This is a genomic window from Neobacillus drentensis, from assembly GCF_021560175.1.
GTDB classification, from domain to species: domain Bacteria; phylum Bacillota; class Bacilli; order Bacillales; family Cytobacillaceae; genus Neobacillus; species Neobacillus drentensis_A.
Map to the genome: position 1 here is coordinate 1,359,728 of NZ_CP091110.1, position 230,686 is coordinate 1,590,413.

Here is a 230,686-nt window from a genome sequence, read left to right on the forward strand (position 1 = left end):
AAGGCATAAATCCAATGTAAGAGTTTGTTTACACAAGCAATAATGGCTACTCTAAAGGGTTTTCCTTCTTCTCGTTTCTTGTCATAAAACTCTCGTAGTCTTTTATTACGTGGAATAATCTCATCAGTTGTTTTCTTTTTTCGACTATCCCGAATACCACTTTGAACAGCCAAATATAAGGCGTGTCGAAGTCTACAAGATCCACGTTTAGTTATTCGGTTTACTGATGCAGTAAACTTCCCAGAAGAGTATACACTAGGATCTATTCCAGCGAACGCAACTAACTTCTTGGCATCATTAAATCGATCTATCTCTCCAATTTCAGAAATAATCGTGGCAGCGATTTTTTCTCCGATTCCAGGGATAGATTGAAGGATTTCATATTCTTCAATTTCACTAGCGAGGGCATCTATTTCATCCGCAATATTGGATAGATGCTCTTGGTATTGAAGAACAATCTTAACCAAGATTTCAAGGTTAAAAATATGACTATCGTAGAGATTGTTTTGAAAAGGATCACAAAGGGCTGCTTCTCTTAACTTCTGTGCCTTTTCCTTTGCCCAAGACTCCGAACGACTCGTACATAATGAAGCTATTTTATCCGTTAACTCTTTTTCACTCACACTTAATACAGCCTTAGAAGTAGGGAATTCTAGTAAAGTAAGCAGTGATACTTTCGAATATAGGCTTCCAAATACACCCCGATACTCGGGAAAAACCTGATCAATTAAAGAATGTAACTGTATCTTTGTTTTAGCCGATATTTCAGCAATACTCTCCTGTTGTCTTGTCAGATTACGTAGGTTTAATAGTTGAACTCCACGCTTTTTGTAAGGCTCTAGCTCCTCTTTATAAAACAGTTCACAAAGGTGATAAGCATCAATTGCATCAGTTTTTACCTTTCGGAGGCTTGAGCTCTTAGCTCTATGAGAGATAAGGGGATTGACGATAATATAAACATAATTTTGTTCCTCTAGAAACTGAATAACGGGAATATGATAATGACCAGTTGATTCTAAAACAACCGAAGGTTGATGACCACCAGCAGCCTTTTCAACATCTTTAAGGAACTCTAATAAACATCCTAATCCCTTAAGATCGTGAGTAATACTAAAACTTTTACGATAGGGTTTACCTTTATCTAAAAACGCTTGAACCTGACTTTCTCCTTTTGATACATCCAGACCAATCACTGGATTCATTAATTTTCTCCTCCTCCTAGAAATACAAATTAGTCGGTAACCCCTAATGCTCCTTGTAATGTCATAGGTTCGCTTGTTAAACGGGATCGTGGTCCCAACCAGCCTGAAACATGTTTATACAAGTAGGGGGTGAACAGTTTAGTTGACGGGAACGAGTCCCACGGGTGCGACGTTCTACCCCGACTACCGATATAATAAGACCATATAGAAAAAGGTCAACCAGAAATATCTGGCTAACCTTATATTACGAACGGGTGCTAGAGTTTAAGAAGGTAAGCTGTTCCAACCCGCATTTTTCTAACTGTTCTACGGTGGGGACAATTGGGGACACTTTGGGGACAAATTTAAGCTAACTATTTCCAATAGCAAAAATTCAATCATATTAAGCCTTATCGAAATCCTTGTTATAACAATACTTTCTTAATTAAACTGTTATAATCATAAAGTATATCTATCATTGACAGGGGTGAGGTCGGGGGTTCGAACCCCTCACAGGTCATAACTAGTCCTAACATCTAAAAGATGTTAGGGCTTTTTTGTGTTTTTATTAATATAGGCAAACTAAAGAGACAATGCTATTTAATGACAAAGCTTACAAATAATAGTGCATAGATACTTATACTTCTTCAAAGGATATATTTAAGCTGATAATAGTAGAGGTGAATGGACGATGGCATTATCAATCATTGTATATCTATCGTGGTTATGTATATCAGTTTTTTATGCTATGAAGAAACCATATACGAAATTGGAAAATTCTGCGCTGATCTTCTGCCTATTTCTTATTGATCTTAACCGTGGATGGATAACCAATGACGAACTAAAGTATGCTACCTATTCTACAGCACCACTAAATTATACAGGGTATATTCTTTATCGAACTTTTATTGCACCATTCCTTTTATTAATTGGCATAAATTGCATACCTAGAAACTCATCAGTATTAAAGAAATTTATTGCCAGTCTTATTTCTTCCTTTGTTTTAGTTCTCATCAATATTGTTTTACTGAAATTTGATGTTGTCGATTTTCATCAATGGAATTTGCTTTATGTTTTTGTAAACTACGTCTTATTACATTTAATAGGATATTTTATTCTATATTGCTACAAGTCATTTGTGTTAAAAGGAGAGACTAATAAATGATTTGGATTGGGCATTTTGATTTAAACGAAATATCATTAATTATCTTTAATGTAATCGCCTACTCATTAATGTTTTTCTTACCTAAAAGACTAAGTAGAGAAGTAACTTGTATAAGTGTCCTATCAGGTTTAACAACAGGTATGTTGTTTGATTTTACGATTGGTGGAGGTATCCTAGATTTTTACAGGCAGAATGATACGAATCACTATGAATTATTTGACTTGTTTTATTATTCATTATTTGCACCGTTTGGATATTTTTTTATGTATTACTACAACGTGTTACGAATTAATAAAATAACGTTCATAGTTTATATTACGGCCTGGTCTATTATTGGAATTACATTTCAATGGATTGCTACACTTCTAAATATCCTTACATATCAAAATCATTATCGATTACCGTATTCTTTTCCAATATTTTTAATTATTCAAACACTGACAGGGATCTATTACGTGTTCATTACTAGTAATAGTAGTAGAAAGCAAACGTAAGATTTCAAATGAAAAAATACCTCTCTTCAAGGTATATTTTTCATGAAATTAAGGCTTTAAAAGTTGAAAACAGTAAAATAAAACTAATAGAGAACCCTCCATAAATAAAAGGTAGCATAGGCCTGCCAATCGGACCATTTTAATGAGAGTTCTTTTAATTCAGCCTTTGTTGGTTTTTTATCGTAACCCTTTAAGAACTTTATGGCATTATGTAAGCCGACATCATCAATCGGAAAAGCTGTCGGAAATCGCAAGCAGCGCATTAAGACGTAATTTGCTGTCCATGGACCGATTCCGCGAATCTTAATCAAACTTTTTTCAGCCTCATTAAAATCCATCGCCAATAGTTTTTCCTTAGAAAGCTCACCATTGTTCATTAACTGTGCAATGCCAATAATATATTCACTTTTCTTTACAGTCATTTTAATTTCCGCCAAATCAGCAGGTGATAATTGAGCAATTTGTGAATAGGTCGGAAATGTCCAATATTTTTTTCCATTCCATTCAATTGAATCTCCGAATTTTTCAACAAACTGCTTTTTTAACCTGTAGGCAAATGTAAGATTAATTTGCTGTCCTAAAATTCCCCAACATAGGGCTTCGAATAAATCAGGCACTCCGATTAGCCTTAATCCGTAGAAACTTTGCAATGGCTTCTCCAATAGCGTGTCTTCTTTCGCCATTTCATAAAAAGGGGATAAATCTCGGTCCAGGTCGAACCATTCCCGAATAAATCGAATCACTTCCTCCTGCTGCGCTGGCTCTACTGGTGAAGAGTCGATAAACTGAACGATTAGTTGGTTTTGCTGATTGGCATGAATTTGGATAAGTCTGTATTTGGAACCTGTAGAAATAACTCTTGTGATCGTTCCATACTCAATCTCGAACATACATTCATTCGTACTTCGTCCTAAATATCCTAGATTTGCATCCATATCAAAGTCATTCGGTAAATCAATAACAAACTCACAATTGTCATTTATATTTTTCAATTTAATCCCTCGCATTCATTTTCTATTATTATCACAAAAAACAATTTCGTAATCTTGCTCTTCTATTTGGAAAGCAGCAATTTTATGAAGCCGTGCGTTATAATAAGAGAGAGGTGGGAAAATGGGTGTTCAAAAAGAGTTTTCTATGGACTTTGATATGGGAATGATTACAGATGAAAATTGGCAGGCAATTATCGAGAACGACCCAGCATATAATGATTTATTTTTCTATGCTGTAAAGTCCACCGGGATATTCTGTAAACCATCTTGCAAGTCACGTGTTCCCAAAAAAGAGAATGTTATAATCTTTCAAAGTTCTGAACAAGCCATGTCAGCCAATTTCCGTCCGTGCAAACGCTGCAAGCCCACTGAACCAAACCTGCCCGACCAGGAATGGATTCATTCGATTACTAATTTTATAAAAGAAAATTATCATTGCAAATTGACGCTTGAAACGCTGGCGGAGATTAGTCATGGAAGTCCCTACCATTTACAGAGAACCTTTAAAAAAGTAAAAGGGATGACACCTGTTGAATATATTCATGATGTCAGAATAGTCAAGGCTAAAGAACTCTTAATAAAGTCTGACAGAGCAGTTACTGAAATATCTAGAATGGTAGGTATCCCTAATACACCTTATTTTATTACACTTTTTAAAAAGAAGACGGGAGAAACACCTTCACAATACCGTCAGTCAAAATGCAACATGGAGGAATCGAAAAGTGAAATCACAGACTAAGCCGACTATTTATTGGTCATTCTTAGATTATAATAATTGGAAGATATACCTTGCAGCATCCTCAAAAGGACTTTGTTTTGTAGGTTCTCAGAATATGCCGTTTGAAGAATTAACTGAATGGGCAAAGAAACGCTTTCCCGGAAGTCCTATTGTTGAAAGTCGGGAAGAACTCAAGCAATATGAGATTGAACTTGCTGAATACCTAGATGGCAAACGAAAGTTCTTTACCATTCCGTTTGATTTCAATGGAACAAACTTTCAACTATCGGTGTGGACCGCTTTGAGTGAGATCCCCTACGGAGAAACTAGATCTTATTCTGAAATAGCCAATGCTATAAACAAACCCGCTGCCGTTCGGGCTGTTGGTACTGCAATTGGCGCTAACCCCATCTTAATAACAGTTCCTTGCCATCGGGTTGTAGGAAAGAACGGAGCGTTGACAGGCTATCGAGGTGGTTTAGAGATGAAAACCCGGCTTCTAGAATTGGAACGAAAAGGGTTATCACAATAAAAAAGGTGTCAAACAACTTATAATCATCAGTTGTTTGGCACCTTTTACACGTTTAAATTCTTTTTCAGTTAATGATTTGCTTTCCGCAAATTGAAACATCTATCAGCAAGTGGGAGTAGACTATCCGCAAGTAAGAGTAGCTTAACCGCAAGTTGAGACACTCTATCCGCAAATTGGCTTATTTATTCTCTACTTTTTCTAACATATCAATCATTTCTTGTGCATCATGGCTTAGGTTTAACTTTGCATTGGATGATAGATCATTTTGAATTGTTTTCTTGGCTAATTCAAAAGCAAACTTTTCCATAAAAGTCAGTGCCGTTTCAACTGATCCTTTTTCCAAGTGGAATTGCGCTTGTTTCAGTGAATTTTCTAACTGTGGAACAATAGGTCCAGATACTTCTCCATTTGCTTTGTAATCGGTAATCTTTTTCTCGATTGCTGATAACACACCAGGTGTCCAGTATACTTTGAGCGGGACATTTGCCCAGTTCATATCACTTCCAAAATAAAAGCTTGTGTAGGAAGGCTGATTATAGGCTGTGTTCTGTCTAGCAACTTCCGCGCGATATTGAGGATCATGCATTAATGTATACAATTTGTGATTTGTTACTTCCGTGCTGAGATAAACCCGGATGGCAGAGCTATCGGCAGTTCGGACAAGAAGCTCCTCACGCCAGTCACCAAATATATCCGCAACTAACCCAGGATTGCCCTTTGTATCATTGTTTGTTAATGTACCTTCAGCAGTAAGGACAGTACCCTTCCGCCAATCTTTAATAGTAGGAGTAACCTCTCGTGCCCCGTCCACAATTTGAGTGGTCATATCTGCAGCCCACTTAATGTTCATGTTAGTTCCAGGTGTAGTATTGCTTATTTTTTGTCCATCCGCTGTCCATAAACCAACGGCCCATGTTTCTAAACCTGGGTGCGATGGATCCACATCTCCAACCATACCTCGACCCGTATCCTTACCGGTATAACCCCCATAAATAGTTTGACCTGTTTTAGCATCGCGGAGGGAATACCCATATGGGGCTCCTGTTGCTCCCTCATGAACCATAAAGATTTCCATTCCAGGTCTATTTGGGTCAATGTCTGTTACATGAAGGGCATCCCCATGTCCCAATCTGGCAAGGGTTCCTGGTGATGAGCTTTGTGGCGGCAAAATATCCTTTGAACTGTATAACAGAGAACCATCATCGTCGATGGTTGCACCTCCATATACGATTTCTTGCTTTCCATCCCCGTCAACATCTGCAGCACTTAGTGAATGGGCTCCTTGTGTTGTAATCGAACCAAATACAGGGTCTGTACCATCTCTGCCATGAGGCCCATCGTTAAATGGATTAGTCATTGGTGTCCATCCGCTGTCAACCGCCCAGTTTTCCTTCAGTTTTTTCCCATCCCAGCTATATGTAACCAGATTGGTTCTTGTATAATAACCGCGGCCAAAAACAGCATATGGCTTTTCTCCATCGAGGTAAGCTACACTTGCTAAAAAGCGGTCTACGCGGTTCCCAGGCTCAATTCTCGCCATGGCATAGTCTCCCCACATTAAACCATCGTCGTGCCGTCCAGGTTTATAGTCAATGGTATCCATCTCAGCACCTGTTTCTCCGTTAAATACTGATAAATACTCCGGACCGTCAACAATAAAGCCTTCAAAGTTTCTTAGTTTGTTATTGCTGCTTCTTTTAGGGGCATATACATCCATAAAATAATCGGTTAAGCTTTTAGCATCTTCTTTTGAAAGAGGGTAACTGTATTTCTTTTCGATTCCAAAACATTCTTCAAGTGTTTTCGGCCAATGACCGTTCACTACCTCTTCCTGCTTGTCCCAGTTCATAAACATATTAACCACGTGATTATAATAGTCTTCTTTACTCATCCGATAATCATCCGTATTGCTGTATCCTGCCTCAATGTCTTTTTGCTGCATTGTGATATATTTTTCTGAGGTGACGTTTCCTGCATGGTCGTATTTAATCACTTTTGTTCCTGGGGCCGTTTTGAACATGATTTCCGATTTTCCGTCCCCATCAAAATCATAGACAAGAAACTGGGTATAATGGGCACCGGAACGAATATTCACACCTAAATCCATCCGATAGAGGAGAGTGCCGTCAAACTTATAGCAATCAATATACGTATTACCGGTATAGCCTACTTGTGACACATCCTTGGCATTGGAAGGATACCATTTGACAAAAAATTCGTATTTTCCGTCTCCGTCAACATCCCCCACACTCATATCATTTGCCGAGTAAGTATACGTTTCACCTGATGGAGTTACTCCATCTGCTGGTTTTTTTAGGGCTAAATCGAAATACGATTTTCCCCATGCTGTGACAGAAGCACTCTGGTCTAATTCTTTACCGTCCAAAACGGAACCCACATAGTACTTGGAATTAGTACTGCCATCTTTATCTAAGAAGTTGGTACTGTCCGAAACCGTTGCGATCTTTTTACCGTCGCGATAGACATTAAAATCTACACTTGTTAAACCAGTTTCAGAGGATCCTTTTGCCTCATTTGCCAGCAGGCGCCAGCTTAAAAAGACCCCTTCAGATGTAGAGGCTGCTACTAAACCTCTGTCAAGGTACTCTAACTGGACACCTTTTCCCTGGAACTTGCTTGAAGGTTGGTTGTTTTGGACTCCGCTGGCAGTGGCGGTTGAAACACTTGTTAATAGCAGGGGTAATGCGATTGTGGTAGATAAAAGCTTTTTAGTAATAGAACGTTTCTTCAAATTTTTATCCTCCTAAAAACAGTATTTTATAAAGCAGATATAAATGATTGCGCTTACAGTAATGAGTGCCAACACCTCTCTCTTTTAAAAGTACAAAGCCAAAGTGGATTTCAGGATGAAAAAATCCTCTTTATTATATTTTAATTATTCTGAACATTTAATTTAAAATTCCGTTATTTTTAGTGAAAATACAGTGTGTTCCTATCACTAAAAAGACGATTTGTACCTATTTTCACAGTACAAAAGGACCGGTTTCCTGCTGTTTCAAAAAGGTGCTAACGAGGCAAAAAAGTACAATTAAGTATTTGGCAGGTGCAAAAATGTCTAATGGTAAGCAGGTCTAGGTTATGTTATTTATTAAAAGAACGACAGTAAGCTAGTGGAAGTGAGAGGGGGTTCATTCTTGACGATAAACAAAATAACTATTTTTCTAGCGGCGGATTCGACTGTCCAATCCTATGATCTAGACGAAAAAAATCAAGGTGGCTGGGGAGAGTTTCTTCAAGACTATCTAACAGATGATGTTCAGGTAATCAATCATGCCATCGGTGGGAGAAGCTCTAAAACCTTTGTAGAGGAAGGGCGATTACATAAAATCGTAGAGGAAATGAAGGAAGGCGACTATTTGTTAATCCAAATGGGGCATAATGACGCCACTGCAAACAAACCTGAACGCTATACGGATCCCTCAACTAATTATAAAGACTATTTAAAGATGTATGTGGAGGGTGCTCGGAAATGCCAGGCAGAACCGGTATTCATTACACCTGTTGCCAGGCTGCATTGTGAAAAGGACCAGTTTATTAATGATTTCCCAGAATACTGCCAAGCGATGAAAGAAATAGCCAAAGAAGAAAACGTGGTGTTAATTGATTTAATGGAAAAAAGTTTAGCTGCTTTTGAAACCCTTGGTTATGAAGAAGTTTTTACTTATTTTATGGCATCTGTCAATGAAACGGATTTTACCCATTTTACAAAAAAAGGGGCCAAACAAATGGCTAGGCTTGTTGCGGAAGGCATGGGCGCGGCAAAGCTGCCTATTTCAAAGTTTGTAAATTTGCTTGAAAATCAATCTTAAGAAAACACTGTTTTTTAATAAAAGAAAACGGAATTTTAAATTTATTTTAAAAAAGGGAGTCCATATAATAAAAGGTGAATGCTTAACACTAAATTCCATTTTATACGCATGCTCTTGCCATAACATTAGTGGAGGTAATCAAATTGCACAGACATGAAATTGAAAAGAAAATTGAATTACTGATTGATAACCTAGTTAACCTAAATGATCCAGACGGGAAGTATGCGATTCCGCTTGCCGATGGTAGAAAAATTGATAATAAGAGCTTTAACTATTGGGAATGGACAGCAGGTGTCGGCCTGTACGGAATGATGAAGTATTACAAACTGACAAAAAATGAAAACGTATTAACTATCATCGTAAATTGGTTCGACGATCAGTTTAAAGAACCGCCAGTCGAAAAGAACGTTAACACAATGGTGCAAATGCTAACACTCGCCTATTTGTATGAAGAAACCAACAATCCTACTTATCTTCCCTACTTAGAAACATGGGGAGATTGGCTTTATCACGATATGCCAAGAACAAAGGATGGCGGAATTCAGCATGTCGTGTTTGGATCTGAGAATTATCAACAACTATGGGATGATACCTTAATGATGAGTGTTTTACCATTAACCAAAATTGGTTTGTTACTTAACAAGCCGGAGTATATTGAAGAGGCCAAAAAACAATTCTTGGTACATATTAAATATTTGTTCGATAAGAAAACCGGTTTATGGTTCCATGGCTGGACATTTGAAGGAAATCACAACTTTGCAGAAGCATTAAGGGGACGAGGCAATTCCTGGGTAACGATTGCAATTCCAGAGTTTTTAGATTTAGTAGATTTCCCGGATAACGATCCTGTCCGTCAAGTACTCATTGACACGCTGAATAGACAAATTGAAGCACTTGAAACATACCAAAATGAAAGCGGTTTATGGCATACGGTACTAAACGACCCATCCTCATATGTGGAGGCATCATGTACAGCAGGCTTCGCTTTCGGGACCTTAAAGGCTGTACGGAAGCGTTATACCGATAAAAAGTATTTAAATATGGGACTAAAAGCGATTCAGGCAGTGGTTGAGAATATCGACGAAAAAGGTGAATTACAGCATGTCTCAGCAGGAACAGCAATGGGAGAGACGCAGGAATTTTACAAGGAAATCCCCGTTACAGGCATGCCATATGGACAATCCATGGCAATTCTTTCTTTAGTAGAGTACTTGTATTACAGAATTTAAGTGAAAAGATCCGGTGTTTTTGTTGGGAAGTATGCTGAGGAAACAGGAAGAAATATCCGCTAAGCGCTAGATTAAAATGAAAAATAGAATAGGAGAATGAAGAATGGAAACTCGTTATGCACATCATCCGGAGGATATGAAGAAATATAATACTGAGGAGCTAAGAAGAGAATTTTTAGTAGAGACACTCTTCGAAGCGGACCAAGTCCATCTAACTTATACCCATGTGGACCGAATGATTTTCGGAGGCGTTACACCGGCTGAAAAGGAATTGACCATTAAGCTTGATAAAGAGCTAGGGGTAAGTTATTTCTTAGAGCGCCGTGAGATGGGGATTATCAATATTGGCGGAGACGGCTTAGTCATTCTTGACGGTGAAGAATATGATATGCAGCGCTATGACGGTTTATATGTAGGAAAAGGGACCAAGGAGGTTTTATTTAGATCCAATGATCCTAAAAATCCAGCTAAGTTTTATATCAATTCCACTCCAGCACACCATAAATATCCTACAGTAAAAATTGATATTAATGAAATTAAACCGCTTGAAGCAGGCAGCCCTGGAACCCTAAATGAACGAAAAATCCACCAATATATTCATCCGAATGTGTGTGAGTCCTGCCAGCTTCAAATGGGATTAACCATGTTATCACCTGGAAGTGTGTGGAATACCATGCCTTGTCATACACATGAACGCCGTATGGAAGTTTATTTATATTTTGATATGGAACCGGAAACTCGTGTCTTCCACTTCATGGGTAAACCGGAAGAAACAAGACATTTGGTTATGAAAAACGAACAAGCGGCTATCTCCCCAAGCTGGTCCATTCATACCGGAACTGCTACCAGCAATTACACCTTCATTTGGGGGATGTGCGGCGAAAACATCACTTATGATGACATGGATCATGTCAAAATGGAAGATTTAAGGTAGTCGCTTCCAGGGATCATTTAACTCTGGGATGCCGGTTTTTTAAAAAAATTGAATGTAGGTGATGGAGTTGAACATTGGCATACGAGCACATGATCTGGAAAATCGCCCCTTAGAAGAGTTAGTAGAAGAGATAGCAGGGAAAGGGCTCACATCTGTTCAATTAGCCTTAGGTAAATCCTTTGATTATATGAAGCTCGAACCAGGAACATTAAGTCCTGGTTTGGCCCATCATATTGGGACAGCGTTCGCGCGAAAAAATGTTCAAATAGCAGTATTAGGCTGTTACTTCAACATGATTCACCCCGACAAGAAAGAACGAAGAAAAGGGATCGAGCGTTTTAAAGAGCATATCCGCTTTGCAAGGGATTTTGGCTGCAGTATCGTGGCGACCGAAACGGGTAACGTCAATCCCGAAATTGTTTATACAGTTGAAAATTTTAAGGAAGAGCCGTTTCTGGAAGTGGTTGAAAGTGTCCGGGAACTCGTGCGGGAAGCGGAGAAGTTTGGAGTCATTGTAGGGATTGAAGCGGGTGTGAATCATCCGATTTATTCTTCGAAAGTGATGAAACGGCTATTGGACATGGTCGATTCTAATAATCTTCAAGTAATTCTTGATCCAGTCAATCTATTAACGATTGATACTTATCAAGATCAAGAAAAAGTTATCCAAGAAGCGTTTGACCTGCTAGGTGGCAGAATGGTCATTCTCCATGCCAAAGATTTTGTTGTAGAGGATAACCAATTGAAGACAGTGGCAGTTGGCCAGGGACTATTAAATTATAATGTTGTTTTAAAGCAGACAAAACTGAAAAAGCCGTATCTTAATATTTTAATGGAAGAAACGACAGAACCTTTTATTAATGAAAGTCTCTTGTTTTTAAAAAATAAGTACGAGCAAGCCTAAAAGACTTGGAAGGAGGAAGTAACATGAAATCTTTATTTTCATTAGAAGGGAAAGTGGCCCTTATCACTGGTGCAAGCCGTGGACTTGGCCAGGGCATGGCAATTGGTCTTGCCGAAGCGGGGGCAGACCTCATTGGTGCAGGCATGAGCGATATGTCTGCAACTCGTGAGCAGATTGAAGCAATCGGCGGAACTTTTTATGACATTAAAATAGATTTGTCCAAGCAAGGGGCGCCAAGTGAGCTTGTTGTAGAAGCTTTATCCATTGCCAGCCAAATTGATATTTTAGTAAATAATGCCGGCATCATTCGTCGTGCACAAGCGGAGAATTTCTCAGATGAGGATTGGTATGAAGTCATTAATGTCAATCAACATGCTGTTTTCCAATTATGCCGTGAAGTGGGCAAACATATGATTGAAAAAGGCTCAGGAAAAATCATTAATATTGCTTCTATGTTATCTTTCCAAGGTGGATTACGTGTTCCTGCCTATACAGCCAGCAAACATGCGGTGGCAGGTTTGACAAAGTCATTTGCAAATGAGTGGGCAGGTAAAGGTGTAAATGTAAATGCGATAGCACCTGGCTATATGGTGACGGATAATACGGCTCCCATCCGTGGAGATGAAAGCCGGAATGCCTCCATTACCTCAAGGATCCCACAAGGACGTTGGGGGACTCCAGAAGATTTAAAAGGAGCGGTCATTTTCCTAGCTTCTGATGCCTCTAATTACGTTAACGGTCACATCTTACCGGTAGACGGCGGCTGGTTAAGCTCTTAATTGAAAATTAAATCGTCATACCCATTATAATTTTGCTTTCAACAGAATTACAATGGGGTTTTTTATAAGTAATAAAGAATAAGCAAAACATAGCATGGGGCAATGGAGGTAACGAAAATGAATAGAATCGTAGTTTGCGGGCTTAGCAATCGTGCACTTGGAATGTTTATTCAGCCAGTCTTAACACAATTCTCGCAACAAAATGAAATTGTCGGGTTACTCGATCCAGATGAACGCAGACTTGAAATCGCCAAGGAAAGTTTTCCATCCTTAAGTTCGATCCCTGTTTATCATCCGCATCAATTTCAACAAATGATTAAAGAAACGAATGCAGATACGGTTGTGGTGACGAGCCGGGATGACACTCATATTGATTATATTTTACAAGGTTTAGAGAATGACTTAACGGTTATCACGGAAAAGCCGATGGTGACTAATGCCAACGATGCCAAAAGAGTCATGGAGGCGGAGACAAGAAGTAATGGAAAAGTCATTGTAGCTTTCAATTACCGCTATAATCCTTTCCATCGAAAAATTAAGGAGATGATTTTAGAAGGGAAAGTTGGCAGAGTTACTTCTGTTGATTTGAACTGGTATATCGACACCTATCATGGTGCCAGCTATTTCAAAAGATGGAATCGTGATCGAAATCGTTCAGGAGGATTGTCAATTCATAAATCAACTCACCATTTCGATTTGGTAAATTGGTGGATCGATCAAAAGCCGGAGCAGGTCTTTGCTTATGGGGCCTTAAATTATTACGGTAAAGACGGAGAATTAAATCCAAGTCCAACTGATCACCGTTACTGCAGTACTTGTCAGGAAAAACAAAATTGCCAATATTATATGCGCTGGTCCAATCGCCGAAATAACTTGGCGGTAAAAGACGATCATATCAAATCCGAAGGTATTGAAAAGTCGGCACAAAATTATACGAATTATCGTCCGGATTCTTGTATTTTCGATCATGAAATTGAAATTGAAGATACGTATGCGGTGACAGTTAAGTATGACAAAGGCGCTTTTTTAAGCTACTCCGTTAATTTTTCCCTTCCATATGAAGGTTATCGCCTAGCTATAAATGGGACAAAAGGGAGAATTGAAACAACGGAATTTCATGAACCAAGCAGAATTCCTTTCCCATTCCCAGAACAGACGATTGAATATTATCCGCTATTTGGTTCAAAAGAAATCATTCATGTCTTGCTAAATGAAGGGGGACATGGCGGAGGCGACCCATTGCTTCAGGAAGATCTCTTCATGGGAGTTGACCCAAGCTGTCCTTATCCAATTTTAGCAGGTGCCGAAGCGGGGGCCTTTTCGATTGCAGTTGGTGAAGGGGTTTGGCGGTCAAGTAAGGAAAATCGTCCATTTAGTATAAAAGAATTATTAAAGCAGACGAGTGATTCTTCTCAATTAGTCTAGTGAACTATTAGGGGACAAACGGTGTTTTTTGAATTCCGCCGATAAAATGGGAAAAAGCGCCGATAAGTTATTAAAAAGCGCCGATAAAATTCCAAAAACCGCCGATATGACTCAAAAAACCGCCGATAAAGTTTCATTTCAAGCTCAATTGAATCAAAAAGTTATGCCAACTATCTATATTTATTAATTTTGGGTGGGATAAAGATGCCTCAACTTGTATTTGATGAAGAAAAAGTAAAAGAAGCTATTGGACTCGTCGTCGATAAGACCTCAAAAATGGATTTCAGCTGGGACTGGCCGGGCGGAGTTGCCTTTTACGGTGTAGCTGAAGCATATGAAGCAACAGGTGAGAAAAAATATTTGCAATTTATTAAGGATTGGGTCGATGAGGAATTAGAGGATGGACTTCCTAAGTTAACGGTAAATGCCTCCTCCATCGGTCATACCCTCATCACTTTATATAAAGCAACGGACGAGGAAAAGTATTTAGAATATGCCATTCAAATGGCAGACTTCTTATTAAATGATGCAGAGAAATTTGCAGATGGTGTTTTGCAGCATACTGTAAACGGTGTCAAGAACGTGTTCCCTGAGCAGGCATGGGTCGATACGATGTTTATGGCGGGCTATTTCCTCTTACGAATGGGACATATGCTCGATCGGAAGGATTACATTGATTTCGGCCTAAAGCAATATCATGGTCATGAGCAGTTTCTCCAGGATGACTTGACCAACCTATACTATCATGGCTGGGACAACATCGCTCAAAACCATATGTCCGGGATTTTTTGGGCCCGTGGAAACAGCTGGGCTTCCTACACCATGGCTAGAGCTTTGGAGCTTGTGAAGGTGCAGCATCCATCTTTTATGATTATTGAAGGGTCACTCCGTGATCAGCTTAGTTCATTGGTGCGCTTACAAGATGAATCCGGACTTTGGCATACGATTGTAACAGATCCTGAATCCTATTTAGAAACGTCAGGATCGGCAGGGATTGCAGCAGCGTTACTAACAAAAGGGAAACTGTATAACAAATATGTTCAAAAATCAATTGATGCAATCCTGAAGCAAGTCAAAGCGGACGGGTCCATCTTGAATGTTTCAGCCGGAACCGCGGTCATGGATGACGCCGAAGGGTATAAAGGGGTTTCTTATAAAAGAGTACAGGGCTGGGGTCAAGGCTTAGTTCTTGCCTTTTTATCCTTATTATTAAAACGCACAAAAAAAGATTAGAGTAAACAGATCGAACCTGCGGAGGGGCATTCCTTCCACAGGTATTTTTACATAATCAAAAGTTAGGGGAGAAATATGTTCAATTACTCTTATGTTCTAATCGATAAAAGTACAGTTGTTTTTCCGCCAGTAAACATAACAACCCCAGTTCAATATGCCCTAGATATGATCGTCAGGGATCATAAAAGGATATTTGGTAAGCCTCCTAAATTAACCTCCTCACTTGAAGAGGCCCCTGATCTGGTCATTCGATATGCTTCAAAGGAGGATGATTGTCCCGAGTGGCCGGAAGGTTATTGTTTCCGGTTCCATCTTCAAAATGGGAAACCGGTCATGCACATCATTGGAAACGATGATCTTGGGATTATATATGGACTTCTCCATTACAGTAAGGATTATTTAGGCATTGATCCTTTTTGGTTTTGGGCTGATTTACCAATTCAACAAAAGACGGAAATAAAGATCCCTTTTAAAAATTTTAATTCGCACAAATCCAAGGTTAAGTATCGTGGCTGGTTTGTGAATGATGAGGTTTGTTTAATAGGTTGGAAGGAAGAGTATCCTCCTACAAAAGAGGTATGGTATCCCGTATTTGAAGCGCTATTACGCTGTGGCGGCAATATGGTGATCCCTGGAACAGATCTTCCAAGACATGGGATTCATGCCGAATTGGCTTCAGAGATGGGCCTATGGTTGACCCATCACCATGCGGAACCGCTGGGGGCAGAAATGTTTTTACGAGCCTATCCTGGGAAACAGCCAAACTATCAAGATAATCCAGAGCTTTTCGAGAATCTGTGGAAGGAAGCCGTTGAAAAACAAAAACATCAAAAAATCATTTGGGTCCTCTCATTCCGCGGACAAGGAGATGCACCCTTTTGGCAGTATGCCCCGGAATTTGACACACCAGAAAAACGGGGTGACATGATATCAAAGGTAGTAGCAAGGCAATATGAATTGATTCAGCAGTCTGTCGAACAGCCGGTTTGTTCTATGGCCCTATATGGTGAAATTGCAGAATTGTATAAAGAAGGGCATATCAATGTGCCAGAGGGTGTCATCTACATTTGGGCTGATAATGGATACGGGAAAATGGTCTCACGCAGACAAGGGAATGAAAACCTTAGAATCCCTTCCTTGCCGACTGCTGACGATCCAGATGAACACGGGATTTACTATCATATTACCTTTCATGATTTGCAAGCATCCAATCATTTAACAATGTTCCCATCACCGCCAGGAATGATTATTGAAGAAGTGGAAAAGGCCTTTGAAGCAGGAGCTGATTCGTATCTTTTATTGAACAGCGGAAATATTCGTCCCCATCTCTATCCTTTAGATTTAATAAGTGAATTATGGAGCAAAGGAACGGTCAATCAAGAAAAACACTTAGAGCGTTTTATAAAACGTTTGTATCAAACGGGCAACAAACAAATCGAACAGCTATATCAAAGCTATTTCAACCAATCCATCCTATATGGTGAAAATAAAGATGATAGAGCGGGAGAGGAATTTTACCATCATCCCGCTAGGAAGATTATCGGCCACTGGCTTCAGGGAAAAGTCGATATTCCTTTATCCAAACTTTTTTGGGCAACAGGTGAAATTCCTTTTGAGGAACAGGTCCTTTGGTTTAAGAACAAATGCAAAGATGGCCTCAGGGGCTGGGAGGAGTTACTACAGCAATGCCGGAACTTGAGTGCCGAAATTGGTGTAGAGGACCAGCAGCGTTTCTATGATCAGTTTACATTGCACGTTGAATTACATGTTTCTGGATGTAAAGGTTTTATAGCCTTATGTAATGCATATTTCCATTATAAAAAGCAAGAATACGCTGTTGCATTTGTTCGGGTGTCACAATCGATACGTCATTATAACGATAGTATTCTCGCATTAAAACGGGCGGAACAAGGGAAATGGGAAAATTTTTATCGTGCTGATTGGTTAACCAATGTAAAAAGTACCCAGTATTCACTCGATGCCTTACGCAAATTTATCAGAATGCGGGGAGATAGCCCTGATTTCTTCTTATGGTATAAGGATTTTTTAATGCCGGAAACAGAGAAATATATTTATTTGGAAAATACTCATCGTAATCCTTTATCCGATGATGAACTTTCTAATAGACTGGAAGAATTGTTTATTCGGAGTAATAACAAATAATTGTTTTAATTATTTTGAGAAATATAACAAAAAAGTACAAAAAAACAAGAAAGTCCAAATCTTAAAACCGTCTTAAAACGTTACTATCCAAAAAAATATAATTGAAGGATTAATACTATTTCCATTACCCTTATGGTGTCCAACGATTAAACAATTCAGGAGGATGAAATGGATGTCAGAAAATAGTAATAAACAATCCGTACATTTACGTCAAATGGAAAGCCTAAATCGTGGTCTAATCGCAGTTAAGGTTAAGAATGGTGTTTATGTGGGGTGGCGCTTGTTTGGAACCGACCCAGAAGATATTTCTTTCAATCTCTACCGCGATGGGGTGAGAGTGAACCCTTCCCCTATTACCACAAGTACAAATTACTTGGACCCAACCGGTGAAAGCAGTGCAATCTATACTGTTTGTCCCGTAATTAATGGTGTGGAACAGCCGCTTTCAGAGAAAGCAGAGGTGTGGGATACAAATTATTTGACCATTCCACTAAATAAACCCGAAGGAGGTATCTCCCCTGATGGTGTCTCCTATACGTACAATGCAAATGACGCAAGTGTGGGGGATGTAGACGGAGATGGGGAATATGAAATCATCTTAAAATGGGACCCAACGAATTCTCATGACAACGCCCATAAGGGGTATACAGGAAACGTCTACCTAGATGCTTATAAATTAAATGGTTCCCATTTATGGAGAATAGATTTAGGGAAAAACATCCGTGCCGGAGCCCATTATACGCAATTTCTCGTCTATGACCTCGATGGTGATGGGAAAGCGGAAATCGCCTGTAAAACAGCTGATGGAACGATAGATGGATTAGGAAAGGTAATTGGAGATATAGACGCCGATTATCGGAATAATGATGGCTTCATTCTGGAAGGCCCAGAGTATTTAACGATATTTGAGGGAACCACAGGAAAAGAGTTAGTAACAACAGATTATGACCCGCCAAGAGGAAGAGGTTCTGATTGGGGTGATGATGAAGGGAACCGTGTCGACCGGTTTCTTGCTTGCATTGCCTATCTTGATGGGCAAAGACCTAGTTTAGTGATGTGCCGTGGCTATTACACCAGAGCCGTTTTAGTCGCTTATAATTGGCGCGACGGTGAACTGACGAAGATATGGAAGTTTGATAGTCTTGAACCTGGCAATGAGGGTTATTCCGGCCAAGGAAATCATAGTGTAAGCGTTGCAGATGTAGATGATGATGGCAAGGATGAAATTATCTATGGCTCCTGTGTGATTGATCATAACGGAACAGGGCTCTATACCACTGGTCTAGGACATGGCGATGCCATCCATGTGGGTAATCTTATCCCTAGAAGACCAGGTTTAGAAATTTTCCAAGTCCATGAGACCCCGCAGGATAATGGCACCGAAATTCATGATGCAAAAACGGGAGAAATATTATGGGGAATTCCATCAGTTGAGGATGTTGGCAGAGGAATGGCTGCTGATATTGATCCAAGGTACGAGGGAGTCGAGGTTTGGTCTTCCACCCATTGGAAGACCGGTGGTGCAGGACTATATAGCAGCTCAGGGGAAAAGATATCGGATGTGAACCCTCAGTCTTTTAATTTTGCGATCTGGTGGGATGGAGATTTGTTAAGGGAACTTCTCGACCATGATTATGATATCGAAACTGGTATTGGAGTAGGAAAAATTGATAAATGGGACTATGAAAATGGCAGGCTAGTGAATTTACTAACTGTGGGCGGAACTAGATCAAATAACGGAACAAAGGGGAATCCTTGTTTACAGGCCGATATTCTCGGGGACTGGCGTGAGGAAGTCATTTGGCGGACTGATGATAGTACAGCACTTAGAATCTATACAACAACTGATATAACAGATCATCGAATTTACACGCTTATGCACGACCCCAATTATCGATTAGCGATTGCCTGGCAAAATGTTGCTTATAATCAGCCGCCCCATCCTGGGTTCTTTCTCGGACACAATATGGAAAAGCCGCCGGTACCAAATATTTATGAAGTAAAACCTGTACAAAAATCAAAGGTGAAAAAGTAAATAGGAGGGGTCCAAAATGGGTTCAAAAAGGCCAGTCCAAATATTTTTAGCAGGAGATTCAACAGTGGCCAACTGCCCGCCTCATGAAGCACCCATGGCGGGATGGGGGCAGGTCATTCAATCCTTTTTCACGGATGAGGTAAAAGTCCATAATCATGCAAAAGGTGGAGCTAGTACAAACAGTTTTATTGAAGAAGGACGGTTAGAAACGATCCTGGAATCGATTCAACCGGGAGATTATTTGTTTATTCAATTTGGACATAATGACCAAAAAACATACGGGACAGAAGCCTTTACAACGTATCAGTCATACCTGACAGAATATATTAATGGTGCTAGGGAAAAAGGAGCTACCCCAATCTTAATTACATCCGTAAATCGCAGACAGTTTGATGAGAAGAATAATTTAATCCACTCACTAGGAGATTATCCCCAATCAATGATTCAGTTAGCTGAAAGGCTGGAGGTAAAGCTAATCGATTTACTAACAAAGACAAGAAAGCTATATGAATCATTAGGCGTAGAAGGTTCAAAGCAATTATTTACATGGTTTGAACCCAATGCACATCCAAATTATCCGGAGGGGATAAAGGATACCACTCATTTTTGTGAACACGGAGCAAGGGAGGTGGCAAAATTAGTCATCGAGGGAATACAGGAATTACAATTACCCATCACTGATTTTATTAAAGAATAGATTGATAGATTCATTAAGCCTAAATATAAATACTGAGGTGAAGTCAATTGGGCAAAAAGTTATATCACGGGGCAGCGTATTATCCTGAGCTATGGGATGAAAATGTAATGAATGAAGACATTGAAATGATGAAACAAACGGGGATTAATGCAGTAAGAATAGGTGAGTTTGCTTGGTCCAGCATGGAGCCGAACGAAGGCCAGTTTGATTTATCTTTTTTTATGAATGTAATTACTAAACTCTATGAAAATGGAATTGAGACCATCATGTGCACACCGACTCCGACACCGCCAATCTGGTTTACGGACGGCCATCCGGAACGAATGTATGTCGAGCGGGACGGTCGAGTGATGGGACATGGCTCAAGACAGCATGCCTGCACCAACCATCCCTATTTTCGCGAAAGAGCAGCTCTGATTACCGAACATATTGCAAAAACAGTGGGAAGTCTGCCAGGTGTGATTGGCTGGCAGATTGATAATGAATTTAAATGCCATGTTAGTGAATGTATGTGCACTGCATGTAAAGAATTGTGGCATCATTGGTTAAAAGAGCGTTATGGGACAGTCGAAGAGCTAAATGAAACATGGGGTACACAAATATGGAGTGAATATTACCACAGCTTTGAACAAGTACCGCAGCCAGGGAATGCACCATTTTTACATAATTCATCATTGAGTACCATGTACCAATTATTCTCAATGGAAAAAATTGCGGAGTTCTGCGATGAGCAGGCAGCGATTATTAGAAAATATTCAGCTGCACCGATTACCCATAACAGTTCCGTTATGTTTAGTGTAGATAATGAGAGACTCTTTAAAAACCTTGACTTTGCCTCTTTTGATACCTATGCAACCATTGATAATTTCCCTGCTTATCTCATTAACAGCGATTTGTGGCGGAACTTTAAAAAAGGCAAAGATTTTTGGGTAATGGAGACCAGTACTTCCTATGCAGCATCGCTCGAAAGCTATGCAAGCCCGCATCCCAATGGATATTTAAAGGCCGAGGCAGCAGCAGCTTATGCATTAGGGGCCGAAGGATTTTCGTATTGGTTGTGGAGACAACAGCGTGCGGGCTGTGAACAGCCGCATGGTTCTGTTATAAGTGCGTGGGGAAAACCAACAGTCGGCTATGCCAATGTGCTGGAAGTTGAGAAGATGAGAAAGGAAATCGAACCGATTATCCTAGCGACTAGACCGAGTCAAGCTGAATTGGCCATCACCTATTCTGACCGGGCAAAGGCATTTTTGAAAACGGAACCACATCGTGGGTTAAATCATCGCTCTTTAGTAACAGATTTTTATGAAAAAGTATTATCCATGGGGATACACCGCGACCTTATTCCTGAAGGGGCAAGCCTTGAGGGATATAAAATATTATTGACACCGTTTATCCCTTATGTGTCAACAAAGTTTCTAGTTCGTGCGACGCAATTTGTTGAAAATGGCGGGGTCTGGATCGCAGGTCCATTAACGGGAGGAAGGACTGAGTCACATACGGTCCATACCGATCGAGCTTTGGGGGAACTTGAGAATACCGCTGGTGTGGAGGTTTTATTTACTTACCCTATGGATAACAGCGGAACCATCGGCCGTGCCTTCGATGTATCTGCACCGCTTGGAATGTGGAGTTCAGTATTCGAATACAACCAAGAAACGTCGGTTGGCTTGATTGAAGAAGGACTTTCCGAAGGAAAATCCTTTATTACCGAGCATCGTCTTGGGGCGGGCAAAATGGTCATGCTTGGTTCCATGCCACAAGGGGCGGAAGGATCCTTAATGTTACAGAAACTCGTGGATCATTATTCACGAGAAGCGAATTTATCACTTAGAACAGATGTAACAAAAGGAACCATTGTGGCTCCGAGACAAGGTGAAGGATATTCTGTTTGGTTTGTGATAAACATGGACGGTAATGGTGGAAGCGTTACCTTGCCAATAGAAGGAATTGATTTACAGACAAATCGCAAAGTTAGCCCGGGAAAACTTGAAATTGGCAAATTTGAATATAGAGTGATTCGTATGAATGATAAGGGGTGTGTTAAATGATTCGGAAAGCAACAGTCATGAAAGTGTTTGAAGGATTTCACGAAGAATACAAGAAACGCCATGATGAAATATGGCCTGAGCTGGCACAAGAATTAAAAAATCACGGAGCCCATCATTACTCAATTTTTCTTGATGAAAAAACAAATAATCTGTTTGCCTATGTTGAAATCGAAAGTGAAGAAAAATGGAATGCGATGGCACAGACCGAAGTTTGCCAGAAATGGTGGGCCTATATGAAAGATATTATGGAAACCACCCCAGATAATAGTCCAGTAGCAATTGAATTAAGGCAGGTATTTTATTTAGATTAGTAGAAACGAGGTATGGAGTATGGGAAAGGGAACAAAATGGCCATCTGAAATGAAGGAATTTCAAGATCCGATTACGGGAGCATGTATTACACAATTAACAGATTACTTGGCTCATAGTTATCATCTGTATTTTACCAATAATGGCTGGTATGATAACGGTTCTAAACTTTTAATTTGTTCGGACCGTGGTAACGGCACTAACCTTTTTAGTTTGGACCTGAAGAACGGAGAATTAACACAAATTACCGACCTAGATAAAAACGTTTCCAAGGGAATACAAGGAACCTATATCAATCCTGTCAAAAATGAAGCGTACTTTACCTATGGGAAATCGATTATCGCGATCGATCTAGATTCATTTGAAGAAAAAGTGATCTTTACGTTGCTACAAGGATATCACTTTAGTAATCTAAGCTGTACTTCTGATGGGAAGCACCTATGTTTTGGACTCTCTGAAGACTTATCCAAAACCATTAATAGTAATTTATCAGGCGGATATGTTGGTTTTGAAGAAACCGAAGCAGCACGACCGCACTGTCAAATCTGTTTACTCTCTTTTGAAACAGGAGAAACAAAAGTAATTCATGAAGAAAAACGGTGGATTGGCCATGTCAATGCTTCACCAACACAGCCGCATCTAATTACCTTCTGTCATGAAGGACCATGGGAAAAAGTGGACCATCGGATATGGGTATTGAATATTAATACCGGTGATGTCTGGAAAATAAGAGAGGGAGAACCAAACCAATATGCGGGACATGAGTATTGGCATGCGGACGGTCTGCATATTGGATACCATGGCTTCACCGAATCATTGGACCGAAAAGATGGAAAATTCCTTGGGTATGCTAAATATGATAATTCTGTTTTTGAAGAATTTGAATTTCCCTATCAAAACATGCATATCCATTCCAATGATTCCACCTACATTGTAGGGGATGGACAACAATCAAGTGCCTACCATGGTGAAAGGTATCAGGATTGTATTTTCTTATGGAAAAAAACAAATGAGGGAATGGAAGGACCGCGGATTTTATGTAAGCATCGAGGAAGCTTTCAAATACAACAAGTCCATGTCCATCCTCGGTATACTCCCGATGGAACAAAAATATTATTTACAAGTGATCGCACCGGATACGGGAATATCTATCTAGTGGACGTTCCTGATTTTGAAAACCTCCCTAAGCATATAGAAGGACAATTGATAAAAAAATAATAAAACTTGAAAAAACAGGCAAAATAAATGCCTGTTTTTTATTTTTGTTAATAGGCAAAAATGTCTTAGAAGAGAAAAAAGGGCTAAATGGGTGTACGCAAAAATTGAACGTTGAAGGAAAGTGAAAGACTGACAATAATAGGATTGTAGAACATAAAACCAGCCAGTGGGAGAGTGGGACTGTGAAATTACATTGGTTAAACAAAAGGCCGAAGAATCCTACAGGAATTTCTTGGGGAATTCCTTGGGAAAGAGGGGCATTAAAAAGGGAAGAAACCATCTGTCTCCAGAGCAGCAGCGGTAAAAAAAGTCCGTTGCAAACTTGGCCAATGGCTTTTTGGCCAGATGGGAGTGTGAAGTGGACAGGGCATGCCGCTGTACTTCGGGGTGATGAAGATATATATGAAGTGTCGCTTAGTGAACATGTAAATTCTGACAGTATCTTGCAGGTTAGGGAAAATAAACATACTATTGAAATCGATACTTGTAAACTATTATTCTCTATTAATAAACAGGGGAACAAGATTATTAATTTTGTAAAAAGAGGCACAAAAACAGTTGCGTTTGAAGGTAAGTTAAACTCGACTAAAGAGACTCGCACTAAGGAAAACGGGATTAATGTCATCCGCGAAGAACCATTTGAAGGCATTATCAACCATGTGGAAATTGAGCAAAAGGGTCCTTTAAGAGCTGTTATTAAAATGGAAGGAACCCATCAGGCAAAATCGGGAACAGGTACATTACTTCCGTTTGAATTAAGGCTTTACTTTTATGCAAACACTGAATCCGTGCGTATGGTCCATACCCTGTTCTACGATGGCGATCCCGAAAAGGATTTTATCAAAGGTGTAGGCTTAGAATTATCAGTTCCACTAGCAGGGCAAGCGTGGAATCGTAATGTCCGTTTTTTAGGAGATGAGGGGATCTATTCGGAAGCATCCCAGCTTCTACTAACGAGAAGACACAGAAATGTGGATGGCTTGTTTCAAAAACAAATAGCGGGTGAAATTGTTAGACTAACAGAAGAAAAACACGCTCAATTAGTAGACCATGCCAAACAAAATGCCATTTGGAATGATTTCAAACTTCAGCAGGATTCAGCAGACCATTATCGAATCATCAAACGGACAAAAGAGTCCTCTGCCTGGGTGGAATCCACTCACGGTACTAGAGCAAAGGGTTTGCTTTATATTGGTGGAGAGGATCATGGAATCGCTGTCGGGATAAAGAATTTTTGGCAAAAGTTCCCCTCAGCATTGGAAGTTAATGACTTAAATAAGTCCGAAGCAAAGCTGAAAGCCTGGTTTTGGTCACCAGATGCCGGGGCAATGGACCTGCGGCATTATAATAATGAAACACATGTGGTCAGTGCTTATGAGGGTTTTGATGAAATGCGTTCCACTCCGGTTGGAATTGCTAATACCAGTGATATCTTTTTACAATTTTATTCTGATTCACCTTCAAATGAAGAGTTAGTAAGTCAAATAGAAGAATGGCAAGCACCTATGTTATTAGTATGTGAACCAGAATACTACCATCATACAAAAGCATCAGGTGTATGGAGCCTAGAGGATCGAAGCACCCCAATGAAAGCCCATTTAGAAGAACAGCTTGATAGGGCCTTTGATTTTTATAAGAAGGAAATCGAACAGCGAAGATGGTATGGTTATTGGAATTATGGTGACGTCATGCATACCTACGATCCCGTCCGTCACCAATGGATGTATGATATCGGAGGCTTTGCTTGGCAAAATACCGAGCTCGTGCCAAATATTTGGCTCTGGTATTCCTTTTTACGGTCAGGACGAGAAGACGTGTTTATTATGGCAGAGGCAATGACAAGACATACCAGTGAAGTGGATTGCTACCACTTTGGTGAATATGCCGGGTTAGGTTCCCGCCATAACGTCGTCCATTGGGGCTGTGGCTGTAAAGAAGCGCGAGTTAGTATGGCGGGATTACATAAATACTATTATTTCTTAACAACTGATGAAAGAGTAAGAGATTTACTCACAGAAGTAAAAGATGCTGACCAAGCATTAGCCAATCTTGATCCTATGAGAGAATTTTATTCAACCGAACAATTCCCGACACACGCCCGTGTTGGTCCAGATTGGGCTGCCTTTTGTTCCAATTGGTTATCAGAATGGGAACGAACAGAAAATCAAACGTACAAAGAAAAAATTATGACTGGCATGAATACATTAAAAAATTTGCCGTTCCGGTTGTTATCGGGTCCGACTTTCGGATATGACCCAAAAACAAGCAATCTTCTTCATATGGGTGATGGAAATGAAGGAGGCTATCACATGGTGATTGCTTTCGGGGGTCCTCAGGCGTGGATGGAACTCGCACAGGTCCTCGGCGATTCAGAGTGGCAGGATATGTTGGCCGAATTTGGCGAATTTTACGTTCAAAGTAATGAAGAAAAATTAGCTAGAAGTAATGGGATCCTTCACAATAAATTATTTAGTCTGCCAATGCTTGCTTCTGGAATGGTTGCTTACGCTGCGGCAAGGAAAAAAGATAAAAACCTAGCCAAAAAAGCTTGGAATCTACTATTAAATGAAGAAATCAGTCAAATGGTGCTGCCAATCATAGAGGAAGAGGTCCAAAGTTGGAGGAAGATTACTGAAGTTCCAAGTATAACGACGAATACTACATCTCAATGGTGTCTAAATACGATTGTAGCTTTGGAGTTAATTGGTGAATACCTGCCAAATGATAAATCCAAGAAAGTATTAGTCCAACAAGAAAGTGTTTAAAGGTGAAAAAACCTTATTAGATCAAGGTTTTTATTAAGACAAAAAAATGTAGTTGTCTGAAAAATGAAAGCGGTTTAAATTCAATGTATAGCACGACACAATTATTGGACTACTGATCAAAATAGTATGAACGGTAATTGGAAAAGGCAAATGAGGAAAACTAATAAATTTATTATTGGGGGTACCAAAATGAAAAAAGGTAAAAAGCTTAGTAAAAAGGTAGCAATTCCAGCACTTTCAGCCATGCTGCTTTCTTCGCTTGTAGCATGCAGTAATACTGATAAGACATCGAGTGAAGCTAGTAATAATAAAGACGGTAAATTAAATATTTCGATTATGACGACAGCGTTTTCGGCTACGCCGCCTACTAGTAACAGTCCGGCCCTTAAGGCGCTTGAAAAGTATACGAAATCTAATATTACTATAAATTATGTTCTGAATTCGGTTTATTCAGATAAGTTAAATGTAACTTTAGCCTCTGGCAAGCTTCCGACGATCATGATGATTCCTGATAAAATCCCAAGTTTTGTTAGCGCTGTCCGTAATGGAGCATTTTGGGACCTAACCCCTTATTTAAAAGATTATCCAAATTTAAGTAAGGCCAATGAAGTTACCTTACAAAATAGTGAAATTGATGGGAAGGTATATGGGGTTTATCGGGCCCGCCCACTTGGAAGAAACGGAATCTATTTCCGCCAGGATTGGTTGAAAAAGTTGGGATTACAAGAGCCTAAAACAATAGACGATTTTTATAATGTTTTAAAAGGATTCACAAACAATGACCCAGATGGGGATGGTAAAAAAGATACGTACGGAATGGTTATTTCAAAATTTTCCGGTCCGTTCGATGTAATGCAAACATGGTTTGGTGCTCCAAATAAATTTGGCTTGACAGATGATGGCAAGCTTCAACCAGATTTTATGACACCAGAATATATGAATGCATTAAAATTCTTTAAGAAATTGTATGATGAAAAATTGATCAACCAGGATTTTGCGGTAATGGATTCTGGACAATGGGATGTTCCATTCCAGAAAGGACAAGCCGGAGCCATTGTTAACGTATTAGACCAAGCTCATCGTAATCAGACTGCTATGGAAAAAATTGATCCAAATTTAAAAGATGCTGTTGGTGTAATGGGAGCAGTCTCAGGACCGGAAGGACTTCATAATCTGCCAACTGCGGGTTATAGCGGCATGCTGGCAATTCCAAAATCAAGTGTAAAAACGGAAGCACAATTAAAACAAGTATTATCTTTTATTGATAAGCTGAATAATGAACCGGCTCAAACAATCGCCTATGCAGGTGTTGAGGGACGTCATTATAAGATGGAAAATAACAATATCGTTCCTCTTTTTACAGCGCAAGACCCAGAGGCTACTGAATATACAGACTTAAACCAATTCATACCAGGGATTCCTGTAAGTAATTTCAAACATCCAGAGTATACACCGCTCCAAGTAAAAGAAAATGAAATCATGAAACAGAATGAAGAAATTGTTGTTCCAAATCCTGCGGCTTCCTTGATCTCTGATGTATACGCGCAAAAAGGACAACAGTTAGACAACATCATCAATGACGCTCGTATAAAATATATTGTTGGCCAAATTGATGATAAAGGATTTAAAGATGCCATTAAATTATGGCGCACTTCTGGCGGAGACGATTATGTTGCAGAAATAAATAAATTATACAAAGAAAACAAGTAATCATTGAGTTAAAAACAGGCAGTTTTCGAACTGCCTGTTCTAGCAAATGAAATAAAAACATAGAAGGAAAGGAGAAAATCAATAATGGAAAAAATAGGTGTGCAAGTTGCTGAAACGGACATATCACAACCGGCAATCGGATCAAAAACGAAAATAAAGTCAGAGCTTTCTCCGATTCAACGAATTATTAGAGATAAATGGCTCTATATCCTGCTGCTTCCGGGGTTGATATATTTTATTGTATTTAAGTACCTTCCGATGTGGGGCATTGTGATAGCCTTCCAAGATTATTCGCCTTTTACGGGAGTGCTTGGAAGTAAATGGGTTGGATTTGATAACTTTATAGACTTCTTTAAAAATCCGGATTTCTTTCGACTATTAAAAAATACGGCGATCTTTGCAGTGTTAAACTTGGTATTTTTCTTTCCGGCACCGATTATTTTATCAATCCTGTTGAATGAATTACGGGTTGATTCGTATAAGAGAGTTATGCAAACGTTTATTTATGTACCTCACTTTATGTCATGGGTAATCATTGCGAGTATAACGTATATCTTTTTTACGACAAGCGGTGGCATTGTAAATGAAATTGTCTCCCATATTTACGGGAAACCGATTGATTTTCTATCATCACCTAGTTGGTTCCGCCCATTAATGATGCTGCAAATTATTTGGAAAGAGACGGGCTGGGGAACGGTTATCTTCTTAGCTGCACTTACATCTGTTGATAAAGAACAGTATGAAGCGGCAATTGTTGACGGTGCAGGAAGATTTAGACGATTATGGCATGTCACTCTGCCTGCCATTAGAAGTACCATCATCGTTATGCTTATCCTGCAACTTGGCCGTTTTCTGGACACTGGCTTCCAACAAATTTATTTGATGTCCAATTCATTAAACCGTGGGGTTGCTGATGTATTTGATACGTATGTTTATTTTGTTGGGATTACACAGGGGGCGTATAGCTATAGTACGGCTGTTGGGCTCTTTAAGTCTGTTATTGGAATCATTCTTGTTTTAGGCTCAAACAAATTAGCCAAGAAAATGGGAGAGGAAGGAATCTTTTAATGTTCAATGTTCAAGGAGGTGCAGAATATGGCAAATCTTAAAATGCATAATACACGTGGCGGGCGCATATTTGATGGCTTTAACGTTGTTATTTTAGCCATCATCGGGATTATTATGATTCTGCCATTTCTTTATATAATCGCAGGATCGTTTGCTACAGAGGCTGAGTTAACGAGGAGAAACTTTTTTATCTGGCCGGAAACGTTTACGCTGAGTGCCTATAAATATATTTTCTCAACTGCAACATTCTCGCGCAGCATTCTAGTGTCGATAGGTGTGACCTTAGTTGGTACACTGGTTTGTCTATTCTTTACATTTACCATGGCTTACCCCTTATCGAGAAAGAAATTATTCGGACGCAACTTATTTATGAATATGATTGTTTTTTCGATGTTATTCAGCGGGGGAATGATCCCAACGTATATTGTAGTAAAATCACTGGGATTGTTAGATTCCTATTGGTCATTAATCTTACCAGGTGCAATCAATCCATTTAATTTAATCATTGTCAAAACTTTCTTTCAAGGTATTCCTAATGAATTGGAAGAAGCAGCGAAGATTGATGGTTGTACAGAAATGGGGATTTTTTGGAGAATTATCTTACCATTGTCGAAACCAGTCCTTGCTACATTTGCTTTGTTTTACGCTGTCGGGATTTGGAACGATTTCTTTCATGCCCTATTGTATATTAGTGACAACACCAAGTGGCCAGTCCAAGTACTGCTCCAACAAATTATTATTCTTTCGCAAGGAAATCTTACTGATGCCGCTTCTCAAGGAGCAGCTTATGTTGAGCCTCCTGCACAATCATTAAAATTAGCAGTTGTGGTTGTAGCTACTTTGCCAATATTAATTGTTTATCCATTCCTGCAAAAACACTTTGCTAAGGGGATGCTATTGGGGTCAGTCAAAGGATAATGTTAAACATTTTAATCTTAAGAGTGCAGGCGGTGAGATGACTGATAATCACCGTCTTTTTTTCCGACTTTATATACAGAAAGAATAAAAGCACTAATCTGGGAGATTACCAAAATGTAGAACTGTCTGTAGTATATTATCAAAAATTGAAGGTGAGCAAATGAACAATTTAACTCAACTAAAACATGATTTTAATAATCCCTCTGCAGAATATTCCATTTTTCCATTTTGGTTTTTAAATGGAAATCTTAACAAAGAGGAGATTTCTAGACAACTGAGAGATTTTAAAGCAAAAGGGGTTTTGGGCGTTGTTGCCCATCCACGTATTGGTATTCCAGCGGATATTGAATATTTAGGCCCGAAATTTATGGATCTAATTCGATTTATTATGGAAGAAGCTACAGAATTAGGCATGAAAGTGATTATTTATGATGAAGGTATGTATCCATCAGGATCCGCCCATGGTAAGGTGGTCGAAAACAATCCGGAATATGCCGCCCGTGGACTGCGAATGTCGATGCATTCGGTATACGGTTTTACACAAATTGAAGAAAGATTGGAAGAATACGAGGAGATTATCCTTGCGGTTGCTGCAAAGGTTACATGGGAATTGAAAATTGATCCTCTCTCCTGTATTTCATTAGAGGTTGAAAACAATAAAGTTTCATTTGAATCGAAAGATAGGGGAAATTGGTCCATTGTTTTGCTTATTTCTACTTTTTCAAAAGGAACCATTCGCGGTCTCCATTTTGGGGAAGACGATGGCGAGCCTGGAGCACCGCCAGCAGGAGATTTGTTAAATCCGGAGGCAATGCAAAAGTTTATCCGTGTAACCCATGAGGTCTATTATGAACATTTTAAAGAATACTTCGGAAATACCATAACAGCGCTTTTTACAGATGAACCGAGTGTTGTCGGGCGTTGTGTTGACACGGAAAAAATCAAGCCATGGACTACTGGCTTTATGGAATATTATAAGAACCATGGAAATGATCCCACGGACTTGCTATCACTATGGTTTGACGTCGGCAGTGACACAAATGTCAAAAGGAGAAAATTTAAAAAAACAGTTAATAACCGCCTCCAAGAAACGTATTACCGCCCCATCTACGAGTGGTGTGAAAGTCATGGTATTCAACTGACAGGGCATCCGGAAACAAGCGATGATATTGGATTTTTAAAATATTTTCAGTTGCCTGGCCAGGATCTGGTGTGGAGATGGGTAGGCCCGGAAGAAGATAAGGGAGTTACAGGGCGTGATAGTACGCTGGGGAAATGTTCCTCTGATGCGGCAAGGCATCGCGGATTGCCTCGTAACGCCAATGAATGTTTTGGCTGCTGCGGACCAGATGGACATCAATGGCAATTTTCAGTAGCTGATATGAAATGGTTTGTCGATTGGCTTTTCGTCAGGGGGGTTAATAAACTTTATCCCCATGCATTTTATTATTCCATTGAAGGAGAAAGATTAAATGAGCGTGCACCGGACAACGGCCCCCATAACTCGTGGTGGAAATATTATAAATTGATCGCTGATTATGAAAAACGGATGTCCTGGCTGCTGAGTGATTGTTCAAACGTTACGGATATTGCCATTTTATGTGAAGAGGATCATATTCCCTGGAAAATTGCTGAGCCGTTATATACGAACCAAATCGAATTTAATTACCTGGAAGAGGATCTGTTTCTACACGATTGTATAATCGAAGAAGGGAAAGTGAAAATTCAAAAACAGAATTATCGTGTAATCATGATTGAAAATCTTGAACAACTCGTTTCCAATGAGCTCGTCGATAAACTCAATCTATTTCTTGAAAACGGAGGTACAGTGATAGTTAATAATCCCGAAAAGAAAAATCTCCCCTTAAAAGGCAATATCGTCCACATTTACAACTATAACAGCGTAATAGAGGCGATCGATCATGTAGAATCCCGGGATGTTTATGTAATACCGCTTAATCCGGGGCTACGGGTGACACATATCGTCAAAGAAGGCATTGATTTCTATCTATTGGTAAATGAAGGCGATCATTCCATTGAGGGAGAATTTGCTCTTAAATGTAAAGGTGCTCTAGAAAAGTGGGATGCATGGAACTCTGTTATAGAACCAATTGAAATTAATAAAGTGGGTCATGAGTATACAAAATTTAATCTTTCACTAAAACACCGGGAATCCTTAATTATTTCCGTAAATCGGAATGAATCACCAACTTTTGAAAATCCAAGCAAAAAATCACAACAAGTTATCGATATTAATGTAAACAGTTGGACGATCACAAATCCATTTCGCGATAACGAACCAATCGAAAAATTGGTTCCATTGACTGAGTTTGACGATATGAAATATTTTTCCGGTGAATCTATTTATCAAGCGATAGTTACACTAGATTCCATAGATCGTTATAAAAAGGCTGAGTTAGACTTAGGAGAAGTTTGCGAGCTTGCTGAAGTTATCGTCAATGGAAAAAGAGCAGGTGCCAAGCTCTGGAGTCCATATCTATTTGATATAACACCAAATTTGGACACAGATACCTTGAATATAGAAGTAATAGTTACTAACAGTAAGGCAAACGAATATGCCAAGGAATCGGTAAAGTCCGGACTGATTGGCCCTGTAACCTTAAAGCTTTATCAATAATATGGGGAGTAATGCAAAAAAGTATGGTTGTAGGAAAAGTAGTAGAAATTTATATTTTAAGGTAAGTAATTATAAAAAATCATCTTTAAGGGAGGGCGAGCTTAGTGATATTTAAACAATTTGATAAAGGAGAATGCCTCTACGCTAATCCTCTTGCAGTTCAAGAAAATATAGCGGATTGGAAATTAGAGGGAAGAGGAAAGATAAGCTTTGAAAATAACCGCTTGCACTTAGAAAATGAACTAGATCCAGTTATTTATGGGGACCGAGCACACTGGGTTTATTGGTGTCCAGTGGATTTTCCAGACAAAATTATGATCAAATGGGACTTTTACCCTATTAGGGAACCTGGTCTCTGTATGTTCTTTTTCGGGGCGGCAGGAAGAAATGGAGAAGACCTCTTTGATCCAACATTGCCGGTTAGGAAGGGTCAGTATCCGGAGTACCATTCAGGTGCTATTAATGCACTGCACTTGTCATATTTCAGGCATAAGTACGCAGATGAGCGTGCGTTTCGCACCTGTAATTTACGGAAAAGTTATGGATTCCACCTGACCGCCATTGGTGCTGACCCACTTCCACCCGTAGAGGATGCCCTATCACCCTATCATATGAAATTAGTAAAGTATGAAGAGATTGTTCAGTTTTCCATTAATGAATTGGTTGTACTTGAATGGGAAGATGACGGACAAACATACGGTCCTATATATGGAGGCGGAAAAATAGGTTTCAGGCAGATGGCGCCAATGAAAGCAGCTTATGCTAATTTAGTTATTCACCAGGCAATATTAAATTAGATTACAGTTATTAGAGACATAGGAGGGATGGAGCATGCAGATGAAAGGGGCAATCGGGGGATTTTACAAACTTTGTGATTGGATCATGAAGCTTGCCATTATTAATCTCTTATGGATGGTTTTTTCCATTTTTGGTTTAGTTGTTTTTGGGTTTTTTCCTGCAACGGTCGCAATGTTTGTCGTTATCAGAAAAATGCTAATGGGTGACTTTGATATACCCGTATTTAAAACTTTCCTGGATTCTTTTAAAAAAGACTTTTTTAAAAGTAATCTGCTGGGTCTTATATTGTTCATACTAGGGTACTTCTTATATGTCGATATTCATTTAATAAGAACCACGGGAGGTTTGCTTACTTTAATCTATTATCCTGCACTAATTATCTGTCTAGGGTTTGTATTAACTGTATGTTATGCCTTTCCTACTTTTGTCCATTATGATTTGAAAGTACATCAGGTTTTAAAAAGTTCTTTTATTATCATGTTACTGAATCCGCTTTCTACAATTTTACTAGGGATCGGGGGGAGTGCGGTCTATCTTTTAATGTCGACAGTACCTGGACTAATCCCATTATTTTGCGGCAGCACGCTAGCAGTTGTTCTTATGTGGTCTTCTTTCTTTGCCTTTTCAAGAATCGAGAGAGCCGAACGGGCTGCTTCAGGGGCTAGGGAGGCAGCACCGATCAAAAGGAATATATAAAGGTTTACTTATGGTTATACCTAAATTCATGGAAAGTCAAAGAGCCCTTTAATAAAAGAAAGATTAAACTCGGTATGCATGTTGCTGCCGAGTTTTTTTTGAAAATATAAAATTTTGAAATTTAAGCGCCTTCATTTTTTTGATAAGTTATGCAATAATAGAACTTATACTATCATGGTTATACTTATGTTTGGAGTGTTCTTAATGCCATTTAAAAACATTGATATAAATAAAGTAAAACGTCCCCGTTGGAAAGGAAACTTTCATCGCAATAGCTTTGTTCTTATTTTGCTTATTGCTAGCATTCCGGGACTGATCACTGGTCTAGGTATCTATTGGTTTGGTGTCGGAAAAGTAGAAGATGAGCTTAGTGCATCCAATGACAGCCAAATCATTCAACGGGCAAAAAATATGGATGAACAATTTCAATATATAGAGGAATATACAACCCATTGGGTGTTTGAACCTAGATTTGGGGAATCTTTAAAAGATATTGATTTTGTTAAGCAGTTTCATGAAACCTACGATATAACCAAAACGTTATCCTTATTGCAGGGAAGCCATAATTTGATAAGTGATGACGAATTGTTTTTAAATTTGGATAAACCAATCTTATTTAAGCCTCAATACAATATATTAGATGAAAAACAGAAAGTTTTTTATAATAGCTTACTTTCAAAAGGAATGGAACATCATTGGGTAGAGTATTCCCAAAGTAAAGGGAGGAAATCACCAACTCTGGCTTTTGTCAGTCCGATTCCAATAACCACTAAAGACCCATTTGGCGCTTTAATTGTAACAATTGATCATAATAAAGCACTTCAACTATTAAAGACATTAACCCCTTACGAAAATGGCGCAACTATCCTATTAAATGAAGAAAATAAGGTAATACTATCCTCGAACAGTACTAATCAATCTAATTTTATAAATGCCTTAATAGAAGAAATTGGTAAACACAAGCAAAACAGTGGGTCTTTTCCATTTGAGTTTAATCATATAATGTATTCAATTTCATTTGGTCATTTTACTAGAATTAATTCTAATTGGACTTATGTTTCTGCAGCGCCAATGACATCAATTACAGCACCAATTGTTTTTGTGTCAAGGTTAATTATTATTATCAGTGCATCCGCTCTTATTTTAGCGATTATTTTGTCATGGTTCACTTCAAGAAAGATATATGCACCTGTCCGAAAATTAGTCGGAAATTTAGTTGGCAATGAAACAGAAAGATGGAATCATGTCGGTAAAGATGAATTTTCTATTATCGAACAGCGGTGGAATGAAATGTCTCAAAAAAGTAATTTGTTGCAAAATCGACTTACTGAACAACTAACAGAACTAAAAAATAGTTTTATCTATCAATTAGTCCAAGGGTATTTTTTTCAGTATCATGAAGATGATTTACGTCAGCGAATGGAGACATACGGGTGGAATTTAAAAAACCGATCTTTTATTGCTTTGGATCTTCAACTCACTGGATTGACCGATTCCAAGGAAATTTTCTCCACCAATGATGATGGGTTAGTTACATTCATGGCGACAAATATTATGGAAGATTTTGCAAAGGAAATGTTTGAACAATTTAATGTTATTAACTTTTCAGATTTATCTGCAGGGATGTTAGTTATTTATCGTCCTGATCATTCGGCCCGAGAAAAATTGCATCGGTTTGCAAAGAATGTAACAGAGGCTGTGAATAGGATTATAAAATTACAGGTAACGATTACAATAAGCGAAAAAACTGAAAGTGTAAAGAAAATACCTTATATTTTTGAAGAAGTAAGGACGGGCAAGCGGTTCAGAACTTTTGAAAACATTAACCAGGTTATTGATTTAGAGGAGTACAAAAATAGCAGAAACGATATTGAGTTCCATTATCCATTTGCAACAGAAAAAGAAATTATTCAAGCTATCCGTATGGGACAACTTGATGAAATTGAAGTGTTGATTAAAAAATTCACCCAGGAATTAACATGTAAAGAAATTAGTGAAATCTATATACAACAGGCTGTCATTCAACTATATAGCAGTATTCAGCATGAGATATTACATTCAGGGATCCATCCGAATGACTTATTTGAAGGAAAAAATATGTTTGAGGAACTCTCTCAAATACGTGATGTTGATAGAATTAATCTATGGTTTATAAATGATGTAATCAGTCCATATATTCAGAAACTAGAAGGTCGTATGAATATAGAATTAAAGAGAATAATAGAAAAGGTAGTTACAAAAATACATGAGAATTACATGAACGATATTTCTTTAGAAAGTTGTGCGGATGAAGTGAGTACAAATCCTTATTCTCTTAGTAAAGCATTTAAACAAATTGTTGGGATCAATTTTATTGATTATCTAACCCAACAAAGGATTGAGAAGGCAAAGGAACTATTGATCCACTCAGATATGAAAATCAATGACATTGCTGAGGGAGTAGGTTACAGGCATAGTTATTTTAATCGGATATTTAAAAAACAAATAGGAATTCCACCTAGTCAATTCAGAAAGCTTAACCAAGACACAAATAAATTAATAGTAAAAAATGATGATTAATTTACGTTAATCATCATTTTTTTTTTGAATAGAAAAAAGCCTCCATTGAAAGCTGGATCTAACAATGGAGGTACAGTTCAACTCATTCTCATTTTATTCATTCGAAGCATGACCATTCCAAGCTTTGATTAACTGGCTGGCATCCGAAATTAATTTTGTTTTGAGAGCTTCGTTCACCTTAGTTTCTCCACTAAGCTGATTAACAAAAACTCCCATTAGTTTTGCAGCCTGTTCAGGTCTGTTGATGTCCAATTGATGCTGTGCTTGATCTAAATTATTTTTTAATACCGAAAACGCTGGGTCATTTAGCTCAAGCCCTACCGTATGTTTCATCGCTTGCAGATTGGCTGTATAGTCGGCACCCGGTGCTTTTAAATTACCCGCTAGGACAGAATCTTTTCTATCTTCGCCGAGGTAGAAGCCGAGATGAGGAGGCTGATTATAGCCGCTGTTTTGGAAGCCAATCCCGTTTCGATATAAAGGATCCTGCATGAGCGTATAGATTCTGTATGGTGTAGAAATCGTTGTGCTAAAAATTCTAAGTTCGGAATCGTCGGTTGTCGGCAGAAGAACTTCTTCACGCCAGTCACCCAGAATATCAGCTTGCAGTGTTGGCGTAGCCTTTGTTCCATTATTACTGTGAACGTCTGCAAATTTCTTTAGAAGATCGACTTTACCTGTTATTTCATTGTATTTTGTGATGGAGGTATCATCCAGTAATTCCTGCAATAGATCGCCATCCCAATACAGTGCGAAATTAGTCGAAAGTCCAGTAGGTTTTTTCGGTAATTCCACATTACCTTGGACATTATAAACGCCTCCGCCCGTTTCAGGAGTGGTACCGGCGGCTCCCCAGAATTCATAACCAGGGCTTGAGGTAATGTTAGCCGCTAACCCACGTCCTGCGTCCGTGTAGGCGTAATAAGACATTAATGTTTCCCCTGTTGCAGCATCATGCAGCTCCTCAGAAGCAACAGCTGGAATTTCATGTACTTCCATGGCACTAAGTCCTTCGCGGGCAGGATCAAAAGCACCTAAATGTTGGGCATCACCATGGGAGCCCTGTTCACGTCCCATCTCGCCATCCATAGCATAAAGAATGCTGCCATCTTGATCGAGTGTTAATGAACCGGCAACAATTTCATCACAGCCATCATTATCGACGTCGCCAACTGATAGATTGTGGAAGCCTAAGGCACCACCTTTGCCTGCTTTGTCAGAATCAAAGGTCCATTCTTGTTTAAGTTTGCCATTCTCAAGAGTATAGGCTGAAAAAGTTGTACGTGCATAATAGCCTCTTCCAAAGATCGCACTTGGATGTTTACCATCCAAGTATGCCAATCCTGATAGGAATCGGTCAGAACGGTTATACCATGAGTCACCCCAAGAAAGGCCGCCTTCTCCCACTGGGAATGCATAATCAATGGTATCAATGACTTTTCCGGTTTCCCCATTGAAAACGGACATATATTCAGGTCCTCCAATGATATGGCCATTCGTGCCAACATATTTTCCATCATCAGCCGGGTTGCCAATTTCACTGATTACCTTGCTCTTGTCGAACTTTCCGTTTGTCGCTCCGTATGTTTTTGTACCGTCAGCCGTTTTAATCATGAATTCATCTTTGCCGTCACCATCGAAATCGGAGATGACAAATTGATTGTAGTGGGCACCGGAAGTAAGGTTATGTCCCATATCCATCCGCCAAAGAAGAGTCCCATCCAATTTATACGCATCAAAAATGGTTGGGCCTGTGTAACCAGTAAAAGAACTGTCGATCGCGTTGGATGGGTACCATTTTACAATAACCTCATACTTGCCATCACCGTCTATATCGCCTACACCTGAATCATTCACCGAATAGGTATAAGACTCTCCGGTAGGAGTTGTCCCGCCTTCAGGCTTTTGCATTGGGATCGATAAATAATCCTTATCGGTTGCTTTTACGTCATTTTTCTCTGTCGATTTGCCATTTATAAGCGTTTCAACCGTGTAAATATAACCTGGGGCACCTTCAGAATCCTTATAGTTTGTAACCTTTAACGGTTGCTTATTTAATTTTTCTCCATTACGGTAGATATTGAATTTTACATCTTTATTATATTCATCGGCAAGCAAACGCCAGCTAACGAAATTACCTGCATCTGATTTAAGAGCAATTAAACCCCTGTCAAGAAACTCCGTCTGTCTGTCGGATTCCGAAGGAGTCAGACGATTATAGACATAGATTTTTGCAGATTTATTAAAGGTGTTGTCGATCCCGTCTGTTTCAGCAAGGGTCCCTTTAAACTCATAGACTCCTGGTTTACTAGGATCCCAAGCTTTATCACCAACGTTTTCCCACTTGCTTACTACCACTTCTTTTTTACTATTATCTGCAAGCGTTACTCCAACTGTATTAGGAAGACCGATGGAAGAGATGTCCGTTTTCGTTTGATTCACATAAACGCGGTGATATGGTAATTTATCTACCAAATAAAGTGTGTTATCTGGAACAGATACATTGGAGACCTCGAAATTATCAAGGAACGTATCCCATGTTTCATTATTGCCGGCTGTACGAACCCCGACCAATTTAATAGCTGCGATCGAACCATCAAAGGATGAGCCCTCTAATGAAAAGGTATGGTCTTCAAGAGGATTACCTTGTTGATCTGCAATATTGGTTGTGACGGAGTTGTTTTTTATATCAAAATGAATGTCAAATTGATACCATGCTTCCGTATTTGAAATACTTGATACTACTGTAGGTTGACCTTTTGCAAAATAGCTCAATTTAGAATTATGGGTATCGTTTATTGTAAAGACGATATTACCGGAACTGTCAATAAGTCTAAACTCGCCGCCATTTTCATCGGGATTAGTGCCTTTATCATTAATCTTGCCTGGATACCAGTCAAATTTCACACGGATATCGCTTCCTTTAACCGCCGTGGCAAAATTCTTTGTCGCAACACGGCCTCCTTTTTGATCAACGATGCTGTATTCAAGCTTTGGTGTAGTATTTCCACCTACATTATTATTGTTTATGGATACGGTAGCACCCGTTGTGGAAAATCCCCATAGATCATTATTGTCAAAATTCGTACTGGATAACACGTTATAAGGACTAGATGCAGTTTCTGCTACTGCATATGGCAGGCTTGAAAAAACAAGACCTACGGTCGCAGCAATCGAAACGATTCGCTGTTTCTTTTTATTTTTTCCCACTTTTCATTTCACTCCTCTGTTTTTTGCACCATGGATTTTAGTTTTTCATGCTGAAAGTATTCCCTTGAAAAAAATTGAATTTTCCTGTTTTTACTTTTACATGGGACACGTTCACTCTGATGCATTGGTCAAGCATGTATGTACCTTTTTTAAACCTCATTTGACCGTTACAAAATTCCCCCTTATAGAAAAGCATAAACATGGCTCCAGTTGTTCCTTCGGATAAGTTCTCAAATAGAAGTAAGACACTACTTTTTCGGAATAGCACCCGTGTGAGCGTTTACAATTTTGTGTGAAAAAATGTAAAATGCTCTCTTCTATTTTGAACGTCCTTTAAAACAAGGAATCCATTTTTAGATTATAGTAACTTCCTTTTGACAACCCGTATATCATACATTTTTGCATAACAAAAAATAAGCATTTTGGATTAAGACTATTTCAGTGAAAACAATTTTTGTCCTTAATCGGCAAAAATGTATTAATTGGTTATGAAAGCTAATTAAAAAAGTTTCATTGTTGGAAACGCCTTCATTGATTAAAGTAGAAAGTATTGCAGCTGCTGGTGATCGGCATTTAGCAGAGTTTATGCCTAATACTTGGTATCTAAAGAGTCCTAAAAGGGTGAGGGAATGGAAATTCGGCTTGACTCCGGTAGATTGGCGGATAGAAAGAGGTAGGGCGCTATATGAAAAGGGCAAGCGTTTTAAATCAAAAATAAAAATGAAAAGGTGAGTAGAATGCCAAAAGTAATCATGACATTTCCCAAAGGAAAACATAAAGTGATAACAATGAGCTATGACGATGGCAGGACGGCTGACAGAAAGCTGGTGGAGATTTTCAACCGGTATGGAATTAAAGGCACTTTTCATATTAATTCTGGTTTATTAGGGACTGGCGATCGTATTCCTGGTGAGGAGATTGCACAGCTTTATGCGGGACATGAAATATCGACTCATACTCTTACGCATCCGACTATTGCCAGGTCACCAAAAGAGCAAATTGTTGAGGAAATAATAGAAGATCGAAAAAACTTGGAGAAAATAGCCGGTTACACCGTAAGAGGCTTATCTTACCCCAATGGCTCCTATAACCAACTAGTAAAAGAAATGCTTCCCTATTTAGGGATTGAATACGCAAGGACGGTCAATAGTACAGGCAACTACTCTATGCCTGATGATTTTTTAGAATGGAATCCAACCTGTCATCATAAAAGAGATTTGCTTAGGCTTGCAGAGGAATTTGTAAATCTCCATAAAAACCAATATTTATATATGATGTATGTTTGGGGTCATAGCTATGAGTTTGAGGAAGATCAAAATTGGGATTTAATAGAGGATTTTTGCAGAAATATAGGGAACAGAAGTGATATTTGGTATGCGACCATTATTGAAATTGTCGACTATATCAAGGCATTTCAAAACCTAAAGTTTTCTGCTGATAGCCATTTTGTTTTTAATCCAGCTGCCATTTCAGTTTGGCTAAGTGTAGACAATGAAATTGTTGAAGTAAAAGGGGGAAAACAAGTTCATTTAGTAGAAGACTAACTGGGCTGTTATATAACCTAGAAGTTGGAGTATAGTTAGTGGAAATTACATAAAGAGCGATTTAATCCATATCAGTGCAGTTACTGATATGGTTTTTTTATAGTTTTTAATTTACTAGTAACCAACTAAATTTCTAGTGAATCGGTGGTTTAAAAAAATTGTAGATTGATATACAATAAAGAAGTATGATTACGTTTACAGTGCACTGAAGATTTAGAATATTCATATTAATTAATTGGGGAAAACTCTAATGGAGAAAGCTTTTGATTTATTGAAAAGAAAATATGCAAATCTCAAAATTAAATATAAACTGTTTATTTTAGTTTCATGGATTATGATTATTTCGTTTTTATTTACCTTTTTTGGATTACAATACGCCTTTCATATTTACGATGAACAAATCTACAGTAAATCTTCGCAAGTGTTGAGTACCTCCTCCAATATCATTGAAAATGAATTGCAAAAAATCGAAGATGTTTCTTACGATATTTTGACCGACCCTCAAATTCAACAGTACTTAGCTGCAACCGATGACGAGAGGACAGAGTACGAGAAATACCGGATTCATTCCAATATGGTTGATAAATTATTAAGCTATGTTAACAACGAGAAACACATTCAATCCGTTATTCTTGTAGATACAAGCGGGGAAGAGTACGCTGCTGGTCCTAGGTCATTTAAATTACCATCTGATTTAAAAAAGACAATTATGCGAGAAGCAATAGTAGCGGATGGGAAAAATGTCTGGCTAAATCCCAAAGGAAACGATTTTACTATTGTCACGGCCCGAGAAATAAGACAATATAAGAATTTGAGTTTTGAACCGCTAGGTACATTAATCATTAATATGAATATGGACAAACTTGTCAGCAGTCTATTCGAGGGATCTAGTAAAATAGATGGCGAATTTTTAATTACGAATGGCCATGAACTTATTTATCCAAAAGAATCATCTAGTGCTTTGAAAAAAATAGCTCTGTCTATAAATGAGAAACCAGGTTATCAAATAAAAGCGATTGGAGGCAAAAATTATTTCCTCGTTCACCTAAACTCCCAGTACTTTGATTGGAGCTATGTGAATGCTATTCCATTTAATCAAATCTTTAAAAATATAGGTATGATAAAAACAATACTAATCTTCCTGTTTATTTTAATGTTTTTTATTGTCACGATCCTTGGAATCAGGTTCGTCAGAAATATAACCATCCCACTAGAAAATTTAGTAGAAGGTATGCAGTATGTACAAAACGGTGATTTTAAAGAAGCACAAAAGGGATTTTTAGAGTCTTCTGATCTCTCCAATGATGAGGTAGGCATGCTGCACAAAAACTTTCAAACCATGACACAACAAATCGATGAATTGGTAAATGAAAACCTCTCCAAGCAGCTTACGATTAAAGAAACTGAGTTTAAAGCCTTACAAGCCCAGATTAATCCTCACTTCTTATACAACACTTTGGAGTCAATCAACTGGCTCGCTAAAATGAATGACCAAGACCAAATATCCAAAATGGTTGAAGCACTTGGTTTTCTGCTGCGAAATTCTATCAGTCTGAAGAAACGGCTCATCCCGATTGAAGATGAGTTAAACATTGTTAAGAATTATATTGTCATTCAAAAATATAGATTTGAAGAAAGATTGGATTTCAATATGCAGGTTGACCCAAATCTATATGATGTTTATATTCCTAAACTTATACTGCAGCCTTTAGTGGAAAATGCTATCCATTATGCGCTGGAGAATATGGTAGATGTATGTAAAATAAGAATATATTCGATCGTAAATAAGGAAAATTTTCAGCTAATCGTAGAAGATAATGGTCCTGGAATGGAGCCGGCTTTTTTGGAAAAGTTAAGGAACGGTGAAGTAAAGACAAGAGGGCAAGGTATTGGCTTAGCCAATATTATTGATCGGATTCAACTTTCATTTGGCAGCGAATACGGAGTGGAAATTGACAGTGAGCCAAATAAGGGAGCTAAAATCATTCTAATTCTGCCATATGACAGGGGGGAAGAACATGTACAAAGTATTGTTAGTTGACGATGAAAGAATCATAACTGACGGGATGTCAAAAGTGATTAAATGGGAGTCAATCGGGACTCGTTTAATTGGGACGGCAAAAAACGGATTAGAGGCCTTTGAAAAAATCACACAAAATAAACCAGATATTGTGATTAGTGATATAAAAATGCCGGGAATGAATGGACTTGAATTGGTGGCAAAAGTTCATGAACATGATCCTGACATTCGGTTTATCTTGTTATCTGGCTTCAGTGAATTTGATTATGCAAAGCAGGCTATGGTGTATGGGGTAAAGCACTACCTGCTTAAACCGTGTAATGAGAATACCATTATAGAAGCGTTAGATGAATTAAGTCAAGAGTTAGATTTAGAGAAAGAGCGTAAACAATTTGTTAAAAATATGAAAGAAACGCTGGAAAATGTCCTTCCCTATGCAAAGGAACAATGGTTGAAGGAACATATCACAAATAGGTATGAAAATAACAACTATACATACTATCAAAAACTTCTTCAGTTAGATGTGGAGATACCCGATGTTCGTCTGATTTTATTCCAAATCGAAGGCCACTTTCAATTTGAGCAATTGTTTGCGTTAAAGAATATTGCGGAGCAGATTTTTAAACAATATTCCCTAAGTTGTTCGGTGGGAGAATTAATTTTAATCCTTGTAAAAGATGAGATTGAAGGTAAACGGTTACACGCCAAAATAGAACAGATTAGAAAAACCTTTTTTCAATATTATCAACTAGATTGCACGATTGCAATAAGTGATTCTGGAAAAACTAGCCATGCCAATAAGTTATATAGGGAAGCGCTAGATTGCTTAAATCATCGATTTTATTTAGGTGAAGGCAGCATAATAACCAAAGAAGACATTGATCATCAAAATGAAAAGTACCGAGGCGAATTTTATTATGATGATCAGAAATTCTGCAGACTAGTCAAAACGGGCTGCTGGGATGAGGTTGAGGAAGAGATGACGGTCTTTTTCAATTATTTAACTAATTTAAGATTCGATATAAATTCAACCAAATCATATGTAATTCAACTATTTAATAATATGATTCGTTTATTAGACTCCAATCGAATTAACTCATTCTTAACCAAACTGCCCATCTTATTGGAATTGGATACCATTCAAAGTATGAAATCCTTTTTCAAAGAAATAGCTAAGGAAATAACAAATGACTTTTTTCAACAAAATAAAAATAAGCACTCCGCGATCATTCGAAAAGTCCTTGAAGTTATTGACAACCATATAGCAGACCCCCAACTTAGCTTGCAATGGGTTGCAAATGAGATGTTGTACATGAATGCAGATTACCTTGGAAAGCTGTTTAAAAAAGAAACGGGTGAGAAATTCTCTAATTATCTCACTCGGGTTCGAATTGATAAGGCAATTTGTATGATTGAAAAGGAAAGTGATGTAAAAATCTTTGAGTTAGCTGAAAAAATTGGTTTTGGGGAAAACGCACAATATTTTAGTCAGGTTTTCAAAAAGCAAACAGGTTTTACGCCATCAGAATACAAAAGAGAATCTGTCCAAGGTATGTAAAATGAGACAAAAGGGGAATAAACTGATGAAAAAACTATTAATCTCCATTTTACCCCTAATAGTAATGTTGGCCTTCACCGGTTGTTCAAAAAGCAGCAGTGCCATTTCTTCCAAGAATAGTGAAGAGAAAATCACACTGAGAATTGCCTGGTGGGGAGAACAGCCTAGACACGATTATACACTGAAGGTTATAAAATTGTTTGAAGATAGGAATCCAGACATCCATATTGAATTTGAATTTTCCAATTGGGACGATTATTGGAAGCGATTGGCTCCCATGGCAGCCGCAAACCAGTTGCCAGACATTATTCAAATGGATCTTCTCTATTTAAAAGCTTATAGCAAGAATAATTTTCTAGTAGATTTAACGCCCTACATCGAAAATAACACCATTAATACCAAATACATTGACGAAAAGGTCCTATCAGGAGGGAAAGTGGGGGACCAGTTATACGGTTTTCCCTTAGGATTAAATGCCCCGGCTGTTATCATGGATACCAACTTAGTAGTCTCTACCACAAATCAGCCTCCTAAGCAGAATTGGACATGGGATGATTTTGAAAAGATAGCACTGGAGGTCCATCGGCAAAAAAATATATATGGAACCAATGGGATGAAACCGCCCGAGGTATTTTTCCCATACTTTCTACGAACGAATGGAAAAAATTTATACAATCAAGAGGGTACAGCCTTAGGATATGATGATGACCAATTATTTGTTAACTATTTTAATAGGCAATTAAGATTATTAGATAGGGGCGCATTCCCAAGGGTAGATGTGACGGAACAGATTAAAGGGATAGAGGACGAACTCCTTGTAAACAAACAATCTCCGATGACTTGGGCCTATTCAAATCAATATTATGGTTTTTCTAAAGCAACTGGGCGGCCGCTTGAGATCATGGCACCTCCAGGACCAAATCAACAAGACAGTATGTCTGTAAGACCAAGTATGCTCTTTTCAATCACTAAAAGTTCCAAACATCAGGAGGAAGCGGCAAGATTTATTAACTTTTTTGTTAATAATATCGAGGCTAACCAGCTAATAAAAGGTGAAAGAGGCGTACCGGTTTCATCTAAAGTAAGCGTGACCGTAAAAAATGGTCTATCAACTGAAGAGAAAAAAGCTTTTGACTACGTATTCCATGTTGAAAAAACTAGCAATCATGTTGAGAAAGCAGATCCACTAGGAGGAATTGAAGTAGTCAATTTGTTACAGGATATCTCTGAGCAAATCCTTTTTAAAAAAATTACTCCCTTACAAGGGGCGCAGAAATTTAGAAAAGAGGCCGATGAAATTCTTCAGAAAAATAAATAAGTTATTTTTAGAGAGAGACATCATCTTGTTTTGAAAAAAACAAGATGATGTCTTTTTTTATATCATTCCAAAATAAATGTCTGATTTTTAAACAAACTGCTCGGTTATTTATATTCAGACAATTCTAACAGTGAAGGTATAATTACAAATGTAAACACTTACAAAAAGGAACAAGGGGGATTCAATTAATGAAAAAGTTCATGATTCTGCTGTTTTCACTTATTCTAGTATTCTCATTAGCAGCATGTAGCGGAAGCAGTAAAACAAGCAAGAGTGAATCTGATGGGAAAGAAAAAGCTGCAAGTAAAGATGAAAAGGTTACACTTCGTATTGCTTGGTGGGGGTCACAGCCAAGACATGATTACACATTAAAAATCATTGATATGTATGAGAAACAAAACCCTAATGTGAAGATTGAAGCAGAATATGCCAGCTGGGATGATTATTGGAAAAAGCTAGCACCACAAGCAGCTGCCAACCAATTACCAGATATTATTCAAATGGACCTTTCTTATTTCTCCCAGTATGCAGAAAACAATCAAATCGCTGATTTAACTCCATACTTAGGCAAACAAATCGACACCAAAGATACCAATCAAAATATTATTGATGGAGGAAAACTTGGTGACAAATTATATGGACTCAATGCAGGGGTAAACGTCCTTGGTTACCACTATGACCCTGCATTACTTAAAAAAGCAGGTGTAGAATCTCTTGATGAAAACTGGACATGGGATGATTATAAAGAAATCGCCAAAAAAGCAAAGGCTGCAGGTCTATTTGTTGATACTGGTGTTAAGGCAGATGTATTTTTTAATTACTATTTAAGAACACAAGGAAAGTCTCTTTATAGCAAGAATGGTACTGGCTTAGGATATAAGGACGATAAATTGTTTGTAGACTTCTTCAAAATGACTTCTGGTTTAGTAAAAGACAAAGCTGTTCCAACTCCAGACTATATGGCACAGGTAAAAGGAATCGAAGATGATCCAGTTGTTAAACAAAAAGCAATCGGTATTTGGCAATGGTCTAATCAGTTTGTTGGCTTACAGCAAGTTGCAAACCGTCCGCTTAATATCAGCAACATGCCAGGGCCAGATAGTGATAAAGGATTATTCTTAAAACCAAGTATGTTCTGGTCAATTGGGAATAACTCTGAGCATAAAGAAGAGGCAGCAAAGTTTGTTAACTTCCTAACAAATGATATTGAAGCTAACAAATTAGCGCTTGGAGATCGTGGTGTACCGGGATCTGCAGCAGTCAAGGAAGCCTTAAAGCCGCTGCTATCTCCAGCACAGCAGCAAGTATTTACTTATGTGGAATGGGCTGAAAAACATAGTTCAGCATTTAATGGTCCAGATCCAGTTGGAGCAGGGGAAGTTATCGAGCTTTTTGATAGCTTAAATGAGCAAATGAGCTATGGAAACTTAAAAGTAGAAGATGCTGCAAAACAATTTAGACAACAGGCTGAAAGCATTTTGGCTCAAAATAAGAAATAATTTTCATCCGATAGCTGGTCCTTTCTCGGATCAGCTATCGCCCTTTCAATTTTAGGGTGATGGTCCGCAGAAAAGGAGATGGCAAAATGGCTACACGCGTCGTGAAGGAACACGTTCAAGAAAGTATTTATATCGCACCTGTGACTGCACGTAAACGGGCAATGAAGGAAAATATAAAAGGCTATTTATTTATTAGCCCTTTTGTGGTTGGATTCCTTGCCTTTACATTCATACCTATACTCGTTTCATTATACTTATCATTTACCAAATATAATCTATTTTCCGCGCCACAATGGATTGGTTTAGAAAACTATAAAAAAATGTTTACGGCTGATCCAAGGTATTGGCAATCATTAAAAGTTACCCTCATTTATGTATTCGCTGGTGTACCGCTAAGACTGGCATTTGCACTTCTAATAGCAGCGATTTTAAATACAGCATCTCGGGCAGTTGGCTTATACCGTTCCTTATTTTATCTGCCATCATTAATTGGCGGGAGTGTGGCTGTCGCAATTATGTGGCGTAACATCTTTGGAGATAAAGGGATTATTAATCTCTTATTAGAACTGCTAGGTATCCCTAGTGTCAGATGGTTCGGTGACCCAACAGCTGCGTTATGGATGTTAATCTTTTTGTCAGTGTGGCAGTTTGGTTCTTCAATGTTAATCTTCTTAGCCGGATTAAAAGGAATTCCAAAAAGCTATTATGAAGCCGCAAGCGTGGACGGTGCTAACGGATGGCATAAATTCATCAAAATTACCCTTCCAATGTTAAGCCCAGTCATCTTATTTAATGCAGTCATGCAGACGATTGGTGCTTTTATGACATTTGTTCCAGCGTTTATCATTTCAAAAGGTACCGGGGGACCTTTGGATGGAACACTTTTATATTCCCTCTATTTATTCTTACAGGGATTCGAATTTTTCAATATGGGCTATGCAGCTGCAATGGCGTGGATCATGCTCATTATCGTAGGGGTTTTAACGGCCATCATTTTTGCAACATCAAAATTCTGGGTTCACTACGAATCAGAAGGAGGGAAATAACGAATGCGGATAAAATCAGTAAAATGGTGGACGTATCATATCCTTGTAGGTGGATTTGCCGTTCTAATGCTTTATCCAGTTATTTGGCTCCTGATGAGTTCGTTTAAAGAAAGTAATGCCATCTTCGTAACAGCCAAATCACTAATACCTGATCCATTTATTTTGGATAACTTTGCGGAAGGCTGGAAGGGGATTGGCGGCAATTCCTTTGGAGTGTTTATAAAGAATACTGCGGTTCTGGTTATCGTAACGTTAATTGGCCAAGTAATTTCATCGTCGTTAATTGCCTTTGGCTTTGCTAGATTAGAATTTAAAGGTAAAGCAATCTGGTTTGGGCTTATGATGGTAACTTTGATGCTGCCTTATGAGGTTGTCATGGTTCCACAATATATCATCTTTTCGAAACTTGGATGGCTTAACTCGATTAAGCCAATTGCAATACCCGCATACTTTGGCCATCCATTCTTTATTTTCTTGCTAGTTCAATTTATCCGCACCATTCCAAGAGAGTTGGATGAAGCGGCAACCATTGATGGCTGTAATACCTTTAATATTTTCTATAAAATCATTTTGCCATTAATTAAACCAGCTTTGGCAACTGCGGCAATTTTCTCCTTCTATTGGACTTGGGATTCCTTACTAGGACCGGTATTATACTTAAACAGCCCGGCAAAATATACCGTTTCAATGGCATTAAATATGTTCTTAAGTAATGAAACTGTTTCGAACTGGGGTGCGATGTTTGCCATGTCCGTAGTGACCTTGGTTCCTGTCTTTGTCATTTTCTTTATCTTCCAAAGATATGTAGTAGAAGGAATTAGCACAAGCGGATTAAAAGGTTGATGATTCGTGCCACTCCTTAATATCGGAGTGGCAGGGCTTGATCAACTTTTTACCTATCTGAAGGAGGATGCGTATGGAAACTTCAAGTATTTTGGGCGGTATATATAAACTGATGGATTGGATCTCGAAACTAGCGTTATTAAATCTATTATGGATTGGCGCTACTATTCTTGGTCTGGGTGTTTTCGGCTTTTTTCCCTCGACTGTCGCAATGTTTGCAGTTGTGCGAAAATGGATGCTGGGCGAAGAAGAGGTTTCGATTTTAAAAACCTTCTGGGCTTCTTATAAAAAGGAATTTATAAAAAGTAATCTTCTCGGTGTGTTTATTGCAGCTGCAGGATTGGTGTTATATGCAGATCTGTTATTCATTCAAAATGCAGGAAAAGATATGGCCGCATTTCTCTATATACCATTTTTCATCATCACTTTTATTTTTGTATGTACACTTTTTTATCTCATTCCAATATTTGTCCATTATGAGATGAAATTAGCCGAAGTAATCAAGAATTCATTTTTTGTTATGATTATGAATCCACTTTCCACTCTATATATGCTGATAGGAAGTTTTGGAATCTGTTTTGTTCTTTCCTATGTACCGCCTATCTGTATCTTATTTAGCGGAAATTTATTAGCAATGCTATTCATGAAACCTGCATGTAACTCGTTTAATAAGATTCAGCGTAAGCATGAGGTGTATTTACAGGAACAAGGTATATAGAATCGGGTCACCTTAACGGCTGCCCGATTTTTTATATAAAAACTACGAACAAGGAGGACAGACTAAACTACATCTATGAATCTTTCATAAAGAAATTATTCACTATTCTTTAATTGGAGGAAAATAATGATTAAAAAGTTTTCAAAAAAGTTGCCCGTTGTCGTTAGTTCTGCCATGGTCTTATCAATGTTTGCTGGGGCAGGAGTAGTCCCGACAAAACAAACCCATGCTGCTGAGTTAACCAGTCTAAAATTTGATTTCGGTTCTAGTTCAAGCCCAGTGGCCCAAGGATATACCCAAGTTACCAACACTATGCTTTATAGCAGTGATAGAGGTTTTGGATTAAGCAAATCGGTAGATTTTAGGGATAGAGGGGTACCTGATGACCTCCGAAGGGATTTTAATAATGGATCAAATTATACCTTCTCAGTGGACGTTGCAAATGGAGAATATTATGTGAATGTAATAACGGGGGATCAAACAGCTAGTAATAAAACTAGTTTTACCGTGGAAGGACAATCACTAGGTACGATATCCTCAAGTGCAGGCAACTTTGCAGAAAAGTCAAAAATAGTGACGGTTAAAGATGGCCAGTTAAACGTTGATATTGGAGAGAATGGACGGGTCAATGCGATAGAAATTATCCCAATGGCGGCTCCAACTGGATTAGCACTCACAGAAAAGAATCTTTATCCTGATACATCTGTTTCATTAAAATGGACTGAGGTAAATGGGGCACAAAGTTACAATGTTTATCGAAAAGCCGAAGGAGAAACAGCGTCAATTAAAGTAGGAAGCACAAGCACCCCGGAATATAAAGATGAAACGGTTCAACTTGGTTTGAAATACGAATATTCTGTTACTCAAGTAAATGAAAAGGGAATTGAATCAGCAGCGAGTAATCCAATTAATGCAGCTCTAGTAGATGAAACAAAGGAAGTGCCAAAAACTCCTGCAGGTACAACACTCACCCATGCAACAGACACATCGCTCGCTTTCCAATGGAATACTTCGGATGAAGCATTGATGTATTATGTCTACCGGGCAAAATCTCCACAAGGGCCATTTGAAAGAGTGGGGATTTCCAAAAATGGGGAGTTCAATGATCAGTCCGTTTCACCAACAAGACATTATTACTACAGAGTCACAGCTGTTAACCTAGGAGGTATTTCTGATCCTTCAAACACGATTGAAACACCTATAACAAAGGTGGTTCAACGCCAAATGGAAAAGCTTGACCGGGGCCTAGTTGCTGTAAAAGTTGAAAACGGTGTTTATGTGGGCTGGCGTATGTTAGGGACAGATCCTGAAGGAGTCGCGTTTAACGTTTACCGGGACGGGCAAAAGGTTAATAAAGAGCCGATTACATCAAGCACTAACTTTTTAGATAAAAATGGGGCAAAAGATTCCAAATACGATGTACGTGCCGTATTTAATGGAAATGAGGAACCGCTCGGAGAGGCTTTAGCCGTTGTGTGGGGCCAAAATTATTACGATCTCCCAATTCAAAAACCAGAGGGTGGAACGAGTCCTGATGGAAAATCCTATACATATAGTGCCAATGATGCAAGTGTAGGGGATGTGGATGGAGATGGTCAATATGAGATTATCTTAAAATGGTACCCATCTAATGCCAAGGATAACTCCCAATCAGGCTATACTGGAAATACCTATGTGGATGCCTATAAGTTTGATGGCACAAGACTGTGGCGGATCGATCTAGGCAAAAATATTCGTTCCGGGGCCCATTATACCCAAATGATGGTTTATGATTTAGATGGAGACGGAAAAGCAGAAGTTGCGATGAAAACAGCTGATGGAACCGTCGACGGTCAAGGGAACGTTATCGGTGATGCCAATGCAGATTACCGTAATTCCAGCGGCTATATTTTAAGCGGACCAGAATTTTTAACTATTTTTGATGGCTTAACAGGAAAAGAGCTAACAACGACTGATTATGATCCGCCAAGAGGTAATGTCGCTGATTGGGGAGACAGCTATGGTAACCGTGTAGACCGCTTCCTTGCAGGTATTGCCTATTTGGATGGGGAAAGACCGACTCTTCTAATGGCACGCGGCTATTATACAAGAGCCGTCATAGCTGCATATAACTGGCGTGACGGAAAGTTAACAAAGGTGTGGACGTTTGATAGTAATAAAGAAGGCAATGGAGGGTACGCCGGACAAGGGTACCACAACCTAAGTGTTGCTGATGTAGATCAAGATGGTAAGGATGAAGTTGTCTATGGTGCAGCGGTCATCGATGATAATGGAACGGGTCTCTATACAACCGGTTTAGGCCATGGAGATGCCCAGCATGTTGGTGATCTAGATCCAACCCGACCTGGTTTAGAGATGTTCGCTGTTCATGAGGATAAAAACTCAAAATATGGGATTGAATTTAGAGACGTCGAAACTGGTGAGGCCATTTGGGGTCAATTTACCGGAAGAGATACCGGAAGAGGATTATCGGCGGATATTGATCCTAGATATCCGGGAGAAGAGTCGTGGGCGGTTAAGGGGGCATGGAATGACCCTACTGGTGATATGTTCACGGCTCAAGGAGAAAAAATTTCGTCTGACATCCCTGGTGCCAACTTTGCCATTTGGTGGGACGGTGACCTGCAGCGTGAAATACTAGACCATGGCAATTTTAATGATGCCGATCAAGTCGGGGTAGGAACAATTGGTAAGTGGGACTACGAGAATAAAAAACTAGTAAATATCTTAACTGCAGATGGAACTTTCTCTAATAATGGTACGAAAGGTAACCCGACCTTACAAGCCGATCTATTTGGTGACTGGAGAGAAGAAGTCATTTGGAGAACGGAAGATAGCAGTGCATTACGAATCTATACAACTACAGATATGACAGAGCAGCGTATTCGCACATTGATGCACGATCCTGTGTACCGTGCCGGTGTTGCTTGGCAAAACGTCGGGTATAATCAGCCGCCGCATACTAGCTTCTTCTTAGGCTATGATATGCCAACTCCGCCTGTTCCAAGTTTATACTTAAATAAGGTGATTTCTGCTGCAGCCGATGTTAATCCAAATGTAATTGATAGAAAACAGACAAATGGTAATGTTCCATTGACTGTTACTATTGAATTGGATAAGGAACATAAAGTTTCGGAGATTAATTCTGCAACTGTTAAAATGGTTGTTAACCGAAAAACGATTTTTGCAAAAACACATCCGTCTGTAAATGGCGAGAAAACGAATAAATTAATGGTTAAATTTGATAGACAGCAAGTTTCGGAAGCTTTAAAAGGTTATACTGGAGCTGTTCAGGTCCATATTAGTGGGTTCTTACAGGATGGGGTTAGCTTTAATTCGAAGGCTGAACTAACTTTGAAATAATGTGAAAACTGGGAGAGACAGCGGTGTAATCGGCTTTCTCTCCCATTTGAATTCTATTAAAAGTGGAGGATAAAAGAATGACGGAAATTTTTCCGCTTTGGAATGATATAAATCTAGAAGTAAGTGGACCAAACGAAAATGCGCCAAGCATCCAGCCTTTCTTACTTGAAGGAACTGGGCCCTTTTCGGTTATTATTGTAGCGGCGGGCGGTGCATACGCAAGACGCGCAGAACATGAAGCATATCCAGTTGCAAAATGGTTAAATTCAATCGGAATCTCATCGGTTGTGCTCAATTATAGGGTGGCGCCTTACAAGCATCCTATTCCATTGAATGATGCAAAACGGGCCATTCGAATGGTTCGGTCACTTGCTGGAGACTGGAATCTAGATCCGAACCGTGTGGGGATCCTTGGATTTTCTGCTGGAGGGCATCTAGCATCCAGTGCGGGGACTCATTATGATCTAGGGAACCCGGAGGCCGAAGACCCTGTTGAGCGATATAGCAGCCGTCCGGATCTAATGATTCTTTGTTATCCTGTAATCACGATGGGAGAATTTGCACACGAAGGCAGCCGAACAAATTTATTGGGAGAATATCCTGACGCTGAGTTAGTGGAACTTTTATCGAATGAAAAACAAATTACAGGGGAAACACCACCGGCATTTTTATGGCATACTGCCGATGATGCCTCTGTACCAGTTGAGAATAGTTTACTGTTTGCAGCGGGGTTAGGCCGCCATAGGGTTCCGTTTGATTTACATATTTTTGAAAGCGGCAGGCACGGTTTAGGTTTAGCGGAGGAACATCCTGAGGCTAGCGAGTGGACGAGGCTATGTGAAAAATGGTTAAGGAAACAGAATTTTTAGCTTGCTGTTTGTATGGTTGCTTTTTTTGAGAAGTACATTGGCTTTATGGAAAGTGCCGATAAGTTCTCGAAAAGTGCCGATAAGGTGCTAAAAAGTGCCGATAAATCCCCAGAAAGTGCCGATAACTGCTCGAAAAGTGCCGATAAAGTAAAAAATTAAAAATCGATAGTTGCTCTCGGGCACCTGTCGATTTATTTTTTTATTAAAAGATTACTATTCAAAAGTAAACAAACATGTAATATAATAAAAACAAAAATAAATAAAAATCTAATTCAGGTATTTAAGATTTTTAGCTTCATTTAAAGGGGATGAAGATTCATGAAGGTCAGCTTATTTGCAACCTGCCTTGTAGATATGTTCCAAAGTAATGTCGGAAAAGCAACCGTTGAATTACTAGAAAGACTAGGTTGTGAGATTGAGTTTCCAGAGTCACAAGTATGCTGTGGTCAGCCAGCTTATAATAGTGGTTATACAAAAGAATCCAAAGAAGCAATGAAGCGAATGATTGATACCTTTCAGAATGCTGAATATGTGGTGTGTCCATCAGGATCATGTGCCTTTATGTTCCACGAATATCAACATGTATTTAAAGGAGATCCAGTTTGGGAACCAAAGGCCAAAAAACTGGCAGCAAAAACATTTGAACTCACTCAATTCATTGTCGATGTATTAAAGGTTGAAGATGTAGGGGCAAAATTTGAGGGGACAGCCACCTATCATACCTCTTGTCATATGACGAGATTACTAGGTGTTAAAAGAGCACCCATGATTCTCTTGAATAATGTCAAGGGATTAGAGTTTACTGAATTGCCAGGAAAAGAACAATGCTGCGGATTCGGAGGAACTTTCTCTGTTAAAATGACACAAATTTCTGAACAGATGGTCGATGAAAAGGTTTGTCATGTGGAAGAAACAGAGGCTGATTATTTAATTGGTGCGGATGCAGGCTGTTTGATGAATATCGGCGGCAGGATTGATCGCAAAGGTAAACCGATCAAGGTTCTTCATATTGCTGAAGTATTAAATAGCCGCTAATCGTTTTTTGGCGACCAATACGAGATTGCTTGGAATGGGGGAAAAAATAGATGGCAATGAAGATCAGCGACCAGCAATTCAAGGAACGTGTCGAAAAAGGAATTCACGATTCCTTTATGCGCGGAGCCGTTGCTGGCGCTCAAGACGGAATGGGAATAAAGCGGCGTGTTGCCGCTGAAGAGCTTGGAAATTGGGAAGACTGGCGTTCACATGGGGAAGAAATCCGTCAGCATGTGTTAGAACATTTGGATTTTTATTTAGAACAATTAAGTGAAAATGTGGCAAAACGGGGCGGGCATGTCTTTTTTGCTCAAACAAAAGAAGAGGCCAATGACTATATCCGAGGAATTGTTCAGCAAAAAAATGCTAAAAAAATTGTGAAATCAAAATCGATGGTGACCGAGGAAATCAGTTTAAACGCCATGTTGGAACAAGAAGGCTGCCAGGTTATTGAAACAGATCTTGGAGAATACATCCTTCAGGTTGATGACCATGATCCGCCGTCACATATAGTGGTACCAGCGTTACACAAAAATAAAGAACAGATTCGCGATGTATTCACAGAAAAGCTTGGCTATACAAAGACTTCCAAACCCGAAGAACTAGCTTGGCATGCCCGAGAAACACTCCGTCAGGAATATTTAACGGCAGATATCGGGATCACCGGCTGTAACTTTGCGGTTGCTGAGACAGGGTCTTTCAGTTTAGTTACAAATGAAGGGAATGCCGATTTAGTTACCGCCTTGCCGAAAACACAAATCACCGTAATGGGAATGGAGCGAATTGTGCCGACGTTTGAAGAGATGGAAGTGCTCGTCTCCTTATTAACAAGAAGTGCGGTCGGACAGAAGCTAACTAGTTATATCACTGTTTTGACTGGACCTAGAGAAGAATTGGACGTGGATGGTCCTGAAGAATTCCACTTAGTTATCGTCGATAATGGCAGGTCCAATATCCTTGGTGGAGAATTTCAATCCGTTCTCCAATGTATCCGCTGTGCAGCATGTGTCAATGTTTGTCCGGTTTACCGTCATGTTGGGGGACATTCGTATGGATCCATTTATGCAGGACCAATTGGTGCTGTCTTATCACCTTTACTTGGCGGCTACGATGATTACAAAGAGCTTCCCTATGCCTCGACACTTTGCGGGGCCTGTACCGAAGTTTGCCCGGTGAAAATTCCGTTGCACAATCTTCTTCATAAGCATCGAGAAGTAATCGTAGAAAAAGAAGGAAAAGCACCAATCTCAGAAAAATTAGCCATGAAGGCATTTGGACTAGGCGCAGCTTCACCAGCCCTCTATAAAATTGGTTCAAAAATCGCTCCAACGGCGATGAATCCTTTTACAGTGGGAGATAAAATTTCTAAGGGACCAGGACCATTAAAAGCCTGGACTGATATCCGTGAGTTCCCAGCCCCAAATAAAGAGAGATTCAGAGATTGGTTTAAAAACCGTGAAAAAGGGGGCCAATGATGATGCCAGGAACAGTACAAAATCGTGAAGCCTTTCTAAATCAAATAGCCACAAGACTTGGGCGGCCTCGAATCTCTAAATCTGTGGAGAGACCAGACTGGAAGTTCCGTCCTCAGGAAGAAGTTTTAAAAGATGCTACACAAGACGAATTGTTAGATGTATTAAAAGAACATTGTAAAAAAATTCATACAACTATTTATACGACGGATATTAGCGGGCTGTCATCAACCCTAAAAGAAGTCGTTACAAATTACGGCGGCGGTCCAATTGTAACATGGAAGGATGAGCGCTTTTCTCAGTGGGGCCTCGAATCTTTAATGAAACAAGAATGGCCAAGCCAAAATATCGATGTGTACGAATGGGATCATACAAAAGGCGAAGAAAACATCACTAAAGCAGAGCGGGCTAATGTTGGGATAACCATTAGTGAAATCACCCTGGCTGAGTCCGGAACTGTGGTTTTATTCAGTGATGAGAATAAAGGACGTACGGTCAGCTTTTTACCTGCTACCTATATTGCTCTAATTCCAAAGAGTTCCATTGTTCCTAGAATGACACAAGCGGCTCAAAAAATGAGAGAAATCCATCAAAAAACAGGCCATGTTGCATCCTGCATTAATTTTATAACTGGACCAAGTAACTCAGCTGATATTGAGTTAAATCTGGTTGTCGGTGTACATGGACCGGTAAAAGCGACTTATATCGTCATTAACGATCTGTAAAACGTATAGATTAGCTGTTCTATTCAATCAAGTTGATTTTTTAGGACAGCTTTTTATATATGAACGAGGAAGTTATTTTTAAAAAATGAAAGCGTTTGACTACTAAAGGAGGAATTTTCATGAAGATAGGTTTTGTTGGAACCGGATGGTTTACAAAAACTCATGCAAGTATTTTAAAAGAAATAGATGGAGTAGACATTACAGCATTTTGCGGGACTAGTTTGGAAAAAGCGGAAAAAGAGGCAAGAAATTGGTCAAATGCTGCTGGCTATTCAAATGTAGAAGAGATGTTGGATAAGCAGAAATTAGATGCGGTTTATATTTGTGTACCACCCCATGCACATGGAGAAATTGAAGCCGCCTTAATTGATAGAAACATCCCATTTTTTGTGGAAAAGCCGCTTGGGAATAATGAAGAACCAAATGATCTTGCTAGAAAAATAAAGGAAAAGGGTCTTATTACTTCTGTAGGTTACCATTGGCGGTATAAGGATACGACTAATAGAGTTTTATCGTTACTAAATGAATGTCGAGTTGGAATGGCATTGGGGTATTGGATGGGTTCGATGCCAATGGTTCCCTGGTGGAGAGATGTACATAAATCAGGTGGGCAATTTGTCGAACAGACGACACATATTGTGGATCTGCTTCGTTTCCTATTTGGTGACATTAATGAAGTATATGCAGCCTTTAATAACCAGATTATGCAGGAAAAGGTTGAAGGAACGACAGTGCCGGATGTAGGAAGTGTGACGATGAAACTTAAAAATGGCATGATTGCCACGATATCCAATACCTGCATTCTAAAAAACTCAAGTAAGGTTGGTCTTGAAATCTATTCAGATGAAGGGATTATAGAACTGAGTAATGATTTATTACGAGTGGTAAGCGGTAATCGAGTAGAGGAATACAAGGAAGAAACAAATCCTTATCTTGCAGAGAATAAGATTTTCCTTAATGCTGTCCAAACTGGAGATCCATCTAAAATATTATCAACCTATCATGACGCTTTAAAAACGCATCGTGTAACAGTTGCTGCTAATCAATCTGCCATCAGCGGGCAGCCAATATATTTGGGATAAATCCAATAAAACAAAAAAATGAAAGATTTATGAACTTTCTATTCAAAAATAAACAAACATATATTATAATAAAAACAGAAGATAACAAACATAAAAACAAAACAAACGGAGGATTTCGGATGGTACAGAATCTTTGGAATCAAGAAACAGCTTCACAGGTAACAAAAGGGGTAGAAGAATTAGTCTATCGTTCCAATTTAATTGGGTCTGATCGTGCGGTTTGTAACTATGGCGGTGGTAACACTTCCATGAAGACAATTGAAAAGGATTTCCGCGGCCGTGATGTGGAAGTGATGTGGGTAAAAGGAAGCGGTTCCGACTTAGCAACGATGAAAGCAAAGAATTTTACTGGTCTTAATTTAGCAGACATTCGTCCATTATTCGAACGGGACGAAATGCCAGATGAGGAAATGGTTGCTTATCTTGCACATTGTATGATCGACAGCAAGCACCCAAGAGCATCGATTGAAACATTATTACATGCTTTCTTACCTTTCAAACATGTGGACCACACACATCCAGATGCTATCATTAGCCTTTGCTGCGCAGACAATGGCAAGCAGTTAGCTGAAGAGATTTTTGGAAATCGTTTTGTTTGGGTTCCATATATCCGCCCGGGATTCACTCTTTCAAAAATGATCGCACAGGGAGTATTAAATAACCCAAATGCGGAACTAGTCTTAATGGAAAAACACGGTCTGGTAACATGGGGAGAAACTTCTGAAGAGTCTTATGCAAAAACAATCGAAATTATTAATGAAGCGGAAGCATATATTAATGAAAGAATTGATGAAGCAACTGTATTTGGCGGCCAAAAATATCAATCTCTTTCTGAAGAAGAAGCAACTAGCATTCTAGCAAAAGTAATGCCCGTTATCCGAGGTGCGGTAAGTGATGAGAAGAAAATGCTTTTAACTTACGATCGTGGTGACGATGTTCTGCAATTTGTGAACAGCTTTAAAGCACCAGAACTTTCACAAATCGGTGCAGCATGCCCAGACCATCTTGTTCATACAAAAATGATTCCACTTTATGTGAACTGGGATCCACAATCCAAAGATGTGGAAGCTTTGGTTGCCAGCGTGAAAGAAGGAGTAGCTAGCTTTAAGCAATCTTACCAAGAATATTTTGAGCAAAATAAAAACGAAGGCGACAAAATGTTTGAGCCGGCACCACGTGTGATCTTAATCCCTGGTATTGGTATGGTGAACACTGGTAAGGACATTAAAAATTCAAGAATCAGCGGCGCCTTATACCACCGTGCGATCGCTGTTATGAAGGGCGCTACAACACTAGGTGAATTTGTTTCTCTAAGTGCAAATGAATCCTACAATGTAGAATACTGGCCATTAGAATTATACAAATTATCACTTGCTCCAGCTGAGGCAGAATTCTCTAGAAAAGTAGCCTTTATTACTGGAGGAGCTGGCGGAATTGGAAGTGCAACAGCACGCCGTCTTGTATCAGAAGGAGCTGCCGTAGTTCTTGCTGACCTAAACCTTGAAGGAGCGGAAAAGGTAGCAGCTGAAATTAACGAACAATTTGGAGGAGATCGTGCGCTTGCTGTTAAGATGGATGTAACAAGTGAAGAAATGGTTCAAGCTGCCTTTGATCAAACTGCATTAACATTTGGCGGAGTGGACATTATTGTCAACAATGCAGGTCTTGCTACATCAAGTCCATTCGAGGAAACAACACTTAAAGAGTGGAACTTAAACATGAATGTATTAGGAACAGGCTATTTCTTAGTTGCCCGCGAAGCATTCAAGCAAATGAAAGATCAAGCCATTGGCGGTAATATGGTGTTTATCGGTTCTAAAAACTCGGTTTACGCTGGTAAAAATGCGGCTGCATATAGCTCTGTTAAAGCGCTTGAAACTCACTTAGCAAGATGTATTGCAGCAGAAGGCGGCGAGTATGGCATTCGCGTAAACTCTGTCCTTCCAGATGCGGTACTTCAAGGTTCAGCTATTTGGGGATCAAGATGGCGTGAAGAGCGTGCCGCAGCATACGGCATTGAACCTGATCAATTAGAAGAGCACTATCGTAAACGTACTACGTTACTAGTAAACATTTACCCTAGCGATATTGCAGAATCCATTGCCTTCTTTGCTTCATCCAAATCAGATCGGACAACTGGATGTATGCTAACAGTAGACGGCGGAGTACCGGCTGCGTTTACGAGATAATAAGAGTAAAAAAAGTCTGTCATTGACAGGCTTTTTTTATGGGTTTGAAAAGCAAGGTATAAAGAGAGTGTCTAAAGGACAAATTTTTCTAATAGTGACTGGATTTGTCTAATAGAATTGTTCTATGGGACAAAAGTTCAGTAAAATCCAAGCAAACTGTCCAATAGAGAGCTTCTAAAGGACAGATTTGCTGTTTGTGATAGGGCTTTTGTCCAATAGGGTTTGGTCTAAAGGACAAATTTTTCTAATTTCAACTAAATTTGTCCAATAGAGACTTTCTAAAAAAAGTTTCCCTTATAATACAAAAAAATTGTCCAATAGAGTTCAATCTATTGGACAATTTACCTATTAGCATTCTTTAAAATTTATTGTTTTCTGATTATTTTCAGCCAACACATCCAAAAACATTGAGATAGAAGGATTCAAATTGTTTTTCTTCCAAGCCATAACCAGTTCAAAATCATGCCCCTCCATGCCATCAATTTCGATAAACCGAAGCGATGGGCTTGATACCGCTTCAAAGCTTTTTGGCAGGATAGAGATACCTATTTCAGATTCAACCAGTACTGGAACCGTATCGACAAATCGGGGTTGACTCACAATTCTTGGAGTCAGCCCATTTTGTTCACATAAATGGACGATAAAATCATAAGAACCTATTGGTGAATCATGGCGGTTATGGATAATGAATGGCTCTGTTGCCAGATCTACAAGCTTGATTGTTTTGCGACTAGCAAGAGGGTGATTTTCATGCATGACAATACAATATCGTTCTTTTGCTACCGTTTGAATCTCAATTTCTTCAATTCTATGCAATCCAGTCGGCTGGGTAAGAGCTATGTCTATTTCTCCTTCTTCTAACGCTTCCTTTAACATTTTGCTAGGAAAATGGTTTAAATGAAGTTCTACCTTTGGATAAAGCTCACGGAACCGCTTAATGATTTCTGGCAAAAAACTACGTACATGGACACTCAAAAAGCCAATCGACAGATTCCCAATCACACCTGCATCCGTTTGTTTAGCTTTTTCAATCGCACCAGATGTTTTTTCTACAATCTCCATTGCCTCTTTTAAAAAGACAGCCCCTGCAGGTGTAAGCTGTACTGAGCGTTTATTTCGTATAAAAAGTTTAACACCAACTTGTTCTTCCAAGTCGGCAATTTGATGGCTGATCGCAGATTGAGCCACATAGAGTTGATTGGCGGCTTTAGTAAAATTTAGATGCTCTGCTACGGTAATAAAATAGCGCAATTGTCGAATATCCATAGGATCCTCACTTGTTATTTAGTTATCATTATTTTATCATAAGAAGCAGAAAGTAGTCGAAATTATGCGAGTATTCTATATTAAACAACCTTTAAAGATTACATACTCCAAGAAACATTAATGCAAAAACGTGATTACAGAAATCGAATACCTATATTTCCAATTTTTCTTCATTCGTATTATGGTTAATTTGGAAGCGCTTAATTTAAAATGGAATTTTAGATAAGGAGTGGGGATGATGGTTCTAAATGTCGTTGGCAACCTACCTAACGAGAAGAAACCATATTTTATTAAAAATGGCGAGGGAGAACGATATCTTTTCGGTACCCAAGTTGCCTCCCTGGTTGCTACAACTGAAAGCACCGGTGATATGATGGAGATTGTTCAATTATGGGGAGGAAAAGGTGATAGTTTCCCAGCACATGTCCATGAACAAGCTCACGAGGGCATCATTGTGCTCGACGGAAGACTAGAAGTCGAATTGGATGGACAATTGTATTTATTAACGGCAGGAGACTATGTAAGTATTCCAGCAGGAACTGTTCATGCTTACCGGATGCAAAGTCATCGAACACGTTTTTATTCGTTTACTGTGAATGGTCACGTTGCTAAATTATATTCGATTATTGGAGAGCCATTTTCTAAGTTTGAACGCCCTCCTGTTTCTACGAACCTCTTAAACTTTGATATTTTAAACCAACATCCCGCTGGACTAGATATTAAATTCGTAACTAGTCATCCAACAGAAGGATTACCTCAAATGATTAGAGGTAATGCCATTCCGCAAGAGGTTCAACCTTATGTACTTGAATCAGGTGAAGGGGTCCATCTTCTTAGCGGCGATACGGTTCATACACTCCTAACGACTAAAGCCGCAACAGACAGCAAGTTTCTTGTACTTATTTCTGAAGGACCTAAAGGACAAGCTATTGGTGAACATGCGCATGAATTAACGAATGAGACCTTTATGTGTTTACAAGGAGAAATGACTCTCTGGGTGGGTGGTGAAGAGTTGCATTTATCACCAGGTGATTTTGCCTATGTGCCGGCAAATACACCACATCGCTTCCGCTGTGACGCTCATTATACAAAGTTCTTTGGATTATTGACTCCAGGAGAATTTGAAGATTTTTTCCGCATTCTAGGAGACCCTTACGAACATTCAATCTTCCCATGTGAACCAGCTCCATATCGATTTGACCGAGTGATTCAGCGAATCAACGAGCTCGATTTAAAATTATTAGGAAAGCCGCCAGGTGCTCCACCAACTGAAGTTGAAGAGGTTCATTGATAATGAGTGAACGTTTTGAAGTAAAGGTTAAACCAGATCTTGAATTTGCTGCTCCAAATGGGAAACCCTTACTATTGGATCTTTATTTGCCTATTGGTACAGAAGGGCCTGTGCCTGTCATTGTCTGGCTCCATGGCGGCGGCTGGCGAATTGGTGACCGAAAGCTTGGACCGGATTTCCGTGTAAGATTTGCAGAACGGGGTTTTGCCATGGCCAGCATTGAGTATCGATTAAGCAGTGAAGCAACGTTTCCTGCACAGATTCATGATGTAAAGGCGGCCATCCGCTGGCTTCGTTCGGTTGCAAAAGAATATGGGCTTGATAGTGAAAATATTGGTCTTTGGGGCTCTTCAGCAGGAGGGCATCTGGCAGCGTTGGCTGGTACGACAGGTTTTGGTAGACTTGAAGGTTTAGAGTTGGGAAATCAAGACTTTTCGAGTGAGGTTCAAGCTGTTGTTGATGGGTATGGTCCGATTGATTTCTTGCAGTTGGATGTGCATTTAGAGTTTACACCTTCTGATGATCCGGAATCCAATCGTTTAAATTCCGTTCAGCGACATACTGATCCGGATTCTCCAGAGTCAAAATTGCTTGGAGCACCCATTGAAATCGTTCCTCACCTTGTTCGTGAAGCAAATCCAATCACGTATATTGATAAGAAAGTACCGCCATTTCTTATTCTGCATGGAATGAGTGACGCAGCTGTCCCTGCTCACCAAAGTGAGCTGCTGTATAAAGCGTTAAGTGAACAGGGAAATGAGGCAACACTCTGTTTAATTGAAGGACTGGGACATGCATTTTTTAATAAAAATGATCTTGATGGCCAGCCTCTCGAAGTTACCCTTCGCAAGGCTGGAAGAGGAGAACCTAAGCAGATAGAGACTGGCAGTAAGAGGATATTTGAGTTAGTAGAAACATTTTTTCGCAAACACCTTATTGAAAAAGGGTAAAAGTCGAATCGATACTCCGTTTAGACGGGGTATTTTTTTTTTGTTTTACCAAGAGGATGGAAAGTAATTTCCAATTAATGTAGAATCGAGGCCAGGATTTGTAGAATAAATAAAATATTTGTAGAATTGCTTCTTTATTTCGTAGAATTCCGCATTTACTTTGTAGAATTCCTATGAAATTAACTAAATTCTGGCGCTATGAGGACAAGCAGGGTAGAAAATCATAAGGTTTTGTTCGCTGAAGGGATCGAGTAAGGAGATTATGTTCCTACGTTTGTGATTTGTAAATTATGAACAATCAGCTATGGAAAAGAAAAAGTACCAAATGATCGAAAATCATGATTACTCAAATACAATATGTGTATTTCAAAAAAATTTTATTGTAGCTTATCATTAATTTAAGAGAAGAACACATTGTTGTGTTTGAAAAACGAGGAGGAGATCCCATGAAATTACTAACCTATTCCATAAATAATCAACCGTTACGACTCGGCATTCTAGTCGACGAAAATACCATTGTAGACCCGCAGCAAGCCTATATCGAGCTTTTAACCCAAAATGGTCAGCAAAGAGTAAATGAAATTGCAACCGCTTTATTACCAGCTAATCCAACAGAATTTATTGCAAACGGTGACCTCGCCTTAAAAACTGCAAAAGAAGCGATTGCCTTTGCCCTTGAGAATGCAGAACATTCATCGGCTATTTATAAAAAAGAAAATGTACAAATCGGAGCACCTGTCCTAAAGCCAAATAAAATTATCTGTGTAGGCCTAAATTACAAGAATCATATTCTCGAAATGAAACGTGATCTTCCGGTTCACCCAGTGATTTTTGCCAAGTTTGCTACAGCAATAGCCGGTCCAAATGATGAATTTCCACTAAAATCAAATTTGACCAAAAAGCTAGATTATGAGGCAGAGTTGGCGTTTGTCATTGGAAAAGAAGGAAAAGACATTCCGTATGAAAATGCATTGGACTATGTGTTTGGTTACACCGTTGCTAATGATATTACAGCCCGTGACATGCAAAAGCGGACGATTCAATGGCTGCAAGGAAAGACCTTAGATAAGAGTCTTCCACTTGGCCCCGTTTTAGTAACAAAGGATGAGATTCCAAATCCGCACAGTCTCGACATTTCGTTAACCGTTAACGATGAAGTAAGACAAAACTCGAACACTGAGCAGCTTTTGTTCAATGTAAATCATCTAGTTGAATTTTTATCAGGCATCGTAACGTTAGAGCCAGGGGACATTGTCCTTACAGGTACACCCGGTGGTGTCGGTGAAGCACAAAACAAGTTCTTACAGGATGGTGACATAGTAAAAGTTGAAATTGCCGGGATTGGTGCAATTGAGACAACAATCGTGGAGGTGAGCAAAGAATGATTATGAATCTTGAACCAATACGAGATGTAGCCCACTTGGCGCATATTGAACTATTAACTCCTAAGCCAACCGAGAGTCTAGAATTTTTTCGAGATCTTCTCGGAATGGAAATCGTCCATCGAGAAGGACAATCGGTCTTTCTCCGCGGCTGGGGAGACCAGCAGCTTTATAGCTTAAAACTGACTGAAGCTCACCAGGCGGGTTTAGGACATGTGGCATTAAGAACTTATTCGGAACAAGCACTCGAGCGCCGTGTAATTGATTTGGAGAGAAGCGGACATGGAATAGGATGGACAGATGGAGATTACGGGCATGGCCGTTCCTACCAATTTCGCGATGCGGATGGACATGTTTTAGAAGTGTTCTATGAGGCAGATAAATATATTACTCCAGATCACTTAAAACCAGGTTTAAAAAATCAGCCCCAAAAATTTTCAGCAAGAGGCGCAAGTGTAACACAACTGGATCATATTAATTTGTTCAGCTCTAATGTCGATGCAGATAGCTCATTCTTTCGAGAGCAGCTTGGTTTCAGATTAAGTGAACAAGCGATTACCGATGAAGGCAACCAAACGACGGCATGGCTTCACGTCACCAATAAATCATATGACCTAGCTATTTCTCTCGATAAATCAGGTGCCCAAGGACGTTTTCATCATGCCGCATTTAAAGTGGAAACTGCAGAAATGGTGCTCCGCGCCGCAGATGTATTTTTAGATAATGGAATATTCATTGAAGCACCACCTAATAAACATGTGGCCGGTCAAACAATGTTTGTTTACGTCTATGAACCGGGAGGAAATCGGATTGAGGTATGCTCAGGAGGTTTTCTCATCTATACACCAGATTGGGAAACCGTTACCTGGACACCGGAGGAACGGAAAAAAGGATTAGCGTGGGGAACACCGCTTCCATCTACATTTCACACATACGGAACACCAAACTTAGACAAATAAACCAGAGGAGGTCGTGTACATGAATGAAGTATTAAAGAAGTTTTCATACCAAGAAGCGATTGACCGTGCAAAAGAGTTGGCTGTTACTTTACAATCCCAGCCAAACCTTGGCGAAGAATTAAGACATCAGCCAGCTGAAACCATCCAGGAAATTATTTCATCAGGCTTAGTTCGATCCTTAGTGCCAGGCCGCTGGGGCGGGCATGAACTGAATTGGAAGACGTTAGCTGATACAGCAATTGAAATATCAAAAGGAGATGCTTCTACGGGTTGGTGCTATTCACTCCTTCTCTTGCATAATTGGATGCTGGCTTTTTTTCCAAATCAAGCTCAGGCAGATGTTTGGGGGGATAATCCAGATGCTTGTCTTGCTACATCGATTAATCCTAGTCATGATTCCTCCATCTCCCGTGTGGATGGAGGATATAAGCTAAGCGGCAAATGGGGATTCTCATCAGGGATCAATCACTGTGATTGGGTAATGATTAGTGCTCCTGCGCCAGTTTCAGAAGATGAAACCAAAGCTTTATACTTCCTCGTGCCAAAAAGTGACCTAAAAGTGATTGATGTTTGGCACGTCATTGGGATGAAAGGAACAGGTAGTAATTTATTGCAGTTAACGGATGTTTTCGTTCCTGACCACCGAACAATGGAATTAGAGCCTTGGAATTTACATGGGATCTCTCCTGGGATGGACCTGAATACTGCACCACTTTACCGTATCCAATTGTCGGCTGTTATGCCAGTTACACTTTTATCCGTTATTCTTGGAGCAACCAAAGGTGCATATGCAATTTGGCGTGACCAGGTCATTGGAAAAAATAAATCAAGGGGCGGCGTGGCAGTCGCGAACTTAACCCATCAACAAATTCGGCTTGCCAAGGTAGCTGCAAAGATTGAAGCAGTGGACGCACTTTTACACAAATCCTTGGAACTTGTAGAGTCTGGACGGGTACTTGATTATCCAGAGCGTGTACGCTTGCGCTGTAATTATGCCTATTGTGGAGAAATGTGTACAGAGGCAATGGAGACCATATATACTAGTAGCGGTGCGGCTGCTTCTAGTGAGAGGCATCCTCTACAACAGTTTTGGCGTGATATTCATGCTGGCGCACAGCATACCGCTTTCAATTTTGACTGGGTCGGAGAACTCTTCGGAAAGCTTGAGCTCGGCCTTCCAGTAAAAGTGGAATATTAAGAGAGAAGGAGAGAAACATAATGACAAAAACTCTAGATCGTCTGAGCCCAGGGCTCGCTTCTTCTTTACAGGGAGAAAAGATGGTTTCCTTGATCACCGTCGATGCGGAAACAAAACTACCGCAATTGAGTGTGGTTTCTTGGGTAAATGCGAATCCAGATGGTACACAGATAAAGTTAGCCCTTGGTAACAAAGCATCCAGTATTACTAATATCCAAAGCAATCCTACCGTAATCGTTGGAATGATTGGCGAAGGAAGCTGTTATTCTGTCCGTGGAAAGGCTACTGTTTCTGAAGTAATCGAGAAGACAATGAAGTTTTGTGTGGTTACCATTGATGTTGAAGAAGTGGAAAATGTGATGTTTTACGGTGGTAAGGTGACAGTTGAACCGGAATATGAAAAGACGTACAATCCGGAACTTGCCAAGAAATTAGATACAGAAGTTTACGAGCTTCTTAGGTAGAGAGGAATTATGGATACCAGCACGTTGTGGAAAATCAATTAGAGAAACAAATAGTTTAAAGAATGAAACAGCAGACAGAATTTTATTTTTGTCTGCTTTTTTTTTATAAAATGAATATATTTTCTTGTTAAAACAGTTTTCTTTTAAAAGGTTACGCGTATCATCAGCTGGCAGAAAATATCATTCACATCAACGTGGGATTTTTCCCAGCTGCTTGTATCAGCAATTCGTAAAAGCAAGCTACCACTTTTAACTAAACATTAACTACTTCTTCTTTAGATGAGTTTCTAGCTATATCGTCTCTTACAGTAATACCTGCTACAACTAATTCTGCAATTTTTTCAGCAAATTGTGGCAGATATTCTTTATGTGCAATTAAAAGCTCATCTAGAACACGCTTTGCCGTTTCACCACTAGGAATGAGCGGATTTATCGTAAATGCTTGCAACGCTAATCCGTAATCACCGGTTACGGCTGCCTCCTCTACACATAGTTCCATATTCTTCATTACTTGCAGCCAGCCTCTTTCGGATGGTGGCAGAGATCCAAAAGCAATTGGCCTTGCACCTGCAGCACCAATAAGTTTGATGTTGTTAAAGTTGAATAAAATCTTTTTTGGTTATACGATCATGAATAGTGCATACGGGCTCATCTAAGTTTGGATACCTATCATAGAGATATCCCTGTTTTAAGGAGCGAAGTTCACACATGATTATGTGTAACATGACAATGTCCCGATCTAATTGTTTGCTGAGTTTTAGGACATCAGGATCAGAGGGTCCCTTATTCCTTTTCAATTCAACCAAACTCTGGCGGTATGAATTGATACGCTTACTTAATTCTATGGCATTCTTTAGAATCATGAGCCTCATCTCCTTTCTATATTCATCAAATTTTTTTAATCTATATACTTAATAACTAACCACTATTTGATAAAAGAAATAGTTTAAAAGAAAAGAATACATAACCTTGTGAATTTTACTTTTAGTGATCATGGAAAGATAGGAACAGTGCCTAAAGCTAAACAAAATCATTAAAGTAAACAATGTGTGAAAGAATCTTGTATCCTTCTAGGTCTTTGAAAGCTTCTTTTGCTTCTTTTTCTGTGTTATATTCATACATGGTTATATTTAAATTTGAATAAAGAGTGATAACCCACATAAAAATTTCCTTGTATCTCAAAATAATAAATATAAAGTTAAAAGCAAATATAAATTTTCCTCATAAATGGAATCTACTTTTTTTATTGCCATCAAAATTTTAGAACGTTATAGATTTCTGAACCCCAATCATATCCATCATGAGATGTGTCGATCCTAGGGCTGATCCATTGTTAAAAATGCAGCTAATTCTTTACTTTTTTGTTTTCTTTCTTTACGCATTCTTGCCCGCTCGGAGGCGGTTTCATGTAATTTTTTCTCTTCTTCTGTTTCTGGGATGACATCCGGAACCCATGTTGGGCGCTTATGCTCATCAAGTGCGACAAATGTTAAGAGGGCAGTCGCCGCGATTTTACGCTTACCGCTTTTTAAATCTTCCGCGATAATTTTCACAAATACTTCCATTGATGATGTGCCTTTCCATGTCACATAAGATTCAAAACAGACAGAATCGGTAGGGCGTACTGGATGTAAAAAATCGACGGAATCCGTTGAAGCAGTTACACATTCGCTTCGACTATGGCGCGCTGCGGAAATAGAGGCGACTTGGTCTATATCACTCATTAACCGGCCGCCAAATAATGTATTATGATTATTCACATCGTTTGGGAATACACGACTTGTTCGTATCACTCTTGATTCTTTACAATATTTAGCTTCCATTGATGGATCTCCCTAAAGTTTTAGCTTTCTAATAATAAGGTTTCTGGATCTTCCAACAATTCTTTTACCATAGCCAGGAAGCTAACGGCTTCTTTCCCATCCACAATTCGATGATCGTAAGACAGTGCGATATACATCATCGGACGGTTTGCCATTCGTTCACTATCAATTGCTATTGGCCTTGTTTGGATCTTATGCATACCGAGAATTCCAACTTGCGGACTATTCAAAATCGGTGTGGACATTAAAGATCCAAAAACTCCACCATTTGTAATCGTAAAGGTTCCACCTTGCAAATCATTCAAAGTGAGGGCGTTATCACGAGCCTTTTTACCAAGATTACCGATTTCTTGTTCGATTTCCGCAAAATTTTTCTGGTTCGCATTGCGTACAACTGGAACGACCAAACCTTCTGGAGCTGCAACGGCAATTCCGATATCGTAAAACTTCTTGATCAGCAATTCATCCCCTTGAATTTCTGCATTTAAAAGAGGGAATTGCTTTAAGGCTGAAACCACTGCTTTTGTAAAAAATGACATAAATCCAAGACGAACACCATGTTTATCGAAAAAGGCATCTTTCCGCTTATTGCGTAAATCCATAATCGCAGACATGTCAACTTCGTTAAATGTGGTCAACATCGCTGCTGTTTGTTGGACCTCTACGAGGCGTTTAGCGATGGTTTGACGTCTCCGAGACATTTTTACACGTTCTACAGGTTTATCAAATTCCACATCATTTTGTTGTTCCTTTCGTTTTGGACTTGCCTTTTCCAATTTTGGTTCTTCTTTTACCGGAGGTGCAGGTGAATAGGCTTTGACATCATTTGACTTAATTCTGCCTAGTGGGTCACTGCTATTTACCTGATTTAAATCGATTCCCAGTTCTCTTGCCCATTTTCTTGCAGCTGGAGAAGCAATCGGTCGGTTGGCTTTCGGAAAATCTTGCTCTGACCGGATGGTTTGTTGATTTAAAGTTTCTTCTACCGATTTTTCCGGAGCTGTTGTGGTGACAACGGTTTCCTCAGCTGTGCCATCCTCAATAATTGCAATTACATCGCCTACTTCCACCGTATCGCCTGTGTCTTTTAATACCTTCGTAACTACACCTGAATATTCAGCATTTAATTCTATATTGACTTTATCTGTTTCCAGTTCTACGACACTATCTCCTTTGGATACTTTGTCACCAATATTAATTAGCCATTGTGAAATCGTTCCTTCTGAAATGGATTCTGCTAACTCCGGTACCTTAATTTCCATCAAGTTTCATCTCTCCTAAGAATATTAAGTAATATTTTTATCTTGGTATTTGCTGTTGATCATTGTTAGCTTCTAACTAACTCTCTTTCTTGTTTCTGTGTATCTATTAAAAGATTAAAATTCAAAGCCTGTTGGACAATATGTTCTTGTTCCTTTTTATGAACGTTGGAATCGCCTACTGCCGTGCTTGAACGCGCCTGTCGTCCAATGTAACCGACTGTCAGTTTGCTGGAAGCAAGTTCAAAGAGTGTAGGGGCGATATAATGCCATGCTCCCATATTCTTTGGTTCTTCCTGTACCCAAACGATTTCCTTCAGGTTCGGATAGCGCATTAAAATATCTTCTACTTTTTCCTTCGGGAATGGATACAATTGTTCAATACGAATTATGTGTATTTCGTCTAATTTTTGAATTTCTTTACTTGAGTCAATTTCCACAGCCAGATCGATGGCCATCTTACCAGTCGCTAACACGAGCCGCTTCACTTTTTCTCTCCTTTTTCCGAGCTCTGGTTGTTCCACAACCGTTTGGAAACTGCCATCGCTTAGAGCAGTGCCAGGAGAAGAGACCAGCGGATGACGAAGCAGACTTTTTGGTGTCATAATGACCAGCGGCCTGACGAATTCTGTTCCTAAGATGGATGCTTGCCGGCGCAAAATATGAAAGTATTGGGCAGCACTAGTCAAGTTTGCTACCGTCCAGTTGTTTTCTGCCGCCAACTGTAAAAAGCGTTCAAGACGGGAACTGGAGTGCTCTGGACCCTGGCCTTCATAACCGTGAGGCAAAAGAAGAGTAAGCCCTGACTTTTGTCCCCATTTAGCTCTAGCGGATGAAACAAATTGATCAAACAGAGGTTGTGCTGTGTTAGCAAAATCACCGTATTGTGCTTCCCATATGACAAGTGTTTCAGGAGCAAAGACATTATAGCCATATTCAAAACCTACAACAGCCGCTTCAGACAGTGGGCTATTATGCACCGCAAACGAAGCGCGGGCTTGCGTTAGATGATGCAAGGGTGAATAGGTTTCGTTGGTTTCTGTGTCATGCAGCACAATGTGACGCTGAGCGAACGTTCCACGCTCAGAATCCTGTCCCGTTAGCCGGATCGGTGTGCCTTCTTTTAACAATGTCGCGAATGCCAGCACTTCTGCTACCGCCCATTCTACTTTCCCATTTTCCTCCAGTGCTAGTTCACGGCGTTCCAGAATCCGCTTTAATTTTGGATAAACGTGAAAGTTTTCCGGCCATTTCAGCAATTCATGATTTAATTCACAAAGAGTATTAAGCTGTATATTTGTTTCCAATTGCGGAATTCCTTTCGTGATAACCTTAGGAACCTCTACAACTGCCGATCGCTCATCATGCTTCGTCTCTGACACTTGGTCATATTCCGCTTGGAGTTTTTCTTGCACGCTACGATTGATTTGTTCGACCTCTTGTTCATTCAAAATACCTTTCTTTCTCAACTGTTCGGAATATAAGGCTTTTACGGTTGGATGGCCCGCAACTTTTTTGTAAACCTGGGGCTGGGTGACCGCAGGGTCGTCCATTTCGTTGTGGCCAAATCGGCGGTATCCGACTAAATCAATCAAAAAATCCTTGTGGAAACGGGCACGGTATTGATAGGCAAGACGAACAGCTGCCAGACAAGCTTCTGGATCATCCGCATTTACATGCACAATTGGGATCTCAAAACCTTTTGCCAAGTCACTCGCATATCTCGTAAAACGAGAATCATGGCTATCTGTCGTAAAGCCGACCATGTTGTTCGTGATGATATGAATGGTCCCGCCCGTTTGATATCCTTTTAATCCACCTAAATTTAAAGTCTCCGATACAATTCCCTGGCCTGGAAATGCAGCATCGCCATGGACCAGTATCGGAAATGCTTTCTTAACATCTTGCTTGGGATATCCTGCCTTTTGACGTTCTTCTTGGGCTGCTCTTGTAAACCCTTCGATTACTGGATCGACAAATTCAAGATGACTCGGATTATTCGCTAAGGTAATCCGTGTACGAAGGGGACTGTCACACTCGACGAACCGGTTGCACCCTAAGTGGTATTTCACATCTCCTGTCCAACCCTCACTAATATCGACTAAATCTTCCGATGGTCCTTGTTGTTTGGCGTAAGAGTGCTGAAACTCAGAGAAAATCTTGCTGTATGGTTTATTTAATACATGTGCCAAGACACTTAAGCGGCCACGATGAGCCATTCCAATGAGGATATTTTGTACTTGATCCCCGACACCTTCGCGAATCGCTTCATTTAGCATAGGTACAAGCATGTCTACACCTTCAATAGAAAATCGTTTTTGACCGACAAAGGTTTTATGTAAGAATTGTTCAAATCCTTCCACCTCCGTCAAACTCTTTAATAGGTTTGCTTGTTCTTCTTTCGATAAGGAGCGGTGCATACTCCTTGTCTCCACTATCCTAGTTAACCATGCTTTTTCGTCCATATTATCAACATGGTTAAATTCGTAGGCTAGTGTAGAGGTATAAAGATTCTTTAAATGGTTTATCGCATCCCAAGCGGTTTGAACGCCTTCAGGTGTATCCTTCCAAACGAGTTTAGCTGGAATCGCTTTCAAGTTGTAGTCACTTATCCCATGTTTTTCAGGGTTGAACAAGTCACGGTGTTTTTCATTCCCTTCTAAAGGGTTCATATTTGCCGCTAAATGTCCATGTGAGCGAATGTCTTCTAGAAGTTTTACAACTTTCATCACTTTCTCTATATCTACTGAATTATCTGGAATAACAGATCCATGTTTGATATTTTCTTTCAATTGACTTGTCTCAAAAGACAAGGGTGATCCCCATGTATTAAATAACTCTATTAATTTTGGCTCGACAGTATCTATACCGTTCATATAGCGCTCATATTGTTCGATTACATAGCCAAGGTTTGGACCATTCAATTTCCTCCATGGATTTCGTTGATTTTCCTGTTCTTCCATTCTGGAATACCCCCATGATTGAGTTTTCGTATAATATTATTTGGATAGGTTATAGAAGTAATTAACATTGATTAAGGATAAGGATAATGCAATAATGAAAATAAATAAAATTGAAAAAAATTATTTTTACTTATAAAAAATCTTTATATCATTACAGGGTGGGACAATGGATTACCGTGACTGGGAAATACTGAAGGTACTTTATAATCAAAAAAATCTTACAAAAACAGCTCGATTATTATTTCTTACTCAACCTGCATTAACGAGTAGATTAAAGCATATGCAGGAAGAGCTGGGGGTTACAATCGTAACCCGTGAAAGTCGTGGCGTGCATTTTACCCCACAAGGAGAATATCTTGTCCAATGTGCTGAGGAGGCCCTTGCTCATTATGAGAAGATAAAAGAAAATGTCCAAAATATGGGTAATAACGAAAGTGATAAAGTGGTAGGTACGTTGAAATTGGGGGTATCTAATTTTTTTGCGAATTATGAACTTCCTTATATTTTGAAACTGTTTAAAAGCCAATTTCCCCATGTGGAATTCAAAGTGATTACGGGGTGGAGCAGAGACGTAACCCAACTTATACACAATAAAGATGTTCATATCGGTTTTGTTCGGGGAGACTATGGGTGCAGGGGATTATCGACACATCAATTATTTGAGGAAACCATTTGCATTGCTTCAAAGGATGAGATTGAAATTAGGGATCTTCCTCGTCTTCCTAGAATTGAATATAGAGGGGATTACTTATTAAAATCAACCATTGATCATTGGTGGGCTGAAAATTATGCACAAGCACCCTTTATCGGTATAGAAGTCGACCAAGTTGATACGTGTAAGGAAATGGTGATAAATGGTTTAGGATATGGTATCCTTTCCAGCAGGGTACTTAATGGCATAGAAGACTTATCCAAAGTCCTTATAAAAGATCAAGAAGGAAATCCTATATTGCGCAGAACATGGATGTATTATCATAAGGAATCCCTAGAATGGAATGTCGTTAAGGCATTCGTACATTTTATTGAAAATTTTAATTGGAAATATACTGGTACAAAGATAAAATAAAAGTGTATATCCCTAGTAGAATCGCTTCAGACCGACCAGCGTTTTATTTTAAATCAACTAAAATAAAACGCTGGTCGTTATTTTTGTATAAGTGTTTCCTTCCTCTTTTATAGTTTTCAATAGTTTTTTTTGGATATTTAACAATGAACATAAACTACCTTCATCGAGGGGGCTCTAATAGCCCGCCTAATTTAAATACAGAATTACTGTGCTCCATTTATAGCTATTAAAGGTTTTCCTTTTAAAACAAGCACTAGTTTTTAGATGCTTGTTTTTTCTTTAATGAAATGACCTTTCCCTTTTGCAGGAATACTATTGAACTGGATATCTAATATAAAATGCACAGCTCTTGATATATCGTAATATTCAAAAAAATGATCTATTAAGAAATTCTCTCAGCTTTCATTAGCATTGTTAATTCGCTGATTGCATTTTACGAATTACCACTAGGGTAAGATAGTATTATAAAATAGGCAGTTTCACTACGAACGATTCCATCTGTTTTCTTTTAGATGGTATCTATGCTGGTGTTTTTTCAAGCACTATAATAATAATCTCGAATTTAAACCCATATTTCCCAATATTTTATTCACAGAAAAAGTTCTAATAAAGTTATGGAAGAAGTTAAACACGATGATGTTTATTTCGGAAATTAAAACCCGAATTACTACTTTAATTTATAGATATTGGATTAATAACCAAAAGGACCCTAAAAAGGGTCTTTGATTAGCCATGCTGACGTGAAGGGTTTAAAAGGTAGTACCAAGCTGGCGGAGAATATCATTTACATCAACATGTGATCTTTTCTCTATGATTTTGCCGTTTTTAAACCGTAAAAACATCATAAGAGAGAACCTAACGGTACTACCGGTTGAAGTAATACTGAAAAATGGGATACCTGTGTGAGTACCTTCAATATAAAATACACTGCTTCTTGATCACCTAGCCTAAATCGACACGGTTTTCTCTTCTTTATAGCTTGTCTATTATTTATTGAATGTGTATGATTCTCCGTCTTCTGGCACTAAAACATTAGAAGTAATTCCTTTTTGAGTAATAAAGCTCTTTAATTCTTCTCTGGTTAATCCCCAATGGTTTACAGCTTCCATATGGACACAAATTATTTTTCCATCTGGAGCAGCTTTGTACACTTCATAGACATCATTTTTCCCCATGACTAGAGAACCGCCTTGAAAGAATTGATTATCACCGGCATTTACGACAATAATTTCTGGTTTTTGTGAGTCGATTACTTCTTGAACTGCTTCATACCATACTGTATCACCGGCAACATACAAAATTTTCTCCGATGGGTGTCTGAAGACAACACCACATACTAGACCAGCATGTTTTAAGATTTCGCCTCTCCCATGCTCGCCTTTTGTTTTAACTAATTGGATACCTTCAAAGACTGTATCCTGTTGTAAAACCTCTACATTTTGGAAACCAGTATTTCGAATTTCTGTTGCATCCTCTTCATTTTGTGCAAATACTTTGATCTCTTTTGGCAATGCTTCTTTAGCAACATCATCCCAGTGGTCTAAATGCAGATGAGTGACAATGACAGCATCAATATTTTGAATAATATTGTCAATGGATGTTGGTAAACTTACCAATGGATTATTTTGATCTTGTCTTGATGAATTTGGAAAAGGTGGGTAACTCCCTTTTTCTGCTAACATTGGATCAATTAGAAATTTTTTCCTCGCATATTCAACAACTATTGTTGCATTACGAATTTGTTGTATATCCATATTTTATAACCCCTTTATCTTTGAAATTTCCTTTAAACAATGTATAGTCTAAACTATGGACCCAAGAGGATACATAGATTAAATAAAGTCTTTTGGAGGTTTGACTTTATTTATGAAAGGAATTAAATATATGTTAGATAACACGGATATGAAAATCTTGAAGGAACTAACTAAAAACAGTCGGATTACAATGAAAGAATTGGGTGAGAAAGTACATTTGACTGGACCAGCTACGACGGCAAGAGTGGCAAAATTAGAGGATAATGGAATTATTGAGGGTTATACCATTAAAGTGAACCAAGTCAAATTGGGATATTATATACATGCTTTTATTACTATCATGACACAAAGCACTACTCATCAGCCATATTTGACGTTTATAAAAACACAAGAGAACTATCTAATAAATAACTATAAAATCAGTGGAGATGGTTGTTATCTCCTCGAATGTAAATTTCCATCCAATGAACTAATGAATCAATTTTTAGAGGAATTAAACGAGCATGCAAACTATAAATTATCGATTGTTATTAGTAAATAGCTATAGTAGTATATCGGTTATGCATAAAAAAGGACCTCCCATTCATGCTTCAGGATGTCCTCTGCCAAACTTTTTTAATGCAGTAATTTGGAGGTAGATAAACGATCAAATTCTAATGTTGGTTTTAACACACCGTTTACTCTCTCTAATTTAATATCTTGTCCACTTTAAATGCAGCAGTTCCTTTAATATTTGTAGAAGAAGCCCCCACTTTTATTTATTAAGCCTAAATTTGTCCTACTAATTGTCCTCACTGTTTTTTATATCTTCTGGACATTTAACTCGCACTTTTACAGAAATTTCATTTAGTCTATCTCCTGAAATTGCAAGAAATATATTATTGACATCGTTTTCAGATAGATATAAAATAGCACTATCAAAATTATTTGGATAGTTACTGTAAGGCAGGCTATACCATTTATGATATTATTTTTTAGATTCATTATTGTATAACCTTGGAGGAAGATGGTTTTTATGAAGATAGATAAGGTTATTAACAATAATTTAGTACGTTCCTATAAAGATGGTAAAGAAGCACTAGTCATGGGAAAAGGTCTTGGTTTTAAAAAGCAGAAAAATGATTTCATTGATGAAGCATTAATTGAAAGAATTTATGTGATTGAAGGAGAAGAAAATGGTAATTATCTAGAGGTGTTACTATCTAATATTCCTTACACATATGTTCAAACAACCAATGAAATTGTTAAATTTGCAACTAATTCCTTGGATAAAAAGTTAGATGATACCATTTGGTTGGGTTTAACAGATCATATTTACCATGCAATTGATCGTGCTAAAAAGGGGAAGACAGTAAGAAACGCTTTGTTATGGGAAATTAGTAGGTTTTATAATCATGAGTATCTAATCGGTAAAGAAGCATTGAAAATTATCGAAAAAAGACATGATGTAAAACTTAATGATTCTGAGGCAGGGTTTATTGCATTACATCTAGTTAATGCGCAAATGGATGATACAGTAAAGATTCAAGAAACAATGGAACTAGTTCGGAGACAAAAAAAAATAATGGATATAGTGAAATACCATTATGGTACAGAACTTAATGAAAGTTCCATACACTATGACAGGTTTATGACACATTTAAAATACTTTGTTAGAAGATTATCTAAAGGAAAAGAAGTTATCAAAGATGACTTAGGATTTTTAGATGTGATCAAAACAAAATATCCGAATGAATATAAATGTGCGAAACGAATTGATGAATATGTTCAAAAAGAACTCAATTGTAAATTGACAGAAGATGAAATTATTTATCTTGCTGTTCACATAAGAAGAGTAATTGCGGAAAGTGTTTAACATTAAACAGGCTTCGCATGTGGGATTGTTACGCTAGGCGGCTATACCCACCAGTTAAGGAAAGAGATCCTATTTTGATTTCCTTAACTGGTGGGTTTTATTTTTGAAAAAAAGGAAAATTAATAAATAGCGATTTGCTATGTGGGATTGTTACGCGATGCGGCTATACCCACCAGTAAACGAAAGGAATCATTTGTTGATTTCTTTCCTTTGCTGGTGGGTTTTATTTTGGGGAAATCTATCAGGAAATTAAAACAGGGGGAAAAAAATATGGAGTTTAAAAATCTAGCAGCTACTATTTTAGAAAAAGTTGGCGGGAAAGAAAATATCTCATCAGTAGGACACTGTGTGACACGTTTACGATTTAATTTAAAAGATAGTACAAAGGCCGATACTCAGACGCTTAAAAATATGAAAGGTGTTGTTGGTGTTGTTGATCAAGGTGGACAATATCAGGTCGTTATTGGAAACAATGTCCAAAATGTGTATAAAGAGCTTGTAGCATTAGGAGATTTTGATGATTCAAGCAATAATCATGAAAAAGAAAAAGAAAAAGGAATAATCAGCAAAGTATTAGATACAATTGCCGGTAGTTTTTTCCCTATCATACCAGCTCTTGCGGGTGCTGGTATGTTAAAAGCAGTACTTGCATTGTTAATGGCATTTAAATGGGTGACAGTTGAATCACAAACTTATCTGTTTTTAAACTTTATGGCAGACGCAGCTTTCTATTTTCTTCCTATCCTATTAGCAGCCTCTGCAGCTAAAAAGTTTAAAGTCAATCAATTTGCGGCAATGGCTATCGGTGCGATTCTAGTGCATCCAACGTTCATTACCATGACGAATGCTGCAAAAACTGCAGGAACCGATTTGCATTTTTTAGGAATTCCAGTTCCTCTTGTCTCATATGCATCATCAGTTATTCCGGTTCTTTTAGCTATCTGGTTTATGTCTTATGTTGAACCCTTTGTGGAAAAGATTATACCAAATTCTATTAAGACTGTTATTGCTCCGTTATTTACTTTAATTGTTGTAGCTCCAACAACATTAATCGTTATTGGACCATTAGGAAATTATCTGGGTCTAGTACTTGGAATGGGCGTTACTTTTCTGAATGCTCATGTGAGCTGGTTAGTCCCAACGTTAGTGGGTACATTTACGCCGTTTTTGGTTATGACAGGGATGCATTACGGTATTATTCCTATCGGTATGAATATGCTTGCAACAAAAGGCTTTGATACAGTTGCAGGCCCAGGAATGATGGTTTCAAATATTGCTGAGGGTGCAGCATCATTGGCTGTCGCCCTTCGTACAAAGAATTCAGATATTAAACAATTAGCTTCTTCGGCTGGTATTACAGCGGTTGTTGGTGTTACAGAACCTGCAATGTATGGTATTAGTTTAAGATTCAAAAGACCATTAGTTGCTACCATGATTGGTGGCGGAGTTGGAGGTCTGTTTATCGGTATCATGGGTGTAGGAAGATACGCTCAAGTTTCTCCAGGTATTTTCTCATTACCTAGTTATATTGGACCGGGCGGTTTTACAAATTTAATTTATGCAGCTATTGGTTGTGCCATAGCATTTGCTACATCATTTATTGTTTCATATATTCTTGGTATTGAGGATCCAGTTGAAGAATCCATAGCAAACAAAACAGAAAACAAAAAAGGTGTTATTTCAGATAAGGTAATCTATTCACCTCTCAAAGGAAAAGCAGTTGAACTGAAAGAAGTAGATGATGCTGTATTCTCGGAGGGGATTTTAGGGAAAGGTGTAGCGATTATACCGGAAGAAGGAAAAGTTTTTGCTCCTATTGATGGCACTGTAACAGCCTTTTTTGATACACATCACGCAATAGGCATTACTGGTGAAAATGGATCAGAAATTCTAATTCACGTCGGAATCGATACAGTTAAATTAGGAGGTCGCCATTATTCGCCAAAAGTGACAAAAGGACAAACAGTTAAAAAAGGTGACTTAATATTAGAGTTTGATATTGATGCAATTAAAAATGAAGGTTATCAAGTCATTACGCCATTTATTGTAACAAACTCAGCCGATTATGCCGATATTTTAAGTATCACAGGAAAAGATGTACAACCAGGAGAAGCTTTACTTAAATTAGCTTAATAATGGTGGGGATTGATTGCTCGTAAGGGCACCCAATCCCAATATATAAAGAGAGGAAGTTAGAATAATGGGTTTTCCAAAAGAGTTTTTATGGGGCGGAGCCACTGCCGCTAACCAATGTGAAGGAGCTTACTCAGCAGGTGGTAAAGGATTAAGCACTGCAGATGTGATGACAGCAGCGGCTCATGGTGTTCCTAGAGAGATTACAGACGGTGTTGTGGAAGGAAACTATTATCCTAGCCACAATGCAGTCGATCATTATAATCGTTTTAAGGAAGATATCGTATTGTTTGCTGAAATGGGGTTCAAATGTTATCGCATGTCCATTGCTTGGTCAAGAATTTTTCCAAATGGCGATGAAGAAACACCAAATGAAGATGGATTAAAGCATTATGACGAGGTCTTTGATACATGCCTTCATGCAGGAATAGAGCCTGTGGTAACAATTTCCCATTTTGAGACACCATTAGGATTATTAAAATACGGTGCATGGGAGAATCGAAGAGTAGTAGATTTTTATTTACGTTATTGCGAAACTCTGTTTAAACGTTATAAAGGAAAAGTGAAATATTGGCTTACTTTTAATGAAATTAATGTCATGTCAACAAAACCTTGGATGGCTGGCGGAGTCAATTCTGATGATGAGCAAGTGCGTATGACAGCTGCCTATCATCAATTTTTAGCCAGTGCAAAGGCTGTCCAAATGGCGCATGAAATTGATTCTAATAATAAAGTAGGGATGATGTATAACGGACACGTTGCCTATCCAGCTAGTTGTGATCCGGAAGATATGCAAAGAACGAATGATTTTATGCATAAAATGCTATTTTATAGTGATGTTCAATGTCGCGGTTATTATCCAGCCTATAAATTAAAGGAATTTGAACGTGAAGGAATCGTTTTACCTATCGAAGATGGTGATTTCGATGATTTGAAAAAAGGAAAGGTTGATTTCCTATCCTTCAGTTATTACATGACTCACGTGGTAGGAAAAAATACCCCTTTAGTTTTTAAAGGGCTGAATGGTGTCAAAACAGGTTACAAGAATCCCCATCTACAAATGAGTGATTGGGGTTGGGGAATTGATCCGATGGGTCTCCGTTATTTATTAAATCTTTTATACGATCGTTATCAAATTCCTTTAATGATTGTAGAGAATGGTTTAGGAGCAGCTGATGAAGTTGAAGAAAACGGAGGAATTCATGATTCCTATCGTATTGACTATTTAAGAGACCACATTAAAGAAATGAAAAAAGCCATTGAAATTGATGGTATTCCTGTGATGGGATACACAATGTGGGGACCAATCGATATCATTGCTGCTAGTACAGGTGAAATGAAAAAACGATATGGCTTTATTTATGTGGATGTCGATGATAAAGGAAATGGGACCTTTAAGCGGATAAAAAAAGATTCCTTCTATTGGTATAAAAATGTTATAGAGTCAAATGGGGAAAATTTATAGTTTATTACTATTAAAAAGAGATTGAGATACTATTTAATCAAATAGTATCTCAAAAGGAGATTGTATGATTTATGTCAGTAACAAAAAATGTTTCATTAGTTAAAAGTCAAAATTTATTAATTGCTGCTATCGCGTTTGGGATAATATTAAACCCATTAAATACATCCATGATAACGGTAGCAATGCCAGAGATCAAAAGTGAGTTTTCACTTACATCACAGGATATCACATGGTTAATCGCTTCCTATTTCATCGTTTGTGCAATTTTCTTACCGCTTATTGGAAAATTGAGCGACTTTTATGGCAGGAAAAAAATCTTTCTGTCTGGACTACTATTAGTAAGTATATCTTCCTTTGCTGCCCCATTATCACAAAATATGCCGTTTTTGCTGGCAATGCGATCCATACAAGCAATTGGTACATCCGCTCTATATCCTGCCGGAATGGGAATTGTTCGATCCTATATCGAAAAAAATCAAAATAGAGTAATCGGATCACTAACTGTATGTGCTACCACCTCGGCAGCATTTGGACCGACAATCAGCGGGCTGCTAATTCACCTAGGCGGATGGCATGTAATCTTCTACGTTAATTTTCCGATTATCATTATTTCTGCCATCTTGGGTTTCTTTTTTATTCCTAAAGATGAAACGATGGCTGTCAAAGCTTTCAAGTGGGATGGAATTGGGATTATTGTTTTCGGTTGCCTCATCTCTTTATGGATTTATTTTTTGCAAACATTAAAAAGTGGTTTAAGCTTATGGGCATTAATTGGCACTTTAGCGTTAACATTTTTATTTTACTTCTTTGAAAAAAGAAAGGAAGATCCTTTTATAGATGTAATGTTTTTGAAGAAAAATCTTAACATTTCATTTGTGTATATTCAATATATTTTGGCAACATTGATTTTCTTTGCCATGCTGCTTTCGATGCCAATGTATTTACAATCAGAATTGATGCTCAGTTCTAAGCTTACGGGTTTCATTATGCTTTCACTTTCCATATTTTCAATAATTAGTACACCACTTGCGACGCGTTGGATAGAAAAGTCAGGATTTAAGTCTCCATTACTAACAGGAGTGATTATTGGAGTAGTTGGTGTTGTCCTTTTAATGACAATCAAACATAGCTCACCACTAATTTGGATTTTTATTGTGTTATCCATCATTGGATTTAGTAATGGTATGTTAAATATAGGTTTACAAACGCTGCTCTATTCATTTGTTTCTAAATCGGAAACGGGAAGGGCTTCGGGTCTATTTTTGACATCAAGATTTATGGGTAATATTTTGGCTTCCAGCGCATTTGGTCTTATGTTTGCGACCGGAGTCAATGATACGAACCTTAATTGGATGACTATTATTTTAATTGTGGTGTCCATTATTTTATTTACTGGAATATTATTCATAGGAAAAAACAAAGGTGGAAGGGGTACTACAGGACTTAAAAAAATGAATGCTTAAAATGCTCGGTAAGTAATAGCAAAAAAATAGCTACACCGTAGCTATTTTTTGATTTTAGTAAACGTACTTATTATTGATATTTCTTCATTAGATTTTTTAGGCTTATATAAGGAGGTTAGATAGGTGAAAGCTTTAAAAATAAGCAAAGGAAAACAAGATGACAATATAAAATATGCTCAGCAGCATTTAGCAAATGAAAGGACTTATCTTGCTTGGATTCGTACTGCTATATCCATTACAGGCGTTGGTTTTCTAACAACTTCGTTACATTTTACCATAAAGATCAGTTCTAATTCTGCAATTAATACGTTAGCCATACTTCTTGGAATCTTTGCTTGTCTTGTTGGTTTCATCACTGCTGTCTTGTCAACAATCCATTACACCAGGAAAAGAAGGGAAATCCAAGATGGACTTTTTATTCCGTCAAACTACTCTATCATATTTGTTTCCATTTTATTTTCACTCCTAGTTTTTTTGATTTTTATGTATCTGTCTTTCTTATTATTTAAGTTATAAAATGAGGGTAAATTAATAGTAATGACCTTCCTTTTCTATATTAGAAATTAATATTAGAACTATTTTAAATCCCTTGACATACTATAGGGGGGTATAGTAAGTTATACGTATGGAGGTGAGGTTCAATGGATGAAAACTTGAATCATGATTGTCATCTTTCTAAAGAAAGAAAGAGTCATCATTCCGATAAAGTAAAGAAAAATTTAGTTACTCGGTTAAACAGAATTGAAGGTCAAATCCGCGGAATAAAAGGATTAATTGAAAAAGATACTTATTGTGATGATGTAATTACCCAAATTTCTGCTACACAGTCTGCTTTAAACAGTGTGGCAAAACTTCTTTTAGATGGACATTTAAAAACATGTGTATTGGAACGAATAAACGAGGGTGATACAGAAGTTTTAGATGAAGTACTTTTAACGATAGAAAAGTTAATGAAAAAATAACTGGGAGTGATTATGATGGAAAAGATTACTTTAAAGGTTACTGGAATGTCTTGTGGCCATTGTGTAAAATCGGTTGAAGGAAGTGTTGGAGAGTTACAAGGTGTTAAATCGGTAAAAGTTCACTTGGAAGCAGGAAATGTGGATGTAGAATTTAACCCTGCTGAAGTTCCCTTAAGCAAGATTAAACAAACAATTGATGACCAGGGCTATGATGTGGAATAGATTGTATAGATAACGTGCACTAAAAAAGCACGTTATCTTTAGCAACAAAACATACCCCCTACCCGTATAAAGAGGTGAATATCGATGAGTAATGATATAAAAGAAGCCGTTTTTCAAATCACAGGTATGACCTGTGCGGCATGTGCTGCGAGAATTGAAAAAGGCCTTAAAAAAATGGATGGTGTAAAAGAAGCGAATGTTAATTTAGCCCTTGAAAAGTCCACTATAAAATATGACCCTGATGTTGCATCTGAATACACTTTCCAAAAGAAAATTCAGGATTTAGGCTATGATGTTGTAAAGGAAAAGGCGGAATTTGATGTTACAGGAATGACCTGTGCAGCTTGTGCAAATAAAGTGGAAAAAAGATTGAACAAATTAGATGGAATAGAAAAAGCCAATGTCAACTTCGCGCTAGAGACAGTCCTTGTGGAGTATAACCCACAACAAGTCTCTGTTCCTGAAATGAAAGAGGCTATTAAAAAGTTAGGATATTCCCTTGAACTAAAAAAAGAAAATACAGAAGGGCAGGTTGACCATCGTCAAAAGGAAATTGAAAAGCAGCAAGGTAAGTTTATTTTCTCTCTTATCCTGTCATTCCCACTATTGTGGGCGATGGTTAGCCACTTTGAATTTACACGGTTTATTTGGCTGCCAGATATGTTAATGAATCCTTGGGTTCAATTAGCTCTTGCTACACCCGTGCAATTTGTAGTTGGTAAACAGTTTTATGTAGGAGCCTATAAGGCGTTAAGGAACAAGAGTGCCAATATGGATGTGCTTGTTGCACTTGGTACATCAGCAGCCTATTTCTATAGTTTATATTTAAGTATTACCTCCATTGGCTCCGGCGCTCATATGTTAGAACTCTACTATGAAACAAGTGCTGTTTTGATTACCTTAATACTATTAGGGAAATTGTTTGAAGCAAAGGCTAAAGGACGTTCATCTGAGGCGATTAAGAAATTAATGGGACTACAGGCGAAAAACGCAACCGTTTTTCGTGATGGTCAAGAGATGATAATCCCAATCGAAGACGTTTTAGAAGGGGATATTGTTTATGTCAAACCAGGTGAAAAGGTGCCGGTTGATGGTGAAATTGTTGAAGGCAGGTCAGCCGTTGATGTATCGATGTTAACGGGAGAAAGTATTCCGATTGATAAAACGATTGGAGATCACGTTATTGGTTCAACGATTAATAAAAATGGATTCCTGAAAATTAAAGCTACAAAGGTTGGAAAAGATACAGCGTTAGCTCAAATTATTAAGGTGGTTGAAGAAGCACAAGGTTCTAAAGCACCGATCCAACGCTTAGCTGACGTGATTTCAGGAATATTTGTGCCGATCGTAGTAGGAATCGCCATTGTCACGTTCCTTGTATGGTATTTCGCAGTAAATCCTGGCGATTTTGCGGACGCTCTTGAGAAATTTATTGCGGTATTAGTTATCGCTTGTCCTTGTGCACTTGGCTTGGCAACACCAACTTCAATTATGGCGGGCTCGGGTCGTGCAGCCGAATTTGGAATTTTGTTTAAAGGCGGAGAACACCTTGAAACCACTCATCGCTTAAATACGATTATTTTGGATAAAACTGGTACAGTTACAAACGGAAAACCATCTTTAACCGATGTTATTTTGGCAGAAGGTATGGATGAAAGGGAATTTCTAATGCTGGTTGGTACGGCTGAGAGAAACTCAGAACATCCACTTGCCGAGGCAATTGTGGAAGGTATAAAGGAAAAAGGAATGAACCTTGGCTCATCTGATACCTTTGAAGCGATTCCTGGTTTTGGTATCCAATCAACGGTAAATGGTAAGCAGTTATTAATCGGGACACGTAGACTCATGGCGAAATATAGTGTTAACGTTCAAGTTGTACTAGCCAATATGGAGAGCTTGGAGAAGCAAGGGAAAACAGCGATGGTAGTAGCCATCGATGGGTGCTATGCAGGGATGGTTGCCGTTGCCGACACCATTAAGGATACATCGAAAGAAGCGATTGCTCGATTACACAAAATGGCCTTAGAAGTAGTAATGATAACAGGGGATAATACTCAAACAGCCCAAGCCATTGCAGCCCAAGTGGGAATTAAGAAAGTCATTGCAGAAGTTTTACCCGAAGGCAAGGCCGAAGAAGTGAAAAAGCTTCAGCAAGCAGGTAAAAAAGTGGCTATGGTAGGGGATGGAATTAATGACGCTCCGGCACTTGCGACAGCTGATATCGGGATGGCAATCGGTACAGGTACGGATGTGGCAATGGAAGCAGCAGATATTACTCTTATTCGCGGCGATTTAACTAGTATTGCGGACGCGATTTTCATGAGTAAGAGGACAATCACAAATATTAAGCAAAATCTGTTCTGGGCACTGGCATATAACGTCATAGGAATTCCAATCGCAGCAGCAGGTTTCTTGGCACCGTGGTTAGCAGGGGCAGCGATGGCATTTAGCTCCGTATCAGTTGTTCTCAATGCACTAAGACTTCAAAGGATTAAGTTAAAGGCTTAAATGGAGAGGAGGATGCTTATATGAAAAAAGGTATAATAATCTGGGCTGTTTCGGCTATTCTTTATCTTGGAGTAGTCATTGCAGGTTATAGTATGTATGCCAATAATAATCCAAAATCAGAGGAACACGGTCATCATACAACTACTACTGAACAGGGGGAAGAAAGCATGAATCATCAACATAGTGATCAAGAGCACGGGAATCATGGTTCAAACACTACCAGTGAGATTACACCCAAAGTATCCTATGCAAATGGGGTAATCACAATTGAATTAAAAGATCATAATAATCATGCTCCGGAACTGGAAGTCTCTCATGAAAAATATATGCATTTGATTGTCGTTAGCTCAAATTTAAAAGAGTACCATCATTTACATCCAGAAAAAAAGGGCGATGTAATATATCAAGTAAAGATAAGTTTGGCAGATAATTCTTATAAAGCTTTTGTTGATATCAACCCAAAAGGGCTTCAATATGCGGTAAGACCTATCGAGCTGCAGGTTGGTGCAACGCATCATGTACATGGAGAAAACAAGCTTATTACTGATAAAGATTTTACCAAGACACTAAACGGTCAAACAGTTGAATTAACCCCTCATTCCTTTGAAGTTAACAAAGAGATTACCCTGAATTTTAATGTAAAGGGTGAGAAACCTGAAGAGTATTTAGGTGCATTAGGTCATGTGGTCATCCTGGACGAAGCAGGAGAGAAATATATACACGTTCATCCAGTTTCGAATGATCAAACTGTATTTGATACACAATTTGATAAACCGGGGATTTATAAGCTTTGGGCTGAATTCAAGTTTCACGGACAGGTCAATATCTACCCATTTGTTATAGAAGTTAAATAATAAAGAATATGGTGAAATAAAATGCAGATAAAATTTCAGAGGATTTTAAACATTAAAAGCTGATAGTTCCTGACGCATTATGTAGCGCCAGGTGTATCATTTCAACATTCATATACCTTACCGCCGTATAGTAATTGAATAGACAAAAAGGAGAAAGTATATGATGAATAGTTTAAAAAAATTAAAATCGCCGTAAATGGTGGAATAGGATTTGGGGCTAAACTCAATTCAAAGCAACTTATAACGCTTTCGAAATATATGAATGAAGATGATGAACTTGAGTTAACAACATTCCAACAACTCTATTTAGTAATTCCAGAAGATAAAAAGGAAGAAATCATAAAAGAATTCGAAAGTGTTGGCTTAGCCTGTTATCCAGTTGGAAACTACGTAAAGAGTTTGAGAACCTGTAATTTTTGTAAAGGGGAAGAGGAGGAAGGAATGCTAGTGGCGAAAGAATTAAATCGCCGAATAGCAGGGAAAGCCGTACTGTTTACCCTAAAGATTGCTTACACAGGGTGTCCTGTAGGCTGTGGTGAACCCATGTTAAGCGACATAGGTATTATGAAAGTTAGAGATTACTACAATTTATATGTTGGAGGAAAAGCAAAAGGCAAAGACGCTGAAGTTGGTTCCTTGCTGATGGAGGATCTTACACCAGAGGATTTGTACGATATGGTAGAAAAGATTATTACTGTATATTCACAAATGGGTAAAAAGCGGGAGACATTCAATAAATTTTTGAAGCGAATAGATAGAGAACAATTATAAGTTAACAAAAATTCCTGAGACCTTGATCGCAGTTATCAATGTTCATATCACTGTTCTAAACTACGTATCTAATTTTAAATTTTGAGGAGGTATTATTGTGTCTACAAAGTCACAAACGATTTTACACGCTGACCCGAATCGTTGGAAGGCATTGGCTTTATTGGGATTTGCAAATTTTATAGTAATGATGGATTCAGCTGTTGTTCAAGTTGCCTTACCATCTATTAAAGGTGCACTTGGATATACAGAGGCGAATTTACAATGGGTTATGAATGCCTTTCTTATTATGTTTGGGGGATTACTACTTTTAGGAGGAAAACTATCTGATTTGTTTGGTCACCGACGCATTTTTATGTGGGGTGTTTCAATCTTAACTGTTTCGTCTTTATTAGCTGGATTAGCTTGGAATGAAATGTCATTGAACATAGGAAGAGCAATCCAGGGGGTTGGATCGGCTTTAATTGCACCATCAGCACTTTCAATTGTTATGATTTTATTTTCTGCCAATAAGCAAGAAATGGGGAAGGCACTTGCAATTTGGGGGCTTTCTGGTGCAGCAGGCGGTGCGATTGGTATCGTTCTTGGAGGTGTTTTGACGCAATTACTTAGTTGGCGATGGACTTTACTATTTTACGTTCCTGTCGGTATGATCGTTTTACTATTAGCACCAAAGCTTCTACAAAAAGGCATGCCAAAAACAGGCCGTATTGATTATGCAGGTGCTATTGCTGTTACAACAGCACTCGTTTTAATTGTTTTTGGTATCGTAAATGTAGAACATAATGGCTGGCAAGCACTTTCAACTGTATTACCTTTAGGACTTGGTATTGTTTTATTCATCATCTTTATCCTTATTCAAGTGTTTAGGAAAGAGCCATTAGTTCCGCTTAGCATCTTTAAGACTCCCAATTTGGCAGCAGGGAACATTTCGCTTATTTTATTATCGGCATCTTGGTTCCCTTTAGTTTATTTCCTTATTTTATACGTGCAACAAGTATTGAAATTTAAACCTTTTAAAGCGGCAATGGGAATGCTACCGGCGCCGATTCTGATGGCTATATTCATGATTGTTCTAGCTGAAAGGGTTATGAATAAATTGGGTATGAAAATAACAATGATGATCGGATTTATCATACTCGGTATTGCAGGACTATTATTTTCAGGTAATACAGTGGATGGAACTTATTGGGGTGATGTATTTGTCCCACTGGTGTTAGCGGCATTTGGGAATGCTCTTACCTATCTGCCAGCAACGACAGCCGCTGTGGCAGAGTCAAAATCAGAGGATTCTGGTCTTGCATCAGGCCTGTATAATACGACCTATCAGGTTGGATCTGCAGTTGGTTTAGCGATTATGGTTTCGGTTGCAGCGGCAGCAACAGCAACAGCAACAGCTAGTGTTACAGGAGCGATAGCAGTAAGTCTTAATGAAGGCTATCAACAAGCATTTTTCTGGTCCGGTATGGTGGCTTTTGGTGGCGCAGTATTAGCCCTTCTGTTTATCCGTTCACCCAAGCAGTGAGAATCGGAAATTACAAATAATCTCATTTCCTATTTGTTTTTTGGGATATTGTATTAGGAGTAGGTGAACAATGATTGAAAGACAATATATTTTATCGAGTACGGGATTTGCCCGTCCAGCAAGAATGTTAATAGGTATTTCTAATAAATATTTATCAAAACTAGTTCTTGAATATAAGGGGATTTCTGTTGAATTAAATTACTCACTCGATTCGATAATGGATGTTATGTCCTTGGGAATTATACCTGGTGCTCAATTTATTATCAGGGCTGAAGGGATTGATGAGGATCAAGCTTTACAATTAATAGACGATCATTTTAGTAAAATGAAATTAATTAGTTTGTAGGATGAACAACATAAGTGGAATTGTGGTAACACAGGCTTAGATGTATCTAAAAATCCTAAAAATAGACTATCTGACAATAAATCAATTAATCTTTTATCTGCCACTTCTCTTTCGTTTACGGGACAAATGCAAAAGATAAGTACTATAAATCAGCATTTATTGTCTAGAGGAGTGAAATATATGTATAAAAGAATACTAGTGGTTATTGGATTAGTTGGAATGATTGGTTGGGCAATTTATGATTCTGCTTCAACATCAAAGAAACAAAAAAAAGCCATTCAGGAGACTCAATCTGTTAGTAATAAGTCTGAGGTTCTTGGGATTGAAGAAGGGGATAGAGCGCCAAATTTTTAATTACCGACCTTAGATGGCCCAAATGTAAAATTGTCAGATATGCAAGGTAAGAAAGTGATCTTGAATTTATGGGCGACTTGGTGTCCCCCATGTAAAGCGGAAATGCCTCATATGCAGGAATTTTATCAATCCCAAAAAGGAAAAAATATAGAAATCCTAGCAGTGAATTTAACGGCTGCGGAAAAAGATGTTTCTAATATTAAACCATTTGTTCAGGATTATGATTTAACCTTCCCTGTTTTATTGGATCATGATGGATTGATAGTAGATACATATCAGGCCTTAACTATTTCTACTAGTTATATCATTGATACGAAAGGGATTATCCGAAAAAGAATCGTAGGTCCAATGGATAAAGAAAGGATGACTGAACTAATCAACAGTATTGAATAAAAGTCGGATTCTTTCATAATTTCACTATCGTCATCGATAGTATGCGTCAAGAAAGTGCATACTTGTTTCGGGATTCATCTGACTATATAATACGTTCAAAACCAAGTAAAGGCGGGGGAAGAGAAGGAGAAAAAATAGGCATCTTTGGATTTCGACAATTCCGGATACGATTACCCATAATCAATTTAAAGTGTATATCACCATTAGTTTAAGCAGGTTATGTTTAGAAATAATAGGATTATAGGGGGAGATTTATTGACTGAAATTACAATATGGGTCGCATTTGCAGGAGGATTATTAGCATTTATTTCTCCTTGCTGCCTACCTTTATATCCATCGTTTATCTCTTATATTACTGGTGTAACAGTGGGAGAAATAAAAAATCAGCAAAGTCATTCTAATACTAGAAAAATAGTCCTATTACATTCTATTTATTTTTCAATCGGATTTACAATCGTTTATTTTGCATTAGGTTTTTCAGCGAGTTTCTTCGGGAAAATTTTTTCTGACTATAAGGATTTAATAAGAATGCTAGGTGGCATTTTTCTGATAGTAATGGGAACGTTTATGTTAGAAATTTTCAAACCAAGTTTTTTAATGAAGGAGCACCGCTTCCAATATACCAAAAAGAAAGTGGGATTTTTAAATTCAGTTATTGTGGGAATTATTTTCGGAGCAGGGTGGTCTCCTTGCATAGGACCTATTTTTGGGGCAATTATGTATGCTAATATTATGTATCCTACACAAACCTTTTTTAATATTGCTGCCTATTCATTGGGGTTCTGTATCCCATTTATAATAATGGCGTTTTTCATCAGCAAGACAAAAATAATATTAAAATATTCAGCGTTACTAATGAAAATCGGTGGCGTTTTAATGATTCTCATTGGATTAATGATATTTTTTGATAAAATGACATACATAACTATATGGGGTTCCCAAATACAGTATTTTTTTGAGGAAATGCTCAGCAAATAAACATATGAAACTCGCAACTAATTAACGAGTATCAATGCGGCCAAATTTAGCCAGCAAAAAGGGAGCTTGTTTTTAAAACAAACTCCCGTTAATATTTATTGGTTCTACAAGGTAGTTTTAACTTTTTGCTGCAGGAATTCGTCGGTCGTAATTACATTAGCATACATACCGTTAAGTGCACTGACAAACGCATAGTGAACCTGTTCAGCTGGTACGACCTTATCTTGATAAGATAAGTCCCTTGTTGCACATGCATCTTCTATAAGTGTGGTTTCAAAGCCTAAATCCACTGCAGCTCTAACAGTTGCATCAATACACATATGTGTCATCATACCTACAACCACTACCTTGGTTACTCCTTTTTCTTTTAATTTGCTTTCTAATTCAGTCTTTAAAAAGCTGTTAGGAAAATGTTTTCTAATAAGACTTTCATGTTCTAATGGTAGAACACTTTCATGTAGTTGAACTCCCTCGGTATCTGGGAGAAAGAAACCTAACTCTGGGTTACTTGCGATATGCTGGACATGAAAAATATGATCTTTGTTATTCTGTCTAAACCATTCAAGAACTTTTGCAGCATTAGCGGCTGCTTTTTCAGGGTTGCTTAATTTCATCTTTCCATTTGGAAAATAGTCATTTTGAATATCGACAATGATTAAAGCTGTGCTCATTTGTTTCACCTCATTTAAAGATTAAGTACAATAAAATAATAAATAATATTTTGATTTTTATCGATACTTTGATGAAACACTTTTTGATTAAATGATTTCACGGTGAAAGGAATTTATAATGGATATCGATCAAATTGATTTTCAAATTCTCAGGTTACTAACCGAAAATTCACGTGTCCAATGGAAGGACTTAGGCGAAAAAATTCATATGACGGGTCAAGCAGTAGGAAACCGTATTAGAAAACTTGAAGATAGTGGTGTCATTAAAGCCTACTCACTAATAATCGATGAAATGAAGCTGGGGCTGATCTTTACAGCGTTTGTCATTGTTCATATGAAATCAGCAAATCATGATGCTTTTATTCGGTTTATTAAAGATCGAAAAGAGGTAGTTGAAGCTCACCGAGTATCTGGGCAAGGCTGTTACCATTTAAAACTAAAAGTTAAATCCCAAGAACAATTGAATCAAATTCTTAATAAACTTCTCGATCATGGGAACTATAGTTTAAATCTGTCCATACAAGAGATTAAACAACAACACTCTTGGACTAGCACATTACAATAAATGTTTGCTCCGTTAATATGAAAACCAACCAACTGAATGATAAAAACAGCAAAAAAAGGTATAATTCTCTCCGATTTAGAGAGTATTATACCTTTTTTGCTTAGTGAGACATCCATAATGTAGAATTTGGTGCATTTCTCTCTTTTACTTTTCTTTATTATGCTCTCCCCACTGGCACATTTCCTGAATAATAGGCCAGAGAGTTTGCCCTTTTTCAGTAAGGCTGTATTCGACCTTTGGAGGAATTTGTGGATATTCCTTACGATGAACTAAACCATCGTTCTGCATTTCCTTTAAGGTAGAACTGAGTGTTTTATAGGTTATCTTCCCTAGCATACGCTGAAGTTCATTATAGCGGACTGTACCGTTCCTTGATAAATGGTAAATAATTAGCAGTTTCCATTTACCGTTGATAATGGAGAGTGTATAGCCAAAAAAAGGCTCCTGGCTTTCAGAAATTTTCTCGTTTCTATCAGACATATTAACATTGGACCTTTTTATCATTACACTATCCTCCTAGATAGTATGTGTCATAAAAGTGCATACTTGTTTGTAATTGTATATTGACTATATAATACATTTGAATCCAAGTAAAGGAGGATTCAAATATTTGTTTTCGAGAAAGTGCTATATATATAAAACAATATTTTTCAACTTTGAAAAAAATCATTAGGAGGACAAAGTAATTATGTTATCACAACAATATCAAGACAATATAGACACATTACTAAAGAAAATAGAAGAAGCTGAGGCGATTGTGGTTGGTGGCGCTGCTGGGATGTCTGAGGCTATTGGACATAGTTTTTATCATACTGATGCGAATTTTCTAAAGCATTTTGGAAAATTTGCAGATAAATATGGTATTAAAAACCTTTTTAAGGGCTTTTATTACCGATTTTCTACAAGAGAAGAACGGTGGGCTTTTCTTGCAACTGAAATCAAATATATATATGATGCCGAAGCCGGTCGCCCATACCTTGACTTATTGCAACTACTTCAAGGCAAAAATTATTTCATTGTTACAACGAATCAAGACTCCCAGTTTTCCAAAACTTTCCCTGAAGAAAAAGTATCCCCAATTCAAGGCGATTTGCGTTATTTTCAATGCGGCTCCCGTTGCCATGATCAGGTTTATTATAATAAAGAGCAAGTTGAGAACATGTATGCAAACATAGATGGAACCAGAATTCCAACAGAATTAATTCCATTATGTCCAAAGTGCGGGCAGGAAATGGAACCATGGGTGCGCTCTTATGTATTTCTGGAAGGTAGCTCTTACAGAAATGAATTAAGAAAATACAATGAGTTTCTTATAAAAAACAAAGATAAAAAGGTTCTCTTTCTGGAGTTAGGTGTGGGAACCATGACACCGATGTTCATCAAAGAACCCTTCTGGAACATGACTTACAGTTGGCCGGATGCATACTACATTGCCATCAATCCAAAGGATGCATTGTTGCCAAGGGAACTGAAGGATAAGGGACTCGCCATTCATGAAGATATTGCTGTGGTATTACAAGATGCTTTGAACGAGAAAGCAAAAAGAGATACGGATATTGGATAAGTACAGAGCAATCCGGCTTCGCATATGTAAGGAATAACTAATTCAAAATCAAAATTTTATAAAATTGGAGGATCATATGGAAGAGAAGTATCAAAAGGTTTTAAGCAAAATCAAGGAGGCTGACAGCATTGTCATTGGCGCAAGTAACGGCCTCGCCATTTCGGAAGGTTATAATATCTTTGCAGAGGATTCTTCCTACCTGGAACATTTTGGTGATTTTCGTAAAAAGTATGGTTTTCGTAGTATCCTACAGGGATCTTTTTATCCATATCCTTCCGAGGAAGAAAAGTGGGCATTTTTCAGCCGTATGTACGCCTACTTTTTAAACAACAAGGAAGCTAGTCCTGTCATGAAGAACCTTTATGAACTGGTGAAGGATAAAAATTATTTTGTGGTTACCTCTAATACAGATTCTCATTTTACACTGGCAGGATTTCAAAAGGAACGCCTTTTCGAAATAGAGGGCAATAGTCGGTATTTGCAATGTTCTCATGGTTGCCATAATCGAATTTACCCAGGTGACGTAATATTGAGTAAAATGGCCCAACACCAAGAGAATGGAAAAGTCCCTCTGGATCTTATTCCTAAGTGTCCAGAGTGCGACGGCCTAATGCAAGTCCATGTCGAAGTCGATCGGAATTTTCTAAGGGGTGAGGCATGGCAAGCCAACTTTGATGCTTATCAGAATTTTATCGATAATGCTCATGGCAAAAAATTAGTCCTGCTGGAATTAGGCGTAGGTGCTAGAAATCAATTGATTAAAGCCCCGTTTATGAATTTAACTAGCTTAGAGGAAAATGCAACCTATATTACTTTTAATAGAGGATCCAAGCTTTTTATTCCAGATGTAATTGCTTCTAAATCCATTGGGATCGACGGTAATATTGCGGAAGTGTTAGAGCATTTGGTGCAGATGAAATAAGCTGTTTATTAGAAAACAGAGGAGGGAATGAATGATGTTTCTAGCGAATGTTCTGAATGATCCTGCCTGTCAACCAATCAAAAAGGTTTATGAACGATGGTTTACATTCATGGAAGAAACGATAGAGTTTTGGCTTCCGAATAGTGTATGGCATACGAAAACCCATTGTGCTCGCGTGCTGCTCCTAGCACTCCTCATCGGACATCAAAAAGGTCAGAGTGAGGAGGAGATGGATGCACTTGGAATGGCGGCTGTTTTCCATGATTCCCGCCGCCTTGATGATGGGATTGATAAGGGGCATGGTGGCCGTGCGGCAGAGTATTACAAAGATTATTGCTGTGCACACGATTTGCCGTATGATGAGAAAACCTACTACATCACCTATTACCATGACCAGGATGATTCGCTAGGTTTGTCTGAGATTGCAAAGTCCCCTAGTTTAAGTGAAAGGGCCGTGCTGGTGTATCAGATTTTCAAGGATGCCGACGCACTGGATCGCTTCCGTCTGGGCTCTGATGCTTTGAATGTAAATTTTCTTCGGACAAAAGAAGCACATGGACTTGTTGACTTTGCAAAATATCTCTTACAGAAAAGTAGAGAAACTAATTCGTGAAAATATAGAGAGGAAAAATCTACTTATCTTGTGCAAGTCCGAGAGTATTTTGCTGGCTTAGGAGGTAAGAATTATGAATAAGTATATCGATGATAGTTTCGCTCCTTTTATGGGAAGAGTACAAACGTTCTTTAAATCCAGCCGAATATACTTACATTTACGGACCTCGGATAAACAATGGTAAACCATATGAAACTATGCTTCCATACTGAAATTATTGAATAAACACGAAAACAACTAGGTCGGTGAAATAGATGATTGATTTTTTACAGCGAATTAATGAACTAGCTAAAAAGCAGCGTGAGGAAGGTTTAACCAATGCTGAAAAAGTTGAGCAACAGGTGCTTCGAGAAGATTATTTACGTGAAATACGTGGACAAGTGATCCACACTTTCTCAGGGATGAAGGTGCTGGATCCACTTGGAAATGATGTAACACCTGAAAAGGTCCGCAATTTAAAAACAAAAGATTTATAGCATATATAAAAGAATAGGAGATTTAGGTGAAAGATTATTTAGTAAAAGCCATTGCTCATAATAAACAAGTGCGTGCATATGCCGCTATTACAACTGAAACAATTGAAGAAGCAAGACGCCGCCATGATATGCAAGCGGTCGCTTCAGTGGTCCTGGGACGTTCCATGACAGCAGGAGTCATACTTGGCGCCATGCTAAAAGGTGTAGAAAAACTAACCATAAAAATGAATGGAGGCGGACCAATTGGAACCATCCTAGTAGATGCAAATGCCAAGGGTGAAGTAAGAGGGTATGTTTCAAATCCCCATGCGTACGCAGGGCTGAATCAGCAAGGTTTACTTGATATTAAATCGGTGGTGGGAACAAATGGAATCCTTTCCGTTACCAAAGATATAGGATTGAAACACCCCTTCATTGGCCAGGTTCCTATTGAATCGGGTGAAATCGGTGAGGATTTTGCCTCTTATCTACTGCATTCAGAACAAGTAGCATCCTCTGTTGGTGTAGGTGTACTAGTAAACCCAGACTTAACCATTCAAGCTGCTGGTGGTTTTATTATTCAGCTTATGCCGAACACAGAAGAAGAGACTATTCGCGTAATTGAAGAACGTTTACAAACGATGCCTTCCATTTCATCGATGATTGGGCAAGGTATAACACCAGATCAAATTCTGAAACAATTACTAGGTGAAGAAAATGTCAGCATACTTGAAACAATCCCAGTTCAATTTAGATGTGAATGCTCTAGAAATAGAATCTCGAATGGTATTTTAAGTCTAGGAAGCGAAGAAATTCAAGATATGATAGAGACGGAAGGACAGGCTGAAGCGCAATGCCATTTTTGTAATGAAATCTACTTATATAATAAAGAAGATTTAGAAACTTTATTAAAAGCGGACATTTCATAAAGTATAAAGGAGCGTAATTGATATTATAATTCTCTCCTTCCATTAGCAGCAGAAAATACTATAGATAATAGAAAGCATTATAGAGTCATAGGAGTAAAACAAATGGAGAAAGCACCAAAAAAAGACACACGTGTAGTGGTAGGAATGTCAGGCAGAGTCGATTCATCCGTTGCTGCACTGCTACGTAATCGGAATATTCATGAAGAACTGGGACATACAGACGAATTTGGTGTTTGTACGGCTACAGAAGACTACGAGGACGTTATCCGAGTCTGCAATCAACTGGATATTCCCTATTATGCCGTAAATTTTGAAAAGCAGTATTGGGACAAGGTATTCAGCCACTTCCTGGATGAATACAACGCAGGAAGAACGCCAAATCCAGATGTAATTTGCAATAAGGAAATCAAGTTCAAGGAATTTTTAGATCATGCCATGAGCCTTGGAGCAGATTATGTGGCTACAGGGCATTATGCACGAGTGAGTAGAGAAAACGGAAAAGTTCACATGTTAAGAGGGAAAGATGAAAATAAGGATCAAACCTATTTTCTAAATCAATTAACGGAGGAGCAGTTAAGTAAGGTGTTATTTCCGATAGGCGATTTAGAAAAACCAAAAGTAAGGGAAATAGCTGCCGAATCTAATTTGGCAACCGCCTCCAAAAAAGACAGTACAGGAATCTGCTTCATTGGTGAACGAAATTTTAAGGAGTTCTTAAGTGGTTATTTGCCTGCACAAAAAGGGAATATGGAAACATTCGACGGCAAAGTTGTTGGACAACATGATGGATTAATGTATTATACAATCGGACAGAGGCATGGATTAGGGATTGGAGGCAATGGTGATCCTTGGTTTGTACTAGGAAAGGATATTGAAAGGAATGTACTATATGTTGGACAAGGTTTCCACCATGAAATGTTATATTCAGATAGCATCATTGCAGATGATATAAGCTGGATTTCAAAGGGGGCTATACCTGATACATTTGAATGTACAGCAAAATTCCGTTTTCGCCAAAAGGACAATAAAGTAACGGTAAAACGATTGAATGATTCCAAAGTTAAAGTCACTTTCCACGAACCCATTCGGGCCATAACGCCTGGACAAGCAATTGTCTTCTATCAAGGAGAAGAATGCCTCGGTGGAGGAACTATTAACCAAGTATATCGTGGTGACAAACAATTAACGTATTTAGGGTGAAGAAGAATTGAAACTAAAAACGGTCTCCTGTTATGATTTTTTTAAAATTTTACAAAAGTAATTTAATTAGGAGATGATGTTTATGACATGGACAATAATTTCAATCATTCTTATAAGTCTTCTTAAAATATTAGTAACTTGTCTTCCAACCGGTACAGTCGAATGGTTAATGAAGAAATTTGAGACTCATTCAAAACTTAATGTCGAAAACATCACTTTAACCATTGACGGAAAACAACTTGAAGTTGAAGATAAAATCAAAGTGATTAATGATTTTAATGAGGCAATTTTTACAAAGAAACACTATATATTCCCGGGAACAGAAGATGCTTTTTTAAGTCCGGAGGATAGTGAAACACCCATAGTCATTGATACTAAAATAGGAAAAAGAGATGTTAGGTTATTATTGTATAGATACAATGACCGCGTCGATGTTGTTAAAAAGTATAAAAAGAAATTGGTGGCATATAGTTTGCTTTCCGAAAACCTTCAAAAACTGTCGTAGCCACTGACATTACACAGGGAATGAAGAAAATCCACGCTCTTTAGGGTGTGGATTTTTTAGTTTTAAAAATGAGTCCATCTTCGTGTCTATTTATAAAGTACTCAAATTCCTTAGTAAATAAAGAGATTAAAGGATTAAGATTATTTTTATTCCAGGCAATAATGAAAACAATTTCCTCTATTTTTTCTTCTAGTTCAATAAAACGAAGTGTTGGAGGGGGATTGACCATTGCAACGGGAAGAATGGAAATACCAATACCGGCTTCAACCATGAGTAACACGGTTTCAAAGTGAGAACATTCCTGTATGATGTTTGGAGAGATACCATACTTCAAAAAGAGTTCCGAAATATGTTTGAATCCATCTGGGGACACTTCTGGATTAATAACGATGATCTGCTCAGAGGCAATCGAAGTTATACTAATTTTTCTATGATTCGCAAGAGGATGTTCACTATTCATAACAACTGTAATGGGGATTTTGGATATTTTCCTAGAGATAATTTCGGGGAATTTTTCAATTGTTAACGATAGAGTAAAACCAATATCAATTTCTCCTGAAGATTTTTATTATTCTTCTATGTATCATCATTATGTAAATTACAGTCCAAAACTTGTTTCAGCCCCTGGGGAGGCAAAATCCGATTTATGGATATGGACACAGCTGGCAGCAAGACTTGGATTCGGTGATGATTTTGCTTATACGCGAGATAAATGGTTAAGGATGACCTTAAAGCCGCTGAAAGATTCAGGCATTACTCTTGAAAAGTTAATTGGCCAACCTGGAGGAGGAGCCAATTATGCTAATCTCCAGGTTGGCCAAAGTTTCGCTTATCTTTCGTATACATGACCATCCGTGGATACGGAATTTCAATTCCATGCTCATCTAAAGAAAGTTTAATATCTTTGCGAATTTTCCTTTGCTTTTTCGGGAGCATTGAAAAGTGAAAAGTATTATCTGAACAAGTACAGCACATTTGAAGAGTTGAAAAAAGACTAAACGGCCTTAGTCCCTTTGAATACAGGGCTAACGCCGCTTAGTGTCTTTTATTTATTTTCGCTTTCTACTTGACGGGGGGCACTTCACAATACCGGAGCATCTACTGCAGCATAAAAAAGTCTTTTATTAAGCTTGCTCAGTCTTTGGTTCAATCATAGTAAATAGAATGAAAAGAGTAAGTAATGCACTTCCCGCAAAGAATATAAACACGAGATTCCAGTTAAATGAATCCAAGAGTAGACCCACTAGGAATGGAGCAAATGCACCACCCAGCGATCCTGCAGTGTTTATTATGGATGCTGCAAAAGAAACCTTGTCTTTTGAGGCAAGTCCCATAGGATAGACCAAAAAAGTGGAGTAGCCAAGATTTAAAATAATACCTGTCAATAAAAGCAGAGCACCCAGTATTACAGGATTATTAGGAGCATAAATAAGTGAATACATCATGAGTACAGTTGCTCCGGCAGTTAAAATCATATTAGGTTTACGTCGTTTTTCAAAAACATTATCTGATAGCCATCCACCAAAGATATTCCCAATCATCGCGCCGATCCAAGGAGCTGAAGCTACAAAACCCATTTTCATGGTAGAAAACCCTTTAACGTCAACCAAATAAGTAGGTACCCATGTCATGATTGAGTATTGAATCCCTACTAAAAGGAAATAACCTAAAGCACAGCCCCAAATACTCCATGAAAAAACTACTTTTCTATTGGTATCCAACGGTTTAATATTTTTCGAGCGAATCAATTTATCCAGCCAGTTTAAGTTTCTCTTTTGACTAGGGACTTTCGTCTTTGTTACAACTGTTTGTTCAACTGGACTTTGGTCATTAATATAATTTATCTCAGACTCTGAGGTATACCGACTTTCTTCCGGTTTGTCTTTTACCAACCACCACCATAATGCAGCAGTAATGAAACCAGGAATAGCAAATAGATAAAATACGTCTCGCCAGCCATACGTGATAATGATGAAAGCACAAAGCGGAGGTACTACAGCAGGCGCAAATTTAATTGATGCCATAAAAATTCCAGTTGCAAATCCCTTTTCTTTAGGAGGGAACCATCTATTTATGGTAGAGACAATTCCTATATTAAGTGGTCCTTCTGCGGCACCCAATAATAAACGTGCCACTTTCAAATGTAATATTGAACTAGCCAATCCTGTGAATAATGTTGCCAAAGAAGTTAGAATGACTGAAATTGAGAATATGTTCCGTACTCCTTTTTTACCAAAGTACATACCTGCTGGAATTTGAATTGCAGCATAAGTAAGATAAAACAAGCTCGTCATCAACCCAATATCGGTATTACTCATATGGAAACTATCCTTTATAGTTGGAATAATTACACCCATATTAGATCTATCTGCACCAGCTATCATATACACTAAAAAGATTAAGGTCAGTACAACCCAACGAAATCGGGTTTTTTTCTTTAATTGAGGTTGTGATTCCTTTGCCAAAGCCTCTCTCAATTTAACTCCTCCTACCTAAAATTAAATTTTACTACAAAAAATTGGTATAGTCATAAAAACATTAGCAAAAATTATAAAATCATTTCAAAATAAAAGTTAAATATCTGCTACATTATCAATTTTTGGAGTAGTTAACTATTCTTACTTTACTTCCCAAATTTTGATCAAACGCTTGAGTTCTACTATCTCCTTTCTTAAATTAGGATAAATTTTTTATTCCCGGAAATCTAATTTTATATTAGCAAACGCTTACATCAATTAATAACGATAATTTTAAATGTTAATTATCTAATTTTTTGATATTTAGGTCTGAAATATTTAATGTAATAAAAAAATTTTTATATAATATCCTAAAGGAGTGTAAGAAATGAATTATGAATTAGTAGAAACATTTGCTGTATTAGCGAAAACAATGAATGTAACTAAAACAGCGGAAAAACTTTTTTTATCCCAGTCTACTGTTAGCTATCGATTAAAAGCTCTTGAAGAAGAACTAGGTGTAATATTAGTGGAGAGGGATCGAGGTTTTAAACATATTAAATTAACTGACTATGGAAAGTACTTTTTGTCTATTGCTATTGAATGGCAGAATATTAACCACAAAATTCAGAATTTCAGTTCTTCTCCATTCAAAAAAACAGTATCTATAGGAGTAGTTGATAGCGTTAATAATTATTTGTTTTCCGGGATTTATCAAGAAATAATTAAGAATAACCCAAATGTACAGTTAACGATAAAAACACTACATACTGCAGAGATTTACGATCAAATTGATGCAAGAATTATTGATATAGGGTTCGCTTTAAACCATATAAATCAGCCCCAAATTGAATCAGTAAAACTATTAGATGAGGAAATGATATTGGTTACCAAAGGGAAGGGTTTTGCTAATTTAAAGGAAATAGATCCAAAGGAACTTAATCCTAATAATCAAATCTTTATAAATTGGGGTGAAGAATACTTAAACTGGCATAATAAAAATATTCCACATAATTCTTCCCCTAAATTAATCACAGATTCTGCTTTGTTGTCATTTGAAATACTTGATGAAGATTCTTGGTTCATCGCCCCAAATAGTGTTGTAAATAAATTGAGTAAAAAGTTTTCAGTCCATCTATTACTGTTTAAAGAAGTTTCACCACGAAGAACTATTTACATGATTAGTAATAAAAATCCGCTTTACAGTAATAGGGATGCAATCAGTGAATTTAAACTTCTTATTAATAAATACATAATTACGCAGGAAAGATGGCAACAAGAGTTTAAAGAAGGTTTATTAAAACCAAGCTCATAAACTTTGTTTTCTGAAAATCATTTGAAATAAGTTCTATGGTTCCCTTGTAAATGGCTAATTTTCAGCATATTACAAGGGCTTTTTTATGACCATTCAATTTTAAATATTTATTTAAACTCGTCTTTTGATGGGAATAATCAAATTTGTCGATAATTAACATGTAAAAATACCGTTTTTAATTAATGTAAGCGATTGCTACTATTAAATTAGATTTCCGGAAATAAAACTATAAACCTAATTTAAGGTGGCGAATTAATAATGCAAACATTTAATCGTACTTTTGAAAGACCAGCCAAGGAATGGAATGAAAAATTTGCTAATATAGCTACACCAATCATTGGTGATGTAATGGGCAGACAGAATATCATGGATTTTAGAATTAGGCCGATTTGGTCAGGTGCTCGTTGCGTTGGTCCCGCTTTAACTGTTATGACTTATCCGTCAGATAACTTAATGATTCATCTTGGTGTTAGCTTAGCACAAGAAGGGGATATTCTTGTAGTTGATGCAGGAAATTATCCAAATGCAGGTCTATGGGGAGAAATCTTAACAATTAATGCAATGTACCGCAATATTGGCGGCCTCATCATCGATGGTGGAGTTAGAGATATTAAAGAAATAGAAGAACTGGGTTTTCCAATGTTTGCATCTGGAATAAACGCTCGGGGTGGTTACAAGAGTAATCCAGGAAGAGTAAATATGCCAGTATCTTGTGGAGGAGTGGCAGTTTGCCCTGGAGACTTAATTGTAGCGGATGAAAATGGTGTAGCAGTAATTCCAAAGGCTGATATTGCGGAAGTCTATGAAAAATGTCTAGCAAAAATTTCAGCAGAACAAAAAATCATGGAGCAACTTAGACAAGGAAAAGATACGGTAGAAATCATGAATATGGAAAAAGAATTAGATAAACTTGGTATTCTAGTAAAATAATCTGGGTGAGGCGACTTTTAAATGAAGACATTTATTTTTGACCCCATTGATCCAAGTGCATTACAATATGCAAAAGAAAAACTAAATGTAGTTACTTGGACCGATAAAGAGATTGATAATTATTCGCTCGCAGAAGCAGTAATTGTACGAACTTTTAAAATGACAAAAGAAGTAATCGACCAAATGCCAAATCTTAAAATTATCGCAAAACATGGTGTTGGTGTAGATAATATCGACCTGGATTATGCTAAAAGTAAAGGGATCAGAGTTACAAATACTCCCCAAGCCAACATGCACTCCGTGTCTGAATTAGTTATTGCTCTTGCATTAAATTGTGCAAGAAAAATTAGCTTATCTCAAAGGATAATAGAAAAGGGGATAAGCAAAAATTCTCCTGTTGAACTAGCAGGATTTGAATTGCAAGATAAAACACTCGGCTTAATAGGATTAGGACGAATTGGATCATTAGTTGGCCATAAATTAAATGCTGCTTTTAATATGAATGTATTAGTTTTTGATCCATACACAACCCAATCAAAATGTCATGAAGAAGGCTTTACTAAATATGAGAGCTTAGATGATTTATTAAAAGAAAGCGATATAGTTAGTATTTCGGTTCCATTGACAAAAGATACGGAGAATTTGATTTCTGCACGTGAGCTTTCACTTATGAAAAAAAATGCTATTTTAATTAACACAGCAAGAGGAAAAGTCATTAATGAACAGGACCTCTATCATGCATTACAAAATGGGGAGATTTTTGGTGCTGCATTAGATGTTTTTGCAGAGGAACCGATTTCTAAAGACCACCCATTATTATCATGTGATAATTTCATTGGTACTCCTCACAATGGTGCTAACACTGTAGATGCACTAATTCGTATGGGTACAGGAGCTGTGGATGAAATTGTTAGAGTAATGCGAAATATGAAGGCTCTGTCAGGGATTGCGTGAACGTTAAATTTAAAAAAAATCCTCGAATAATTAAAACAAAAAAAGGCATAGATCAAATGCCTTTTTTGTCTGCTTATGACTTGATTTCTGCATTAAAAGAAACCGTTGATATTCCAATTCATTTGCACAGTCATGATACAAGCGGGAACGGTGTATTTTTATGTATGCAAAGGCCATGAAGCAGGAGTTGATATCGTGGATGTGGCAGTAAGTTCAATGGCAAGATTAACATCACAGCCAAGTGCCAACTCTTTATATTATGCCTTAGAAGGATATGAGTGTAGACCGCAAGTCGATATCGGAGGATTAGAGGAGATTTCTCATTATTGGGAAGATATTCGCAAATATTACTTGGAATTTGAAAGCGGTATGAATGCTCCTCATACGGAAGTATATGTTCACGAAATGCCAGGAGGACAATACAGCAACTTACAGCAACAAGCAAAAGCAGTAGGGCTGGAGGACCATTGGGAAGATGTGAAAAGGGTGTATTCGCATGTGAATCATTTGTTTGGTGACATCGTAAAAGTAACTCCTTCTTCAAAAGTAGTCGGAGATATGGCACTTTATATGGTCCAAAACAATTTGACACGGAAGACGATGTGTATGAGCGCGGTGCGACACTCGATTTTCCAGACTCCGTCGTCGAATTATTTGAGGGCTATCTAGGACAACCTCACGGAGGCTTCCCGAAAGAGCTTCAGCGCATTATATTAAAAGGGAAAGAGTCGATTACGGTTCGCCCAGGGGAATTATTGAAACCTGTGGATTTTTAGGATATCAAAGAAATGCTATACCATTCATTAAATCGTCCTGTGACAAGCCATGATGTGCTTGCTTATGCACTATATCCAAAAGTGTTCATGGACTATCAAAAAACAGTCGAACAATACGGAGATATCTCCATACTTGATACGCCTACATTCTTATACGGAATGCATCTTGGGGAAGAAATTGAAGTAGAGATTGAAAGAGGAAAAACGCTTATCGTAAAACTTGTTTCCATTGGGGAACCGCAAGCAGATGGAACACGTATCCTTTATTTTGAGTTAAACGGTCAATCTCGTGAAGTCGTAATTAAAGATGAAAGTGTTAAAACAACTGTTCAAGCAAAGATCAAAGCAGATATGAGCAACAAAAACCATATTGGAGCATCAATGCCAGGAACAGTGATGAAACTCCTAGTTGAAAAAGGAGAGAAGGTTTCCAAAGGTGATCATCTCATGATTACAGAAGCTATGAAAATGGAAACAACGGTTCAAGCGCCATTTACAGGTGTTATAAAAGACATATATGTCAAAAATGGCGATTCTATTCAAACCCGTGACTTGCTTATTGAATTAACAAAATAATAGAAGAAACTGAGAAGGAAGCATAAAAAATTTTACTTATGTTAGTTTCCTTTATTATGTTATTATCCTAAGAATTACTTAAGCACAATATTATCATTCCAAGTTGAATAAAACGACATAAATAAGATGATTTCATCATATTTATCACAAATAAGAGGTTAAAGGGGTGAAATTATGTTACACAATGTTGGCAGAAGATTCATCTGGTTTCTGATCGGAAGTACAATCTTTGCTACCTTTATTGGATATGCCCTGATTAAGGCTGGTCTCATATCATTTCCTGATACTCCTAAATCCCAAAGAACACTGAATAGTAAAGATTTTAATCGAAATAGAAGAGTGGGTAAAATTCGAGTTACTTAGAGATTTCTAGATCACCACTTTGTAAATTAGTTGATCAAATAGAATTATCCTATGGTTATGACTAGTTCTGTTCATCTATCAAATAATAGACAAAAGGCAACCTAATCGACACATTTGGTTGCCTTTTGTCTATTATTTGAAGTTCTTTTACAAATTTAAATGGTATGTTATTCGACTTTATTGTTTAATTTTAACTAAAGAATTTATTTGATTGTGTTTTAAAATTTCTAGTAATTGTTCCGCCATATAACTTGAACTATATTTAAATCCACCTGTGACCCATTCTATGATTAGCCCTAATATAGCATATGCTTGATAACTGGCATACAATTCTGAGTTAATAGACCTATTAGGGGAACAATCGATTAAGTCATTCAAGGCAAGATCCTTTAATACAGTACAGAGCTTACGTTCAAATCCATTTAATGTATCGGTTTGAAAAATAAGTGAATAGAAATTGGCATATTTACTAACATGATCAAAAATTTTTATCGCCGAAGTTGTCAGGTTATTCACCTCAAACATATCTATGTTTTTATATGGTTCACGGTAGGACTCGATTAAATTAGTGATCACTTCATCAATTATTTCATTCAATATGTCCTCTTTATACTGATAATGTTTATAAAAGGTCCCTCGGTTCAAATCTGCTGATATCACAATATCCGATATGGTTATATCCTTGAAATCTTTCTCTTGCATTAGTGAGACCAAGGCGTCCTTCATGGCCTTCTTTGATTTAATAATTCTTCTGTCAAAATAATTAATAGACATATAACTCCTCCATTGTTCATTAATAATTTTTAATACTCATAGGAACCTATTTATGTTGATTAATAAACATTTACAAGCCTATTTGCTGATTGAATCGATTAATTAACAATTATTATACTATAGATATGGTAGTGAACAAATGTTGAATAGAACTGAATATTATAGATGGATGGAGGAAGTTATATGAGACTTCAAAATAAGATAGCAGTGGTAACTGGAGCAGGTTCTGGAATGGGAAAAGCAATAGCTAATCTATATGCGAAGGAAGGGGCAAAGGTAGTAGTTTCTGATATTAACATAGAAGCAGCAAATTCGACAGTGGAAGACATAAATTCTAATGGTGGACAGGCAATCGCGGTTTTGGCCAATGTTGCCAAAGAAGATGATATCCAAAACCTTATTAATACTGCGGTTGATACTTTTGGAACATTAGACATCTTAGTTAATAACGCAGGAATTATGGATAACTTTGAACCTGCCGGTGATATTAAAGATGACAAATGGGAAAGAGTTTTTGCTATAAATACGACAAGCGTGATGCGCACAACACGGAAAGCGCTATCAATTTTTTTAGAGAAACAAAATGGGGTTATTATTAATATTGCTTCAGCCGGTGGACTTCAAGGAGCTAGAGCAGGTGCTGCTTATACTGCTTCAAAGCACGCCGTCGTTGGTTTTACAAAAAATACTGGATTTATGTACGCAACAAAAGGTATTCGTTGCAACGCCATTGCCCCAGGCGGAGTTGAAACAAACATTGGTTCATCGATGACGGGTATTAACGAATTTGGCATGGGAAGGATTCAAGCAGGATTATCGATCAATCCACGTGTAGGTAAACCAGAAGATATTGCAAATATTGCACTTTTTCTTGCCTCTGATGAATCAAGCTTTGTGAATGGAACCGTTATTACTGGGGATGCAGGTTGGACAGCTTATTAATTTATGCATTGTTAAAGTGATAATACCATCGGAATTTATTTGAAAGTTATGCAAACCACGCTTTTTCTTGCGTGGTTTTTTTGTATATTATTCCAAATCGAAACTATTCCCATGGTACAACCATAAAGCAGGTAACTATCGGAAGGGAAATTCAGACTAATTTAATAACTTATGTTTGAAATGGATAGGAAATATGTCGCATACGGCTATAGTTAACTAATAACATCTCCCTTAAACTAGGGATAGAAGCGCTTTCAAATAATAATAAAAGGAAAGAAGGTTGAACAATGAATTCGAATGCAATTAAAACACCTTTTCCTCGTTTAATTACTGGTATTTCAATTGGAAGCTTTGGTTATAATCTTGCTCTTATTACACCAATAGCTTTCCTGCTCACTGTAAAGCTGGCTATGCTCGATCCAGCAAACGTTACCAAGAACTTCAGTATAATTGGTTTAACAACGGGTATTATTGGTATATTTAGTCAATATTTGGCTGGAGTGATCAGCGATAGAACCACATGGAAATTAGGACGCAGGCGTCCTTGGATTTTAATTGGCTCAATAGGTGGAGCGGCTGCACTTTATGGAGTGGGATCTGCTAAATCTTTTACCGTGGTCTTATTGTTTTGGGCTTTAGCTAAACTCTTGTTAAGTTTTATGAGTACGGCTCTAACCGCATTGATTCCTGACCAAGTTCCGGAAAATAAGCGTGGTACTGCTTCAGGAATATATGGTCTTGTTAGTCCACTTGCGATTATGTTTGGAATTAACTTAATGTTTATTTTAAATAGCTTGGCGATTGAAAAGAAATTTTTATTACTTGGAATGATTTGTGTTGTTTTTGCCATTATTACTAGTTTATTGATAAAGGAAGATAAAGTAGAGTATCAAAAAGAACGTGGAAACAACAATGCATTATCATTCGGAGAAAAAATGTCTCGGATTTATCCAAGTCCTAGAAAGTATCCAAATTTCACCTTTGGAATGTTAACAAGATTTTTCATGGGCATTGCCTATACAGCTTCTTCTTTTACTAGTGTTTATTATCTAGAGCGTTTTCATGTATCGCAACAAGATCTAGCCGGAATTGTTTCGACAAGCATGAATATAACGATTCCAATCTTAGCAATCGCCAGTATCATCGGTGGTAGTCTTTCTGATAAATTTGGCCGTCAAAAACCATTTGTCTTTCTTGCCGCAGTGGTAACGGCAGTTGGGATTTTAGGCTATGGCTTTGCTCCAAGTATCGGCATTTCCTATGTTTGTGGTTCAATCATTTCCCTTGGCTTTGGAATGTTCCTAGCAGTAGATATCGCCCTTATGTCAAGGGTCCTGCCGCATCCTGAAGATGCAGCAAAAGATATGGGAATTGTTAACATTGCCAATGATATTGGCGGATCGCTTGCTAACTCAGCAGCAAGCCCAATTGTTGCAGCAGGTGGTTATCCATTATTTTTTGGTGTGCTGGCGGTATTCGGAATTCTAGCTGGAATCATGGTTAAACCCATTCCGGAATTGGAAAGAAATGATCCAGCTAATATTGAACTGGCTCAATAAGAGGATAAATCCGCGCTGTGACTAGCGGATTTTATCCATATTTGTGGGAGGTTTCAGATGAGTATTACCTTAATGATCATCGCAGCAGTAACGATTCTTTTTGAATTATTCTTAACACCTCTAATTGTTAACAACATGAGAAATCGACGGAATTTAAGGAGGAAATAACTTGGTACAGGTCATCAAATTAACAATCGAAAGTCAAGAAAGTCTGTTTGGAACGGACATCTTACAACCACGGTTCAGCTGGATACTAGAAAGTGAAAATAAAGGAGTTTTCCAGTCTTCCTATCAAATTAATGTGTTTGAAAAAGAATCCTCGGAGATTAAAAGGTTGATTTGGGATTCTAATAAAGTACATTCACAAGTTTCAGTGAACATCCCATACGAAGGTCCCCTATTGAAGAGTAAAGCCATCTACACCTGGCAAGTCCGTGTTTGGTGTTCTAATGGCGAGGAATCGGCTTGGAGCAATGAAGGTCAATGGGAAATGGGGCTTTTACACGAGAGTGAATGGATTGCGAAATGGATTGAGCCACAGCAAGAAAATGTAACCGAAGAACCGGAACTTACCTTAGAGGACATGTTCATTAATAAGAAGAAGGCGGACCAGCCTTCATCGGAACAGAGATTGCATCCGCCTAAATTGGTTCGTAAATCATTCAAGATACAGCAAAAGAAAATAGCGAAGGCCCGCCTTTACATTACAGCTCATGGACTTTATCATGCAAGAATTAATGGTCAAAAAATTACCGATGCAGAATTCACACCTGATTATACATCCTATTCCAACTACTTGCAGTACCAGACTTACGATGTTTTGCCCTTTTTTCGCGAAGGCGAAAATGTATTAGGCGTCATTCTTGCAGATGGCTGGTATGCAGGCAGAATAAGCGTCCCGGGAGGCAGTGCACAATTCGGTAACAGACTAGGACTGCTTGCACAATTAGAAATCACTTATACAGATCAAACAAAACAAATCATTGCAACAGACGATTCCTTTGTATCATCAAATAGTCACTATGTTTACAGTGATATTTTTATTGGCGAAAAACAGAATAAAAATCTTGAAAAGATCGGATGGGACCAGCCTGGATATGATGAGTTATCCGATGAATGGGCACTCGTTACAGTCGTTGATAATAAGTTTAATAACTTACGAGCCCAATATGGTGAATTGGTAAAACCGGTTGAATCTCTATCCCCGATTAATATTTGGCGGGATCAGACCCAGGCTTATATTATCGACTTTGGCCAAGTTATTGCCGGACGAATCCGGCTCCATGTACATGGTCCAGGCGGACAGGAGCTTAAATTTGAACATAGTGAAGTCTTAAATGAAAATGGAGAGTTTTTTAATAATATAGTAGGAAGGAATAAGGAACAAACCGATTATTATGTAACAAGCGGTGAAAATGGAGAAGTTTTCGAACCAACATTCACTTTTCATGGTTTCCGTTATGTTCGTCTCTCAGGCTACCATTCTGTACTTCAACCAGAGGATATAACAGCAATTGTTTTATATTCAGATATGAAGTTCACAGGTCAGTTCACAACATCTGATCCAGAGATTAATCGACTCTGGGAAAATATCCAATGGAGCCAAAAAGGTAACATGTTATCCATTCCGACAGACTGCCCGCAACGAGAAAGAGCGGGCTGGACCGGTGACATCCAGGTATTTGCTCCGACTGCTGCCTTTAATATGGATGTTCAAGCCTTTTTAACAAGATGGCTGTGGAATTTGCAGCTGGAGCAAACAGAAGAAGGAGAAATTCTTAATTACTGCCCCGCACCAACGGATATTTGGAAAGATAAGAAATTTACAGGAACTATTTCTTCAGCAGGCTGGGGGGATGCCATCCTTATTGTTCCATGGGTACTTTATCAGAGGTATGGAGATAGAAGAATCCTGGAACAATGCTTCCCGGAAATGGAAAAATGGCTCGGTTATGTACAAAAAAGTGCGGCGCAAAATAAAGAAAATGTTAAAAATGATTATGAGAGATATTTATGGGATACGAAATTCCACTTTGGCGACTGGATGATTCCGAGTTTTATGCTCGGTGAGAACCCACAAGGTCCAATCGCTTCTGCCATGGCGACGAAGGAGCCGATTGCAACTGCGTACTATGCTTATTCTGCTGGATTATTAGCCCAAATTGCCAAAACTCTTGAAAAACAAGACAAGGCTGATTATTACGATACCCTTCATGGTAAGGTGAAGGAAGCCTTTGAAATGGCCTATGTAAACGAGTCAGTACAGATGACAGCTGATTACCAGGGCGTGTACACAATTGCTCTTGCTTTTAACCTACTTTCAGAAGAGCAAAAGAAAAAAGCGGTGGAAAGATTAGTAGAGTTAATCGAGAAAAATGATTATAAAATCGATACAGGATTTTTATCTGTTCCTTTTATTATGGATGTCTTATGTGAGAACGGCTACGAGGAAATCGCCTATAAGCTTCTCTTCCAAACAAACTGCCCTTCATGGCTATATGAAGTAAAGAATGGTGCAACAACCATTTGGGAATCATGGGAAGCGATTAAACCGGATGGTACAGTTGGTGCTTTTTCATTTAATCACTATGCATTCGGCTGCATAGGGGATTGGCTTGTTCGCCATATTGGCGGATTAACACCAATTGAACCTGGATACAGCAAGTTTAAGGTCGAGCCGCATTATTATGAGCGATTAACATATGCGGAAACGCAATTTGAATCCATTTATGGTGATATTAAGGTGAAATGGGAGATACAAGAAGAAAAGAAACTGATCCTACAGGTCTTGGTACCAGCTAATACAATTGCTGTTATTTCACTAACAAATGTAGAGCCCGGCTGCCTTCAGGAACTAAATGAATATGTGACCGAGATGGAATATTCAAATTATCAATATGATGAAAAGGAAAGAAGAGTTGAATTCACTGCACCTTCCGGAAAAATTAATATTGAATACCAATTAAATGAATTTTGTAAAATAAACGGTTAGAGTTAAAACTTGGAACCATGTATAGTGGAAAGCAAAAGGGACCGCCTTTATCATAGGTGGTCCCTTAACTCTACTATAGATTAATAGGTTATTTATGGCTTAACCGTTGACTAAATTTGCTGCACGAAGCTCTTTCCGTGCAACACCTGTTTCATGCGCGGCTTTGACAACAGCGGAACGAACTTTTTCTACTACTCTTTCATTAAAAACACTTGGAATAATATACGATTCACTCAGTTCTTCGTCGGTCACAACAGAAGCAATGGCTTTAGCGGCAGCGACCTTCATAGCTTCATTAATTTCACTAGCTCGACAATCGAGGGCACCGCGGAAAATTCCTGGGAAACAAAGAACATTATTGATTTGATTTGGATAATCAGATCGGCCAGTAGCTAAGACCCTTACGTAGGGTTCCGCTATTTCAGGATCGATTTCAGGTTCTGGGTTTGCCATGGCGAACACGATTGGATCCTTTGCCATGTTTTTAATATCTTCCACCGTTAAGATTCCAGGTGCTGATACACCGATAAATACGTCAGCTCCTTCAATAACTTCGGATAATGAGCCTTTAAGATTATCCGGATTGGTTATCTCGGCGTAGTGGTTCCAATACTTATTGTCATAATGAACATCACGGTGAATAGCACCATTTCTGTCCACACCAATTATATTGCGAACCCCTGCGGACAGGAGGATTTTTGTGCAGGCAATTCCAGCTGCTCCAATTCCGGTGAAGACGACTTTGATATCTGCAATATTTTTGTTAGTGATTCTTAGCGCATTTAACAGCCCGGCAAGTAGAACAACTGCTGTTCCATGCTGATCATCATGAAAAACGGGGATATCAAGCTCTTTCTTTAATCTTTCTTCTATTTCGAAACACCTTGGTGCTGAAATATCCTCTAAATTGATTCCTCCAAAAGCAGGCGCAATCGTTTTAATGGTACGGATTATTTCTTCCGTATCTTCTGTATCAAGGCAGATTGGAAAGGAGTCAACATTTGCTAATTGTTTAAAAAGCATGGACTTTCCTTCCATTACTGGCATGGCTGCAGCTGGTCCAATATTACCGAGACCAAGGACGGCCGTACCATCTGAAATGACCGCAATGGTATTCCGCTTGATTGTTAATGAGTAGGCTTTCTCTGGTTCCTCTGCTATTGCGGTGCAGACATTAGCGACGCCTGGAGTATAGACCCTTGCCAAATCTTCACGATTTTTAATCCTAGTTTTAAGCGCTGTCTCAATTTTTCCGCCTAGATGCATGAGGAAGGTACGATCGGAGATTTGAATTACCTTGACGCCTTTAAGCTTGGCAATCAATTCTCCAAGAAGCTGGCTATGTTTTAGTCCATGGACATTGACAGTTATGTCGCGAATCGTATGTGTTTTATTCGATGAAATCACATCGACCCCAATGATATCGCCGCCTGCATTACTGATACAGCTAGCAATCTCAGCGAACGAAAAAACTTCAACATCCAATTGTAAGCGCATAATAATGTGTGTACTCGTACCTGTTCCGATTGACAAATTAACCCACTCCCTAAATCCATATGTTTTATATAATCGTTAGTTCTCCCCTTAGTTGTAGGGGAGAGTAACAGTAAATCTCGTTCCTTTACCAGCCTCTGTTGACAGTTCGATTTGGCCGTTTAGCTTTTCTAAGCTGGATTTAACTAGAGATAATCCAATCCCTCGATCATTCCCTTTTGTAGAAAACCCTTTCAAGAATACCTGTTCAACCATATCCTTGTCTATTCCAGGGCCAGTATCGGCTACTTCAATTAAAAGCTCATGATCGTAATAGTCAAAGTGGATGAATACCTTTTTATTCTCTTGTCCTGAAAGAGACTCTAAAGCATTATCAGTTAAATTTCCGATAATCGTGATTAATTCATGAGTGATTCCAGGCAAAAAAGGTTCTGGTAAAATATCTTCAACTGAAAAAATAAGATCTGCGCCCATTTCTCTCGCATAGCTCATTTTTCCAAGAATGAACCCTGCTAGAGCGGGATCCTTTAATTTATTGACAATATAACCGACTTCATTTTGAAGATGATCGGAGATCTGATCAATATAATCGGCAAGTTTTCCATATTGCTGGAGGTGAACTAATCCTAAAACAACGTGAAGCTTGTTCATAAATTCATGGGACTGGGCCCTTAAGGCTTCCGCATAGAGTTTAATCCCAGTTAGTTCCTCTGCTAGCTTATTAATTTCGGTTTTATTTCGAAAAGTAGTAATGGCACCAACCATCTGATTACCAACAAAAATAGGTAATTGGTTTGCAAAAAGAGTAATACCTGATAAATCAATTTCTAGGTTTAGCCTTGGTTTTCCTGTCTCCAAGACATTTTTCAATTGAAGTTGAGGCAGGTATTGATCAACTAAGCGGCCAACCGGATTGTCTTTGATTCCCGCTTCTTCAAATAAACGAAGCGCTTCATTATTAATCAAGGTTATACGGGCCTCTTGGTCAACAGCTAGAATTCCTTCTTTAGTAGATTGAAGCATGGCACTTCGCTCTTCAAGTAATTTTCCTATTTCAAACGGTTCAAGACCAAACATACTTTTCTTTATTTTTTTTGCTAGAATAATAGCGCCTATTACTCCTATTATAACGCCGAAAATAACAGCAAGATAAATGATTTTTTTGCTGTTTTTAACATCCTGTTTGACCTTGTTGAGAGAAATCCCCACTGCAACAGCGCCGATTTGTTTTCCACTGTCTGAGAATACTGGAGTAAAGGCTCTTAAAGAATACCCTAATGTTCCTTTGGCAATGGAGGTCTTCTCATGACCATGGAGAACAGGGCCTTCATCACCACCAACAAATCGTTGACCAATTTTATCTGGGCTAGGATGAGATTTCCGAATCCCATTCATATCCATAACAACAATAAATTCGACGTTCGTGATTTTTACCATTTCGTTTGAATATTTTTGAATAGCAGGCTCATCCTTTTTTTGTTGCAGCGCTTCCAATACAAGGGGAGAATGAGCAATCATTCTTGCAATATTCATTGCTTTTTCTGTTTGATTTTTTTCAGTTGATTGCCCAATTTCATTACTTATAAGTAAATCGGTGACAAATAAAGCTAGAGCCACAACCCCGCAGACTAAAATCGTGATAGTCGTTTGAAGACGGAACCTAGGTCTTTTATTTCGCACAGGAGCACCTCTTTTCTTTTTATTTAAAGGCTATAACCTGTACTTATTCATTGGACGGCCAACGGAACCATATTGAATTTCCATTACAATCTGACCTTTTTTCTCTAGATAATCCAAATAACGGCGAACAGTAACACGAGCTAAGCCAATTCCTGCGGCAACATCTTCAGATGAAAGAGGTTCAGCTTGTCTTTTTAAAAATTGTACTATTTGCTGGAGGGTTCTGTCATTCAACCCTTTTGGCAAATATTCAGACTCGTCTCCTGTGAGTTTAACTCCCATTAATGCATCCAAATCTGCTTGTTCAAAGGGCTTATTTTCCTTGTATTTTTTAAATGTTTGACGATATTGCTCAAGGGCTGTTTGAAAACGGTCAAATCGGAATGGTTTGACAATATAATCCACAACGCCTGCCCGGAAAATCTCCTGGATATGTTGTGGAGCGCGATTGGCTGTTAAGAGTATGACGTCTAAAGGATAATGGTTATTTCTAATGGTTTGTAACAAAGTAAGTCCATTTGTGTCTGGTAAAAAGAAATCTAGTAAAACGAGATTTGGCTTTTCTTTGTTGATGCAGTAAATGGCCTCTTTACCAGTGAAAGCTTTTCCAGCTAACTTAAAGCCAGGAAGCTTGGAAACGAATTGAGCATTAATCTCCATGACCATCGGATCATCCTCGACAATCAAGACTTTGATTGGCTCCATGACTTTTCTCCTTTGATATCTTTTCTCCCATTATAACCTACTTTTTTTCCTATCCTCAAAGAAACAGCCACGATTTTCGTGGCTGAGGACGTTTATCTAGTTTTGTGGGAGGTTAGGCTGTTTGACTAATAGACTGCTTGTCTGTAACATTCTCATCGAATTCGTTTTCCATTTTCGATACAACCACTGTGGCAACCCCGTTGCCAATTAGATTTGTTAAAGCACGAGCAGTTGACATAAAGCGGTCAACCCCTAGAAGAAGGGCAATACCTTCAACAGGCACGCTTGGGAATGCAGCCAGGGTTGCTGCTAAGGTGACAAAACCGGAACCTGTTACACCAGCAGCACCTTTTGAAGTAAGCATTAAAACACCAAGTAGTGTGACTTCCTGACCAAAGCTTAAATGAACCCCAAATGCCTGAGCAATAAATAGAGCAGCCATAGAAAGATAGATTGATGTTCCATCTAAATTAAAAGAGTATCCAGTAGGAACAACTAGGCCAACAACCGACTTGGAGCAGCCGTAATTTTCCAGCTTCTCCACCATTTTAGGAAGAGCGGATTCTGATGATGATGTCCCTAGGACCAAGAAGATTTCATCTTTTATATATTTTATAAATTGAAAAATATTAAATCGGTAGAACTTAGCAATACTGCCTAACACCACAACAATAAACACTACCATCGCTAAAACAGTTAACCCGAACAATTTTCCAAGAGACACGAGGGAACCAATACCGAATTCGCCAATTGTATAGGAAATCGCACCAAAGGCTGCAATTGGTGAATAGTACATAATAAGATTTACAATCCGGAAGAAAGTATCCGACAATTTCTCGAAGAGGTTAAGGACGACCTTTCCATGTTCACCGAGGCCAGATAAAGCAATTCCGAATAAAACAGCTAAAAAGAGAATCGGTAACAGCTGCCCGTTTACCATTGCCCCCAAAAAGTTATCAGGAATGATTCCCATGATAAAATCCATGAAACTATGGCTTCCTTCGGCTGCTTGTTTCGTGAATTGGGTAATGTCCCCTTTTGCACTGTGAGCATTTACACCTGAACCGGGTTTAAAAATAGTAGCAAAGAGTATCCCAATCGCCAAGGAAATGGTGGAAACGATTTCAAAGTATAGTAATGCTTTTCCACCGATTCGGCCGACTTTTTTCATATCTCCCATTCCAGCAATTCCGACGACAATCGTTAAGAAGATGATTGGTGCAATTACCATTTTAATCATTTTGACAAAGATATCTGATAAAACTTTTAAATCAGCACCTGCTTTTGGAAATATGGCACCAAAAATAATACCAAGAACTATTGCGATTAAAACCTGTGTTGTAAGACTTTTAAAACTGATTTTCATTACCCAATCCCCCTTATTTCACTAAAATGTAAACACTTACAAATTAAGTCAAACCAAGATGTTGTAAACTCTATTGAGAGTATATATTTTAGCGAATAGTCTGACAATGTTTTGGTTATATCGTTCTTTTTGGTGATTTTGGTCACAAATTGGTCACAAAATAATTCGTAACAAAAAACCACGAAAGTCTACTAAGGAGTAGGCCGTTCGTGGTTCTTTTTGCGATATTCGGCGGGAGTAGTGCCATGAGTTTTTTTAAATGATTTATAGAAAAACGTAATATTGGTATATCCGACTTTGTTAGCGATTTGGTCAATGGTTAAATCGGTATTCTCAAGCAGGGTACAGGCATTTTTTATTTTTAATTGATGGGATAATTCAATAAATGTTTTGCCTAAATTGGTTTTTAGTAATCTAGTTAGATGATTCGGATGAAAGTGGAACCTCTCAGCCGTTTGTTCTAGGGTCATTGTCTGATAATTTTGTTCCATAAAACTTAGAATCTCCGAGATAATCGCTTTCTTAAAGGTTGGTTCTTCTTTGTCTTTCGAATAGCTATTATAAATCCTTAAAAGCTCTGTAAAAATTAACAGCATATAAGAATTGATCGCCTCATTTGAGCAAAGCTGTGGATGAAAGAATTCTCCCAATGCTTGGATAATGATTTCTTTAAGTCGATTGTTAGATCCTTTAGGAAATATGATATACCGGCTATTTTGCTTTTGTTGGTATATGGCATTCACGAAAAAATCGGTTAATAAATCATTTCCTGACAGCCTTTGAAGCAGTGCTGAATCAAAATAACTAGTTCGAATCATAATGTTAATAATAATATCATTCTCGGAGGCGCTTTCAATTCCGTGCAGAACATTTGTATCAAGTAAACAGAGGTCCCCTTCTTTGAGAATTACCTCTTTGCCATTTATATACTGTGTACAAGTACCTGAGTAAACATAATTCATTTCAATAAAAGAATGTCTATGTTCGGTGAAATTGATAAAACGAGGGTGTTTTAGAAAAACAACATTTTGCTCAGGTTTAAAAAAATATTCTAATGGTACAATGTCGGGTGCTTGAACATCTTTCGAAAAAGTAAGTTCTGAGTCTTCCAAGCGGGAGTACTGTCTAGGGTTTTCAGGTGTGCCTGAATACTTTTTTTCAAAGACATTCATCTCCCTCAATTGTTTCTCGATACTATTTGTATCCATGTTCATCACCCTCCTTTGTTGATTATCAAATTCTTATAAATATAGTTTATCAATTTCTTATTTTTTTATAAAGTAAGGGATGACTGTAAGTACGGAGGTCTAAACCATTTAACACTATAAAATATTGTTTTATAATCTTTAGCTATGCGAAATAAAATGCTATACTATTAAAAGTTTCCAATAATAACATCCTAGAGGGGTTGTTCATTTAAATGTCTAGTACCATAAAAGCTTTTATTAGTCTCTTTTTGGTGTCTGTATTGTGGGGTTGTAATTATCCAGTCAGTTCCTATTTGCTGCAAGGATTCTCACCTGTTTTCTTATCAACTGTTCGAATTTGCTCTACTTCACTTTTCTTGATTATCTGTGCCTTGATACATAAGGGGATGAAACGTCCAACCATTTCAGAGTGGAAATTCCTCATTGGTGTCGGGATCTTTGGAACTTTGTTAAATCAAACTTTCTACTTTACGGGTCTCCACCATACAACACCAGCTAACGCCTCTTTAATTATAGCCTTGGCACCCATAGCAACTATTTTGTTGGAACGGATTATTTTTAAGGTCAAATTTACAATAAAAAAATCTGCAGGAGCCCTTATTAGTTTAATCGGTGTTTTTTCCATTATTGGCATTGCAAATGGCGCTTTAGGAATCTCGTGGGGAGATTTTAACATACTAATCGCCATGCTTTGCCTCTCGATTAGTATCCTATTTATCCGAGGTTTAGCGAAAACTATGGACACCTTTATTATTACTGTTTATTCGACTGTACTAGGAAGTGTATTGATGATTCCAGCAGCTGGAGTTGAGAATTTGGTGAGCGGTTCTGTTATCAGTCATTCTCTCTTTATGTGGATATTGTTAGCTTGTGCTGGGATTATCGCTCAAGGAGTAGCCGGTTTTTGGTGGAATAAAGGGGTAGCGAAAGTTGGTGCAGGTACAGCGTCGATGTTCATGAATATCCAGCCATTTGTCGCCATTCTTGCTTCCCATTTTATTTTAGGCAATCATATCTCGCTTAATCAAATCTTTGGCGGTATCTTGGTATTACTCGGCGTATTTATAGCGAATATGCCATCGGTTAAAACGGTCGTTTCTGCAGGGTCAAATAAAGCGGCAATGTAAAGAGTCCTCCTACTTTAGGGAAGACTTTTTTTATTAGTCTTAAGGATAGGGAGAATTACGAAATGATAAACAATGTAACAGAGGATATAGCAAAAGGGAAGATCCTTACAAAGCGGCTCGTCTTACTGATGTCAATCACATGCGGTCTTGCTGTTGCAAACCTTTACTATAATCAACCGCTTTTAGCTGACATGGGACGGACATTCCATGCCAGTTCACATCAAGTTGGCAATATTTCAATGTTTACTCAAATTGGGTATGCAATAGGGATGTTTTTGTTTGTGCCTTTGGGAGATATGAGAGAACGCCGTCGGCTTATAACCATTTTACTGGCTGCTGTAACCATTTCTCTCGTTGGTGTCGCTGCAGCACAAACTCTCCTTTGGATATATGTGGCTAGTCTGGCTGTTGGAATCACTACAGTTGTTCCTCAGGTAATTATTCCACTCGCAGCTCAAATGGCGGAGCCGGAGGAAAGAGGAAAAGTAATTGGTAGTGTGATGAGCGGGTTACTTTTTGGTATTCTTCTCGCACGAACAGTAGCCGGTTTTATTGGAGGAAGCTTTGGCTGGCGCATGATGTATTGGGTTGCTGCGGTATTAATGTTAGCATTAGCGCTCATTCTAAAACATTTCTTGCCTAAAAGTTATCCCGAAGCAAACTTGACCTATCGCCAAGTTCTAAAATCCATCGGTGAATTAATTGTAACTCAGCCAACCTTAAGAGAAGCGTCCTTAGTTGGAGCCTTGTTATTTGGAAGTTTTAGTGTATTCTGGACTTCGCTTGCCTTTTATTTAGAGGGAGCACCGTTTAACTTTGGAAGTGAAGTGACTGGTTTATTTGGGTTGGTTGGTGTTGTCGGTGCTGGAGCAGCGCCCCTTGTAGGACGTTTAGCGGATCGGTTTAGCCCTAAGTCATTGGTTGGTATGTTCATTATCATTACATTGTTATCCTACCTTTTCTTTGGATTTTTAGGTTCTGCTGTCTGGGGAATAATTGTTGGCGTTATTCTATTGGATTTAGGTGTGCAGGGAGCACAAATCTCCAACCAAACAAGAATCTATAGTTTAGTTCCAGAGGCTAGAAGCCGTTTAAATACCGTATTTATGGTTACCTATTTCCTTGGCGGTTCGCTAGGTTCCTCACTTGGCAGTTATGCTTGGAACCTTTGGCAGTGGCAGGGCGTGTGCTTAACAGGAGGAATGATGATTGTATTAGGGTTCTTTGTTTGGGGAATCCACCAGCTAAAATATAAAAGTTAATCATTTAACATCACAGACTGATTCTGTGGTGTTTTTTTATGGCTCTGTTGTAACTGATTGTTGATTTATTTCACTGTGTTTGAAAAATAAACGGAAAAATTCCGTTTAAATTGGCAAATACCCATATTTACTTAAAAAAGAGGAAGTTTTTCCGTTTATATTATCCAAATCTTTGGATTTTGTCTTATTAGAGCAGTTAATCGGAATATCTCCGCTTATATCTGGTTCTTAAGCTTCAAGCATATACTTTAGCCGGAAATTCTCCGCTTATGAATTCTCAAATCTACACGAAAATAACAATGAATAATAACAGAGCCTTTTTTATAAAAAAAAAATGAGAGGTCAAATGCAAATAAGGACAATAAATTGGTCGAATTAAGTTATAGGAAAAACGTCATTTTCTAGTATTATTTAGGTATATCAGTAAGCGTTTCCAACCGAGAGGTGATGTTAATGACAAAATACAGTATTGCTGTTGATATTGGTGCTTCTAGCGGCCGACTAATTTTAGGATGGCTAGAAAATGGGTTATTAAAATTAGATGAATTTCATCGTTTTGAAAACAAGATTGTTAAAAAAGGTGACTCCTATTGCTGGGAAGCCGATCAGCTTTTTCAAGAAATCAAACATGGATTAAAAAAGTGCAATGAACTCGGCATTAAGCCGAATAGTATCGGAATCGATACATGGGCCGTTGACTTTGTCTTACTAGATGAAAACGATCAACCATTAACAGAGGCTGTTTCCTATCGTGACCCTCGAACAGACGGAATGATGGAGCAGGTTTTTGAAAAGATCATGAAGGAGCGTCTGTATCTAGAAACAGGCATCCAGTTCCAAAAATTTAATACGATTTATCAATTATACTCGATTAAAAAACAGTCACCGGAAATTTTAGAACAAGCAAAATCATTCTTAATGATTCCCGATTACTTTAATTATTTACTTACAGGAAAAAAAGCAAACGAATACACGAACGCGACATCTACTCAGCTAGTCAATGCTTTTACAAAAAAATGGGATCATGACTTATTAGATTTGTTAGGAATCAATCAAGAAATGTTCCATGAAATTAAGACACCTAAGACTATTCTTGGCACATTAACAGAAGAACTAGTTTCAGAGTTAGGCTTTGACCTTCAAGTCATTCTGCCGGCCACACATGATACAGGTTCAGCCGTTATTGCCGTACCAGAAGAAAATGAAACCATTTATATCAGTTCCGGTACATGGTCATTGATTGGAGTGGAAAACTACTTCCCAATCTGCGTTACCAAAGCATTGGATTACAATTTTACAAATGAAGGCGGTATCGATTATCAATACCGTTTCTTAAAAAATATTATGGGTCTTTGGATGATCCAAGAGGTAAGACGTAACTACAATAATGACTATTCTTTTGCTGAACTCGTTGATTTAGCTAGAGAAGCAAAGGACTTTAAGGCTGTAGTGAATGTAAATGATGACCGGTTCCTAAAACCAGAAAACATGATTCAAGAAATCATGAATTATTGTGTGGAAACAGGCCAGCCGGTTCCTGCTACTCCTGGGGAAGTAGCAAAATGCGTATATGATAGTTTAGCAGTCAGCTATCAGGATGCCGTAAATGAAATTGAAGAAATTTTTGAAAAGAGATTCGAAAAAATCAATGTCATCGGCGGCGGCTGTCAAAATGAAATGCTGAATCAACTTGTCGCGGATGTAACAAAGAAAGAAGTATATGCAGGACCTGTTGAAGCAACGGCCATAGGCAATATCGTGGCCCAGTTAATGGCTCTAGATGAGATCCAGGATATTAACGAAGCTCGTACGATTGTTAAAAATTCATTTGAAGTGAAAAAATATTTGCCCACTGCACCGATTACAAATTAACAGATAGAGAGGAAGAATGACATGTCTATTCAAGAAAACTATGAACTTGCGAAAAAGGCTTATGAAAAATGGGGAATTAATGTTGACGAAGTCATTGAAACTTTAAAAAATGTACCGATTTCGATTCATTGCTGGCAGGGCGATGATGTTGGCGGATTCGAAGTAAACCAGAAAGAATTATCAGGTGGAATTTCCGTTACTGGAAATTATCCAGGAAAAGCATCCACACCTGAGGAATTAAGAGCTGACTTAGAAAAAGCACTTTCCTTAATTCCTGGGAAACATCGTGTCAACCTACATGCCATTTATGCTGAAACAAATGGAGAAGTAGTTGAAAGAGATCAATTAGAACCAAAGCATTTCGAAAACTGGGTGAATTGGGCAAAGGAAAATGGTTTAGGATTAGACTACAACCCAACACTGTTTTCACATCCGAAAGCAGATGATGGTTTGACTCTTTCTCATCCAAACGAAGAAATTCGTGAATTCTGGATTAATCACTGTATCGGCAGCCGGAAAATTGGGGAGTACTTCGGTAAAGAACTTGGTACACCAGCCTTAACTAACATTTGGATTCCAGATGGCTACAAGGATATTCCAAGTGACCGCCTAACTCCTAGAAAAAGATTAAAAGAATCATTAGATAAGATTTTTGCTGTTGAGGTAGATGAGAAGTACAATCTTGATGCGGTGGAAAGTAAAGTTTTTGGTCTTGGCTCAGAATCTTATGTCGTTGGTTCTCATGAATTTTATCTCAACTATGCGATGAAAAATGATAAATTATGCTTACTAGATACGGGACACTATCATCCAACCGAGACCGTATCCAATAAAATTTCATCCATGTTACTATTTAGCGAAAAGCTTGCCCTTCACGTTTCCAGACCTGTACGTTGGGACAGTGACCACGTTGTTATCCTTGATGATGAATTAAAAGAAATCGCCTTAGAAATTGTCCGTAATGATGCGTTAGATCGTGTGATCATCGGCCTTGACTTCTTTGATGCCAGCATCAACCGTGTGGCTGCATGGACAATTGGAACACGCAACATGATCAAGGCATTACTATCTGCTATGTTGGTACCAAACGAGTATTTGAAACAGCTTCAAGAAGAAGGAAACTTCACCGAACGATTAGCGTTAATGGAAGAATTCAAAACGTATCCATTTGGGGCAGTTTGGGATTACTACTGCGAAAAAATGGGTGTACCAGTAAAAGAATCTTGGTTAGAAGAAGTAAAAGCTTACGAACAAGAAGTCTTATTAAAAAGATAAGTAATATTTTAGAGAAGACTCAAATTAGGAGTTTATAGACTCCCTTTTGGGTCTTCTTTTTTAGGAAAAAGAAGGGATTCTACAAAAAATTAAAGAATTCAACGAAATAAAGGAAGAATTCAACGAAGTTTTAGGTTATTCTACAAATTAAAGATAGAATTCTACAAACTAGCGAAAGAATTCTACATTAATTGTAAATAGGTTTCCAGTCCGTTCAATTTGATAGGAGGGTTCATATGAATAGTATTGATTTGCATTCTTTCCTACAAGCTAATAACACCAGGGAGGCACCGGATTGGAATGTTATAAAAAACACCTATAATCCAGAACCGGTAAGTCTTGTAAATGGTGAGACAGTATACAATTTCAATATGATCTTTGATCCCACAACGAATCCAATTGAAGATAACATTTTCATATCTCAGGCTCCGGTCGGTGCGTTTGTCCCAATGCATATTCATCAGTATATTGAACTTATCTACGTCTATCAGGGGAAATGTACGGTTATCATGGAAGATCATGAAATCAATATAACTGAGGGCGGAACCATCATGATTGATAAAAACACCCCTCACACAATAAAAGAGATATCAAAATCTGATATCGTTATTGAAATGAAACTTAAGCATGACTACTTGTCAACTGGATTTCTTAGTAGATTCACGAATAAGAGTATTATCTCACAATTTTTAATTGACTCCCTGATCGATAGCCGAAGAGCTAATAACTATCTATACTTCCCTTTTGAAGAGCATTCAAAAGTTGTTATAATCATGGAACAAATTATGTGCGAGCATTTTGATAAGGACGTTTTTACTTCGGAAATGATCGATGCGTATCTTTTCATTTTGTTTACAGAACTTATCCGCCATAGTAACAGTACCAACCATGCACAGAAGGATGAAATCAAGCAGAAGGATGCCATTGTCCTCGAGTTTCTAAAGTATATTGATGACCAATTTAAGGATTGCAGCTTAACGGAAATGGCGGATCATTATAAATATCATCCAAACTATATTTCTGCTGTTCTTAAAAAGGCAACCGGAAAATCATTCAAGGATCTCCTGCAAATTCAAAGATTGAACAAAGCTGCTCTATATTTAACGAATTCAGACCTGCCAATCCCTGATATTGCAGAAGAAGTCGGGTACTCGAGTGTCTCTTTTTTCTATAAGAAATTTAACGAAGTCTACATGCAGACACCCAAAGAATATCGAGAAGAAAAGTCGAACCCATTAATACGGACATAAAACCGCCTCTAACCGGCGGTTTTATTATTTTACAAAAAATCTAAATCTTTGATTCGAGCAAGAAACCTCTTTGTTTTTAACATTAAATATAATGAAAACGCTTGCTACAATATAGGTAATCAGCAGGATAAATGATTACAAGGAGTGTTTAAAATGGAATTACATTTTCCATCCAATTTTCTTTGGGGATCAACAACAGCCGCTTATCAAGTGGAAGGGAATAATTATAACAGTGATTTCTGGGCAGAAGAGCATGCAGAGGGCTCACCGTATAAAGATAAATCTGGTGATACCATTGATCATTACAGGCTTTATCGGCAGGATATTGCTCTTATGGCCAGTTTAGGTTTGAACACCTACAGGTTCTCGATCGAATGGTCCAGAGTTGAACCGGAACCAGGACAATATTCACGTTCAGCGATTGAACATTACCGGGATGTACTTGAAACATGTTATGAACACGGAATCACACCAGTAGTGGCCATGCATCACTTTTCTTCACCTAAGTGGCTTATGAGACTGGGAGGATGGGCCAGCCCGGAGGTTCCTGAACGGTTTGCTAAATACTGTGAAGTGGTCTTTCGTGAATTAGGGCATTTAATCCCGTACGCATTGACCATGAATGAAATCAACCTTCCAGTTATGTTACGTGAGATTTTCTCGAAAATTGGCTTTATTCCGCCAGTTGGGATTGATAGAGATGCTTGGGTAGCTCCGAAATGGAGAGAGTCTGCTGCTAAATTGTGCGGAACTACCATCGAAAGCTATTTTACGTTCCATATGATTTCGGATGTGACTTCTATCAATATATTAAAAGAAACTCATCGGAAGGCACGTGAATCAATTAAGAGGATATCGCCAAATACGAAAGTTGGATTATCGATGGCTTTATCAGATATCCAGTCTATTTCTGGGGGAGAAGAGCTGGCTGAGCAAAAATGGCACAGTTATTTTAGACAATATTTGCCGATTATAGAAGGCGACGACTTTTTTGGACTTCAAAATTACACAAGAGAGGTATACGGACCTGAAGGACAAGTGAAACCTGCGGAAGAGGCAGAGCAAACACAAATGGGATATGAATTTTATCCAGAGGCACTTAGTAATGTCATTCGAAAGGTCTCAAAAGATCTATCGATTCCAATTATGATTACAGAACATGGTATTGCAACAGATGATGACACGCGCAGGGTAGAATTCATCGGCAAAGCTTTAAAAGGTGTTCAGGCCTGTCTTAACGAAGGAATTGACGTTAGAGGCTACCTTCACTGGACTACTTTTGATAATTTCGAATGGCAATCTGGCTATTCTATGAGATTTGGTCTTATAGAAGTGGATCGATCCACACAAGAACGAAAAGTAAAGGAAAGTGCGCGTTATTTAGGAAGTATTGCACAATGGAACAAACTAGTATTAAAATAACTATTTTTGCTCCCGAGTCCGGCTGGGGGCGAAAAACAGTATATCTTTGATTCACGCAATATACTACTTTGATTTAACTATTATAATCTATGAAAACACTTTCTGGAATTACAAAAAATAAGGCAACTATAAAGGAGAGGTAGACCTTAATTAGGATTAATTGTTATAACCCAAAGTGTTTAACCATTTAATAAAGTGTTTTATATTATAGGGGGGTTAATAATATGGAGAATAGTATATTGAAAAAGACGCCTTTTGTAAGATTAGTAATCGCGGCAATGCTTGGTGTTGGTACATCGATCGCACCATTGGTATTATTAAGCTTTGGACTTTCTACCTTTATTGTTATCAGAATTGTCGGACAAGAACATGCGACTGCTGCCTTTGCTACTGCCACTGGGATTTCCGGTATTGCAGTTGTAATCTTTGGGCTTTTTAGCGGAGTGATTGCAGATAAAACCCGATTAAAGATGGGCAGAAGAAGATTTTGGATGATCGCAGGCAGTGTTGGGGGAGCACTCTCTATGTTAGCCCTTACCTATGCTGCATCTATTCCGATGTTTATCATTTCTATTTGTCTAGTGAATTTCTTTTATGGTATGGTTTCACTTTCCTGCTATGCGATTGTTCCTGAACAAGTAGAACCAGAAAAGTTTGGCCGAATTTCCGGATTAATCGGTGCTGCCGCACCAGCGTTCGTTATGACAGGACAAATGGTGATGGGAGCACTCGCTAAATCAACGTTAGAAGAAAAGATGATTACGATTATCATTGTTCAGCTGATTGGTGGTATACTAGCTGCCCTTTTAATTAAAGATAATTATTTTGCCGGGGCAGCAAAAAGTGAGAAAAAATCAGTTGGGATTCGTGGCTTTTATCCAAGCTTTAAAAAGCATCCTGCCTATACTTGGGCGCTGTTAACAAAGTTATTTATTAACTTCTCAAATGCTGGAATGGGGATGTTAACCTTATTCTATATTGCAAGATTTCATTTAAGTGAAACAAAGATTTTTCAATTAATGGCTCTTACAGCTCCTGCGATCATGGTGATGGTTGTCGCTGGAATCTTAGGGGGCTTCCTATCAGATAAAGTGAAAAAACAAAAGCCGTTTGTTATGGGTGCAGCCCTTGTTACAGGAATCTGTTTAATCGCCTTTGCCTTCTCATCAAATATTACATGGGTTGTAGTTGGTAACTTTATCTTCAATTTTGGTTTTGGAATGTACGGTGCAGTGGACAATGCCCTTGTAAACCGAATTCTTCCATCCAAAGAGAATGCAGCAAAAGATATTTCGATTATGAATACAACAACTAGTTTGTCATCTACATTAGTAAATTTTGCAGCACCGGTCTTAATTGGATTAGGAGTCAAGTTATTTGGCGGAGATGGTTATACACTGTTCTTCTTGGTTCTGGCTGTTTTCTCAATCCTATCGGCAGTTGTGGTCCTTCCAATTCCTGAAATGAAATCAAATAAGGAAAGCAATCATAATTCTTCAAATGAACTGGTTTTATAAATAAAAAATGAAAAGGGGTGAATGTACATGGCATACATTCATCCCTGTTTAGTTAATTCATCCACGTGGTTATTGTCGTAACGAGTATTGATTGAGAGGAGTAAGAAAATGACACTTTTAAAACTAATAGCAGTAACATGTGAGTATAGAAACAATCCGCTTGGATTGGATATAAAAAGACCACGTATTAGCTGGAAAATTGAATCAGATAGACGAGGAACAATGCAAACGGCCTATCAAATTCAGGTGGCGTATCAAGCGGATTTTAATGAAATCTTATGGGATTCAGGGATTATTCAATCAGATGAATCTATTCACATTGAATATGGGGGTCCCGTCTTAACTCCTCGAACAAGGTATTTCTACCGAGTAAAGGTCTGGGACAATTTTGATCGTGAAACAGAGTGGAGTGAAACAGCTTGGTGGGAAACTGGACTGCTAACTTCCGATGAGTGGAAAGCAGAGTGGATTACACCCGATCCAGCCGGAATCGATCCGCTGAGTGAGCCGGTATTTCTATTAAGAAGAGAATTTACTCTAAAACCCGGTATTACCTCGGCTCGTATTTATGGCACTGGTGTAGGATTGTATGAATTATATTTAAACGGAGAACGCGTCGGCGATGAACTACTCGCTCCAGGTTGGACGAGCTATCATAACCGGCTTCAGTATCAGACCTATGATGTAACTGAGCAACTTCTAGCTGGTTCCAATGCGATTGGAATAATGCTGGCAGATGGCTGGTATAAAGGAAATCTCGTCAAGGAAAATAACCGCAATATTTATGGAGATCGACGGGCTGCTTTCTTTCAACTTCATTTAACCTATAGCGACGGTACAGAAGAGGTCATAGTAACAGACAATACATGGAAAGCTTCCACAGGACCGATCTTATTTTCGGAAATCTACCATGGAGAAACGTATGATGCAAGGCTTGAAAAAGAAGGCTGGATCAGTCCGAATTTTCTTGATCAGGAGTGGAAAGGTACGATCATTCAAGATATGCCTATTACCCATCTGGTGGCACAAGAAAATGTACCTACTCGTGTAACAGAAGTGCTGAAACCCATAGACACGTTTGTTACACCTGCTGGTGATACGGTCATCGATATGGGGCAAAACATGGTCGGCAGAATTCGATTGAAAGTGAAGGCTCCTGCAGGAACTCGTATTTTCTTAAAGCATGCGGAGGTTCTAGATAAAGACGGAAACATTTACTTTGGCAATCTAAAATTTGCCAAGCAAACAGTAGAGTATATAACAAAAGGTGAAGGGATCGAGACCTATGCTCCCCATTTTACATTCCAGGGGTTCCGTTATGTGAAAGTAGAAGGATATCCCGGACAGGAAAACGGTTTGCCACTTGAAAATTTTGTGGGAGAGGTTATCCACTCAGACATGGAGAGAACAGGCGGATTTGAGTGTTCCGATCCATTGGTGAATCAGCTTCAGAAAAATATTGTTTGGGGACAAAGAGGAAACTTTTTAGATGTACCGACAGATTGCCCGCAGCGCAGTGAACGGCTGGGGTGGACGGCGGATGCACAAGTCTTCATTCCTACAGCCCTATTCAATTATCATGGTGGTCCATTTTTCACAAAGTGGCTCAGAGATTTAAAAGCTGATCAGCTTCCAGACGGCAATGTGCCGTTTGTCATTCCGAATGTAGAGGGTGGAAAGGGTTCTGCCGCTTGGGGAGATGCAGCGACGATTATTCCATGGACTGTTTATCAGACTTACGGAGATAAACGTGTACTTGCTGAGCAATTTGACAGTATGAAAGCATGGGTAGAATATATCCGCAGGCAGGGCAAGAATGAATATCTCTGGAATACAGGTTTTCATTTCGGCGATTGGTTAGCCCTGGATGCGAAAGAAAATAGCTTTGTTGGCGCCACGGCAAGAGATTTTATTGCAACCGTCTTTTATGCCCATTCAACTAGGATTCTAAGAGATGCGGCAGAGGTCCTTGGGAAATTAGAGGAAGTTCAGGAATATAGTTTCTTATTGGATAAAATTATTGCTCAATTTAATGATGAATTTGTTTCGCCATCAGGCAGACTGGTGTCTCCAACACAAACAGCCCATGTCATTGCGCTAATGTTTGATATGGTGGACGGAAAAGCCAAAAAACGGACAGCCTATGAGCTAAACCAATTACTCATTCAAAATGATTATCATTTGAATACAGGATTTGTCGGAACACCGTATATCAGTTTAGCACTTTCAAAAGGTGGATATCATGAAACAGCCGTCAAATTATTAATGAAGGATGATTTCCCGTCCTGGTTATACCAAGTGAAAAAAGGAGCCACAACCGTTTGGGAACATTGGGATAGTATTAAGCAAGACGGTTCGTTCTGGAGTGACCAAATGAATTCCTTCAATCACTATGCATATGGTTCGATTGGAAATTGGATGTATAAAGTCGTAGCAGGAATCGATTTGGATCCAGCAATACCGGCCTATAAGAAGATAAAAATTGAACCAAAATTTGCAGGAATTTCGTTTACTCAAGCAAAAGCTGCTTTTGAATCCATGTATGGAAGGATTTTATCAGCCTGGAAATTGACGAATGAAACAGTAGAGATCGAGGTTGAAATTCCTGCTAATACAACAGCAGAGATTCTATTGCCCAAAGCACGTCTTGCTGATGTGTTGGAAGGAAATAAACCATTGGTTGCAGGGGATATTCATTCATACATGGAAACAAACGAGGGTGTGCGTCTCACTGTAGGTTCTGGATCTTATCATTTTAGGTATCAAAACGAGAGTGGATTGAGACCAAACTTTACTGAAGATACACCAATTATTGATTTCCTTGATTATCATGAGGCGGTTGCTATTTTAGAGAAATTTGCGCCTGGGATCACAAAACCACCTGCTATTTTTTCAACAAAAGCTAGAGGCTTGAAAGAATTGGCGGAATTACAAGAGGCGAATCTAACAGCTGATAAGGTTAAATCCATTCTTAACGAGTTAAAAACGCTGGAATTGGAAGCTGTTTTAGTAGAATAAAATAGATGAAAGCCAATCGCATGTTGTGATTGGCTTTTTATAGCGGTGTTGGGGGATTTGTTAATAATTTCTGGATATTGTTAATAAGGTATCAAATCTCATTAATAAATCCCAGGATTTGTTAATATCGTAACAAATTTTGTTAATATCTCCCCAAAATTTGTTAATAAAGCGTTAAAGCAGTAAAGTAAAGCCAAAAAAAGCACCAACTGAGGTGCTCTTTTTTGGCTTCTACTTAATTTTCTTACTATCTACAGGTTTCTTTTTAAAGTCACTAGGGGATTTTCCCATGTATTTTTTAAATTGCCTTGAAAAAATAAAAGGATCATGATATCCAACATGGCCGGCTACAATTTTAACAGAATAGCCCTCTGTTAATAGACGTTCGGCTAGATGAAATTTGGTTTGTAGACGATACTGTTTCGGAGAAATTCCAACAGATTCTTTAAATAATTTTCTTAGTTTTTCATAACTCATATGAAAGGATGCCGCAATCTCTTCTAACGATTTATCCTCGTAAAGCATATGTTTTGTCCCTGAAATGATCGTTTCGATGTCTTTGCTTTGATTTACAATGTTTTCCCGGTGCAAATTAATTAATAGTTTTTGCGTATTAAACAGAACTTCGGGAAGCTCAGCCGTTGTGGTTGTCTTTAACTGGAGAATTAAATCAATGAACCATTGCTCTAGATAAGGTTTTAGGTTTAATTCAAAAACAGGAGCTACTAGATTTAGCAGTTCTAGAGAAGCTAGTGAATGAAAAGTGGATTCACCGATACTTACATGAAATTCATACCAAGGCTCGGATGAATCTATGATTAAAGAATATCTTTTTCCTGGCAGTTGCTGACAAAGTGAATGTGCTGAAAGTGGATAGACTTGTCCCGTTTCCAAATCTATCAAACACCCTGAACCCTGAAGTAAAACAAAACAGTTGTAGTATTCATGACTAATCATTGTAGGTAATTCATTTCTATTTCTAGTCACAAATCCGCAAGATAAAATGCCATTTTTTATATCATTCGTTAAGTAGCGAGTAAATGTATCTGTCTTCGTTGGTTTAATCAATTCTATTACTCCTCATATCGGTTCTCCAAAAATAACATGTTAGTTTAAGATTACAACCTTATAAAATATAAATCAAAGGGTTTTTTATAATGATTCATACCAAAAATAGCATGAAATTTATGAGGAATGTTATGTGTTCCAAAAGTAGTTGATGATAAGCTTTTATTGTAAGAGGTCACTAAAAACTAACTAATGAAGGTGTAAAAATGAGGAAAAAAAATCTGGACTCAAATTGGAAATTTAGTTATTCCACAGGCAACTCTAGTAAGGATAAACGAGGAAAAGCATACAAAGATACGGTCAATCTGCCACATGACTTTTCTATTGGATTAGATCGATCAGAATCAGAGGGATCGAATGAAGCAGGAGGTTTTTTTTCAGGGGGAATTGGCACCTACGAAAAAGAGATCTTTTTCAATGAAGAGGAGAAAGAAAGAGTATATATCCTGTTGGTAGAAGGCGCATACATGAATGCGGAGGTCTACATCAATGGTCATCTGGCTGCTTTGCATCCCTATGGTTACACCGAATTTAAAGTAGATTTAACCGAATACATTCGCCTTGGTCAAAAGAATAAGCTGCGTGTCGTTGTCAATAACAATGCCATGCCTAATTCTAGGTGGTATAGCGGTTCAGGATTGTACCGACATATACAGCTTCTAACAGCGGAAAAACTTTATATTGATCCATGGGACCTATTTGTTGTTACTGAGGATTTTAATGAGGATAAAGCAATTGTAAAAATGGAGGCAACGGTTACAAATGCGCTTTCTGTAGATGAAAGCATAGAATTTCAGACTATTATTTATGACCCGCAGGGTAATGAAATTTTTACAGAAATAAAGAGTGGCATCGCTCGCAGAGAAGGAAAAACCAACTTTAGCTCTCTCATCCCTATGGAAGTACCTCAATTTTGGTCTACTGAGAAACCTTATTTATATAAGGCTCGAACAAAGGTTTATAAAAATGGCTCTTTGATGGATGAAACGGAAACAACCTTTGGAATTCGCTCTATTTCTTTTGATGCAAAGAATGGATTTCGTTTAAATGGTACTTCTTTGAAATTAAAAGGAGGGTGTATCCACCATGATAATGGTCCACTTGGGGCAGCTGCATTTGACGTGGCGGAGTATCGAAAAATCCGTCTTTTAAAGGAACTGGGATACAACGCCATCCGTACGGCACATAATCCGCCATCACGTGCACTGCTAGATGCATGCGATTATTATGGAATGCTAGTCATTGATGAGCTGTTTGATTGCTGGCGTCAAAAGAAAAATGCCTATGATTATCATCTGTATTTTGAAGATTGGTGGAAACGAGATGTGGAGGCAACTATTTTACGAGACAGGAACCATCCTTCGGTTATCATGTGGTCCATTGGAAACGAAATCGGTGAACGGGATGGCAATTCAGATGGAGTACAGATTGCAGAGGAACTCTGTGCGTATGTCAAACAACTTGATCCTACAAGAGCTGTTACAAATGGTGTAAATGCAATCTTCTTGGATGCGGGTGAATTTGGAGGGATATTGGCCAACATCTTTAATGGCAGCGCTGGTGATCTTTCTGAACTGCCACCGGAAGTTCACGAACTTTTAAAAGAGTGCGATCGCGTGACGGCTGAGTGGGGAGAAATAACAGAACCCTTCTGTAAGCCTTTAGATGTTGTCGGGTATAACTATCTTGATAGCCGGTATGGAGGAGATGGCCTGAAATTTCAAGACCGAGTAATTTGCGGAACAGAATCCTATCCCAAAATGATGGCATCTGTGTGGAAAAAGGTGGAGGAAAATCCCCATGTCATTGGTGATTTTTCATGGACAGCGATTGATTATATTGGGGAATCCGGGATTGGACGCAGTTTTTATGATGAGACAGGAAACCTGTTTGGAGATTATCCGTGGCACATATCAAATTGTGGGGATTTAGATATTTGTGGGTTTATCCGTCCACAGGGAGAATATCGGAAAATACTTTGGAATAAAAGTAAAGAACCTTATTTAGCGATACTTAAACCGGAACACTTTGGAAAAAAAGAAATAGTGTCTGCTTGGGGCTGGAGCGACGTCGTTCACAGCTGGAGTTTTCCAAAGCATGTAGGACAAAAGGTTCGCGTTGATATTTACAGTAATGCTGAAGAGGTTGAATTGCTTATTAATGGAAGCAGTATTGGAAGAAAAACAGTAAATGAGGAACTAAAGGCCAGTTTTGATGTGGACTATACACCGGGTTCCATTGAAGCATTAAATTATAGAAATGGCAGGAAAGCTGAGATTGATAGAATTGAAACCTGCGGGGATCCGTATTCTTTACAACTCGAAGTAGAAGAAGAGAATTGGGATTCAATAAACACTGATGATTTGAAATACATTACCTGCAGTATTAGGGATAAAAATGGATTATTAGTTCCATATGCAGAACATTTGGTAAAGATAGAAGTTAGTGGAGCAGGGGAGCTTGCCGCAATTGGTACTGGAAATCCCGTATCAGAAGAAAGTTATAAGGAGTTTTTTAGAAAAGCCTATAATGGGAAATTGTTAATTGTTGTAAGAGGGAAAGCGGAGGGAAAAGCTATCATTTCGGCAAGTTCGGAAGGTATCAGAGAAAACTCTATCGAGATACAGATGAACCATCTCCTTTATTATAGAATAGACTGACTGACTCTTAGGACATTACTCAGGGACGATTCTTCAACATGAAGGTCGTTCTTTTTTTTAAAAACAAGTTTGTGAAAGTTGTCCTTACATTAAATAGGTGCTTGAGTTTAGTAATGGCGCAGCATTCGGATTTCCAGAAGGGCTATCCGTTGCGGGAGACGATCCACGCGCAAGGGTAAGTGCAGTATCGACATTGTGTTATCTCGTATTCCTTGTTGGACCGCCTTTTTTGGTGTTGTTAGAGGGGATTTGTTAATATGGTACCGAATTTTGTTAATATCACTTGGAAATTTGTTAATATCTTGCCGAAATTTGTTAATAAAGCTTAAAGCAGTAAAGTGAAGCCTTCTTTTAAAGAAGTTAGCTCAATTTAAAGAGCCAGTTTTAAATTGCGGATAGGCGTTTGTGGAGCGCCTGTCCTTTTTTGACTAAAAACAAAAATATATGTGTTTGTTTTCCAAAAAAATATGATATAGTTATAGTGATAATAAGTGAAAAACAAATATAAAACAACATAAATAAAAATAACGCGTAAGGAAGGGGCAGAACAAGTGCTGGTAGCAGAAAGACAAAAAAAGATCGTTGAATTGGTCAATGAACGATTAAGCATTCGGGTAACGGAGCTCAGTAAAATTTTCTCCGTGACGGAAGAAACCATCCGCCGGGACCTTGAAAAGCTGGAAAAAGAAAATTTATTAATGCGTTCTCATGGCGGTGCAGTCAGTATTGAAAAGGACCAGGGGGAGGTTTCTTATTTAGAAAGAGAAATAACGAATGCGGAACAAAAGAGAGCGATTGCTGCGGCAGCGGTTCGTTTAATTGAGCCAGGTGATCAAATCGTATTAGATGCTAGTACTACCGCATGGTATGTCGCAAAAGAATTGTCCGATATGCCGCTGACCGTTTTGACAAATTCGATTAAGGTTGCGATTGAACTTAGCAAAAAAGAACAGATCAAAGTGATTTCAACTGGTGGAACCTTACTCTCACAATCATTATCATATGTCGGACCGTTAGCAGAGCGATCCCTAAGCATGTATCACGTCAATAAAGCGTTTCTATCCTGCAAAGGGGTCCATTTAGATAGAGGATTAAGTGATTTTAATGAATCACAAGCGTTATTAAAAAAACAGATGATGGAAATTGCTGATGAAACGATTTTAATGGTGGACTCAAGCAAATTTGGAACACGTGCCTTTTCAAGAATCTCACCTGTTTCCAATCTCGACTGGATTATTACTGATTCAAAAATAGAGAAAGAAACTAAAAACGAGTTGGAAGACAACAATATCAGATTATTAATTGTAAACTAACAGACCAATATCCGGTCTGTTTTTTACACTTTTCGACACATACATGTATACTAGAAAAAATAAGTAATTCCGTTAAGATGGGTGACCGAAATGAATTTTACCTATGAAATCATCGAAATGAATAAAGAACTCCCCTTGCACATCTTTTTAAACAGTGTGGATTATGTATCAAACCATTGGCATGACAGCATCGAGATCATCTTTGTCCTTAAAGGAAAAGTGAATGTGTCTGTCAATGATAAACGGTTTGAGTTAAATGAAAAAGATGTCGTTCTCATTAATGCAAACGATATTCATGCGATTCAGCACCAAGATGAGAATTTATTACTTACGATTCAGCTGCCAATTCCCGATTTAAAAGAAAATATCAAAGATGTCGATTCCTTCGTTTTCTCATGTAAATCTTTTCTATATGATGAACATCATCAAGAAGAGTTTAATGAACTGCGTTCAATGTTAGCTCAGATGATGTGGGTAATTAATAAAGAAAGTGAAGGATATGAATTACAAATAAAGTCCCTTTATTTTCAGTTAATTTATTTGCTGATGAAAAACTTTAAAGAAGAAACAGAAAAGGAAAGCAAGCTTTCCAGTCAAAAACATATTGAGAGGTTACTAAGGATTACCTCCTATGTAAAAGACAATTTTAAACAGCCGATTACTTTGAATGAGTTATCCCAGATTGAATTCTTGTCCGTCCATTATTTATCAAAGTTTATCCAAAAACACCTAGGGATGCCTTTTTCAAAATATGTGGATAGTATCCGGCTTGATCATGCAGTGAAAGATATTGTCTTTACCGATATACCGCTCACGCAAATTGCCCTGGATAATGGATTTGCAAGTGTTAAGGCTTTTAATAGAGCTTTCAAGGAGTTTTATCAACAGACGCCGAGTGAATATCGCCGTGCGGTGGAAATGGAACCAAAGAGAACGGAAAGTAATAAGGTAACACTTGCTAACTATGTGGAAATTGATAAAACACAGGCCTTCGATCAGCTATTTGCGTTTTTACCGTCTAAAGAACAATCATTAGTAGTTGAAAATAAAGCCGTTTTGAAAAAAACAATCAAAATTAATGTGGAAGAAAAGGCGGATAAACTTAACCATACATGGAAGAATCTTATGACAGTTGGTAAGGCCAAAGAGTGCCTTTATACCGATATTCAAAACCAAATCAAGCAGGTGAAAAAAGCGACTAATTTTAAATATCTGCGTTTTCATGGGATCTTTGATGATGAAATGATGGTTTATGGGGAAAATGAGCAAGGGATTCCTGAATATAATTTTCTTTATACAGACAAGTTAATCGAATTTTTGCGGAGCATACATGTAAAGCCGTTTGTTGAGTTAGGATTCATGCCATCAGAATTGGCCGCTAGCCATGAAACGGTATTTTATAAAGAAAGCAATGTAAGTAAACCAAAGGATATCGAGAAATGGAATAACCTTTTAATGGCGTTTATTCTCCATTATGAGAATCTCTACGGGCAAGATGAAGTCCTTCAATGGTATTTTGAAGTGTGGAATGAGCCTGATTTTTATGTATTTTGGCGGGGGACGTTCGAAGAATATTGCCTATTATATAAAAATACTTACGAAACCATTAAAGGGATAAACCCCCTTTATAAAGTAGGGGGACCAAGTATTGTTTCCATTAATAATAGTGACTGGCTGCAGCAGTTTTTAAATTTTTGTAAAAGAGAAAATTGTATTCCTGATTTTATCTCCTTCCATAATTACTCACATGACGAAATGGATATAAATAAGAAAAGGAATGTAACGAATGATCAAGCCATGGAATCCGGTTATATTTCAAGGGATGAACACTTCTTGAAAAACCGAATAGCTGTTCTGAAGAGGAAATTAGCAGAGAATCATTTAAACGACATTGAGGTTCACCTTACGGAATGGAACTCTACGGCCTATCACCGAGATTTAACAAATGATACTAGCTTCAAAGCCGCTTTTATAGTGAAAAATCTCGTGGAAAATATTGATGCCATTCAAAGCTTTGGCTATTGGACGCTAACCGATTTAATTGAAGAAAGAAGAGCTTCCACGAACAGGTTTCATGGTGGATTAGGTTTGATTACGAATAATAATATTCCAAAACCTGCTTTTTTTGCCTATCAGCTGCTTGGCAGATTAGGGAATCAACTGGTTTCTCAAGGCGATGGTTACATTTTAACGAAAAATTCTAAGGGGCATCAGCTGCTTCTATATCATTATTGTCATTATGACCGGCTGTATTGTATGAACCAGCATGCAAACATTGATTTAGAAAATCGATACAATGTATTTCTTAATCAGAATCCGATTGAAATGAAATTCATTATGAATGAATTGAAAAAAGGGACATACAAAGTAAGGCAGTACCAATTAAACAGACAACATGGAAGTTCTTTTGATCAATGGGTCGAAATGGGTGCCCCTGAACTTATGAATCAAGAGGATATCGATTATTTAATCCATTCTAGTATCCCTAAACTTCAAATAAGTGAAGTGCGTATTGAGGAAGATTACATTTTAAGCACCATTCTCGGGGCTCATGAAGTACAATTATTTGAGATTGTTCCCCAAAGAACTCTTTAGGCAGGAACCCTACCTGCCTTTTTTTGTTGCAGAAAACTAGTAAAAAGGAACCATAAAAAAATGAAATGACAATTTAGGTACCTGCTTTGAACAAATATCGGATAGTGAAAAGGTTTTCATATCTCTATAATGAAGAACATAAGGAAGCGTTTCCAGCTTGATTTAGGAAAAACTAAGAGTTGTAAATTATAGGGAGGTAAGTAAGATGGAGAATACCGTGATAAATAAGACACCTTTTGGAAGATTGATCGTGGCATCAATCCTTGGGGTTGGAACTGCGATAGCACCGTTAGTACTTTTAGCATTTGGACTCATTCAATTTATTATTATTAAAATTGTTGGACCAGAACATTCAACTGCTGTGTATGGAACAGCATCTGGGATTACCGGTATAGCAGTTGTAATTTTTGGGCTGCTCAGTGGGGTTATTGCAGATAAAACCCGCGTAAAGATGGGGAGAAGGCGTTTCTGGATTATTGGAGGTAGTATCGGTGGAGCTATTTGTATGTTAGCTCTTGCCTATTCCACATCGATCCCGATGCTTGTCATTTCCTGGTGTTTAGCACAATTCTTTTATGGAATGGTTTCACTCTCCTGTTATGCGATTGTTCCAGAACAAGTAGAACAAGAAAAGTTTGGCCGTATTTCAGGTATAATAGGCGCAGCCGCACCTGCTTTCGTTATGACTGGGCAAATGTTAATGGGAGTCTTTGCAAAGTCTACCCAAAGTGAGAAGATGATTACCATGATTATTGTCCAATTGATTGGTGGTATGTTAGCGGCACTTCTAATTAAAGATAATTATTTTGCTGGATCAGAAGCAAAAAGTGAGAAGAAGTCGATTGGTATTCGTGGTTTCTATCCAAGTTTTAAAAAGCATCCTTCCTATACATGGGCGTTATTAACCAAGTTGTTTATTTATTTTACCAATGCTGGAATGAATATGTTGACTCTTTTCTATATTGCAAGATTTCACTTGAGTGAAACCAAGATTTTTCAATTAATGGGACTTACCGCACCAGCTATCGCTGTAATGGTTGTGGCAGGGCTGCTTGGTGGTTTCTTATCAGATAAAGTAAAGAAACAAAAGCCCTTTGTGATTGGAGCAGCAATTTTAACAGGGATTTGTTTAATCACATTTGCTTTCTCATCTAGCGTTACTTGGGTAATCGTTGGTAACTTTATCTTCAATTTTGGCTTTGGAATGTACAATGCCGTAGATAATGCCCTGGTAAACCGAATTCTTCCTTCCACAGAGAATGCTGCAAAAGATATCTCGATTATGAATACAACAACAAACTTGGCTTCAACACTAGTAAACTTCGCGGCGCCTGCTTTAATTGGCTTAGGAGTAAGCTTGTTTGGAGGAGATGGATATACGCTCTTCTTCTTAGTCCTTGCTGCCTTCTCCATTCTTTCAGCAGTATTTGTTCTACCAATTCCAGAAATGGAATCAAAATTGAAAGTCACGAATGATCTAAATGAAAAAGTAGTTTAATAATAATAATTGGGATGAATTATACGAGAGTATGATTCATCCTAATCGTTGTTTAAAAAGTATAATGGAAACAAAAGGAATGTTATTAAAAGAGGGAGAGATAATTACATGTTAATTGAAAAAATCCAGCTTTGGGATGAAAATGAAATGGTAACCTTACATACCTACATTCTTAATAACTCTATGGAATTTCAAAAGGACCAGCTCCGCCCTGCGGTTGTTATTTGCCCAGGAGGCGGATATTTAGGAACTTCAGATCGGGAGGCTGAACCGGTTGCGATGCGCTTTGCTTCTCTTGGATACCATACATTTGTCCTTCGTTATACTACTTATTTTAAAGAATGGGTTCAAGATTTTAATAATCCTCCTGCTCCTAATGAGAAATCAGTTTATCCACAGCCATTGCTTGATCTAGCAAAAGCAATGTTAATCATCCGTGACAATGCATCAAAGTGGTTAGTAGATACAGATAAAATTGCTGTATGTGGTTTTTCAGCAGGTGCACATTTATCAGCCAGCCTTGGTGTCCACTGGAATAGCACTTTATTAAATGAAAAGTTTAATGTCGATAACGAAGTGTTTAAGCCTAATGCAGTTATTCTTGGATATCCGTTAGTGGATTACCAGTTAATGAAGGAAAAAGTGGAAACAGAGGCTAATGAGTTTATTAAAGGGTTCTGGGAGATTTCAGGCAAAGCCGTATTTGGTTCTCCAACTCCTAGTGATGAACAACTTTCAGAGGCTAGTCCAGTGAATTATGTATCATCGCAAACACCGCCAACATTCATCTGGCACACGGCTGATGATGACCTAGTTTATGCCGAGAATTCTTTAAGATTTGCAACCAGGTTGGCAAAACATAAGGTTCCGTATGAGCTGCATGTTTTTGAAAGCGGTGTACATGGATTGTCGCTTTGTGATGAGACCACTGCGGGGGAGCCTAGCCATCTAAACGCAGAATGTAAAGTATGGTTTGATTTAGCTCATAATTGGTTGAAAAAGCATTTTAAATAGAATATCAATATAGAACCATCCGCTTTTGGGATGGTTTATGTCATTTTCTATGCTTTTCCTTATAACAATGCGGGGTCTCCTTAAACAGTTCTTTAAACTTTTTATAAAAAAAGGTAACACTGGAATAGCCTACTTCTTGAGCGATTTCAGGTATAGGTAAATCAGTATTAGACAAATACAAGGCGGCCTGGTTCAACCGTTGGACCTGGAGAAGTTCTTTAAATGATTTCCCAGTCCCTTTTTTGAGCAGGGTTGAAAGATAGCTTGGATTAAAGCCAAAGGTCTGTCCCATTTTAACAAGCGAACAATCGCGGTAATTATCCTCAATATACTTCAAAAAATCTAGTAAAGAAACCATGTCTTTATTGTCCGGGGCTTCAACTCTTGTCTGGCTGTTATTGGTACGAATTAATGTAGAAAATAAAACAACTAAATAAGAATCAATAATTTCTGCAGAACAAAAGTCACGGTCAAAAAATTCACACATGATATTCTCCATGATTTCCGTAACCTTACTGCCCGCAGGTCTAAAAATCAAGAATTGATTCTGCTTTCGGTGACTTACGAGCGATTCGATCATGAATTGAGAGATTATACTTTTCTGTGACATTCTTCTTAGAAAGCTCTGTGAAAGATAGTCCTGCTTCAGAATGATATTGATTACAATATCATTTTTAGTAGTGGCAGTTACGCTATGAGGTACTTCTTTGTTAATTAAAATTAGTTCCCCTTTATTTAAATGCACCTTTTTCCCTCTAATTAAAACGGTGCATGTTCCCCGATAGACAAACATCATCTCTATGTAATCATGCATGTGAAGAGGGATATCCGAGCCATAAGGCTGCTGAGAGATGGATATGTTCTCATCAATAGGTGTATCGTGTATATCAAATGATTTATTAAATAAATATACAAGTTCTCCATTTACCATTTCAGTAAGAGGAGTATACTCCTTTAAAACTCTTTCTTTATCAATTGGCCCTAAATGGTAGGTGTCTAAGTAGCCTTCAAGTTGTTGTCGGTCCATATGTGCTCCCTATGATTAATGATTAGAGTAATCAATTGCTAAATTTTATTATAAGTTGTTTCCTGCTATAAGTAAAAACAGTTAATAAAATGAGGTTTTAATTTTAAAAATAAATAACTATGATTCGAGCAATCAATATCTCATTTTTTAACATTATAAATTGAGTTATTGATAGTTACTATTAATTTATAAGAATTGAGATCAGGAGGTAACTATCAATGAAATATGTTTTTCCAAAATCCTTCCTTTGGGGGACGGCTACATCTGCCTACCAGGTAGAGGGAAACAATGAGAAATCGGATATGTGGGCTGAAGAATATTCTAAAGGATCGCCTTACAGAGATTATTCCGGTGATGCGGTCGATCACTACAATCAATATAAACAGGATATCGAACTCATGGCAGGTCTTGGTCTGAACAGCTATCGTTTTTCGATTGAATGGTCGAGAATTGAACCCGCGCAAGGTGTATATTCACAAAAGGAATTAGAACATTATCGTGATGTCATTAAAGTATGTAATGACAACCATATAACCCCAGTTGTCACCATGATGCATTTTACTTCTCCACAGTGGCTGATGAAACTAGGCGGCTGGAAAAATCCTGAGACGGCGGACCTTTTTGCGAAATATTGTGAGGCCGTATTCAAGGAATTTGGACATGACATTCCTTACGTCTTAACCATGAATGAAGTCAATTTACCGGTCATGTTAAAAGAGTTGTTTATTAATATGAACTTTATGCCGCCTGTGGGGGTGGATGCCAAGTCATGGACAGCTCCAGGCTGGCGTGAATCAGCTGCTGAAAAATGTGGTACAACCACCGATCAATATTTTACTTTTCATATGGCGTCTGATGAAACTTCATTAGAAATTGTGAAAGATGCCCACCGGAAGGCAAGAGAAGCGATGAAAAGGGTGAATCCATCCACTAAGGTAGGACTTTCCTTGGCGTTACCAGAAATTCAAGCTATTGAAGGTGGAGAGGAACAAGCCGCAAAAGTTTGGCATGATTACTTTGGGCAATTTAAATCTGTCATTGAAGGTGACGACTTTATTGGTATACAGAACTACACTCGTGAAGTGTATGGTCCAGAGGGACAAGTTCCGCTGCCTGAGGGAACAGAGGTAACAGCAATGGGATATGAATTTTATCCGGAAGCACTTGCTGGAACCATCAGAAATGTAGCTGCAGAGTTAGGTATCCCTGTTTTGGTAACAGAGCACGGTATTGCAACAGATGATGATAGCCGTCGGATTGAGTTTATCCGGCGAGGACTTAGAGGGCTGCATGCGTGTATCGAGGACGGAATACAAGTGTTAGGTTATCTTTATTGGTCCACATTTGATAACTATGAATGGACATTTGGCTATGAACCGCATTTTGGGATTATTGGGGTCAACCGTGAAACACAAGAGAGAGTAGTAAAAGAAAGCGGCCGTGTTCTAGGGGATATTTCTAAGAATAATGGTGTAAATGAATAGAATTAAACAGATCGATGAATTGTTTGGACAGGCTGGAAGAAAAAGCTGGCGTCCTTGTCCGAACCCGAGGGGACTTTGGACAGGCAGGAGAAAAAGCTGGCGTATTTGTCCGAAGTCGAAGCAACTTCGGACAGGGCTGAAGAAAAAATAGATGTATGTGTCCGAACCCGAGGCGACTTCGGACAGAGATGAAGAAAAAACAGATGTATGTGTCCGAACCCGAGGTGACTTCGGACAGAGATGAAGAAAAAACAGGTGAATGTGTCCGAACCCAAAGCGACTTCGGACAGCATAGAAGAAAAAAATAGTGTATGTGTCCGAACCCAAGTAAATCTTCTAATAGACTTGGAAAAGTAAATGGTGATGTTGTAAGAATTAAATACCTATTTAAAAAGGGTTATTATTTAATCCCAAATAAACAAAAATTTATGAATAAGAAGGGGATTTCGGTTATGAAATATCAAAATCCAGTTATCAGCGGCTTCCACCCCGATCCAAGCATTTGTAAAGTAGGAGACGATTTTTATCTAGTCACTAGCTCTTTTGAATATTTCCCAGGTGTACCAATTTTTCACTCAAAGGATCTTGTCAATTGGAAACAAATAGGTCATTGTTTAACTCGTGATAGTCAATTACCTTTACACGAATCTAAGAGTTCCATGGGGATTTTTGCCCCAACCATTCGATACAACAATGGCCGTTTTTATATGATTACTACTAATCTAACAATCGGAAAAAACTTTATCGTCTGGGCCGAAAATCCAGAAGGACCGTGGTCAGAACCGATTTGGCTCGATTGGCCTGGAATAGATCCCTCTCTATTATTTAATGAAGATGGGAAGGTTCTTCTAACAGGAACCCAGGATATCTTTAGTGGAGAACCTTCGGGGATTTATCAGGCGGAAGTTAATGTTGAAGCTGGAGAGATTCTTACTGAGCGCCGCTTAATATGGCAAGGAACAGGCGGGGCCCATCCAGAGGGACCGCATCTCTATAAAATAAACGGCATATATTATTTAATGATTGCAGAAGGTGGAACAGAATATGGGCACATGGTAACCATGGCACGAAGCAAACAGCCTTTTGGTCCATTTGAAAGCCATCCTAATAATCCAATTCTCACTCATCGAAGCAGTGCCAGCCCAATTCAAGCAACTGGACATGCTGATTTAGTACAGTATATAGATGGCAGCTGGTGGATAGTATTTTTAGGGATTCGCCCTGCTCCCATTTCGTTTAGTGGAAAACATCATCATCTTGGCAGGGAAACTTTTCTGGCACCAGTCGATTGGAACGACGAAGGCTGGCCAATAATTGGCGCTCAAGTCGAATTAGAAATGGACGGAAGAACACTTAAAATCGAGGACAAAGTATCATTGAAGCGTAAAGATGACTTTAATGAGACTACTTTAGATTTTTCTTGGAATTTCCTGCGTAATCCTATTGATGAATGCTGGTCTTTAACGGACAGACCTGGATACCTTGCGTTGTATGGATCTTCAAAAAGTTTGAATGACTTAGACTCTCAGGCATTCGTCGGCCGCAGACAGCAGCATTTTGATTGCAAAGTTTCAACTCTCCTAGAATTCTCTCCCATTGATGAGGGTGAGGAGGCAGGGCTAACTGTCTTTATGAATGATCGATTTCATTATGAAATCGCATTAGGCATACGAGATGGTGTAAAGAAGGTCTTTGTAAGGAGAAGAATTGGTTCACTTTGGAAGGTTGAGTCTGAGCATAAGTATGGAGAAGAAGCTATTATTCTAACTGTTCATGCCGATGCAAAAAATTATACATTTTCCTTTCAACAGCAAGGCGGAGAATCTACTATTTTAGGTTCAGGAGAATGTTCGCTGTTATCAACTGAAGTCGCAGGTGGATTTACTGGAGTATATTTCGGACTTTACGCTGCCGGAAGCGAAGAGAGAAGGGGTACCCCTGCATATTTTGATTGGTTTGAGTACAATGAGTGAAATGAAAATCAAAAAAATCTAATAAGACTTAATTCAAAAAACGGGAACGATGCCGTTTTTTTGTTTCTACAACTTTCGTAGAAGATTTTCTTTAAAAACCCTCCGATAATTTAAGAAGGAATTCGTAATAATTAAGAAGAAACATTTAAATGAATTTTAATATTACACGTACAAAACAAAAGGAGAATGAGTTATGAAATCAACAGATAAATTCACAGACAAAGCTGAGCTATACGCCAAATATCGTCCCAGCTACCCACTTGAGTATATTGATTATTTAATTTCTGAAGCTGGTTTAAATGAGAATTGTATGATCGCGGATATTGGCTCGGGGACTGGAATATTAAGCGGACAGCTGCTCGAAAAAGGATTGACTGTAATCGGAGTGGAACCAAATGATGATATGAGACTTGTTGCGGAACAAACCTTAAAGCCGAATTCCCGTTTTATTTCGGTAAAGGCCACTGCAGAAAACACAACTATAAATGATGATAGTATAGATTTAGTGACAGTAGCACAGGCATTTCATTGGTTTGACATGGAGAAGTTCAGATTGGAATGTCAACGGATTTTGAAACAGGATGCAAAAGTAGCCCTTGTATGGAATAGCCGGGATGGGTCCAGTGATATAAACAAGGAAAGTGCTGATATTTGCCAAAAGTACTGCCCAAATTTTAAAGGTTTCAGCGGCGGTATGGAGGAAACTCCGATTGCATTTCCTCAATTTTTTAAAGATGGAAAGTATGAACTAAAATTCTTTCGTAATGACTTGCCATTTAATTTAAGTGGATTTTTGGGCAGGTATTTATCGGCCTCCTATGCCCCCAAAAAGACCGACAAGGAGTATCATCTCTTCATTACTGCATTATCTAATTTATTTGAAAAATATAGCAGTAATGGAAAAATAGTTATACCAAATATCACAAGAAGCTATGTCGGTAAGGTGTAATTTTTTAATTACTGATTATTTTCTATTTATTAGGTTAGGTATTGAGACCGTTGCAGCATAATGAAAATATAAGCATCTTAATTTTTCCAATACAACGATGTTTAGGACAAAATTTTGCCTATTTTGAGTCAAAAAAAGGGATGCATGATTATTAAAATATGTAAATTATAAAGATCAATAAAAGAAAGCGTTTTCTATAAATGGAATCTACTTAAATACTACTAGGTAAAGATAGCAAAGGCAATTAGGGAAATATAAATACAAAAAACATATATAAGGTTTATTAAATAAACTATAAGAAAGCGTTGACAACTATCTTAGTATGATAGTATAGTATAAACATGAAAGCGATAACAGAAAACTACTAGGATTGTTACTGGTCAGGCAGGCAAAACCTAAATCACATGATCGTCCCGAGCGCATTGCTCGAACGGTCCGTGCTTTTGGTTTTGCCTGTCTTTTTGTTATTCTTTCCGCGCACGAATTCTATTATTTTTCTATTTTAAATTTATGGAGGTTACTAACATGAAATATGAGAAGTTAGCAAAAGACATTCTCGAGTTAGTTGGCGGAAAAGATAATATTAATAGTGTTTTCCACTGTGTGACAAGACTTCGTTTCAAGTTGAAGGACGAAAACAAGGCAAAAACAGAGGAAATTAAAAACTTAGATGGTGTTGTTACGGTCATGAAAAGTGGCGGACAATATCAAGTAGTTATCGGAAATCACGTGCCAGATGTGTATGCCGCAGTATTAGAAGTGGGCGGTCTTAGCGGAGCAAGTGAAAGCGCTTCAAATGATGATGATGGTAAAAAAGTCGGTCTTGGTGCCAAATTTATTGATATGATTTCAGGTGTTTTTACGCCAATCTTAGGTGTACTTGCTGCAACAGGTATGTTAAAAGGTTTGGCTGCTTTATTCTTAGCTTTGCATTGGGTAGAAGCAACTTCTGGAACGTATAACCTGTTAAATATCGCTGGAGACGGCTTGTTCAATTTCCTACCGATCTTCCTAGGTTACACAGCCATGAAAAAATTTGGCGGTACACCATTTGTCGGTATGGCCATCGCTGCAGCACTTGTTCATCCTGGATTGACAGCGCTGTCAGCAGGAAAGCCGCTTTACACTTTATTTAAAGGAACGTTATTCCAATCTGATATTCATATCACATTCTTAGGAATTCCCGTTATCTTAATGAGTTATGCTTCAAGCGTTATTCCGATTGTATTAGCAGCATTTTTTGCAGTAAAGGTAGAAAAAGGATTCAAGAAAATCATCCCAGATGTAGTAAAAACATTCTTAGTTCCTTTCTTAACCATCATGGTGATGGTTCCATTAACTTTCCTAGTCATCGGACCAATTGCAACATGGGCTGGCAGTTTACTAGGTGCAGCAACGATCTGGATTTATAATTTAAGCCCAATCGTCGCTGGTTTAATCCTTGGTGGTTTCTGGCAGGTATTCGTTATGTTTGGTCTTCACTGGGGACTTGTTCCAATTGCAATGAACAACATTACAACTATGCATTACGATCCAGTTTTAGCTACAATCACTTTCGTATCTTTTGCACAGACAGGTGCAGTTTTAGCTGTATTGTTAAAAACCAAAAACAAGAAGTTGAAATCTCTAAGTATTCCAGCATTCATTTCAGGTATTTTCGGTGTAACAGAACCAGCGATTTACGGTATTACCTTACCGCTTAAAAAGCCTTTTATCATGAGCTGTATCGCTGGTGGAATTGGCGGCGGACTAATTGGTGCCTTTGGAAGTAAATTATGGATGTTTGGCGGCATGGGAATTTTCGCTATCCCAAGCTTCATCAAACCAGGTACAGGACTTGATATGGCTTTCTGGGGTGCAATGATTGCGATCGTGGTATCCTTCCTACTAGGGTTTGTCTTAACTTATATGTTTGGATTCAAAGACACTGCAAGCAAAGAAGAAACAAAAGTAGCAGCAACAAAAGTAGAAGTGAAAAAACAAGATGGACCAGTAGCTGTAGCTAGCCCAATTAAAGGTGAAATTGTTCCTTTATCTGAAGTAAAAGATCAAGTATTCTCAAGTGAAGCCATGGGTAAAGGTGTAGCGATTAACCCATCTGAAGGAAAAGTCTTTTCCCCTGTTAATGGTGAAGTAACCCTTATGTTTAAAACCAAACATGCGATTGGTTTAACATCTGAAGATGGTGCACAAATCCTCATTCATGTGGGAATGGATACGGTTGAATTAGATGGAAAACATTTCACTGCTCACGTGAATCAAGGCGATATTGTAAAAGCTGGGGATTTATTAGTTGAATTTGATGTGGAAGCGATTAAAGCAGCTGGCTATCAAGTAGTAACACCGATTGTTGTTACAAACACTCCAGATTATCAAGAAGTTAAAGTATTACAGGCAGGAAAAGTTGATAAAAATGAAGAGCTTTTAGTTCTTGTGTAATTCCAGGTTTAAACTATAACGGATGTGGTTCCGGTCTCAAAACCGGAACCATAAATCCTACATATTATTGGAGGTAAGAAATCATGTCAAATTTTAAATTTCCTAAAAACTTTTTATGGGGCGGTGCAACCGCAGCTAACCAATTTGAGGGCGCTTATAATGAAGGCGGCAAAGGATTATCCATTTTCGATATGGTTAAATTTGTACCAAAAGAGGAACGCGGAAATGATATCGAGATGGATGTCAGAAGTGAAAAAGAATTAGAAGAATTATTATCCTTACAAGATGGCGAAAACTTTCCGAAACGACGCGGTATTGATTTTTACCACCGCTATCAGGAAGATATTGCTTTGTTTGCGGAAATGGGCTTTAAAGTCTTCCGTATGTCCATTTCTTGGCCGCGTATTTTCCCTAATGGAGATGAGCTGACTCCAAACGAAGAGGGTCTTGCTTTTTATGACAAGGTGTTTGCTGAATTACAAAAATATGGAATCGAGCCTTTGGTCACTCTATCACACTATGAAATTCCTCTTAATCTGGTTCAAAAATATAACGGCTGGGCAGACCGCCGCGTTGTGGAGTACTTTGTCCATTATGCCGAAACCGTGTTTAACCGTTACAAAGATAAAGTAAAGTATTGGTTAACTTTTAATGAAATCAATATCTCGCAATTTTCACCTTATATCGGTTCTGGTATTTTAATCGACCGGGTGGAGCACAAGGAACAAGCCGTTTATCAGGCGCTTCATCATCAATTTGTGGCTAGTGCAAGAGCGGTTAAGGCTTGTCATGAAATCATTCCTGGTGCGCAAATCGGCTGTATGTTAGCTCGTATGGAAGTATATCCAGAAACCTGTAATCCACAAGATGTACTAATTGCTTTGGAAGAAGACCAAAAGAACCTTTTCTTCACAGATGTTCAGGTTCGCGGCTATTATCCAAGCCATATGTTAAGTTATTTTGAAAAAAATAACATCCACATCGAAATGCTGCCTGGTGATGAAGAAATCTTGCTGCAGCACCCTGTAGATTTCCTTTCATTTAGTTACTACATGACGATGGTGGCGAGTGGTGATCCTGAAAAATTGAAACAAAAAGGAAACTTCTCCAGTGGAATTCTGAACCCTTATCTAGAAACATCGGATTGGGGCTGGCAAATTGACCCTACAGGCTTAAGAATCACCTTGAAGAAATTGTATGACCGCTATCAAGTGCCTTTATTTATTGTAGAAAATGGCTTAGGTGCGTATGACAAGGTAGAAGAAGATGGTTCAATTCAAGATGATTACCGAATTGATTATCTGCGTGAGCACATCAAGGCAATGGGAGATGCCATTCAGGATGGAGTAGACTTAATTGGATACACCACTTGGGGCTGTATTGATTTAATCAGTGCGGGTACGTCCGAAATGTCAAAACGATATGGGTTCATTTATGTAGATCAAGATGATTATGGCAATGGTACATTAAGACGCACTCCTAAAAAATCTTTTCATTGGTACAAAGATGTTATTGCCACTGATGGAGAGAAGCTTTAACTAGATAAATGATTCTTTACGAGCAATAAAAAAACGACCTTCAAATTGTATTGTAATTTGGAGGTCTATTTTTGTTGATATATGTTGGTTTCACTGCGTATGAAAAATAACTCGTAAATAAAAATTAGAACAAATATCGGCCTGTTTTCAGCCAAAAAGGGGAAAGCGGTGAGAGGTTATTTCTTATATCATAATAATTGTAATAGGAAACGCTTTCAGGCGATACCACGATTGGTGGCAACATCGCTTACTCTTTGATATAAGGATGGGAACTATGAAAATACCTGCAATCATTTTTGATTTAGACGGTGTGATTGTTTCGACTGACGAATACCATTACCAAGCATGGAAACGAATCAGCGACCAAGAAAACATCTATTTTGATAGGGAAATAAACGAAAGACTTCGCGGCGTAAGCAGAATGGAAAGTCTTGATATTATTCTGAGTCATTCTGATAAAAACTATAGTGATACTGAAAAGCAATCTCTTGCTCAGCGAAAGAATACAATTTATTGTGAACTGCTTAACAACTTATCTCCAAATGACATTTTACCTGGGGTTATTCATCTCTTATTGGCTCTAAAGGCAAGGGATATAAAAATAGCCATTGGCTCTTCTAGTAAAAACACGCCTTTTATTTTAGAAAAGATTGGACTAGCTTCCAACTTTGACGCCATTGCGGATGGAAATAGCATCAAAAATAGTAAGCCTGATCCGGAGGTGTTTTTACTTGCAGCGGAGTTGCTAGGTGTACAGCCAGAAGAATGTCTTGTTATGGAAGATGCCCAAGCAGGAATTGACGCTGCAAAGGCTGCTGGGATGAAGGCGATTGGAATAGGGTCCGCAGCTACTTGTTTAAATGCGGATATCAAATTACTAGATCTAACGAATATAGATATAGACCACCTGTTAGAAGTTCATGAGATTAGGAGTTGATAACCATGCTAAAACTTAATGCAAGTCTAGCCCATTTAAAAAGTAAACCCTTCTTCCTAAGCGATAAAGACATCGAATGGGTAGAAGAAACCCTTCATTCGATGAATTTACATGAAAAAGTGGGGCAATTATTTTGTCCAATCGGCAGTTCAGACAATAAACAAGATTTAGAAGTCTTTATGAACGAATATCATCCTGGGGGCATTATGTATCGTCCCGATACGGGGGCAAAAATACAGGAAACACACCGGTTGTTACAAGAGTTATCTCCTATTCCTTTACTAATTTCTGCTAACTTGGAAGCCGGCGGAAATGGGATTGCTACGGATGGAACTTATTTCGGAAAACAGATGCAGGTGGCTGCAACAGACAATGAAGGTATGGCCTATAAACTGGGGTTAGTAGCTGGCCGTGAAGGAAGGGCCTCCGGATGTAATTGGGCTTTTGCACCGATTGTTGATATTGATATGAATTATCGAAACCCAATTACAAACGTAAGAACGTATGGGTCTGATCCAATCAGAGTTGCGCAAATGTCTAAAGCTTTTATGAAGGGAATTCATGAAAGCGGCCTCGCGGCGGCGGTTAAGCATTTTCCAGGGGATGGAGTGGATGACAGAGATCAGCATCTTTTAACATCTGTAAACTCCTTATCTACCAAAGAATGGGACCAAACCTTTGGGATGGTTTACCAAGAACTGATAGACTCTGGGGCGAAATCGGTTATGGCGGGCCATATCATGCTCCCTGAATATTCAAGAGAACTATTGCCGGGTATTGAAGATGAACAAATTATGCCGGCTACACTAGCACCAGAGTTACTAAATGGTTTATTAAGGGAAAGGTTAGGTTTTAATGGTTTAATTGTGACTGATGCATCCCCAATGCTAGGGTTTACTACATCAGAAAGAAGAGAAGTTGCCGTACCTAAGGCAATTGCCTCAGGCTGTGATATGTTCCTCTTCAACCGTAATATAAAAGAAGATTATGAGTTTATGTTAAAAGGAATTGAGACAGGTATTCTAACTTCGGAAAGAGTAGATGAAGCCGTAACTAGAGTACTTGCTCTTAAAGCATCATTAGGTCTTCATGCACAAAAGGAAATGGGAACTTTAGTACCGGTAGCAGCGGAATTGTCCCTATTACAGTGTGAAGAACATAAGGTTTGGGCAAAAGAATGTGCAGACCAGTCCGTCACATTGGTTAAGGATACTCAAAAACTATTACCTATTAATGCTGAGCAATACAAGAGGGTTCGTCTATATGTATTAGGTGATCAAGAAGGAGGACTAAAGGAAGGCGGCTCCGTAACCCTACCTTTTATCAACTCCCTTGAAAATGCCGGTTTTCAAGTGGAACTTTATAATGACAAGCAAGTAAATTTCCCGGAGCTGTTTATGAGTGTGAACGATTTTAAAGCGAAACAGGATCTTATCATATACGTTGCCAACCTTGAAACAGCGAGTAACCAAACGACGGTAAGAGTTAATTGGCAGCAGCCGTTAAATGCAAATGCACCATGGTTTGTTAAAGATATTCCGACGCTGTTTATTTCGGTTGCTAACCCATACCACCTGCAGGATGTTCCTATGGTGAAGACCTATATTAATGCTTACTCGTCTAATGAGTTTGTTGTAGAAGCAATCGTTGATAAAATTTTAGGAAGGTCAGAATTTAAAGGGAAGAGTCCTGTCAATCCGTTTTGCGGCAAATGGGAGACTAGATTGTAAATGAGCAATAGCACTCCATTATCCGTATGGGGTGCTTCTCATCTATATAAACCTACTCTTTGATTCGAGCAATGTTTATATTTCATATGATTATTAAAATTAATTAAAGCGTTTGCTAAAATTAATTATTAGAAATCTACTTTATGGAGAGGAAAGCGAATAAATGAGAATAAAAAATTTGAAAACCAACCGGATTACTAATCCACTAGGATTTGATTTAGGGAGACCTCGTTTATCTTATGTAGCCTATGACACCAATGCTGCCAAACAAACAGCTGCACAAATCCAGGTAGCACTCGATGAAGAATTCACAAATAGTGTGTTTGATAGCGGTAAAAGTACGGAGATTGACAGCCTTGCTTTTGAACTTCCGATTACTCTTGAATCATACACCCGATACTACTGGCGTGTTACTGTATGGGCTGACAATGGGGATGAGGCTGTAAGTAATGCTGCTTGGTTTGAAACAGCAAAACTAGCTGAATATTGGGATGCCAAGTGGATTACTCCAGATTTTGATAAAGAGATCCACCCTGTTTTAACAAAGGAATTTGACCTGTCAAAAGAAGTGGTTTCTGCCCGTGCCTATGTATGTGGATTGGGTTTATATGAAATGGAGATTAACGGTGTAAAGGCTGGTGATGAATATCTTACCCCTAATTTCAATGCGTATGACAAATGGCTCCAATACCAGACCTATGATATTACCAATCTAGTTAGAGTGGGACAAAACTCCGTCGAAGTTAGTCTTGGAAATGGATTATACAAGGGACGCTTTGGTTTTGAAGGCGGAGAAAATGAAATTTATGGTGATCAGTATGCCTTTTTATGTGAAATTGTTATTAACCATGCAGATGGAACAACTTCGAAAATCAGCTCTGATGATTCATGGAAAGCAAGAACGAGTCAAATCTTATTTAGTGGTATTTATGACGGTGAAATTTTCGATGCTAATGCAAAAGACGCAACCACTTATGATGTAAAGGAACTTGATTTGGGATACGACAGATTAAAGGCGAGATTAAGTTTGCCAGTAGTCATCAAGGAAAAACTAAAGCCAATTGAAGTGATTAAAACACCAGCTGGTGAAACCGTGCTCGATATGGGTCAGAATATGGTAGGCTGGGTTCAGTTTAAGACCAATGCTACAAAGGGTTCGGAAATAGTTTTACAGTATGGTGAACTCTTGCAGGAGGGGAATTTTTATCAGGACAATCTTCGGACTGCTAAGGCAGAATTTAGATATATTTCCAATGGAGAAGAATCTGTTGTAAGGCCTCATTTTACTTTTTACGGCTTTAGATATGTAAAAGTCTCCGGCTGGTCTGGTGAACTGAATAAGGAAGATTTTACAGGCTGCGTTCTTTATTCTGATATGGACCAAACGGGAAGTATTGAAACAAGCAATCCATTGGTTAACAAATTATTCCTAAACGCATTATGGGGTCAAAAAGGTAATTTCTTAGATATACCAACAGACTGCCCGCAGCGTGATGAACGAATGGGCTGGACTGGAGATGCACAGGTATTTTCAGGAACAGCTGCCTTCAATATGGATACCTATGCTTTCTTTAGTAAATACGGTTATGACCTTGCCCAGGAACAATCTTCACAAGATGGTATGGTTCCAATGGTAGTTCCGATGGCAACGGTTAAAGGCGGCGGTTCAAGTGCATGGGGAGAGGCGGCTACGGTAATTCCTTGGAATGTGTATCTACATTATGGAGATAAAGCTATTCTCGAACAGCAATTCGATAGTATGAAGGGCTGGGTTGATTTTATCAAGAGAGCGGATGAGGCATCTGGTTCAAAAAGGCTGTGGACCTCCGGGTTCCATTTTGGTGACTGGCTGGCACTGGATGGAGAGGATCCAAATTCACCAATGGGCGGAACTGAAACAGCTTTTATTTCCTCGGCCTATTATTGCTATTCCTCTATGTTAGTGGCTAAAGCTGCAAAGGTTCTTGGTAAGGAAGAGGTTTCCGAGGAATACGAACAGCTATCAAATGAAATAAGAAATGCGATCAGGGCAGAATACTTTACTTCAAATGGCCGTCTTGCCTTGAATAATCAGACAGCATTAGTTGTTGCCTTATTTATAGACCTTGTTCCAGATGAGCATCGAAAAAGACTATCTAATGATTTACGTGAAAGATTGAAGAAAGATAAGAACCACTTGAAGACAGGCTTTGTCGGGACACCTTATCTATGCAGAGTGCTTTCTGAGAACGGAAACAATGATTTAGCTTATACTCTACTATTAAATAAGGATTATCCAAGCTGGTTATATGCAGTAACAATGGGAGCCACAACAATTTGGGAACGTTGGAACTCCGTACTGCCGGACGGCAAGATTAGCGGAACGGATATGAATTCTTTAAATCACTATGCCTATGGTTCGATTGTGGAATGGATGTATCGAAATGTCGCAGGGATCAACCCTGTGGAAAAACAGCCTGGCTTTAGACATGTCAGACTAGCACCACAGCCTGATTATCGATTGAAGTATGCAAAAGCCACATTGGATTCAGCTGCTGGTTTATACGAAAGTCATTGGGAACTGAATGAAAATGGAAAGTTGACATTTAAATTTGTTATTCCTTTTAATGCTACAGCTACAGTTGAATTGCCTGATGCAGACGTAGAAAACGTCCAAATGAACGGTAAATCTTTAAGCGAGGCAGGAGTAAGTGCAAGTCAAAATGGGAAAAAAGTGCAGGTGGAGTTACACAGTGGAACCTGGGAATTCGAGTATATACCGGAAGTTGACTATATTAAATACTACAGTACTCATATGCCTTTAAGTGAATTGGCGGCCAATGACGAAGTAAAAAATGTTTTGGCAGAAACGGTTCCACATGCGGCTGCTTTACCTGAAGAAATGATTACTAACTTAGGTCATCAATCGTTAAGAGAATTGTCCCATATGCCGTTCATGCCAATCTCTGCAGAAGTGTTAGACAATCTGGATTCCAAGCTTGAGAAAATAAAAGTAGTTGTCCAATAACTAGTAAATGTAGGGGAATGACAGATGAAAACAAATTGTTAAACGCATGATACTTATGGTAAGTGAAATAGAAACCAAACACTACACCGTGTTTGGTCTATTTCATCTTAACCAGTTGATTCATTTCCAGTTTTTTTAAAAAAGTCGGAATTATGAAAGCAATAAGTCGTATTTACGGTAGGAAAGGATTTTCATTTGTTCTATCCTTAAAGTAGAAAAGACTAATAAAAACCGTTGGAAGTATAAAAAGATCGGACGTGATATTGAAATGATCTATTCTAATCCAGTCATAAGTGGTTTTCATCCTGATCCAAGTATTTGCAGGGTGGGTAAAGATTATTATTTGGTAACCAGTTCGTTTGAATATTTTCCAGGCATCCCAATTTTTCATAGTACGGATCTAGTAAACTGGGAACAGATTGGACATGTATTAACACGTGAAAGTCAATTACCGCTTACACGCATTCATAATATGGGACCTTCGCAAGGAATATTTGCTCCAACCATCCGTTATAATCATGGACGCTTTTATGTAATCACAACGAATATATCAACATCGAAGAATTTTTATGTTTTTGCAGAACATCCTGAGGGTCCTTGGTCCGAGCCTATCTTTATTGAGGGTTGGGGCGGAATCGATCCATCCTTATTTTTTGATGAAAATGGAAGGGTTTACATAACTGGGACAAGCGATTTTCGTGTTGGTGAACCAATAGGTATTTATCAGGCAGAACTAGATATTGAAACAGGGAAACTCCTAACTAAGCGTCAGTTAATTTGGAAAGGAACAGGTGGCAGCTCTCCGGAAGGACCACATTTATATAAAATGAATGGCTGTTATTACTTACTAATTGCCGAGGGCGGTACAGAATATGGCCATATGGTCACTATCGCAAGAAGCAGAAGTCCTTACGGGCCTTATGAAAGCAATCCGAATAATCCCATTCTTTCAAATCGAAGTACGGATAAACCAATCCAAGCGACAGGTCATGCTGATTTAGTCCAAGCAGTCGATGGCAGCTGGTGGTCTGTGTTTTTAGGAATCAGGCCTGTTGGTTATCCAAAACGTCATCATTTAGGGCGCGAAACCAATCTAGTTTCAGTCCATTGGAACGATGAAGGGTGGCCTATTATGGGAGAAGGAGGGCAGGCAGAAGTAGAGAATGATGCAAAATCACTTCCACTAGGCCCATCTCAGCCATGGCAGGAAATAGAAGATTTTAATACTTCCTCCCTTCCACTAGAATGGAACTTTTATCGTAATCCAGATCCAACCTCATGGTCGTTAATGGAGAGATCTGGCTGGCTAACCCTTCATGGTCAACCATGTACATTGAATGATACAGACTCCCCTGCATTTGTAGGGCGAAGACAGCAGCATCTTAATTGTGAGATTTCTACCCTCATGGAATTTATCCCTAATGTGGAGGGAGAAGAAGCAGGCCTGACTGTATTTATGAATGAAAATTTTCATTATGAAATAGCTAAGACTCTTAAAGATGGAAAAAACCTTATTCAATTCCGCCGCAAAATGGGGAGCATGTGGAAGGTGGAAAGAGAAGTGGAGTATGATTCGCCAAGGGTAATCCTTGGAATAAAAGCTGATGATTTTAGTTTTACCTTTTCCTTTATATCCTCAAAGGGTGAAAAGATTACCTTAGGTAAAGGCGAAAGTTCCATGCTCTCAACTGAAGTGGCCGGTGGATTTACGGGCCTATTTTTCGGAATGTATGCGACTGGAAATGGTAAAAAATCCACTGTTTCAGCCCATTTCGACTATTTTAGCTATAGACCAGATAAAGATTCAAAACATGATTTATTAGCTGCTTTAACAGGTAGTAATACAGAGAATTCTTCTTTGTAAACGTTTTTATGGTTTTTAAATGATTAGAAATCTATAAAATATCAAGGGTCTTTTACAGTGGTATTATAGTGAGCTAAGTAACTTGAAAAATCTCAGTTTGCAAAAAAAATATAAGAAATGGGGTAGTTACGTGATGGAAATCGGATTAAATTTATTTTCAGTATTCAGAGAGTTAAATGAGGATTATTTCGGTACCTTAGAAAAGGTAGCTGAAATAGGTTACAAAAATGTAGAATTGATCTCTGCCAATTTTGCTACGGGTGAACGGTTTACTGATACCTTTACACTTCCAGTAATAAAACAGAAGTTTGACGATTTGGGATTAAAAGCATTCGCAGCACATGAAGGTGTGGCTCCAGGAAAAGCCATCCTTGATGCCAATTGGGATAAGATCATTGAGGAAAATGCATTACTTGGATGTGAGTCCATTGTTTTCCCTATGGCCTTCATATCAGGGCGTGAGGACACTCTTAGAACAGCCGAAGAACTTAATCAATTAGGAAAGAAATGTAAGGAAGCGGGCTTAGGTTTTTATTATCATAATCATGCACATGAGTTTAGAAGAATAGGAGAAACATCCTTATTTGACCTTTTAGTTGAAAATACAGATTCAGAGAACGTGAAATTTGAACTTGATCTCGTTTGGGTGATGAGAGGTGGATACGATCCCATTGCCTTGCTTGAAAAATTGGGCAGCCGCTGCGACATGATCCACCAAAAGGATTTAGGTAAACATGTCAATTCGGTTAATATATTTAGCGCTTTCAGCCAAGAGGATAACCCAGATACGATGAAATTATATACGGAGCTTGTGAAGCCAAATGATTTCGTTAATCTTGGTACTGGGATTGTTCCTTTTCAAGAAACCTATCAAAAGTTGAATGAATTGGGATCCATCCGTTATGCAATAGTCGAAAACGAAGGACAGCTGGGAAATAAGATTACCAGCATTGCGGACGATTTAAACGTGATGAAGAATTACGTAAAAGGTGCTATCAAAAAATAATTCTGGGGGAGTGTTATTATATGGCTAACAAGTTGAAAATCGGTATTATCGGCTGTGGTGGAATCGCTAATCAAAAACATATGCCTTCATTGGCAAAACTAAGTCATTTAGGAGAAATGACTGCATTTTGCGACGTGGTTGAAGAAAGAGCGGTTAAAGCTGCACAGCAATTCGGCAGCGAAAAGTCAAAGGTTTATACCGATTATAAAGAGCTATTACAGGATGCCTCGATTGATGTGGTGCATGTCCTTACTCCGAATTTGCAACACTCCTTTATTACGATTGATGCACTAGAAGCAGGAAAGCATGTTATGTGCGAAAAGCCAATGGCCATCAATTCGAAAGAAGCCCAGGAAATGATCGACGCAGCTAACCGCACGGGTATGAAGCTGACAATAGGATACCAAAACCGTTTTCGTGATGATTCAGAGGTATTGTATAAGGCTTCAAGAGAAGGTGAATTTGGTGATATTTATTTCGCAAAGGCACATGCGATCCGAAGAAGAGCGGTTCCTACATGGGGTGTATTTCTAGATGTAGAACAGCAAGGGGGAGGACCTTTAATTGATATTGGTACACATGCACTTGATTTGACTCTTTGGTGTATGGACAATTATAAACCACAATCTGTAACAGGTTCTGTTTTCTACAAACTTGCAGATAAGCATGAAGGTAATTTATTTGGTCCATGGGATCCGGAAACCTTTAAAGTAGAAGATTCAGCTTTTGGATTTATTAAGATGCAAAACGGAGCCACGATCATTCTTGAATGTGCATGGGCACTAAATACCACGGATGTTCGTGAGGCGATGACTTCGTTATGTGGTACTGAAGGCGGCGCAGAAATGAAAGCATTACCAAAATCACCAACAAGTGAGCTTGTTTTCAATAGCACGAAATTTGGAAAGCTGGTGGAAACCAAACCTGCGACCGGCGGGGGGATTGCCTATTTTGATGCTGGAGCGGAAGACCCTGGTGTAAAAGAGGCCAGACAGTGGCTTGAGTGTATTATTCATGATACAGAACCACTAGTTAAACCAGAACAAGCATTAGTGGTCACACAGATTTTAGAGGCAATCTATACCTCGGCTAAGACAGGAAAAACAATCGAATTTTAACCAAAAATAGAAATGGGGGATTATCGAATCCTCCTTTTCTCATTAGAGAATGCATTTAACGCCATAACAATTAAAGGGGAGGATTTTTGAATGAAAGACCATAAAACGATAGTAGATACAAAGGATCAAATTAAATATATAGAAAATAATGATGGACCAACGTTAGGTTATTCCGAAACCTCCGGGGTTACCATCATTGAAAAAGATGGTTATTTTTTTAAAGATTTAAACAAAGATGGAAAAATTGATAAGTATGAAGATTGGAGACTGACACCAGAGGAAAGGGCAAAGGACCTTGCTTCAAAAATGACAATAGAGCAAATTGCTGGACTCATGTTATATAGCAGGCATCAAGCGATACCAGCAGTAAGTCAGGGATGGTTTGCTGGTACGTATGGTGGTAAGTCCTACGAAGAAAGCGATGCAAAGCCATGGGATTTAAACGATGAACAAATCGAGTTTCTGTCTAAAGATAATTTGAGGCATGTTCTCGTAACTAACTTAGAAAGTCCTGAAACTGCTGCACGCTGGAATAACAATATTCAGGCATTTGCAGAAGGAACAGGACTTGGTATTCCAGCAAACAATAGCTCTGATCCACGGCATGGTTCAGATTCAAGTACTGAATTTAATGCGGGAGCAGGCGGAGAAATTTCCATGTGGCCTGAGCCGCTGGGACTTGCAGCTACATTTAATCCAGCTATAGCAGAAAGATTTGGAGAAATTGCTTCAAAAGAGTATCGGGCACTAGGTATTACAACCGCCTTATCACCGCAAATTGATATTGCAACCGACCCGCGCTGGTTCCGTTTTAATGGGACCTTTGGGGAAGATTCACAGCTATCTGCCGATATGGCTCGTGGGTATGTGAACGGTTTTCAGGATTCAGCGGGGAGTAAAGAAATTGCAGAGGGCTGGGGTTATGACAGTGTCAATGCCATGGTAAAACATTGGCCCGGAGGCGGCTCAGGCGAGAGCGGAAGAGATGCTCACTATGGTTATGGGAAGTATGCCGTTTATCCAGGAGGTAATTTTGCTGAACATTTAATACCATTTACAAAAGGTGCCTTTAGCTTAAAAGGTAAAACAAAAATGGCTTCTGCTGTAATGCCTTATTACACCATCTCCGTTGATCAAGACCCGGTAAATGGAGAAAATGTCGGGAATTCATATAACTCATACTTAATAAATGAGTTGCTCCGAAAAAGATACAGTTATGATGGTGTGGTCTGTACAGATTGGGTTATCACGGCTGATGAACCGGAGAATATTGATACCTTTGTCGGAGGAAAGCCATGGGGCGTCGAAAATCTTACTGTCGCTGAACGTCATTATAAATTAATCATGGCCGGGGTCGATCAATTTGGAGGAAATAATGAAGCCGGGCCCATTTTGGAAGCCTATCAAATGGGTGTCGCCGAACATGGTGAGGCATCTATGCGCAAGCGTTTTGAGGAATCGGCCGTACGATTATTAAAAAATATCTTCCGTCTAGGTCTTTTTGAAAATCCATATTTGAAAGTAGACGAAACGGTTCAAGAAGTCGGGAAGCCAGAGTATATGCAGGAAGGGTATGAGGTGCAGCTTAAATCCATCGTGATGCTGAAAAACAAGAATAGCATTCTGCCATTAACTAAGGAAAAGGTTGTCTATATTCCTAAAAAGTATACACCTGCAGGTAGTGATTGGTTTGGTAATCCAACCCCTGAAAAATTCGAATATCCAGTTAGTGTTGAAGTGGCAAAGAAATATTTCAAGGTGACAGATAACCCTGAGGAAGGAGATTTTGGTTTGGTCTTTATTAGTACACCAAAATCTGGGACAGGTTATAGCTGCGAGGACGTGAAGGACGGCGGGAATGGATATGTACCAATCAGCCTTCAGTACAAACCTTATACAGCGACTTATGCCCGAGAACAAAGTCTTGCTGGAGATGAGCGTCCGAGTGATGTTTTAAACCGATCGTACAAAGGAAAAACAGTGACCCCAAGTAATACAACGGACCTCGATATGGTGTTGGATACAGTGAAAGCCATGAATGGGAAACCGGTTGTAGTGTCGCTGCTGTTATCCAACCCGACCATCGTAGAAGAATTTGAAGGGAAAGTAGATGCGATTATTGCTAATTTTGGCGTACAAGATCAAGCGATTTTTGATATTTTAACAGGCATAGCAGAGCCGTCTGGCCTTTTGCCAATGCAAATGCCTGCGAACATGAAAACTGTCGAAGAACAACTCGAAGATGTTGCACACGACATGGAATGTCATCTGGACTCTGAAGGACATATATATGACTTTTCTTACGGACTAAATTGGGCTGGTAAGATTCAGGACGATAGAACAGAAAAATATCAAATTACTAAATAAATAGTATGTTTTTTGTAAAATCTTGTGAAAATGGTTTCAGTGTTATATGAGAATTTAATTGTGAAATTAATAATTTTTTATTTTGAGGAGGAAATAAAATGGCCAAAAAATTCGTTTGTTCAACTACTGAACCGATCGTTCATACAAAAGCGGGAAAACTTCGAGGGTTTATTTTAGACGGCACCTACACCTTTCATGGAATTAAGTATGCTGATGCAAAGAGATTCCAGATGCCCGCCCCGGTTGAGCCTTGGGAGGGAGTGAAGGATGCACTTTCCTATGGTTATGTATGTCCGATGCTTTCGCAGGAAGTCCCATTAGGTGAAATTATGGTTCCACACCGTTATTGGCCGAAGGATGAAAACTGTCAGTATCTGAATGTATGGACACAGACCATAAGTCCTGATGCAAAAAAGCCTGTAATGGTTTGGCTTCACGGAGGAGGTTTCGCAGCTGGTTCGTCTATTGAGCAGATAGCCTATGATGGAGAAAACATGAGCAAGTACGGCGATGTAGTTGTTGTTTCCATTAACCACCGTCTCAATATTCTTGGTTACATGGATTTATCCCCTTTTGGAGAGAAATATGCCAATTCAGCCAATGTGGGAAGTGCTGATATGGTAGCAGCCCTAAGGTGGGTACATGACAATATTGCAAACTTCGGAGGGGATCCGGAGAATGTCACCCTCTTTGGCCAGTCCGGCGGCGGTATGAAGGTGTGGTCCTTAATGCAAACCCCTAGTGCGGAAGGATTATTCCATAAAGGGATCATCCAGAGTGGACTGCTTGACGGTTTTTTGAACTCTCCAAAAACTGATGGGACCCATATCGTAAATGCTATGCTGAAGGAACTTGGTTTTGCCGAAGGTGAGGTAGGAAAACTGGAAACTGTGCCTTATGACCTTATGGCTTCAGCTTACAATAAAGTTTGTCCAGAAATTGCGAGACAGGGACTCTATGTTGGCGGTAATCCTGTTCCAAATGACTTTTATCTTGGAGATCCACGGGTTGTAGGCTTTACTGAACATGCCAAGACCATTCCGGTTTTAATTGGAACCGTCTTTGGCGAGTTTGCTTTTGGACCCGGTGTACCACATAAATACGACCTCTTTGATGATGAGATTAAACCAATGATTGTTGAGAAATATGGAGAGTCTTCCGAAGAATTGATCAATTTGTTTAAGGCGGCTTATCCAAACAAGAACCTTACTGATCTGCTTGCACTGGATTCCATGTTCCGTTCTCCAACCAAGGATTTTATTGAGAAGAAAGCAATTCATGAAGAAGCACCTATTTTCTCCTTCATGTTTGCCTTTGAGTTCCCTTATGATGATGGAAAGCCTGCGTGGCATTGCTCTGAGATTCCTTTTGTATTCCACAATACTGATAAAGTTCCAATTTGCAATGTACCAGATTTTTCAGACAAGCTTGAGGATCAGATTTTCCAAGCATGGATTCATTTTGCCAAAAGCGGTAATCCCAATCATCAGGGACTTCCAGAGTGGCCTGCGTGCAAGCCAGGAGATGAAGCTACCATGATTTTCGACGAAAACAGTGAAGTAAAAAATAACTATGATAATAAACTAATAGCCTTACATCTTAAGGCAGCTCCTAAATTTAAGTTTGGCGAGGAAACTGTGCTCCATTAGTATTAAGATAAAAGTTGATTAGACTCTTTCCATTTTTGTGGAAAGAGTCTTTTTATATGTGCGCTTGCATGGGTGTTATCTTGGTGGTGAAAGTCCACTACAGGATTGGCAGTTTGAAAAGTATATAAAAAATCTTTTTCTATTAACAGTCGGAAAGATAACTGATAAAATGCTTGCAAAGCAAGGACATTTTTGAATCAGATTTGCTCATCATGACAATACTGCGGGGAGGAATAACCTTCTCTACATTTAATTGAAATACTCGCCCTTGTTGAATCAACTCCTGTGCGAACATGGAGGGAACAATGCCAATTGCTAGATTACGTTCAACAAATGGCAGCACGGTTGTGGAGGTGCGAACACTGTATTCCGGATCAAGAAGAATTCCATGCTCTTCAAACCACAAATCTAAATGCTCCCGGGCGCTCGTTCCTTTTTCTACTGTTACAAGTGGCAGATCGCTTACCTCGTTTATGGAAACAAGCCGGTTTTGGAGATTTTTGTATGCAGAACCCGCTATTAATATATCATGGAAATCCAATACCTTCGTAATAATTATATCTTCCGCATCTGGAATTGGGGAAACAGCAAAGGCTAAATCTACATTTCCATTACGCAGCATATGAATGGTCTCAGGAGTCGAACTGCCCATAACATTCATATAGATGTCTGGGTGGCTTTGGCGGAATGCCTCAATTTTTGGTATTAAATAATGATAAAGGGCTGTTTCGGTTGCACCAATTTCCAGCTTCCCGATCTCAAATTTTATCATTCGATTAAGCTCTTTTTCTCCGGTCATTAGGTCTTCCATTGCCTTCGCAACGTGCGAGAATAAAAGCTCTCCTTCATTCGTTAATATCATCCCTTTTGCTGTTCGTGAAAACAATTTGCATGCAAAATGGTTCTCCAACTTTTTAATGGATTGTGTTACGGCAGGCTGTGAAAGGAACAAAGTATCAGCAGCTTTTGATATGCTGTTTAGACGTCCCACATAATAAAAGGCACGATAATATTCCAAATTCAATTCAAGTGGCATAACTAATCCCCCCCTGCACTATTACTATTACTTATATTGTTTATAACTACCATTTATTAGCATTATAATACCCTTGCCGATTAAAATATAGATAGAACAGATAGAAAGATAGACAAACTACTCGGAGATGAAAAAATGAAGTCAATCAGAATTGCTGCTGGAGCAGGGTTTGCGGGAGATCGAATAGAACCTGCACTGGATAACATTATCAGGGGGAATGTGGACTATATCATTTTTGAATGCTTGGCAGAAAGAACTATTGCTCTTGCCCAAAAGGAGAAGCGTTCCAATTCAGACAAAGGTTACAATTATCTTCTAGAATATCGTATGGATAAAGTCATTCCATTGCTTAAGGACCATCCGGTTAAAATCATTACAAATATGGGAGCAGCCAACCCTGTAGCAGCAGCAAAGAAAATCTATGAAATTGCTTGTAAAAACGGGCTAAATCAATTGAAAATTGCTGCTGTTAGCGGTGATGACGTATTGAGTATAATCAATAACTATAGCCAAATGCCTATGATGGAAACGGGAGATAAACTTGAAACAATCAGGGACAATATCATTTCGGCCAACGCATATATAGGCGGACAAGCCATTTCTACAGCACTTGCAGAAGGAGCAGATATTGTTGTAACAGGCCGTGCTGCTGATCCTTCGTTAGCAACAGGTCCCATAATGTATGAATTTCGCCGATCCTATAGCGATTATGAGTTTCTCGGCAAAACAGTTGCAGCTGGGCATCTTTTGGAATGTGCAGGGCAGGTAACAGGCGGATATTTTGCCGACCCGGGTTATAAGGATGTACCGGATTTGTGGAATTTAGCATTTCCAATCCTGACATTTTTTGAAAACGGTAACATGGTGATTGAAAAGCTTCCAGATACCGGAGGAATTTTAAACAATTTAACTGTAAAAGAGCAGTTGCTTTACGAAGTGCAAGATCCCATGAACTATATTACACCGGATGTAGTGGCTGATTTTTCTAATATTACGGTGGAGGAACTTGGTGGCAATAAAGTGCTAGTAAAAGGAGCTGCCGGGAAAAGAAGAACCGGCTTATTAAAGGTAAGTGTTGGCTATCTGGATGGTTTTATTGGCGAAGGTGAAATAAGTTATGGGGGACATAATTGTGTGGCCCGTGCTCAACTTGCAGAAGAAGTGATTAAAAAACGCTTAGAAATACTAAAGGTGGATTATAAAGAGTTGCGGACGGATTTGATTGGAATCAATAGTCTATTTGGAGCAGCAACAGTTCAATTAGAAAAGACAGAACCAAATGAGGTTCGTTTACGTGTATCGATGAGGACAGATCATAAAGAAACCGCAGAAATCGCTGCTCGTGAAGTAGAATCTTTATATGTGAATGGACCTGCAGGTGGAGGCGGAGCCAGAGGTGATTTCACAGACATCATATCAGTTGCATCTGTGCTGATACCCGAAGAAAATGTGAATTTCGGCATTACATGGGTTGGAGGTCCTGCACAATGAAGTTATATCAGATTGCACACTCACGCACTGGTGACAAGGGAAATATTTCGACCATATCTGTAATCGCTTATAGTAAGGAAGACTATCCGTGTCTCTGCGAACAGCTGACAGAAGATAAAGTTTTGGCATGGTTTACAAAGATAGGGGCAACTAGAGTGAAACGATATGAAGTGCCTAGTTTGGGAGCCTTAAATTTTGTTCTGGAAAACACACTTGGGGGCGGTGTCACACGCTCACTTGCACTGGATAAACACGGGAAGTCATTAAGCGGACTTATGCTGGAAATGGATCTTAATTAAGAAGATAGCGAAGGCAGGGGGGCTGGTTATGGATGAAAACGACTGGTTAGAGGGAATTCAGCAATACATTAAACAGCAATACGCTAGTCTAGAAGTTAAGCCGAAAGTTGATTTACAAGATCCTGAAGAAATTATGTTAGCGATGGATGATGGTGTGAGGCTGCGTACAGTGGTGTATAAGCCCCTTGGAAATGGTCCTTTTCCCGCGATTCTAACACGAACCTGCTATCCTGGGATGGAAAGTATCGTTCGTATCCAATCTGAAGAATACTGCAAGCGGGGATTCATGTTTGTCTATCAATTTTGCAGAGGAACAGGCGGTTCAGAGGGGAATTGGAAGCCAAATGTAAATGAACGAAACGATGGGAAGAATACATTAGATTGGCTCAACAGCTTGAATGAAGTGGAGAGCATAGGGTACATAGGGAATTCGTATCTTGCCCTTACAGGATGGGCAGCAGCAGATATTGTACCAGAAAAGGTGAAGACCATGTACCTTACACATTACGGTACAGATAGGTTCACCTCAGCCTACAAAAATGGAATGTTTAGACAGGATGTACTGACTTCATGGGCAATGGATAACGCCGGTTTCCCTGTAAAGGCTGACTACATCGAGTCTGCAAAATACCGTCCTCATATTAAGGTTGATGAAGAGATGTGGGGAGCACGTCTCGATTGGTATCGGAGCTGGATTACAAGCACAAACCGAGATGACAGTTACTGGCGTGAAGGGTTTTGGAAAGTACTTGCTGATATACCCAAAAAGGTCACAATCCCCATTTATATAGGCGGGGGCTGGTATGACCATCACCTGGGGAGTGCTTTCAAGACTTGGCAAAATTTATCGCAAAAAGCAAAAGAGCACAGTGTTTTCCGTATAGGAGCATGGAATCATGGTTTTATGCCATGCGTGCAAGGGGTTGAATCCGAAAATTTGGAAAATGCAGATGAAGTAAACGCGTTTAATTGGTTTTATAATTTTCTTGTCCAAAAAGATTTACCTGATGGGGGAGTTAAAATATATAAAATTGGTGCAGACCTTTGGCAAAGTAAACGGGAATACCCTTTCCAAAATGATCAGGTGGAGTACTTTTTCTCAACTGACAAATGTGATGAAGATGCATATATGCTGCAAAGAAAGGCACCTGATAAAAAGGACCAATTACACTATATTTATGATCCTGATCAGCCTGTTTTATCTCATGGTGCAGAATCCATGATGCGTACTATGAATGAAGTCGGGAGTTTGCCGCAGCCAGAATGCGGTTGGCGTGATGATGTCTTAAGTTTCGTATCTCCGCCGCTTGAGACGGATCTTGAAATTTTAGGGGAAATAAAATTACAGTTATATGTTAGCTCTGAGGCCAAGGATACAGCATTTACCGCAAAAGTAATGGAAATACACGAAGATGGCAGAACGTATAACATCCGGGGGAGCATTGGAACGCTTGCCTATAGAAAAAATGATGAAAGCAGCCGTTTGGCTTATGAACCGGGTGACATTGTAGAAGTACATTTGGACATGTGGGATATTTCGTGGAGGCTAAAGGCTGGTTCACGCCTGCGTGTAGATATTTCCTCATCTGACTTTCCACAATACTCAATTCATAGCAATCACGAGGGAATTTGGTCATTGCAAGAATCCACAAAAACAGTAAACCAGACACTGTACTTTGGGGATGATTACAAATCCCGCCTAATTCTTCCTATCGAAAGGTGAGTGGGATTTTTGTAAAGAGAGATAGTTAAGATTAAGAGAATCATACCTACAAATAGAGGGAGAAAAATATGAAAAAAACTAGATTGATGGTAAAGGTATTTTTACTCGTTTTAGTCACGATCCTTGTGACAACTGCTTGCTCTAGCAAAAGTAATACAGAAACTATAGAATCCGGGGGCAAAGGATCAGGTTATAAAATCAAAATGGCCTACGTGAGCACTGGAACAAATCTTGATGACCTTCCACAAGTGCAGGAGGAAATAAACAAGATTACCAAAAAGAAAATAAATGCGACTGTCGAGTTGGAACCAATTAGTGTATCTGCATGGGATAATCAATCGAAATTGATGGTAGCAAGTGGTGAAAAATTAGATCTTATCCTCTCCACATCGATATTTGGTAATTATGCTCTTCAGGCATCAAGAGGGGAATTTATTCCCTTAGATGATTTACTAAAATCGCATGGTAAAGGAATATTAAAAGTCTTTTCTGAGGATGTACTGGAAGGAACGAAAGTGAATGGTAAAATTTATGCAATCCCTAGTGCCAGGGAGTTTGGAGCTAATTATGGCTTTATAATGAGAAAGGATATGGTTGATAAATATCATATTGATCTTTCTAAGGTTAAGACATATGAAGATTTAACCGACGTATTTAAGATTGTGAAAGAGAATGAACCGAATTTAACCCCAATTGTAAACACAGGCAGTGGTGCAACAGATTCCAGGCTTGGTGGAATGTTTGATTCATTAGGGGACAGTTTTGGAGCGATTAACTATCATGGTGATCCAAAGAAAATCATTAATTTATATGAAGATAAAGATTATACAGATCAAATTCATTTAACGAGAAAATGGTACGAAGCAGGATACGTTATGAAAGATGCTGCCACATCAAAGGAAACGTCGGCAAACATTGTAAAAGCCAATAAAGGATTTGGTTACTTTAATAATTTAAAACCTGGTTTTGAAGCGCAAGAATCAAGGCTAACTGGTCATGAGATGGTTTCTGTGGAACTATCAGATAGTTATATGGCAACAAGTGGTGCAACAGCATTTGGTATGTCTATTTCGAAGAATAGTGAAAATCCTGAAAAATCCATGGAATTTTTAAATCTTTTATATAGTGACAAAGATATTATGAATCTACTCGCTAATGGAATAGAAGGTAAACATTACGCCCAAAATTCTGATGGATCAATTAGTTTGCCAGAAGGGATAAAGGAGTCAAAGTATGTATTTAATAACTGGGAGGTTGGGAATAACTTCCTAACGTCTGTTTGGAAGGGTGACAATCTTGATCACTGGAAGCAATTACAGAGTTTTAATGATTCCATGATTAAATCACCAGCTTATGGTTTTACATTCGATGTCAATCAAGTGAAGTCAGAAATTGCGGCATGTCAAAATGTGGTCAATCAATACCGGGATGGATTAGGATCTGGAACACTAGATCCTGATAAGACACTAGTAGAATTTAATAAAAAGTTAAAAGCAGCTGGCCTAGATAAGATTATTAAAGAGAAGCAAAAACAATATGATAAGTGGTTGAAAATGCAATAATCCATAAAAGGCAAGGGGGCAATAAGATTGCTCCCTTGCCTTTTATGTTATTAAAAGTATTAGAGAGAGGGAACTTATCTTTTTAAAAAAATATATCTGAATTTTTAAAACTGGTATTGCAAGAATATATTCCCTGTAGTAACATAAAATTGTAAATCATATATATGATATTAAATCACATATGTGATTTAAGAGAGGAGGGGGGATGGATGTCTGTCAAATCAGCAGAACGGGTGTTAAGGGTATTTGAGCTGCTTTCACTGTATCCAGAGGGATTAACGATCAAGGAAATAAGTGAAGCTCTTTCCATTCCACAAAGCAGCACCTCTGGTTTAATTGAAACATTGCTAACAAACAGGTACTTGACTGCAGATGCCTTTAGAAAATATAACCTGGGTCCCAAACTGGTTCAACTTGGGAATATAGCAATGGATTCCTTGGATATTTCTTCACAAGGAACGCCTTATCTTAAACAGTTGATGGAAGAAGTGCAGGAGACCGTCTTTATGGCAATGCTTGAGGGTTCCGAATTGGTTTATCTAGTAAAACTAAGCAGTAATCGTTCCATACGTACCACTGCAGAACCTGGAAAAAGCAAGCCTTTGTACTGTACTGGATTAGGAAAGGCTTTTTTATCATTTCTTCCACCGAATAAGAAGGAAGAAATGATTAATCAACTGAAACTTGAGCCCATTACCCAAAAGACAATCACTAATAAAGAGTCCTTATTGCAACAGCTGGAATTGTTTGCTCAACAGGGTTTTTCTATTGATGACGAAGAGAATGAGGAAGGCTTGTATTGCCTTGCTGCACCTGTATATGGGGTGAACCATACCATTCAGGCGGCAATCAGTGTGGCAGGTCCGAAAGAAAGAATGCTAAAACAAAGGGAAATTATCCTAGAGAAGCTGCTGGAAACTTCTACCAAAATATCAAATAGTCTAGGTTACGGATCCATCTGAATCCAATAGTAGAAAATATTTCGGCAATATAATTATGGTTTATATCTAAACGAATTACATTAAGAAAATTTTTTTTAAAAATTCATTACTACTAAAAAAAATTTTTTAAAATCTATTGTAATTCGTTTTTCTCTAGCATATAATGAAAACGCTAACAAGATTCACAATCTTTAGTATATTAAAAATAAGGGGGAAGATTATGAAAAAGAGTTTAGTAGGTTTTAAGAAAGCAGTAGGGTTTCTTGCGTTAGCGGTAGGGATTAGTGCTTCACTGGCAGGCTGCGGTGGAGGTTCGGAGACATCCTCTGGTTCAAATTCATCCAATAAGGCTGAGAAAAAAGTACAGGAAATTCGGGTAGTTGCAGCCAACCACCCATGGACGGAGTCTATCAAAAAGATGCTGCCAGAGTTTGAAAAAGAGACTGGTATAAGAGTGAAAATAGATAGCTACTTTGAAGACCAGTTAACCCAAAAAACAGCAGTAGAGTTTGCTTCAAACTCTAAGAACATTGACGTAGTCATGTTCCGTCCGCTTCAAGACGGAAAGATGTTCCATAAGAGCGGGTACTTTGCAGATATGACTGGTTATGTTTCAAAAGAAAAGGGATACACGGATGATTTCATACCATCCTCTTTAGGCAGTGTAAAGGATGGCGAAAAGCTATTTGGATTACCGCTTGTAACGGAAACGGAAGTTCTATACTACCGTAAGGACCTTTTAGAAAAAGCAGGTTTAGAGGTTCCGAAGACACTCGAAGAACTTGAAAAAGCAGCCAAGCAATTAAATGACCCTGCTAAAGGTGTATCTGGGTTTGTTGCACGTGGTAAACGGGCCGCTGCTGTTACTCAGTTCTCCAGCTTCCTATATGGATTTGGCGGTGACTTCATGAAGGATGGGAAATCTACACTGACTTCTCCTGAAGCGATTGAAGCCTTTAGTTATTATGGAAATCTGTTAAATAAATATGGGCCAAAAGGTACTTTAAACATGAGCTGGCCAGAAGCAATGGCGGTGTTTACTCAAGGAAAGGCAGCGTTCTATACAGATGCTTCCTCTTTATTCACAAATGCAACGGATCCAGCTAAATCACAGGTTGCAGACAAGGTTGGATTTGCGCCATTCCCAGCTGGACCAAATGGTGCCAAGCCTTATAATGTTACTTCTTGGGGTCTTGGTATTGGTGCGAACTCTGAAAAGAAGGATGCTGCATGGCAGTTTATTAAGTGGGTAGAAAGCAAAGAAATGGTTATGAAGCTTCAAGCAGAGGGAAATCCTGGTGCGCGTATCTCCGTCTGGGAATCTTCAGAAGGAACGGCGAAATTCCCGAAAGATTTAGCAGAAGCGATTGCTGCGAATGGCGGGGAGAAAGGTGTGCCTTATGATCGTCCAGTTGTTATCAATGTTGGAAATGCACGCGACACCATTGGTGATGTCATTCTAGCAGCCATTGAAGGCAAAGATGTAAAGGCAGCTGCAGAAAAAGCGGATGGAGAATTCCAAAAGATTCTTGAAAGCGAAAAATAAACAGTTGATGTAACCTAATTCTTAACGGCTTTCGGTGAGCCATCTGGGTTTGATTTACCGGAGGGCTCTCTGAGGCCGTTTGTCTTAGGACCAGCCACGACCTAGTAAGGAGGAACAGAAAAATGACAAACTGGATTGATCGGAACATCAAGTGGGTTTTTACTATGCCAGCTGTGATTTTTGTAGCGCTCATGATGGTTATGCCTGTAGGCTATACCTTTTGGCTGAGTTTTCATGATTGGAATATGTCAAACATTACTCCCCCTTTGTGGGTAGCGTTTCAAAATTATACAGAGCTTTTTCATGATGAACTTTTTATAAAATCTTTAAAACTAATGTTCTACTTTACTATTGCCTCCGTTGTAATTGAAACGGTACTCGGAGTGGGCCTTGCCATCTTAATGAACCAGAATATTGTTGGAAAAGGAATTGTAAAGACCTTATTCCTGCTGCCAATGGTAGCCACCCCTGTTGCAGTAGGGTTAATCTGGGTATTGATTTATGAGCCAAACATTGGGATTGCGAATGTTTTTTTACATAAGTTAGGATTGCCAGGACAAGAATGGCTAACTTCTCAAAACCTTGTCATGCCTTCGTTAATCTTCATTGATGTTTGGGAATGGACACCAATGATCGCATTAATCGTGCTTGCGGGTCTAGTATCCCTGCCGAAGGACCCCTATGAAGCAGCGATGATTGATGGAGCGAATACATGGCAATCGTTTAGCAAAATTACGCTTCCTCTTTTAAAGCCAACACTTTACTCTGCTATATTACTTAGAATGATTGATGCGTTAAAAACCTTTGATATTATTTATGCAACCACACAAGGTGGACCAGGTACGTCATCGCAAACCATTAACATCTACGGATATGTCTTAGGGTTCCAATACTTTAAAATAGGTCAGGCTTCGGCCCTGCTGATGGTCTTCTTTGTGATTGTTCTCTCCATCAGTATCTTTACAATCCTATTACGAAAAAGAGCGGGGGTAAACCTATGAGTGGAAAAAAACCTAAGAAAATCAGCGTCGCCCTTACTCATGTGGGGGTTTACTTTGCCCTGTTCTTGTTCTTGCTACCTTTCCTTTGGATGATTCTTGCGTCATTCAAAACGCAAGTACAAATATTGAATACCTCTAAAATCTTTGATATCACCGCTAATTTCAGTAACTACATCAGTATTTTTAAAGAATATTCTTTTCTTCAGTTTATTTGGAACAGCTTTGTCGTTGGGATAGGGGCGACCCTTTTCGGACTAATCCTTGGGCTTCCGGCCGCTTACGCAATTGCCAAATATAAGCAGCAAGGCCTGGGACTATTAATTCTTGTTGCCAGAATTGTACCGGGGATATCCTTCCTTATTCCCTGGTTTATTATTTTCTCAAAATTGCAGTTAATCGACACGTATACCTCATTAATTTTGAGCCATATGCTAGTCACGATGCCATTTATTATTTGGATAATGATTCCGTTTTTTGAAGGGCTTCCCCATGAACTGGAGGAATCCGCACGGGTAGATGGCTGTTCGATTCCTACTGCGTTTATCCGAGTAATGCTTCCGATCTCTGGACCGGGGATTGTCACCTCCTCCATTCTGGCGTTTATTTTTTCTTGGAATAACTTTATGTTCTCTTTAATTCTTGCAGGTGATAACACAAAAACATTGCCGATTGCGATCTTTAACTTCATTTCGTACTCCGATATAAACTGGGGAGGCTTAATGGCGGCATCGGTTACCATCACAGCACCGGTGCTGATATTGGCACTATTTGCCCAGCGCTATATTATTGCGGGTTTAACGGGCGGAAGTGTAAAGGGCTAAGGCTGTCGGCAGATAATTTGATGAGCGAAAAGGAGATGAGCAGATTGATAACCTCGCCATTAGAAAAAATAAGACAAACAAAACTGGTGGCCATTATCCGCAGTCACTCTCTTAAAGGGCTGGAAAATACGGTGGGAAGTCTTTATCGGGGGGGCATTCGTGCGGTTGAAATCACGATGAATACCCCTGGAGCTCTTGCTGGGATTGAACGGATGAAGGAGAAGTATCCGGAATTGCTGATGGGGGCAGGGACAGTACTAGATTCAGAGACGGCAAGACTTGCCATTCTGTCTGGTGCAGACTTTATTCTCACCCCAACATCGAAAAAAGAAACGATTGAAACAGCAAATCGCTATAATGTACCGATTATCCCGGGAGTCATGACCCCTACGGAGGCACTGACTGCTTATGAATACGGGGCTCAAATGGTTAAAATATTCCCGATTAGATCTCTTGGGCCTAAATATCTATCAGACTTAAAAGGTCCGTTACCTTTTGTCGAAACAATGGCTGTTGGAGGGATTTCGCTCGAGAATGCGGCGGATTATTTACAGGCAGGAGCAAGCGCCTTGGGAATTGGCAGTTCACTTGTAGATGAAAAGCTTGTGATGTCAGGTGATTATGCAGAGATTGAAAGACGGGCAGCCTGTTTCGCAGCCATTGCTCAAACATTTGATTAAGCATATATGAATTTCAAAAGAAAAGTGGTGCTGGCAATGAAGGTAATCCTAATCGATTCTGGAACGACCAACTCCAGAATAAGGCTTTACGATAGAACAACCAGCCAAGTCCTTGATGCTGAGAAGATTCGTGTAGGGGTAAGAGATACAGTGATTTCAGGGGACCATGACCATCTGAAAGCTAAATTAAGTGAGGGAATAGCACGATTACTAATGAAAAATCAATTAGCAGCCTCTGACATCGGATATATTATTGCATCAGGGATGATTACCTCGAATCTTGGAGTATATGAAATTCCTCACATTCCAAGCCCTGCGGGTGTAACTGACTTTGCAAGGTGTTCTAAAGCAGTAAAACTTAAAGAATTTTTTGATATCCCTTGTATCTTTATTCCGGGGATGAAAAATTCGGTTATATACGATAGTTCAGATGATGCGTTTCCTCCTATTAATGCTTTTGATGTTATGCGGGGGGAAGAAGTGGAAACATTTGGGTTATTGAAGCAATTGAAGGTAAAAGGCAAGGGAATGATGATCCTTCCAGGTTCTCATACCAAGTTTGTAGCCGTCGACGAGCACAAGCAGTTGTTATACTGCTTATCCACTTTAGGGGGGGAAACACTTCAAGCTCTTCAAAAGGAAACGATTCTTTCCAGCTCACTGGATCAAAAGTTAGTGGAAGTTATTGACGAGAGAATGCTTGAGAAGGGGTTTGAAGCTGCAAAGAAATATGGATTAACAAGGACGTTCTATCATGTTCGCTTGTTCCATTTATTTGCGAATCTGGATGCGAACCAGCGGGCTAATTATTTTACAGGTGCTGTGATCTATACTGACCTTCAGGCTCTTTTTCAATCATTGGAAAAGTCCGATGATATCCAATGGTGTATTGTAGGCGGTTCCAATCCATTACGCAAGGTATTTGCCCACTTATTAAGGTATAGCAATAAGAATTGGAAAGTTATGGAGGCGAATGACCAGCAGGTTGAGTATTCCGTCGTTTTCGGGGCAGAAGAGATTGTTTCAAGATGCGCTGATGTTACCAGTTTAATAGATTAATTAGGGGTGTTTTGGATGAAAATACGCAGTTATGAGCTTTTTCAAGTTCCTCCACGGTGGTTATTTTTAAAAATAGAAACGGATGATGGAATCGTGGGCTGGGGAGAACCGGTTATTGAAGGAAGGGCCTCAACCGTTAAGGCTTGTGTGGAAGAATTAATGGAATATCTAATTGGCAAGGATCCCTTACGGATTGAAGATCATTGGAGTATGTTATATCGTTCCGGATTTTACCGCGGCGGCCCAATCCTGATGAGTGCCATTTCTGGAATTGACCAAGCGCTTTGGGATATTAAAGGGAAATACTATAATGCTCCTGTATACCAGCTTTTAGGAGGGGCCTGCCGGGATTCCATTAGAGTCTATTCGTGGATTGGGGGAGACCGTCCATCTGAAGTCGGTCATGCGGCCAAGAAGGTAGTCGACGCCGGCTTTACGGCAGTAAAGATGAATGGAACAGAAGAGCTTCAGTATGTTGATTCGTATGAAAAAATTGACCAGGTATTGGAGCGGATAGCGGCGGTTCGTGAATCGGTCGGACCGTATATTGGAATCGGAATTGATTTTCATGGACGTGTGCATAAACCAATGGCCAAAATTCTAGCAAAGGAATTGGAACAGTTCCGTCCTATGTTTATTGAGGAGCCTGTGTTGTCTGAAAATAATGAAGCATTAAAAGAGATTGCTCAGCATACTTCCATCCCGATTGCCACAGGAGAACGGATGTTTTCGCGCTGGGACTTTAAATCTATTCTAGCTGAAGGCCATGTTGACATTATTCAGCCGGATTTGTCGCATGCAGGCGGGATTACCGAATGCAAGAAAATTGCTTCGATGGCAGAAGCCTATGATGTTGCACTAGCACCGCACTGCCCATTAGGTCCGATTGCTCTTTCGGCTTGTCTTCAAGTGGATGCAACCGCACATAATGCCTTTATACAGGAACAAAGTTTAGGGATTCATTATAATCAAGGTAATGACCTGCTGGATTATATTAAGGATAAATCCGTTTTTGAGTATAAGGATGGATATGTTTTGATTCCGCAAGGGCCAGGGCTAGGGATTGAGATTGACGAGGAGTTTGTGAGAAAGCAAGCTGCTGTCGGTCACAATTGGCGAAATCCTGTTTGGCGGCATAAGGATGGAAGCATTGCCGAGTGGTAAGCAATTTGGGTTATCTTTCTTGCAGGAATGAGTGTTTATTTTTCATTAGGTAGTAAAGGGCTGTCAATTTGATAGCCTTTTTGTTTTGTGTAAAGTTCCTCGAGGGTAATTGATATAGGAATTTAGAATGAATTTGCCGACAAATAATTTAAAATAATTTCATTATTTGAAAAATAAATCATGTATAATAAGATTTAGCAGTTTGTAAGGGATTACATCAGGAGGGCTACCAATGTGGACGATAAAGCCTATTTTTAACTCGTTGCTATTTAAACTCTTTTTTAGTGTGTTGTTTATTATTGGTCCGCTAATCGTTGTTCACATTGTAAATAACTATTATGCGGTCGAAGTAATCAGGAGTCAGGTAGCCCAGTCAAACAAAAATATGCTGAACATTTATATGGACCAAATTGATAAAGGATTAGATGGTGCTGGGAAATATATCTTTCAAATGACCCAGAACAATACCGACTTATATTATCTTCAATATAATGACTCCTTAGATTCTAATGATTATGAAGAAGCAAAAATTCGTTTATTTAATACGATTACCAATCAATCTTATTTATACACTTCCATTGATTCCATTTTTATTTACTCGGAGGCCCATAAGGATTTATTATTTACACAAAATTCTTCAGAAGATTATTTTAAGCGCTATGAAGCAAGAGATGAAATTTCTCAGTTACTTGAGAAGAAACCAAATGAACTTCGAGAAGGGACTTGGAATATCTGGAAGGGGAAACAAAGTTATTACCTTATACAATATTATAACGTTAATGGAGTATATGTTGGCGCCTGGGTAAATATGGACAAACTTATTACTCCGTTTAAATATATTGATTTTGGTGATACAGGAAGGGCATTGCTGGCAACTTCTAACTTTGAACCCATTACTAATAAAGCCTTTATTAAGAAGGAACAGATCGATTTAACCATTAAACAGAAAAGGTATGTCATAACTGGGGAAAAAGATCGGTTTGTATTAATGAAAAAGAAATCATCACAAGCTAATTTCTATCTTGCAGCATTAATTCCCGAGAAGGAAATTCTCGAGAAACTTCCATTTTTACAGAGGATTTCGTCGTTAATCACTTTATTAGCCGTATTGTTTCTACTATTTTTTATCTTTATTATGAGAAAAGTTTTTCTACAACCTATCAATCAAATTGTCTCCGCTATGAAGAAACTGCGAAAAGGAGATCTCGATATTCGTCTTCCTGCGAATCGGAATTCGACGGAATTTCGGATGATGAATGGTACCTTTAACCATATGGTTTCGGAAATTAAGGATTTGAAAATTAATGTATATGAAGAAAAGCTAAATTTACAAAAGGCGGAATTAAAACATTTACAGCTGCAGATCAACCCGCACTTTTTTCTTAATTCATTGAATATCATTTATAATCTGGCTACAGTAAAGGATTTTTCAATCATTCAGGAGATGGCAAAATGTCTGGCCAACTATTTCCGGTTTATGTGTCGCAGTAATTCGTATTTTGTTAAATTGGAGGATGAATTAAAACACACGGAAAATTATTTGAAAATTCAGCAGCTTCGATTCCCTGATTCCTTTAACTATTATATTGAATCACCACCAGAATTTTTAAATTGCAAAATACCTCCATTAGTCATTCAAACAATTGTCGAAAACTCCATAAAACATGCCTTTAATCTTGATGACTCTCTTAATATTTATATAGAGGTAATGAGAGAAGTAGATTCTAAGTTTTTAAACATTAAAATGCAAGATACAGGAGAAGGGTTCCCAGAGGATGTTTTACAAAGTTTAAGTGAAGAGCATTCTTTAACCAATGAGGAAGGGGAGCGAATAGGGATTTGGAATGTAAAACAGAGACTAAGTTTGTTATACGGAGAAAAGGCAGCGATACGATTTTCCAATGAACAGGGTAAGGGCGCGACGGTCCGATTACAAATTCCTTACGATTTAATTTAAATTAAAAGGTGGTATGGTTTATGAGTCAATTCCATGTTCTTATCGTAGATGATGAAATTCATTCCATTCGAGGTGTACAGGCTGGGGTAAATTGGGAAAAGCATGATATCACCTCAGTTTATACGGCGAATAACTTTAGACAAGCGCAAGAGGTATTCTTAAATCACAAAGTTGATTTGTTATTATGTGATATTGAAATGCCTAAAGGTTCCGGCCTGGACTTGTTAAAGTGGGTACGTGAACACTACACCGAAACGGAAGCAATTTTTTTAACCTGCCATTCAGATTTTATCTATGCGAAAAAGGCCTTGCAATTGAAAAGTTTTAACTATTTACTCAAACCAGTGGACTATCAAGAACTTGAGGCTGTAATTCATGATGCATTAGAGAAGATCAAAAAAGACCGAGAAACAAGAATGGTAGAGAAATCGTATCATCGATTAAAGGAATCCCACCATTCTGTTATGCAAGAACGGTTCTGGTTAGACCTGATCCAACAAGCTTTCCCAACAACAAAAGAAATAATTAATAAACAAATGATGAGGTATCATTTATCTTATACAGATTCAGATACTTTCCTGCCTATTTTATTCCATGTTCAAGAATGGAAAGAGAAACTATCGGTCCATGAAGAAAAAGTGAGCCAATATGCTTTAAATAAAGCTCTTACTGAAATTATCGAAGAATATAAAATGGATGGATATGTCCTTAATTTAGAAGTTGGTTATGTCTTAATGATTATTGCTTTGGAAACACCTATTAATTTAAAAGAGTTTCATGATAATTGTAACCAGTTTATTTTGGAATTTGCTCAGTTTTTTCTTTGTGATCTTTGCGGCTACATAGGAAATCCAGTACCTATTGAGGATTTAGTCAGAATGGTCCAAAACTTGCAGGAATTTGATCGAAATAATGTAACCGAGAGTAATAAAACAATGATTTGTACCCGAAATAAAGAACGTTTAGGTTCTTCCCCATTACTGCCTACCACTGATTGGACAAATTTAATGAAAAGTGGTCCCAAAGATAAGTTTTTAAATGCTATTCATCTGTATTTTACCAATTGGAAAAAGTCAGATGAAAATCTAACTGCACAATCATTACATTTGTTTTATCAAGATTTTTTGCAATTAATTTTTTATGTTCTTCAGGTAAAAGGAATTCAAGCCAATCAAGTTTACTCACAAAACCTGCTGACTGAAAAGCCGCAACGAGTTTTGAAATCTTTAAACTCGCTCCGTGATTGGGTCATATATATAGCAGATGTAGCCATGGATCAACTGCATTTGCCTCAAGAAAAAGGGTCGGTCGTCGATATAGCCATAAAGTATATTCATGAGAATCTTGGTGAACAGCGGTTATCCCGTGAAGATATTGCCAATTTCGTTTATTTAAATCCAGACTATCTAACAAGACTTTTTAAAAAACAAACGGGATTTTCTATATCAGACTACCTTCAGCAGCAACGGATTGAATACGCTAAAAAACTATTAATAGAAACAAATTCACCTGTAAGTGAAGTGGCATTATCATCTGGGTATTCAAATTTTTCCTATTTTTCCACAATTTTTAAGAAAATGACAAAGTTAAATCCAATGGAGTACCGAAAGAAGTCGATATTTTCGGAAAAGTCGTAATAACCAAAATAAAAAGTCGTATTTCTAGTAAGTGTTTTTTCTCCCATCCTCTATACTAAGAATTAGATTGGTGGTAACGCTTTCAAATAAACGTATCATTGATTCGACAAGATTATAAGGGGGAGAGAAAAAGGATGAAGCACTTTAAGGCAATAACACGGTTTTTACTGTTCGTCATGTCAGCTGTATTAGTTTTAGCCGGCTGCAGTTCAAAGGAAAGCAGTACAAGTAATAATGATGGTACGAACTCAAAGGGTCAGCCTTATCAGATTAACATGGCGTATATTACCTTTACAAAGATAGATGATCTTCCATTTGTCCAGGATGAAATTAATAAAATAGTTAAAAAGAAAATCAATGCTACCGTTAAACTAGTACCAATTAACGGAGCAAACTATCAGCAGCAATCGAATCTAATGCTGACAGGGAATGAAAAATTAGATTTGTTGGTTACCTCATCCTTTTTTGGCTATAGCACACAGGCGGCAAAAGGACAGCTTCTTGCATTAGATGATTTGGTTCAATCAAAGGGCAAAGATATCTTAAATACAGTGCCTAAACGGATTTTAGAAGGTAATAAAGTAAATGGTAAAATATATGGTATTCCAAGTATCCGTGACTGGGGTTCTTATTATGGATTTGTCATGAGGAAGGATATTGTCGATAAATATAAAATTGATCTTTCGCAGGTTAAAACATTTGCAGATTTGGAAAATGTATTTAAAGTGGTCAAAGAAAAGGAACCAACTTTAACTCCAATTGTCAACACTGGAATAACAACGACGGCCACTGTGCTTGCAGGTGGGAAATTCGATGTTTTAGGGGACAGCCTTGGAGTGGTATCCTTTAAAGACAAGAAAGTTGTCAATATGTTTGAAGAACCTGAATATGTGGATGCAGTTAATTTGACTAGAAAGTGGTTCAAGGCCGGCTATATCTTGAAGGATGCAGCGACATCACAAGACGCAGCTGCCAATATTGTGAAGGCTAATAAAGGGTTTGGATATTTTTCCCATATGAAACCTGGTTTTGATGTTCAAGAAAAAGGAATCACAGGATATGACATGGTATCTGTGAAATTATCTGATGTGTATTCATACACGGATGCAGCAACAGGCTTTAACTTATCCATTGCCAGAAACAGCCAAAATCCAGAAAAAGCAATGGAATTTATTAATTTACTTTACTCGGATAAAGATATTATGAATTTACTTGATAACGGTATCGAAGGGAAGCATTATCAAGTTAAATCTGACGGAACGATTAAATTACCTGATAATGTCAAAGAATCTAAATATGTTTTTGGACAATGGCAAATTGGGAATAACTTTCTGACCTATCCATGGGAAGGAAATCCAGCAAATTACTGGGAAGTCATGAAGAAACATAATGATTCAGCTATTTTCTCTCCTGCCTTTGGTTTTACATTTGACCCAGATCCAGTGAAAACAGAAATGGCCGCTTCAACAAACGTAATTAATCAGTATAAAGTAGGCATTGAATCTGGTACCTTGGATCCAGAAAAGAGCCTGCCGGAGTTTAATAAAAAGCTAAAAGCTGCAGGACTAAATAAAATTATGGCCGAAAAAGAAAAACAGTTTGAAGCTTGGAAGAAAAAGCAATAAGGAACAGCAAAAGAGAGCTAGTGTGAAACTAGTTCTCTTTTTCATAGAATCATGGGGACGGTTCTTCCGCTTCCAACCCAAAATATTGAATGTATATTCTGAAAAGTCGGATAAACAAAAATAAGAAGTCGTATTTTGGATAGTTTCAATATTACTAGTTTTATAAAATAAAGATATAAGTTGGAAAAGAAAATTGTAAGCGGAAACAAAACATGATGACAAGGGGGAAAAGGGATGTCAGAAGTGACAGTAAAAAAGGTTGAAGCAGGGATTCAAGCAGTTCCTGCAAATAAAGTAAACACCAAGCTGATTAAATTTAAAAGGTCGCTGCCATTATTGATTATGATGCTTCCTGGGTTAGTCTACTTATTGATTAATAACTATTTGCCCATGTTCGGTCTGATTATTGCTTTTAAGGATATTAACTATGCGAAAGGAATCCTCGGCAGTGATTGGATTGGCTTTAAAAACTTTGAGTACCTGTTTAGTACAAGAGATGCGTTTGTCATTACTCGTAATACCATTCTTTATAATGGCGGCTTTATTATCCTAAATACGGTAATTGCTATTGCAGTAGCAATTATGCTGAATGAAATTAAAAATAAACTAGCAAAAGGCTTTTATCAGAGTGTCATTCTATTACCGTTCTTAATCTCCATGGTAATCGTCAGCTATTTAGGATTTGCCTTCCTTAGCGAAGATGTGGGTTATTTGAATAAAACCATTTTACCAATGCTGGGGTTGGATGGGATCTCATGGTATAACGAAGCCAAATACTGGCCTTACATTTTAACCTTTATCAATTTGTGGAAAGGTGTAGGCTTCTTGTGTGTTATTTATTTAGCCGCTATTATCGGCATCGACCAAGAATACTATGAAGCAGCCACACTAGATGGAGCGAATAAATGGCATCAAATTATTCACATTACGATTCCTTCGATTATGCCCGTTATAATTATGATGACTTTATTGGGAATCGGCCGAATTTTCTACTCCGATTTCGGATTATTCTATCAAGTTCCAATGAACTCAGGTGCACTCTACGATACTACCAATGTTATTGATACGTACGTATACCGAGGTTTAATGCAGCTTGGTGATATCGGCATGTCAGCCGCAGCTGGTTTGTATCAGTCCATTGTCGGATTTGTACTTGTATTATTATCAAATTATCTTGTTCGAAGAAAAAGTAAAGACAACGCATTATTTTAAAATTGGAGGCGGAAAAGGATGTATAGATCAGATCGAATTACCCAATGGGTATCACATATCGTTTTAATTATACTGGCGGCAGGCAGCATCATACCTTTAATCATTCTTTTATCTTCCTCCCTGAGTGATGAGGCATCCATTCTGAAAGAAGGGTATTCCTTTTTCCCAAAAGAAGTAAGTTTTGCGGCCTATGATTATTTACTCTCTAATTCTTCCAGTATTTTACGGGCCTACGGAATTACGGTATTTGTAACCATATTTGGAACTTTTGTAAGTTTGGTAATGACATCGTTTTTGGCCTATGGACTTTCACGACGCGATTTACCTTTTAAAAATGTTTTTGCTTTCATCGTTTTCTTTACCCTATTGTTTAACGGCGGACTTGTTCCTACGTATCTTGTATATACGCAGGTGTTCGATATCAAAAATACCATCTGGGCCTTAATTGTACCAGGGTTACTCATGAACGGATTTAACGTTTTGTTAATGAGAACATTCTTTATGACTTCGATACCGGAGCCGATAATCGAATCCGCACGCATGGATGGTGCTGGTGAATTTAGAACATTCTTTTCGATCATTCTTCCGCTATCTCTGCCAATCTTAGCAACAATCGGTCTGCTTCAAACAATTATTTATTGGAATGATTGGTTCAATGGACTTATCTATATTACTGAACCATCACTATTTAGCATTCAAAACATCTTAAACAGGATGTTGTCAGACATTCAATTCTTAGCAAGCAGCAATTTAGGATCGAACACAAGTACAGCAGCAGCTCAAATTCCTACTACAGCTGTACGAATGGCTATTGCGGTAATTGGTATCCTGCCAATCCTTATTGCCTATCCATTTTTCCAAAAGTACTTGGTAAAAGGGATTGCTTTAGGGTCAGTTAAAGGATAATTCGATTGTTTTAGTAAAATGGAGGGCTGGGTTGACGATCGATCGCCCTCCTGTATTAATGTGGCTGCCTAGATAAGGAAACAAAAACAAGAGAAACAAGCAAGGAGGAAATGTTAAATGATTGGTTTTATGCGGGGATTTTATAGTATTTCGGAGTGGATCCTAAGGTTTGCCTATGTGAATGTTCTTTGGATTGCATTTACCTTGCTTGGTTTTGTTGTTTTTGGTTTTTTTCCTTCCACACTGGCTATGTTCACGGTGGTGCGTAAATGGGTATTGAAGCAAACAGATATTCCAGTATTTCAAACGTTTTGGTTCACCTATAAAAAGGAATTTGTTAAAGGCAACCTATTAGGATTCTTCCTCGGTTTATCTTGTTTTCTCATGTACTCCAATTTAAGAATAGTCGAAGCAACCACGGTACCTTTATTTAAATTACTTTATGTCCCCAATGTAATTGTTATTATCTTGTTTTTCTTTACCCTATTATATATTTTCCCGGTATTGGTTCATTTTGATGTTCGTTTGAAAGAGGGGATTAAGAACTCATTTATTTTAATGACCATAAATCCAATTCCAACCTTTTGCATGGCTACTTTGACTGGGTTCCTCTGTTTCATCTTTATGAAATTACCCGGAGTGATACCGTTTTTTAGCGGTAGTTTAATCGCATATTTACTGATGTGGCTAAGTAATTTTGTTTTTGTAAAAATGAATAAAGCCTCCGACCTCTCGGTAAAAAGAACCAAAACAGAAGCAATTTAATTCCATGAAAGACGTTAAAAGAGAACGGAAAGGATCATTCTCTTTTAAATGAATGGTATAGATCTAGTCTAATAGAACCTAATAATCCATAGCGAAGGGGAGGAACAGATGATATGAGTTATTCACCAAAAATGAAAATGGGTAAGATCCTAGCCAATAAAAAGGCCAAAGCAGTCTTACTAAAATATGTGCCGCAATTATTGGAACCTACTGAATTCCCACTTATGTTTGTTAAATTAAGTACTTTGGAACAGCTGATTTCACGGCTGCCTGAGTCTTTACGTACAAAGGTGATTGTGGAAAAACTGTATTCAGAGCTAGCTGCTGTAGAAGAGTTGGAAGAAGAAACTGGTTATATTGCACCGGTGTCTAATTACAAATCTGAGTCAGAAAATTTGGGATCGGCCAAGGTTAGTATCCCAAGTACAGTAGAAAAATGGTCTGTCTTTGAGGTCGAACTTGAGGGTCCAGATCATGGCAATCCTTTTACAGACGTCACATTGGAAGCGGAATTTATCATTAATGGAGAGAAACGCCATCAAGCTCTTGGATTCTATGACGGGGATGGTATCTATCGAATCAGATTTATGCCTGATGCTGAGGGAATCTGGACATTTCAAACAACGAGCAACGCCCGATCTTTGGCAGGTATAGAAGGTAGGTTTACATGTGTTGGTCCTTCTAAAGATAACCATGGTCCTGTCCGCGTCAAAAATACATATCATTTTTCGTATGAGGATGGCACCCCCTATATACCTGTTGGGACAACATGCTATGCATGGATACATCAGGAGGAAGAATTAATCCAACAAACCTTGGAAACTTTACAAGCATCGCCATTTAATAAGATGCGAATGTGTGTGTTTCCTAAATCCTATCAATTCAATTCTAATGAGCCTTTATACTATCCATTTGAAGGTTCTCTTGAGGAAGGTTTTGACTTTACACGCTTTAATCCAAAGTTTTTTCAGCACTTAGAACAAAGGATTATAGATCTTGGGAATCTAGGAATTGAAGCCGACCTTATCCTGTACCATGCCTATGACAGGTGGGGATTTGCGGAAATGAAAAAGGCGGAAGATGACCGCTATTTGAAGTATCTCGCCGCTCGTCTCTCGGCCTATCGAAATCTTTGGTGGTCATTAGCGAATGAATATGACTTAATGTGGGCGAAAGAAATCGATGATTGGGAACGCTTTGCTCAGATTATTACGGAAAATGACCCCCACCAACACCTCATTTCCATTCATAACTGTTTTGGATTCTATGATTATTCACGGCCTTGGGTCACACACTGTAGTGTTCAACGAGTCGATGTATATAGAACAGCTGAGAATACGGATGAATGGAGAAAACAGTGGAATAAACCAATCGTGATCGACGAATGTGCCTATGAGGGAGATATTGACCAAGGATGGGGAAATATCACCGGGGAAGAAATGATCCGCCGGTTTTGGGAAGGAGCAGTTAGAGGCGGTTATGTGGGACATGGGGAAACGTACCTTCATCCAGAAGATATTTTATGGTGGTCAAAAGGTGGACAGTTATATGGAGATAGTCCAAAAAGAATTGGTTTCTTGAGGAGGATCATGGAAGAGGGGCCGGAAGAAGGATGGAATCCTTTAGAAACCGCTTGGGATGCACCTTCCGCAGGAATTCCTGACCAATATTATTTATATTACTATGGCTTCAATCGACCTAGTTTCAGAGAGTACCGGATGAAACCTGGAACTCAATATAAAGTGGAAGTAATCGATACTTGGGAAATGACGATTAATGAACTTGAAGGTGTTTATGAAGGGGAATTTAGAATAGAACTTCCTGGCAAACAGTATATGGCTGTCAGGATGACTCAAATATAAAGTAACGATAGATTAATAAAAGGAGAGGTAAAAATGAATCTTTCTTACATGACTGTAACCGAGGTTACTGACTATGGCCCTTATATAACAAAAATCATTCTTCCGCTTTCCCAATCTATTAAATCAGAGGCACTATCAGAAGATACCTTCAACGTTTATGTCGAGAGACGGAACAAAAAAACGGGGGAAGTGCTCCAACTCAGAAAAGATTGGAATTCGGTAGAACTTTTTCCGTCAAAAGGCTATTGTCGTGTGTTAAAAGCGTATACCTCAGACAGTGAAGGAAATAAAACTGAAATAGGCAGTCACGCCACGCTGGAACTGGAATGTGAGGCAATCCACCGTTTGAATTCAGAAATTGCGTATGTACAGGAACATAATGTTTATGTTTTCTGCGATTTTCGCATTACGCAGGTAAAAGAAATACAAGCCGATAGTGCTTCTATTTCAGGGCTAGTCTATGATCATTTCAGCGGCGGGCGCATGGAGCAAGTCAAAGGGTGGGTAAACAGCGAGTCATCCTATGCTGAAATGCCACTAAGGTTCGGTTATTATTCACCAAATATGAATAGCGGTAAACGTCCTTTGATTATTTGGCTGCATGGTGCAGGTGAAGGTGGAATTGACACGGCGATTGCGTATACCGGCAATAATGTTGTAAATCTATCTAGTGAAAAAGTACAGAGTTTATTCGGGGGCGCTTATGTCCTTGCTCCACAAGTGCCCACTATGTGGATGGACGATGGCTGCGGATTGTACACAGAAAGTGGCCAATCTAAGTATGTAACAGCATTAAAAGCGCTCATTGATGAGTTTGTCAATAATCATTCAAATATAGATACAAATCGAATCTACATTGGTGGCTGTTCCAATGGCGGCTTCATGACGATGCGCATGATTATTGACTATCCTGGTTTCTTTGCAGCAGCCTATCCTGTATGTGAAGCCCTCTATGACAAGGTCATTACGGATCAAAATATTCAAGATATCAAGAATACTCCTATCTGGTTCACACATTCAAAAAACGATGAAATCGTAAAACCTGAGATTACAGTGATACCAACGTATGAGCGTCTACTTAAAGCTGGTGCTCCTAATGTTCATTTTTCATATTTTGATAATGTCGTAGATACCTCAGGAATTTTCAAGGACAGTGAAGGCAACCCGTTTGAATTTTTCGGCCATGGTACTTGGATCTACATGCTCAAAGATGAATGCGTGCTGGACTATGGTGGATCTCCGGTAAAAGTGAACGGAAAAGAAGTAACTCTACTCCAGTGGCTGGCATTGCAGTCAAACCAAATAACAGACCAAAATCGTAAATATGCAGAGTCCAACCAAGGAGGGGTAAGATGATCATTAGTCACTTAAGAACAAACCAGGTGGTAAATCCGCTGGGATTTGAATTTGATCGATTAAGTCTTTCCTGGGTGACCGAATCAGGAGAAAGTCGATCTATATATCAGTCGGCGGCTAGAGTGGAAATTGCTGCTGATTCTGGCTTTGAGACCATTCTTTTTGATAGTGGGAAAAGTCAGGAGATTGATAGTTTAGCCTATCACCCTGACATTAAACTAAAACCCCGAACTCGGTATTATTGGCGAGTCACAGTCTGGGGCGACGCCGGGGATGAGGTTACCAGTGAATCAGCCTGGTTTGAAACGGCCAAAATGGATGAACCGTGGGAAGGTAAGTGGATTACCCCTGAATTGGATAAAGAGATTCATCCATTAATTCGAAAAAATTTCTCGGTGCTGGGTGACATTGAATCAGCGAGGGCTTACATCTGTGGAGTAGGTTTATATGATGTAGAAATCAATGGAAAAAGAGTTGGCAATGAATATTTTGCTCCAGGTTACAATGCCTATGATTTCTGGATTCAATATCAAACCTATGATGTGACGGACTTATTAGTGAGTGGAGAAAACGCGATTGGCTTTATGCTTGGAAATGGCTGGTATAAAGGCCGGTTTGGGTTTGAAGGCGGTTACCATGAATTATATGGCAGTGAGTTTGCTTGTATAGGTGAAATCGTTTTAACACTCAAGGATGGTTCTACGACTGTAATTGCCACGGATGAAGACTGGAAGTGCGCACCGGCACCAATCACATTTAGCGGCATTTATGATGGTGAGATTTACGACGCAAATCTAGAAAGTAAAAACTGGACGCTGCCCGAATTTAATGACAGCACATGGGCTAGCGTTAGGAAGACGGAAATTAACGCAGATACTTTTACAGCCAGGAGAAATTTGCCTGTTAAAATTATGGAAGAAAGACCACCAATGGAGCTTCTGCATACAACTGCCGGAGAGGTAGTTCTTGATTTTGGTCAAGTAATGACCGGCTGGGTCCGATTTAAAACTAAGACACCAAAAGGAACAAGATTACAGCTACAATATGGGGAAATTCTTCAAGATGGGAACTTCTATCGCGGAAATTTGCGAGAGGCAAAAGCAGAATATGTTTATATTTCTGACGGAAGTGAAAGAGAAGTACAGCCTCATTTCACATTTTATGGATTTCGGTTTGTAAAGCTTACGGGTTTTGAAGGAGAAATTGACTTAGATGATTTTTGTGGCTGTGTGATCTACAGCGAGATTGAACAAACAGGTGAAATTGAAACTTCAAATTCGTTGGTGAATCGCCTTTTCCTTAATGCTGTATGGGGACAAAAAGGGAATTTTCTCGATGTCCCAACAGACTGCCCGCAGCGTGATGAACGAATGGGGTGGACGGGGGATGCACAAGTGTTTGCCCCTACGGCCTGTTTCAACATGTATACACCGGCATTTTACCAAAAATATATGTTTGATTTACATGAAGAACAGAAAAGGTTGGGCGGATCGGTTCCGTTTACAGTACCCGTTGTAAAACCTAAAGATGGAAACGGTTTTATTTCTGGCAGTGGTTCAGCCGCCTGGGGTGATGCGGCTACGGTCATTCCGTGGACATTATACACGTATTATGGAGACAAAGAGCTTCTTCGTCAGCAGTTTGATTCAATGAAGGACTGGGTCGATTATATCAAAAAAGTGGATGATGAATCTGGCGCCAAGAGACTTTGGCAGGTTGGCTTCCATTTCGGTGATTGGCTTGCATTAGATGGAAAAGACCCCGAGAGCCCTATGGGTGGGACGGATTCTTATTATATTGCATCAGCCTATTATTGTTATTCCGCACAGCTAGTAGCAAAAGCAGCCAAGGTTTTAGGTAAAACAAAGGTTGCTGAACAATATAATCAGCTGGCAGATGAAATTAAAGAAGCAATCAAGAAAGAATATTTCACACCAAATGGCAGAAGTGCTATTTACACCCAAACAGCGATGATTGTTGCTCTATATATGGACCTGGTTCCCGAAAGTTTCAGGCCAAGGTTAGTAGCCGATTTAAAAGCGAAGCTTCGTGAAGATAAAATGCATCTGAATACAGGCTTTGTCGGTACACCCTATTTCTGTAATGTACTATCTGAGAATGGAGCTAATAACTTAGCATATTCCTTATTGTTAAACGATGACTTTCCAAGTTGGCTGTATGCGGTGAAACTTGGAGCGACAACAGTCTGGGAGCGCTGGAACTCTGTCCTTCCAGATGGAAGTATCAGCGGAACAGGTATGAACTCATTGAATCACTATGCCTATGGGTCCATTGCGGAATGGATGTACCGTCATATGTGCGGCATCAATCCATTGGAAGATGCCCCTGGATTTAGAAAGTTTAAGCTATGTCCAAAACCATATGGCAAATTAACTTATGCAAAGGCAAAATTCTCTTCTCCGTCTGGAAATATTGAAAGCGGCTGGGAATTAAACGAGGATGGGTCCTTAACTTTTACTTTGATCGTACCATTCAATACAACAGCTGAAGTAGTACTGCCTGATGCTGCTTTAGAAAACATTAAGGTAAATGATGAATGGTTAGTTACTAAAGGTTTAAAAGCTAAGCAAGAAAATAAGGATGTTACCTGTGAAATTACTGCAGGGACATACTTGTTTCAGTATCTACCGACAAAATCTTATATCTTAACCTATAGCACAAACAGTAGCTTAAAAGAGCTTCTAAACAATGAAGAAACAAAAGAACTAGTTACAAATAATCTGCCCGGCATCGTAAATAATCCCATTGTTAAGAATGATCAATTCATAGAAAGGTCTTTGGAAGAATTAATACATTTCCCGATGTTCACATCGATAGCTTCTTCAGAAAAATTAGAAGAGTTAAATCAAAAGCTAGTTCTGGTTCGTCAATAGAAGGGGAGGAATTCTTGGATGAAAAGAGATATTAAATTATTAATTGAACAAATGACACTTGAAGAAAAGGCCAGTCTTTGCTCCGGGCTAAACTTCTGGCAGCTTAAAGGAATTGAGAGATTAGGCATTCCATCCATTATGGTGACAGATGGCCCGCATGGCCTGCGTAAACAACAGCAAAGTGCCGATCACCTGGGGATTTATGATAGTGTTCCAGCAACCTGTTTCCCTTCCGCTGTTGGACTTGCAAGTACATGGAATCGTTCGCTTATTAATAAGGTTGGTGCTGCCTTAGGTGAAGAGTGTCAGGCTGAGGATGTCGCTGTTCTACTTGGACCAGGTGCGAATATCAAACGTTCACCACTTTGTGGCAGGAATTTTGAATATTTTTCCGAGGATCCCTATCTTTCTTCGGAATTAGCGGCAAACCACATCAATGGTGTTCAAAGCCAAGGTGTTGGTACTTCTCTTAAACATTTTGCTGCCAACAATCAGGAACATCGCCGTATGTCCGTGGATGCAATCGTAGATGAACGGACGCTAAGAGAAATCTATCTTGCTAGCTTTGAAAATGCGGTAAAGAAAGCTGAACCATGGACTGTAATGTGTTCCTACAACAAAGTTAACGGGGAGTACGCTTCAGAAAATAAAACCCTATTAACAGATATTTTAAAGGATGAATGGGGTTTTGATGGGTTTGTCGTTTCAGACTGGGGTGCAGTCAATGAGCGAGCAAAAGGATTAGAAGCTGGCTTAGATTTAGAAATGCCTACTAGTAATGGGTTAGGAGATAGAAAAATAGTCCAAGCAGTAAATAGCGGTAACCTTTCTGAGCAAACACTAGATAAAACAGTAGAACGATTATTAAAAATTATTTTTAAGGCCGTGGATAACAAAAAAGAAAACGCTGTTTATGATAAAGAGGAACACCACCAGCTCGCTAGAGAAGTAGCGAGGGAAAGTATGGTTTTACTGAAGAATGAAGATCGTATTCTTCCGTTAAAAAAGGACGGAACAATTGCCGTTATTGGTGAGTTTGCTATTAACCCAAGGTATCAGGGTGGCGGAAGTTCCCATATCAAGCCGACCAAGCTCGATAATATCTGTGAGGAAATAGAAAAAACTGCAGGAAATGCCTACGTTGTTTATGCAAAAGGATATCATTTAAAAAATGATCATACAGATGATCAATTAATTGCAGAGGCAAAAGAAAAAGCAATCCAAGCGGATGTTGCGGTTTTATTTGTTGGTCTACCAGATCGTTATGAATCGGAGGGTTATGACCGAGAGCACTTAAGAATTCCTGACAATCATCGCATTCTTATTGAAGCGATAGCAGAGGTACAGCCTAATATAGTGGTCGTTTTAAGCAATGGTGCTCCAATAGAAATGCCTTGGCTTGGTAAAGTTAAGGGTCTCCTTGAAGGATATTTGGGTGGTCAGGCGCTAGGGGGTGCGATCGCTGATTTATTATTTGGTGATGAGAATCCAAGTGGGAAATTGGCTGAAACATTTCCAAAAGAGCTGCGTCATAATTCTTCCTATCTTAACTTCCCAGGGGAAGGGGACAAGGTAGAATATAAGGAAGGGCTTTTTGTAGGGTACCGCTATTACGATGCTAAAGCGATAGAACCGTTATTTCCATTCGGTTATGGCCTGAGTTATACAAACTTTGAATATACAAAACTACTCATTAACAAAGAATCCATTTTAGATAATGAAACAGTTGACGTGATAGTAACAGTTAAAAATACAGGAGAGCGAGCTGGAAAGGAAATTGTTCAGCTATACGTTCGTGATATCGAGAGTACTGTGATTCGACCAGAGAAAGAATTAAAGGGATTCGCTAAGGTCGAGTTACAGCCAGGCGAAGAGATAGAGGTGAGCTTCACCTTAGATAAAAGAGCGTTTGCTTATTACAATGTAGATCTCAAGGACTGGCATGTGGAGAGTGGTTTGTTTGAGGTACTTGTAGGGAAGTCTTCAGCTGACATTATTTTAAAAGGGACACTGCAAGTAAACTCTACTGTTACCATAAACAAGTTAGTCCATCGAAACACTACAATTGGGGATCTTATCGCAAATCCAATTCTAGCTCCATTTGTCCAGGAAACTCTTGCCAAGGCAAATGAAGGCAGTCCATTTGCTAATATGGGGGAAGACTCAGATGGTTTTGAAATGTTCGAGGCGATGATGAAATTTATGCCGTTACGTGCCATGGCTGCATTCAATCCAGATAATTTTACAGAAGAAATGCTTAATAGTCTTATAAAACAACTAAATGAAAGATTAGCAAATGTAACGAATGCCCAAAAAATAATCAACTAAACATTTCATACTGTAGAGATTATAACTAACCTAACTAAAAAAATTTATTTTAGTTAATTTTAACCTGGGTTATTTCCGCAAAAAAACCTTAGCTTGGTATATATACCGAACTAAGGTTTTTTTATTTTTTAGGCTTGTATTTCACTCTCAGTTAATGTGGAAACTACACATGATTTCCTTTCAATCAGTTCTGTATCCACAAATAATTTAATTTTATCAGTGTCATTATTTTCAATCTGTTTAATAAGTTTTTCAACTGCAAGTAAGGCAATCCTATCCTTTTTTACATGGATTGTCGTTAATTCAGGCGTTATCACTTGTGATTCAAAGATGTTATCAAAACCAATCACAGAAACGTCATCCGGAACTCTAACGCCTAATTCAGTGAGCGATTTAATAACGCTAATGGCCATATAATCAGCTTCGCAAAATAAGGCTGAAGGCAATTGGTTTAACCGGTTTTTAATTTTATCTTTAAACACATCCTGGGATGAAATCACTGTCGGAGATACTGAAAAGTAATTGGTTTCGGCAATCGTTAACCCATTTTCACTTAGTGCTTGTATAAAACCCTTTTTTCTCATATCAAAATTATACATTCTCGTATTTGATCCTACATAACCAATTTGCTGGTGTCCTAACTCCATTAAGTATTGTCCTGCCTGGTACGCACCATATACGTTATTCATGACGACAAAGCTTACGTCCAACGTCTCAAAACAGGTATCCAGCACAACCATATTTGGCTGTACACATGCAACGATATTAATTTGCTCCGGTGTTAAGTTTGTACCTAACAATAATATACCTGCAGACTTTTGTTCTTGCTCGAGTCGGGTTATTTCATCTTGGAGGTTCTCTATACTGATGGAAGAAACCATAAGAGAATAACCACTAGTACCGATTTGTCTATCAAGATTGTGTATTAAATCCGTGAAAAACGGGAGTGATTCATATTGCTCTGTCACAATACCTGCATTTGTGACTGCTACAAATCTCAACAATTTTGGGTTCGGCTGAACAAATTGATCCGCTTTAATAATGGGGCGTGGAATATATCCATGTTCCTGAGCAATTCTCAATACCTTCTCGCGTGTTTTTTGGCTGACACCATTTTTCCCATTCAACGCCAGAGAAACAGCGGATTTCGAAACATTAGCTAATTTAGCAATATCATCTATTTTCATTAAAATATAAACACCTGCCTACATGATAAAAGTTCTTTTCCGAATTAAACTTTTTGTATATTTTATTATAGCATAAAATCAAATGGTTTAGTTTAAGTTTAGTTAATGTTTAGTTTGTGAAATATTAATAAAAATTTTTTATTATCATAAATAGAATATTTTATAGTGATTTACATATAAAAACACTAAATTTTATATAAAAATAAAACAGGTAACTAAAAAAGTTTATAAAATTTATTGACTGTTAATTTAATAGTTGCTATTATTGGCTCAAGAGTTAGGGGGTAAACTAAATTTATTTAGTTTATTTAAAAAACATTATTGTATACGCTTTTTTTATTTTGATGGTTATATTATGAAATTGTTTGGGAGGCATAGGAAAATGGGGAAAATTAGACTTGGCTTTGCTCCAACAAGAAGATTCGTATTTAGTAAAGAGGATGCATTAAAGTATAAACAATTAATTAGAGAAAAGATGGAGAGCTTTGGTTTGGACATGGAAATTGTCGATTTGGAAGGAATCAATGAAGAAGGGTTGCTGCATGAGCGATTAGAAGAACCAGCGATAATAAAGCGCTTTAGGGATGCTGAAGTGGATGCATTATTTTTCCCGCACTGCAACTTTGGTACTGAAGATATCGTAGCTCGTGTAGCCAAAGCGATCGGCAAACCTGTTTTGCTTTGGGGTCCAAGAGACGAAGCTCCATTGGAAGACGGGATGCGTCTCCGTGATACACAATGTGGAATTTTTGCAACTGGTAAAGTATTAAGAAGATTTAATGTGAAATTTACATATATCACCAACAGTGCTGTTGATAGTCCTGTTTTTGAACGTGGATTTAAGAATTTCATTGCTGCAGCGAATGTTGTAAAGCAGTTTAATAATCTACGAATCTTGCAAATTTCCACAAGACCATCTGATTTTTGGTCAGTCATCTGCAATGAAGGGGAATTGTTAGAAACATTTGGAATTCAGATTCACCCAATTACACTTGATGAGTTGAAAAAAGCAACGTTGAAAATTGAGAAGACTGATAGTCCAGAATTAGACGAAGCAATCGGCTATATTAAAGAAAAGCTTGACTGGAGTGCAGTTACAGAACAGGATGTCAGACGGATTGCTTCCTTAAAAGTGGCAATGAAACAACTGGCTGCCGATACAGGAAGTACAGCAATTGCTATTCAATGTTGGTCAACCTTGCAGGATATTATTGGTATCATGCCATGTCTAGCCAATGCGATTCTAACAGACGAACAGATTCCGGTAACTTGTGAAACAGACATCCATGGAGCGATCACTTCCATTATGGTTCAAGCCGCTACCATGAATACTAAGCCAACTTTCTTTGCTGATATTACGATTCGTCATCCTGAAAACCCTAATGGCGAATTGTTATTCCACTGTGGGAATTTCCCAGTATCGTTAAGTGTCGAAGAAAAGCCAAAGTTAAATAAACACTTCTTATTTGACGATCATTCTCCAGGTACACATGAAGGAGAAATTGAGGGTGGAGAAATGACGATTGCCCGTTTTGACGGTGACCATGGTGAATATTCGATTTTCCTAGGAAAAGCCAAAGGGATTGAAGGGCCGTTTACTAGAGGATCGTATGTATGGATAGAAGTAAATGACTGGCCATTATGGGAAGAAACACTGGTAAAAGGTCCGTATATTCACCATTCAGTAGGTGTTCATGCCAATGTAATCCCAGCCCTGTTTGAGGCATGCGAATATATCCCAGGGTTGAATCCTGATCCGGTAGATCCAACTGTAGATGAAATCAAATCATGGCTTCGTGGCAGCGACCTTAATAAATAAAGCGAGGGGGCAAAAAGAATGAACAATATTGAATTTCTAAAACGGAAAGCAACTGAAATTCGAATGGATTTGCTAACCATGATTTATGAAGCGGGTACGGGGCATACAGGCGGCTCTCTATCCAGTACGGATATCTTAACGGTTCTTTACTATCATATTATGAATGTTGATCCAAAGAATCCGAAGTGGGAAGATCGTGATCGATATATTCAGAGTAAGGGCCATTCAGTTGAAGCTTATTGGGCCATTTTAGCAGACAAGGGATTCTTTCCAAAAGAGGAATTAAAGACATTCTCTCAATTTAATACTAGATTAATAGGTCATCCGAATAATAAAGTTCCTGGTGTGGAAATGAATACTGGTGCCTTAGGACATGGTCTGCCAGTTTCAGTTGGAATGGCCTTGGCTGCCAAAATGGATGGAAAATCGTATCGCGTTTTTACCTTAATGGGAGATGGAGAACAAGCAGAAGGATCCGTTTGGGAAGGGGCTATGGCTGCTTCACATTACAAGCTGGATAATTTAGTAGCTATTATTGATCGCAATAGATTACAAATCACAGGAAGTACGGATGATGTTATGTCCCTTGAGCCATTCGGCGAAAAGTGGAGAGCGTTTGGGTGGGAAGTAGTTGAAGTAGATGGAAATGATATCGAACAGTTGGCAGAAGTTTTGGAGGGATCTCCAAAAACTGCAGGAAAACCAACTCTTATTGTTGCCAATACAGTGAAAGGAAAAGGTATTTCATTTGCTGAAAATGTAGCAAAATGGCACCATCACGTCCCAAGTAAAGAAGAATATCAATTAGCAATGGAAGAACTTTCTAAGCAATTGGAGGTGCTACAATGAGTATTGTTGCTCTAAAAAGTGCAAAAGGAAATAAAATTGCCAATCGTCAAGCGATTAGTGAAACTTTACTAGATTTAGCTAAGGAAAATAAAGATATTTTAGTTTTAACAAGTGACTCTAGAGGATCAGCCTCTCTTGTGGATTTTGGTAAAGAATTACCTAATCAAATCGTAGAAGTAGGGATTGCAGAACAAAATCTCGTTGGGATTGCTTCAGGCTTGGCTGCGTCCGGTAAAAAACCATTTGTCGCTTCACCAGCGTGTTTTTTAAGCATGAGAAGTATTGAACAAATTAAGGTAGATGTAGCTTACTCGAATACAAATGTTAAATTAATTGGCATAAGCGGAGGCGTTAGTTATGGTGCGCTAGGTATGTCACACCATTCATTACAGGATCTTGCTGTAACCCGTGCCATTCCTGGTTTGGATGTCATGATACCAGCTGATCGTCATGAGGCTAAAAAAATGATTGAAGCATTAGTTGAGTATGATCGACCGGTCTATCTGCGAATTGGCCGCAATCCTGTCGAAGATTCATATGTTTCTGATGACTATGATTTTCAAATCGGTAAAGCCGTTACGATGAAAGAAGGTACAGATATTACGATTATTGCAACAGGGGAGACAGTCAGAATCGCTTTGGATTCCGCGGAAGCAATTCAAACAGAAGGCATTGAATGCAGAGTGATTAATATGCATACCATCAAACCATTAGATGAGGAAGCTATTCTGAAAGCTGCTGAGGAAACAGGAAGAATTATCACCATTGAAGAGCACAGTATTTATGGCGGTTTAGGTTCATCTGTAGCTGAAGTTGTTTCACAACAACATCCGGTGCCAGTTAAAATTATTGGTCTTCCAGACGAACCTGCTATTGCCGGAAAAACAGCTGAAGTATTTGAATATTATGGATTAAATGTAGACAATGTCAAGAAGGTTGCCATACAGATGGTAAATAAAGGATGAGGTGTTTCTAATGTCTCACGAGCAATATATCCTGGCAATTGATCAAAGCACGTCGGGAACAAAAGTTTTGCTTGTTAATTCAAAAGGGCGAATCACTCATAAATGTTCTGCCAGTCATAAGCAATACTATCCTCAAACTGGTTGGGTAGAGCATGACCCGGTTGAAATCTATGAAAATGTTAAAACCCTTTTAACAGAGGTGGTTCAAACCACCTCTGTTCAAGAAGATGAGTTGGCTGTATTGGCTATAACGAATCAAAGAGAAACGATAGTGGTATGGGATAAAGAAACAGGATTTCCGGTTTATAATGCTATCGTTTGGCAATGCCGAAGAACATCAGACATGTGTGAAGAGCTGAAAGAACAAGGATATGAATCGATAATCCAATCCAAAACTGGGTTAAAGGCGGATCCCTATTTCTCTGCATCCAAGGTGAAATGGATCTTAGATCATGTGGATGGTGTCAAAGATAGAGCAAGAGAAGGAAAGCTCTTATTAGGTACGATTGATAGCTGGCTCATCTGGAAATTAACCGGCGGGAAGGTTCATGCAACAGATTATTCCAATGCAAGCAGGACGCTTCTATTTAATATCCATACTCTTCAGTGGGATGAAGAATTGCTGAACTTATTTGATATTCCAAAGGAGATGCTTCCTGAAGTAAAAGATTCCAATGAACTATTTGGATTAACGGAGGACTCATCTCTTCCGTTTATACAACTTCCAATCTCGGGTGTCATTGGAGATTCGCAAGGTGCATTATTTGGACAGAAATGTTTTGAGCTTGGAATGGCAAAGGCCACATATGGAACTGGTACTTCTGTTTTAGTGCAAACAGGAGAAATGGTGGACGGCACCAATGGTTTAGTCACTTCGATTGCTTGGGGAATGAACGGAAAAGTCAGCTATGCGCTAGAAGGGATTATAAATAGTACTGGCGATACGATAAAATGGCTAAAGGAACAGCTTGAATTAATTGATGAAATTGGCGAGGCAGAACAGTTAGCGTGTTCGATTTCAGATAATCAAGGTGTCTATTTTGTACCCGCATTTGTAGGTTTGGGAGCTCCATATTGGAAACCTTACACCCGTGCGGCAATCATGGGAATAAGCCGAAATACGGGGAAACCCCACATTGTACGTGCCGCCTTAGAGAGCATCGCTTATCAGGTTAAGGATGTTATGGAACTAATGGAATCTGAGTCCAATATATCTATTAAGAGTGTAAAAGTGGATGGTGGAGCAACAAGCAACCGGTTCTTAATGCAATATCAAGCTGATATGTTGGATATTGATGTGATCGCTTCAGAAGTAGCCGAATTATCTTCGATGGGCTCCGTTTATTTAGCTGGTTTAGGAGTAGGAATTTGGAAATCGACAGATGAGATCAACCAACTAAACCAGGAACATGAATTGTATCAGTCATTAATGACCAGTGATGAAAGAAATAAATATTATCAAGGGTGGAAGCAGTCGGTCAATGGTGTTCTAGTATGTTAGTATCGTTTAACAAATAAACCCATAGCAATTTTAACAAAACTAACTATTTATTTATTTTTAAAGGAGAAAAAAATGGATAGGTTAAAAATCTCAGAAAATAGAAGGTTTTTTACGCATCAGGACGGGAAACCATTTATCTGGTTGGCTGATACGGATTGGACCATCGCACATAGATTAAAATGGGACGATGCAGAATATTTGATGCAGAAGCGAAAATCACAAGGATTTACTGTATTACAGATTGTAGCACTCGACCCGGAGCAGGATAAGGAAATGAGAAATCCTGCTGGAGATAAGGCTTTATTAAATAATGATTTGAACACTCCTAATGAAAAATATTTTCAGTATTTAGACTGGATCATAGATAAAGCGGAAGAATATGGATTTTACGTTTTATTACTGCCTGTATGGGGAGAACTTGTAGTAGGCCATAACTGGATGGGTGAGTTTTCAGAAAAGATTGTTACAAAAGAAAATGCTTTTGAATACGGAAAATGGATTGGTAACCGCTATAAGGATAGAAAAAATATCATTTGGTGTCTAGGAGGGGACAGGCAGCCCATTCATTTAGGGATCGATTACAAGGATGTTTGGCGGAATATGGCGGAAGGGCTTGCAAAAGGGGTTCTAGATAAGGAACTTTCATATAACGTAAAAGATCCTGATTGGCAAAAGCTTTTAATGACTTATCACGCATGCCATGAAGCGGAGACCGGCGAGTGTTCAACTATGTCTTATTGGACTGATGATGAGGCTTGGATTTCATTTATTATGATTCAGTCTGGTCATGGATTAACACCTAGAAACTATGAATTGGTGAAAAAGGATTACAATAGGAAAAGCCCTATGCCTGTTTTTGATGGAGAACCCGCATATGAACATATGCCAACATCATGGCCAATTGGAACTGATTTCCACGGTGGATGGATGGTGCGGAAACGTGCCTATTGGAGTTTGTTTGCAGGGTCCTTTGGTCATACATATGGACATCCATCAGTGTGTTGGATGATTTCGGAAAAGGAAAGAGACAGTTTCAGAAGATATTCTTGGTTTGAAGCTTTAGACCAGCCGGGCGCATGGCAGATGAAAATTTTGCGTGATTTTTTAGAATCTAGAGATTTAAGTCAATGTATTCCTAGTCAGGAATTACTAATGGAACAGAATGATAAGATGGAAGACATTTTAGATGAACACATACAGGCATGTATAGAAAAAGATGGGGAATTTGCTTGTCTATACTTCCCTTCGTGTGGAGAGGAAACGGTAGAATTAAGCAGACTGAAAAATGACCAGTTACAAATGTGGTGGTTTAATCCTAGAGATGGACAATGCTATACACAAGAGAATGTTATGACAGAGAAAGCAATTAGTTTAGAGATTGAAAAGCGAGAGGCTTTAAAAATAATAACTCCTACTCGTGGAAATGAGCAGGATTGGATATGTTTGATAGAGAGCACAAATAATTACTCAACTATTCCTGGCAAAGCAAAAATTTATGGGGAATTACCTGTACCGCCTGAAATCAAGAAAACTTTTATGTGGTGATTAAAACGAATATGGGACACTTAAATCATTGTTCAAAAAATACCATAGTCTTTAGGGCTGTGGTATTTTTTATATATAAGAGACTACTAAGTAACGATGGTTAACATTTTAATCAAAACTTAAAAAATCTAAAAATTGTGCACTCAAATTACTAAATTAAATGTACTCTGAATTACGCTACAATAAAAATGCGCAAAAGGAATAAATGGCCATTACTTTAAAGATATAAACTCGTGGGGTGAATGTAATGAAAAAAATGAAAGCGTTTCTATCCGGTACCTTAGTTTTGATACTATCCATTGCACTTTTAGCCGGCTGTTCAAGCTCAAGCTCAAGCGAATCCAAAAGCACTGGATCATCTAATTCGAAAAAAGTTACCATTACCATGTTGGTTTCTGGTAATAAAGCAGCATCAGGTCAAGATTTTGAAGTAGATATATTACCAAAATTAGTTCATAAAAAGTTCCCGAACATTACATTAGAGGTACAAAAGCTTCCTGATGATCAATATACGACATCTATTAAAACAAAACTGGCTGTAAACCAGGCTCCCGATATTTTCCGCGTCTGGCCAAGAATGGCAAATGCAGCTTCTGTTATGGACCTAGGAAAAGGCGGATATTTAGCTGATCTTTCCGATCTGCCATTTATGAATAACCTTTCTCAAACAGTAGTAGATGACATGTCATACAACGGAAAAGTTTATGCAATTACTAAAGGATTTGATATGTTAGGTACTTATTACAATAAGGACCTGTTCCAAAAAGTTGGAATTACTGAAGTACCTAAGGATTGGGATGCCTTCCTTGCTGCTTGCCAAAAATTAAAAGATGCAGGGATTACTCCTATTGTGATGGGGGATAAAGATCCTTGGGTGATCCAGTTTGGTTTATATCAAATTGCAGCAAATACTGTTTATGCGGACGACAAAGATTTCGATACTAAACTTCAAGATGGAAAGGAATCACTCAACGGTCCTAAATGGCAAAAAGCGGTTGAGATGTACCAAGAACTATACAAAAAAGGATACATTGCCAAGAATACTCTAGGGCTAGGCGGACCACAGGCAATTCAAATGTTTATCGATGGTAAAGCTGCTATGACATTAGATGGTACATGGGACTACACCCCATTAACAGCGAAAGGTGCAACTGAATTTGAACGCGGTTTCTTCCCACTACCTGCAAACGAAAAAGGTAAACCTGTCTATCAAGCAGCAGCTACAGCAGCTGGTTGGGCAGTTAATGCGAAATCCGAAAATGTTGAGGCAGTAAAACAAATTCTGAACTATTGGTTTGATGGTAAGTCTGACTTATTTAAAGAATGGGTAAAAACTTCGTCTTCAATTGTTGCCTATAATGGAGTTCCATTAACGAACGAATTATATAAAGATGCTTATGATCAATATACAAGTACTGGTAACGCCATCTATTTCGCTAACCAAATGTGGCCAAGCGGTGTAGATGCAACGTTAGAAGCAAAATTTGCTGAGATTATCGGTGGACAATCAACAACTCCAAAAGACGTAACAAAAGCAATGCAGGACAAATTCGACGAGCTTTGGAAAAAGTAGAAAGCTGAAACAACTTAATTTACCGGTATGAAAAAATCAAATTGAGGTGGGGGTATTTCCCCACCTTAAGTAAATTTTGGAAAGGAATAAGATACCATGAATTCTACAGTCATGAAAAAATCAATGTATTTATTTGTTTTGCCAGCATTGATTGTATATTTGACCTTTTGGATCTTTCCCATTATAAGACTTTTTCAATATAGTTTTACAGATTACAACGGGGTACAGCAGAATTTAAATTTTATTGGTCTGAATAACTATATAAAAATATTCAAAGAGGGAATTGCGGGTTCATCCATATCAAATACTTTGATATATACTTTACTCTCAACCGTTCTCGGCAATATTATTGCACTATGTCTAGCTTTTGTTTTGGACTCGAAAATTAAAGGATTAGGTTTTTATCGTACAGTAGCTTATATACCTACATTGTTTAGTACGATTGTTGTGGGTTATATCTGGTCATATGTTTACATGCCGGACTCTGGTCTGCTTCCAACCGTATTATCTTGGTTTGGCATACACAGTGAAAATTTGAACATTCTTGGAAATTATAAGACTGCACTATATGGTATTACCGCGGTTGATATTTGGAAAACCGTTGGTACCAGTACAATAATATTCCTTGCAGGACTGCAGACTGTTCCACAAGAATTGCTGGAAGCTGGAAAAATTGACGGTGCGAATGGTTGGCAATTAACAAGATTTGTTCGTTTGCCTTTATTAGCTACATCTATTACCATCAACGTTACTTTAAGTATCATCAATGGTCTTAAAGCCTTCGATTATTCTTTTATTATGACAAACGGCGGCCCAGGCAGGTCGACTAGTACATTAGTTTACGATATTTTTAGAATGGCATTTACAGAAGGACAGTATGGTAAGGCTGCAGCATTGGCAGTAGTATCCTTTGCCATCATAATAGCCATAACTGTATTCCTCGTGACGAAATTAAATAAGAGGGAGGTAAATGTATGATGAGTAAGTCAGCTGTTCAAAGTACTTCTTATGATATGGTCATTAAACAGAATGTTGTTAAGAAAAGAAAGTCATTAGTCAAACAAATTTGTTACCAATTAGGAATTACAATCCTAATGTTTTTAAATCTATTACCACTATTAATCGCTCTTTCAAGTTCATTACGGACACCAGATAATATGACGAATCCATTAAATTTATTTTCACAATTTAGCCTGGAAAGTTACAAGAATGCTTTTGAGCGCATGCATTTTCTTCAAGCATTGATGAATAGTGTTCTGTTAACAGGAGTTTCCGTTATTGTAGTGGTGATTTTTACATCTATGGCAGCCTATCCAGTTGCAAGAATGAATACTCGGTTGAGTAAGTTTTTATATATCTTTTTTCTTGCTGGGCTAGTTGTTCCGAGTCAGATGGTTATCATTCCAATCGTTAAAACATTCAATGCATTAAGTATTCCTAGTGGACAGTTAACATCGATTATCATGTTTATCACGTGTAGTATCCCTTTTTCTTCATTTTTATACTCTGGCTTTATTAAAAGCAGTGTCCCAATTGAAATAGAGGAGTCAGCTCTTTTAGATGGAGCGGGTTTATTTCGAAGGTTTTGGCAGATCGTGTTTCCACTGTTACTACCTGTTACAGTTTCTGTGGTCATTACTCAGGGGGTATGGATTTGGAATGATTATTTTTTTAACATGATTTTTATCAACAAGGCAGATTTAACGCCATTACCACTAGCCATGTTGGGCTTTATGGGTGACCAAACAAACCCAACTGCTTGGAATGTTCTCTTCGCAGCATGTTTCCTTTGTGCTTTACCACTTTTAGTTATCTTTGCCTTTTTGCAAAAGTTCTTTATTAAAGGTTTAGCTGTAGGTTCCGTGAAGGGTTGATTTGACGATATGAAAAGTAATTTAATAAACAACTTAATTGAAAAAAACGGACCATAGACAGATTGGTCCGTTTTTTAGCTTATGTTTTTATTAATCTTTGGAACACATAGTTTAATGGTTGTACCTTTATTTACTTCACTTTCAACAGTTAACCCATATTCCAAACCATAATAAAGTCCAATCCTGGAATGCACATTCTTTAGACCGATGCTTTGTTTGTTTCTTCTCCCAAGCTCTGTAAATTTAGGTTGTTCCTGTAATGATTTTTTTATTTTATTTAATTTTTCACTATCCATACCAACCCCATCATCTGCTATTTCAAAGACAATTCGATTATTGTTCCCTTCATATGCCCTTAAAGTAATGCTACCTTTCATTCTTTTGCTTTCAAGTGCGTGAAGGATTGAATTCTCAATTATTGGCTGGAGAATTAGTTTGAGAATTTGATAAGTGTAAATCTCAGTTGGAATTTCAAGTTTAAAATCTATACTATTGTCATATCGGATATTTTGAATAGTTATATAATTATTTACATGATTAAGTTCATCTGTAACATTAACTAATTCACTGTCTGTTTTAATGCTATATCTGAACATATCACCAAGGGCTTTCGTCATTATCGATATACTTTCAACCTCTTCAATCTCCGCAATACTATTGATAGATTCCAGTGTATTATACAGAAAATGTGAATTGATTTGGGCCTCTAATGATTTCATTTGTGAGTCTAACGTCATCAATTTATTTTGATAACTTTCTTTTATATACCTGTTTATCGCTTCAATCATATTGTTATATTCGGTATAAAGGATTCCGACCTCATCTTTGCGTTGCAGGTATTTATTAGTAGAAATAGGTTTCAGTTGTTTGTTTGTACGCATAATTCTACTTAGCTCAATCGTCGGTCGTGTAAGTTGGTTTGATAGGACCATGGAAAGCAAAATAAAGATTACTGCACAAGTTATCGAAATGTAGATGATTAGTTTCTCCGAAAGGTTGTACGGTTTATATAATTCATTGATAGGGATGGAAGCAACAATATCCCAATCATTATCCGGAAATGATTTTATTACTGTTAGATTCCCATTTTTAACTTCTTCTTTATTACCTAGGGAGTTATTTGAAATTTTGCTTTTCAAGTAGTCAGGCAAGGGTTTTCCAATACTGCTCATCCTGTTATCATAAATGATATTTCCTGTGTCATTTACTAAATAAAGATTGGTCATATTTGGGATGATATCGTTATCTAGGGCTTTGAAAATTTTAATGTCACAATCCAGCATTAAAACCCCAAGTAATTTATGTGAATTGAAATCGTAGATTGCTCGAGCAAATGTGACAGAAGGCTGGGCATTAATTATAAAAGACTTTGTTGATACATTACCTACATAAAGTCCACCTTTCTTTTGAAGTGTTTGTTTATACCAAACATCATTGAATGGGACATAGCCAAAGTGTAGATCCGTATTGTTGTTAGTGTAACTAATTGAATTTCCATCAGGAAGGAATAGATAGATCCCATTAATATAGTCGTTGCTTAGTATCAAATTATTAAAGAAAAACTGCATGTCCCTTCTTGCAAGATATATATCGTAGGGACCGACTTCTTTATTGTTAATCAATTTGTACAATTGGTCAGCAACCGTGGGGGATCCAGGGACTGTTGAGAATTGTTGAAATGTTAATGTTATCCGGTTAATATTTTGATAGATACCGTCGATTTTTTCTAATGAATTACTTATTGTATTTGAGGTAACGACAGATACTTGTTGATTTACAAGCTTAGTATAGCTTCTGTAAGAGTTAATTGTAACGATAATAATAGGAATAATAGAAATCACAATGAATACAAGGAACATTTTTGTTCGTGTTGTAAGAGAATTCATGGTTAGCCTCCAAAAGAATATACCAAAATAAAGTATATAGTAATCATTTTAGAAAATAATAGGAGAATTAAAAAGAGATAGCCAGTATTCCGGCTATCTCTTTTACATCATTCGATACTCTTCCGGGGTGTAACCGGTCACCTTTTTAAAAACTCTGAAAAAGTATTTCGTATTATCATAACCTAATGTTTTTGCAATTTTATAGACTTTATCTGAGGAACTTTTTAACAGGTGCTTAGCTTTTTCAATCCTTATTCTATTGACAAAATCATTAAAATTTTCACCAGTTTTTTCTTTAAACAAGTAACTGCAGTAACTTGGATTGATAAAGAACAACGTAGCTATTTTATTAAGCGTAATTTCCTTATTGTAGTTTTTTATAATATACGTTTTTATATTGTCAATGAGGTTTTCCGAACCATAAATATTCTTTTCTCGAAACACTTCAGTTAAGCTAGGTAAAACTTGGAAAAAGTATGATTTAATTGACTCAATGTCAAATACTGTTTCCAGCATGGAATCAAAGCTAGAGGAAGGAGAATCTTTCGTTATCGTGTCAAAGTAGTTTGAAAGCATATTTCTTACTTCATGGATTAGATCATTACATAAATTCTTTAAAGATAAAATAGTCAAGGAAGGTATTTCGCATATAAAGTTAAAGTAATCAGTAGTAAGTTCAAGAACCTTGTCGGAGTGGCCTGACTCAATGTGAAAAAGCAATTCATCGGTTTTTTCCCAATTTGCAATTTCAAATGTCGTTTGTCCTTCCTTGTAAAATAATATGTTATTTATGTCCGTAGCTAATCTATTATTTAATGCAGAAATTGTTTCTGTATACGCCTCATTTAACTGTAATAATGTCTTTTTTGTTTTGCTGATTCCTAGATATAGACTGTCTTTAGGAATCACATTGCTAATACTTTCGTAAAGCAGATCGCTTTTCAATGATATAAATTGTTGAAGATCTCTGACATTCTTTTCATAGTATAAAAGAAAGAAATATATATTATCACTATGGGTATTTTGTATGTTAATAAAACCGTTAGTCCTTATGTTTTGAATTAGTACTGAATCATTTAGATAATCAACGAGACTGATAGTTGAATAAAGTGTAAACAATATAAATTGGTGACTTTCATCAAAGTTTTGAAATTTGGTAGATTTCGGCTCAAAATTTTTCGAGATACCTAAGATTATATTATTTAAAATTTGTAAGTCAGACTGGTATTTTATCTCTTCCTTTTCCGTCTCAGTTGTTTCCAACTTTTGTTGATAGGCGCGTTCCTGGTCAATCAAGTTTATGGCTTTTTGTAAGGCTGAATGGATTTCTTCACGATTGAAAGGTTTTAATAAGTAACCGACAACTTTTGCGGAGATGGCTTCTTGCATATATTCAAAATCACTGTAGCCGCTTATGACAATAATCTTTTTTTCAGGGAAATTATTTTGAAGTGTTTTTAAAAGAATTTTTCCGTCCATTTCTGGCATTCTCATATCAGTAAATATAATATCAGGATTTACTTTTTGAATTAATTCCAAGGCATCGATGCCATTGTCCGCCTCACCAACAAATTTAGCTTCCTCTGAAAACGCTTTTAATTTTTTTAACATTCCTCTCCTAATTAGAGGTTCATCGTCTATGATGATATAGGTGTACATGGAATCAACCCCTTTGTTTATCAATCACAATCAGTCTATTATAACTACCTAAAAATAATATACTCTAAAGACAAAATAAAGTACACTGCCAAAAACGTTATAATTTTATTAGGAACATTAACAAATTAGGAAAGAGCTATGTCTAGTTTCAAAAAGATGGAGGGTGGTACAACGATGTTGTCTACAGAAGGCCTTTTATATCGTATCTGTATTTGGATTTATCACGTCACACTTTTAAACTTTCTATTTCTAATTACCTGTATACCAATAATTACAATATTTCCTTCTTTAGCGGCTGCTTTTGCGGTTTCGAGACAATGGATAAAAAAGAATGATCCACCTATCATTTCAACTTACTTTATATTATTTAAAGAAAATTTTAGACAAAGTATGATAGTGGGTATCTTTATCATGATATTTGGTTTATTACTTTATGCCGATTTTCATATTATCATTCAACTGCACTCGACCGTAAAATTAGCTTTATATTTGTTTTTTTGTTTCATGATGGTTTTCTACGTAGCTATCATTTTACACGTGTTTCCGTTAATGGTTAATGGCTTTTATTCAAGTAAACAGTTACTGGTGAATGCTCTTAAATTTAGCTTTTATAAATTCCACTTAACTCTATTAAATATGATTTGTATTTATATGTTATTTTTTATTGCCTATAAGTTTCCTGTAATATTCGTCTTCTTTTTTTCTAGCATTTGTATATTCCTTACTTATTGGCATATAAATAAGAAATTTGTCATTTTGGAAGCTTTGCAGAAAAATTGATGTCCATAAAATAGATTCATTCTTACAATGGGAGGTAGTATAGCATGCTAAAACTGAAAACGCTGACATGTGAATACAGAGATTTATTATTGGGGACGGATCTTTCTCATCCGAGGTTTTCCTGGAAACTAATTTCTGATAAAAATCATACGATGCAGGAATTCTACCAAATTCAAGTCTCTTTAATGGAGAATAGATTTGAGTACCCAATTTGGGATACAGGAAAATATAAATCAGAGGAATCTATTCATATCCCTTATACGGGACCTGATTTAAATCCCAAAACTCGTTATTATTATCGTGTTCGTGTTTGGGATAATTATGGATGTGAGTCAGAATGGAGCAACATGCACTGGTTCGAAACCGGGTTAATGTCATCAGATAATTGGCAAGCAAAATGGATTTCTCCCGACCCTAATTTCTTTGAACTAGACTCAAAACCTATAACAGTATTCCGAAAACCATTTCAGATTGAAAAAAAGGTCCTGTCCGCTCGAATTTATGCAACAGCTGCCGGGCTATATGATCTTTACCTGAACAATGAAAAGATTGGAGATGATCTCTTCGCACCTGGTTGGAGCAGCTATAAACATCGTCACCAATACCAGACTTATGATATTACTGACAAGTTGTCCCTTGGTGAATTTGTTATCGGTGCCATGGTCGCAGATGGTTGGTACAAAGGAGAATTAACCTGGCTTTCAAAAAGAAATATCTATGGTAAGGAACGAGCGCTTCTTTTGCAATTACACATTGTATTTGAGGATGGAACAGAAGAGGTGGTAGTAACGGATGCAACATGGAAAGCATCGACTGGTCCGATTCTGTTATCAGAGTTTTATACGGGTGAAACGTATGATGCACGATTAGAGATAAGGGATTTTCTAAATGAGGATTATTCAGTATGGAAAAAGGCAACTATTTGTGATCTTCCATTTAACCAACTTGTTGCCCAAGAAAACTGGCCAACAAAAGTAACGGAAATCATTACTCCTACTGCGGTTATTAAAACTCCTAACGGCGAAACCGTCCTCGATATGGGGCAAAATATGGTCGGAAGAGTTCGGATGACTGTTAACATACCGACAGGCGAAAAGCTTGTTTTATACCATGCTGAAGTATTGGATAAAGAAGGAAATTTCTATACAGGTAATTTACGTAAGGCTAAGCAAAAGGTTGAATACATTTCCAACGGTAGTGGTCCAGTTTCATATGCAGCCCATTTTACCTTTCAAGGCTTTCGTTATGTCAAAGTAGAAGGTATTGATACCTTATCTGAGCAAGAATTGTTAAACTCCTTTGTTGGAGAGGTTATTCATACTGATATGCCACGAACAGGGTATTTTGAGAGCTCAAATGAACTAGTCAATAAATTGTATAACAACATTCTCTGGGGGCAAAGAGGAAACTTTGTCGACGTCCCAACCGATTGTCCGCAACGTGATGAGCGTCTCGGATGGACGGGAGATGCACAAATTTTTATCCGAACGGCAGCTTACAACTATCAAGTAGCCCCTTTTTTTACCAAATGGGTTAGAGATCTAAAAAGCGATCAAACGGCAAATGGAACTGTTCCATTTGTAATCCCTGACGTTTTAGAAGACTACATTTCCGGTATGTGGGGGGATTATAATTTTACTTCTTCAGCATGGGGAGATGCTGTAACCATTTGCCCTTGGACTTTATATCGCACGTTTGGCGATAAAAGATTACTAGAGGAACAATATGAAAGTATGAAAGCTTGGGTTGACTATATTCGAGCCCAGGGAGCCAATCCATATCTTTGGAATACAGGATTTCATTTCGGTGACTGGCTGGCGCTTGATGCGGAAGTAGATTCTTATTTTGGAGCTACACCTGAACAATTAGTAGCAACCGCCTACTACGCTTATTCCACTCGAATCGTAAGAGATGCTGCACAAGTCTTACATATAGCGGAAGATGTTAGAAAATATGATCAGCTTTTAGGTGGAATTATTCAGGAATTTCAAAGAACTTTTATTTCAACAGAAGGAAAAATGAAAGCGAATACCCAAACAGCACATATCCTCCCATTGGTATTTAATCTAATAGATGGGAAGGTTCGTGAACAAGTAGCTGCAGACTTAAATCAATTGATAAAAGATAACAACTATCATTTATCAACAGGCTTTGTTGGAACACCTTATTTGTGTATTGCTTTATCAGAAAATGGCTACCATGAAACCGCTCTTCGTTTACTCTTACAGGAAAGCTATCCTTCTTGGTTATTTTCTGTTTTACAAGGTGCCACTACGATTTGGGAACATTGGGATGGTATCAAACAAGATGGGTCTTTCTGGAGTGACGATATGAATTCCTTTAATCATTACGCTTATGGGGCAATAGGGGAATGGCTGTACCGATATGTAGCTGGGATTGATCTTAAAGAAGCTGGCTATAGAAAAATAAAAATCCAGCCACATATTTCTGATTATGGTCTGTCTTCGGTAAAATCTTCATTGGAATCTCCTTATGGAACGATTCTTTGCTCCTGGGAAAGGAAAGAAGAAATCACCAATATAAATGTGGAGATACCTGTAAACTCAAAAGCCGAGATTTTGTTAAAGGATATTAGTAAAGATAAGATAACAGTTCAAACTCTCACTCCGGATGAAGAGAATATTTTGGTTTCAGACACACTAGATGGTTTAGTTTATTTAGTAGGATCTGGTTGTTACACCTTCCAGCTCAAAATGGGAGATTTGCCCTCACAGTTGCAAAGTGCAACAAAATGATAGTCTGAAACTCTTTAAGAATAGGGGATATCGGTATGAGTATTCAAAAACTAAAAAACCAAGTGATAATGAGAAACGAAAAATTTATTGAAACTGCAGAACAGTTGAAGCCACAATTACATGAAACAATTGTGAAACCTTCTTCGATTGTACAAATAAAAGCAGCTTCAGAAGTTATTCATGGCTGTAAGTCTGAGGTTATTGCTCCGGCTTCCTCTCTGACAGACAGTGAGTATGGAAAAAAAGATTCCGTTGTTTTAGATTTTGGCGATCATCAGGTTGGCTATTTAACTATTAAAATTCGTCCCGCTGGCAGCCCGCCGGATGCACCGCTCAAATTAAAATTGACAATTGGCGAAATGCCAGTTGAAATGGCCGAGCCATTTGAGAATTATAACGGATGGCTCAGCAGTTCATGGCTTCAGGAAGAAACAATTTTTGTGGATGTATTGCCTGCTATTATATCACTGCCGCGTCGGTACAGCTTTAGATATGTAAAGTTTGAAGTTTTGGACACATCACCAAAGTATAAAGTGGTGTTTGAAAGTATTGAATGTAAATCTGTAACATCAGCAAATTTAATTGAAGTCGAAAAGATTTCACACGAGGATAATGAACTTCAAAGAATGGATGAGATTAGCCTAAAGACACTTGCAGATTGCATGCAGGATGTGTTTGAAGACGGACCGAAACGTGACCGACGACTTTGGCTCGGTGATTTACGACTACAGGCTCTGGCAAACTACCAAACTTTTGGAAACAATGAGCTTGTGAAACGGTGTCTTTATCTCTTTGCAGGTGTCCCTGATGATAATGGCAGGGTTCCGGCTAATGTCTTTGTTGCTCCACAGTTGATTGCAGATGATACTTATCTATTTGATTATTCATTGTTCTTTGTTTCCACATTACATGATTATTATTTTGCGACAAGTGATGTCGAGACTTTAAAAGAGCTTTGGCCGACTGCCTATTGTCAGGTCGAGCTTGCACTTGAAAGACTTGATGAAAATCATATCTTAATGGATACTCCCGATTGGTGGTCGTTTATTGATTGGCAAGAAGGATTAAACAAACAAGCTCCGTCTCAAGCAGTATTAATTTATACCATTAAACAGGCAATCCGTTTGGCAGAAGAACTAAAACTACCTGAAAAGGATTGTTTTGAAAAACAATTGGAAGTAATAGTAGAAGCAACGAGAACCCATTTGTGGGATCAAGAACAACAGTTTTTTATCAGTGGCTCTGATCACCAAGTTTCTTGGGCAAGTCAGATTTGGATGGTGATGGCTGGAGTATTGACGAAGGAAGAAAATACTAAGCTCATGAATCGTCTTTTTGCTGAAAATCCAGTGGTTGGTATTGCCACACCTTACATGTATCATCATTTAATAGAAGCATTAATTGTTTCTGGAGAAAAAGAGCAGGCCATCACTGAAATGAAAATCTATTGGGGTGGAATGATAAAGGATGGAGCTGACACCTTCTGGGAATTATATGATCCTAAAAATAAAGATTTTTCTCCATACGGAAGTCATTTAATTAATAGCTATTGCCATGCTTGGAGCTGCACACCCACATATTTAATTCGCAAGTATAACTTGTAAGAGAATAAAAGGGCAATCACGAATGTAATGGTTGTCCTTTTATTATCCTTTTTATCCCCCAAAAAAAGCATACATTAATCAGAAAAATCTGACACTATCAGACTGCCAAGTTGTGCTTTATGATATTAATATAGGTAACCGGTCCCTATTTTTGTGTAAAATGGAAACGCTTTAAATTTTTGGGGGAGGAAGTGTGAATTAGATGAAAAAATCCCAGCTCACTAAGATGGGAAAAAGAACTCTATCTATAATCCTTACTACGACACTTGCAGCAGGTTTAGTTGGTTTTCATGCACCATTGAAAAAAGCTGAAGAAATCCCTGTATTTAAAAAACAAGTTGGCGGGGTTTTTGATGGGATGCCGTTGTTCGACGGAGTTCCAGCACATCTAAATGAATATGTGGATGCTTATTTTGATTACACGGGTCTTGAAGGACCTGCTGTATATGCTACAGGTTCAAGGAACCATTACACACTTCAGCGTGGAGCAAATGCCGGGAAAGTGATTCCTGGCGCTTTATCTGCAGCTGACAATGTTCAGGGGATTTCTACTGATTTCCCGGCTTTAACCGGTATGGGGCAAACCTGGAACAAAGAATTGCTTTCTGATATTGGAAAAGTGATGGGAAGCGAAAAAATCAGTACGTTAAAAGTAAAGCAAGGAGAATCAAACATACATGGTGGTGCAAATGCTTCCGCCACGGTTGCCTTCACAGTTGTCAGCGACATGCGGATCAATCCGCTAAGTGGAAGATTTGATGAAGGTTTTTCAGAAGATCCAAATATGGCTGCTACAATGGTTGATAACATGGCAGCAGGACTTAGCGGTACAGATCAAGCGAAAAGCGATGATGGATTCTGGATGCGTGCAGTGGTAGGAACAAAGCATTTTTCCGTTTATAACGCACAGTGGTTCCGCCAATCCAGCAGTAATAGTGCGAGTGCGCGTTCTATCTTCGAATATCAGACTAAGAGCCCTTTGAAGGCGCTTAGTTCTGGGTCGGTTGGCGGGGTCATGACTTCGTTCGGCCGTACCAACGGAATTCCAAACATTCTTTCTCCTTATCAACGTCACGCGAATAATTTCTCTAAATATGGAGTCTACAGTTCTCCAGATTTTAATGCTGACCAACTGGTGTTCCAAGGTGCGGAAGGGAATGGATACGATACTCAGTATGCCACTGACAGAACGAATGCCACTATTTTAATGGTTTTAGCCAAGGCAAACGCTGGACGTCCAGGTCCAAATGAGCAAAATGCAAAAGATGATGTTGCTGCATTAGTGAATGCCGTTGAACAAGGTAAATACGGTCTAACAAAAGAGGATTTAATTGAAGCAGCACGCCCTCATGTAAACCAAATGGTCCGCGTTGGTATTTTTAATGAAGTGGACGCAAACGGAATTCCTAAGAATTACCCATTTGCCCAAGAGGCTAAGGATGTAAGAGCGGAGCCTGCAACATACAATACTGCTGAGAATCAGCAAGTTGCCTTGCGTGCAGCAGAGGAAAGTATTGTATTGTTAAAAAATGATGGAACACTGCCGCTTACCAAAAATAAGAAGTCTGCAGTTTCGGGAGTTTATGCAGATTCAAGATTTAAAACAACTTACTCAGTTGGAACGACACCAAATATCGAGAACTCAGGGATCTCTCCTTTGCTAGCTATTATTAGAGCAAACGGGGCAAATAACGTGTCCTACTCGTCTGGTGCAAAAGTTGTCGCGTTGAAATCCAAACTAAACGGTCAAATGGTATCCGCTGATGTAAATGCTACGGATGTAACAAAAGGATCTCAACTAATAACAACATCTGATTCCTTTGATTCAAATAATCGTGCCCAATTATTTGAGGTATTTGATTGGGGCCAAAAGGGTTATAGCATACGTTCCCAAAAGAATGGTCTTTGGGTTACTTCTCCGACTACAGCTAATGCAGCTGTTGGAAATACAAATAATACTGCCTTAAACCTAACAAATAATGATTGGGATCTTGCCCAAATGCTCGGTAGTACAAGTACAATCCCGCCTACAATTCGTGTGGAGGATAATTCAGATCACACTGTATCATTAATTGCTAATGGTTACAGGACAGGGTTTACAGGAGATTTCTCGAATTGGTATTATGCAAACGGACGCTTTATTACGACCAGTTCAGATGGAAAACTGAAAACCTCGTCATCAACACTGGAAAACAAAACAAAAGCTGCCAGTCGAAATGATGATGTGAAATTTGAACAAACCGTTGTTAAGGAAGTTGGCTCAGATGCTGTCAAACGAGCAGATACAGACGACTACGCTGTTGTCTTTGTCGGAGCTATCCCGCGTCATAGTGCAGGAGAAGGTACCGATCGCTCTGATTTAAATATGGGTGAAGCTGACTACCAATTAGTTGATAAAGTGTCATCCGCATTTGCTGCAAAGGGTAAAAAGACAGTTGTTGTCGTTAAATCCAGCTTCCCTGTAGGGATGGAAAAGATTCAAAACAATCCAAACGTGTCTGCGATTGTATACCAGCCATATGGGGGACAGTACGATTCATATGCATTGGCTAAGGTTTTGTATGGTGACTATGCACCGACAGGTCGTTTAGCTTCTACATGGTATGCAGATATGTCGGCATTCCCTAAAATTGATAAGTACTCCATTCCTGAAGGGAATACGAGCATTAAGTTGGATGATATTGATCCACGTTATTCATTAGATATGACCAATGCTGACCCAGAGGAATCGAAGCTAACCTACATGTATACAAATGCAAAAGTAACCTATCCATTTGGCTACGGCTTGTCATACAGCAAATTCTCGTATAGCGATTTCAATGTACCAGCAACTGCTAACGGGAATTCACCTTTCAAAGTAACCGTAAAGGTGAAAAATGAAGGGAAGGTTAATACCTCAGAAGTGGTGCAGTTATATGTCAAAAACAAAAAATCAGCATATGGCAGTCATGCTCCACAAAAACAATTGGCAGGATTCGATAAAGTTTCCTTAGCTGCTGGTGAGACAAAGACAGTTACCCTTACGGTTAATCCAAAAGATTTCTCTATCTGGGATGTAAATAAGGGTGATTTCATTGTTGAGGATGGAAACTATGAATTGACGATTGGAAGCTCATCACAAGATATCCGTGCCAAGAAAGAGATAGATATTTCAGGTGATTCACTTGCAGCGCTCCCTGCAAATAAGCCATTTAATGTTTTCGACCATGCATTTTCCGCTAATGAGGTTGTTTATAATGAAGTATCTAAAGCCCGAACAGCTGAAGACTTAAAAGAGAAGAAAGTTGTTGGTGGTTATTATGCAGTGCATTCAAAACAAAACGGTTCATGGGTTGCCTTGCCGAAGTTGGTATTGACTGCCTCGCAGAAAGTGACCGCTTCCGTTGCTTCTGATGCAGTTGGCGGAACAATAACATTGCATGCTGATTCTTTAGATAGTGCTCCTTTTGCTACCATTAATGTACCTACTACTAGTAAGAATACGTACACTATCCAAAATGCAGGAGTAACTGTAAATGAGCTAGGGTACAAGGATGTCACAGTAGATTTAGGAAATAATGCGCCAAAAGGACAGCATACGATCTATGTTCAATTCCATGCACCAGATCTTCGAATTGACAGTCTATCCTTCAAGGTAAAATAAATTAGCCTGATGTGATGAACGAACGGAAAGAGTACATTAAAATGAATGTGTACCACAGCCCTAAGTAAAAGACAAAGGCTGTGGTATTTTAAATTTTCATATTTTAATAAAAATCATTAATTTTTAAATACATATATATAGAAATCCATTTTATTTAGATTTATGATGACAATAAAAAGCAAAAAAGTTAAGTTGTGAAGGAAATAATTTTTACTAAGGTGGACAATCATGAAAAGAGTATTCAGAAGAGTTAGAAATTATTTTCATAGTGATAAAATTAGATATAAATACTTTTTGATTATGCTCTGCCTTTCAATATTGCCCCTTTTATTATTAGGGTTTATTTCCTTTAATATTGCCAAAAATACATTAGTTCAAAATCAAGTAGAAACTACCAGTAATAATCTTCGCACCTCTAGTGAAGTGACGGACCTTTTGTTTCGAAATATTATTAATATGGAACGTGTTATTTCATGGAGCAATAGTGTCAGAGAAGAGTTAATTGACAGCGCAGCCTTTTCGGAAGTTGGTAAAAATGTATTGGACGAGAACACAACCAAACGAATGCAAGATTTAATATCTAGTTATTTTATTGATACGGAAGATATTGATTCGGTTTGTCTATTTGATGTTCATTTTCGCCCTGTATGTTACGGTAATCATAATAGTATAGGCAGTATTGAATTTAATAATAGGTACATGGAAATATCCAAATCAGCTTGGTATAAAAAGAGTGTTAATGCACAAGGAAGGCCCATTTTCTTTAGTTATAATGTTCTAGAAGGGGATAATACCACTTTTTCTTCAGTAAAACAATTACGGGATCCACAAAATGTTTTTAACCCAAAACAAATAGGTATATTAGTTGTTAATATAAAAAAATCAATGTTTTCTAGAGTTTTAAATGATGACAGTAATAGTGTAATGGCCGTTATCGATTCTTCCAATCATGCGGTAAATACTGTATTTATTAATTCTTCAACACTAGATAAAGAGTTGCCGCAGGGTAAGAATACCTTATCGATTTTTCAAAACTTAGAACAAAAAGGTTATTTAATTAGCAGTTATACCAATAACACAACAGGATGGACATTCGCTAATATTACAAAAGAAAAGGTCCTACTAAAACAGTCTAATAAAATTGGCATTATCACAGCTAGTATTTCTGCTATTATTGCGATCATAGCCTTATTAATCTCTTATTTTTTATCTGGAAAAGTTGCGCAGCCATGGGTCCAATTAAAAAAGATGACATTGGATTGGGCCAAAGGATTGTGGGGTTCAGGCCAAGACAATGAATCTGTCACCATTGGGGTAATCGGCGAAACATTCCAAAGAATCACTGTTGAAAATAAAGAACTAAACGAGAGGCTTATTCATTCGCAGTTAAAAGAGCGGGAGGCCGAACTTCGTGCGTTGCAAGCCCAGATAAAACCGCACTTTTTATATAATACGCTGGACTCCATTTATTGGATGGCCATCTTGGAAAACAATAAGGATATTGCGGAGATTGCCATTGCCCTATCACAAAGTTTCAAGCTAAGTTTAAATAATGGAGAAGATTTAATTCCTATTTCAAAGGAATTAGAGCATATTCACCATTATATGACCATTCAAAACCTTCGTTATCAAAACCGGTTTCTTTATATGGAGGATGTTGACTCATCCTTAATGGAAAAACCAATTCTTAAGCTGTTGCTGCAACCCTTTATCGAAAATGCAATCTATCATGGTCTTGAGACAAAAGTTGGAGAAGGGACCATTAAGTTAATAGGAAGAATCTCTGAGGGGTGGATCACCTTTACCATCAGGGATGATGGGGTGGGAATCGATGACATTCAGAAAACGGAAAGCGGCTATGGAATAAAAAATGTACGCGAGAGGCTTAAATTATTTTACGGTGAGGACAGTACCTTGTTTATTTCAAGTAAAGTAAATGAAGGAACCTGTATAGAGATTAGTTTCCGTGATAGCAAAGGGGGAGTAATGGGTGCTAAAAGCCGTGTTATTTGATGATGAATACATTGTTCTTCACGGGTTGCAAAAGATGATAGACTGGTCAAAATACGGAATTGAGCTGGTAGGTACAGCAAGTAATGGATTGGCAGCAATTGATTTAGTTGAAACATATTCCCCAGATATCGTTTTTACTGATATCCGAATGCCTGGAATGAATGGCTTGGAGGTTGTGGAAAAGATTTTAGAAGCTGCACCTGAGATAGTTTGTGTTGTTTTTAGTGGATTCAATGAATTTGAATATGTAAAAAAAGCTATAAAGTTAGGTGTTTCGGATTATCTGGAGAAGCCCATTACCATTCCCATGATAGAGGATACGATCCAAAGAATACTTGAAAAATTACATCATCAAAAAACAGTCCTTTCGTTAGAGGAGAAATGGGAAGACAGTAGAATCGAGCTTGTCCAAAAAGCAACCTTGGATTTACTTCTTCAGGGTGATGAGGTATTGCCGAAATGGAGGAAGAGTTTTGAGGAAGAAGTTAAGGACATTGTGGCGGTTACTGTCTTGGCTCTTTCCGAAAAAGGCCCTGACTTACCGAGCCACCCTTCTTACTTTTCTGTATATATTCGCAATGGTGCAGAGCACCTGCTTGTTATTTTTCATCTGGAAGCAGATTCAACAGAACTGTTGAATCAATTAATATATTGGCCGAATGAACATGGAATAACCATTGGTTCCGGACGAACCTATCCTGATCTTACTGAAGCACCCAAAAGCTACAAAGAAGCATTACAAGCATTACGATATGGACAGTTTATGGAACATGGAGAATGGACACGTTTTGAGGAAATAGGAGAAAATCCCAATATCCCTAGTGATTTATCGGAACTGGAAGAAGCGATCATTTTCTTTTTGCGAACGGGTAACAAGCCAGGACTTTACCAGCAGCTTGAGGAGTTTATAAGCAAAATTCAATTACAGCGATTAAATCCAGACGTGATCGAGCGTGAAATATTAAAACTTATTTACCTCGGATTGGAAGTGGCAAAAGAAACAGGAGAAGATATCTCCCATTTAAGTCAGGGAAATTACTTGCCGCACGTAGACATTAGATTATTGAATACTAAAGAGCAAATGTTTAGTTGGCTAAAGCAGCAAATGGAAATGATCATGGATTGGTTCCTGCTAATTCGAAAGGATAAGAAGCATGATGCCGTAGAAAAAGCATGTACATATATTGAAAAGAATTTTTCTAAAGATTTGACGTTGCAGGATGTTGCGGAGAATGTGGGGATGAATCCAACCTATTTTAGTCTTTTATTTAAGGAAGAAATGAAGCAATCTTATATTAAATATTTGACTAAGCTGCGAATGGAGCGGGCCAAAGAACTTCTAAGGGAAGGGAAAAAGGTAGCGGAAGTTAGTGAAAAAGTAGGTTATCATACTTATCGACACTTCTCCGAATTATTCAAAAAACATGCCGGAGTTAATCCAGGGCAATATCGAGATTCTTTTTAATACTTTTACAGATGAGAGAAAGAGCGGAAATGAGTATGTTGAAAAATAGGAAAATATCTTCAATCATGGTAGGAATACTTCTTCTATTTTCGTTATTGATAGCAGGTTGCAGCACTAACGATGAAAATGGTTCAACACATTCCAACACAAAGGAAGTTACCTTAAGCCTTTTAATTGATAATCAAGCAGATCAAACGGGAATTCGAGCAGTTGCTGCCAAAATTGAAAAGAAATATCATATAAAAACAGATATTGAAACACGTCCAAGCGGAGTGGAAGGTCATCAGGTCATGAAAACCAGATTGGCTACCGGTGATATGGCAGATTTGGTTATTTATAATTCTGGATCTCTTTTGCAATCACTTAATCCGGAGGAATATTTTGTTGATTTGAAAGATGAGTCGTTTATGCGAAAAATAGTACCATCCTTTAAGGATTCAGTTACCGTTAACGGCAAGGTATTCGGGCTTCCAATCGGCAGTGCGATTGCAGGCGGATGGCTCTATAACAAAAAGGTTTATCAAAAGTTAGGCTTAACTGTGCCAAAAACATGGGATGAATTAATCACCAATAGTGAAAAGATTAAAGCCGCTGGTAAAACGGCAGTTATTGGTACTTATAAGGATGATTGGACTTCGCAGTTAATTGTTGTTGCCGATAACCATAATGTTATTTCTGCCGATCCTACCTTTGCAGAAGACTTTTCAGTGAATAAAGCTAAATTTTCTACTACACCTGCAGCATTAAGAAGCTTTGAAAAATTATCGGAGGTGTACCAAAGGGGTTTCTTAAACAAGGACTTTCAAATTGCTACCTTAAATGAGGGCTTGAAAATGCTAATAGATGGGACCGGGGTGCAATATCCAATGTTATCGTCTATGTTAATGGGAATTGCAAAGAAGTACCCAGATAATATGAATGATATCGGATTCTTTCCTCAGCCTGGAGATAGCCCTAAAGAAAAGGGAGTAACGGTCTTTATGCCCGCTGCACTTTATGTAAACAAGAATACGCAGCATTTAGAAGCGGCAAAAAAGTGGTTATCTTTTATTGTATCTGCTGAAGGGGTGAAAACGTTATATGGTGATAAGAGCCCTGTAGGACCGTTTGCCATAAAAGGGTTAATTGATCCCAAAAATGTTATCCCTGCTGTAAAGGATATGTTACCCTATTTTGAAACTGGAAAAACCACGCCGGCCCTGGAATACCTGAGTCCTTTAAAGGGACCTAACTTACCGCAAATTACCATACAAGTAGGCAGTGGAATGATCCCCGCAAAAGCCGGTGCGGAATTATATGATAAAGATGTTGAAAAACAAGCAAAGCAGCTAGGACTTAAAGGCTGGTAGCTATAACTTGAGAAAAAAGTCTTTCCTTCAATACAAAATTGAAAGAAAGATTTTTTTTTATCTAAAAAAAACGGACGTATTTCCAAAAAAAGCACCACTTAAAATATGGTATGAAAGCGCTTAAAATGAAATTAATCACCCAGTATAAATGCCAGAGATATGTATTAGTTAGAACTACATTAAAAAGGGGGAAAAGAGATGATCAGGAATAAAAAGAAAAAGATCGCCTCAATATTGTTAAGTAGTGCACTAATGGCGGGAATATTAGCAGGATGCAGCAGCAAGGAAGAAGCCACTTCAGGTGGTGGCGGCAGTAAAAGTCAAGAAAAGGAAAAACTAACCTTCCTAATTGATAATCAGACACAATTAGATGGTATCAATGCGATTATCGCTGCATTTGAAAAGAAGAATAATATAAAAGTAGAAATTGAGACTCGTCCTGGCGGCTCAGAGGGTGATAATATCATCAAAACTCGCTTAGCAACCGGTGATATGACGGATCTACTATGGAATAACTCAGGTTCACAGTTACAAGCACTAAACCCTGAACAAAATTTTGTTGACCTAAGTAAAGAACCTTTCATGGAAAATATCATGGACGATTACAAACAAGCCGTTTCTGCAAATGGAAAGGTGTTTGGAATTCCGGGGACACCAACCAATGCCGGAGGCTGGTTATATAACAAAAAGGTTTATGCAGAACTTGGTCTTTCCGTTCCTAAAACATGGGATGAGTTAATGGCTAATAATGAAAAAATTAAACAAGCTGGCAAAACGGCTGTAATCGGAACTTATAAAGATACTTGGACATCTCAAGTCATTGTCCTTGCAGATAATTATAATGTCCTTGCTGATAATCCGAATTTCGCAGATGATTTTACAGCTAATAAAGCAAAAATTGCGACTACCCCTGCAGCACTTCGAAGCTTTGAAAAGTTAGCAGACATTTATAAAAAGGGTTATATGAATAAAGATTTCCTTGCAACTGGTTATGATGCAGGCTTAAAAATGTTAGCTGATGGGACTGGTGTACAGTATCCGATGATCACGTTCGCTTTAGCTAATATTGCAGCAACTTCCCCAGGCAAAATGCAGGATATTGGATTCTTCCCACAACCAAGTGACAGTGCTGATAAGAATGGATTAACGGTGTGGATGCCTGCGGGAATCTTTATCAATAAAAATAGTGAACATATCGATGCAGCTAAGAAATTTTTAGAATTCTATGTATCTCAAGAAGGTATTGATCTATATACATCCAAAATCAAACCAACTGGACCGGTTGCGATAAAAGGAATCACGCTTTCAGATGACGTTTACCCTGCAGTAAAGGATATGCAGCCATATTTTGAATCAGGCAAAACAGCTCCAGCTCTTGAATTCCTCAGCCCAGTTAAAGGGCCTAGCCTAGAGCAAATTACAACACAAGTGGGCAGTGGAATTAGCTCAGCTTTAGACGGGGCAAAGCTATACGACAAAGATGTTGAAAAACAAGCAAAACAACTAGGTCTTAAAGGTTGGTAAATATTTATTAATCTATTGATTTATTGGCCCTGACTAGTTTCTAGCAGGGCCAATCTATTAGAAAGAGTTAAAGGGAGGAGAGGAAGATGAATAAGTTAGCTAACAAAACGTATACGTATTACTTCCTTTTACCAGCAGGTATCGTTTATTTTGTCTTTTTCTTGTTGCCGACCATTATGTCACTTTTTTTCAGTATGACTTGGTGGACGTTAACAGATTGGAAGTTTATTGGTTTTGAAAACTTTAAGACATTCTTATCAGAACCATCTTTGAATATTGGTTTTAAGAACACTCTAGTATACGCAGTTGTAACATCAGGTTTGAAAGTCATTCTTGGTCTTTTACTAGGTGTCTTTCTTAGTTCTAAACTGAAAACTGTCGGATTTATTCGTTCGATGATCTTTTTTCCTACATTGTTAAGTACGATTGCAGTAGGTATTGCGTTTACCATGTTAATGCATCCTTCACAGGGACTAATTAATATAGTCCTTAAAGGAATCGGAATTGTTGGGCCTGACTGGTTAGGGAATACGAAAATTGCGCTTGTCTCTGTCGCTTTGGTTGATGTTTGGAAAGGGGTCGGAATGGCGACCGTTATTTTCATTGCTGGAATTATGTCTATTCCAGAAGATTACTATGAAGCACTTATGATGGATGGTGGAAATGCATGGCATAAATTTAAGAGCATCATTTTACCGCTTAGCAGACCAGCGATGAACACAGTTATCATTCTTTCCTTTATTGGAGGCCTACGTTCGTTTGATTTAATCTGGACCATGACAAAAGGAGGACCTGGTTTTAGTACTGACCTGATTGCCTCCATCATATATAAGCAATATCAGGCAGGTTTTTTCGGTCTTTCAACGGCTGGAAATGTTATTTTATTCATCCTCGTTTCTGCGTTAGCCTTCCCTCTTTATGCTTATCTCAATAGTAAAGAGGTGGACTTATAATGAGTAAAGTGGTCATGAGTGAAATCGAAACAAAACCAGTAATGTCAAGGAAAAGTAACGTGAAGATACGTAAAAAACTTTGGAAAGTTCTAGTCGAATGCTTTGCTGTTATAGCTACTTTGGGGATCTTTGGGATACCATTTTATTTTGTTATTATCAATGCCTTTAAAGATGTAAAGGAATCATCACTATTAAATATGGATTGGCCAAAGTCCTTTCATATTATGGAGAATTTCCAAGCTGTTATAAGTGCCAGGGATGGAATGATACTGCGTGCCTTTTATAATAGCGTAATGATTACAGGATTATCGATTATTCTTCTCATCGTACTGGGTGCTGCTGCTGGCTATGTTTTACAGCGTAAAGTATCAAAAGTAACCCCATTTATTAATTTTTTAATTCTTGCGGGGTTGATCATTCCTCCAGCAGTAGTCCCAACAATCTGGGTGCTTCAAGAAATTGGGCTATTTAAAACCATGCCGGGTATTGTCCTTGTTGAGGTAGCATTAAACTTACCATTTACAATTATATTGTATCGGGGCTTTATGGTTACGATTCCTAGATCCCTTGATGAGGCAGCCTTAATAGATGGATGTGGAAGGTTCCGATTATTCCTTAATATTATATTCCCATTGCTGAAACCTGTATCAGCAACCGTAATTGTTTTAACAGCCGTAAGTGTCTACAATGATTTTGTGAATCCATTGTATTTCTTTCCAGGTGCAGAGAATGCCACCTTACAGCTAACACTCTATAATTTTATGAGTATGTACATCACGCAGTGGAATTTACTATTTACTAATATTTTAGTGATCTCTATTCCACCGCTAATCTTATTTATTATCTTTAACAAGAAAATTGTTGCTGGAATGACGGCAGGATCGGTTAAATAAGGAATTACAAAAAATTGAGATTTGATCACAGACCCGATTTCATCCTGTTCAAAGAATGATCGGGTCTTAACTTTGGAGGTAAATCTATGGAATGGAAAGCAAATTGGATATGGGATAATAGCGGGGAACATCCAAGAAATCATTGGACATGTTTCAGACGGATATTTAGTGTTAGCTCGGATTATGAATCTGCCATATTATCAATATCGGCTGATACTAAATATTCGGTCTATATTAATGGTCAACTAATCGGCTCTGGACCTGTCCGTGGCTGGACCTCCGAATGGTATTATGATCAATATGAATTAAGCGGTCTTAGAAAAGGAGAAAATGTGATCGCTGTGTTAGTTAATCATTATGGAATGGGCACGATGCATTATATCGAAGGGCGGGGCGGCTTATTAGCGCAAATTGATTTCTCCTATAATGGCGAGGTGGTTGGCCAGTTGTTGACAGATGAAAGATGGAAGACTGCCAATCATGCTGGATTTATTAAAGAATCTGTCAAAATGTCTAATTGTTTATCCTGGGCAGAAATTTATAATGCAAATCTATTTGATTGTGAGTGGGAACAGCTTCTCTTTGACGACTCAGGTTGGGATGATGCAGAAATAATCGGTTCTTATGGGGTAAGCCCTTGGAAGAGTCTGATTCCTCGGGATATTCCTCATTTAACCAATGAACCCATTTATCCCAAAAGTGTCTTATCTTTAAAAGAAGTGAGACCTGTTTCACAACACTTTTCAATTGATTTAAAACCGACTTTTTTTTCAGGAGAATTGGATTGTAATTCGGGGAAAATTATGCAGGGTTATGTCGTAACTGAACTACACTCTAACGATGAAGCATCAGGAGAAATGACACTCACCTTTGATGCACATGCAGGAGCCAAGTGGGAGTTTTCCCTTAACGGTGAGCAATTCAAAACGCAGAATGGAAAATATGAAAAAGTAAAACTAAGAAAAGGTAGAAATTTATTAATCATTGATGTGGGCGGGTTCTTTCACGAACCAACGATCCATCTGACCTTTAATTTTCCTGAAAATTTAAATTTAATCGCACCATTTAGTCAAAAAGAGACTAAATTCATTGGCTTTGGACCTTTTTATTCAACTACTCAACTGCAGATTGGTAAACAAGTAGAATTAAAGATTCCTGCAGAAAATGAATACTTTCAAATGAAGCAGCTATCATCTATTAGTGAATTAGCACCCTTTAAAAAATGGGCGAAAGTGATCCCAAACAACCATGTTTGTACCGATAATGTAAGCCTGCTTTCGATTTTAAAAAAAGATATAAAAACGTACCCGATAGGATTTGAGCAGCAAAATATGGTCTTGCCGAATCATAGTTTTACACGAGTAGAACCTATGGAAAAAGGTGATCCGGAGTATCTTATTGATTTCGGTAAAGAATACCTTGGCCATATCGAATTTGAAGTAGAGGCTTTACAGGGGACTATTTTTGACTTCTTTTTATTTGAAAGTATCCACAAGGATGGAAAGATCGAACATACCTTTTCATTGAATAATTCATTAAGATATGTTGCAAAGAACGGCCGGCAGGTTTATCGTTCGTTTATTCCTAGAGGTTTCAGGTATATGCTGCTTACAATCAGAAATTTAAAAACCCCTTGTAAAATTTTCAGTATGAAAGTAGATGTAACAACTTTCCCAACTGGAAATATAGGAGTGTTTAGCAGCTCGGACTATCAATTAAACCAAATTTGGGAAATTTCTAAGCATACCGTTCGGATG

170 protein-coding genes and 5 pseudogenes (2 of these 175 cut by a window edge) are annotated in these 230,686 nt (G+C 38.3%); 147 read left to right on the plus strand and 28 right to left on the minus strand.

Annotated features, from left to right (window positions below):
• On the minus strand, positions 1-1,202 hold the 5' portion of the coding sequence (locus L1999_RS06510) for an IS110 family RNA-guided transposase (protein WP_235742807.1). It extends 37 nt beyond the left edge of the window; the window shows 1,202 of its 1,239 coding nt (coding positions 1-1,202); its start codon is at positions 1,200-1,202; the stop codon falls past the left edge of the window.
• Positions 1,203-2,342: 1,140 nt separating this feature from the next.
• Here L1999_RS06510 and L1999_RS06515 point away from each other — a divergent pair.
• Positions 2,343-2,840: a hypothetical protein gene (locus tag L1999_RS06515; protein WP_235742808.1), complete on the plus strand. Its 498-nt coding sequence runs from the start codon at positions 2,343-2,345 to the stop codon at positions 2,838-2,840.
• An 83-nt stretch (positions 2,841-2,923) separates the two neighbouring features.
• Here L1999_RS06515 and L1999_RS06520 read toward each other — a convergent pair whose 3' ends face one another.
• Positions 2,924-3,847, minus strand: a complete 924-nt coding sequence (locus L1999_RS06520; protein ID WP_235742809.1) for a DNA-3-methyladenine glycosylase family protein — start codon at positions 3,845-3,847, stop codon at positions 2,924-2,926.
• 106 nt (positions 3,848-3,953) lie between these two features.
• On the opposite strand from L1999_RS06520, the gene L1999_RS06525 reads away from it, so the two are divergent.
• Together L1999_RS06525 and L1999_RS06530 are read left to right on the plus strand one after the other, a co-directional pair.
• Positions 3,954-4,571: a bifunctional transcriptional activator/DNA repair enzyme AdaA gene (locus L1999_RS06525; RefSeq protein ID WP_235742810.1), complete on the plus strand. Its 618-nt coding sequence runs from the start codon at positions 3,954-3,956 to the stop codon at positions 4,569-4,571.
• Entirely contained in the window at positions 4,555-5,082 is a 528-nt protein-coding gene (locus L1999_RS06530) for a methylated-DNA--[protein]-cysteine S-methyltransferase (RefSeq protein WP_235742811.1), read from the plus strand. Before L1999_RS06525 ends, L1999_RS06530 begins: the two co-directional genes overlap by 17 nt.
• A 178-nt stretch (positions 5,083-5,260) precedes the next feature.
• Here the strand turns inward: L1999_RS06530 and L1999_RS06535 are convergent, their stop codons facing one another.
• Positions 5,261-7,834 (minus strand): rhamnogalacturonan lyase, encoded by a 2,574-nt coding sequence (locus L1999_RS06535; protein ID WP_235742812.1) that lies wholly within the window; start codon positions 7,832-7,834, stop codon positions 5,261-5,263.
• Between the two features lie 403 nt (positions 7,835-8,237).
• Between L1999_RS06535 and L1999_RS06540 the strand changes: the two genes are divergently transcribed.
• From L1999_RS06540 to L1999_RS06645, 22 genes are all read left to right on the plus strand, one after another.
• Positions 8,238-8,912, plus strand: a complete 675-nt coding sequence (locus L1999_RS06540) for a rhamnogalacturonan acetylesterase (RefSeq protein WP_235742813.1) — start codon at positions 8,238-8,240, stop codon at positions 8,910-8,912.
• Positions 8,913-9,055: 143 nt separating this feature from the next.
• Positions 9,056-10,141 carry a beta-galactosidase BglB gene (locus tag L1999_RS06545; protein ID WP_235742814.1) on the plus strand — a complete coding sequence of 362 codons (1,086 nt, stop codon included), beginning with the start codon at positions 9,056-9,058 and terminating at the stop codon, positions 10,139-10,141.
• Positions 10,142-10,244: 103 nt separating this feature from the next.
• On the plus strand, positions 10,245-11,075 hold the full coding sequence (gene kduI / locus L1999_RS06550; RefSeq protein WP_235742815.1) for a 5-dehydro-4-deoxy-D-glucuronate isomerase: 831 nt from the start codon (positions 10,245-10,247) through the stop codon (positions 11,073-11,075).
• 61 nt (positions 11,076-11,136) lie between these two features.
• Positions 11,137-11,979: a sugar phosphate isomerase/epimerase family protein gene (locus L1999_RS06555; protein ID WP_235742816.1), complete on the plus strand. Its 843-nt coding sequence runs from the start codon at positions 11,137-11,139 to the stop codon at positions 11,977-11,979.
• A 23-nt stretch (positions 11,980-12,002) separates the two neighbouring features.
• The gene (gene kduD, locus L1999_RS06560) at positions 12,003-12,758 is read left to right on the plus strand and encodes a 2-dehydro-3-deoxy-D-gluconate 5-dehydrogenase KduD (RefSeq protein ID WP_235742817.1); all 756 of its coding nucleotides are present in this window, start codon (positions 12,003-12,005) and stop codon (positions 12,756-12,758) included.
• Positions 12,759-12,875: 117 nt separating this feature from the next.
• Entirely contained in the window at positions 12,876-14,183 is a 1,308-nt protein-coding gene (locus L1999_RS06565) for a Gfo/Idh/MocA family protein (protein ID WP_235742818.1), read from the plus strand.
• Between the two features lie 28 nt (positions 14,184-14,211).
• Positions 14,212-14,370, plus strand: a complete 159-nt coding sequence (locus L1999_RS06570) for a hypothetical protein (protein ID WP_235742819.1) — start codon at positions 14,212-14,214, stop codon at positions 14,368-14,370.
• Positions 14,371-14,387: 17 nt separating this feature from the next.
• The gene (locus L1999_RS06575; RefSeq protein WP_235742820.1) at positions 14,388-15,416 is read left to right on the plus strand and encodes a glycoside hydrolase family 88/105 protein; all 1,029 of its coding nucleotides are present in this window, start codon (positions 14,388-14,390) and stop codon (positions 15,414-15,416) included.
• Positions 15,417-15,491: 75 nt separating this feature from the next.
• Positions 15,492-17,579, plus strand: coding sequence for a glycosyl hydrolase 115 family protein (locus L1999_RS06580; protein WP_235742821.1), 2,088 nt, complete (start codon positions 15,492-15,494; stop codon positions 17,577-17,579).
• A 172-nt stretch (positions 17,580-17,751) separates the two neighbouring features.
• Positions 17,752-19,614, plus strand: coding sequence for a rhamnogalacturonan lyase (locus L1999_RS06585; protein WP_235742822.1), 1,863 nt, complete (start codon positions 17,752-17,754; stop codon positions 19,612-19,614).
• A 16-nt stretch (positions 19,615-19,630) separates the two neighbouring features.
• Positions 19,631-20,311: a rhamnogalacturonan acetylesterase gene (locus L1999_RS06590; RefSeq protein WP_235742823.1), complete on the plus strand. Its 681-nt coding sequence runs from the start codon at positions 19,631-19,633 to the stop codon at positions 20,309-20,311.
• Positions 20,312-20,358: 47 nt separating this feature from the next.
• Entirely contained in the window at positions 20,359-22,362 is a 2,004-nt protein-coding gene (locus L1999_RS06595; RefSeq protein WP_275677406.1) for a beta-galactosidase, read from the plus strand.
• Positions 22,359-22,673: an L-rhamnose mutarotase gene (rhaM, locus tag L1999_RS06600; protein ID WP_235742824.1), complete on the plus strand. Its 315-nt coding sequence runs from the start codon at positions 22,359-22,361 to the stop codon at positions 22,671-22,673. The genes L1999_RS06595 and rhaM overlap by 4 nt, the downstream gene beginning before the upstream one ends.
• Before the next feature lie 19 nt (positions 22,674-22,692).
• Positions 22,693-23,889: an oligogalacturonate lyase family protein gene (locus L1999_RS06605; RefSeq protein ID WP_235742825.1), complete on the plus strand. Its 1,197-nt coding sequence runs from the start codon at positions 22,693-22,695 to the stop codon at positions 23,887-23,889.
• Between the two features lie 182 nt (positions 23,890-24,071).
• Positions 24,072-26,654, plus strand: coding sequence for an exo-rhamnogalacturonan lyase family protein (locus L1999_RS06610; protein WP_235742826.1), 2,583 nt, complete (start codon positions 24,072-24,074; stop codon positions 26,652-26,654).
• 189 nt (positions 26,655-26,843) lie between these two features.
• Positions 26,844-28,364: an extracellular solute-binding protein gene (locus L1999_RS06615; protein ID WP_235742827.1), complete on the plus strand. Its 1,521-nt coding sequence runs from the start codon at positions 26,844-26,846 to the stop codon at positions 28,362-28,364.
• Between the two features lie 84 nt (positions 28,365-28,448).
• Positions 28,449-29,432 (plus strand): ABC transporter permease, encoded by a 984-nt coding sequence (locus L1999_RS06620; RefSeq protein ID WP_235742828.1) that lies wholly within the window; start codon positions 28,449-28,451, stop codon positions 29,430-29,432.
• A gap of 27 nt (positions 29,433-29,459) precedes the next feature.
• Complete coding sequence (locus tag L1999_RS06625; protein WP_235742829.1) at positions 29,460-30,350, plus strand: carbohydrate ABC transporter permease; 891 nt, start codon at positions 29,460-29,462, stop codon at positions 30,348-30,350.
• A 160-nt stretch (positions 30,351-30,510) separates the two neighbouring features.
• On the plus strand, positions 30,511-32,988 hold the full coding sequence (locus tag L1999_RS06630; RefSeq protein ID WP_235742830.1) for a glycosyl hydrolase: 2,478 nt from the start codon (positions 30,511-30,513) through the stop codon (positions 32,986-32,988).
• A gap of 104 nt (positions 32,989-33,092) precedes the next feature.
• On the plus strand, positions 33,093-33,785 hold the full coding sequence (locus tag L1999_RS06635; RefSeq protein WP_235742831.1) for a DUF1961 family protein: 693 nt from the start codon (positions 33,093-33,095) through the stop codon (positions 33,783-33,785).
• Positions 33,786-33,819: 34 nt separating this feature from the next.
• On the plus strand, positions 33,820-34,482 hold the full coding sequence (locus L1999_RS06640; RefSeq protein WP_235742832.1) for a YesL family protein: 663 nt from the start codon (positions 33,820-33,822) through the stop codon (positions 34,480-34,482).
• Positions 34,483-34,686: 204 nt separating this feature from the next.
• Positions 34,687-37,041 (plus strand): AraC family transcriptional regulator, encoded by a 2,355-nt coding sequence (locus L1999_RS06645; RefSeq protein WP_235742833.1) that lies wholly within the window; start codon positions 34,687-34,689, stop codon positions 37,039-37,041.
• Between the two features lie 93 nt (positions 37,042-37,134).
• Here L1999_RS06645 and L1999_RS06650 read toward each other — a convergent pair whose 3' ends face one another.
• Complete coding sequence (locus L1999_RS06650; RefSeq protein ID WP_235742834.1) at positions 37,135-40,251, minus strand: rhamnogalacturonan lyase family protein; 3,117 nt, start codon at positions 40,249-40,251, stop codon at positions 37,135-37,137.
• A 546-nt stretch (positions 40,252-40,797) separates the two neighbouring features.
• Here L1999_RS06650 and L1999_RS06655 point away from each other — a divergent pair.
• The 16 genes and pseudogenes from L1999_RS06655 to L1999_RS06730 all read left to right on the plus strand — a co-directional run.
• Positions 40,798-40,914 (plus strand): annotated as a pseudogene (locus L1999_RS06655) (hypothetical protein); the annotation flags it as partial.
• 74 nt (positions 40,915-40,988) lie between these two features.
• Positions 40,989-41,795, plus strand: a complete 807-nt coding sequence (locus L1999_RS06660; RefSeq protein WP_235742835.1) for a polysaccharide deacetylase family protein — start codon at positions 40,989-40,991, stop codon at positions 41,793-41,795.
• A gap of 250 nt (positions 41,796-42,045) precedes the next feature.
• Positions 42,046-43,836, plus strand: a complete 1,791-nt coding sequence (locus L1999_RS06665) for a cache domain-containing sensor histidine kinase (RefSeq protein ID WP_235742836.1) — start codon at positions 42,046-42,048, stop codon at positions 43,834-43,836.
• Positions 43,814-45,373 (plus strand): response regulator transcription factor, encoded by a 1,560-nt coding sequence (locus tag L1999_RS06670; protein WP_235742837.1) that lies wholly within the window; start codon positions 43,814-43,816, stop codon positions 45,371-45,373. The genes L1999_RS06665 and L1999_RS06670 overlap by 23 nt, the downstream gene beginning before the upstream one ends.
• Before the next feature lie 25 nt (positions 45,374-45,398).
• Positions 45,399-46,691: an ABC transporter substrate-binding protein gene (locus L1999_RS06675; RefSeq protein WP_235742838.1), complete on the plus strand. Its 1,293-nt coding sequence runs from the start codon at positions 45,399-45,401 to the stop codon at positions 46,689-46,691.
• 188 nt (positions 46,692-46,879) lie between these two features.
• Entirely contained in the window at positions 46,880-48,190 is a 1,311-nt protein-coding gene (locus L1999_RS06680) for an ABC transporter substrate-binding protein (RefSeq protein ID WP_235742839.1), read from the plus strand.
• A gap of 161 nt (positions 48,191-48,351) precedes the next feature.
• Positions 48,352-49,236 carry a carbohydrate ABC transporter permease gene (locus L1999_RS06685; protein ID WP_235744273.1) on the plus strand — a complete coding sequence of 295 codons (885 nt, stop codon included), beginning with the start codon at positions 48,352-48,354 and terminating at the stop codon, positions 49,234-49,236.
• A 3-nt stretch (positions 49,237-49,239) separates the two neighbouring features.
• A complete protein-coding gene (locus L1999_RS06690; RefSeq protein ID WP_215040374.1) occupies positions 49,240-50,079 on the plus strand; it encodes a carbohydrate ABC transporter permease in 840 nt (279 codons plus the stop codon).
• 73 nt (positions 50,080-50,152) lie between these two features.
• The gene (locus tag L1999_RS06695) at positions 50,153-50,797 is read left to right on the plus strand and encodes a YesL family protein (RefSeq protein WP_235742840.1); all 645 of its coding nucleotides are present in this window, start codon (positions 50,153-50,155) and stop codon (positions 50,795-50,797) included.
• 126 nt (positions 50,798-50,923) lie between these two features.
• A complete protein-coding gene (locus L1999_RS06700; protein ID WP_275677409.1) occupies positions 50,924-54,160 on the plus strand; it encodes a rhamnogalacturonan lyase family protein in 3,237 nt (1,078 codons plus the stop codon).
• Positions 54,161-54,237: 77 nt separating this feature from the next.
• Positions 54,238-55,029, plus strand: a complete 792-nt coding sequence (locus tag L1999_RS06705) for an alpha/beta hydrolase (protein WP_235742841.1) — start codon at positions 54,238-54,240, stop codon at positions 55,027-55,029.
• Between the two features lie 318 nt (positions 55,030-55,347).
• Entirely contained in the window at positions 55,348-56,064 is a 717-nt protein-coding gene (locus L1999_RS06710; protein WP_215040379.1) for a (Fe-S)-binding protein, read from the plus strand.
• A gap of 50 nt (positions 56,065-56,114) precedes the next feature.
• The gene (locus tag L1999_RS06715) at positions 56,115-57,539 is read left to right on the plus strand and encodes a LutB/LldF family L-lactate oxidation iron-sulfur protein (RefSeq protein ID WP_235742842.1); all 1,425 of its coding nucleotides are present in this window, start codon (positions 56,115-56,117) and stop codon (positions 57,537-57,539) included.
• A 2-nt stretch (positions 57,540-57,541) separates the two neighbouring features.
• A complete protein-coding gene (locus tag L1999_RS06720) occupies positions 57,542-58,261 on the plus strand; it encodes a LutC/YkgG family protein (protein WP_275677410.1) in 720 nt (239 codons plus the stop codon).
• 119 nt (positions 58,262-58,380) lie between these two features.
• Complete coding sequence (locus L1999_RS06725) at positions 58,381-59,343, plus strand: Gfo/Idh/MocA family protein (protein WP_345790880.1); 963 nt, start codon at positions 58,381-58,383, stop codon at positions 59,341-59,343.
• 119 nt (positions 59,344-59,462) lie between these two features.
• Complete coding sequence (locus L1999_RS06730) at positions 59,463-61,532, plus strand: bifunctional aldolase/short-chain dehydrogenase (protein WP_235742843.1); 2,070 nt, start codon at positions 59,463-59,465, stop codon at positions 61,530-61,532.
• Between the two features lie 348 nt (positions 61,533-61,880).
• Here L1999_RS06730 and L1999_RS06735 read toward each other — a convergent pair whose 3' ends face one another.
• Complete coding sequence (locus L1999_RS06735) at positions 61,881-62,798, minus strand: LysR family transcriptional regulator (protein WP_235742844.1); 918 nt, start codon at positions 62,796-62,798, stop codon at positions 61,881-61,883.
• A gap of 238 nt (positions 62,799-63,036) precedes the next feature.
• Here L1999_RS06735 and L1999_RS06740 point away from each other — a divergent pair, with 238 nt between their 5' ends.
• From L1999_RS06740 to L1999_RS06765, 6 genes are all read left to right on the plus strand, one after another.
• A complete protein-coding gene (locus L1999_RS06740) occupies positions 63,037-64,089 on the plus strand; it encodes a quercetin 2,3-dioxygenase (protein WP_235744277.1) in 1,053 nt (350 codons plus the stop codon).
• A 2-nt stretch (positions 64,090-64,091) separates the two neighbouring features.
• Positions 64,092-65,039 carry an alpha/beta hydrolase gene (locus L1999_RS06745; RefSeq protein WP_235742845.1) on the plus strand — a complete coding sequence of 316 codons (948 nt, stop codon included), beginning with the start codon at positions 64,092-64,094 and terminating at the stop codon, positions 65,037-65,039.
• Positions 65,040-65,485: 446 nt separating this feature from the next.
• Positions 65,486-66,424 carry a fumarylacetoacetate hydrolase family protein gene (locus tag L1999_RS06750; RefSeq protein ID WP_235742846.1) on the plus strand — a complete coding sequence of 313 codons (939 nt, stop codon included), beginning with the start codon at positions 65,486-65,488 and terminating at the stop codon, positions 66,422-66,424.
• Positions 66,421-67,380, plus strand: a complete 960-nt coding sequence (locus tag L1999_RS06755; protein ID WP_235742847.1) for a VOC family protein — start codon at positions 66,421-66,423, stop codon at positions 67,378-67,380. The genes L1999_RS06750 and L1999_RS06755 overlap by 4 nt, the downstream gene beginning before the upstream one ends.
• 19 nt (positions 67,381-67,399) lie before the next feature.
• Positions 67,400-68,578 carry an acyl-CoA dehydrogenase family protein gene (locus L1999_RS06760; protein ID WP_235742848.1) on the plus strand — a complete coding sequence of 393 codons (1,179 nt, stop codon included), beginning with the start codon at positions 67,400-67,402 and terminating at the stop codon, positions 68,576-68,578.
• Positions 68,579-68,598: 20 nt separating this feature from the next.
• Positions 68,599-69,042: a PNPOx family protein gene (locus L1999_RS06765; RefSeq protein ID WP_235742849.1), complete on the plus strand. Its 444-nt coding sequence runs from the start codon at positions 68,599-68,601 to the stop codon at positions 69,040-69,042.
• A gap of 253 nt (positions 69,043-69,295) precedes the next feature.
• Here L1999_RS06765 and L1999_RS06770 read toward each other — a convergent pair.
• From L1999_RS06770 to L1999_RS06785, 5 genes and pseudogenes are all read right to left on the minus strand, one after another.
• Positions 69,296-69,625: pseudogene (locus tag L1999_RS06770) on the minus strand (6-phospho-beta-glucosidase); the annotation flags it as partial.
• 10 nt (positions 69,626-69,635) lie between these two features.
• Entirely contained in the window at positions 69,636-69,914 is a 279-nt protein-coding gene (locus L1999_RS29540; protein WP_345790881.1) for an aspartyl-phosphate phosphatase Spo0E family protein, read from the minus strand.
• Between the two features lie 444 nt (positions 69,915-70,358).
• Positions 70,359-70,865 (minus strand): acyl-CoA thioesterase, encoded by a 507-nt coding sequence (locus L1999_RS06775; RefSeq protein WP_235742850.1) that lies wholly within the window; start codon positions 70,863-70,865, stop codon positions 70,359-70,361.
• Positions 70,866-70,885: 20 nt separating this feature from the next.
• The gene (gene odhB / locus L1999_RS06780; RefSeq protein ID WP_235742851.1) at positions 70,886-72,130 is read right to left on the minus strand and encodes a 2-oxoglutarate dehydrogenase complex dihydrolipoyllysine-residue succinyltransferase; all 1,245 of its coding nucleotides are present in this window, start codon (positions 72,128-72,130) and stop codon (positions 70,886-70,888) included.
• Positions 72,131-72,192: 62 nt separating this feature from the next.
• Positions 72,193-75,087, minus strand: a complete 2,895-nt coding sequence (locus L1999_RS06785) for a 2-oxoglutarate dehydrogenase E1 component (RefSeq protein WP_235742852.1) — start codon at positions 75,085-75,087, stop codon at positions 72,193-72,195.
• Between the two features lie 166 nt (positions 75,088-75,253).
• Between L1999_RS06785 and L1999_RS06790 the strand changes: the two genes are divergently transcribed.
• A complete protein-coding gene (locus L1999_RS06790; RefSeq protein WP_235742853.1) occupies positions 75,254-76,153 on the plus strand; it encodes a LysR family transcriptional regulator in 900 nt (299 codons plus the stop codon).
• Between the two features lie 749 nt (positions 76,154-76,902).
• On the opposite strand, the gene L1999_RS06795 is transcribed toward L1999_RS06790, so the two are convergent.
• Positions 76,903-77,070: an ester cyclase gene (locus L1999_RS06795; protein WP_345790899.1), complete on the minus strand. Its 168-nt coding sequence runs from the start codon at positions 77,068-77,070 to the stop codon at positions 76,903-76,905.
• A 69-nt stretch (positions 77,071-77,139) separates the two neighbouring features.
• Complete coding sequence (locus L1999_RS06800) at positions 77,140-77,907, minus strand: MBL fold metallo-hydrolase (RefSeq protein ID WP_235742854.1); 768 nt, start codon at positions 77,905-77,907, stop codon at positions 77,140-77,142.
• A 130-nt stretch (positions 77,908-78,037) separates the two neighbouring features.
• On the opposite strand from L1999_RS06800, the gene L1999_RS06805 reads away from it, so the two are divergent.
• The 16 genes and pseudogenes from L1999_RS06805 to L1999_RS06880 all read left to right on the plus strand — a co-directional run bounded on the left by L1999_RS06805 (position 78,038) and on the right by L1999_RS06880 (position 93,733).
• A complete protein-coding gene (locus L1999_RS06805; RefSeq protein WP_235744279.1) occupies positions 78,038-78,448 on the plus strand; it encodes an Lrp/AsnC family transcriptional regulator in 411 nt (136 codons plus the stop codon).
• Between the two features lie 474 nt (positions 78,449-78,922).
• Positions 78,923-79,762, plus strand: coding sequence for a BglG family transcription antiterminator LicT (gene licT / locus L1999_RS06810; RefSeq protein ID WP_235742855.1), 840 nt, complete (start codon positions 78,923-78,925; stop codon positions 79,760-79,762).
• A 270-nt stretch (positions 79,763-80,032) separates the two neighbouring features.
• Entirely contained in the window at positions 80,033-81,895 is a 1,863-nt protein-coding gene (locus tag L1999_RS06815; RefSeq protein ID WP_235742856.1) for a beta-glucoside-specific PTS transporter subunit IIABC, read from the plus strand.
• A gap of 67 nt (positions 81,896-81,962) precedes the next feature.
• Positions 81,963-83,360, plus strand: coding sequence for a glycoside hydrolase family 1 protein (locus L1999_RS06820; protein ID WP_235742857.1), 1,398 nt, complete (start codon positions 81,963-81,965; stop codon positions 83,358-83,360).
• A gap of 71 nt (positions 83,361-83,431) precedes the next feature.
• Entirely contained in the window at positions 83,432-84,823 is a 1,392-nt protein-coding gene (locus L1999_RS06825; RefSeq protein WP_235742858.1) for an MFS transporter, read from the plus strand.
• 123 nt (positions 84,824-84,946) lie between these two features.
• Positions 84,947-85,339, plus strand: coding sequence for a YidH family protein (locus L1999_RS06830; RefSeq protein ID WP_235742859.1), 393 nt, complete (start codon positions 84,947-84,949; stop codon positions 85,337-85,339).
• Positions 85,340-85,464: 125 nt separating this feature from the next.
• A complete protein-coding gene (locus tag L1999_RS06835; protein ID WP_235742860.1) occupies positions 85,465-85,785 on the plus strand; it encodes a metal-sensitive transcriptional regulator in 321 nt (106 codons plus the stop codon).
• A gap of 15 nt (positions 85,786-85,800) precedes the next feature.
• Positions 85,801-86,007: a copper chaperone CopZ gene (gene copZ / locus L1999_RS06840; protein ID WP_235744280.1), complete on the plus strand. Its 207-nt coding sequence runs from the start codon at positions 85,801-85,803 to the stop codon at positions 86,005-86,007.
• An 84-nt stretch (positions 86,008-86,091) separates the two neighbouring features.
• Positions 86,092-88,515: a heavy metal translocating P-type ATPase gene (locus tag L1999_RS06845; RefSeq protein WP_235742861.1), complete on the plus strand. Its 2,424-nt coding sequence runs from the start codon at positions 86,092-86,094 to the stop codon at positions 88,513-88,515.
• Between the two features lie 20 nt (positions 88,516-88,535).
• Positions 88,536-89,369, plus strand: coding sequence for a hypothetical protein (locus L1999_RS06850; protein WP_235742862.1), 834 nt, complete (start codon positions 88,536-88,538; stop codon positions 89,367-89,369).
• Between the two features lie 258 nt (positions 89,370-89,627).
• The gene (locus L1999_RS06855; RefSeq protein WP_235742863.1) at positions 89,628-90,140 is read left to right on the plus strand and encodes a nitrite reductase; all 513 of its coding nucleotides are present in this window, start codon (positions 89,628-89,630) and stop codon (positions 90,138-90,140) included.
• A 97-nt stretch (positions 90,141-90,237) separates the two neighbouring features.
• Complete coding sequence (locus tag L1999_RS06860) at positions 90,238-91,662, plus strand: MFS transporter (protein ID WP_235742864.1); 1,425 nt, start codon at positions 90,238-90,240, stop codon at positions 91,660-91,662.
• A gap of 70 nt (positions 91,663-91,732) precedes the next feature.
• Positions 91,733-92,008, plus strand: coding sequence for an HPr family phosphocarrier protein (locus L1999_RS06865; protein WP_215040413.1), 276 nt, complete (start codon positions 91,733-91,735; stop codon positions 92,006-92,008).
• A gap of 180 nt (positions 92,009-92,188) precedes the next feature.
• Positions 92,189-92,362 carry a hypothetical protein gene (locus tag L1999_RS06870; RefSeq protein WP_235742865.1) on the plus strand — a complete coding sequence of 58 codons (174 nt, stop codon included), beginning with the start codon at positions 92,189-92,191 and terminating at the stop codon, positions 92,360-92,362.
• A 12-nt stretch (positions 92,363-92,374) separates the two neighbouring features.
• Positions 92,375-92,755: pseudogene (locus L1999_RS06875) on the plus strand (TlpA disulfide reductase family protein); the annotation flags it as partial.
• A 255-nt stretch (positions 92,756-93,010) separates the two neighbouring features.
• A complete protein-coding gene (locus L1999_RS06880; RefSeq protein ID WP_235742866.1) occupies positions 93,011-93,733 on the plus strand; it encodes a cytochrome c biogenesis CcdA family protein in 723 nt (240 codons plus the stop codon).
• A 104-nt stretch (positions 93,734-93,837) separates the two neighbouring features.
• On the opposite strand, the gene L1999_RS06885 is transcribed toward L1999_RS06880, so the two are convergent.
• Positions 93,838-94,404: a cysteine hydrolase family protein gene (locus L1999_RS06885; RefSeq protein ID WP_235742867.1), complete on the minus strand. Its 567-nt coding sequence runs from the start codon at positions 94,402-94,404 to the stop codon at positions 93,838-93,840.
• Positions 94,405-94,522: 118 nt separating this feature from the next.
• On the opposite strand from L1999_RS06885, the gene L1999_RS06890 reads away from it, so the two are divergent.
• Positions 94,523-94,969, plus strand: a complete 447-nt coding sequence (locus tag L1999_RS06890; protein ID WP_235742868.1) for an Lrp/AsnC family transcriptional regulator — start codon at positions 94,523-94,525, stop codon at positions 94,967-94,969.
• A gap of 144 nt (positions 94,970-95,113) precedes the next feature.
• Here L1999_RS06890 and L1999_RS06895 read toward each other — a convergent pair whose 3' ends face one another.
• Entirely contained in the window at positions 95,114-95,473 is a 360-nt protein-coding gene (locus L1999_RS06895) for a winged helix-turn-helix transcriptional regulator (protein ID WP_275677416.1), read from the minus strand.
• A 184-nt stretch (positions 95,474-95,657) separates the two neighbouring features.
• Here L1999_RS06895 and L1999_RS06900 point away from each other — a divergent pair, with 184 nt between their 5' ends.
• From L1999_RS06900 to L1999_RS06930, 7 genes are all read left to right on the plus strand, one after another.
• Complete coding sequence (locus L1999_RS06900) at positions 95,658-96,533, plus strand: SIR2 family NAD-dependent protein deacylase (RefSeq protein WP_235742869.1); 876 nt, start codon at positions 95,658-95,660, stop codon at positions 96,531-96,533.
• Between the two features lie 76 nt (positions 96,534-96,609).
• A complete protein-coding gene (locus L1999_RS06905; protein WP_235742870.1) occupies positions 96,610-97,455 on the plus strand; it encodes an SIR2 family NAD-dependent protein deacylase in 846 nt (281 codons plus the stop codon).
• 31 nt (positions 97,456-97,486) lie between these two features.
• Entirely contained in the window at positions 97,487-98,068 is a 582-nt protein-coding gene (locus L1999_RS06910) for an HD domain-containing protein (protein WP_235742871.1), read from the plus strand.
• 254 nt (positions 98,069-98,322) lie between these two features.
• The gene (locus tag L1999_RS06915; RefSeq protein WP_235742872.1) at positions 98,323-98,544 is read left to right on the plus strand and encodes a DUF896 domain-containing protein; all 222 of its coding nucleotides are present in this window, start codon (positions 98,323-98,325) and stop codon (positions 98,542-98,544) included.
• Between the two features lie 26 nt (positions 98,545-98,570).
• Complete coding sequence (hslO, locus tag L1999_RS06920; RefSeq protein ID WP_235742873.1) at positions 98,571-99,452, plus strand: Hsp33 family molecular chaperone HslO; 882 nt, start codon at positions 98,571-98,573, stop codon at positions 99,450-99,452.
• A 102-nt stretch (positions 99,453-99,554) separates the two neighbouring features.
• A complete protein-coding gene (gene mnmA / locus L1999_RS06925; RefSeq protein ID WP_235742874.1) occupies positions 99,555-100,652 on the plus strand; it encodes a tRNA 2-thiouridine(34) synthase MnmA in 1,098 nt (365 codons plus the stop codon).
• A gap of 82 nt (positions 100,653-100,734) precedes the next feature.
• Entirely contained in the window at positions 100,735-101,157 is a 423-nt protein-coding gene (locus L1999_RS06930; protein WP_235742875.1) for a YfmQ family protein, read from the plus strand.
• Positions 101,158-101,197: 40 nt separating this feature from the next.
• Here L1999_RS06930 and L1999_RS06935 read toward each other — a convergent pair whose 3' ends face one another.
• Positions 101,198-101,707 carry a LysR family substrate-binding domain-containing protein gene (locus tag L1999_RS06935; RefSeq protein WP_345790900.1) on the minus strand — a complete coding sequence of 170 codons (510 nt, stop codon included), beginning with the start codon at positions 101,705-101,707 and terminating at the stop codon, positions 101,198-101,200.
• Here L1999_RS06935 and L1999_RS06940 point away from each other — a divergent pair.
• Positions 101,685-101,927 (plus strand): annotated as a pseudogene (locus tag L1999_RS06940) (molybdopterin-dependent oxidoreductase); the annotation flags it as partial. The gene L1999_RS06935 and the pseudogene L1999_RS06940 sit on opposite strands and share 23 nt — an antisense overlap.
• A gap of 354 nt (positions 101,928-102,281) precedes the next feature.
• Here L1999_RS06940 and L1999_RS06945 read toward each other — a convergent pair.
• Positions 102,282-103,634: an MFS transporter gene (locus tag L1999_RS06945; protein ID WP_235742876.1), complete on the minus strand. Its 1,353-nt coding sequence runs from the start codon at positions 103,632-103,634 to the stop codon at positions 102,282-102,284.
• Positions 103,635-104,001: 367 nt separating this feature from the next.
• Here L1999_RS06945 and L1999_RS06950 point away from each other — a divergent pair, with 367 nt between their 5' ends.
• The 5 genes and pseudogenes from L1999_RS06950 to L1999_RS06970 all read left to right on the plus strand — a co-directional run bounded on the left by L1999_RS06950 (position 104,002) and on the right by L1999_RS06970 (position 108,527).
• Positions 104,002-104,928: a LysR family transcriptional regulator gene (locus tag L1999_RS06950; RefSeq protein ID WP_235742877.1), complete on the plus strand. Its 927-nt coding sequence runs from the start codon at positions 104,002-104,004 to the stop codon at positions 104,926-104,928.
• 258 nt (positions 104,929-105,186) lie between these two features.
• Positions 105,187-105,858, plus strand: coding sequence for a 4-carboxy-4-hydroxy-2-oxoadipate aldolase/oxaloacetate decarboxylase (locus tag L1999_RS06955; RefSeq protein WP_235742878.1), 672 nt, complete (start codon positions 105,187-105,189; stop codon positions 105,856-105,858).
• Positions 105,859-105,879: 21 nt separating this feature from the next.
• Positions 105,880-106,812 carry a hydroxyacid dehydrogenase gene (locus L1999_RS06960; protein WP_235742879.1) on the plus strand — a complete coding sequence of 311 codons (933 nt, stop codon included), beginning with the start codon at positions 105,880-105,882 and terminating at the stop codon, positions 106,810-106,812.
• A gap of 68 nt (positions 106,813-106,880) precedes the next feature.
• Positions 106,881-108,164, plus strand: a pseudogene (locus L1999_RS06965) (biotin/lipoyl-containing protein); the annotation flags it as partial.
• Positions 108,165-108,338: 174 nt separating this feature from the next.
• Positions 108,339-108,527 (plus strand): hypothetical protein, encoded by a 189-nt coding sequence (locus tag L1999_RS06970; RefSeq protein ID WP_235742880.1) that lies wholly within the window; start codon positions 108,339-108,341, stop codon positions 108,525-108,527.
• 177 nt (positions 108,528-108,704) lie between these two features.
• On the opposite strand, the gene L1999_RS06975 is transcribed toward L1999_RS06970, so the two are convergent.
• Positions 108,705-109,301, minus strand: coding sequence for a TetR/AcrR family transcriptional regulator (locus L1999_RS06975; RefSeq protein WP_235742881.1), 597 nt, complete (start codon positions 109,299-109,301; stop codon positions 108,705-108,707).
• A 183-nt stretch (positions 109,302-109,484) separates the two neighbouring features.
• Here L1999_RS06975 and L1999_RS06980 point away from each other — a divergent pair, with 183 nt between their 5' ends.
• The 3 genes from L1999_RS06980 (at position 109,485) to L1999_RS06990 (ending at position 114,794) form a co-directional block, all read left to right on the plus strand.
• Positions 109,485-110,243, plus strand: a complete 759-nt coding sequence (locus tag L1999_RS06980; RefSeq protein WP_235742882.1) for an SDR family oxidoreductase — start codon at positions 109,485-109,487, stop codon at positions 110,241-110,243.
• A gap of 287 nt (positions 110,244-110,530) precedes the next feature.
• A complete protein-coding gene (locus L1999_RS06985; RefSeq protein ID WP_235742883.1) occupies positions 110,531-111,802 on the plus strand; it encodes an MFS transporter in 1,272 nt (423 codons plus the stop codon).
• 169 nt (positions 111,803-111,971) lie between these two features.
• On the plus strand, positions 111,972-114,794 hold the full coding sequence (locus L1999_RS06990) for an alpha-L-rhamnosidase (RefSeq protein WP_235742884.1): 2,823 nt from the start codon (positions 111,972-111,974) through the stop codon (positions 114,792-114,794).
• A 99-nt stretch (positions 114,795-114,893) separates the two neighbouring features.
• Here the strand turns inward: L1999_RS06990 and L1999_RS06995 are convergent, their stop codons facing one another.
• The 5 genes from L1999_RS06995 to L1999_RS07015 all read right to left on the minus strand — a co-directional run bounded on the left by L1999_RS06995 (position 114,894) and on the right by L1999_RS07015 (position 121,247).
• A complete protein-coding gene (locus L1999_RS06995) occupies positions 114,894-116,291 on the minus strand; it encodes an NAD-dependent malic enzyme (RefSeq protein WP_430540024.1) in 1,398 nt (465 codons plus the stop codon).
• Between the two features lie 87 nt (positions 116,292-116,378).
• The gene (gene dcuS, locus L1999_RS07000; RefSeq protein ID WP_235742886.1) at positions 116,379-117,968 is read right to left on the minus strand and encodes a DcuS/MalK family sensor histidine kinase; all 1,590 of its coding nucleotides are present in this window, start codon (positions 117,966-117,968) and stop codon (positions 116,379-116,381) included.
• A gap of 30 nt (positions 117,969-117,998) precedes the next feature.
• The gene (locus tag L1999_RS07005) at positions 117,999-118,673 is read right to left on the minus strand and encodes a response regulator (RefSeq protein WP_235742887.1); all 675 of its coding nucleotides are present in this window, start codon (positions 118,671-118,673) and stop codon (positions 117,999-118,001) included.
• A gap of 112 nt (positions 118,674-118,785) precedes the next feature.
• A complete protein-coding gene (gene dctA / locus L1999_RS07010) occupies positions 118,786-120,039 on the minus strand; it encodes a C4-dicarboxylate transporter DctA (RefSeq protein WP_235742888.1) in 1,254 nt (417 codons plus the stop codon).
• A 191-nt stretch (positions 120,040-120,230) separates the two neighbouring features.
• On the minus strand, positions 120,231-121,247 hold the full coding sequence (locus tag L1999_RS07015) for an AraC family transcriptional regulator (protein ID WP_235742889.1): 1,017 nt from the start codon (positions 121,245-121,247) through the stop codon (positions 120,231-120,233).
• Between the two features lie 212 nt (positions 121,248-121,459).
• Between L1999_RS07015 and L1999_RS07020 the strand changes: the two genes are divergently transcribed.
• The 8 genes from L1999_RS07020 to L1999_RS07055 all read left to right on the plus strand — a co-directional run bounded on the left by L1999_RS07020 (position 121,460) and on the right by L1999_RS07055 (position 133,990).
• On the plus strand, positions 121,460-122,374 hold the full coding sequence (locus L1999_RS07020) for a DMT family transporter (protein ID WP_235742890.1): 915 nt from the start codon (positions 121,460-121,462) through the stop codon (positions 122,372-122,374).
• A 62-nt stretch (positions 122,375-122,436) separates the two neighbouring features.
• Complete coding sequence (locus L1999_RS07025) at positions 122,437-123,636, plus strand: MFS transporter (protein WP_235742891.1); 1,200 nt, start codon at positions 122,437-122,439, stop codon at positions 123,634-123,636.
• 453 nt (positions 123,637-124,089) lie between these two features.
• Positions 124,090-125,508 (plus strand): rhamnulokinase, encoded by a 1,419-nt coding sequence (rhaB, locus tag L1999_RS07030; protein WP_235742892.1) that lies wholly within the window; start codon positions 124,090-124,092, stop codon positions 125,506-125,508.
• 21 nt (positions 125,509-125,529) lie between these two features.
• Positions 125,530-126,783, plus strand: coding sequence for an L-rhamnose isomerase (gene rhaA / locus L1999_RS07035; protein WP_235742893.1), 1,254 nt, complete (start codon positions 125,530-125,532; stop codon positions 126,781-126,783).
• A gap of 236 nt (positions 126,784-127,019) precedes the next feature.
• Complete coding sequence (locus tag L1999_RS07040; RefSeq protein ID WP_235742894.1) at positions 127,020-128,033, plus strand: AraC family transcriptional regulator; 1,014 nt, start codon at positions 127,020-127,022, stop codon at positions 128,031-128,033.
• Between the two features lie 153 nt (positions 128,034-128,186).
• Entirely contained in the window at positions 128,187-129,455 is a 1,269-nt protein-coding gene (locus L1999_RS07045) for a glycoside hydrolase family 1 protein (protein ID WP_235742895.1), read from the plus strand.
• Positions 129,456-129,679: 224 nt separating this feature from the next.
• The gene (locus L1999_RS07050; protein ID WP_235742896.1) at positions 129,680-130,972 is read left to right on the plus strand and encodes an MFS transporter; all 1,293 of its coding nucleotides are present in this window, start codon (positions 129,680-129,682) and stop codon (positions 130,970-130,972) included.
• Between the two features lie 108 nt (positions 130,973-131,080).
• The gene (locus L1999_RS07055) at positions 131,081-133,990 is read left to right on the plus strand and encodes an alpha-L-rhamnosidase (RefSeq protein WP_235742897.1); all 2,910 of its coding nucleotides are present in this window, start codon (positions 131,081-131,083) and stop codon (positions 133,988-133,990) included.
• 231 nt (positions 133,991-134,221) lie between these two features.
• Here the strand turns inward: L1999_RS07055 and L1999_RS07060 are convergent, their stop codons facing one another.
• A complete protein-coding gene (locus tag L1999_RS07060) occupies positions 134,222-135,058 on the minus strand; it encodes a helix-turn-helix domain-containing protein (protein WP_235742898.1) in 837 nt (278 codons plus the stop codon).
• 206 nt (positions 135,059-135,264) lie between these two features.
• On the opposite strand from L1999_RS07060, the gene L1999_RS07065 reads away from it, so the two are divergent.
• From L1999_RS07065 to L1999_RS07085, 5 genes are all read left to right on the plus strand, one after another.
• The gene (locus L1999_RS07065) at positions 135,265-137,718 is read left to right on the plus strand and encodes a glycoside hydrolase family 2 TIM barrel-domain containing protein (protein ID WP_235742899.1); all 2,454 of its coding nucleotides are present in this window, start codon (positions 135,265-135,267) and stop codon (positions 137,716-137,718) included.
• Between the two features lie 551 nt (positions 137,719-138,269).
• Positions 138,270-139,031, plus strand: coding sequence for a DeoR/GlpR family DNA-binding transcription regulator (locus L1999_RS07070; RefSeq protein WP_235742900.1), 762 nt, complete (start codon positions 138,270-138,272; stop codon positions 139,029-139,031).
• Positions 139,032-139,121: 90 nt separating this feature from the next.
• Positions 139,122-141,626, plus strand: a complete 2,505-nt coding sequence (locus L1999_RS07075; protein ID WP_235742901.1) for a GH39 family glycosyl hydrolase — start codon at positions 139,122-139,124, stop codon at positions 141,624-141,626.
• Between the two features lie 205 nt (positions 141,627-141,831).
• Entirely contained in the window at positions 141,832-143,124 is a 1,293-nt protein-coding gene (locus L1999_RS07080) for an MFS transporter (RefSeq protein WP_235742902.1), read from the plus strand.
• Between the two features lie 108 nt (positions 143,125-143,232).
• Complete coding sequence (locus L1999_RS07085; RefSeq protein WP_235742903.1) at positions 143,233-144,138, plus strand: alpha/beta hydrolase; 906 nt, start codon at positions 143,233-143,235, stop codon at positions 144,136-144,138.
• A 40-nt stretch (positions 144,139-144,178) separates the two neighbouring features.
• On the opposite strand, the gene L1999_RS07090 is transcribed toward L1999_RS07085, so the two are convergent.
• Positions 144,179-145,165 carry an AraC family transcriptional regulator gene (locus L1999_RS07090; RefSeq protein WP_235742904.1) on the minus strand — a complete coding sequence of 329 codons (987 nt, stop codon included), beginning with the start codon at positions 145,163-145,165 and terminating at the stop codon, positions 144,179-144,181.
• A gap of 218 nt (positions 145,166-145,383) precedes the next feature.
• Between L1999_RS07090 and L1999_RS07095 the strand changes: the two genes are divergently transcribed.
• From L1999_RS07095 to L1999_RS07155, 13 genes are all read left to right on the plus strand, one after another.
• Positions 145,384-146,649, plus strand: a complete 1,266-nt coding sequence (locus tag L1999_RS07095; protein WP_235742905.1) for a glycoside hydrolase family 1 protein — start codon at positions 145,384-145,386, stop codon at positions 146,647-146,649.
• A gap of 452 nt (positions 146,650-147,101) precedes the next feature.
• On the plus strand, positions 147,102-148,622 hold the full coding sequence (locus L1999_RS07100) for a glycoside hydrolase family 43 protein (RefSeq protein ID WP_235742906.1): 1,521 nt from the start codon (positions 147,102-147,104) through the stop codon (positions 148,620-148,622).
• Between the two features lie 193 nt (positions 148,623-148,815).
• Complete coding sequence (locus tag L1999_RS07105; RefSeq protein ID WP_235742907.1) at positions 148,816-149,571, plus strand: class I SAM-dependent methyltransferase; 756 nt, start codon at positions 148,816-148,818, stop codon at positions 149,569-149,571.
• A gap of 525 nt (positions 149,572-150,096) precedes the next feature.
• Positions 150,097-152,010: a beta-glucoside-specific PTS transporter subunit IIABC gene (locus tag L1999_RS07110; RefSeq protein ID WP_235742908.1), complete on the plus strand. Its 1,914-nt coding sequence runs from the start codon at positions 150,097-150,099 to the stop codon at positions 152,008-152,010.
• 83 nt (positions 152,011-152,093) lie between these two features.
• Positions 152,094-153,548: a glycoside hydrolase family 1 protein gene (locus L1999_RS07115; protein ID WP_235742909.1), complete on the plus strand. Its 1,455-nt coding sequence runs from the start codon at positions 152,094-152,096 to the stop codon at positions 153,546-153,548.
• Positions 153,549-153,822: 274 nt separating this feature from the next.
• Entirely contained in the window at positions 153,823-154,485 is a 663-nt protein-coding gene (gene pgmB / locus L1999_RS07120; RefSeq protein ID WP_235742910.1) for a beta-phosphoglucomutase, read from the plus strand.
• 5 nt (positions 154,486-154,490) lie between these two features.
• The gene (locus L1999_RS07125) at positions 154,491-156,215 is read left to right on the plus strand and encodes a glycoside hydrolase family 3 protein (protein WP_235742911.1); all 1,725 of its coding nucleotides are present in this window, start codon (positions 154,491-154,493) and stop codon (positions 156,213-156,215) included.
• 163 nt (positions 156,216-156,378) lie between these two features.
• The gene (locus L1999_RS07130) at positions 156,379-159,222 is read left to right on the plus strand and encodes a family 78 glycoside hydrolase catalytic domain (RefSeq protein ID WP_235742912.1); all 2,844 of its coding nucleotides are present in this window, start codon (positions 156,379-156,381) and stop codon (positions 159,220-159,222) included.
• Between the two features lie 268 nt (positions 159,223-159,490).
• On the plus strand, positions 159,491-161,086 hold the full coding sequence (locus L1999_RS07135) for a glycoside hydrolase family 43 protein (RefSeq protein ID WP_235742913.1): 1,596 nt from the start codon (positions 159,491-159,493) through the stop codon (positions 161,084-161,086).
• A 133-nt stretch (positions 161,087-161,219) separates the two neighbouring features.
• Positions 161,220-162,092 (plus strand): sugar phosphate isomerase/epimerase family protein, encoded by an 873-nt coding sequence (locus L1999_RS07140; RefSeq protein ID WP_235742914.1) that lies wholly within the window; start codon positions 161,220-161,222, stop codon positions 162,090-162,092.
• A gap of 20 nt (positions 162,093-162,112) precedes the next feature.
• Positions 162,113-163,210: a Gfo/Idh/MocA family protein gene (locus L1999_RS07145; protein WP_235742915.1), complete on the plus strand. Its 1,098-nt coding sequence runs from the start codon at positions 162,113-162,115 to the stop codon at positions 163,208-163,210.
• Between the two features lie 90 nt (positions 163,211-163,300).
• Complete coding sequence (locus L1999_RS07150) at positions 163,301-165,577, plus strand: glycoside hydrolase family 3 protein (RefSeq protein WP_235742916.1); 2,277 nt, start codon at positions 163,301-163,303, stop codon at positions 165,575-165,577.
• 98 nt (positions 165,578-165,675) lie between these two features.
• On the plus strand, positions 165,676-167,226 hold the full coding sequence (locus tag L1999_RS07155) for a carboxylesterase/lipase family protein (protein ID WP_235742917.1): 1,551 nt from the start codon (positions 165,676-165,678) through the stop codon (positions 167,224-167,226).
• Between the two features lie 142 nt (positions 167,227-167,368).
• Here L1999_RS07155 and L1999_RS07160 read toward each other — a convergent pair whose 3' ends face one another.
• Positions 167,369-168,262, minus strand: coding sequence for a LysR family transcriptional regulator (locus L1999_RS07160; protein ID WP_235742918.1), 894 nt, complete (start codon positions 168,260-168,262; stop codon positions 167,369-167,371).
• Positions 168,263-168,397: 135 nt separating this feature from the next.
• Here L1999_RS07160 and L1999_RS07165 point away from each other — a divergent pair, with 135 nt between their 5' ends.
• The 21 genes from L1999_RS07165 (at position 168,398) to L1999_RS07265 (ending at position 197,091) form a co-directional block, all read left to right on the plus strand.
• On the plus strand, positions 168,398-169,753 hold the full coding sequence (locus L1999_RS07165) for an acyclic terpene utilization AtuA family protein (protein WP_235742919.1): 1,356 nt from the start codon (positions 168,398-168,400) through the stop codon (positions 169,751-169,753).
• Complete coding sequence (locus L1999_RS07170; protein ID WP_235742920.1) at positions 169,750-170,052, plus strand: AtuA-related protein; 303 nt, start codon at positions 169,750-169,752, stop codon at positions 170,050-170,052. Before L1999_RS07165 ends, L1999_RS07170 begins: the two co-directional genes overlap by 4 nt.
• A gap of 28 nt (positions 170,053-170,080) precedes the next feature.
• On the plus strand, positions 170,081-171,775 hold the full coding sequence (locus L1999_RS07175) for a CocE/NonD family hydrolase (RefSeq protein ID WP_235742921.1): 1,695 nt from the start codon (positions 170,081-170,083) through the stop codon (positions 171,773-171,775).
• Between the two features lie 68 nt (positions 171,776-171,843).
• Positions 171,844-173,337 (plus strand): ABC transporter substrate-binding protein, encoded by a 1,494-nt coding sequence (locus L1999_RS07180; protein ID WP_235742922.1) that lies wholly within the window; start codon positions 171,844-171,846, stop codon positions 173,335-173,337.
• A 209-nt stretch (positions 173,338-173,546) separates the two neighbouring features.
• Positions 173,547-174,299: an IclR family transcriptional regulator gene (locus tag L1999_RS07185; RefSeq protein ID WP_235742923.1), complete on the plus strand. Its 753-nt coding sequence runs from the start codon at positions 173,547-173,549 to the stop codon at positions 174,297-174,299.
• 199 nt (positions 174,300-174,498) lie between these two features.
• On the plus strand, positions 174,499-175,824 hold the full coding sequence (locus tag L1999_RS07190) for an ABC transporter substrate-binding protein (protein ID WP_235742924.1): 1,326 nt from the start codon (positions 174,499-174,501) through the stop codon (positions 175,822-175,824).
• 122 nt (positions 175,825-175,946) lie between these two features.
• On the plus strand, positions 175,947-176,825 hold the full coding sequence (locus tag L1999_RS07195; protein ID WP_235742925.1) for a carbohydrate ABC transporter permease: 879 nt from the start codon (positions 175,947-175,949) through the stop codon (positions 176,823-176,825).
• Complete coding sequence (locus L1999_RS07200; protein WP_235742926.1) at positions 176,822-177,646, plus strand: carbohydrate ABC transporter permease; 825 nt, start codon at positions 176,822-176,824, stop codon at positions 177,644-177,646. Before L1999_RS07195 ends, L1999_RS07200 begins: the two co-directional genes overlap by 4 nt.
• Before the next feature lie 20 nt (positions 177,647-177,666).
• On the plus strand, positions 177,667-178,326 hold the full coding sequence (locus L1999_RS07205; protein ID WP_235742927.1) for a bifunctional 4-hydroxy-2-oxoglutarate aldolase/2-dehydro-3-deoxy-phosphogluconate aldolase: 660 nt from the start codon (positions 177,667-177,669) through the stop codon (positions 178,324-178,326).
• Between the two features lie 36 nt (positions 178,327-178,362).
• A complete protein-coding gene (locus tag L1999_RS07210) occupies positions 178,363-179,385 on the plus strand; it encodes a 2-dehydro-3-deoxygalactonokinase (RefSeq protein ID WP_235742928.1) in 1,023 nt (340 codons plus the stop codon).
• Between the two features lie 15 nt (positions 179,386-179,400).
• The gene (gene dgoD / locus L1999_RS07215) at positions 179,401-180,549 is read left to right on the plus strand and encodes a galactonate dehydratase (protein WP_235742929.1); all 1,149 of its coding nucleotides are present in this window, start codon (positions 179,401-179,403) and stop codon (positions 180,547-180,549) included.
• A gap of 232 nt (positions 180,550-180,781) precedes the next feature.
• A complete protein-coding gene (locus L1999_RS07220; RefSeq protein ID WP_235742930.1) occupies positions 180,782-182,506 on the plus strand; it encodes a sensor histidine kinase in 1,725 nt (574 codons plus the stop codon).
• A gap of 20 nt (positions 182,507-182,526) precedes the next feature.
• On the plus strand, positions 182,527-184,143 hold the full coding sequence (locus L1999_RS07225) for a response regulator transcription factor (RefSeq protein ID WP_235742931.1): 1,617 nt from the start codon (positions 182,527-182,529) through the stop codon (positions 184,141-184,143).
• A 134-nt stretch (positions 184,144-184,277) separates the two neighbouring features.
• The gene (locus tag L1999_RS07230; protein WP_235742932.1) at positions 184,278-185,768 is read left to right on the plus strand and encodes an ABC transporter substrate-binding protein; all 1,491 of its coding nucleotides are present in this window, start codon (positions 184,278-184,280) and stop codon (positions 185,766-185,768) included.
• Positions 185,769-186,110: 342 nt separating this feature from the next.
• A complete protein-coding gene (locus L1999_RS07235; protein ID WP_235744284.1) occupies positions 186,111-186,980 on the plus strand; it encodes an ABC transporter permease in 870 nt (289 codons plus the stop codon).
• Between the two features lie 18 nt (positions 186,981-186,998).
• Entirely contained in the window at positions 186,999-187,886 is an 888-nt protein-coding gene (locus L1999_RS07240) for a carbohydrate ABC transporter permease (RefSeq protein ID WP_235742933.1), read from the plus strand.
• A gap of 117 nt (positions 187,887-188,003) precedes the next feature.
• Complete coding sequence (locus tag L1999_RS07245; RefSeq protein ID WP_235742934.1) at positions 188,004-188,651, plus strand: YesL family protein; 648 nt, start codon at positions 188,004-188,006, stop codon at positions 188,649-188,651.
• Between the two features lie 113 nt (positions 188,652-188,764).
• Complete coding sequence (locus L1999_RS07250; RefSeq protein ID WP_235742935.1) at positions 188,765-190,513, plus strand: DUF5605 domain-containing protein; 1,749 nt, start codon at positions 188,765-188,767, stop codon at positions 190,511-190,513.
• Between the two features lie 33 nt (positions 190,514-190,546).
• Positions 190,547-191,869 (plus strand): prolyl oligopeptidase family serine peptidase, encoded by a 1,323-nt coding sequence (locus tag L1999_RS07255; RefSeq protein ID WP_235742936.1) that lies wholly within the window; start codon positions 190,547-190,549, stop codon positions 191,867-191,869.
• On the plus strand, positions 191,866-194,763 hold the full coding sequence (locus tag L1999_RS07260) for an alpha-L-rhamnosidase (RefSeq protein ID WP_235742937.1): 2,898 nt from the start codon (positions 191,866-191,868) through the stop codon (positions 194,761-194,763). Before L1999_RS07255 ends, L1999_RS07260 begins: the two co-directional genes overlap by 4 nt.
• An 18-nt stretch (positions 194,764-194,781) precedes the next feature.
• Positions 194,782-197,091: a glycoside hydrolase family 3 C-terminal domain-containing protein gene (locus L1999_RS07265; protein WP_235742938.1), complete on the plus strand. Its 2,310-nt coding sequence runs from the start codon at positions 194,782-194,784 to the stop codon at positions 197,089-197,091.
• A 128-nt stretch (positions 197,092-197,219) separates the two neighbouring features.
• On the opposite strand, the gene L1999_RS07270 is transcribed toward L1999_RS07265, so the two are convergent.
• Positions 197,220-198,278 (minus strand): LacI family DNA-binding transcriptional regulator, encoded by a 1,059-nt coding sequence (locus L1999_RS07270; RefSeq protein WP_235742939.1) that lies wholly within the window; start codon positions 198,276-198,278, stop codon positions 197,220-197,222.
• A gap of 382 nt (positions 198,279-198,660) precedes the next feature.
• On the opposite strand from L1999_RS07270, the gene L1999_RS07275 reads away from it, so the two are divergent.
• The 8 genes from L1999_RS07275 (at position 198,661) to L1999_RS07310 (ending at position 208,404) form a co-directional block, all read left to right on the plus strand.
• Positions 198,661-200,097 carry an L-fucose/L-arabinose isomerase family protein gene (locus L1999_RS07275; RefSeq protein ID WP_235742940.1) on the plus strand — a complete coding sequence of 479 codons (1,437 nt, stop codon included), beginning with the start codon at positions 198,661-198,663 and terminating at the stop codon, positions 200,095-200,097.
• Between the two features lie 18 nt (positions 200,098-200,115).
• Positions 200,116-200,946: a transketolase gene (locus L1999_RS07280; protein WP_235742941.1), complete on the plus strand. Its 831-nt coding sequence runs from the start codon at positions 200,116-200,118 to the stop codon at positions 200,944-200,946.
• Positions 200,943-201,911: a transketolase family protein gene (locus tag L1999_RS07285; RefSeq protein ID WP_235742942.1), complete on the plus strand. Its 969-nt coding sequence runs from the start codon at positions 200,943-200,945 to the stop codon at positions 201,909-201,911. Before L1999_RS07280 ends, L1999_RS07285 begins: the two co-directional genes overlap by 4 nt.
• A 10-nt stretch (positions 201,912-201,921) precedes the next feature.
• Complete coding sequence (glpK, locus tag L1999_RS07290; RefSeq protein ID WP_235742943.1) at positions 201,922-203,412, plus strand: glycerol kinase GlpK; 1,491 nt, start codon at positions 201,922-201,924, stop codon at positions 203,410-203,412.
• 72 nt (positions 203,413-203,484) lie between these two features.
• Complete coding sequence (locus L1999_RS07295) at positions 203,485-204,957, plus strand: glycoside hydrolase family 140 protein (RefSeq protein WP_235742944.1); 1,473 nt, start codon at positions 203,485-203,487, stop codon at positions 204,955-204,957.
• A gap of 247 nt (positions 204,958-205,204) precedes the next feature.
• A complete protein-coding gene (locus L1999_RS07300; protein ID WP_235742945.1) occupies positions 205,205-206,530 on the plus strand; it encodes an ABC transporter substrate-binding protein in 1,326 nt (441 codons plus the stop codon).
• A gap of 96 nt (positions 206,531-206,626) precedes the next feature.
• A complete protein-coding gene (locus tag L1999_RS07305; protein WP_235742946.1) occupies positions 206,627-207,508 on the plus strand; it encodes a carbohydrate ABC transporter permease in 882 nt (293 codons plus the stop codon).
• Entirely contained in the window at positions 207,505-208,404 is a 900-nt protein-coding gene (locus tag L1999_RS07310) for a carbohydrate ABC transporter permease (RefSeq protein ID WP_235742947.1), read from the plus strand. The genes L1999_RS07305 and L1999_RS07310 overlap by 4 nt, the downstream gene beginning before the upstream one ends.
• Positions 208,405-208,478: 74 nt before the next feature.
• Here the strand turns inward: L1999_RS07310 and L1999_RS07315 are convergent, their stop codons facing one another.
• Together L1999_RS07315 and L1999_RS07320 are read right to left on the minus strand one after the other, a co-directional pair.
• A complete protein-coding gene (locus tag L1999_RS07315; protein ID WP_235742948.1) occupies positions 208,479-210,290 on the minus strand; it encodes a sensor histidine kinase in 1,812 nt (603 codons plus the stop codon).
• Positions 210,291-210,392: 102 nt separating this feature from the next.
• On the minus strand, positions 210,393-211,949 hold the full coding sequence (locus tag L1999_RS07320; protein ID WP_275677430.1) for a response regulator transcription factor: 1,557 nt from the start codon (positions 211,947-211,949) through the stop codon (positions 210,393-210,395).
• 174 nt (positions 211,950-212,123) lie between these two features.
• On the opposite strand from L1999_RS07320, the gene L1999_RS29825 reads away from it, so the two are divergent.
• From L1999_RS29825 to L1999_RS07370, 11 genes are all read left to right on the plus strand, one after another.
• Positions 212,124-212,729, plus strand: a complete 606-nt coding sequence (locus L1999_RS29825) for a YesL family protein (RefSeq protein WP_430540007.1) — start codon at positions 212,124-212,126, stop codon at positions 212,727-212,729.
• Positions 212,730-212,773: 44 nt separating this feature from the next.
• Positions 212,774-215,485 carry an alpha-L-rhamnosidase gene (locus L1999_RS07325; RefSeq protein ID WP_235742950.1) on the plus strand — a complete coding sequence of 904 codons (2,712 nt, stop codon included), beginning with the start codon at positions 212,774-212,776 and terminating at the stop codon, positions 215,483-215,485.
• Between the two features lie 35 nt (positions 215,486-215,520).
• Entirely contained in the window at positions 215,521-217,089 is a 1,569-nt protein-coding gene (locus L1999_RS07330; RefSeq protein ID WP_235742951.1) for an alpha-L-rhamnosidase-related protein, read from the plus strand.
• A gap of 202 nt (positions 217,090-217,291) precedes the next feature.
• Positions 217,292-220,732: a glycoside hydrolase family 3 C-terminal domain-containing protein gene (locus L1999_RS07335; RefSeq protein ID WP_235742952.1), complete on the plus strand. Its 3,441-nt coding sequence runs from the start codon at positions 217,292-217,294 to the stop codon at positions 220,730-220,732.
• Between the two features lie 228 nt (positions 220,733-220,960).
• Positions 220,961-222,745 carry a sensor histidine kinase gene (locus L1999_RS07340; RefSeq protein WP_235742953.1) on the plus strand — a complete coding sequence of 595 codons (1,785 nt, stop codon included), beginning with the start codon at positions 220,961-220,963 and terminating at the stop codon, positions 222,743-222,745.
• The gene (locus tag L1999_RS07345) at positions 222,723-224,210 is read left to right on the plus strand and encodes a response regulator (RefSeq protein ID WP_235742954.1); all 1,488 of its coding nucleotides are present in this window, start codon (positions 222,723-222,725) and stop codon (positions 224,208-224,210) included. The genes L1999_RS07340 and L1999_RS07345 overlap by 23 nt, the downstream gene beginning before the upstream one ends.
• Positions 224,211-224,245: 35 nt before the next feature.
• Positions 224,246-225,559, plus strand: a complete 1,314-nt coding sequence (locus L1999_RS07350; RefSeq protein ID WP_235742955.1) for an ABC transporter substrate-binding protein — start codon at positions 224,246-224,248, stop codon at positions 225,557-225,559.
• 198 nt (positions 225,560-225,757) lie between these two features.
• Positions 225,758-227,083, plus strand: a complete 1,326-nt coding sequence (locus tag L1999_RS07355; RefSeq protein ID WP_345790883.1) for an ABC transporter substrate-binding protein — start codon at positions 225,758-225,760, stop codon at positions 227,081-227,083.
• 86 nt (positions 227,084-227,169) lie between these two features.
• Positions 227,170-228,036 carry a carbohydrate ABC transporter permease gene (locus tag L1999_RS07360; protein ID WP_235742956.1) on the plus strand — a complete coding sequence of 289 codons (867 nt, stop codon included), beginning with the start codon at positions 227,170-227,172 and terminating at the stop codon, positions 228,034-228,036.
• Between the two features lie 41 nt (positions 228,037-228,077).
• Positions 228,078-228,929: a carbohydrate ABC transporter permease gene (locus L1999_RS07365; protein WP_430540025.1), complete on the plus strand. Its 852-nt coding sequence runs from the start codon at positions 228,078-228,080 to the stop codon at positions 228,927-228,929.
• A gap of 86 nt (positions 228,930-229,015) precedes the next feature.
• Positions 229,016-230,686 carry the 5' portion of a family 78 glycoside hydrolase catalytic domain gene (locus L1999_RS07370; RefSeq protein ID WP_235742958.1) on the plus strand. The gene runs 1,164 nt beyond the window's last position, so the window shows 1,671 of its 2,835 coding nt (coding positions 1-1,671); it begins with the start codon at positions 229,016-229,018; its stop codon lies off the right edge, out of view.

Bases quoted from the DNA above. Each gene is read 5' to 3' on its own strand.
- L1999_RS06515 (WP_235742808.1), top strand. From the start codon at position 2,343: ATGATTTGGATTGGGCATTTTGATTTAAACGAAATATCATTAATTATC.
- L1999_RS06520 (WP_235742809.1), bottom strand. From the start codon at position 3,847: ATGCGAGGGATTAAATTGAAAAATATAAATGACAATTGTGAGTTTGTT.
- L1999_RS06525 (WP_235742810.1), top strand. From the start codon at position 3,954: ATGGGTGTTCAAAAAGAGTTTTCTATGGACTTTGATATGGGAATGATT.
- kduI (WP_235742815.1), top strand. From the start codon at position 10,245: ATGGAAACTCGTTATGCACATCATCCGGAGGATATGAAGAAATATAAT.
- L1999_RS06555 (WP_235742816.1), top strand. From the start codon at position 11,137: ATGGAGTTGAACATTGGCATACGAGCACATGATCTGGAAAATCGCCCC.
- kduD (WP_235742817.1), top strand. From the start codon at position 12,003: ATGAAATCTTTATTTTCATTAGAAGGGAAAGTGGCCCTTATCACTGGT.
- L1999_RS06565 (WP_235742818.1), top strand. From the start codon at position 12,876: ATGAATAGAATCGTAGTTTGCGGGCTTAGCAATCGTGCACTTGGAATG.
- L1999_RS06575 (WP_235742820.1), top strand. From the start codon at position 14,388: ATGCCTCAACTTGTATTTGATGAAGAAAAAGTAAAAGAAGCTATTGGA.
- L1999_RS06580 (WP_235742821.1), top strand. From the start codon at position 15,492: ATGTTCAATTACTCTTATGTTCTAATCGATAAAAGTACAGTTGTTTTT.
- L1999_RS06585 (WP_235742822.1), top strand. From the start codon at position 17,752: ATGTCAGAAAATAGTAATAAACAATCCGTACATTTACGTCAAATGGAA.
- L1999_RS06590 (WP_235742823.1), top strand. From the start codon at position 19,631: ATGGGTTCAAAAAGGCCAGTCCAAATATTTTTAGCAGGAGATTCAACA.
- rhaM (WP_235742824.1), top strand. From the start codon at position 22,359: ATGATTCGGAAAGCAACAGTCATGAAAGTGTTTGAAGGATTTCACGAA.
- L1999_RS06605 (WP_235742825.1), top strand. From the start codon at position 22,693: ATGGGAAAGGGAACAAAATGGCCATCTGAAATGAAGGAATTTCAAGAT.
- L1999_RS06615 (WP_235742827.1), top strand. From the start codon at position 26,844: ATGAAAAAAGGTAAAAAGCTTAGTAAAAAGGTAGCAATTCCAGCACTT.
- L1999_RS06620 (WP_235742828.1), top strand. From the start codon at position 28,449: ATGGAAAAAATAGGTGTGCAAGTTGCTGAAACGGACATATCACAACCG.
- L1999_RS06625 (WP_235742829.1), top strand. From the start codon at position 29,460: ATGGCAAATCTTAAAATGCATAATACACGTGGCGGGCGCATATTTGAT.
- L1999_RS06630 (WP_235742830.1), top strand. From the start codon at position 30,511: ATGAACAATTTAACTCAACTAAAACATGATTTTAATAATCCCTCTGCA.
- L1999_RS06640 (WP_235742832.1), top strand. From the start codon at position 33,820: ATGCAGATGAAAGGGGCAATCGGGGGATTTTACAAACTTTGTGATTGG.
- L1999_RS06645 (WP_235742833.1), top strand. From the start codon at position 34,687: ATGCCATTTAAAAACATTGATATAAATAAAGTAAAACGTCCCCGTTGG.
- L1999_RS06660 (WP_235742835.1), top strand. From the start codon at position 40,989: ATGCCAAAAGTAATCATGACATTTCCCAAAGGAAAACATAAAGTGATA.
- L1999_RS06665 (WP_235742836.1), top strand. From the start codon at position 42,046: ATGGAGAAAGCTTTTGATTTATTGAAAAGAAAATATGCAAATCTCAAA.
- L1999_RS06670 (WP_235742837.1), top strand. From the start codon at position 43,814: ATGTACAAAGTATTGTTAGTTGACGATGAAAGAATCATAACTGACGGG.
- L1999_RS06675 (WP_235742838.1), top strand. From the start codon at position 45,399: ATGAAAAAACTATTAATCTCCATTTTACCCCTAATAGTAATGTTGGCC.
- L1999_RS06680 (WP_235742839.1), top strand. From the start codon at position 46,880: ATGAAAAAGTTCATGATTCTGCTGTTTTCACTTATTCTAGTATTCTCA.
- L1999_RS06685 (WP_235744273.1), top strand. From the start codon at position 48,352: ATGAAGGAAAATATAAAAGGCTATTTATTTATTAGCCCTTTTGTGGTT.
- L1999_RS06690 (WP_215040374.1), top strand. From the start codon at position 49,240: ATGCGGATAAAATCAGTAAAATGGTGGACGTATCATATCCTTGTAGGT.
- L1999_RS06695 (WP_235742840.1), top strand. From the start codon at position 50,153: ATGGAAACTTCAAGTATTTTGGGCGGTATATATAAACTGATGGATTGG.
- L1999_RS06700 (WP_275677409.1), top strand. From the start codon at position 50,924: ATGATTAAAAAGTTTTCAAAAAAGTTGCCCGTTGTCGTTAGTTCTGCC.
- L1999_RS06705 (WP_235742841.1), top strand. From the start codon at position 54,238: ATGACGGAAATTTTTCCGCTTTGGAATGATATAAATCTAGAAGTAAGT.
- L1999_RS06710 (WP_215040379.1), top strand. From the start codon at position 55,348: ATGAAGGTCAGCTTATTTGCAACCTGCCTTGTAGATATGTTCCAAAGT.
- L1999_RS06715 (WP_235742842.1), top strand. From the start codon at position 56,115: ATGGCAATGAAGATCAGCGACCAGCAATTCAAGGAACGTGTCGAAAAA.
- L1999_RS06720 (WP_275677410.1), top strand. From the start codon at position 57,542: ATGCCAGGAACAGTACAAAATCGTGAAGCCTTTCTAAATCAAATAGCC.
- L1999_RS06725 (WP_345790880.1), top strand. From the start codon at position 58,381: ATGAAGATAGGTTTTGTTGGAACCGGATGGTTTACAAAAACTCATGCA.
- L1999_RS06730 (WP_235742843.1), top strand. From the start codon at position 59,463: ATGGTACAGAATCTTTGGAATCAAGAAACAGCTTCACAGGTAACAAAA.
- L1999_RS06735 (WP_235742844.1), bottom strand. From the start codon at position 62,798: ATGGATATTCGACAATTGCGCTATTTTATTACCGTAGCAGAGCATCTA.
- L1999_RS06740 (WP_235744277.1), top strand. From the start codon at position 63,037: ATGGTTCTAAATGTCGTTGGCAACCTACCTAACGAGAAGAAACCATAT.
- L1999_RS06745 (WP_235742845.1), top strand. From the start codon at position 64,092: ATGAGTGAACGTTTTGAAGTAAAGGTTAAACCAGATCTTGAATTTGCT.
- L1999_RS06750 (WP_235742846.1), top strand. From the start codon at position 65,486: ATGAAATTACTAACCTATTCCATAAATAATCAACCGTTACGACTCGGC.
- L1999_RS06755 (WP_235742847.1), top strand. From the start codon at position 66,421: ATGATTATGAATCTTGAACCAATACGAGATGTAGCCCACTTGGCGCAT.
- L1999_RS06760 (WP_235742848.1), top strand. From the start codon at position 67,400: ATGAATGAAGTATTAAAGAAGTTTTCATACCAAGAAGCGATTGACCGT.
- L1999_RS06765 (WP_235742849.1), top strand. From the start codon at position 68,599: ATGACAAAAACTCTAGATCGTCTGAGCCCAGGGCTCGCTTCTTCTTTA.
- L1999_RS29540 (WP_345790881.1), bottom strand. From the start codon at position 69,914: ATGAGGCTCATGATTCTAAAGAATGCCATAGAATTAAGTAAGCGTATC.
- L1999_RS06775 (WP_235742850.1), bottom strand. From the start codon at position 70,865: ATGGAAGCTAAATATTGTAAAGAATCAAGAGTGATACGAACAAGTCGT.
- L1999_RS06785 (WP_235742852.1), bottom strand. From the start codon at position 75,087: ATGGAAGAACAGGAAAATCAACGAAATCCATGGAGGAAATTGAATGGT.
- L1999_RS06790 (WP_235742853.1), top strand. From the start codon at position 75,254: ATGGATTACCGTGACTGGGAAATACTGAAGGTACTTTATAATCAAAAA.
- L1999_RS06800 (WP_235742854.1), bottom strand. From the start codon at position 77,907: ATGGATATACAACAAATTCGTAATGCAACAATAGTTGTTGAATATGCG.
- L1999_RS06805 (WP_235744279.1), top strand. From the start codon at position 78,038: ATGTTAGATAACACGGATATGAAAATCTTGAAGGAACTAACTAAAAAC.
- licT (WP_235742855.1), top strand. From the start codon at position 78,923: ATGAAGATAGATAAGGTTATTAACAATAATTTAGTACGTTCCTATAAA.
- L1999_RS06815 (WP_235742856.1), top strand. From the start codon at position 80,033: ATGGAGTTTAAAAATCTAGCAGCTACTATTTTAGAAAAAGTTGGCGGG.
- L1999_RS06820 (WP_235742857.1), top strand. From the start codon at position 81,963: ATGGGTTTTCCAAAAGAGTTTTTATGGGGCGGAGCCACTGCCGCTAAC.
- L1999_RS06825 (WP_235742858.1), top strand. From the start codon at position 83,432: ATGTCAGTAACAAAAAATGTTTCATTAGTTAAAAGTCAAAATTTATTA.
- L1999_RS06835 (WP_235742860.1), top strand. From the start codon at position 85,465: ATGGATGAAAACTTGAATCATGATTGTCATCTTTCTAAAGAAAGAAAG.
- copZ (WP_235744280.1), top strand. From the start codon at position 85,801: ATGGAAAAGATTACTTTAAAGGTTACTGGAATGTCTTGTGGCCATTGT.
- L1999_RS06845 (WP_235742861.1), top strand. From the start codon at position 86,092: ATGAGTAATGATATAAAAGAAGCCGTTTTTCAAATCACAGGTATGACC.
- L1999_RS06850 (WP_235742862.1), top strand. From the start codon at position 88,536: ATGAAAAAAGGTATAATAATCTGGGCTGTTTCGGCTATTCTTTATCTT.
- L1999_RS06855 (WP_235742863.1), top strand. From the start codon at position 89,628: ATGAATGAAGATGATGAACTTGAGTTAACAACATTCCAACAACTCTAT.
- L1999_RS06865 (WP_215040413.1), top strand. From the start codon at position 91,733: ATGATTGAAAGACAATATATTTTATCGAGTACGGGATTTGCCCGTCCA.
- L1999_RS06870 (WP_235742865.1), top strand. From the start codon at position 92,189: ATGTATAAAAGAATACTAGTGGTTATTGGATTAGTTGGAATGATTGGT.
- L1999_RS06885 (WP_235742867.1), bottom strand. From the start codon at position 94,404: ATGAGCACAGCTTTAATCATTGTCGATATTCAAAATGACTATTTTCCA.
- L1999_RS06890 (WP_235742868.1), top strand. From the start codon at position 94,523: ATGGATATCGATCAAATTGATTTTCAAATTCTCAGGTTACTAACCGAA.
- L1999_RS06895 (WP_275677416.1), bottom strand. From the start codon at position 95,473: ATGATAAAAAGGTCCAATGTTAATATGTCTGATAGAAACGAGAAAATT.
- L1999_RS06900 (WP_235742869.1), top strand. From the start codon at position 95,658: ATGTTATCACAACAATATCAAGACAATATAGACACATTACTAAAGAAA.
- L1999_RS06905 (WP_235742870.1), top strand. From the start codon at position 96,610: ATGGAAGAGAAGTATCAAAAGGTTTTAAGCAAAATCAAGGAGGCTGAC.
- L1999_RS06910 (WP_235742871.1), top strand. From the start codon at position 97,487: ATGATGTTTCTAGCGAATGTTCTGAATGATCCTGCCTGTCAACCAATC.
- L1999_RS06915 (WP_235742872.1), top strand. From the start codon at position 98,323: ATGATTGATTTTTTACAGCGAATTAATGAACTAGCTAAAAAGCAGCGT.
- mnmA (WP_235742874.1), top strand. From the start codon at position 99,555: ATGGAGAAAGCACCAAAAAAAGACACACGTGTAGTGGTAGGAATGTCA.
- L1999_RS06930 (WP_235742875.1), top strand. From the start codon at position 100,735: ATGACATGGACAATAATTTCAATCATTCTTATAAGTCTTCTTAAAATA.
- L1999_RS06950 (WP_235742877.1), top strand. From the start codon at position 104,002: ATGAATTATGAATTAGTAGAAACATTTGCTGTATTAGCGAAAACAATG.
- L1999_RS06955 (WP_235742878.1), top strand. From the start codon at position 105,187: ATGCAAACATTTAATCGTACTTTTGAAAGACCAGCCAAGGAATGGAAT.
- L1999_RS06960 (WP_235742879.1), top strand. From the start codon at position 105,880: ATGAAGACATTTATTTTTGACCCCATTGATCCAAGTGCATTACAATAT.
- L1999_RS06970 (WP_235742880.1), top strand. From the start codon at position 108,339: ATGTTACACAATGTTGGCAGAAGATTCATCTGGTTTCTGATCGGAAGT.
- L1999_RS06975 (WP_235742881.1), bottom strand. From the start codon at position 109,301: ATGTCTATTAATTATTTTGACAGAAGAATTATTAAATCAAAGAAGGCC.
- L1999_RS06980 (WP_235742882.1), top strand. From the start codon at position 109,485: ATGAGACTTCAAAATAAGATAGCAGTGGTAACTGGAGCAGGTTCTGGA.
- L1999_RS06985 (WP_235742883.1), top strand. From the start codon at position 110,531: ATGAATTCGAATGCAATTAAAACACCTTTTCCTCGTTTAATTACTGGT.
- L1999_RS06995 (WP_430540024.1), bottom strand. From the start codon at position 116,291: ATGCGCTTACAATTGGATGTTGAAGTTTTTTCGTTCGCTGAGATTGCT.
- L1999_RS07005 (WP_235742887.1), bottom strand. From the start codon at position 118,673: ATGGAGCCAATCAAAGTCTTGATTGTCGAGGATGATCCGATGGTCATG.
- dctA (WP_235742888.1), bottom strand. From the start codon at position 120,039: ATGAAAATCAGTTTTAAAAGTCTTACAACACAGGTTTTAATCGCAATA.
- L1999_RS07015 (WP_235742889.1), bottom strand. From the start codon at position 121,247: ATGGATACAAATAGTATCGAGAAACAATTGAGGGAGATGAATGTCTTT.
- L1999_RS07020 (WP_235742890.1), top strand. From the start codon at position 121,460: ATGTCTAGTACCATAAAAGCTTTTATTAGTCTCTTTTTGGTGTCTGTA.
- L1999_RS07025 (WP_235742891.1), top strand. From the start codon at position 122,437: ATGATAAACAATGTAACAGAGGATATAGCAAAAGGGAAGATCCTTACA.
- rhaB (WP_235742892.1), top strand. From the start codon at position 124,090: ATGACAAAATACAGTATTGCTGTTGATATTGGTGCTTCTAGCGGCCGA.
- rhaA (WP_235742893.1), top strand. From the start codon at position 125,530: ATGTCTATTCAAGAAAACTATGAACTTGCGAAAAAGGCTTATGAAAAA.
- L1999_RS07040 (WP_235742894.1), top strand. From the start codon at position 127,020: ATGAATAGTATTGATTTGCATTCTTTCCTACAAGCTAATAACACCAGG.
- L1999_RS07045 (WP_235742895.1), top strand. From the start codon at position 128,187: ATGGAATTACATTTTCCATCCAATTTTCTTTGGGGATCAACAACAGCC.
- L1999_RS07050 (WP_235742896.1), top strand. From the start codon at position 129,680: ATGGAGAATAGTATATTGAAAAAGACGCCTTTTGTAAGATTAGTAATC.
- L1999_RS07055 (WP_235742897.1), top strand. From the start codon at position 131,081: ATGACACTTTTAAAACTAATAGCAGTAACATGTGAGTATAGAAACAAT.
- L1999_RS07065 (WP_235742899.1), top strand. From the start codon at position 135,265: ATGAGGAAAAAAAATCTGGACTCAAATTGGAAATTTAGTTATTCCACA.
- L1999_RS07075 (WP_235742901.1), top strand. From the start codon at position 139,122: ATGAATTTTACCTATGAAATCATCGAAATGAATAAAGAACTCCCCTTG.
- L1999_RS07080 (WP_235742902.1), top strand. From the start codon at position 141,832: ATGGAGAATACCGTGATAAATAAGACACCTTTTGGAAGATTGATCGTG.
- L1999_RS07085 (WP_235742903.1), top strand. From the start codon at position 143,233: ATGTTAATTGAAAAAATCCAGCTTTGGGATGAAAATGAAATGGTAACC.
- L1999_RS07090 (WP_235742904.1), bottom strand. From the start codon at position 145,165: ATGGACCGACAACAACTTGAAGGCTACTTAGACACCTACCATTTAGGG.
- L1999_RS07095 (WP_235742905.1), top strand. From the start codon at position 145,384: ATGAAATATGTTTTTCCAAAATCCTTCCTTTGGGGGACGGCTACATCT.
- L1999_RS07100 (WP_235742906.1), top strand. From the start codon at position 147,102: ATGAAATATCAAAATCCAGTTATCAGCGGCTTCCACCCCGATCCAAGC.
- L1999_RS07105 (WP_235742907.1), top strand. From the start codon at position 148,816: ATGAAATCAACAGATAAATTCACAGACAAAGCTGAGCTATACGCCAAA.
- L1999_RS07110 (WP_235742908.1), top strand. From the start codon at position 150,097: ATGAAATATGAGAAGTTAGCAAAAGACATTCTCGAGTTAGTTGGCGGA.
- L1999_RS07115 (WP_235742909.1), top strand. From the start codon at position 152,094: ATGTCAAATTTTAAATTTCCTAAAAACTTTTTATGGGGCGGTGCAACC.
- pgmB (WP_235742910.1), top strand. From the start codon at position 153,823: ATGAAAATACCTGCAATCATTTTTGATTTAGACGGTGTGATTGTTTCG.
- L1999_RS07125 (WP_235742911.1), top strand. From the start codon at position 154,491: ATGCTAAAACTTAATGCAAGTCTAGCCCATTTAAAAAGTAAACCCTTC.
- L1999_RS07130 (WP_235742912.1), top strand. From the start codon at position 156,379: ATGAGAATAAAAAATTTGAAAACCAACCGGATTACTAATCCACTAGGA.
- L1999_RS07135 (WP_235742913.1), top strand. From the start codon at position 159,491: ATGATCTATTCTAATCCAGTCATAAGTGGTTTTCATCCTGATCCAAGT.
- L1999_RS07140 (WP_235742914.1), top strand. From the start codon at position 161,220: ATGGAAATCGGATTAAATTTATTTTCAGTATTCAGAGAGTTAAATGAG.
- L1999_RS07145 (WP_235742915.1), top strand. From the start codon at position 162,113: ATGGCTAACAAGTTGAAAATCGGTATTATCGGCTGTGGTGGAATCGCT.
- L1999_RS07150 (WP_235742916.1), top strand. From the start codon at position 163,301: ATGAAAGACCATAAAACGATAGTAGATACAAAGGATCAAATTAAATAT.
- L1999_RS07155 (WP_235742917.1), top strand. From the start codon at position 165,676: ATGGCCAAAAAATTCGTTTGTTCAACTACTGAACCGATCGTTCATACA.
- L1999_RS07160 (WP_235742918.1), bottom strand. From the start codon at position 168,262: ATGCCACTTGAATTGAATTTGGAATATTATCGTGCCTTTTATTATGTG.
- L1999_RS07165 (WP_235742919.1), top strand. From the start codon at position 168,398: ATGAAGTCAATCAGAATTGCTGCTGGAGCAGGGTTTGCGGGAGATCGA.
- L1999_RS07170 (WP_235742920.1), top strand. From the start codon at position 169,750: ATGAAGTTATATCAGATTGCACACTCACGCACTGGTGACAAGGGAAAT.
- L1999_RS07175 (WP_235742921.1), top strand. From the start codon at position 170,081: ATGGATGAAAACGACTGGTTAGAGGGAATTCAGCAATACATTAAACAG.
- L1999_RS07180 (WP_235742922.1), top strand. From the start codon at position 171,844: ATGAAAAAAACTAGATTGATGGTAAAGGTATTTTTACTCGTTTTAGTC.
- L1999_RS07185 (WP_235742923.1), top strand. From the start codon at position 173,547: ATGTCTGTCAAATCAGCAGAACGGGTGTTAAGGGTATTTGAGCTGCTT.
- L1999_RS07190 (WP_235742924.1), top strand. From the start codon at position 174,499: ATGAAAAAGAGTTTAGTAGGTTTTAAGAAAGCAGTAGGGTTTCTTGCG.
- L1999_RS07195 (WP_235742925.1), top strand. From the start codon at position 175,947: ATGACAAACTGGATTGATCGGAACATCAAGTGGGTTTTTACTATGCCA.
- L1999_RS07200 (WP_235742926.1), top strand. From the start codon at position 176,822: ATGAGTGGAAAAAAACCTAAGAAAATCAGCGTCGCCCTTACTCATGTG.
- L1999_RS07205 (WP_235742927.1), top strand. From the start codon at position 177,667: ATGAGCGAAAAGGAGATGAGCAGATTGATAACCTCGCCATTAGAAAAA.
- L1999_RS07210 (WP_235742928.1), top strand. From the start codon at position 178,363: ATGAAGGTAATCCTAATCGATTCTGGAACGACCAACTCCAGAATAAGG.
- dgoD (WP_235742929.1), top strand. From the start codon at position 179,401: ATGAAAATACGCAGTTATGAGCTTTTTCAAGTTCCTCCACGGTGGTTA.
- L1999_RS07220 (WP_235742930.1), top strand. From the start codon at position 180,782: ATGTGGACGATAAAGCCTATTTTTAACTCGTTGCTATTTAAACTCTTT.
- L1999_RS07225 (WP_235742931.1), top strand. From the start codon at position 182,527: ATGAGTCAATTCCATGTTCTTATCGTAGATGATGAAATTCATTCCATT.
- L1999_RS07230 (WP_235742932.1), top strand. From the start codon at position 184,278: ATGAAGCACTTTAAGGCAATAACACGGTTTTTACTGTTCGTCATGTCA.
- L1999_RS07235 (WP_235744284.1), top strand. From the start codon at position 186,111: ATGATGCTTCCTGGGTTAGTCTACTTATTGATTAATAACTATTTGCCC.
- L1999_RS07240 (WP_235742933.1), top strand. From the start codon at position 186,999: ATGTATAGATCAGATCGAATTACCCAATGGGTATCACATATCGTTTTA.
- L1999_RS07245 (WP_235742934.1), top strand. From the start codon at position 188,004: ATGATTGGTTTTATGCGGGGATTTTATAGTATTTCGGAGTGGATCCTA.
- L1999_RS07250 (WP_235742935.1), top strand. From the start codon at position 188,765: ATGAGTTATTCACCAAAAATGAAAATGGGTAAGATCCTAGCCAATAAA.
- L1999_RS07255 (WP_235742936.1), top strand. From the start codon at position 190,547: ATGAATCTTTCTTACATGACTGTAACCGAGGTTACTGACTATGGCCCT.
- L1999_RS07260 (WP_235742937.1), top strand. From the start codon at position 191,866: ATGATCATTAGTCACTTAAGAACAAACCAGGTGGTAAATCCGCTGGGA.
- L1999_RS07265 (WP_235742938.1), top strand. From the start codon at position 194,782: ATGAAAAGAGATATTAAATTATTAATTGAACAAATGACACTTGAAGAA.
- L1999_RS07270 (WP_235742939.1), bottom strand. From the start codon at position 198,278: ATGAAAATAGATGATATTGCTAAATTAGCTAATGTTTCGAAATCCGCT.
- L1999_RS07275 (WP_235742940.1), top strand. From the start codon at position 198,661: ATGGGGAAAATTAGACTTGGCTTTGCTCCAACAAGAAGATTCGTATTT.
- L1999_RS07280 (WP_235742941.1), top strand. From the start codon at position 200,116: ATGAACAATATTGAATTTCTAAAACGGAAAGCAACTGAAATTCGAATG.
- L1999_RS07285 (WP_235742942.1), top strand. From the start codon at position 200,943: ATGAGTATTGTTGCTCTAAAAAGTGCAAAAGGAAATAAAATTGCCAAT.
- glpK (WP_235742943.1), top strand. From the start codon at position 201,922: ATGTCTCACGAGCAATATATCCTGGCAATTGATCAAAGCACGTCGGGA.
- L1999_RS07295 (WP_235742944.1), top strand. From the start codon at position 203,485: ATGGATAGGTTAAAAATCTCAGAAAATAGAAGGTTTTTTACGCATCAG.
- L1999_RS07300 (WP_235742945.1), top strand. From the start codon at position 205,205: ATGAAAAAAATGAAAGCGTTTCTATCCGGTACCTTAGTTTTGATACTA.
- L1999_RS07305 (WP_235742946.1), top strand. From the start codon at position 206,627: ATGAATTCTACAGTCATGAAAAAATCAATGTATTTATTTGTTTTGCCA.
- L1999_RS07310 (WP_235742947.1), top strand. From the start codon at position 207,505: ATGATGAGTAAGTCAGCTGTTCAAAGTACTTCTTATGATATGGTCATT.
- L1999_RS07315 (WP_235742948.1), bottom strand. From the start codon at position 210,290: ATGAATTCTCTTACAACACGAACAAAAATGTTCCTTGTATTCATTGTG.
- L1999_RS07320 (WP_275677430.1), bottom strand. From the start codon at position 211,949: ATGTACACCTATATCATCATAGACGATGAACCTCTAATTAGGAGAGGA.
- L1999_RS29825 (WP_430540007.1), top strand. From the start codon at position 212,124: ATGTTGTCTACAGAAGGCCTTTTATATCGTATCTGTATTTGGATTTAT.
- L1999_RS07325 (WP_235742950.1), top strand. From the start codon at position 212,774: ATGCTAAAACTGAAAACGCTGACATGTGAATACAGAGATTTATTATTG.
- L1999_RS07330 (WP_235742951.1), top strand. From the start codon at position 215,521: ATGAGTATTCAAAAACTAAAAAACCAAGTGATAATGAGAAACGAAAAA.
- L1999_RS07335 (WP_235742952.1), top strand. From the start codon at position 217,292: ATGAAAAAATCCCAGCTCACTAAGATGGGAAAAAGAACTCTATCTATA.
- L1999_RS07340 (WP_235742953.1), top strand. From the start codon at position 220,961: ATGAAAAGAGTATTCAGAAGAGTTAGAAATTATTTTCATAGTGATAAA.
- L1999_RS07350 (WP_235742955.1), top strand. From the start codon at position 224,246: ATGTTGAAAAATAGGAAAATATCTTCAATCATGGTAGGAATACTTCTT.
- L1999_RS07355 (WP_345790883.1), top strand. From the start codon at position 225,758: ATGATCAGGAATAAAAAGAAAAAGATCGCCTCAATATTGTTAAGTAGT.
- L1999_RS07360 (WP_235742956.1), top strand. From the start codon at position 227,170: ATGAATAAGTTAGCTAACAAAACGTATACGTATTACTTCCTTTTACCA.
- L1999_RS07365 (WP_430540025.1), top strand. From the start codon at position 228,078: ATGTCAAGGAAAAGTAACGTGAAGATACGTAAAAAACTTTGGAAAGTT.